This window comes from Xylanibacter ruminicola (assembly GCF_900107775.1).
GTDB lineage: Bacteria > Bacteroidota > Bacteroidia > Bacteroidales > Bacteroidaceae > Prevotella > Prevotella ruminicola_C.
Map to the genome: position 1 here is coordinate 300,143 of NZ_FNRF01000002.1, position 230,686 is coordinate 530,828.

The window sequence follows — 230,686 nt, forward strand, 5'->3', positions numbered from 1 at the left end:
AACTTGGTGTGGTCGTTGCCCACGAAACCGTGCATGCCCTGACCAATCATACGCAAGCCCTTCTGGATCATCTCCTCGAAGCTGCGACCGATACTCATAATCTCACCAACCGATTTCATCGACGAACCAATCTGACGGCTCACGCCAGCAAACTTAGTCAGGTCCCAACGAGGAATCTTACAGATCATATAGTCGAGGCTTGGTGCTACGTAAGCGCTTGATGTTGTGCCCATTTCGCCGATCTGGTCAAGTGTATATCCAAGCGCAATCTTGGCAGCAACAAAGGCGAGGGGATAGCCTGTGGCCTTTGAAGCCAAAGCCGAAGAACGGCTCAAGCGCGCGTTGATTTCGATGATACGGTAGTCGTTTGTCTCAGCATTGAATGCGAACTGAATATTGCACTCACCCACAATGCCCAGGTGCTTCACGCACTTAATAGTGATTTCCTGCAGCATTTTAACCTGCTCCTCGCGCAGCGAGCAAGTAGGCGCAACTACGATGGATTCGCCAGTATGGATACCCAGTGGGTCGAAATTCTCCATCGAGGCAACGGTAAAGCAACGGTCGTTAGCATCGCGGATGCACTCAAACTCGATTTCCTTCCAGCCCTTCAGACTCTCTTCAACCAGAATCTGCGGCGCGAAAGTAAAGGCCGACTCGGCCAACTCGATGAACTTCTTCTCATCGGGACAGATACCTGAACCCAGACCACCCAGCGCATAAGCCGAACGGATCATGATAGGGAATCCGATCTCGTGAGCTGCCTTCAGAGCATCTTCCATCGACTCTACAGCGTGGCTTACAGGCACCTTCAGATCAACCTCGCCCAGTTTCTTTACAAACAGGTCGCGGTCTTCGGTGTTCATAATGGCTTCTACACTTGTACCAAGCACCTCAACGCCATACTCTTTCAGAGTTCCGTTCAAGTAAAGCTCAGTACCGCAGTTAAGCGCAGTCTGTCCACCAAATGCCAAGAGGATGCCATCGGGGCGTTCCTTCTTGATAATCTCAGTTACGAAGTGTGTATTTACCGGCTGGAAATACACCTTGTCTGCGATACCCTCGCTTGTCTGGATGGTTGCGATGTTAGGGTTTACGAGTACACTCTTGATGCCTTCCTCGCGAAGTGCCTTGAGGGCCTGAGAGCCTGAATAGTCAAACTCTCCTGCTTGTCCAATTTTCAGGGCACCCGATCCGAGAACCAGCACCTTTTTCAGTTCTTTTTTCATATTCGTATTGGTTTTAATTTTGAAGATTGCATAAAATCGCTTGCAAAGATACGAAGTTTTATTTAAACTTCCAAAAACAGCGTCTTGTAAAGTGTTAAAAAAAGGGCCCGACTTATTAAAAAGTGAGCCCTTTAGATATAAACTAAATGTTTATGCGTTTTACTCGTAATAAGTAATAGTACGGGTGATTTCCATTTCCTGTCCCATCATGCTCATCTTACGACTGATCCAGTTGCCTTTATCATCGAACTTATAGTCGGTGAGAGGAATCTCAACATCCTGACCCATCATGTTCATCTTCTGAGTTTTTACCAGTCCGTTCTCATCGTAAACAAAAGCCTGAACGATTTCCTGCCCCATAGCGTTGATGGTTTGTTTTACCAGTTTGCCATCCTCCCAGGCAAACTTAACATCAGCCTCCTGGCCCTGCATGCTCATCTTGGCGCTCTGAATGTAGCCATTCTCGTCGTACTTCACATCGGTCAAGCCATCCTGCTGCATCTTACCGTCCTGGGTAAAGGTTGTGTTACGTGGCATACCCATCATGGTCATGCTGATTGATTTAACAGCGCCCTTAGCCTCGTTAGCTTCAACGTCGTGGAACTTGGTTTGTGCCTGCATAGTCATAGCCATAGCCAGAGCAGCAATCATCATTGTTAGTTTCTTCATTTCTGAAAAGTTTTAATTGGTTGTACAATAATAGTTGATAAATCAAATTATCGGCGACAAAGATAAGGCAATTTTTGCTAACCGCCAAACGAAAAAGCGTTTTTCTGCGATTTTTTATAAAACTAAAAGAGGCGAGCATTCACTGCTAGCCTCTTTCGTTAAAAAACTAAATTAATCAACCATAAACCTTAACCATTAAAATCGAGTGCAAAGGTACTGATTAAAAATGTAATCACCAAATGTTTCGGTGTATTCTTAACAATATTTATATTATCTGCATATTAATGCTTCAGTACCAGGCAAGCCCAATCATGGTCGGTAGTCTGCGATACCAACTTAAGTCCGATGGAATGGGCTTTTTCTATCAGAATTTCGCAATCGTCTGAGTAGAAGCCACTTAGGATAAGCAGCGAGCCCTCATGCATCTTGCTAACAAACATCGGCATGTCGGCCAAAAGGATATTTCTATTGATGTTCGCCAGCACTATGTCGAATTTTTCGTCGATATTTTCGAGGATTTTAGCGTCGCCCAAAATCGAGGTGAATCGATCGTCAACACGATTAATCACAGCGTTATGGCGAGCGTTATCTACGCTCCATTCGTCGATATCGTAACCTACAGCCTCGGTTGCACCCAGTTTCAGGGCGCAGATAGAGAGGATACCCGTACCTGTGCCGCAATCCAGCACACGACCTTTGGCCAACTTCAGCAGCTGGGTGCAAATCATACGCGTGGTTTCGTGGGTGCCAGTACCGAAGGCCAACTTGGCATCGATTTCGATCTGCACTTTACTATCAACGTCGGGCAGATGGCGTCCATCATGAATCACTAGCTGATCGGCAATCACAATAGGCTCGAAACCTTCCTGCTCCCATTGCTCGTTCCAGTCGCGATCCTCAGCCTCGCGTACATTATATATAATAGAGGTACCCTCGAATGGAAAATCCTCTATACACTCGTGCAGTGTATCCTCGTCGAAGAGCGACTGCTGCACATACCCCTTCAAGCCTGTCTCTGTTTCCTCGAAAGTTTCGAAACCAGCCTCGCCAGCAAGCGATGCAAACAGGTCGGCAGCATCGGCCGAATAGGGTGAAATGGTGAATTCTACCTCAAAATACTTCATATAATCGTTAATTTTTGAGGCAAAATTACAAAAATTAGGGAAAATCCTATCATAAGTTAGGGTTTTTCCCTATTTTTGCACCGAAATTCATTGTATTTTTGCAACGTGAATCATTAAACTTGAAGAAAATGAAGAAACTGTTACTAATTTCAATGCTGATCGGAGCCATGCCTCTCTCGATGATGGCTCAGGACGACGACCTCTACTTCGTACCAAAGAAGAAAAAGGCACAGGTAGAGCATGTGAAGGATATCGCCCCCGTGGTGGCTCCGCAGTCAAAAGCCAAGAGCAGCTACGAGGTGATTGACGGTGATACTACCAAGTTAGATGTAATCGACTTTACCGATGGAAAGGGTGTTTATCCTGCCGACACTCTTGAGGCTGAGGATTTCGCCCTGACCAAGAACATGGTTCGCTTTGATGACTACGACGTGAGCAGCAATGCTGCTTTCTGGGCTGGTTATCGTGCCGGATCAAGCACTTGGGGTTGGCACTCACCTTGGTACTACAGTCGTTACGGCTGGTACGATCCTTGGTACTATGGTTCGTGGTACAGCTCATGGTATAGCTGGTACGATCCTTACTACTATGGTTGGTATGATCCTTGGTATTATGGTTCATGGGGTTGGCCATATTATGGCTATTACGGCTACTACAGCTGGTATTCGCCTTATCGCTACTGGGGCTATCCCTATTACTATGGTGGCGGCGGTGGTAGAACACACTACTACGGTCATACAGGAAATGCCGGAACCATCGACATCAAGGGCAGCACAGGCCGTCGCTCTTCATACCGCAACTCTGTTGCCAACAGCAGCTCGCGTATGGGCAGTCTGAGAGAGCGCGCCAGTCAGATGGGTGGAAACCGCGTATATAGCAGTGGTAACACACAGCGCAGCGCCTCTGGCAACTTCAGTGGTCGCCGTGGTGGTAACAACTCTAATTATAATTACTCGTCATCAAGTCGCTCTAACTCTACTTACAGCAGTCCTACACGCTCTTCAAGCAGCGGTAGCTTTGGCAGTAGCAGTGGTAGCTTCGGAGGCTCTCGTAGCTCTGGTGGCGGTGGCGGTGGCAGCCGTATGGGAGGACGACGCTGACATTGAGCATTGAACATTAATAAATTAATTATATTGCCATTATGAAGAAGATTTTATTGGCAGCGATTGCTATGGGCATAGTTTTGCCAGCAGCTGCACAGGATACATACGAGAGCGCCCGCTTGCTGGGTAGCGATCTGAACGGAACCGCCCGCTATGTGGGTATGGGTGGAGCAATGGAGGCTTTGGGTGCCGATATCTCAACCATGGGTACTAACCCTGCTGGTATCGGACTCTTCCGCCACTCAACAGCCAGTTTGAGTTTCGGAGTGGTTTCGCAGGCCGACGCTAAGGAGTTCGACGGACTGAATAAAACCAATATGAGCTTTGATCAGGCAGGTTTTGTTTACTCGGCTCGCGTTAGTCCCACCTCTATTATTAATGTGGGCTTTAACTACCACAAGAGTAAGAACTTCGACCAGATTCTGTCGGCTGCCAACTCTTTGAGAGGATGTTCACAGAACGGACTGACCTACGAAAAGGCTGACCGAGGATTCTACGAGTTTGATGAGAACAAGCAGAACGAAATAATAGGCTGGGAGGGCGACTATCGTTCGTATCGCTTTAATCAGGCAGATTATATGAATGCTAATGTGTTCCTGCTCGATCCCGATGATAACAACTTCTATTGGAGCGAGGCTGGCGCCTACAGCTTTGATCGTGCACATCGCGGTTGGATTGCTGATTACGACTTCAACCTGAGCGGCAACTACGACGATCGTTTCTTCTGGGGACTGACTGTTGGCGTGCAGGATGTACACTATAAAGGCTACTCTGAGTATGCCGAAAGCATTCTCGATTCACAGGGAGCAAATGCTGGTTCGCTGGCTTATGGCGACGAGCGCAAGATTACCGGTACTGGTGTAAACCTGAAGTTTGGTGTTATCTTCCGTCCTGTAGAGGAATCACCATTCCGCATCGGTGCTTACATCCACACACCAACCTGGTACGAGCTTACCTCGAGCAATTCGAGCGCGATAGTTAATAATACTCTGCATGGTGCTTATGATAAGGGCCAGAGTCAGGAAAGTTACGACTTTGCTTACCACACACCTTGGAAGTTTGGTTTGAGCATGGGTACTACCGTTGGAACCGAGTTTGCATTTGGTGCAGGTTACGAGTACACCGACTACGCCGCCAGTCAGAACCGCATCATCGATGGTTACGACTATTACGACAATGCCGAGACATCAACGGATCGCACTATGAAGACCAATACTGAGCGTTCGCTCAAGGGTGTTTCAACCCTGAAGTTGGGTGCTGAGTACAAGCCCGTACCTGATGTAGCATTCCGCGTAGGTTACAACTACATCACCAGCGGTTACAAGATGGATGGTGTTCGCGACATGACTGTTGACAGCCCAGGTACTATGTATGCTTCTACAACTGATTATGTAAACTGGAAGGATACCCAGCGCTTTACCTGTGGTGTAGGTTTCAAGGTTGGCAAGATGAATATCGACCTGGCCTATCAGCTGAGCAATACTGACGGTGAGTTCCATCCATTCCAGGACTATCAGAGTCTCGCTTCTTCAACAATCGTTAGCACAGGTGTTACTAAGGTTAGCAACAAGCGCAGCCAAGGTTTGCTTACTATCGGATACACTTTCTAACAATGTAACAATTTAAAAATGTAACAATGTGGAAATTGTAAGATTTTAGATTGTAGGAATTAAAAAACTGAAAGTTTTTATGGATAAAAATACGGCTTATGCAAATTAAGCCGTATTTTTTTGGCTGTTTGCGCAAAAATGCCTACCTTTGCCCCTGATAGAAAATATCACATAATTGAAAATCGTAAAATTGTAAAATATAAATTAGTCAGATGAAAAAGCTTTTATTGGGAGACGAGGCAATTGCTCAGGGCGCTATCGATGCTGGTCTGAGTGGTGTATATGCCTATCCCGGCACTCCATCAACGGAGATTACTGAGTATATCCAGGAGTCGGCCATTGCCAAAGAGCGCAACATCCACCGTCGTTGGAGCACCAACGAGAAGACGGCAATGGAAGCTGCACTCGGTATGTCGTATATGGGCAAGAGGGCGCTGGTGTGTATGAAACACGTAGGTTTGAATGTTTGCGCCGATCCGTTTGTTAACTCGGCTATGACGGGTACCAACGGTGGTGTAGTGGTTCTGGTGGCCGACGACCCATCGATGCACTCATCGCAGGACGAGCAGGATTCACGTTTCTACGCTAAGTTTGCAATGATTCCAACCTTGGAGCCCAGCTCACAGCAGGAGGCTTACGACATGATGCAGGAGGCTTTCGATATGTCGGAGAATCTACATCTGCCCATCCTGATGCGTGTTACCACCCGTATGGCCCACAGTCGTGCCGTAGTTGAGGTGAAGGACGAGCCCCGCCCACAGAACGAGCTTAACTACAATGCCCAGGCCAGTAACTGGGTGTTGCTGCCCGCTTTTGCCCGCAAACGTAATGTAGTAGTAACCGGTCAGCAGCCTTTGCTGGAGCAGATGGCTGTCGACAGTAAATATAACCAATATATCGATGGCGCCGACCACAAGTTGGGTATCATCGCCAGCGGTATTGCTTACAACTACCTGATGGAGTGCTATCCTGGGGGATGCCCATTCCCAGTGCTCAAAATCTCGCAGTATCCTATCCCCAAGAAGCTCATCCGTCGTATGACCGACGATTGCGAGCAGGTGCTGATTGCCGAAGAGGGTCAGCCATTCATCGAGGATCAGGTTCGTGGCGTAATGCCTGGCAACGCTGTCATCAAGGGACGTTTGACAGGCGAGCTGCCTCGTACAGGTGAGTTGAATCCCGACTTCCTGAAGAAGGCACTTGGTCTTGAAAGTAGCGAGAGCTACGCACCTTGCGAGGATGTAACCCCACGTCCACCTGCATTGTGTCAGGGTTGCGGTCACCGCGATGTTTATACCGCTCTGAACGAGGTGCTGAAGGAGTATCCCAACGCCCGCGTATTCGGCGATATCGGTTGTTACACACTGGGATTCCTGCCTCCTTATAAGGCCATCCACAGCTGCGTAGATATGGGTGCATCTATCACAATGGCTAAGGGTGCCAGCGATGCTGGTCAGTGGCCTGCTGTAGCCATCATCGGCGACTCAACCTTTACCCACAGCGGTATGACTGGTTTGCTGGATGCTATCAACGAGAATGCCGACATCACTGTGATTATCAGCGATAACCTGACCACCGCTATGACTGGTGGACAGGATTCGGCTGGTACCAATAAGTTCGAGGCTATCTGTAAGGGCTTGGGCCTCTCGGAGGATCACCTCAAGGTGGTTAACCCAATCCCCAAGAACATGCCCGAGATTACAGCAGCCATTCGTGAGGAGATTAACTATCACGGTGTGAGTGTGATTATTCCTCGTCGTGAGTGCATGCAAACGCTGCAGCGCCATCTGAAGCAGAAAAAGGCCACTGAGAAAAAGTAAAAGGGTAAAAAAGTAAAAAGTAAAAAGTTCAAACCTCAAAGTTCAAAGTTCAATGAAAACTGATATAATTCTTTGTGGAGTAGGCGGTCAGGGTATCCTCTCGATTGCTACCATCATTGGCGAGGCTGCCATGAAGGAGAACCTCTATATCAAGCAGGCCGAGGTACACGGTATGAGTCAGCGTGGTGGCGACGTACAGTCGAATCTGCGCATCTCGAGCAACCCCATCAGCAGCGATCTGATTCCGCTGGGTGGTGCCGATGTGATTATATCGATGGAGCCCATGGAGGCTCTGCGTTATCTACCATTCTTGGCTAAGGATGGTTGGATTATCACTTCGAGTGCTCCTTTCGTAAATATTCCCAACTATCCTGATATCGAGAAGATTAAGCAGGACTTGGAGAGTGTAAAGAATGTGATTGTGCTGGATATCGAGCAGGCTGCCAAGGATAATGGTGTGCCCCGTTCGGCCAACGTGATTCTGCTGGGTGCCGCCCAGAAGGCGTTGGGTATCGAGTACGATAAGTTAGAGGATGCCATCCGTCGTGTCTTCGCCCGTAAAGGCGATGCCATCGTTGATGCCAACATCAAGGCCCTCGCCATCGGTAAAGCTGCTCAGAAATAATCATTAAACACAGAGGTACAGAGATACAGAGGATTTATTTAAACTCTGTACCTTTGTGCCTCTGTGTTGAAAATATAGTATAAACAATGGAAACTCCAATTAAAAGAGAAATAGTTGACTCGCTGGTGGCCGAGCTTGGCATTGAGGATTTTGCCAAGGCTACCATCCGCGAGGTGAAGCAGGTAGCTGCTAAGGCCGAGCAGGCGAGTGGGGTAGAGTTCATCAAGATGGAGATGGGTATCCCCGGATTGCCTGCTGCCCAGGTAGGCGTCGACGCCCAGATAAAAGCCCTCGAAGGTGGCATTGCCCATTCGTATCCCGACATTCAGGGAGCGCCCGTACTCAAGGAGGCTGCTTCGCAGTTTGTAAAAGCCTTTATCGGCGTAGATATCAAGCCCGAAGGCTGCGTGCCTGTAACCGGTTCGATGCAGGGCACTTTCGCATCGTTCCTCACCTGTTCGCAGTGCGACAAACAGAAGGATACCGTACTGTTTATCGATCCCGGATTCCCTGTACAGAAGATGCAGCTGCAGGTGATGGGCGTGAAGTACGAGACTTTCGACGTGTATAACTATCGTGGCGATAAGCTGCGCGGCAAGCTCGAGAGCTACATGAGCAATGGTAACATCTGCGCCATCGTATATTCAAACCCCAACAACCCCTCGTGGATTTGCTTGCGCGAGGAAGAGTTGCAGATCATCGGCGAACTGGCCACCAAATACGATGCCATCGTGATGGAAGATCTGGCTTACTTCGCAATGGACTTCCGTAAGGATCTCTCGAAACCTTTCGAGGCACCTTATCAGGCCACTGTGGCACGCTATACCGATAACTACATGCTGCTCATCTCGGGTTCAAAGGCATTCAGCTATGCTGGCGAGCGTATTGGTGTGGTTTGTATCAGCGATAAGCTGTTCCATCGCCACTTTGCCGATCTGGCTGCCCGATATCAGGGTTTGCCCTTCGGACCAGTGTTCTCAACCCGTATGCTGTATGCGCTGAGTTCGGGTACCAGTCATAGCGCCCAGTATGCTATGGCCGCTATGCTCAAGGCCGCTTACGAGGGTAAGTACGATTTCCGCAAGGAGATTAGCGTATATGGCGAGCGTGCCAAGAAACTGAAGGAGATTTTCTGTCGCCACAATTTCTATGTGGTGTACGATAAGGATCTCGACGAGCCCATTGCCGACGGATTCTACTTTACGATCGGCTATCCCGGCATGACTTCGGGTCAGTTGGCTAAGGAGCTGATGTACTATGGTGTGTCGGCTATCTGCTTGATAACCTGCGGTTCCGAACAGGAAGGTTTGCGTGTTTGTACCTCGTTTATCGAGGATCACCAATACGCGCAACTCGAGGAACGCATGAAGGTGTTTGAAATCAATAACCCCAGATAACAAAAAGGCCCCCGCAAAATTGCGAGGGCTTTTTTATTATTCGTTACTCATATCTACGGCGGTGAACTTGAAATCCGATTCGGCTACGTTGCGCACATCGTAGGGTTTCTTGCTCTTAACCAGATATTTGTTCTTCATCTTGGTGTACTTTTTCTCAACCTTCTTGCGGTTCACGTTGGCCACTACCACACAAGTACGGTTGGGCAGGTTGCGCTGATTGGCAAAAAACTCGCGCAGCTGATAGCTGTAGTTATGTCTGCCAGCCAGCATCTGCTTTTTCTTGGTAACCCAAACGCTGTCAACCTCCTGAATATTAGTAAAATATACGGTAGAATCGTTGAACGAAGCAACGAATCCAAACATATACGCACGTGGAACCTTCACATTCTGTGCCTGCACGTTAGCGGTGCCGGCAGCCATCAGTACGATGGCAAGTGTAAGCTGTTTAAATAATCTCATTATCCTAAATATGTCTTTAAAAATTTATTCGCTTTGCTGTTTCTTAGCTTGCGGATAGCCTTTTCTTTTATCTGACGTACGCGTTCGCGGGTTAATCCAAACTTGCTACCAATCTCCTCGAGCGTCAACTCGGGCTGGTTAATGCCGTACGATGCCTCTACCACGTTGCGCTCGCGCTCGTTCAGGGCACTCAGGGCGTTTTGTATCTCCGATTTCAGCGACTCCTCTACCAGCTGGTTATCTGCCAATGGCGCATCGCTGTTGGCCATCACGTCGAGCAAGCTGTTGTCTTCGCCCTCAACAAACGGTGCATCCACACTTATCTGGTGCCCGTTAATGGCCATCGCCTCGTCAATCTTTTCTTGTGGCAAATCCACTTTCTCGGCTATCTCATCTACCGATGGGCGGCGCTCGTTAAGCTGCTCAAATCGGTTTATCTCGCGATTGATCTTGTTTACCGATCCCACCTGGTTCAGGGGCAGTCGTACGATACGACTCTGCTCCGAGATGGCCTGCAGAATACTCTGACGTATCCACCATACGGCATACGAGATGAACTTGAAGCCGCGTGTCTCGTCGAAACGTTCGGCCGCTTTCAGCAATCCTAGGTTGCCTTCGTTAATCAGATCGGGCAGCGACAATCCCTGATTCTGATATTGCTTAGCCACAGATACCACGAAACGAAGGTTTGCCTTCGTTAATCGCTCCAACGCTTTAGTGTCTCCTTTTTTTATGCGTTGTGCCAATTCAACCTCTTCCTCAGCCGAGATCATGGTCTCCTTACTAATCTCTTGTAGATACTTTTCCAGAGCCGCACTCTCACGGTTGGTTATAGATTTAGTGATCTTTAGTTGTCTCATCGTGGTAATAATATGTTTAAGTTGGCCGCAAAAGTAAGACTTTTTCCTGAAACAACCAAAAAAAAGCCACGAATTTTAATCATTCGTGGCTCTTTTTTATCTATTTATGCTTATTCGTTCTGCAGATATACTACAAAACCACCTTTTTTGCCTGTTGGGAAGATACCACGGATAACCAGCATCTGATCCTTAGAATTGTTGGCCTCCTTCACGGCATTCTGCAGGTCGTCGAAGGTATGCATAGGCTCATCGTTCACACGCTGGATGATGAATCCCTTTGGTACGCCAGCATCCTTCATCTTTCCGCCGTTAACCTTGATAACCTCCAAACCGTAGTTAATCTCCAACTGCTTCTTCTGGGCATCGGTAATGGGTCGGAAGTCGGCACCCAGCACGTCGGTATCAGCATTCTTCACCACCTTGGTGTTGCCCTGCTCATTCTTCAGTGTCAGGGTAGCGTTGTGACTCTTCTTGTCGCGCAGATAGGTGATAGCCACCTTGTCGCCTGGGCGCTTCTTGGCCAGCACACCCTGCAGCTCGCCGAACGATGTTACCTTCTTGCCGTCGATAGATGTAATCACGTCGCCTTCCTTCAGTCCGGCAGCCTCGGCAGCACCGTCTTCTACCACCTTAGCCACATAGATACCTTCCATAGTACCCAGGTCGATCTCCTTGCCGTTATCCTTCTGGTTGTCAACGTAGCTCTTCACGTCGCTACCCTGAATACCAATCATGGCGCGCTGTACGTTACCATACTGCTTCAGGTCGTCAACCACCTTGTTCATGATAGCTGTTGGGATGGCAAATCCGTAACCGATGTTAGAACCAGTAGGCGAGGCCAGCATGGCGTTGATACCAACCAGTTCGCCACGGGTATTTACCAGCGCACCACCAGAGTTACCCTGGTTGATGGCGGCATCGGTCTGTATAAAGCTCTCTACGCCGTTGGCACCCAATGTACGGGCCTTGGCCGAGATGATACCTGCAGTGACAGTGTTGTTAAGTCCGAGTGGGTTACCTACAGCCAGAACCCATTCGCCTACCTTTACATCGTCGCTGTTAGCGATAGCGATAGCAGGCAGATTCTTACCGTCGATCTTAATCAGCGCCAGGTCGGTGGTCTTGTCGGCACCAATCACGCGAGCCGAATACTCCTTCGAACCCTCGTTCAAGCTAACGGTCAACTCGTCGGCACCATCTACCACGTGGTTGTTGGTTACGATATAACCATCGGCCGAGATAATCACACCCGAACCGGCAGCAGCGCGCTTAGGTGTCTGCACCTGACGCTGGCGACGGCCGTTATTACCCTGTCCCTGACCAAAGAAACCACCGAATGGGTTAGAGAAGAACTCCTCAAAAGGATCGCTATATTCTACTGTCTGTACCTTTGAGTTCTGTACAGACTTGATGTAAACTACCGATGGCAGCGCTTTCTCGGCTGCATAGGTAAGGTCTACTGGCTGACCAGCTGGTGCTGCTGGAGCCGATGTAACGATAGGAGCTGGAGCAGTAGCTGCGTTAGAGTTAGCGAATGCTACTACTGAAAGAGTCAAAGCAACAGCGCATACGGCGGGAGTTGCTGCATTTACGATCTTTTTCATATTCTCATTCATTTTTTTAATGTTTTAAATTCTACAATCCTGTTTCCTTTCACGTTTTGATGGTGCAAAAATAAGTGCATTATTTTAAATACTGACAATTTGACGCAAAGATTTGTCCCAATTTAACAATTAGGCATAAAAGCTTAACGAGCATTTGCGATTAACACTTAAAATCTTAAATTACTGACAAATTTAAGTATTTATTATGTTTTTAATTGCTTATTTTTAATTATGAGTATAATTTTAGGTATATTATTCGTGTTTTATGAATTTTATTGCTAACTTTGCACGCAGAAAACGCACTGCAACGGTTTGTCGCTGGCGCTTCTGAAAGGTCGCGCGAGAGGAAAGTCCGGGCAGCATAAGGCGCTCCACTTCTGAAAGTAGAAGCTATTGGTGACAGTAGGTGCCGGCAGAAGAGAACGACCGCCTCAGTTTTTTGAGGTAAGGGTGAGAAGGTGGTGTAAGAGACCACCAGCCAACGGGTGATCGTTGGGCTGTGTCGACTGGAGGCTGCAAGTTCATGTATACCATCGTCTGAGGGTTGCCTGCCCAACGACGCAAGTCACGATGGAGGGTAGAACGCTTGAGCCATGAGGCGACTCATGGACTAGATAAATGACAAACGCCATGCCTGCATGGTACAGAACCCGGCTTATAGGGGCAGTGCTTTTTTTTGATAATTATGACACTCAAAAAGATATACCGTACACTTGTTCTCACCATTCGTTTCTTTACCACGAAACGAGTGATGACGCAGGCGTCTGCTCTTACTTACAGCACTTTGCTAGCCATCGTGCCCATATTGGCGGTTATTTTTGCCATTGCCCGCGGCTTTGGTTATAATAAGTATATCGAGATATGGTTTCGCGATGCCTTATCGTCGCAGCCGCAGGTGGCCGATATCTTGACCGACTTTGTAAACAGTTACCTGATTCACACGCAGAGTGGTATCTTCCTGGGTGTGGGCTTGCTGTTTATGCTCTACACGGTACTGATGCTGGTAAACAATGTCGAGGAGACGTTTAACGAGATATGGCAGGTAAGCAATGCGCGCCCCATTATGCGTTCGCTTACTAATTATATGGCCATGTTCTTTGTATTCCCCATCATCATTGTGGTGTCGATGGGTCTTTCCATCTTCATGGCCACCATTGCCAAGCATACCGACGGACTGCTTATCTTAGGTCAGGCCATGCGCTATCTACTCGATTTTTCGCCTTATCTGCTGCTCTCGCTGCTGTTTGTAGGGCTCTACGTGTATATGCCCAATACCGACGTAAAGATCAAGAGTGCCATTGTGCCAGGCATCCTGTCGGGTGTGGCTATGCAGTTGTTGCAATTGTTCTACATCCACTCGCAGATCTGGGTAACGGGCTACAACGCCATCTACGGATCGTTCGCTGCGCTGCCATTGTTCATGCTGTGGCTGCAGATATCGTGGACCATCTGCCTGTTTGGTGCGCAGCTGACATTTACCAACCAGAATCTGGATCGTATTGGTATCAACCTCGACGAGATCAACATGCATCCGCTGGTTGATATGACCGACGACGAAACAGACGAAGCGGCCAGAGCATTATACTCCGACCGCCTCGACTCTTTATAAATTCAATTATTTCTTATTGCTTCATCAAGTAGGCTTTGAAATCAGCAAAGTTCTTACTCATGGCTACGCTTTGTTTCTCGCCACGCATAAAGGCTGCCAAGCGCTCTGGTATCTCTACATCGATACCTAGAATCTCATCCACCTTCTCCTTAAACTTAGCAGGGTGGGCTGTTTCGCAGAACACGCCAACCTCGCCAGGCTGCAGTCCGTCGGCCAGAGCCTGATAGCCGCAAGCACCGTGGGGATCCAGGATATAACCCGAAGCCTTGTAGCACTCGCGCATGGTTTCGCGAATCTGCTCGTCGCTATAGGTAGCACCGCTGATGAGTGCGCTAATCTTCTGGTGGCTCTTACCATACAGGTCGTAGATACGGGCAAAGTTCGAAGGATCGCCTACGTCCATCGCATTAGCCAAAGTCTGCTTCGATGGCTTGGGCTCGTATTTACCCGTCTGCAGATACTTGTAGAAGATGTCGTTGGCGTTGTTGGCTGCGATGAATCGCTTGATGGGCAGTCCCATCTCATGTCCGAACAGCGCTGCACAGATATTTCCGAAGTTTCCTGATGGCACACACATCACCAGATTATTTACATTATTACATTTTTCAATTTTTGCATTTTCCTTCATGCGGGCGTAGGCGTTAAAATAGTAGAACGCCTGAGGCAGGAAACGGGCCACATTGATTGAGTTGGCCGAAGTCAGCTTCATGTGCGCATTCAGTTCAGCATCCATAAAGGCATTTTTCACAAGAGCCTGACAGTCGTCGAACACGCCATCCACCTCGATGGCGGTGATGTTCTTACCCAGTGTAGTAAACTGGCACTCCTGGATAGGACTTACCTTGCCCTTGGGATACAGCACATATACGTGGATACCCTCAACACCCAGGAATCCGTTGGCCACAGCCGAACCCGTATCGCCACTGGTAGCCACCAGCACGTTCACCTCTCCTTTCTCCTTCGTCCTTACTCCTTCCTCGCGAATAAAGTACTGCAGCAAGCGCGCCATAAAGCGGGCACCCACATCCTTAAAGGCGAGGGTAGGACCATGGAAAAGCTCCAAGGTGTAAATGTTATCTTTTACGTTCACCACTGGGCAGTCGAATGCCAAGGTGTCGTACACGATATCATGCAGGGCATCAGGATCTACATCCTCGCCAAAGAAAGCACTGGCTACGGTGTAGGCAATCTCCTGAAAACTCATTTTCTCGATGTTGTCGAAAAACTCCTGGGGCAGCTTGTTGATACGCTCGGGCATATACAGTCCGCGATCCTCAGCCAGTCCCTTAACAACTGCTTTGTGCAGGTCGGCAATAGGAGCCTTGCCGTTGGTGCTATAGTACTTCATATTTTCTTAATGTAACAATTTAAAAATTTAATAATGTAAAAATTAATTTTTGCATTTTATCATTTTTACATTTTTTCATTGAATCTTCATGAATTCATGCATGAATTCTTGAAGTTTCAAAATTCCGTAACTACCTGATACGCAGCTCACTTCGTCGTATTGCTGAACCTCGTCTGCCACGATGCCTTTGTGCCAAATCAGGAATGGCACGGGCTGTCCCACGTGTATACGCATCTCAACAGGTGTCAGGTGGTCGGGCAGTACTGCCAGGCACACGGGCTCGTTCATCTTAAGGATGTGCTCGTAGATAGGTTTGATGAGTCGCTGGTCCAGATACTCGATGGTTTTCAGCTTCAGTTCCAGGTCGCCATCATGTCCGGCTTCGTCGCTGGCTTCAACGTGTACAAACACAAAGTCGTCGTGCTCCAGCGCCTCGATAGCTGCCTGCGCCTTTCCCTCGTAATTAGTATCGGCCAAACCGGTAGCACCTTCCACTTCCACAATCTTCAAACCAGCGTAGTGACCGATGCCGCGAATCAAATCCACAGCCGAAATCACCGTACCCGATTTGATGTCGGGATACTGCTGCATCAGCGTTTCCATCGACGGACGATAGCCACCGCTCCAAGGCCAGATGCTGTTAGCCTGTCGCTCGCCCTTGGCGGCCTTAGCCTGATTATAAGGGTGCTTAGGCAGCAGCTCCTGCGATTTCAGAATCAGCTCGTTCAGCAGTTCCGCCGTCTCTTCAGGAGTCAGAGCATCGTCCTTCCTCCTTCCTCCGTCGTCCTTCCTCGAATCTGGTTTCACCAGCAGTGGGCGCCACTCCTCATTGGGATGATCGTGGGGTGGGGCGCAGGTAATGTGCTTGTTACCGCCCTTGATTACCAACAGGTGGCGATACTGTATGCCCGTGATAAATTTCACACGCTCACAGCCCTGACGCTCGTTTATGGGCTTGGCCAGGGTTTCGTTCAGATAGTCAATCAGCAGACGTGCATCTTCTGTTTCCAGATTACCACCGTTATGCGTAATAATCTTTCCGTCCTGCAGATTAATGATGTTACAGCGCAGAGCCAGATCGTCGTCGGCCATCTCGTAGCCTATCGAGGCAGCCTCCAGCGGTCCGCGACCCTCGTACACCTTATTCAGGTCGTAGCCCAGAATCGCTGTGTTAGCCACCTCGCTACCAGGAGGAAATCCCTCAGGCACCGTAATCAGTCGCCCGCAGCGTCCCTCCTTAGCCAGCTGGTCCATCATCGGCTTCGCCGCATATTGTAGCAGCGTCTTTCCCCCTAATCTTTCAACGGGCAAATCCGCCATTCCATCTCCAAGTATAATAATGTGTTTCATATCTTAAATTCGTGTTATTCGCGTAATTCGTGCCTAAATTAAATATTCGCGATGCTCATGATGTTGGCGAACACACCTGCGGCGGTAACTGATGCGCCGGCACCATATCCTTGTATCAGCATCGGGTACTCCTTGTAGCGCTCGGTGGTTAGCAGTACGATGTTGTTGCTACCCTCCAGACGGTAGAACGGATGGTTGATGTCAACCTCGCGCAGCGCCACACTCGTAACGCCATTCTCCATCGTGGCCACAAAGCGCCAACGCTTGCCCTCGGCCTCCAGCTTCTGGCGTCGTGCCTCAAAGTCGGCATCCAGCGCGGGCAACTTCTTCCAGAAGTCATCCACCGTACCCTCGAAGTACTCGTTAGGCACAAACAGGCGCTTCTCTACGTCGGCCTGTTCCACCTTGTAGCCAGCCTCGCGGGTCAGGATCACCAGCTTGCGAACCACATCCGTACCACTCAGGTCGATACGTGGATCGGGCTCGCTGTAACCCTGCTCCTTGGCACGTTTTACCGTCTCCGAGAAAGGCACGTCGGCAGCTATCTCATTAAATATAAAGTTCAGCGTACCGCTCAGCACGGCCTCGATTTTCAGGATCTTATCGCCCGAGTTACGCAGGTCGTTGATGGTGCCGATGATAGGCAGACCGGCGCCCACGTTGGTCTCGTAACGGAACCACACGCCACGGTCGCGAGCCGTCTTCTTCAGCTTCATATAGTTGGCGTAATCGCTCGAAGCCGCCAGTTTGTTGGCAGCAATCACGCTGATGTTATGCTCCAGGAACGATTGGTACAGCGCAGCTATATCCTTGCTGGCGGTACAATCCACAAACACGCTGTTAAAAATGTTCATGCCAATCACCTCGTCGCGCAGGTTCTTGCCCTGCGCCTCGGGGGCTTTCAGCAGCTCGCGGTAGTTCTCCAGGTCGATGCCGTCGCGGTCGTAGATACCAGCTTTCGACGAGGCGATACCCACCACGTTCAACTTCAGTCCGTTGCGTTGCATCAGCGTTTCGTACTGATTGCGAATCTGCTCAATCAGCTTGCCACCCACGGTACCCACACCGCAGATGAACAGGTTAAGCACCTTGTACTCTGAGAGGAAGAACGAGTCGTGCAGCACGTTGAGCGACTTGCGCAGGAACTTGCCATCCACTACAAACGAGATGTTGGTCTCCGAAGCACCCTGTGCACAGGCAATCACGCTGATACCACTGCGGCCCAATGTGCCAAACAGCTTTCCAGCAATACCTGGTGTGTGCTTCATGTTCTCGCCTACGATAGCGATGGTGGCCAGTCCGCTTTCAGCGTGCATGGGGAACATGGCACCCGTCTCAATCTCCTTGGCAAACTCGTCGTTCAGCACCTCTACAGCATCGGCAGCATCCTCGTCGCGCACACCGATTGAGGTTGAGTTCTCTGACGATGCCTGCGATACCATGAACACACTGATACCCTTGTTGGCCAGCGTGGTAAAAATGCGTCGGTTCACACCAATCACACCCACCATCGAGAGTCCCGTTACTGTAATCAGCGTGGTACCCTTAATGCTGCTGATACCTTTAATAGGCTTCTGGTCGTTCTCAATATGATCCTTAATCAGCGTGCCCGGGTGTTCGGGGTTGAATGTATTCTTAACCTTAATGGGAATGTTCTTTACACAAACGGGGTAGATGGTTGGGGGATAGATAACCTTGGCACCAAAGTTACACAGCTCCATCGCCTCGATGTAGCTCAGCTCGTTAATGGTGTAGGCCGTCTTAATCACACGTGGGTCGGCGGTCATAAAGCCATCCACGTCGGTCCATATCTCCAGCACCTCGGCATCCAGTGCTGCAGCAATGATGGCGGCTGTGTAATCGCTACCGCCACGTCCCAGGTTCGTGGTCTCACTGGTGTCCTTATCACGGCTGATAAAGCCAGGCACCACAGCCACCTCGGGCATATCTTTAAACGCCTCGCGAACCAGCTGGTTGGTCAAATCAGCCACCAGGCGGTGCTTGCCGTTCTTTTTTTCTGTACGGATAAAGTCGCGACTGTTCATGCGCTTGCCACCCTTAATCAGCGTGGCCACGATGTTCGACGATAAACGCTCGCCGTAACTTACAATCGCATCTTCTGTCTTTTTCGAGAGATCGTGAATCAGATATACGCCATAATAAATGCTCTTCAACTGGTCGAACAGCTGATCCACTTTATTGAATAAATCTACGCGCTTTTTGTCATCGGTAATGATGGTGTCGATCATTTGGTGATGTCGTGTCACCATAGCGTCGAATTCCTCGCGCCACTTGTCGTCACCCTTCAGGGCCATCTGCGATGTGGCAATCAACTTATCGGTGATACCGCCCAGCGCACTAACTACTACTACGACAGGTTGCGTCCGAGCCTCTGTCTCAACGATTTTTTTCAAGCTAAGAATGCTTTTTACGGAACCTACGGACGTTCCGCCGAATTTCAATACTTTCATATTCCTATGCAATTTATCTTGCCTTTAGCGGTACCCTTAAACAAGCAGGGCTTCATCCACCGGCGCTGCAAAGGTAAGTGTTTTTAAGCAAATGACCAAATTTCTGAAAGAATTTTTAGCCATTTACTTTCATTTTATCATAATTCCCGTATAAATTCTTCCACTTTTTATACCCAAGCGCCTGGCCGAGAAAAACTGGTCGTAGTGCTCGTAGGTACAAACGGCGGCTGTTTCAATGTGTTTTTCGGCTGCGCCAGCCAGCTGCATATCCAGCGCGTTGGCCTGCCAAAGGTCGATGTGCCACTTGCCGTTACGCTTAAAGGCTATGCGGTTCATGTCAAAATCCGCCTGCGCAAAGGCGTCGTACACCTCGTCGCCCACCTCAAAGGCGTCAGGACCTATGCTGGGGCCTATCACTATCTTCAGGTCTTCAGGTTTTGTGCCGTAGCGCTGCTGCATGGCCTCGATGGTTTTGCGGCCGATACGAGCCACCGTGCCTCGCCATCCCGCATGGGCAGCTGCTATCGCGCGCGTGCGTGCATCATACATAAGTATAGGCACACAGTCGGCTGTTGATACGCCGATGCAGGTGCGGGGCAGGGTAGTAATCAGGGCGTCGATCCCCTCAAAGCGGTCGCCCAGGTTCTGGGCTGTTACCTCAGCCACTTTGGTGTCGTGTACCTGGCGTGGCAGCACCAGATGCTGGTCGTCAATCTCCAGCATCTGGCACATGTCGCGTCGGCAATCGGCTACGTGCTGCGCATCGTCGTCGGTATACCAGGTAATGTTAAACCCCTGGTAAGGTTCGTCCATATCCACAGAGCCTCGCTCAGTCGAGAAGGCAATGATGTCGTGTTCGTTCTGCAGATGTAGCATGCCGTTAGGGTTTTTATTCGCCAAAAATCTCCTTCAGTTTGTCCTGCAGGCCCTGTGCACGCAAGCCACGAGCCACAATCTTTCCCTGTGGATCGATCAGCAGGTTATCAGGAATGCTGTTCACCTCGTACAGTCCCGAAGCCACAGTCTTCCAGCCCTTCAGGTCCGACAGATGTGTCCAAGGCATCTTCAGGTCGGTGATAGCCTTTACCCAAGGCTCCTTTCTGTTGTCGAACGAGAGTCCTACGATGTCAAATCCCTTATCGTGATACTTCTCGTAAGCCTTCACCACGTTAGGCATCTCAGCGCGACAAGGTCCACACCACGAAGCCCAGAAATCCACCAGCACCCATTTTCCTTTGCCCACATACTCGCTCAGCTTGTGCATATTGCCGTCGGTATCAGGCTCCTCCAGGTCGGTAAACTGCTTACCGATATAGGCAGCCTTCTTAGCTCTGTCGGCCTGCTCAAACTCGTACTCCTTGATAGCGCTCTGCACAGCGGGATGGTTAGCCCAAACAGGCTTGGCAGCCATCATCTTCTGCAGCTTCTCCAGTCCGAATTCCTCCAGATACTGCTCCACAAAGGCCACAGGAATCATGGTGTTCACCTCGTCGGTATAAATCTTCTCCAATCCCTTCTTCACGCCCAACTTGCCGTAGGCCGCATTCATGTTGATATCGTAGCGCACCAGTCGCTCGTTCTGGGCCGATCCTGTTACGGTAGTGTCGTTCAGGTTCACAGTTACAGGTGTGCCATCGTTGATAATGGGCATCATCCAGCTAATGCTGCTGTTTCTGATTATCAGCAATGCGTTCTTCTCGGCTGTACCACTAATGCTGAATTTGCCGTTCTCAACCGTAGCGTTCTCCATTTTACGCGCCTGGGCGTCGATCACCATCACCTTAGCGCCGTTATCCTTACTCACACCACTGATGGTGTAGTTAATCTGTTGGGCTTTAGCCCCTGCAGCCATCATGATAGCCGCTGCAAATAATACCTTTTTCATAACTTATGTCTTGTTAATACTACTAATCTAATTTTTGCCTGCAAAGATACAAAAAATCGTAATAACATTACATCATTCCAACTTTTTTTACTATTTTTGCACGCAAATTAATTTTATAACCATAATAAATATGAATAAGATTTTTAAATCGGCGTTAGTCGCCATCCTTAGTATCTACAGCACCCATGTGTTTGCTGAGGGTACCACCATTAACTACCGCTTAGCCTCGGCCGACGAGACACGTAAACTGATGCAGGGCAACACCGAGTACTACGCCAAGATGAACCAGATGGATATCGACTGGCGAGTAAGAAAAGAGGGTAGTACACTCGCCGAACTGCAGACGATGGCCTGGCAGCAGACACGCGACTGGACCGATGCCGAACGTGAATTTATGGCTACCATCGTAGGTATGATTACCGACAGCCTGAACAGCATCGGTTGCCAACTGCCCGTACCCTCCGAGATTGTATTCGCCAAAACCACCCAGGCCGAAGAAGGCGGTTCGGCAGGATATACCATCAAGAACATCATATTCCTGAACGAGACGTATTTGGGCATGTGCCTGCCCAACGCCGAAAGAACAGCCGAAATAAATAAGATTGCGCTGATGCGTTTTACCGAGTTGGTGGCCCACGAGTTGTTCCACTGCGTAACACGCAACTCACCAGCATTCCGTCAGAAGATGTATGCCCTGATAGGCTTTACGGTGATGGATCACGACATCACGTTCCCCGATGCCATCACACAGCGCATGGGTATCAACCCCGATGTTGAGCACCTCGACAACTATGCCTATTTTACTATCAACGGCACCAAGCGCCGCTGCGAGCTCATACTGCTTTTCGATAAGTCATGGGCCGAAGCCAGCGCCGAAAAGGGCAACCAGATTGTATTCTTCCAGTTTGTAAAGCCAGGCCTTGTGCCACTCGACGATATGAGCAAGGTTTACGATGTCACCGAAGCCAGCGACTTCTGGACTGTTGTAGGCCACAACACCGAATATGTCATCTCTCCCGAGGAGTGCATGGCCGATAACTTCTCGTATGCAGTCGTCCGAGGCATCAACCCAGCCACTCCCTATAACTCACCCCAACTCATCCAGAATATCATCACCGCCCTGAAGCGGTGATGTTTTTTTTGATGTCAGGCATCAGCTCCTGGCAGCAATATTTTTATCCACAAAAACTTGGAACTTTAGAATTAATTCTTTATATTTGCGGCGTGATACTAATAACAACAAGTAAATATTAAAGTAATACCATTATGAAAGCAAACCTAAAACAATTGATGCTATTGGCATGTTTCATACTGAGCTTTGTGGCGTGTACTAACGACAGTAGTGATAACCCTGCAAAAGGTATCGACCGCAGGATTGTGGGCAGCTGGTTCTCGGATGTGTCGGGGATGACCTACGCCAAGTGGAACTATGGTAAGACATGGCAGAACACCGAGTTTAAAGCCGACGGTACGGGCAGCACCCGTATCTACTATACCTTGGAGGATGATGCCATCGGTTGCGAGAAGATTGACTTTACCTACACGGCATCGGCCAGCGGTGTGCTGACGATGACCCCGAACGACCGCGAGGTGATGAACGCCAAATGGCAGTTGGAGGGCGACGAGCTGAGTCTTGGTGATGGCGATGACATCAGTCTGACTTTCAAGAAAACCACCAGCGATATGGCTGCCAAGTTCGACACCTGGAGCAAGGACGATGAGATGATAGATGTGCCGCAACCAGCCAAATACACCGTGTTTGTATATGGCAATGCGGGTGGCACCATGGATTTTATTATAGAACAGGGCTTATGGGAGAGACTGCAGCAGTACCTGACCGACCACAACAACGTGCGCGTGGTGTGCATGTATAAATATGGTAAGGATCAGCCGGATCCAAAAAAGGCCTTTACGGGCAAATATGCGGCTCCTGGCGACATTGTGTGGTTTGAGCTGACTGGCGATACCGACCTGAACAAGATTAAGGAAAGTGGCATGCAGGCTATCGGCATGGGCGAGGAAGCTAAGCAGCTGAAGATATGCAACCCTAACACCATGCGTATGTTCTTGGAGTTCAGCAGTCTGCAGTGCCCAGCCGAGGATTACGTAATGGGCATCTGGGGGCACGGATCGGGCTTTGATGCCATGTACGATGTGCCTGGTAAGTACGAAGTACAGCAGGCTCGTGCTACCCGTGGTGTGATGGTAGACGAGTGGGTGGATAACGAGTGGATGGATATGTACGAGCTGAACGATGCCATGAAGGCTGCGGGCATTGAGAAGTTTAACACGCTGATGTTCCACAACTGCTTTATGGGTAATATCGAAACGCTTACACAGGCACGCAGCTTTGCCGACTACATTTTTGCTTCAGCCCATATACTGAATAGCGGCGGTGAGCTGATGACGGAGTTTATACGCGGACTGGCGGAGACTGGCGATGCCCAAAAGGCCGGTAAGCTGATGTTTGAACGCTGTACGCCTGAATGGCAGAACAGTTATGTAGACGTAGCCAAGAATGATTACGCCAACGGCGACTACAAGATGATTCGCACCGATAAGTTCGAGCCTATCATCGATGCTGCCAAGCAGCTGTGCGACCGCATTCTGGCACTCTATCCCACACAGAAGGAAGCTATCGACCGTGCCACCAAGAGCGTGTATCGCTTCGAGCCTATCGATGCGAAAAAAAACGAGTTTATCTACCCATTCTTCGACATCGCTAACTATGCCCAGCTGTTGGCTAAGGAAACCGACGATGCCGAGCTGAAAGCTATATCGGCAGCGATGGATAAGGCCTTCGACGAGGCTTTTGTATGCTATCGCGATGTGAACAACAGTAAGGAGCATCTGGATCACTACACACTGAGCATCTGCTTGATGAGTAAACTCTTCTACACCTTCGACTACATGACGAATGTTCCGGAGTTAAAAGCCTTGAACAACTACAATGAAGGCTACGAGAAGTGCGACTTCCACAAGCTGACTGGGTGGGGCAACTGGCTGAAAACCAACGAGCAGTACTTGGACAGCAATCCACAGAAAGGTGGAGGCGGTAAATTAGAATAATATTTCTGACAATGAAAAAACAACTGTTCACAATCATTCTAGCTCTGTGCGTGTGCTCGCTGCCGCTGATGGCTGTGGTGAGCGGAAGGTCGTTGACCAACACGCTGAAAGACCTTTGTACGGAGTTGCAGGCAACCTTTATGCAGCGCTCGGATGCGCAGAAGCGCTTTAACGAGGATTTTGATCGTCAGCATAAGCGGATGATCAACGTGATTACCGAGTCGAACGAGCTCTCGATCCTGCTCTACACCCAGGAACAGGAGATGACGTTCGATCTGGCCTACGCGCTGAAGAAGGTGACAGCCAACTACAAGGACTTCAGTAAAGACCGACGACCGTACGATCGGATTGTGAACGGTTTGAACTACGAGATTGACCGCAATGCCCGACTGATTGAGGCTCTGCGACGACTGCCGCCGATGATGAAGGAGATAGAGATGGAGATACTGCCCGACAGCTTGTTGTACCGTAACGACTCGCTCGATGTGCATCTTTCCGACTCGCTCTCATTGCTGGAAAAAGAGGTTATCAGGATTGCCTTCAAGGATTCGCTATCTGCCCCCTTTGTGCTGGATTCTATAGGCGAGGCATATCGCGACTCGTGTATCTTCTTCGTGTCAGAGATACTGAAGATGAACGCCAGTAACCGTGCTACCATAGTGGCCGACAGTACGCACTATCAGGAGGCATACCTGCGACTGAAGGAGACCTACGACTATGCCGAGCAGCGCTATCAGGCACTGGAACGCTATATCTTTGTGGACGGACAGACGCCGTTTTTGGACATTATGGCCAACCCTGGTTATTATTGGAATAAAACCAAAGTTGACTTGCGGGGACAGTACAGCCTGAAGGAACTGAGCGACGGGATGGATGAAAGCGATTTGGATGACGACGACGAGGATGATATCGCGTTCTTACAACACTTTTCGAGTAAGGCCGAGAATACCATGCTGGTCGTCGTATGTATCGTACAGCTGGTGGGACTGGTATTGTTCTGGGCGTTGGCCCTGCTCGTACTATGGCTGCTCTACCGTTATACAAGGCTGAAGCGCTATGTACCGAAGCGCAAGCTGTCTATCATCTCGATACTGCTAGGCACCTTTATTTACTTCGTGGTGTTCGGATTCTCGCTGTATGGCGACGAATATATCAATCTGGGTGTGGCGCATATCAACACCTTCCTGTGGCTGCTGATTGCCATCACGGGCTCGTTGTTGCTGCGCGTAAGGCCCGAGCAGTTCCGACAGGGCATCATGCTCTATTCGGCCACCTTCCTGGTGGTGCTGATGATTATCTCGTGCCGTATCACCTTTATGCCCGACAAGCTGATGGTGCTGCTGTTTCCACCCATCCTGCTGCTAATTGTTATCTGGCAGTTGTGCTGCTGTATCTGGTTGGGCAGTAAGGCCACATCAATCGACCGCACCTTGGGCTGGTGGGCATTGGCCGTTTATCTGGTGGCCTTTGGGTTCGCGTTTATGGGCTATACCTTTGTGGCATTGCTCATCCTGGTGTGGTGGTATTTCCTGTTGGCAGCCTGGCTCACCGTGGTGTGCATACGCGACCTGATGAGCCGCTACAAGGAACGCTGGATCGACAAGCGGGTTGACAGTCTGCGCAATCGTATCACCTACGTATCGGGCGACGACCGCGAACAGCTGTTGTTTGGTGCTACGTGGTTCTACGACCTGATCCGTCAGGTGGCCATCCCCTGCATTGTGCTGCTCTCGTTGCCGTTGTGTGTGCGCCTGTCGTTGGGCATCTTCGACTTCGACGATCTGTTTGTACGCTTCTACGAACGACCGTTTATCCATCTCACCGACATGAACGATGTGGAGACGTTGAGCATATCGGCCCAGAGTATCATCTATCTGCTGATACTCTTCTACGTCTTGCGTTACATCAGCAGGGCCGTACACGCCATCTGGCAGTATGCCCGTTACGTTACTTTTATGCGTAAGCATAACCGTGATTCCATCCGTCCGAACGAAATCAACCTGTCGTTGGGCAACAGTATCATCAGTGTGTTTATCTGGATGGTGTTTGCTTTGGTGGTTATCACGGAATGGCAGATTCCTACGGGGTCGTTAGGACTGATAGCGGGAGGTCTGTCGGCTGGTGTCGGTCTGGCGCTCAAGGATGTGATCAACAACTTTATTTACGGCATACAGCTGATGGGTGGACGACTGCGTGTAGGCGACTGGATAGAGTGCGATGGTATCCGTGGTAAGGTAACGGCTATCAATTACCAGTGTGTGCAGGCCGAGACTATCGAGGGCACGGAGATGTCGTTCCTCAACTCGTCGCTGTTTGGTAAGAACTTCATCAACCTGACGCGTAACAACTCGTATGAGTTGACGATTATCACCGTGGGTGTGGCTTACGGAACCTCGGTGCAGCATGTGCGTGAGGTGTTGGTTGAGGCGATGCAGAAGATGTGTACCAAGGATAAATACGGACGGGATATTGTGGATCCCAAGTACGGTGTTTATGTGGTTGTGGGAAATATGAGCGACAGTGCTGTTGACATCAATGTGAAGCAGTATGTGTTGGTGGCCGAGCAGATTGGTTATCGTGATCGTGCCAAGGAGGTGATCTACGAGGCCCTCAACGCCGCGGGCATCACCATTGCCTTCCCTCAGTGCGATGTACACTTGATTTCAAACGAAGAAAAATAAGTTTAACTAACCTTTTATGATTATGACTAAAAAGTACCTATTAACCCTTGCAGCCGTTCTTTGCTGCGTAATGACTATGACGGTGATGACCGCTTGTGTAAATGATGATAATTCTGCTGGTTCCGACCGTCCATCAGGGCAAACCGAGTATGCCATCCTGTTATATGGTTATGGAGGTCGCAATCTCGACACTGGTATCTTGGGCAACATGATGGATTTCTACAAAGCCAAGTCCGAAAGCTACGGTAAGGTAAAGATTGCCTGCCAGTACAAGTACTCGTCGGCCGAAGATATGCAGAAGTATTGGTTCGACATGCTTAACGAAAAACTGCCCGACGAGACCATAAAGGCTATTAAGGATATGGAACTGCAGACCGTACGTTTCGTAGTCGACAATACCGTAAAAGCCCCCGATGAAAATGTTCTGTTGAACAAGGAGTATATTTATGGCCCCAAGGACAACTACGTGGCCAATGTCGATTCGCTCACCAACTTCATCAACTGGGCCACCAAAGCCTGTCCTGCCAAGCACTACATCCTGATTGTGAGCGACCATGGTGGCGGCTATCAGCCACACGACGACCTACCATTTAATGCGCCGTCACAAACCAGAGGCGTGCTTTACGACCAAAGCCACACCCCTAACGAACACTTCACCGTGTCGTCATTAAAGTATGCCATCGGTCGTGCTAATGCTCACATGGACGTGATTTATCTCGATGCCTGCCTCATGAATACCATCGAGTATCAGTTCGAACTTAAGGAACTTGCCGACTACTATATCCTGTCATCATTCACAGTGCCTGGAGCAGGTGGCAGCTATTCGGTACTGATCGACGAGCTGGCAAAGAACACTGGCGACATAGAAACAGCCCTGAAGAGCTTCAACAAAGCCAGCGTCGATAAGTGGGACAAGGATGCTGCCAAACAAGCTGCACAGGGAAGTACAGAATCCAAGTGGGACTATCACGACATGACCGTTACCCGCACCAGCGCCCTCGATGCCTTTGGTGAAAAGTTCAAGGAGTTTACCGATAAACTCGTGGCCGCTTACGCCGACGAAAGCCATAAGGCAAAGATTGATACCATCACCAAATACGCCTTCAAGGTTAACAACGAGCGTCCGGGCTACGATCTGGTAGATTACGCCAAGAGCATAGTAGATGCACTGCCCGACGTTTACGATGATCATTTCGCTCTCGAGATAGGAACAGCTTTCAACAACTGTCTGGTAAGTCAGTATTGCAGCGATTTCCTGATGAACAAAGGTCTGTCGGTAGATTGCAGCATCATGTTAGGCGTAGAGGGTAGCTACTATTTTTACGACTATGATAGGGAAAAACCTGAGATTCTGAAAGGATACAAAATTTACCATGCCGACGGCAAATTGGCAAAATACACCACTGGTGTAACAGAGCCAGAGATAAGCACCTGGCCATCCACACTGGCGGATACCTACTGCCAGTTGGCATTCGACAAGGCAACCGGTTGGAGCCGCTGGATCAAGCTCAACAAACAGCTACCATGCAATAACAGTCCCGTAGAGATGCATTTTGCTATCGAATAATGCATTTACCTTATCAGGAATACAAAAACCCTCAGGCTTCGCATAGAAACCTGAGGTTTTTACATTTTTACATTTTTGCATTTTTACATTGTTGCAACGCAGCTCGTGGTGCCCAGCGCTGTCACAATCGCTGTAGCGATCGATGCAATCATCTGCACGATAAACTTTAATGTCTCTTTCTTACTCATAATCTTTTAATTCTTACATTTTTGAATTTATCCATTTTTACATTGGTTGGGTAGGGTGGGGCCTAAGCCCCAAGCCCTTAGTCTCCGTACGACTCATCCTCGTCGCCACCGCCTCCGGTATTGCCACCGCCATTGCTAGGCTGATTGCCGCCGCCGTTCTGTGGGTTGGTGGGCTGGTCGTTGTCCTCAACTGTACCTGGATCGGTACTGGTCACACGCTTAATCTCCTTGCCGTCGCGGTCGTAGCAGGTAATCTGGATAGCGGTGCTGGCCAGCTCATCCTTCAGATCCACCGCTGGGGTGAAGATAATGCGGCGACTGGTTACCAGTCCGGCTTTCACCTCATCTACCTTGGCCACGCTCTTGGCTCGGATGCCGAATCGCATGGTTCCCAGTCCAGGCAGCGCAACGCTGTGACCCTCAGTGGCCCATGCCTTAATCACCTCGCCAGCAGCATCCCAGCAGGCCTGCATAATGCCTTTACTTACTCCGCTGCGAAGGGCAGCCTCCTTAATCACCTTTTCCTGCGAGAGCGAGGTGTACAACTCCGGCATCATGATGTAGCGATAAGTGCCCTCATACTTGCCAATCTTCTGCAACTTTTCCTGTGCTTTAACTTTCAATGCCATAATTCTAATTTTGTTTTTGTGTTGTTGTAAATAAATTTTTAATTGTGTATGTTAAATCTCAAATGTCTCAACTTCGATGTTGATTTTGCGGCCACACGTAGAAAATTTCCTTAGTGCACGTGGGAGATTTTTTTTTCGCGTGAGCGAGCATCATCGCTATCTTTGTTTTGACGATGCAAAGATACGAAATTTTTAAGCGTTTTGCAAATTATTCTTCAAAAAAGACACATAAAAAAGCACGCTCGAAAAAAAAGTGCAATTTGGTACAGATGGCAGATGGCAGTTTTTATTTCGAGCATGCACCTTACTAGCGTTTTTAAATTTTAATAATAATATAATATATATATTATATTATTATTAAAATAATGTATATTATAAATCTTACTATTGCAGGTCTGCTAGCGACAAGGGTGCAAAAATAAAACTGCCATCTGCCATCTGTACCACTTTAACCTTATACTTCGAAGCGGATGTAGGTGCGGTCGTCGAAGGAGTTGTTGCCGGTTACGAAGGCCTTGGTGGCTTTGAACTGGCCAATGTTTAGGGGATCGGTTTCGCGCTGGTGAGCCAGCAGCGATTCTGATTCCTTAAGCGTTGGGGCCAGTTGGGGATAGCCGTCGCTGGCAAACACGATTTCCCATTTCTGGAAGTCGAGCGGTATCACTTTTACCTTTTGCTCGGGGATGGGGAAACCATCGATAACGGCGTAAGTAATGTTCTGATTTTTCATTACTTCGAGCATGGTGGGAATCATCACTTCGCGGGCAGGGTCGTGGGGCTGCAGCAAGTCGGCCTGGGGCACGCCTGCGGCCAACAGCTCCTTGACTTTGGCTACACGCATCTCGGCCAGGGGCTGCTCGTAGGGCTTGGGGTTATCGAAGAAATTACCACCTATCAGACACTGGCAATCGCCCACCATCCATACCTCGCGACGCAGGCGACTGTAGATGATGGCCGAGGCGCAGAGGCGCTCTTCGGGGTGCTGCTGCATACGCTCAACGGGGAAACGCAGCCAGTAATGGCGGCGCAACGCACGGGTGACACCCACGCAGAACTGATGACTGCTGGTGTTGGCGGGCATTTTGCGTATGTAGCGACTGATGAGCTGCATGGCATAGCGGCCATTGCTCATCAGGGGGCAATGGCGACGCTTGGTTTTGGATGTGCTGCCGTCGATAACGGCAATAAAATCAGAAGTTACGATGATTCCGTCCTCGCTTTTCTTGCTGGGGCTTTTCGCTATGATGCTTTGCTCGAGAATTTTCATTTTTAAAGTTTGGATTATAAGATTTTGGTTTGCCACCGCCAGATGGCTTGCTGCCGCCTGCGGGCTTCTGGCCGCCGTAAGCAGGGCGATAACCGCCTTGTGGGGGCATGCCTGAATAGAGCTTGGCTATGAGGTCGGGACGGCCGATGCGGCGCAACGACTGCTCGATGCCACGGCGCTCTTCGGGCTTGTACCAGAAGAAGAACTGGCGCTGGGCCAATTTTTCCTTAGGTGTTTTGGCGCTGAACACGGGCTGCAGGGTATAGGGATCGTAGCCTGTGTACCACGTTTCGGTGGCGTTGGTGAGTGGCGTGGGGGTAAAATCCTGTACCTGCTCGAGATGGAAATCCAGGTTCTTGGTAATCACCGCCAGCTCGGCCATATCTTCTTCCTGACAGCCTGGGTGGCTGGAGATGAAGTAGGGGATGATCTGTTGGCGAAGACCCTCCTCGCGATTAATCCTATCGAAGATGCGCTTGAACTCATAGAACTGCTGGAACGAGGGCTTGCGCATGAGGTAGAGTACACGGTCGCTGGTGTGCTCAGGGGCTACCTTGAGTCGGCCCGAAACGTGGCGGGTAATCAGCTCGCGGGTGTACTCCATAGCGGCCTTGTTGCTGGCCTCGTCCTTGCTGCGATGTAATAATAAATCATAACGAACGCCACTGCCGATATAGCTATGTTTGATGCCTGGAAGGGCATCTACTGAGCGGTAGATATCGAGCAGCTTAGAGTGGTCGGTATTGAGGTTAGGACATATCTGCGGATGGATACATGATGGGCGACGGCACTTTTCGCAGGCGTTCTTGTTGCGTCCGCTCATGCCGTACATGTTGGCCGAAGGGCCACCCAGGTCGCTGAGGTTGCCCTTAAAGTCGGGCATCTCGATCACTTGTTTCACCTCGCGCAGGATACTCTCTTTCGATCGGCAGGTAATGAATTTGCCCTGGTGGGCCGAAATAGTACAGAATGCACAACCGCCAAAACAGCCGCGATGGATGTTTACCGAGAACTTAATCATCTCGTAGGCGGGAATGCGCTTACCCTTGTACTTGGGATGTGGCTGGCGTGTGTAAGGCAAATCGAACGATGCGTCGAGCTCCTCGGTTGTCATGGGTGGATAGGGTGGATTGATAACCACATAACGTCCATCCACACCCTGCAGCAGGCGCTGGGCGTGCATCATGTTCGACTGCTCCTCGACGTTCTTGAAGTTCTCGGCCTGGGCCTTTTTGTTTTTCATGCATTCCTCGTGTGAGTGCAGCACGATGTCGCGATCGGTAATGCCACCGATGATATCCTCCTTTCGTGAGAGATAAACGGTTTGCGGCAGGTCGCGAATATCGCGTATGCTCTCGCCGGCAGCCAGTCGGCGTGCCAGTTCGATGGTTACTTTTTCGCCCATACCGTAGGTAATCATATCGGCAGGCGAGTAGCACAGCAGGCACTTCTTGAGGCTGTCGCTCCAGTAGTCGTAATGACTCACGCGGCGCAGCGAGGCCTCGATACCACCCAGCACTACGGGTACATCGGGATAAAGCTCCTTGAGGATTTTGGCATATACGATGGTGGGGTACTCGGGACGCATGTCGTGGCGGCCATCGGGGCTGTAGGCATCCTCTGAACGCAGGCGGCGAGCGGCGGTGTACTTGTTTACCATCGAGTCCATACAACCTGGGGCTATACCGAAGAACAGGCGTGGGCGACCTAGCTTCTTAAAGTCGCGATAGTCGCCATGCCAGTCGGGCTGTGGCACGATGGCCACACGGAACCCCGCGGCCTCGAGTGTGCGGCCAATCACGGCGGCACCAAACGATGGGTGATCAACATAAGCATCGGCCGAGAACAGGATTACATCAACGTAATCCCATCCCCGGAGTTCGAGCTCTTTTTTTGTTGTGGGTAAAAAATCAGTTAATCTGTACTCTTTCAAATCTTATTTTCCAATTTTTCGGCCATCAATTAAACGGTGTGCCCTGCAAAACGCGTGTGGTCATGCCCAGACCATCGTTGTCTTGATGCTTCCAGTTAATGTATAATAGCACAAGCTGCTGCAGGCCGAATGCCTTCATGTTGGGATGATAGATCACATCGAGACAGAGGTCGAGCAGGGTTTTGTCCTTGCCGGCATCGCCCTCGAGCAGTGCGCGAATGTTCAGTTTTAATTTGTCAAGTACCTGTTCGTCGACGTAGCCATTAGAGTCGATCAGATCGCGGAAGAGCTGATACTTCTCGATGGTCTGCAGGTGTTCGTCACTTACTTCGATACTACGGGTTCCAGATGAATTAGATTGAATTTTCATACTTTTAGATAATTTTTTATGGGTTATTTGATTGTAATAGGAATTGCAAAATGCCCCGCATAATGCTGTTGCGCTTGGGTTCGTCCTTGATGCACTCGAAGGGGAATCCCATGGCGAACGACCTGTAATCGGTGCCGTTATAGGCTACCGAAGCGCTGTAGTCGTCGGCATACTTCATGGCCGAGAATGCGGGATAAACAGGCTCGATGATTTCGGGGTGCTGATCGGCATAGTGCTGCTCGTTCAGCTGGCGATGGAAGGTGAACTGCAGGCCGAGACCGTTGATGGTATCGCGCTGCAGCGAGTCGGCATTCTGGCCCTGATAGGTTAGCTTGAGTATGTCGGCCAGATATGTGCGATCCACGGGGTCCTGCATGTCGCTGCCCAGGTAGGCGCCGCTAACCAGCAGCGAACCGCCGCGCTTGGCAAACAGGCGGATATGCTCGCGCAGCATGGGCGACATGAGCTGGTAAGGAACGAGCGAGTAGCCATCCTTACGTTGCAGACCGAGAATCACGTCCATCATCTCATAATTCTGAGGGTGTACCTCGTTATTGTCGAGTGCAGCCACCGAGCAGCTGGCCACGCGGTATTTGCGGGCGGTGGCGATGGCTGTAGCGTGGGTGCGGATATAATCAAAGTCGTTGCCGGCGATGAACTGGCCCTGCAGCGAGTCGTTGGTGTAGCCCAGACCATCGCGGCGTTCGCTACCCATCTTACTCTTGTCCCAACCGGTCTGGTAGCCCAGCCAACCGGCTGTGCGACCATAGGTGACGCCGGCATCGGTCTCGAGGTCGAAGCCTTGCGAGGCGGTGTTATCTACCACCTGTGGGGCGGCCAAACGGGTGAAGCCGTTGACGATGAGCACCGACTTCTGAGCCTCGGGCACATCGAATACCGAAACCACCTCGCTGGGGAAACTCTCGCCGCCATCGTTAACAGCTGTGACGCGGAACGAGTACAGCTTTTCGGGATCTACGGGGATGGTAACAGATGTTTCGGTGCCACCTTTGATATAGGTACCGTTATCGAATCCGCTGCGACCTGTGGCTGTGTAAACCACAAAGCCGGTGGGTTTGGCGGTGGGCTCATATTCGTCGTAAACGGGGTGCCAGCTGATTTTGGCCTCGCCACGACCGGTAAGTTCGGCCGAGAGGCGGTCGGGTGCCAAGGGCTGTACCACGTATTTCTTATGGTGCATGTCGCTGATGTAGCGCAGCAGGGTTTTATAGATGCTGCGTGCCAGGTCGAAACGGAAGTTTGGATCCTGACCCATGCGCATGTCGGCAAAGTTCTGATGCGACATGGTTTCGAGAATGGCGCTGGGCACCATGGGGCAACGGGTTTCGCTGTAGTTGCGATCGTAGAGTTCGCGTGTGGGCCAGTTACCGTATTTCTTTTTGATATCGGCAGGGATCGAGTAGAGCAGTTCGTCGGCCAAGTCGCGTGATACCAGGCGGGTAAGGCCCGAATTAAGAATGCTGTCGTTAAGATAGGTGGTGCACACGCTCAGGGTGCCTGTGTGACTCTTGCCATCGCGGGTGTAACCTGCATCGCTGTGAATGGCCAGCGAGAGTTCGATGGGCACATTCAAGCCGGTGGTATCGGGTACAAACACAGAGCCGCCAGCCAGGTGGTTGGTCATGTAGCTGCGCACATTGATGTCGTCGCCATAATCGTCCTCGCCATCCTTGGTGCTGTACACCTCGTAAGGCATGCCTGCCCACTGGGCATAGTAGCGTGCGGCTTCGAGGCAGCGGGGCAGTCCGCTCACACCGCGACCACGATCGATGTTTCCCATACCGCCACCAAAACGTACGGCATCGGCTGTTACCACACCATGGTGGTGACGACTCAGGTTGCTGAGCGTTACGCAGTTGCGTGTGCTCTGACCTTGGTCGAAATAGAACGTGCCCAGGTAAACCCACGTTTTCTCGCCCATCGTCTGGTTCACACGGAACTCGGTGGGGATGCCTTGGTGCCACACGGTGTAATGGGCATCGTCGATACTCTTATCGGTGGTGTGATAGCTCACGTAAACGGCGTAATTGCCGCTCTCGGTGATGGCAGGTTTCCAAACGATTTCGCTCTGGCGCTTGGCGTTATCGGTTGTGGCCGTTTGGCGACAGGTGCCTGCGGTGAATGGGTTTTCAAAGTCTTCATAACTACCTGAGTGCCAGGCAAAACCATTAGTATTGCTCTTGCTCCACTGATGGGTGCCGTTGTGTTCGGTGTAGCCTGTTTCGGGGGTGTCGTTGTCCACTATAAACTCGTTGCGCTGCCAGTCGCGTTCGCGTGGTGAGAACACGATGGCGCCTGCATTCTGCAGCATGGGAATGAGGTAGGGGACGACGATGGTTTGTGTAAAAAGGTCCTCGCGCGTGCCAAACAATGCAGGGCGCTGCCACTTCCACGTACTGTCCTTGACGTTGAAGTAGCGACCATGACTGGCCCAGAGCGAGATATGTCGGTTCTGCAAACCTTCGGTGATGGTGTAGGGGAGAGAGGCGTTCCGAACCCATGGACGACCGTGATAGTCGATGTCGCCCCAGGTACGGTTACGGTCTTTATGCTGGCGCAAGCGGTTGGGCACCAGCTGGCGCAGATCCCAGCCACCAGTGGTGATGGTGAGATTGTAATCCTGAACCGAATCGGGCAGCAACTGCTGCACATCCTGATAGATGGTTTCGGCCAGATCGTCGGTAAACAGCTGTTCGCCAAGATTATTGTTGGCGCTGATATCGACAGTGCGCAACGAGTCGTTAACCACCAGAGTCTTCAGATGGAAAGTAGAGCGGATGCGTTGCTCATCGCTCTTAAAGTTTACGAAGTATCGGTCTATCTTATCCTTTAGCGATTTATAGGGGTCGGGCGGTGTTTTAACCTTTGCTTTCCGAGCCGCATCGGCGGGCATGGCAGTAAGCAAGGCAAACACAGCCGCGAGTATGATACTTGTACGTTTCATTGTTTGGTAATATCTCCTATCTCTCCTATCGAGAAGTTCTCGGGCTTCTTGCCCTTGAAATCCTTAAAATATAATTTTATTTCCCGCATGTCGGCCTCGAGGTCGCCTGTGGGGATGATGGTTTTTGTACATTGAATCAGTTTGTGTTCATAATCCACCCCATATAATAAAATAGGTATGCCGGCCTTGAGTGCGATGAAGTAGAAGCCTTTCTTCCACTCTACCACGCGGCTGCGGGTGCCCTCGGGGGTGATACAAAGTTTGAACTGAGAAACTGACTTGGCTGTTTCGGCCATCGCGTCGGTCATGCTCATCTTTTTCTGTCGGAATACGGGGATGCCGCCCATACTACGGAAGATAGGGCCAAGCGGCCAGAAGAACCATTCCTTCTTCATCAGGAAGTTAATCTTCATACCCTCGGCTCTACTGTAAAGCTGCCCAAGCAAAAAGTCCCAGTTACTGGTGTGGGGCGCTAAACAGATAATGAACTTTTCGGGGTGGTTTTCGGAAATCTCCTTCTGCCACCCCATGCGTTTGTACAGAATCCATCTGCAAAGTGATTTTAGCATTGCAGTAAGGGATTACGCGTTAAGCTGATCAACAATTTCTTGTGCTTCGGCGGTAAACTTATCGCGCAGGTCCTTATAATATGCCTGTACATCCATTCCTGGCTCTGGGTGTGAAATACGACTGATGTAGTTAGCACGGAGCATGATTACAGAACGAATCAGGGCATCGTCGTTTTCCATGTTTCTATCGTTATCATACAATGAGAGCGCTACAGCCTCAGCAAAAATCTCATCACAGATTGCATTGATGCTTTTCTTAAGTGTTCTTTTATTCATCATAATCATTCTTTTATCCCCTCCTTTTGGGGTGTTTTGTTATATTCAGTAAGCAAAGTTAGAAAAAAAATCCGAGATAACAAGTGTTTCATCCCAAAAAAATATTAAAATGCCAAAAATACATCGATTTCTTTCGTATTTCTTACAAAAATTCACTAATTTTGCGGCTCAGAAAACAATTACTCATTAATTTATAAGGAATAATAATATGGAAAAAAGTGCATTGCAGATGGCGAGAGCCGCTTATCAGCCTAAGTTGCCTAAGGCGCTTCAGGGTGCAGTAAAAGTTAAGGAGGGTGCCGCTACACAGAGTGTAGGCGACCAGGAGGAGATCAAGAAGCTCTTCCCTAACACTTACGGTATGCCTATCGTAGAGTTTGAGCCCGCTACCGAGGCTAACAACACTAAGATGAACGTAGGTATCATCCTCTCAGGCGGTCAGGCTCCTGGCGGTCACAATGTGATTACTGGTCTCTTCGATCAGATTAAGAAGCTGAACCCTGAGAACCGTCTGTTCGGTTTCATCCTGGGTCCTGGCGGTCTTGTAGATCACAACTACATGGAGCTCACAGCTGATATCATCGACGAGTATCGTAACACTGGTGGTTTCGATATGATCGGTTCGGGTCGTACAAAGCTTGAGAAGGTTGACCAGTTCGAGAAGGGTCTCGAGATTATCCGCGAGCTGAACATCAAGGCTATCGTTATCATCGGTGGTGACGACTCTAACACCAACGCTTGTGTACTGGCTGAGTACTATGCTGCCAAGAACTACGGCGTACAGGTAATCGGTTGTCCTAAGACTATCGACGGTGACCTGAAGAATGATCAGATTGAGACCAGCTTCGGTTTCGATACTGCTTGTAAGACATACTCTGAGCTGATTGGTAACATTGAGCGCGACTGTAACTCAGCACGTAAGTACTGGCACTTCATTAAGGTAATGGGTCGCTCAGCATCTCACATCGCTCTGGAGTGTGCTCTGCAGACTCAGCCAAACATCTGCCTCGTATCTGAGGAGATCGAGCAGAAGGGTATGAGCCTCGACGATATCGTTACATACATCGCTAACGCTGTTTGCCAGCGTGCTGCTGATGGTAACAACTTCGGTACAGTTATCATCCCTGAGGGTGTTATCGAGTTCATTCCTGCTATCAAGAAGCTGATTGCTCAGCTGAACGACGTTCTGGCTATGCCGGAGGCTAAGGAGCTGGATCGTCACGAGTCGATCGACTTCGTTAAGGCTCACCTGACCGACGAGAACCTCGCTGTATTCAACAGCCTGCCTACAGGTGTTGCTCGTCAGCTGGCTCTCGACCGCGACCCACACGGAAACGTACAGGTATCACTGATCGAGACCGAGAAGCTGCTCTCTACTATGGTAGCTCAGAAGCTCGAGAAGATGAAGAAGGAAGGCAAGTACGCTGGTAAGTTCTCAGCTCAGCACCACTTCTTCGGTTACGAGGGACGTTGCGCTGCTCCTTCTAACTTCGATGCTGACTACTGCTACGCTCTTGGTACATCAGCTGCCCAGCTGATTGCTAACGGCAAGACCGGTTACATGGCTATCGTTAAGAACACAACAGCTCCTGCTGAGCAGTGGATTGCTGGTGGTGTGCCCATCACAATGATGATGAACATGGAGAAGCGTGCTGGTGAGATGAAACCAGTTATCCGTAAGGCTCTCGTTGAGCTCGACGGTGCTCCTTTCAAGACCTTCGCTGCACAGCGTGATCGTTGGGCTCGCGAAACCGCTTATGTATATCCTGGTCCAATCCAGTACTGGGGTCCAACAGAGGTTTGCGATCAGCCAACCCGTACACTTGCTCTTGAGCAGGGTAAATAATTAATTTATTAGGCGCGAATTACGCGAATTATCACGAATTATATTATTTATTCGCGTAAATTCGTGTAATTCGTGCCTTTTCTTTTTCGTTGATGCCAAAGCGCCGAGTTGTTCGTAGAAAAGGGGTAGGTACTACCCGCACTTACCATGGTCCACGTGGCCATCGTAAGCCCGGATTCTTTGTCCGTATTCTACAACATATGCCTGGGTGGGCGTATTGGGTAGGCGGTGGTGCAGTTGTGGCGGTATACGTTTACTTTTTCTATTATTTCTTTGTAGGTCCGTTCGGATTCCGCTGGCGTGCCCTTTATGGCGACGTGAGCTATCCCGAGGGCTACGAGATTCATGGTATCGATATCAGTCATCATCAGGGACGCATCAACTGGGATGAGCTGAAGGATAACGGCACTATTAATCATTGTCCTATCCGCTTTGTGATGATCAAGGCTACCGAAGGTGCGACACGTACTGACGAGAATTTCCGCGATAACTTTTATCAGGCTCGCGAAAATGGTTTTACGCGTGGCGCTTACCATTTCTACAGCGTTCACACACCTGCCGAACAGCAGGCTTACCATTTTATCAGCACGGTAAAACTGGAGAACGGCGATCTGCCACCAGTGCTGGACGTGGAGCATAAACCTAAGAATCAGACTGACGAACAGTTTAAAAACTCGGTGTTACAATGGCTTGATATTGTAGAGAAACACTATCAGGTGAAACCGATTATCTATACCTATTTTAAATTCAAGACGCGCTATCTTAACGATCCCGTGTTTGATGAGTATCCTTACTGGATAGCGCATTACTATGTGGATTCGCTGGAATACCAGGGACCTTGGAAATTCTGGCAGCATACAGATGTGGGCCGATTGCCTGGTATTAAGGGCACGGTTGACTTTAATATCTACAACGGCTCGTATTACGATCTGCGTCAAATGACTCTTGGTTCGCAAGAGACGATTGGCGAAAAAGCTTACCGGGAATAAGTTTTTGTATGTTATCCCCTGCGGCGGAATTCGGAGCAGGTGATAGCGGTGGCGATGGCTACATTCAGGCTATCGGCAGTTGGACCCTTGTGGAAATCAGGAATCAGCAACTTGTGGGTAACACGTTCGCGTATGGCATCGCTGATGCCATTACCCTCGTTGCCCATTACAATCAGTCCTTGTTGCGACAACTCTTGTGTGTAGATGTTCTCGCCGTCCAGGAAGGTGCCGTAAACGGGGAAATCCTTAGGTAGCGAATCAAGCAGTTGCATGGTGTCTATATATATAAGGTGTACGCGGGCAATAGAGCCCATGGTGGCCTGAACCACTTTGGGGTTCCAGGCGTCTACCGTCCCCTCGCTACAGAAAATAGTGTCGATACCAAACCAGTCGGCAATACGGATGATGGTGCCCAGGTTGCCGGGATCCTGGATGTTGTCGAGCAGGATAGAGAGTTGTTGGGTGCTTTGTGTTTGGTGTTGGGGGGTAGGTATGGGGAAGAGGGCGAGCACCTGTTGGGGGTGCTGCTGTAGAGAGAGTTTGGTAAGCTCGTCGTTGGTGACCTCGATGGCACCGGCAACAGGGTTGGCAGCTATCCATTCGGCTGTAGCAAACAGCTGCTTGGGGGGATAGCCGGCTTTCAGTAAATCGCCCACAACCTTATGACCTTCGGCAATAAAAAGGCCCTCTTGTTTGCGAAACTTCTTCAACTCAAGTTGGTGTACGTATTTAATCTGATTTTTGCTTATCATACTCTGTTCATCTGATTTTTGTGCAAAGTTACAGGTTTTTAGGCATGAATTACGCGAATTAGCCGAATTTTTTTAATATTTCGTGTTAATTCGTGCCATTCGTGCCGTTTTTTTTATTAATTTTGCGCCAAAATGGATCTGAAGGCAACTCATAATAGGTTTTTACCCCCCATATGTCTGGCTGCAGCACTCGTTCTGAGTAGCTGTTCGGTGAGTCGTGATATTCCGGAAGACAGCTATCTGCTGAACAAAGTTAAGGTGGTTACCGATGGTAAGTATCACGATATTAATCCGGGTAGTTTGAAGGGCTATGTGCGACAGAAACCTAACTCGCGCTGGTTCTCGGCCGTAAAGTTGCCTTTGGGTGTTTATGCGATGGCGGGTAAGGATAGCTCGTGGGTGAACCGTATGCTGCGACAGATGGGCGAGGCGCCTGTTATCTACGATACGCTTCAGGCACAGATGACTTGCAAGGATCTGCAGCAAGCCCTGCAGAACAAAGGCTATCTGGATGCTCAGGTTGAACTGTTTATCGATAAGAACAAGCATAAGCTGGATGCCGTGTATGTGCTACATCCAGGCAAGCCCTACTTTATACGCGAACTGGATTTTGTGATCGAAGATACCACGGTGACGCGTTTGCTGCGTGGTCGTTCGTCGTTGTTGCATCAGGGTATGCAGTTCAGCGTTGAGACGCTGTCGGCTGAGCGTAATGCCATCACCCAGTTTCTGCAGAATCGTGGTTACTTCCGTTTTCACAAGGAGTATATCACCTATGGTGCTCGTAAGGATGAGGTGCAGCAGGGGGTTAACCTGAAGCTGTTGTTGCAACAGCAGCACAAGGCCTATACCATCGATAGTATCAAGTACGAGAGTGGTGCCGACGACCATATGCATTTGCGTCCCAAAGTGCTGAGCGAGAATACGTTTCTGGAATCAGGAAAGCCTTATTCGGCTGAAAAGCTGCAGAATACCTATAATCACTTCGGACGATTGGGGGCTGTAAAATATACCAATATCGCTTTTGAGCAGCAGCCCGATACCACCTTGCTGGATGCTACGATTCAGGTGCAGACCAACAAGCCATCTACCATCAGTTTCCAGCCCGAGGGCACCAATACCGCAGGTGACTTTGGTGCTGCGGCCTCGCTCACTTATCAGAACCGCAACCTGTTCCGTGGGTCGGAAACATTCAGTTTGCAGTTGCGTGGTGCCTACGAGGCTATAAAGGGTTTGGAGGGTTACAGCAATCAGGACTTTACCGAGTATAGCGCCGAAACCAAGCTCTCGTTCCCAAGATTCATCATGCCGTTCCTGAGTCGTGGTTTCCGTCGTCGCACGATTGCTACCAGCGAGTTGTCGCTGCTTTACGATGTGCAGGACCGTCCTGAGTTTCATCGTCGAGTCTTGTCAGCTGGTTGGTCGTATCTTTGGAAACCCCAGAATCATCATGATAGCTATCGTTTCGATCTGGTGAATCTGAACTATGTGTTCATGCCTTGGATTAGTGAAACTTTTAAGACAGAATATCTTGATAATACCTCGAATCAGAACGTGATTCTGCGCTACAATTACGAAGACCTGTTTATTATGAAAATGGGTTTTGGCTACGTGTATAACAACGGTGTGGTAGCGCTGAAAACCAATGTTGAAACAGCTGGAAATCTGTTGGGAGCCTGCTCAAAGATTTTTGGTGGTGATAGGGATGATTTGGGACAATACAAACTTTTTAATATCGCCTATGCACAGTATGTAAAAGGCGATTTTGACTATACCCAGCAAATCTTCAAGGGTACTAACGATCAGTTGGTGTTCCACATCGGTCTGGGAGTAGCTTATCCGTATGGCAACTCTAAGGTGTTGCCATTCGAGAAACGTTACTTCTCGGGTGGTGCCAACAGCGTTCGTGGATGGTCGGTTCGTAGTCTCGGTCCCGGTCGATATAAGGACAAGGATGGACGTATAAACTTTATTACAATGACGGGTGACCTGAAGCTGGATTTGAACGTGGAATATCGCATGAAGTTGTTCTGGAAATTCAACGGCGCTATTTTTGCCGATGCCGGTAACATCTGGACGCTGCGCGATTATCCCGATCAGCCTGGCGGACAGTTTAAGTTTAATACCTTCCTGAGCGACTTGGCTGTGAGCTATGGTGCTGGTTTGCGACTGAACTTCGACTATTTTATTCTGCGCTTTGATTTGGGTATGAAAGCCATCAATCCTGCTTTCGAGATTGAGTCGGAAGCTCACTACCCACTTCTTCATCCAAAGTTGAGTCGCGACCTTGCCTTCCACTTTGCAGTAGGTATGCCATTCTAATTACTGTTAAAAAAGTAAAATAGTACGGCATCTCTAAATTTTAAATTCTCATTTCTCGATTATTTGTGCTACCTTTGCACGAAAATTATATTTGAGATGTTGAAGTTTATATCCTTTGGAAGCGGTAGCAGCGGTAATTGCTATTATCTGGGCACAGCGACCGACGGGCTGATTATAGATATTGGTATAGGAATACGCACACTGAAGAAGTATTGTAGAGAGTATGGTATTCAGCTTAATTCCGTGAAGCGTATCTTGATAACGCACGATCATGCCGACCACATTAAAAGTGTGGGTGCCCTGAGTCACGACTGCAACCTGCCTGTTTATGCCACGCATAAAGTGCATGAGGGCATAGACCAGAATTATTGTGTAACGAAGAAAGTATCGCAAGATCATAAACACGAGTTGGTAATTGGCGAGCAAGTGCAGCTTGGCGACTTTAAGGTGCGCCCTTTTGCTGTGCCTCACGATGCCAGCGAGAATGTGGGCTACGAGCTGGAGGTTGAAGGTATTGTGTTTGTGGTGCTTACCGATGTGGGTAGCATTACCGACGATATCAAGCAGGCCATTAATCGTGCCAACTACCTGGTGATCGAGGCCAACCACGATGTGGAGATGCTGAAGAACGGTCCTTATCCCGCTTATCTGCAGCAGCGCATTCTGAGTGGTAGCGGACACCTGTCGAACGTATCGTGTGGTGAGGCGCTGGTTGAGAATATGAGCGAGGGTCTGAAGCACGTTTGGCTGTGCCACCTGAGCGAGGAGAACAATCATCCTGAGTTGGCACGTAAGACGGTAGAAACCATCCTGCGCAGTCATGGTGTGATTCCTGGCAAGGATGTGGAGCTGGAAGTGCTGAAGCGCAAGACACCAACAGGAGTCTACGAGATTGAGAAGTGAGAATTTAGAATTGAGAGATATGGTGGAGGTAATTGTAAAAGACGAGGATTTGCAGCAGGCTGCACTCGAGGGAATGGATGAGTTCCTGGATGTGTTTGTAAAGGCTATCTACGATGCTATCGGTGGCGAACTGACTGCCGAGAGCATGGCCAAGTTGAATGCCGACCAGCTGACATTGCTGGCCTGGAACATTCTGCACGAAGAGGTGATGGATGGCGGATTTGTACAGCTGATTTACAACGGCTACGGTCCCTTCATCTTTAAGAACCCCTTGGCCAAAGCACTGCGCCAGTGGGATATGCGTGCCCCCTCAAAGTTGATTTACGATGCCCACACCCTGTGGCTGAAATATCGCGAAGAGATTGAAACCGAGAAGAGCGACGAGGATTTCATGGCTATGTTCGAGCAGTATCCTGAGTTCGAGAATCTGGATGATATCTTTATCGAGAACGAGGAAGAGTGGACCGAGGATATCGCCCATTATGTGGACGATCACCTGGACAACTTCGCCAAGATCATTTAATAGTAAGAGATGAACAAGACAGAAGAACAGTTACGCAAAAAGAGTCCTGTACAGATTCGCAACAAGAAGGCCTCGTTCGAGTACTTCTTTGTTGAAACCTATACTGCAGGCATCGTGCTTACCGGTACGGAGATTAAGAGCATCCGACTGGGTAAGGCGAGCTTGGTGGATACCTATTGCGTGGTGCTTAACGGCGAACTGTGGGTGAAGGGCATGAACGTAAGTCCTTACTTCTACGGTTCGTACAACAACCACGAAGCCAAACGCGACAGAAAGCTGTTGCTAACCAAGAAAGAAATACGCGCCCTTGAGAGTGCCACCAAACAAACGGGTTTTACCATCGTGCCCACCTTGGTGTTTATCGATGACAAAGGCCGGGCCAAGGTAGATGTGGCGCTGTGTAAGGGTAAGAAGGAATTCGACAAGCGCCAGACGCTGAAGGAAAAGGAGGATCGCCGTGAAATGGACCGTGCGATGAAAGTCTGGAAATGATTGAACATTAAAGATTAAACATTAAAAGTGAAGAAACTAAACGAGATCATAAAACAGCGTATTCTCATACTCGATGGCGGTATGGGAACCATGATAGGTGCCGTGATGGGCAAGGTGGGTAACAGCGACGAGCTGAACCTGACACACCCCGAGATAGTTTCGGATATTTATCGCAAATACCTCGAAGCCGGTGCCGATATCATCACCACCAACACGTTCAGCAGTCAGCGCATTTCGCAGGCTGAATATCATCTTGAAGACCGTGCGCATGAGATGGCCAGCGAGTCGGCACGCTTAGCCCGACAGTTGGCTGATGAGTATAGTACCGACGACAAACCCCGCTTTGTGGCAGGTTCGATCGGTCCTACCAACAAAACCCTTTCGATGTCGCCCGATGTAAGCAATCCAGCTTTCCGCGATGTGACTTACGACGAGATGCTGGAGGCTTATCAGGAACAGGCCGACGGACTGATTGAGGGTGGGGTAGATACGCTGCTGATAGAGACCATCTTCGACTCGCTGAATGCCAAATGTGCCATCGATGCCTGTATGCGCGCGATGGAAGCACGCGGGGTAGAATTGCCCATTATGGTGTCGGTAACGGTGAGCGATCTGGCTGGTCGTACGTTATCGGGTCAGACGCTTGAGGCGTTCCTGGCCAGCGTTAGCACTTATCCTATTTTCTCTATCGGACTGAACTGCTCGTTTGGTGCCACGCAGATGAAACCTTTTATCCGCGAGTTGGCCCAGAAAGCACCTTATTATATCAGCTGTCACCCCAATGCCGGATTGCCCAACGCCCTTGGTCTTTACGATGAGACCGCAGAGAGTATGGCTCCCAAGATGGGTGAACTGGTGGATGAGGGTATCGTGAATATCATTGGTGGCTGCTGCGGTACTACCGATGAGTTTATCCGTTTGTATGGTCCGCTGGTGGTTGGCAAGAAACCCCATGTGCCCGCAGAGAAATCTACCACGATGTGGCTGTCGGGATTGGAACTGCAGAATGTAACCGACGAGGTGCATTTTGTGAATGTGGGTGAGCGATGCAATGTGGCAGGCTCGCGAAAGTTCCTGCGACTGATTAAGGAAAAGAAATACAACGAGGCTATATCTATCGCCCGCAAACAGGTGGCCGATGGTGCCTTGGTAATTGATATCAATATGGACGATGGCTTGCTGGATGCCAAGCAGGAGATGACAACCTTCCTGAATATGATTGCAGCCGAGCCTGATATCGCTAAAGTGCCCGTGATGATCGACTCGTCGAATTGGGAGGTGATCAAAGCCGGACTGAAGTGCGTGCAGGGTAAGAGTATCGTCAACTCTATCTCGCTGAAAGAGGGCGAGCAGAAGTTTATCGAGCACGCGCAGGATGTGATGCGTTATGGTGCTGCTGTGGTGGTGATGTGTTTCGACGAAGAGGGACAGGCCACTACTTACGAGCGTCGTATCGAGATCGCCTCACGTGCTTATAAGATTCTCACTGAGCAGGTAGGCATGAACCCGCTCGATATCATCTTCGACCCCAATATCCTGGCCATTGCTACGGGTATGGAGGAGCATGATGCCTATGCTATCGACTTTATCCGCGCTACCGAATGGATTAAGCAGAATCTGCCAGGTGCACACGTCAGTGGTGGTGTGAGTAACCTGAGTTTCTCGTTCCGCGGTAACAACTATATCCGCGAGGCCATGCATGCCGTATTCCTGTATCACGCCATTCAAGTAGGAATGGATTTCGGCATCGTAAATCCTTCAACCAAAGTTACTTATGCTGATATTCCTCAGGATCAGCTTGAAGTAATCGAGGATGTGGTGCTGAACCGCAAGAAGGGTGCATCGGAGGTTCTGATTGAGTTGGCCGGTAAGATACTCGAGGAAGAATTAGCCAAGAAAGAAGCGGGTGGCGCCACGAGCGAAAACACCCCTTTTCAGGACCGCGCCCAGACGCCAGTTGAAGAGCGATTAGCCCAGGCGTTGATTAAGGGCGACGGCACATTCTTGGAGGAAGATTTGAAAGAGGCCCTGCCTAAGTTTACCCATGCGGTACAGATTATCGAGGGTCCGCTGATGGCAGGTATGAATACCGTAGGTACGCTGTTTGGTGAAGGAAAAATGTTCCTGCCGCAGGTGGTGAAAACAGCCCGCACCATGAAGCAGGCCGTTGATATCCTGCAGCCCTACATCGAAGCTGAGAAAACCGAGAGCACCACTTCGGCAGGTAAAGTGCTGTTGGCTACCGTTAAGGGCGACGTGCACGATATCGGTAAGAACATTGTGAATGTGGTGATGGCCTGCAACGGCTACGAGGTATTGGATATGGGTGTGATGGTGCCTGCCGAGCAGATTGTGAAAAAGGCTCAGGAGGAGCACGTGGATATGATTGGTTTGAGCGGCTTGATAACCCCCAGCTTAGAGGAGATGGTGAACGTGGCCGAAGAGCTGAAGAAAGCTGGTTTGGATATCCCCATCATGATTGGTGGCGCTACCACCAGCGAGCTGCATGTCGCTTTAAAAATTGCCCCCGTTTATGGCGGTCCGGTAGTATGGATGAAGGATGCCTCGCAGAATGCACTGGTTGCCCAGAAGCTGTTGACCGACAAGCAGGCGGTGGAGCATGAACTCGACCAGAAGTACGAAACCCTGCGCGAGGAATATCACCAGGAGCAGGCTCAGATTGTGTCACTCGAAGAAGCAAGAAAGAACAAATACAAATATGAAGAATAAATACCTATTGATGGCTCTCGCCCTGATGCTGGCGATGACAACTTGGGCTCAGAAGCGAGAAATGCGCGGAGCCTGGATACAGTGTGTGAACGGACAGTTCCAGAATCTTGGTACTAAGAAGATGCAGCAAACGCTTACCTATCAGCTGGACGAGTTGAAGAAGGATGGCGTAAACGTGATTATCTTCCAGGTGCGCCCCGAGTGCGATGCGCTCTACGAAAGTAAGATTGAGCCTTGGAGCCGATTCCTGACCGGCACACAGGGTAAGGCCCCCAATCCTTATTGGGATCCCCTGCAGTGGATGATCGACGAGTGCCACAAGCGCGGTATGGAGTTGCACGCATGGATTAACCCCTTCCGTGCAAAGACCAAGACCACCCATCAGTTGGCCAATAACCATATTGCCGTTCGCAAGCCCTATAGCTGTTTTGCTTACGACGATTTGTTTATCCTGAATCCTGGTATGCAGGAAAACCGTGATTATATCTGTATGGTTGCCAAGGATATCGTAGCCCGTTACGATGTGGATGGTATTCATATGGACGATTATTTCTATCCTTACCCCGTAAAGGGACTGAGCATTCCCGACGATGAGCTGTTCCACGATCACTCTAATGGTATCAAGGATCAGAACGACTGGCGCCGTTATAACGTAAACCTGTTTATCGAGCAGTTCTATCAGGCTATTCATGAGGTTAAGCCTTGGGTAAAGGTGGGCATCTCGCCATTCGGTATCTATCGTAACAAAAAGAGTTCGCCTGTGGGCAGTAATACCAACGGCACCCAGAACTACGACGATTTGTATGCCGACATTCTGTTGTGGGTAAACAATGGTTGGTTGGATTATTGCGTGCCCCAGTTGTACTGGGAGATTGGCAATAAGGCTGCCGATTATGCAACCCTGATTAAGTGGTGGAATCAGCATGCCGCCAACCGTCCGCTGGTGATTGGTGAGGATGTTGAGCGCACCGTGAAATATCCCGATTTGCAGAACCCCAACAAGCACCAGATGGATGCCAAGATGAATCTGCACCGTGCTAACCCAGCTGTGAAGGGTACCGTACTGTGGTATGCCAAGGCTGCTGTTGATAATGTGGGTAATTACGGCACCTTGCTGCGCACCAAGTACTGGCAGAATCCTGCCTTGCAGCCCGAGATGCCTTTCCTTAGCGATAAGGCTCCTAAGAAGGTAAAGAAGCTGGCACCCGTTTGGACCGAGGATGGTTACATCCTGTTCTGGACGCCCACCCACAGCAAGCACTGGGATCAGCACCCCAACAAGTTTGTGGTGTATCGTTTTGCCAAGGGCGAGAAGGTGAATGTAAATGATGCCTCGAAGATTGTGGCCATCACCGATAAGCCCTTCTACAAGCTGCCTTACGATGAGGGTAAGGAGAAGTTTACTTACGTGGTAACTGCTCTGAACCGTATTCAGAACGAGAGCAAACCTGCTTCGAAGAAGATAAAATTATAAGAACAATGAAAGGGTTGATAGGAGGAATTTTTGCTGTGATGCTGCTGGCTGCCTGTGGCGGCAGGAGCATGAGTGCTGAGGAGATGCAGCACAAGTTAGACAGTATTCAGAAGATAGAAGCTGCCGAGCGATTGGCGGCTCAGGGTATCAACTTGGCTGATGCCGATAACCCGCTGAAGCAGTTCTACGACAGCTTGAACCTCCTGCCATTACCCATTACCTATAGCGATGAGCTGGTGCGTTACCTGCCCGATTTCAAACCCGTGCCTCAGGATATTGCCAAGGCATTGGAGCTGGAGGGTAACAACAAGCAGAAAGCCATCTCGCTATCCGAGTCATTAGGTGCACGCCTGATGATTCTGGCTGCCGATGAGGAAGACGACAGATACTCTTTGTGGCTGTATTCTTTAGACAACGATTATCTGCCTGTAGATAAACTCTGTTTGTACGCGATTGATGAGGAGGCCGATCTCGACGATTTCGGTGCCGAAGACATCCTGCAGTACTTCACCATCACGAGTGATTACGAAATTCATTTGATGGACTACTCGAAGGAAGCCCACAAAACACGCACAGAGGAAGTGTTTACGCTAGATGCCCAGCGTAATTTCCAGTTACAAAAAAGTGAGGAGTTAGATTAGTCGGCCAGCAGCTGCTTCAGGAACGCATCCAGATCTTCGTCCAAACCCTTCATCAGTTCGGGATCGAAAATCACGGTCTCGTCGTCAACCAGATACAACTCGGCTACCGACTCCTTGTCTTCATTCTCCAGTACAAACGAGAATGGTTTCAGAATCGACATATTCTCGATGGTGTCCTTCATCTTATCCAGACACTTGCGGAACACGGCAGGTATCTCTTCGAAGAAATTGTCGGATGTATCGCCAATCCAGTCTTCGATGATGCAACGGTTAATCTCTTCGTCGTTATCGTCGAACGCCATCAGCTCGCCGGTATCCTGCGTTACGCGGAAATGGATATCGGTCATTACATTAGCCTCCTGTGTAGGAGGAAACTTGTCGGCTATCTTACGGATAGCACGCTCAATCTGCTGCTGAGCTAGTTCGGTTGCTTTCATCTTTCTTTTTGTATTAATTCTGCGACAAAAGTATAAAAAATCTTTTGTAATTGCAAACGATTACGATTATTTTTGCTAAAAAACCGCATTTTCGCTTGTTTTATTCAGCAGATTGTCGTACCTTTGCAAAATGTAATGTCTACTTAGCAAATTAATGAGTAATAAGATAACACATTCGGGAACCGTTAAAAGTATTATGGATGGATGCATCAAGGTGCAGATTGTCCAGACCTCGGCGTGTGCTGCCTGTAAGGTAGCTTCGCACTGTAACGCTGCCGAATCGAAAATTAAGATTGTGGATGTGTTTACCACCGATACCGCAAGCTATCAAGTTGGGCAGGAGGTTACCGTGTGGGCATCGAAGGATGTGGCCAATCGCGCCTTGCTGTTAGGCTTTGGTGCACCTTTCTTATTATTAATATGTGTACTGATGATAGCCCTGAAGCTTACTAGCGATGAGGGACTTGCTGCGTTAGTAGCTTTAGCATCGTTGGTACCTTATTATCTGGCGCTGTGGGCGATGAAGAACCGCATTCAGCAACAGATAGCCTTCAATATCGAGAAATAATTATAGTAACTAAAACAAATAGATTATGAATTTCATCTTGATTGCAGTAATTGTACTTGGAGCTATCGCCTTGATAGCTGCTATTGTGCTTTTTGCAGCCTCCAAGAAGTTCGCTGTCTATGAGGATCCCCGTATTGCGCAAGTGGGTGAGTTGTTGCCCGGAGCCAATTGCGGTGGATGCGGATTCCCTGGTTGTAGCGGTATGGCCGATGCCCTTGTGAAGGGTGCCGACGCCGGAAGCCTCGACGGACTGATGTGTCCTGTTGGCGGCGCTGAGACCATGGGAAAGGTAGCCGACTTGTTGGGGATGGCCATCGCTAATTCCGAGCCGATGGTAGCCGTAGTGCGTTGTAACGGTACTTGCGAGCACCGTGCCAAGATTGCCGAGTATTCGGGCTTGCGCACTTGTGCCGCTATGCACGCTTGTGGCGCTGGCGAAACAGCTTGTGGCTTTGGCTGTCTGGGTTGTGGCGATTGTGTGGCTGCCTGCCAGTTTGGCGCTATCAGTCTGAATCCTGAGACAGGAATCCCCGAGGTCGACGAAGAGAAGTGTACCTCGTGTGGTGCTTGTGTAAAGGCTTGCCCGCGTAACATCATCGAGCTGCGCAAAAAAGGCCCCAAGGGGCGCCGCGTGTTCGTATCGTGTGTGAACAAGGACAAGGGTCCTGTTGCCATGAAGGCTTGTGCCGTTAGCTGTATTGGTTGCGGCAAGTGCGAAAAGGAGTGTAACTTTGGTGCGATTACCGTTGAGAACAACCTGGCTTACATCGACCACACTAAGTGCCGTTTGTGCCGCAAGTGTGTCACCGTTTGTCCTAAGCATGCTATCGTGGATGTTAACTTCCCAACGCCTGCACCTGCACCAAAGCCCAAAGAACCTAAAAAAGAAGAGGAGGCAAAAGCATGAAGATAAAAACATTTAGTATGGGTGGTATCCACCCTGCAGAGAATAAGCTTACCCACGAGGTGGCCACCAAGGTAGCAGCGCTGCCTAAGCAGGCCATTTTTCCATTGGGTCAGCATATCGGTGCGCCTGCCAAACCCGTGGTCCAGAAGGGCGACAAGGTAAAGGTAGGAACCATGATTGCCGAAGCTGGCGGTTTTGTGTCGGCACCTATTTTCTCGTCGGTCAGCGGTACCGTGTTCAAGATTGATACGGCTATCGATGCTACCGGCTATCGCAAGCCCGTGATTATTATCAATGTCGAGGGCGACGAGTGGGAAGAGAGTATTGACCGCTCTGATAAGCTCGAACTGGTGGCTGCTCATCCTGAGCTTACTCCCGAGGAGATTGTTAAGCGTGTGCAGAACGCTGGTGTAGTAGGTATGGGTGGTGCTTGTTTCCCCACCTTTATCAAGTTGACGCCTCCACCAACAGCCAAGGCTGAGTGCGTGATTATCAATGCCGTAGAGTGCGAGCCTTATATCACTGCCGACTATCGCCTGATGATGGAGCACGCCGATGAGATTCTGGTTGGACTCGAGCTTCTGATGATTGGCGCTAAGGTAACCAAGGGCTATATCGGTATCGAAACCAACAAGCCTGCTGCTATCGAACTGCTCACCAAGAAATGTGATGAAAAGTTTAATATCGCAGGTTCCAAGTTTAATGTAGAAGTGGTGCCCTTGAAGCAGCGCTACCCACAGGGTGGTGAGAAGCAGTTGGTTGATGCCGTGATTAATCGTCAGGTACCAGCACCTCCTGCAATTCCCGTAAATGTGGGTGCTATCGTGCAGAATGTGGGTACAGCCTTTGCCGTTTACGAGGCTGTGATGAAGAACAAACCCCTGTTTGAGCGTTATACTACTGTTACCGGTAAGAAACTGCAGAACCCAGGAAACTTCCTGGTGCGTATGGGTACACCGATGAAGGATTTGATCGATGCTTGTGGCGGTATGCCCGAGGGCGATAACAAACTGCTGGCTGGCGGACCTATGATGGGTAAGGCCCTTACTTCGGTAGAGGTGCCCATCTGCAAGGGAACCAACTCGGTAACCATTATCTCTGATGATGAGGCTCGCCGTAAGGATGCCCAGCCTTGTATCCGTTGCGCCAAGTGTGTAGGTGTTTGTCCAATGGGCTTGGAGCCTTACCTGCTGGCAAAACTCTCGGAGGTTAAGAACTGGGAGCGTGCCGAGAGCGAGGATATCACCAGCTGTATCGAGTGTGGCTCGTGTCAGTACACCTGTCCGGCTTACCGTCCGCTGTTGGATAACATCCGCTTGGGTAAGAGCACGGTGATGGGTATCATCCGCGCCCGCGCTGCTGCCAAAAAATAAAATGTTTAATCTTTAATGTTTAACGTTTAATGTCTAAGTTAATAGTTTCATTATCGCCACACGCTCATAGCCGCGATTCGATCGAGCGCAACATGTACGGTGTTATCATCGCCCTGATGCCTGCGCTGCTCGCTTCGTTCTATTTCTTTGGCTTGGGTGCGGTTATCGTTACCGCCACCAGTGTGGCAGCCTGCTGCTTTTTCGAGTGGGCTATCTGCAAATATATTCTGAAGAGACAACAGAATACACTGCTCGACGGATCGGCCATTATCACCGGTCTGCTGCTGGCGTTCAACGTACCTTCGAACCTGCCCATCTGGATTATCCTGATAGGTGCGCTGTTTGCCATCGGCGTAGCTAAATTTACGTTCGGTGGTTTGGGTAACAATATCTTTAACCCTGCGCTGGTGGGTCGTGCTGCCTTGCTGGTAGCTTTTCCTGCCCAGATGACCACTTGGCCAAAAATCGGACAGTGGGATACCTATCTCGATGCCGAGACAGGTGCCACACCACTTTCGATTATCAATTCGGCCATCCGTATGGGCGATGCCTCGTTGCTCGAGCAGTTACCCTCATCATTCGACCTGTTCTTAGGTTCAAGTTCGGGTGGTGCTGGTGCCATGGGTGAGATTTGTGCATTGGCCCTGCTGTTGGGCCTGGCCTTTATGCTCTATAACCGCATCATCACTTGGCACATTCCTGTATCAATCCTTGGTACCGCATTTGTGTTCTCTGGTTTGCTGCATTTGGCTAATCCCGTTTATCCTGATCCATTTACCGTGCTGCTCACTGGTGGTATGATGCTGGGTGCCATCTTTATGGCTACCGACTATGTTACCAGCCCTATGACGCCAAAGGGTCAGCTGATTTATGGTGTAGCCATCGGATTCCTCACCGTTGTTATCCGTAACTGGGGTGCTTATCCCGAGGGCATGTCGTTCGCCATTCTCATCATGAATGCGTTCACACCGCTCATCAATAATTATGTTAAACCAAAACGTTTCGGGGAAGTTTCGAAATAATGTAAAAATTTAAAAATGAAAAGATTATGAAGAAACTCGAATCGTCATTATTAAATATGGTGCTGGTGCTCACCGGAGTAGCAGTTATCATGGGTGGTATCCTGGCTTTTGTGAACCACCTTACCGAGGGGCCTATTGCCGATCAGAAAGCCAAGGCGCTGGCCGATGGTATTAAGTCGGTGATGTGTGTTGATGACCTACAGGTAGCTAATACCGATACCGTAAAGCAGACCGATGCCAAGGGCAAGGAGCTGGTTTATGTGATTTACGAAACTAAGGATGCCCAGGGTAAAGATTTGGGTGCTGCTGTTGAATCTACCACTGGTGGATTTGGTGGCAACCTGAAGGTGCTGGTAGGTTTTAATACCGAGGGCCAGATTCTGGGTTACACGCTGTTGGAACATGCCGAAACACCAGGTCTTGGTGCTAAGGCCGATAAGTGGTTCCAGAAGGGCGAGAAGGGCGATATTATCGGCCTTACGCCTGCTCAGCCTCTCACCGTATCGAAGGATGGTGGTAAGGTAGATGCCATTACTGCATCAACTATTACCAGTCGTGCTTTCCTGTTGGCTGTCAACAATGCTTATAACGCTTACAAGGCTGCCCCCATCGATGCCGAGTCGGGCGCCACAAAGAAAAGTGAATAGTTTATGAATGCAATACAGATTATAAAAAACGGCATTGTTAAGGAGAACCCCACGTTCGTCCTCATGCTGGGTATGTGTCCTACGCTGGCCACTACCACCTCTGCTGCCAACGGTATGTCGATGGGCCTCGCCACAATGGCGGTACTCATCTGTACCAATGTGGTTATCTCGTGCTTAAAATCGGTTACTCCCGATAAGGTACGTATTCCTGTGTTCATTGTAGTGATTGCTGCGTTTGTTACGCTGCTGCAGATGGTTATCAAGGCTTATCTGCCCGATGTCGATGCCTCGTTAGGTTTGTTTATCCCGCTGATTGTGGTTAACTGTATCATCCTGGGTCGTGCTGAGGCTTTTGCCGCAAAGAACTCACCCGTAGCTTCGCTGTTCGATGGTATCGGTATCGGTCTTGGTTTCACACTCGGTCTTACTCTGCTGGGTATGTGTCGCGAGCTGTTAGGCTCGGGTTCAATCTTCGGATTCACCCTGATTCCCGAGACTTATAACATCCTGCTCTTTGTGTTGCCTCCAGGTGCGTTTATCACCCTCGGCTTCCTCATCGCCATCGTGAACAAAATTAGGAATTAATGTTCAATGGTCAATGTTCAATGGTCAATAAATAGATTATGGAATACGTTTTGATTTTCATTAGCGCCATATTTGTCAACAACATCGTGTTGTCGCAGTTCCTGGGCATTTGTCCGTTCCTTGGCGTTTCAAAAAAGATTGATACCTCGCTGGGTATGTCGGCAGCTGTAGCTTTTGTGCTTACGCTGGCCACCATTGTTACCTGGTTGGTTCAGAAATATGTGCTCGATGCCTTTGGCCTGCAGTATCTGCAGACGATTGCCTTTATCCTGGTGATTGCCTCTCTGGTACAGATGGTAGAGATTGTGCTCAAAAAGGTATCACCAGCCCTCTATCAGGCATTAGGTATTTTCCTGCCCCTGATTACCACCAACTGTGCTGTGCTGGGTGTAGCTATTCTGGTTATCCAGAAGGATTACAACCTGCTGCAGTCGGTAGTCTATGCCTTCTCAACAGCCATCGGCTTTGGCGTAGCTCTCACCGTGTTTGCCGGTATGCGCGAGCAGCTGGAGTTGGTAAAGATTCCTAAGGGCATGCAGGGTATGGCCATCGTCATGCTTTCAGCTGGTTTGCTCAGCTTGGCCTTTATGGGCTTCTCGGGTGTGGATGGCGGACTGAAGATTCTCTTTGGTCTCGACTAAATAGCCACCTATTGGTAAAAAGAGTCCGAACTATTTTGTAGTTCGGGCTTTTTTTTTTAACTTTGCCCCAAATTTACAGTATATATAACAATGAAGATTGGAGATAAAGTAAGATTCCTGAGCGAAGTGGGCGGCGGAAAGGTTGCTGGCTTCCAGGGCAAGAATATAGTGCTTGTTGAGGATGAGGACGGCTTCCAGATGCCGATGCTCATCAACGAGGTGGTAGTGGTAGGCGAGGAGAGCTACGAAACTACCCGTATGGTTGAACAGAAGGCCAAGGCTCGCATGACTGCCGACGAGGAGGAGCCCGAGATTGAGCCTGCCGACCGTCCCATTACCTTTAAGCCAAAACCCGAGGAGCGCAAGGGTGGCGACAAGCTGAGTGCTTTTCTGGCTTTTGTGCCCATGGATGTAAAGGAACTCTCGCAAACCCGTTTCGAGAGCTATTTGGTTAACGACTCGAACTATTATCTGCGCTATGTGCTGATGACTGCCGAGGGTACTGCCTGGAAGCTCAGAGGCGAGGGCGAGATTGAGCCTAACTGCAAGGAGTTTATCGAGGAGTTCGGTCGCGAGGACCTGAACGATCTTGAGCATCTGTGTGTACAACTGGTGGCTTATAAACGCGAAAAACATTTCCTGCTAAAGTCGCCCGTTAATGCCCAGGTGCGTGTAGATACCGTTAAGTTCTACAAGCTGCATGCCTTCCGCGAGAACGACTTCTTCGAGCAGCCCGCACTTATTTACACACTCATTGAGAACGACGTACAAAAAGTAAAACTATGAAATACGGATTTGTAAACGTGGCAGCTGCTGTGCCCACCGTAAAAGTGGCCGATGTAGAGTATAATGTGCAGCAGATTGAGAGCCTGATAGCTCAGGCCGAGGATCGTGGTGTTGAGGTGATGGTGTTCCCCGAGCTTTGCATCACGGGCTATTCGTGTCAGGATCTGTTTAAAGAGCAACTCCTGTTGGATCATGCCGAGGATGGTGTGGTAAAACTGCTTGATTTTACCCGTAAGCTTAACGTCATTGTGATTGTTGGTTTGCCAGTAGTAGTCAACGGTTTGCTGTATAACTGTGCAGCTGTACTGCAGGGCGGACAGCTGTTGGGAATTGTGCCAAAGGTTTACCTGCCCAACTACGGCGAGTTTTACGAGAAGCGCTGGTTTGCATCGGCTCAGGACCTGAATCCTACCGAGATTTATTTTGCTGGTAGTCCCGTTCACGTATCTGCCGAGCCACAGGTGTTTGTTACTGCCGATGGTGTGAAGTTTGGTGTCGAGATTTGCGAGGATGTATGGGCACCCACACCACCTAGCAACAATCTGGCTTTGGCTGGTGCCGATGTCATCTTCAATCTCTCGGCCAGTGATGAGCTGATTGGTAAGCATGCTTATCTTAAGTCGCTGCTTGCCCAGCAGAGTGCCCGCATGATAAGCGGCTACGTTTATGCAAGCTGCGGTTTTGGCGAGTCTACTCAGGATGTGGTTTATGGCGGTAATGCTATTATTTTCGAAAATGGACGATTGCTTGAAGAAGGCGACCGATTCTCGTTGCAGCCACAAATCAAGATGTGCCAGATTGATGTTCAGGCGCTGCATGTTGAGCGTCGCACCAATACCACTTTCATCAATGCGCAGCGCAACGCCCACGCCCGCGAGATTGCCTGCAAGGCTACCTGCCAACGTCCGTTCGAGCTCTTCCGCAATATCGATCCGTATCCTTTCATCCCCAAGAGCGAGGATATGCAGGCGTCGTGCGAGGAAATTCTCAATATCCAGGTGATGGGTTTGGTAAAGCGTCTGCACCATATCAATGGTAAGAAGGCTGTTATCGGTATCAGCGGTGGTTTGGATTCTACCTTGGCACTGCTCGTAACCGTAAAGGCTTTCGATAAGTTAGGTCTCGACCGTCAGGGCATCGTGGGTATCACCATGCCTGGTTTCGGTACTACCGACCGTACCTATAACAACGCCCTGAAGCTGATGGAAACCTTGGGTGTTACCATTCGCGAAATCAGCATTGCCGCAGCTGTAACCCAGCACTTCAGCGATATTAATCACGATGCTTCGGTTCACGATATTACCTACGAGAACTCGCAAGCACGCGAGCGCACCCAGATTCTGATGGATGTGGCCAACAAGGAGAACGCCATCGTGGTGGGTACAGGCGACCTGTCGGAGTTGGCACTCGGTTGGGCCACCTATAATGGCGACCACATGTCGATGTACGGTGTGAATGCCGGCGTGCCCAAGACTTTGATTCGTTACTTGGTAGGCTACGTAGCAGGAGAAATGGCTACCGATACATTAATGGATATCATCGATACCCCCATTTCGCCCGAGCTGATTCCTGCCGACGAAAACGGCAATATCAAGCAGAAGACCGAGGATCTGGTTGGTCCTTACGAGTTGCATGATTTCTTTATCTATTACTTCCTGCGTTACGGCTTCAGTCCTAAGAAGATTTTCCTGTTGGCCAAGCGTGCCTTCTGCACCGCTACCAGCGAGAAGCCAGCACTTTACGACGAGGAAACGGTAAAGAAATGGCTCACCACCTTCTGTCGCCGATTCTTTAATCAGCAGTTCAAGCGTTCGTGCTTGCCCGATGGTCCTAAGGTGGGTAGTGTCAGCCTGTCGCCCCGTGGCGATTGGCGCATGCCTAGTGATGCATCATCCGCCCTTTGGTTGAAAGAATGTAGCACATTATAAAAAAGAAATGAGTTAGCTAAACGCTAACTCATTTTCTTTAAGTGTGATATGGATGGTGGCTCCCGGTTCAAGGTCGCCGTTCACTATCAGGTCGCTAATGCCATCCTCCAGATAGTTCTGTATGGCGCGCTTCAGCGGACGGGCGCCAAACTGCACATCGTAACCTTTGGTGGCCACAAACTCCTTAGCCTCGTCGCTCAGGTCGATGTGATAGCCTATCTGCTCAATACGGTTGTACAGGCCCTTCAGTTCTACTTCGATAATACGCTTGATGGCATCCAGATCCAGCTGGTCGAAGGTTATAATCTCGTCCAGTCGGTTCAGGAACTCAGGCGAGAATTGCTTCGACAGTGCCTTCTGCACAATGTCGCGGGCATACTGCTTGTCCTTGTCGCTCTTCATCAGTCCCGTTTGTGCTGTAGCACCGAAACCTACACCGCGACCAAAGTCCTTCAGCTGGCGTGTTCCGGCATTCGAAGTCATGATAATTACCGTGTTGCGGAAATCCACCAGTCGTCCGTTACCATCTGTCATGCGTCCCTCGTCAAGCACCTGCAGCAACAGGTTGAATACGTTGCTGTGAGCTTTCTCAATCTCATCTAAAAGAACAATCGAGTAGGGGTGACGGCGCACGCGCTCTGTCAGCTGTCCGCCCTCGCCGTAACCTACGTATCCCGGAGGTGCACCAATCAATCTCGAGGTGTTAAAGCTCTCGGTATATTCGCTCATGTCGATACGAATCAGTGCATCGCTACTGCCAAACATAAACTCGGCCAGTTTCTTGGCCAGGTAGGTTTTTCCTACACCCGTAGGACCTAAGAACATAAACACACCGATAGGGTGGTTGGGCTCCTTCAGGCCCACGCGGTTGCGCTGGATGGCCTTTACCATCTTGTCGATAGCGGCATCCTGAGCTATCACGGCATTCTTCAGTTCTACAGCCATACCCTTCAGGCGTACGCCCTCCTGTTCGGCCATGCGTTGTACGGGCACACCCGTCATCATCGATACCACCTCGGCCACCTGATCGGCATCTACCACCAGTCGCTCTTCACCCTCGCCATTAGTCCAGCGGTCGTTCAGCTCCTTCAGTTCCTTGGTAAGGGTTGTTTCGCGGTCGCGATAACCGGCTGCCAACTCGTAGTTCTGGTTCTTCACTGCCTTCTGCTTCTTTTCGCGGGCCTCGGCCAGTTCCTTCTCCTTCTCGATAATCTCGGGTGGAATCTGGGCGTTGCCTAAGTGTACCTTCGAACCAGTCTCGTCCAGAGCGTCGATGGCCTTATCGGGCATAAAGCGGTCGGTAATATAGCGGTCTGTCAATTTGACACAGGCTTCGAGTGCCGCGTCAGTATATGTCACATGGTGGTGCTGCTCGTAGCGATCCTTGATGTTACGCAGAATCTGCAGTGTTTCCTCGTTGGTGGTTGCTTCTACCTGCACCTTCTGGAATCGGCGCTCCAAGGCACCATCCTTCTCAATGCTCTCGCGATACTCGTCCAGCGTGGTAGCACCAATGCACTGTATGGTGCCACGTGCCAAAGCAGGTTTCATAATGTTGGCAGCATCCATACTGCCAGGGGTTGAACCTGCACCGATAATGGTATGTATCTCGTCGATGAATACAATTACGTCGGGGTTAGCCTCCAGCTCCTTCATCAGGGCTTTCAGGCGCTCCTCAAACTGTCCGCGATACTTGGTGCCTGCCACAACGCCTGTCATATCCAGCGTAAAAATGCGCTTTCCAAACAGCATGGGACTGCAGTGGTGGGCCTCAATCATCTGGGCCAGTCCCTCTACAATGGCGCTCTTACCTACACCAGGCTCGCCAATCAGTATGGGGTTGTTCTTCTTGCGGCGCCCCAGGATCTCTACAATACGCTGTATCTCGCGCTCGCGCCCCACACAGGGGTCCAGCTTTCCATCAGCAGCGGCCTTTGTCAGATCGGTGCCAAAGCTGTCGAGCACAGGTGTCTTCGAGGCGGGCTTCTTCTGGGCGGTGGTGCTCTGGCTGTTGGCATTGCTGTTAGCGCTCTTGCCGCCAGTCATCTCAAACTCCTCTTCCTCCTCGTCGGGCAGTCCTATGCCGTTGCTCACGTTATTACTTACGTTTGTGTTCTTTGGCGCAAACAGTATGGCTGCAGCGTCGTCGTATGTCACATCGTTCATTTCTAAAACTTGTTTTGCCCCGTTGTTAGCCAAGTCGTGCAGAATGGCCAGCAGCAGGTGTTTTTCGTCTATCTTATTGGCTCTCTGTATGCGTGCTTCCAGTACAGCCAGTCGCAGTACGTTGCTGGCCTTCTCGTTCAGCACCAGGTCGGTAGTGTGTATGGGCTGACCAATCTCGTCCTCCCTTACGCGCATTTCCAGTTCAGTCTTAACCGCCTGCATATTCAGGTTCAGCCTGTTAAACAGGTCGATAACCGGACCCTCGTTACTGCGCAGAATGCCAAGCAGCAGGTGCTCTGGACCCACCGATCGGCTAGCCAGTCGAGCTGCCTCTTCACGCGAGAAAGCCAGTATTTCTGATAGTTTTGGCGAAAATTGTGTCGTCATCTATGTTTCGTTTCTAATTGTTATTAATATACCTATTATTATATATCTTTTGCAAAGATACAACAAATCTTGCAAACATCGTGCCATAAAAAGCTAATTTTTTACCATAAAATAGCTTAAAAGGTTTGGTGGGTCGCAAAAAAATAATTACCTTTGCACGGTTAAAAACGCGTCAGAGGGCTTAAAAATGCCCTTAAACGCAAAAAGTGGTAAATTGTAAATAGTTAAATTGTAAATTATAAAGATGGATCAAACATTCGACAACGACAGAATTATTAAGATCAACATCGAAGAAGAGATGAAATCGAGCTATATCGATTACTCTATGTCAGTAATCGTGGCCCGTGCCCTTCCCGATGTTCGCGATGGCTTTAAGCCCGTTCATCGCCGTATCCTTTATGGTATGATGAACATTAATAACGTTTCTACCCAGCCTTATAAGAAGTGTGCCCGCGTAGTAGGTGAGGTGCTTGGTAAGTACCACCCACACGGTGACTCTTCAGTATATGGTGCCCTGGTACGTATGGCACAGGATTGGAACATGCGTTACACCTTGGTCGACGGTCAGGGTAACTTCGGTTCGGTGGATGGCGACTCACCTGCTGCCATGCGTTACACCGAGTGCCGACTCTCAAAGATGGGTGAGCACATTATGGACGACCTGGATAAGGAAACCGTAGATATGGCGCCTAACTTCGACGACTCGCTCGAGGAGCCAACCGTTATGCCTACTAAGATTCCTAACCTGCTGGTTAATGGTGGTAACGGTATTGCCGTAGGTATGGCTACCAATATGCCTACCCACAACCTGGGCGAGGTAATCGATGGTTGCTGTGCATATATCGACAATCCAGAGATCGATACCGAGGGCCTGATGCAGTACATCCCAGGCCCCGACTTCCCAACAGGTGCTTACATCTATGGTCTGCAGGGTGTGAAGGATGCTTACGAGACTGGTCGTGGTCGTATCGTGATGCGTGCCAAGGCCGAGATTGAGAGCGGCGACACACACGATAAGATTGTGGTAACCGAGATTCCTTACGGTGTAAACAAGGCCGACCTGGTAGCTTACATCGCCGACCTGGCCAACCAGCATAAGATTGAGGGTGTGGCTAATGTTAACGATGAGTCGGGTCGTCAGGGTATGCGTATCGTTGTGGATTGCAAGCGCGATGCCAACGCCAACGTATTGCTCAATAAACTGTTTAAGATGACGGCTCTTCAGAGCTCATTCTCAGTTAATAACATCGCTCTGGTAAAGGGCCGTCCACGTCTGCTTACTCTTAAGGAGTGTGTGAAGTACTTCGTTGAGCACCGTCACGATGTAACCATCCGTCGTACCAAGTACGATCTGCGCAAGGCTCAGGAGCGTGCTCACATCCTGGAGGGTTTGATCATCGCCGTTAACAATATCGACGAGGTGGTTCGCATTATCCGCAATAGTAAGACTCCTACCGACGCTCAGCGTAACCTGGAGGCCCGCTTCGAACTCGACGAGCTGCAGAGTAAGGCTATCGTTGACATGCGTCTGGCTCAGCTCACTGGTCTGCGTGTTGATCAGCTCCATCAGGAGTTCGATGACTTGCAGAAGCTCATCGCCGAGTTGCAGGAGATTCTGGACAACCCCGAGCGTTGTAAGGAGGTAATGAAGGCCGATCTGCAGGAGGTGAAGGAGAAGTATGGCGACGAGCGTCGTACCGAGATTATTCCTTTCGACCACGAGTTCAATGCCGAGGACTTCTATCCCGACGATCCAGTGGTTATCACCATCTCGCACATGGGTTACATCAAGCGTACCCCTCTGTCAGAGTTCCACGAGCAGGGTCGTGGCGGTATGGGTTCAAAGGCAGCCCGTCATCGCGACAACGACTTCACCGAGTATATCTATCCTGCCACCATGCACAACACGCTGCTGTTCTTCACCCAGAAGGGTCGTTGCTACTGGCAGAAGTGTTACGAGATACCTGAGGGCGATAAGAACTCGAAGGGTCGCGCTATCCAGAACATGCTGAATATCGAGCCCGATGATGCCATCAACGCCGTTCTGCGTATCAAGAACTTCAACGATACCGAGTTCCTCAACTCGCACTACGTAGTATTCGCCACCAAGCAGGGTATTATTAAGAAGACCTGTCTTGAGGCTTACTCACGTCCACGTGCCAATGGTGTGATTGCTATCAACATCAACGAGGGCGATCAGGTAGTAGGCGTTCGCTTGACAAACGGTCACAACGAGCTGCTGCTGGCTAACCGCAATGGTCGTGCCGTACGTTTCGACGAGAACGATGTACGCGTCATGGGTCGTGTATCTACCGGTGTAATCGGTATGCGTCTCGACGGTGGCGACGACGAGGTAGTAGGTATGGTTTGCGTAAACGATCCTAACACCGAGACCATCATGGTAGTTTCTGAGAACGGTTATGGTAAGCGTTCTGAGGTAGAGGATTATCGTAAGACCTCACGTGGTGCCAAGGGTGTAAAGACCCTCTCAATCACCGAGAAGACCGGTCGTCTGGTAGCCATCAAGGTGGTAACCGACGAGAACGACCTGATGATTATTAATAAGAGTGGTGTACTGATCCGCCTGAAGGTGGCTGATGTTCGTGTCATGGGCCGTGCCACACAGGGTGTTCGTCTCATCAACCTCACCAAGAAGAACGATAGCATCGCATCGGTATGTAAGGTAATGCACTCGCAGGCCGAGGACGAGGATATCGAGGAGGCAGAGATCGATGCTGAGGCAGTTCAGGCTGCTGAGGCTCCCGAGAATAAGGATTAAACTATCCGCTCAAGTAAACGTCAAAAAATAAATTTTAGTAACAATAAGTTCAACCAATTTTAAAAGCTTATGAAAAAATTAATCATGATGGCATGTGTGCTGGTAGCTAGCTCTACCGCATTTGCCGGCGACAGTGACGCTTTGAAGGCTATCCTCAAGGCAAAGACTTATGCAGAAGCTGAGACACTCGTAAAGAGCAGCCTTGGTTCTCTGGCTAACGATGCCGAGAAGGCAAAGGCCTACAACAAGCTTGTTGACCTTGCCCTGAACGACTTTAATGCTCAGAGCGCTATCCAGACTGAGAATCAGGTAAACAAGCAGATGGGTAAGGAAGAGAAGCCCGTTGATATGAAACTGATGAACGAGATGGCCTATGCCGCTATCGTAGCAGGTATCGAGTGCGACAAGTTCGACCAGATGCCTAACGAGAAGGGTAAGGTAGCTCCTAAGTTCGCTGCTAAGAATGCTCAGCGCCTGTGGACTGCTCCACGTAACACTCTGGTTAACGCTGGTCAGGATGCTCTTACCGCTAAGGATAACGCCTCAGCTCGTAAGTACTGGCAGCTGTTCACCGAGAGCGACGCCGCTCCTATGTTCAAGGATTGCGACCGCGAGCAGCAGAAGCCTTTCTTCGGTCAGGTAGCCCGTTTCGCTTCAATCTTCGCTTATCAGGACAAGGATATGGCTAAGGCCCTCGAGTTGGCTGATGTAGCTATGAAGGATCCCGAGGAGTACGAGAACGCTCTCAACCTGAAGCTCGAGATTCTGGGCGATGGTTTGAAGACTAAGGACGACTCAGTTAAGTATGCTGCCAGCCTGAAGGATATCTATGCCGAGCACAAGGTTGATGGTGTGATGGAGAAGCTGTACAACACTCTGCTGGGTCTTGGTCAGACCGAGGATGCTAACAAGATCCTCGACGAGGCTCTTGCCGCTAATCCTAACAACTTTGTAGCCCTCGCCGATAAGGGTCTGGCTCTGCTCCAGGCTAACAAGGCCGAGGAGGCTGTTCCTTTCCTCCAGAAGGCATTCGAGGTTAAGCCCGACAACGCTATCATCGCTACCTACGCAGGTACAGGTTACAGCGTACAGGCTCAGAACGTAGAGGATCCTGCTAAGAAGAAGGAGCTTTACAAGAAAGCTATCGAGCTGTTCGACAAGGCTAAGGAGCTCGACCCCGACATGCTGCAGGCAAAGTGGGGTTACAACCGCTACAATGCATACTACAACTACTATGGTGCTGATGCTCCTGAGACCAAGAAGGCCGAGGAAGAGTCACGCTAATCTACGATCAAATATATAAACCCGATCAGCCGAGGAGCATCCCGCTCCCCGGCTGATTTTTTTATGCCCTAACCGCTTATTGTCGCCCGATTTGCAGGTGTCTATTTAATAGGTATTGTATGATGGCTGATGTTAGAAAATGAGTCTGATTCTGTTCAAAATGAAACAAAAAGGCATAAAAATGCGTCTTTTCGTTAATATTTTACACAAAAATGTGATATTTTTATAATTTTGTTTGTTATTTACAAATCTAAATATTATCTTTGCATCCGTTTTTGGGATTAAAAAACCAATTAATATTCATTATTTAAAAAAACTATTTTATTATTTATGAAAAAAAGACTAACAATGTTTTTGGCCTGTCTTTCCCTTAGCTTTGGAATAGCCTTGGCCCAAACAAATGTTACAGGTACCGTGATCTCTGCTGAAGACGATCAGCCCGTTATTGGTGCTACCGTTCTTGTTCAGGGACAGAAGTCGGGTACTGTAACTGATGTCAACGGACAGTTCACGCTGAACGTCCCCGCAGGTAAGAAGATTACCATTAGTTACATTGGTATGACTTCGCAAACATTAACTCCGAAAAACGGTATGACCGTAGTTCTGCAGAACGGTGCTGCCCTGAAGGAGGTTGTAGTAACAGGTATGCAGAAGGTCGACAAGCGATTGTTTACCGGTTCGAGCACCAAGGTAAGTGCCAGCGATGCAAAGATCGACGGTATGGCCGATATCTCGCGTTCGCTCGAGGGTCGTGCCGCTGGTGTAAGCGTGCAGAACGTAACCGGTACCTTTGGTACAGCACCTAAGATTCGCGTACGTGGTGCTACGTCAATCTATGGTAACTCAAAGCCACTTTGGGTGGTTGATGGTGTTATCATGGACGATGTGACCGACGTGAGTGCCGACGATCTGTCGTCGGGTGATGCCAACACACTGATCTCGAGTGCCATTGCAGGTTTGAACTCAGATGATATCGAGTCGTTCGATATTCTGAAGGACGGTTCTGCTACCTCTATCTATGGTGCGCGCGCGATGGCTGGTGTGATTGTTATCACAACCAAGAAGGGTAAGGCTGGTCAGGCCCGCATCAACTACACCGGTGAGTACACCATGCGCTTGAAGCCCAGCTACTCTACCTTCAACATCATGAACTCACAGGAGCAGATGTCAATCTATCAGGAGATGCAGCAGAAGGGTTACCTTAACTATGCCGAGCTGGCCAACGCCGCTTCAAGTGGTGTTTATGGTAGAATGTACCAGATGATTGGCGAGTACGATCCTGTAACCGGACAGTATGCATTGCCCAACACACTCGAGGCCCGTGCCGATTATCTGCGCCAGGCCGAGTATCGCAATACCGACTGGTTCGACGAGCTGTTCTCTAATTCAATCCAGCACAACCACTCTGTAAGTATCTCTACAGGTACCGATCGTGCACAGACTTATGCTTCTGTATCAGTCATGGCCGATCCAGGATGGACCAAGCAGTCGCAGGTTCAGCGTTATACCGCTAACCTCAACAATAGCTTCAACATCTCAAAGCAGCTCACCTTTAATATGATTGCCAACGCCAGCTATCGTAAGCAGCGTGCGCCTGGTACGCTGAATGCCGAGACCGACGTGGTATCGGGTGCTATCAACCGTTCGTTCGATATCAACCCATATTCGTACGCTTTGAACACAAGCCGTGCGCTCGATCCTAACGAGTTCTACACACGCAGCTATGCGCCTTTTAACATTCTGCATGAGCTGGATAACAACTACATCGACCTGGATGTGTTTGATATCCGCGTACAGGGCGAGCTGAAGTACAAGCCCATCCGTCAGGTAGAGCTGGGCGTACTGGGAGCATTCAAGTTCAACCAGTCTACCCAGAACCACAATATCCTCGACGATTCTAACCAGGCTCAGGCCTATCGTGCGATGGCTACTACTACCATCCGTAACAACAACCGCTATCTGTACACCGACCCCGACGATATGTTCGCCACACCAGTGAGCATCCTGCCCAACGGTGGTATCTACAACAAGACTACCAACAAGATGGGTGCATGGGATTTCCGTGCTACAGCCAGCTACAACGACGTATATAACAACGACCACATTGTTAACCTGTATGCAGGTTTGGAGGTGAATAGCATCGACCGTACCCGCGACTGGTTCCGTGGTTGGGGTATGCAGTATTCGCTCGGCGAGATTCCTAACTACGCCTACGAGGTGTTCAAGAAGGCTGCCGAGGATAACTCTAACTACTTCACACTGTCGAACACTCACGAGCGCCGTGCTGCCTTCTTCGGCACAGCCACTTACTCTTGGAAGGGTCGTTACACCGTTAACGGTACCATCCGTTACGAGGGTACCAACCGTCTGGGTAAAGCTTCTAGCGCCCGCTGGTTGCCTACATGGAACGTTTCTGGTGCATGGAATGCCCACGAGGAGTCTTGGTTCCAGAAGACCTTCAACCACGTTCTTACCACAGCTACCCTGAAGGCTTCGTACTCACTGACTGCTGAGAGTGGTCCATCATGGGTTACCAACTCGCTGCCAGTTATCTCAAGCTATAACCCCTGGCGTCCATCAGCTGGTCTGCGTGAGAGCGGACTGAAGGAAGAGGACCGCGCCAACGGCGACCTGACCTTCGAGAAGAAGCACGAGCTTAACCTCGGTGTTCAGTTAGGTTTCTTCAACAACCGTGTTAACTTCGAGCTCGACTGGTATCGTCGTAACAACTACGACCTGATTGGTATCGTCAACACTCAGATGGGTGGCACCAAGTATGGTAACGTTGCTTCGATGAAGTCGCGTGGTGTCGAGATGTCGCTCTCTGTAACTCCTATTAAGACCGAGAACTTCAGCTGGACTTCGAATTTCATCTACTCGCACACTCACAACGAGGTTACCGAGCTTGAGAACCACCAGCGTGTTATCGACCTTGTGAGCGGTACCGGTTTCGCCTTGGAGGGCTATCCCGTACGTTCGCTGTTCTCAATCCCATTCCGTGGTCTGAACAACGAGGGTATCCCAACCTTCCTTGATCAGAACGGCGAGATTACTTCTACCGGCATCTACTTCCAGACTCGCGACAAGGAGAAGCTTGGCTTCCTGGAGTATTCTGGTTCTGTTGATCCAACCGATGTAGGTTCGTTCGGTAACATCTTTAAGTATAAGGGCATCACCCTGAATGTGTTTGTTACTTACAGCTTTGGTAACGTGGTACGTCTCGACCCTGTGTTCAAGAACGAGTACAACGACCTGAACTCAATGCCTAAGGAGTTTGCTAACCGTTGGGTTGTTCCTGGCGACGAGAATGTAACCACCATCCCTGTTATTGCCTCTAAGCGTCAGAACCGTAACGACAGCGATCTGAGCTATGCTTACAATGCTTACAATTACTCAACCGAGCGTATTGCCAAGGGTGACTTCATCCGCATGAAGGAGATTTCGCTGGGTTACGAGTTCCCCAAGAAGCTTGTTGAGCCTATGAAGCTTAACAGCCTCTCGCTCAAGCTGCAGGCCACCAACCTGTTCCTGATCTATGCCGACAAGAAGCTCAACGGTCAGGATCCTGAGTTCTACAACACCGGTGGTGTGGCAGTTCCTATGCCTAAGCAGTTCACACTCACACTGCGCCTGGGCATGTAATAGCAATGTAATAACAGATAACACGAAAAAGAATATAAACAATGAAGAAATATATAGGATTATGCATCGTAGCCTTGAGCGTGGGACTGACGTCGTGCGGCGACTTCCTTGATAAGTTGCCCGACAACCGTACCGAGGCAAATACGACCGAAAAGATTCAGAAGTTGTTGGTGGCTGCTTATCCCACCCACGACCACATGGCATTTACCGAATATGCATCCGACAATGTGGATGAGATTATCAGCAATGCCTCGTATAAGGACCGTTTCACCGAGGAGTGCTACGGTTGGGTAGATATGACCGAGACCAACAACCAGAGCACTCGCAGCTACTGGATGGACCTTTACCAGTGCATCGAGACTGCCAACCTGGCACTCGAGGGTATCGAGAGCATGGGTGGTGCCACCTCGCAGACACTTCGCGAGATGCAGGCCGAGGCCCTGCTGTGCCGCGCTTACGCTCACTTTATGCTGGTTAACCTGTTTGCACCTCATTACGATGCTAACAACGCCAATGCCATGGGTATTTCGTATGTTACCGCCTCTGAGACTCAGCTTAACCCACAGTACCAGCGCGAAACCGTGCTCGAGAACTACAAGCACATTGCCGACGACCTGGAGAAGGCTCTGCCCAATGTAGGCGACAGCTACTATCAGGTGCCCAAGTACCACTTTAATAAGAATGCAGCTTATGCTTTTGCATCGCGTTTCTACCTGTATTACGAGAAGTACGACAAGGTGATTGAGTGTGCCGACAAGGTGCTGGGAACCAACCCTGTAACCATGCTGCGCGACTGGGACGTGCTGAACACCATGCCCGATGGTTCTGCCTCACAGCAGGATCCAACAGCCAACCACGTGATTGCACCTACACTCAACTGCAACCTTCTGTTGCTCACGTCGTTCTCTAATCAGCCCCTTTATTTCGGTGGTTGGAGCACTGGTAAGGGCTATACCCACAATGCTTATCTGGCTACCAACGAAACCATTGGTGCGCTGGCTAAATACTGGGGTGGCAGCTACAGCTCATTTGCTATGGCCCCCAAGCGCTATACCAGTCGTAACTACTGGTCGCAGTGGCGCCTGCCTTACCTGTTCGAGGTTACCAACCAGGCAGCTGGTACAGGTTACCGCCACACCGTTTACAACGCCTTTACTGGCGACGAGGTGTTGCTGAACCGTGCCGAGGCCTATATCATGCAGAAGAACTTCACCAAGGCTGGCGAGGATCTCACCATCTGGATGCGCAACGTGGCTAAGGCTGCCTACCGCGGTTTGGTGGTTAACGAGGAGCGCGTAAACAAGTTCATGAACGCCCTCAGCTATGCTTACGATGATAAGAACGGCACACCTAAGGCCAGTCTGACATCATCGCTCAAGAAGCACCTGAACCCCAAGTTCACCATCGATGCCGAGGGTTCTTCACAGGAGAACATGATCCAGCTGGTACTGGCATGCCGTCGTTACGACACCCTGCACGAGGGTAAGCGTTGGTTCGACATCAAGCGCTGGGGTATCGAGATTCCACGTCGTACGATTAATAGCGCTGGTAACCCCGAGGAGATTACCGACTGGCTCACTGTCGACGACCCACGTCGTGCCATCCAGATTCCTCAGGAGGTAGTAAGCGCTGGCTATGAGCCAAACCCACGCGACGAGGTTGCTCCAAGCCAAGAATTAATTGATAACTGTATAAGGGAGTATTAAACTATGAAGAAGTATATTTATTACATCATACCCATGATGCTGTTGTCGCTGACACTGACATCATGCAGTGAGGACGGCTTGAGTTCAACCAGCGTCATCACTACCGACAGCTACACCAAGAACGAGTTCGACAAGTGGCTGGAAGAGAACTATCGCAAGCCTTATAACATCGATTTCAAGTATCGTTACGAGGAGATCGAGAGCGATCTTAACTACTATACCGTGCCAGCGCAGCTCGAAGGATCTATCAAGATGGCCCACCTGGTAAAGTATCTGTGTATCGAGACCTATAACGAGGTGGCTGGCATCGAGTTCACACGTTCTTACTTCCCCAAGATGTTCTTCCTGAGCGGTGTGTGGGAGTATGAGAATAACGGTTCAATCGTGCTGGGTACCGCCGAGGGTGGTAAGAAGATTATTCTGCACGGTATTAACTTCCTCGACAATGTGCTTGCCGGCAGTTATGGTGGTTATACACCCACCGAGGGCTTGAACCACTACTTCCTCAAGACCATCCATCACGAGTTTACTCACATTTTGAATCAGACTCGCGACTATCCTACATCGTTCCGTCAGGTAACACCTTCGTCGTATGTTAGCGATAGCCAGTTCTCTGAGCCTTATCGTAGCGCTTACCTCAAGCGTGGTTTTGTTACGGCCTATGCTCAGACCAACTCTAACGAGGACTTTGCCGAGATGGTTTCGATGTACGTTACACACGATGCCGATTGGTGGGAAAACCTGCTGAAGAGTGCCGAGACAACATGGTCGGAAGATCCAGATCAGGCCGAGACCGGTCGTGTGCTCATCGAGCAGAAGCTCGACATCGTTCGCGAGTATATGTTCAGCACCTGGAATATCGATATTGACCAGCTGCGTAGCACCATTCTGCGCCGCCAGAGCAATGTCATGGCTGGCCACGTAGATCTGATGGATCTCACCGTAAATTCACAAAATTAATCAAGGAGGATCATTTTTATGAAAAATAAGATATTAGCATATTTGCTCTTGATGATGCCAGCACTGCTCGCAACATCATGTTTGAAGGATCAGGACAACCTGTTCGAAAAGTCGGCCTCGCTCCGCGTGTCAGAGTATCTCAGCAATACCAAGCGCGTGTTAACCAGCTCTGAACACGGATGGGCGCTCGATTTCTTCCCCGATCGTAAGCAGAGTTACGGTGGTTATTCATATACCCTGAAGTTCACCGACCAGACCGTTGAGGTGTGCAGCGAGATCTCTAACGATCTCACATATACCGAGACCTCTACCTACAGCCTCGACAACGAGGACGGACCTGTTATCGCGTTCGATACCTATAATAATATCTTCCACTTCTTCTCTACACCTAGCAGTGGTAGCGGAGCCGGTGGCTACGAGGCCTACGATGGCGATTTTATCTTTATCATCATGGATATCAGCGACGATGAGAACACCATCACCCTCAAGGGTGTCCGCTCGGGCAACATCCTCTACATGCACCGCATCAGCGAGAGCATCGTAGATTATCAGCTGCGCCTGAACAACTTTGTCAACAACCTGGTGTTCGACCTGGCTACTGCCGAGATCGACGGTCAGAAGTATGTGGTGAACATCCTTGCCGACGACCGTATGATCGTGATTGGCAAGCCTGGTAGTGGCGAGGAGGATATCGAGGTGCCTTTCTGCTTCGATAGCGATGGTATCTCGCTCTACAAGCCTGTAACCATCGGCGAGAAAGAGGTTCGTGTGTTCAAGTACGACGAGCCCAACGGTGCATTTGTTTCGCAGGAGGACAACAGCGTGGTATTCTATGGTCAGCTCAGCCCTTCGATAGTTATCAACAATATCGGCGACAAGATTACATCGGGTAACGCTGCTGCCGAGCTGAAGTACACATTTAATCTGGCCGACCGATTCACTTACACACCAACAGCCGACTGGATTAATGTAAAGGCCGAGGGTAACAGCTTAACCATCAGCCTGGCTGCCAACACCACTGGCACTCCCCGCTCGGGAGCCATCGAGGTGGCTGGTAATGGCGAGAAGGCTATGATTAGCGTTACTCAGATCGAGGTGGCCGACCTGCTGGGCAACTACACCGTAAATGGTTTGGATAGCGATAATCAGGCTGTGGCCGACCCCGCTACCATTACTACCAACGGCGCCTTCTACACACTTACCATCCACTATGGCAGCTATCCACAGACTGTCAAGATGTTGTGGAATGCCGACGAGGGACGTTTCGAAATCCCATCAGCACAGGCCACAGGTACCATCGGTCAGTACAGCATTTGGCTCACCTTCCTTAACGCTGCTTCGGGCACCTGGACGGCTGCAAATACCGGCTATACAGCTTACCTCGTACCCACAATAGCCAGCGATGGTAAGGTGAACCTGCTGCTTGGTGGTAGCTATGGTACCTATAACATCGACTGCCTAGGCTTCGGTACAACCCTCAGTGGTACCGATTACTTCTACGATTACTATGCAGATCCCGTATTTATTAAAAAGTAAGAATCATTAGCATTATGAAAAAGATAATTAGTTTAGTAGCTTTGCTGGCCGGCATTGTTTTCGTTACCTCGTGTAGCAGCGATGATGCCAGCTATGTACCCACACCAAAGCTCGAGATAAAGAGTGCCCAGGTGCTGTTCGATGCCGAGGGTGGCGATGGTAGCATCGTACTTAATACCACTGGTACCGTTACCGCTACCACCGATGCCAGCTGGCTTTCGCTTGCTGTACAAGGCAACACCGTTACAGTTACTGCCAATCCCAACATCACTCTTAATGGCCGTTCGGCAGTTATCAATCTTGCTTCGGGCGATACCCAGGCACAGGTAACCGCCACACAGAAGGGTAGTATATATGGACTTTATTCCGACCTGGATTTGAAGTTCGACGACGCTGCACGTTCGCTCAGCATTTCTATCGACCACCCTTCAACTGTGCAGCTCAAAAGTCTTGACAGCTGGATTGAGGCATCGTTCAACGAAGCCACCGATCAGATCGACATTCAGGTGGCTGAGAACAAGTCAGGCTGGCGCCGTTCGGGCAAGCTCGTTGTTGAAACTGCTGGTTTGCGCGACACCCTCAAAATCACTCAATTCGAATTCCTGAATGATATCCAGGGCACCTATCTCCTGGTTTACCAGAGCAATGGGCAGTGGGTTTACACCACGGTTGACCTCTCTCGCACCAACGATAGCAATGGCGGTCAGATCACCTTCCTCAGTGGTTCTTATGCCGCTAATGGCTTTACCATCCCGGTAGAGTTCAATGTAGCAAACGAGAGCTTCAGCATCTACAACCTTGCCGAGATGGGTGGTAAATACACCAAGGGTGGGGTAGAGTACGGTGCTATGACCATGGTGATGGGCCTCAGTGCCGACAATAAGATCTATCGTTTCAACAACGATAAGTTAGCTATTGAGTGTAAGCTTATTGAGGAAGATGGTGCTATCTTGTTTGATATGGTGCCCAACAGCGAGCTCGATCCCAAGTACAGCCTCTATGGTCTGCGTATTGGTTACACCACAGGTGGTTATTCCGGTTATGTAGGTGCTGTTGCCACCTTCCCCCAGTGCTATCTGTTGAAATACTAGTTACCCGCGTAACCGCATGATAAAAACCGATGCTCTGAATCCTCAGGGCATCGGTTCTTTTTTGTTTCCGCGTTTTTTCGTTTTCTTACAAGGCGCCTACGCCGCTCGGCTATGCCGCTTGGCTTGTCCAAGAACTCGTGGTTCTTCGGGGCTAAGCCCCGATGCACGATGTCGCGCCCAGTGCCGTTACAATCGCTGTCGCAATACTCGCAATCATCTGTACGATAAACTTCAATGTTTCCTTCTTAGTCATAATTCTTCAATTTTTACATTCTTCCATTTCATAATTTTTACATTGGTAGAGTAGGGCGGGGCTAAGCCCCAAACCCTTAGTCGCCATACGACTCATCCTCGTCGCCATTGTTGCCACCTCCGGTATTGCCTCCGGTGTTACCTCCGCCATTGCTTGGCTGATTGCTGCCCTGGCTGTTGCCACCACCGCCACTGTTACTTGGTTTATCCTCCTCGGTCAGCTGTCCTGCAAATGTCTCGGCATTCACAAACTCAGCCCTTTTGATAAACTCCCTGCTCGAGATGTTGGTCTCAGCCTCCTGGTCGGGCAGGAATCTAATGTGCAGGGCTTTCAGGTTCTTGGCTGGCGAGAAATCCTCCTTTCTCAGGGCTCCGCCGGGCTCGTTCTCCAAGGTTGTGAAGAAGATGCCCAGACCGTCGATTTTTACTCGTTTCGAGTTCAGCAGCATCTCCAGCAGACAGCTTCTGAATTTCTCCAGCACTCCGAATACCACGTCGGGGGTGTAGATGCTTCCGTGTTCTGCAATGTGGTTGGCCATCTTTCGGGTGTTCAGTGTTTCGGTGGTTTTTCCTCGGGCAAACCATTTGCCGTAAATCTTCGAGGTCTTGGTGTTGTTCTGCTTCAGCAGATAAAAAATCTTTGCCATAATGTTGTGTGTTTTAATTTTTAAAATGGTTAATAATAAAGGGTGGTTTGTGTCTCTCAAAAGTTGTGCGCGCTTTGTTTTTGATTAACGTTGCAAGGGAAGTGTATCTTTCTTAATGCACTGCAAAGGTACAAAAAATATTTCAAACCACCAAATATTTTAGCCACTTTTTTTATCAAAAAGCAAAAATATTTTGGTTATCCATTTCTTGCGCAAAGAATAGTAATTTTATGGCTCCGAATTTTACGGATTTCGCTCAAATTAGTACAATCTCGTTTCCTGTACTCACCACCACACCGCACGCCGCACGCCGCAACTTTTCCATATCTCACACTCGCAGCATCTTGTCTTTAGAATATTATATATTATTATATATATTATAATATATATAATAATATATAATATTTATAATACTAATAAATCTATCACCACCATCGCACCCATCCACACCGCACAACCAAAAAGTTGCGGCGTGCGGCGTGCGGTGTGCTGCTATCACAACTATATGCATTTTAGCGGAGTTTACAAGCCTAAGCCAATAAACAAATGTTAGGTTTATTCGTATAAAATATTGATGAGGAGAATATAAAAACATTTTCAATAAGTTCCAAATATTTTGGGATTTTTTTTAGTAGAAGTGATTTTATATAAGAAATCTTTTGTATATTTGCACCCAAAAGAACTATCAAAATGAAAATAGAGCAGATATACGAGGTTATAAGATGGGACAGAAGATTTTCCTAGATTTAATCTATCAGAGCATGCAGGACTCTGCACAGCAGGTGCGCCGCTCATTGGGGCGTCCATCATCGCGAGCTACGCGACAGCAAGCATTACGTCAAGTAGCCATGCTGAAGGCAGCGAAGGACAGTGCAAGCCGAGAGCAGAAGTAAGCTCGCTTAACTTATGCCGAGACGTAGCCTGTACTCGCTCGACAGAGCAAGGAGGCCCAGCAAACTGGCAAAAACGAGTAAAAAAACACGGATAAAACAAAAGTTGGGCAATCTCGTACCAAAAACTTCCAAAGCAAAAAAGGGAACTGCAAAATATAGCGATCCTTATAAACTACAGTTGATGAAAGATCATCTCGCAAAAAAATATGAAGGCTATATATACGGGTTGTCCGACTGGTAAATCTATAACAATGCAACATATGGGGCGGAGAATGTTATCGTTTTCTCCGTCCTTTTTTCTTGTATATTGATTTTTTTAGCCTTAATATTGTATTTTTCACAAAACATTTTGTACCTTTGCAAGCAAAGACTAAAAATAATGAACTGAAAATGACAACTATACAAGAACTGATAGCTGAATGTACGGCTTACGACTATAAAGTAGCACTCGAGGAAAGCAAACCTAAAAGCTGGCTTAAGAGTGTAAGCGCTTTTGCCAATGGCATGGGTGGTAGTCTGTTCTATGGGGTAAATAATGAGGGCATCGTAGTAGGACTAGCCGATGTGCAGCATGTGTGCGAAGCTATCAGTTGCAAGATTCGCGACTATATGGATCCTTTGCCAGATGTAGAAATGATTCCGCATAGGATAGACGGGATGGATGTACTACAGCTGAAGGTAAAGTCCGGTAATTACACACCATACTACTACGTGGGGGATGGTCAGCGCATTGCCTTTATACGTGTGGGTGACGAGAGCCTGCCAGCCACCTCCGAACAGATGCTACGTTTGGTTTTGAAAGGTACCAACAGGACTTACGACTCGCTGCTTACCGACTATAAAGTTGAGGACAACTCTTTTGCTTTCTTGGCAAATACTTTTAAAAAGCGAACCGGTCAGGAATGGGATAAAAAGTATCTCCTGTCTTTCGGACTTGTAACTGAAGAAGGTCAGCTTACCAATGCAGGTGCATTGTTTGCCGATTACAGTCCGATGTCGCAGTCGCGTCTGTATTGTACACGATGGGATGGCAAGGAGAAGGGCGATGCCATTAACGATGCTGAGTACACCGGCAACGTACTGCTATTGCTTAATGAGGCTATGAACTTTGTGAAATCTAACACCAAGCGTGGCTGGGAGAAACTGCCTGATGGTCGCAAAAACAAACCCGAGTATGCCGAGCGTGCCGTGTTAGAGGCAATGGTAAACCACTTTATCCATCGAGATTATACCGTGATGGGGTCCGAGGTACATCTGGATATTTACGACGATCGTATTGTTGTAACCTCGCCTGGCGGTATGTGCAACGGTATGCTAATTCAGAATCTGAATATTGCTGATGTGTCTTCCGAGCGCCGCAACCCCATTCTTGCCAATGTGATGGCCCAGCTCGACTACATGGAGAAACGTGGAAGCGGATTAACCCGAATCTGCAACGAAACAAAAGCGCTGGAGGGCTACAGGGACGAATTGAAACCTGTATTCAAATCTACTCCCACTCAGTTCCAAACCATCATTTATGCCAATGCTGAGGAGGAAGTTGGCGTAAATGATGTCACCAAAGATGTCGGAAAAGATGTCGTAAAAGAACTATCTGAGCGTCAGATAGTTATACTGAAAATGTTGTCTCTTAATTCCAGGATTTCAGCAAAGGCCATGTCGGAAAAGATGTCGGAAAAGAATCTTAATGTAGAAAGAACTATCGAAAGAGATTTGGCAAAGCTGAAAAAGTTGGGCATCCTAACTCGAAAAGGAGGTCGCAAGGATGGCGAATGGGTACTAACAGATTTAGGTAAATCGGTATTTGATAAGCTTACAAAATAAGACACCATGAAGGTGTCTTTTTTGTAGCAAATTGCATTTTTTATCCCCATTCTTGTATTTTAGCGGAGTTTTATTATTCATACAACAATCATAGGGACTCGGCAGTACCTTTTAACCCCATCTTTTCCCATTCATCAGCCATACGTCGTTCAGCGTTCCGCCTGATTTCAAGCGAACGCTTAATGCGTGCTAATGCCTCTTCGTACGATATCTTCTTAATTTCCATTATCAATCGAATTATTCCTTTCACTCTGCAAAGCTAGTGAACATTTTCAATAAGTTCCAAATATTTTGGGACTTTTTTAAAAGAAAATACGAATTAATGGTGGGTTTTTACATAAACTTTTGTATCTTTGTAGCCAAATTAAGGCATTGCGAGGTTGGCAACAAAGCGTATTTTACGTAAACAGCTGATTTTCAAAACTTCAACGGGAGTGCGAATTGCTTTGCCAAAATAACATCGTGGATCGAAAAAGATATTGTATCTGATTCGGAAGTGATTCTCTAGTTCGAAAGTCCCTACCAATGACAATCGACAATGCAAGATGAATCGCAAACGGAAAAGGTACGCCTGTATAGGCGTATCCGTTTGTACGTATTTCATCTTGCAAGGTAACTGTGGTAGGGACGCCTGAACTGAGGAATATGAACGACGGGTGCGCTTTCTTTATAGTCTGCGAATAACAATTTAATGAATGATTAGTCCCTACCACAATGACCGATCAAACGCTAAAAATAGAGGTTGGCAGTATTGTTGCCGGCCTTATACCCAATGAATCTGTGGAAATAACCAAGATTCAGAAACTGGGCTCGAAGTATTCACTTTCGTATACGGGAGTGAATAGCCGCCGTGCTGGATCAAAAATAATAACCATCGAGCAAATTGATTCTTTGGAATTACTTACTGCTGATGGTGAGTTTAATTTCAAAGGTAATCCCGAGCAATTTGTACTTTTTGCCGAGGCTGAGCGAATAAAGTCGGCTTATCAGTTTGATCCTCTTTTCGCTATAAACTGTAGTGTTGTCGACCCATTGCCACACCAGGTGGAAGCAGTATATAAATTCTTGCTTCCACAGCCTAAGATTAGATTCTTGCTGGCTGATGATACAGGTGCTGGAAAAACCATCATGACTGGACTGCTACTCAAGGAGTTGTTATTACGTCATTATGTTGAACGTGTCCTGATTATTACTCCTGGCGGACTTACCAAGCAATGGCAGGAGGATGAAATGGGCGTCAAGTTTAATATTCCATTTAAACTTGTCAATCGTAGTGTATTCTCATCAGAACCTACAGTCTTTCAAAATAGCAATAGGGTAGTTGCTAGTATAGATTTTGTTTGCCGCGAAGACATAATGAATGTTTTGTCGAAGACCAGCTGGGATATGGTTATTTTCGATGAGGCGCATAAATTGTCGGCATACGAATATGGTGAGAAGATCTATAAGTCAAAACGATATGAGGTTGCGCATATGCTGTCGCACCAGTGCGAACATTTGCTGTTGCTTACAGCTACACCTCATCGTGGTCGTAAAGATACTTTTAAACGTCTGCTCCAGCTGCTTGATGAAGACATTTTTGCCACAGCTGATCTTGTAACTGAACGTGTACGTGAGCTAAGCGAGACTGGTGCTAATAAGTTTTTTATCCGTAGATTAAAAGAGGATATGAAGGACTGGGATGGTAATCCGTTGTATAAGAAACGTCACACCAAGACTACCAGTTACAATCTTACCCCAGACGAGAAACGACTGTATGATGCAGTAACCCAGTATCTTACAAAGCGAAAGGAAGAGGCTGCACAGTCTAAGAATATCCATGTATCTTTGGCACTTCAGGTTATGCAGCGCAGACTGGTTAGTAGTATTTTTGCCATCCGCAATACGCTACATAAACGTTGGACTGCTCTGCAGGGATTAACAGATGAACTGGAGAAGAACCCATCGCTTTGGAAACAGCGTATCAAGCTTGAGGACTTCGACGATATTAATATTGACGAGCTCGATGATCTGGAGGATGATGAGCGCGATGCACTCGATAATATCCTATCAGACCCAAAGAAGCTAAAGCTTTTCACTACATCAAAGAGTCCTAGCGAGATTAAGGCCGAGACCCAAGAGGTTAAGGAACTATACTTGCTGGCTGACTCACTATATAATCAGCAACAGGAAGAGCAGAAGTATAAGGAACTTAAGCATTTGCTTACCTCGCAGGGGGTTATAGATGGTGAAAAGTTGGTTATCTTTACCGAGCATAAAGACACGTTGTTGTACCTGCAGGAGCGCTTACAAAATAATGGTTACACAGTAGCTACCATACATGGAGGCATGTCGGTAGACGAGCGCCGCCAGTCTCAATGTCAGTTTATGACGCCTGATACTCAGATACTTATCTGTACCGATGCTGCTGGCGAAGGTATCAATCTGCAATTCTGTAGATTGCTGATAAACTGGGATATACCCTGGAACCCCAATCGTTTGGAACAGCGTATGGGACGTATACATCGTTATGGACAGAAAAGCGATGTAATGGTTTTTAATATGGTTGCTGATAATACACGTGAGGGTCAAGTCTTGAAGAAATTGCTTACTAAGTTGGATATTATTCGCGAACAGCTTGGCGATGATCGTGTTTATGATGTAATACAAGATGTGCTAAAGGGTGTTGCGCTTGATAGTATTATTGACTCTGTTCTTAATGGTCGCGAGAGTGATCTTGATGCCTTTATCGATAAGTCAACATCTGAATTAAGCGGAATGTTCAAAAAAAGCATCGAAGAACAAGGCAAAGCTATGGCGCATACTGTTGTTGATTACAAGGAAGCACGTCTGCTAAAAGAGGACAGCGACGAGCGTCGCCTACAGCCCATTTATATCAGGCTGTTTTTTGAGAAAGCATTCAGGTACCTTGGTGGCCAATACCGCGAACTCTCAGATGGAATATATCAGATAGATGTAATACCTGAGTTGATTTCTAAGCGATTGCGCGACAAGTATAATATCTATGCTGAAAATCTCACCCAGCTGTATTTCTTCTTCGATAAGCAGTTGTTCTTGGAGTATCAGGCTTCAACTGCTCAATATGGAAGAGCTCATTACATTAATCCGGGTAATGCACTTTTTGATAGTCTGGTTGATGTAGTCTGCGACCAGTTCCGCGACGAGATGCTTAAGGGTACAGTGCTTGTATCTCCAGAAGATAAGCATCCTTATTTCGCTTTCTTTGTAAAGAATCAAATTAAGGACAACAAAATAATTCAGGATGGAGAACAGAATGTAGTAAACGAGTTGCTGTCGCTGGTATGTCAGCAGGATGGTGAATTCCGTCAGACTTCGCCAGCCAAGTTGCTCGATCTATGTCCGCCTGCTGCATTTGCTAAAGAGATTACTCCACCAGATGTTGTTAATGAAGATGATGTAGTTAGTTGGACTTTTGAAAATATTACCGAACCGATGCTTGTTCAAACACAGCAATTGGTAGAGGAGGATACAGCCCGTCGTAGGGAATACCTACAGTCGGCCTTCCAGCAGATTATCTTTGATATGCAGGGTGAAATCAATGAACTTCAAGCAAAAGTGTTTATTGGCGATGACGAAAAAGCCCAGCAGAAGTTGGAAGCAAAAGAGGCTCGCTTAAAAGAACTTAAGGAGCGTAAAGTTGAACGACTAAAAGAATTGGATGAGGGTATGGACCTTTCGCCAACAGCACCCGAAGTGTTAGGTTGTGCCTACGTTGTACCTCTTAATCAAATGGAATATCAACATAGTTTTGGTATGAGCCGCGATGATGAGGTAGAGGCTATCGGCATGCAGGTGGCTATGGAATACGAACAGGCCAACGGTCGCACTCCAGAGGATGTTTCAAAAGATAATGTAGGTTACGACATTAAGAGTATTGATACTTTGGGCCAGAAACGATACATAGAGGTAAAAGGCCGTGCTGGTACTGATGGCGTCATGCTGTCGGAAAACGAAATGAATCGTTTGGCTCAGCTTGGAAACAGAGCCTGGCTTTATATTGTAACTGATTGTAAGTCAGATCCTAAATTGAATATAATAAACAACCCTGCCAATAGGTTGAACTTTGAACAGAAAACCAAAGGTGTTCAGTTCTATCTCCCATTAGAGGAATGGCAGAATAATATAAACGAATTATGAAAGCTAAGAAACTTATAGAGGTGGCATTGCCCATCAAAGAAATTTCAGCAGAAAGTGTCCGTGATAAGACTATTCATCATGGACATATATCAACATTACATCCATGGTGGGCTCGTCGTCCATTACCTGTTTGTCGTGCAGTTGTGTTTGCTAGTTTGGTGCCAGATCCACTAGATGATAATTGTCCCGAGGCATTTAAGTATGCTGTAGAGATGCTGTTGAATGAAGGCCTTGCTAAATTGCATTATATGCCTTATAAGGATATCCCTTATACCAGCATAGTTGACGAGATGGAGGATAATCATCGTAATCGACTGATGATGTTTATAGGCAAGTTCTCTATGAAATGCCAGGCTGATATGATTGCTGGTAAGGCAACATCACCAAAAGAACAATTGGATGATTGGTCGCTTATTAAATGGGAGAATAAGAATAATCCCAAGATTCTCCGTTTGGCCAGAGAACTGATATTTGTAGCCTATCAGAGCGACAAACGCCCATCTGCTACATGGGAGGAATTGCATGCAGAATTCAACCGCCTTTATGATGCTATACCAGCTGCAGAAAAGCAGCTGTATGAATTAAAGGATCGCCATATTGAAACAGATGAGGTAAAGCAGCGCGAAGCACAACTGCAGGTAGTTATTGATGCATTCCAGAACGAAATGCCATCGGTATTCGACCCCTTTGCAGGTGGTGGCGCTATTCCCTTGGAGGCAGCACGTTTAGGCTGTCGTAGCTATGGTAACGATATTAATCCTGTGGCTCATATTATTGAACGAGGTTCAGCTGAGTTTCCTCAGAAGTATGGTAAGCCTATCGTATATAGTAAGGAGGAGTTTGAAAAGCTATATGGCGATGAGGGTATAAAAATGGCTCAGGAGGATGGTCGAGGTATAACCTTCGATGGAAAAAGTTATCATATACCTAATCGCCTGGCTTTTGATGTTGAGTATTATGCCAAGAAGATATTGGCTGAGACAGAAAAAGAAGTTGGTTATCTTTATCCGGCTGATGAAAAAGGAAACAAGCCTGTTGCATATTATTGGGTAAGAACTGCAAAATGCTCCAACCCATCTTGTGGAGCAGAAGTCCCTCTATTAAAGGGATTTGAATTAGCAAATACATCATCAGCTCGTGTGCACCTTGAACCAAAAATTTTTGGATCTCGTATAGAATTTGAGATTAAAGAAGGAAAATCACCATTAAGGAAAGGATGGAATAATAGAGGAACATTAACATGCCCTTGTTGCGGAAGTATTACTAGTATTGATATTATTAAACGTCAATCAAATACAAATGGTCTTAAGCCAAGATTGGTTTCTATTATATACGAGCAGGAGAGAGGTAAGAAGTATTGTGTTCCAACAGAAAGTCAAATACAACAAATTCAGCAAAAACTAGATCCAATTATTCGTCCTGCAGGGAAAATGCATAAGAATTCTGGTGGAGGCGACACGTTCTCATGGGGCTATAGTCAATGGGGTGATTTGTTTACAGACAGACAAATTTTTGTTATTAATAAAATAATAAGAATCTATCATAAAATAATTAATAATTTTGAGCCAAATTGCTATGGAAGTGCTCTTAAAGCATTGCTTGCGTTATGGATTGATAGAATAATACTTTTAAATACGTCATTTGGTAGATGGAGTCCTAAAGTAGCTGCTATAGTTCACCTGTTTGGTAGGCAAGCTATAGCGATGACTGCAGATTATCCTGAATCAAATCCTTTCTGCTCAAGTTCAGGTAGTGCTTTGAACCAATTAGACTGGGTGCTTCGATATATTGAATCTGAAAGCATTACTCCATTTGTAGCTAGTTTTTTTAATGCCTCAAGTGGTGAAAAAAACCAGTTCGGATCAAAAGAAATATCATCTGTTGTCACAGACCCTCCATATTATGATGCTATTGCATATGCAGATATATCAGATTTCTTTTATATATGGTTGAAACAAATGATAGGTGAAGTGTTTCCAATATGTTTTGCTACTCCACAGACTCCAAAATCAGAGGAATGTACAGCTTTAAAACACCATCATAATGATAGTGAGGAGGAAGCAAAATCTCATTTTGAGAATAAGCTTACTCAAATATTTGATGCGATAGAAGAACAAACTAAAGATATTGTAAGTATTATGTTTGCTCATCAAAGCACACAAGCTTGGACAACTCTTTGTAATTCAATTCTTGGTGCTAGAATGAATATCACAGGTTCTTGGCCTATGGATACTGAAAGGAATGTCAGAATGTTGGCTTTAGGCGGTGCTGCATTAGAATCGTCAGTTACTGTTGCATGTCGTCCATCAGAGCGCAAAGGGTATGCCGATTTTGATGATGTAAAACGTAATATTCGCAACTTGGTAAAAGCTGAAGTAGAAAAACTTTATGGGTTAGGATTCCGAGGTGCAGACTTGCTAACGGCTTGTTTTGGCCAAGCTGTAAGCGCATTCGGACAGTATAAACGAGTGGAAACTGCTGAAGGCGATCCCGTAAGTGTTGGACAGCTTTTGGAATTTGCACGCGAAAGTGCTGCTCAGGCATTACTTGAAGGTGTGCCTGGTGAGCCACAAACCAAGTTCTATTGTGGTTGGCTTCAGATGAATGGCATGTCAGAATGCGATTTTGATGACGTTAACAAGTATACCCGCGTTGGCGTAAACGTGGAAATTCGCAGTCTACAAAGCGATAAGTTGCTGATAACTGACGGAAACAAACAACACCTCGCTACAGCCGAAGAGCATGTGGGCGCTAACCGAAATTGGGGTACTCTGCCTACAGATTACTTGATTTCGCAAGTTCATAGAATGATGCTTGCTTATTTGGGTGGCGATGAGGCGCTTATGAATAAGATGGTAAGAGAGTTGTGCCCTCAGAGCGATGCACCACAATGGCGATTGTTAGATTTCTTGCAAGGTCATTTACCAGAAGGTAAGGACTTGACTGCTGCTAAGGGTATTCTTGCAAATGCAGAAATGTATAGACAGAGATGTAAAGAAGCATATGTGCCTAAGGAGGGTGAATTAGATTTTGGTGAATAAAATGTTAGAACTATGGATAATGGATTGCTGAATAATGGAGGTGTACTGCCTGCATGGTTTAATGTAGTAGTGCCCCAGGCTGATATTCGTAATGGGGTATTAGACGAGAGTGTATTTGCTGCTAATGTTGAGGCTGTAGCTACAGGCATTGCTCCTGTGGTGTATCAGGACATAAAGTACTTTTTTGAATGTACTTATCTTACAGATGGTATCAAAGACTTGGTGCGTCGCGTGGTGCAGGCTCTAAATGGTAAGGAGAGTCAGAACCGAGTGATATCACTCCAAACAGGATTCGGAGGCGGTAAAACGCACTCGCTTATAACGCTTTACCATGTTGTAAAGGATAGTGCAGCGTTTAAAGATTTAGGTGTGGCACAAACCATACTTGAACCAGGCGATATGCCTCAATTCAGTAATGCTAAGGTGGCCGTATTTACACAGAATACAGTAAATGTTGTGGATGGCCATCGTGTAGCAGATGATATCGTTACACATACTCTTTGGGGAGAATTAGCTTGGCAACTAGGTGGGCGTGAAGGTTACGAACTGATGCGCAGCGATGACGAGCAGATGATTGCTCCAAATGCCCAGAAATTTATGGCAGTATTGGAGAAAGCTAAACCTGCCCTAATACTGATTGACGAGTTGGCCGACTATTGTAATAAGGCTAGCGGTAAGATTGTTGGTAGCGGCACATTGTTTACACAAACAAATAGCTTTGTACAAACTCTCACCGAGGTGGTTTCTTCTGTCCCACAAACTATGCTTATCTGCACGCTTCCTGCTAGTGCACGCGAGGTTTCATCGAGCGAGATTGGCCAGGAAATCCTTTCGTCACTCGAAACGCGAGTTGTTCGTGTTGGTGCCAGCGTAAAACCTGTAGAAGATGAAGAAATATATGAGGTGGTTCGTCGTAGGCTATTTGACCGAATAACCAATGAGGATGCCATCGAGCAGGTAGCTCGAAAGTATAAAGATATGTACCACAATCGTCGTGACGCGTTACCTACTGAGGCTGATCGTGTGGCTTATGCTGAGCGTATTAAGAAAGCTTATCCTTTCCATCCAGAATTAATAAATATGTTCCATGTGCGCTGGGGAAGTGATTCAAGGTTCCAGCGTACAAGAGGTGTGCTGCGATTATTGGCAAGCATTGTTAAGGATTTGTGGATGCGAAAGAATTCATTAGTGGGTACGCAGGCTTTAATACAAACCTGCGATATACAGTTGGAAAACCTTCCAGCGCTGCAAAGTCAGATTACAAGTCTGATGGGGTCTCAATGGGATTCGGTAATGCATGCTGATGTAATTGGTTCGATAAGTAATGCCTATAAGGTAGACGAGAATAACGCAGGAGGAAATATAGGTAATTATCATTTGGCAACAGCTGTTACAACAACAGTGCTTATGGCTTCGGTAGGTTCGTCGTCCAAGAAAGGCCTATCACTAAAGGACCTGAAGTTGTGCTTACTAAAGCCGGATGCTTTTCAGCATAGCGACATAGATTCGGTGCTTTTCCAGCTGGAAAATGTGGTACATTATATGTATCGTAGCAACATTGGTGGTGAGCAGAGTTTCTGGTTCCAATCAAAGCCTAACATCAATATTCTCATTAACCAGGCTAAAGGTGATGTTAAAGAGGATGATATAAATGCCGAGATATTACAAATAGTGAAACAGTCTGTAGCGAATGTTGCGAAAGCGAAAGTCTTGGTTGATCCATCAGGAGATGTCCCTGAGCAGAAACAGCTTACGTTTGTTGTTATGCATCCTAAGTTTACAGTTGCTGCAGGAGGTGAAGTGAGCCGTTCTGCCCAATATGCAATTAAGCAGATGGCACAGATGAAGGGCTCGTCGCAGCGTGTTTATCGTAATACCATGCTGTATCTAGTATGTTCTGAGGCTGGCAAGGCCGCTTTAAGCATGAAGCTTAGAGAGTATCTGGCTTGCGACAAAATATTGAGTGAGTATAGTGGACAGCTGGATGCCGAACAGCGAAAGGATGTGCTGGATAGAAAGAAGCAGAGTGGGGATGCAGCTAGAGAACAGTTAATTCATGCATATAATACAGTTGTGAAATGTGTTCGTGATAACCTGCAAACACAAGAAATTGTTTCGTTTGCCTCTGAATTTGCCAGTCAGATTTCGGTGAATACATTAAATGAATTGCATGAAAACGGTTGGGTACTACGCCGTATCGGCTTGAATATTATCAACCGTCATGGCCTGATGCCAACTGTAGAGAAGCCAGTAAAGGTTAACGACTTGTATGAAGCATTCCTACGTTTTGATGACAAACCAATGATTTTGAACGCTGAGGCTATTACTGATACAGTAAACAGGTATTGCGAGGAAGGTATGTGGAATGTGGGAACTGGCGCAAGCGCTCCATATTCACGAATTTATCATGAGGAGCGTGTAACATTCCTGAATCCTACTGAGGAGGGGTATTGGTTGCTAGACCCGTCAGTAATGCCAAAACCTGCTGGAGGTCCCACTCCGGAACCAACACCTGGTCCAACTCCAGAGCCAACTTCTGGCGGAGATACGGAACCAACTCCGGAACCAACTCCTGCGTCGAAAGTATATAAGAAAGTTACGATTAGCGGAAGTATACCTGTAGAGAACTATCACCAATTGTTCCCCAGTTTTATTAATACTCTAAAGAATAACAATCTGAAGATAGAGGTAAAGTTTACGGCGTCAAACAATAGTGTTAGCCAGTTGGCAGACAATTCACCAATCGTAAAGAGCGTAAAAGAATCTGCATCACAGCTAGGATTAAACTTCGAAGTAGAAGAATGACTTCCGCATTAGATACCGCAAGAGGGGCAAGCATCATTTGTATTTGCTCCTTTTTTTCGTTATTTATCGAATTATTAGCATTATCTTGAATTAAAAGTTTGTTTTCTCTGAAATATTTACTATATTTGCCATTAGAAACAATCTAAGGAACAATATGACGCAAAAAAGAAACTTTTATTCAAGTGTACCTGGTAGCAGGCTGAGGAGTTTAGCTAAAAGTGTGAGAGATTATTCAAAACCCACACTTAATGAGATTGTAAAAAAAACAAGAACCTCATTAAACAACGCAAAGCCTAGTGAGTGGATAAAGATAATCTCGACGCCTATGGGGGGAATGAGGAAACGAAAGTAACGACAAGTTAATGTATAATCAACATGGCTATCAATAAAGAATAATTATGAGCGCTTTTCCTTATATATGGCTGCTGTTTAACACCAAAATAGGCAAGGTAATTCTTGCCTTGCTTGTAATTTATGTTATTATTTATGTATTCAAGTGGTGGACGCTTCTTATTGTTACGGTTATCCTGATTCTTTTTGCTTATGTTGTGTATGTGGCGCATGGAGATTCTAGAATGCTGAGAAAGATAAGGAAGGCTAGGTCACAAAGAAAAAGAGATTTATGATTACTCTTTATATGAATGTTGTAGATGTGTCAGAATAAATGTGGCCGCAATTTGCGACCACATTATTTGATTCTATAATGAAACGGCAGCTAGATCTGCGCTCATTTTTTGGATGGCTACCAAGATTTTTTCTTTGGTCTTTTCGCCTGCATAGGCAGCACCTATCTTGTATTGGCGCATTTTACTTTCGTTGATACCTGCAAACTTGGCAAATTTGCTGATGTTAATCCATTCGAAGTAATTGAAAAAGGACTGTAGATCGTATTTGTACTCAATCTTGATTTCCTGAAGATTCTTGGGAAGACTGCCGTGTTCTTTCACGTATTCTTCCTGAGCTTCCTTCACGATAGCTGCCATGTCGGCTTTGGCTTCGTCAACACTGTTTCCATACCCACCCAAACAGAAGTTTCCAATCTGGGCATCGCATGCAATGGAGTAATAACCATTGTCTGTTCTTTCCACAATTGCTTCAACCTTCATATTATTCATTGTTTTAAACCATCTAAAAGCCCTCCAACACTAGCAAAAGTAACGATTTTGTTGCTAACATACAAACAAAATAGTAACAATATTGTTATTGTTATACATATTTAACATAAAATGATCGCTTGATGTCAATAATTTGCTGATTAGTTTGTCTTTAGGTCGATTTTGTAAGGTCGGAGATTACAATTTGGGATTTGGCGAAAAATTTTATTGTCTAGTGGATTTTCTACGTTTTATTTACAAAATGTGGGCGTTTTTTGGTGGGGTGCTGCGACTCGCAGCAGGTATGTGTAGTAAAATAGTGAATCTATTGGAAAAACCAAGGATTTGAGCTGGAAATTTTTGGAATTTGTAGATAAAAAAGATTGGAATGCTTGTTTTTGTTTGGAAGAGAATCTATATATTTGCACCATAAATTAGAATAATAACTAAAATATTAACATCAAAAAGTAAACTAAAACATATGGAAATCAAGATCTTTTTTCTCAGGTATGTGCAAAGCTTACCCGACTTGTTTGGCAATGAGGTGGCTACCGATGGCACCCAAATGCTTAAGACTATAATGAAGAACGACTTTAAAAACCGTAAAACGCTTACGTTTGTAAACCCACGAAATGGAAAACATTACTCGCGCCATTATGGGATGATGGCGCAGGGTGGTATGGCCGTTATCAATGTGGGAGAGTTTGTTGATGGCAATTTTAATTATGCCATTGTGGGCATTAATCTGAGCTGCAGAAAGTATCCGCCTTATGTTGCGATATTCTGCCATAATAAGGCTATGCACAATGTGGATATGATTGCAGATATGGTGAAGCAATCAATGAACTGGGGACTGAGTGAGAATAATATCTCGGTAGTGTTTGAACCGTGTACTGAGCGGATTTATTGGGAGGAAGACTTTGTTCACTCGTATCTGAAGGGAATGGCCGATCGTCCCTTTAACCCGATGAACGACTTTGGATTTGAGATGCTGGAGGAAAAATTCGAAGCAGTTGGGAATGAGGTGATGAATAACAAACGTAAATCGGACAACTTGCTGGATTATGTGCATCCTAGTGTTAACAACAAGGAGAAGCTTGTGCACTGGCTGATTATCCAGGAGAAAGGAAAGATGACGCCAAAGGATATTATGCGCCCTGTTAGATTTTTGCAGGATAAAAAGATGTTGTATCGGCCCACAATGATTGCTTTTAATAAAGTTTGCCATAAGGAGGGACTTATCTCGGTGTCGTCGTTTAACGATTACACTAATTTGGCTAAAGACCTGTTTGTGAACGACGAGGCATATAAAGGCCTGGCAGAACAATTTAGCAACGCATTCTAACTTCACGAAAAGCAGTTACTAGCTGTTGGTTACTGGTGTTTCCCGGTTTTTAATTTTGCCGGATAACACCAGTAATTTTTTTGTGTTGATATCCTGATTATTTGTACTTTTGCGACCGATATTTTTAATGTCTGAGACAGGTATGGGCCCATTCTGTTTCGCAAACGTGAAGCAAGAATGAAACAAATTGTAATTGAAATTGAGGATGAGGCTTACGAGCCTTTTATGGGAATGTTGCGTCTTTGTCCTGCCGTAAAAGTGGTGGGGACCAGCATGGTGGTTGAGACGCGCGATGTGATAGACAGATGCGTGGCGTTGGCTATCAAGAAACTGCGAGAGGATAGGGTGTTTAAGCATCCTGGCGACTATACCTATATTATGAGAGGTGCAAACGAGGGGGTGATAAAGGGCATGGGCTTTTTCTATTATCCATCGGAGTTCCTGGCTTATTTAAGAGAGATTGGTATAGATAAGCTGCCTGGAAGAAATACGCTGTACGATGGTATTACCCGCACGTTTGGCAAATTCCCAGAGTGGACGTTTAGCGATCATCCTTCGGCTGATGAGGTGATGCGCCGTAAGAACGTGCTAAAACGTTTTTTGAGTGCTTATACCAAGATAAAATTGAACGTTTCGGACGCTTTTTCGGACTATTGAGGATTTTTCGGACGCTTTTTCGGACGCTACGTTTTTAAGCGCTGGCTGCACCAGAAAGTATGCATACCTTTGCACCGTCGGAAAGAAAAAACCGACGGTGTTCTTAAACTTACTGATACAAAGAACCTTCAGGAAGGCCTGAAGAAAAACGGAGAAAAGAAAACAGAGAAAGAAACCATTTAAAGGTCGCTTAAAAGGAGGCGACGTAAAACAAAAACAAATATGAAAATAACAGTAACTTGCGAAGAGGATTTGCTGAATGCGGCGGAGCAGATTTTAGCCAGTAAGATGGCCTTCGAGAACAGAATAACCGCTGGATGTTGCACCATCTCGGAGATAGCAAAGCAGCACCACATGAAACCCGACGACATGAACTCGTTCTTATGTGATGTTCACATCCTCCAGAAGAAGGGGCGGCGCTATCTGCTGGCCCCCAAATATCGCAACGAGGGCTATGCTGTGGAGTATCGAAAACCCCACATAACGTATCACGGACAGCTGAAGTACAAGGTGAGACTGCTGTGGACAGAGAAGGGTAGGGAGATGATTAATGAGTTGATTAAACATTAAAGATTGATGATGAAAAAGTTTGAAAAAAGAACGATGCGACATATTGCTGAGGGTGATCGCATTTACAGGGAGATGAAACAGGCGATGCTATCGGTAAGACCTACGATTGGTTGTGCGGTGGCGATGAACTATGCACTGAGCAAACTGATAGCCAATTACAAACTGGCCATGCAGAAACTGGATATCGACATAGATACGTTTATGCGTGAAATGGTGAGATTCTGGGAACAGCAGTTGGAGCGTGGTGATGACGACGACCAGTTGGACTTTGATGCTTTTGCCTATACCGTAGAACGCCTAACCGAGAGCCAGGGTTAATACCTGATTTGATGCTTTGATTTACACACACGAAACACACACATAATTTAGATACACGAATAGAATGAGAAAGAAATTTATTAACATCTTAAACGTTATTGAAGTGATGAACCGCTTGGAGAAAGGCCTTACTGTAGAGGGTGCACTGTTTATCGATAGCGATACGCATCAGCTCTCGTTTAAGCCCTACAAGAAGGCCAAGTATCAGCCAGGCTACTACAAGCGACCCAAACCTAAACTGATAAAAAAGCTGCCATGGGGCTGGCTTAAGCAGAGTACCCGTAACAACATTCTGCGCGTAAGCGTGCCGCTGGATTTGGGAACAGCGCATACCATGAACATTTTTAAGCAGAGCGCAAGCGAGGCTAACAATGCACTGATAGACATGGAGCTGAAAGAGTTCTGCTAGACATTGACCATTGACCATTGAACATTGAATATTGAAAATTAATTATGGGATTTTGTTACCAGAAGAACTTTAGTAATCCTACGTTGCCAGTTGACGAGGCCCAGTTTTGGGCACTCGTCAAGGCAAGCGAATGGAACGAGAAAATTGATAAGTATCGTGAAACTCACGATGCTGCGTTGAAGAGAAAACTGCCTGCCTTTATCTTCCAGGCTACGTTCGATGAAACCACATCTCCAAAAGGCAAAACAGGGGCCTGGCGCAAACAGAGTGCCACCCAGTTAACGGGATTGGTGGTGATGGACATCGACCATGTCGAAAAACCTCGTGAGGTATTCGACAATGTAATAATGAAAGAATGTAAAAATGATAAAAATGGCATTCTTTTGGTTTATATTACGCCCTCGGGTAAGGGCTTGAAGATTGTGTTTAAGGCACGGTTGGACTGGGGTAACCTGATTGACAATCAGCATGCCATGGCTAAGGTGCTTGGGGTGGAGGTTGACGAGAGTTGCAAGGACGCTAGCAGAATGAGTTTTATTTGTAAAGAATCTGACATTTTGTATTTGGATAAAGAACTTTTTACGTATGAGAATAAGGAATTTGCTGAGCGATATACTGCTCTATATCGAGACGGTTGTAGTCAGGCTACGAGAGAAGATGAATTAGGCTGCCGCGACAGGGGACAGGCGACCGACCGCGACAGGGGACAGGGACCAGTCACATCCTGTGACAGGTACCAGTCCCCAGTCACGGAAAAGGCATTCAAGGGGGTTGCGTATTCGGAGATTATTGATGAGTGGTGGCGGCAGAATGGAGGGGTGCCACAGGAGGGCGAGAGGAATGTGAAGCTGTATCAGTTGGCGGTGAGTTTGAGGGCGATATGCGATAACAACCGACAGTTGCTGATGGAGATTATGCCACGATTGGGACTGAGCGAAGAGGAGGTTCGCAGTATTGTGGAAAGTGCCTGCAAGGAAACACCCAAAGGCCTATCCAAAGCGATGCGGAGTGTGCTGGAGGGGCATAAGAATCCGTCTGAACAATCTGAACACGATATCGACCAATGGCTGTGGGATTGGGGCGAGCAGATTGAGGGTCTGTTTGACGACTTTCCGATACTTCGCGATGTGTGCAAAGGGCTTAAACGCAACCAGTATGCCTCGGCCTTGTTTGTGAGTGGCGGGTTTATGATGACGCTGATGACGCGATGCCGATATCGTTTTTATCATCGACCAGAGGAGCTGCGACGTCTGAACTGCGAGGTGATGGTGATTGGTGATCCTGCCAGCGGAAAGAGTTTTGCTACCCGCCTGTATAAGCTGCTGATAGCCCCAATTATTGCTGCCGATCGCATAGGTAAGGATGCCATCAACGCCTATCGCGAGCAGATGAAGACCAAGGGTGCCAACAAGGAGAAACCCAAGAAACCTAAGGTGGTGGTACGCGTACATCCAGCCCGCACCAGTAATGCCCAGTTTATTCAGGACATGGTGAACGCTGTGGAAGAGGTGGATGGCGAGCCCATGCAGTTGCACATGTTCACCTTTGATACCGAATTGGATAACACCCTGAGCATTCAAAAAGGTGGCTCGTGGATTGATAAGCAATCGTTGGAGTTGAAGGCTTTCCACAACGAGGAGGATGGACAGGCTTATTCGAACATGGACTCGGTGATCGAAAATTTTGTGGTGACTTGGAATTATATTTACACCGGAACGCCGTTGGCTTTGAGGGCAAAGATTAACGAGCGCAACTTTGGAAGCGGACTGGCCACACGATTAACCTGTATACCCCTGCCACCCACTAACTTTGAGATGATGACCCGTGAAAGCGTGGTTGACAGTGAGAGCGACAACCGCCTAAAGGAGTGGGGTGAGAAGCTGGACCGTATGAAGGGTGTGCTGAGTGTGGAGAAGATTGTGGATGAGCTGTACGACTGGACGGCACGTCGCATGGCTGATGCCAAGGAGAACAACTCGAAGGCTGAGGAGATGCTGCTGAAACGTTGTGCCTACCATGGGCTGAACTTTGCCGCGCCGTTTATTGTGATGCGCCACTGGGATAAGATGCATCAGGATGGTGCCTACTACTGCGGAGAGTTTGAGACCGACGAGGTAGATTGGAAGTTGGCTGAGTTAATCGTCAACATACAGTATGCCTGTCAGCGGCACTACTTTCTGGCTATGGCTGAGAAATATTTTGACGACCAGATGCGCGATAATGCGGCAAATGTTCGTCATAACAGCAAGATTATAGAGTGCTTTAACCGTTTACCCGATGAGTTCTCGGTAGAGGATATGATGCTGTGTTTCTCGATTGCCAAGGATAATATAGCCAGGGCACGTATCAGCCGTCTGGTGAAGGATCACTTTGTGGAGAAGGTGGGCGACTACGTAGAGAATGGTACCACTAAGGCGGTTTATCAGAAAACAGGTAAGGTGATGTGTTAGCACGCCGCACGCCGCAACTTTTGGAAAATGTAAAAATGTAATAATGAGAAAATGTAAAAATGGAAATAGTACAGTTGAATAATGATGCAAAGTTGTCCCCGAATTTTAAATTGGGGGAGTTCACCAGGAGCAAGTATCCTGAGGTGTATAACATCCCTAGTCACGAGGCGATTGCTAACCTCACCAACCTCTGCCAATGGCTGGAGGTTTTGAGGGAAAGATCCTCACAACCTATTATCATCAACTCGGGGTATCGATCACCACAGTTGAACAGGAAGGTTGGTGGGGCGGCGAACTCGAATCATTTAACGGGGTGTGCAGCGGATATCCGCACCAATGGCATGGAGCAGGCCATCTGCTATGCGGCGATACTGATTAATTATGCCATGGAGTCGCAGCAGGAGTTTGATGAACTGCTGATAGAGAAAAACCGCTATGGTGCCATCTGGCTGCACTTTGCAGTGCGCCCCAAGGATAATCGGCATAGGGTCGCGTTTTTACAAACGTAGATAAGTAACGTTATCAGCACCATTCTTTTAGGGTGCTGATGACGTTGAGGATGTGGTCGCGATGGGGAGTGACACGCTCGTTGAAGGCTTGCTGACACTGCTGGATGACAGCCTCGGGGAAGGAGTCGCTGAGGGCAAGCCAACTGTAGTTACGGATGCTTGCCACAGCGGCTATCTGCTGTTTGCGTAGGGCAATAACATCGGCTGGCAGATCCTCGAAATAATAGTCGATAGCAAGATCAAAAAAATGCTTGCCTAACTCGCGGGGCATGCCGATGATAGCCTCGTAATCACCAATTAACTGAACCATCGACGAATAGGCGTGTGCCAGGTCGAGTACGGGGTGCCCATAGCCCACTTCGCCCATGTCGATGAGCATGAGTTCGTCGCCCTGCACCATGGCATTCTTGGCCTGCAGGTCGAGATGCAGCAAGCGATTGCCAGCGGGCACGGCATCGAGAATCTGGAGTAATAGGTCGATATTTTCTTGTGAAAAATACCGACGGATATGCAGTACTTGTTTGCGTTCGTGCTCGAGGGCATTGGGCACACAGCTATCGGCTGGCACCTGGATGGCATGCAGTTGGTGGAACAGATTGGCATACTTACGGGCATACTCGGCGATACGCTCGGGTTGGTGCATGATGAGCGAACTGAGGGTATCGGCATGCAGTAGCTCGTAAACCAGACCGTACTGCGTGCCTACCTTGACGATATCGAACGAGATGGCGGTAGGCATACCCATCACAAAGGCCTCTTTCGACATGGTTATCTCGTTGCGCACCTCGTCGATGGTGGTACCATCTCGGAACACTTTTATAATGGTATCGTCGTTGTAGCGATAAACGGTGCCTACGCCGCCCACACCGAGGATCTCGCAACCCTCGATGCTCATCTGGCGCAGAGCGCGTTCTACGCACATTATCTTTACAAAACCGGTCATGCTAAGTACGTCGAAAACATCGGCATTAACCTCAACAAGTTTGAAATCCTTATATTGTTTGGCCAGCGAAAGCAGGATGCGCAAACCCGAACTCGACACGTATTCGAGCTCTGCAGCATTAATGGTAACACTCTGGATGGGGCCTTGGGCCGACAAAAACTGATTGATTTCGGCTTGTGTCTGCATGGCACATGAGGTGTCGAGTCGTCCGCAAAGGGTAATGATGGCGTGACCTTCGTTATTGGTAAATTGTAGCGTCATATTGCTTATGTTTTTAGTTATCACTTTGCAAAGATAGAAAAAAAAGTATAAACATCCAAGCATTTTCGAAAAAAGTGAGTACCTTTGCACCCAAATACATGATATAATGATTAACGAATACCAGATAAGAGTAACGCCGGAGGTGGCAGCACAGGAGGACAGACTGAAGAACTACCTGGGCGATGAGTATGGACTGAACCCGAGCGATATCAAGGGTGTACGCATACTGAAACGCAGCATTGATGCGCGCCAGCGACAGATATACGTGAACCTAAAGGTGCGCACGTATGTGAACGAACTGCCTACCGACGATGAATACCAGCACACAGAATACCCGAACGTTGAAGGACGGCCACAGGTAATAGTGGTGGGAGCAGGTCCTGGCGGACTGTTTGCTGCCCTGCGTCTGATAGAGTTGGGACTGCGCCCGATTGTATTGGAGCGCGGTAAGAACGTACACGACCGTAAGAAGGATTTGGCCAACATCAGCCGCACGCAGCAGGTTGACGGTGAGAGTAACTACTGCTTTGGCGAGGGTGGTGCTGGTGCCTATAGCGACGGTAAACTGTACACACGCAGCAAAAAGCGTGGTAATATCGAGAAAATTCTGAATGTGTTCTGTCAGCATGGTGCCTCGACGGCTATCCTGGCCGATGCACATCCGCATATTGGTACCGACCGATTGCCAAAGGTGATCGAGGCCATGCGTAACACCATCATTAACTGCGGTGGCGAAGTGCACTTTCAAACGCGTATGACGCGTTTGATCATTGAACATGGACCGTTCTTGCCTTGCAAGCCAGCAAAGCTGGAGCGGACCATTGACCATTTGGATAGAGTGGTAGGTGTGGAAGCTGTATCTGCGAACGGACAATTAGAATTCCGTGGACCGGTGATTCTGGCTACAGGTCATTCGGCACGCGATGTTTACCGCTATCTGGCTGAAGCTAAGATTGAGATTGAGGCCAAGGGTATTGCGGTGGGCGTGCGACTGGAGCACCCCAGCAAGTTGATTGACCAGATACAGTACCATAATAAACAAGGTAGGGGCCGATGGTTGCCTGCTGCCGAGTACTCGATGGTGACACAGGTTGATGGACGAGGGGTTTACTCGTTCTGCATGTGTCCCGGTGGATTCGTGATTCCTGCGGCTACGGATAAGGAGCAGATTGTGGTGAACGGCATGAGTCCGGCTAACCGCGGTACGGCGTGGAGCAACTCGGGTATGGTGGTTGAGGTGCGTCCGGAAGATCTGGAAAATGTAAAAATGGAAGAATTTAACAATGTAAAAATTGAAAATAAGGCATTACAGGTGATGGCGTTTCAGGAGCAGCTTGAAAAGATGTGCTGGCAGCAGGGCAATATGAAGCAGACGGCTCCGGCACAGCGTATGGCCGACTTTGTGAACGGCAAACTGAGTTACGATCTGCCCAAATCGTCGTATGCACCTGGATTGATATCCAGTCCGTTGCACTTCTGGCTGCCTAAGATGATTTCGCATCGACTGCAGCAGGGCTTTAAGGCCTTTGGAAAGAGCGCCCACGGATTCCTGACCAACGAGGCGGTGATGATTGCGGTTGAGACGCGTACGTCGAGTCCCGTGCGAATTGTTCGCGATAAGGAAACGCTGCAACATGTTCAGGTTCAGGGACTTTTCCCGTGCGGCGAAGGTGCCGGTTATGCAGGCGGCATTGTGAGTGCTGGTGTGGATGGCGAGCGATGCGCCGAAGCGGCAGCTCAATACATTGAACAATGTAAAAATTGAAAAATGTAAAAATGCAAAAATTAATAAGAAAAAGGTTTGGAAGTTCCAAATCTTTTTTTTATATTTGCACCATAAAATACGAATGAATCTATTAACTAAAAATTTGGAACGATATGAATAAGGATGAGAAATTTGTGATTACGATCAGTCGCCAGTTTGGTACCGGCGGACACGAGATCGGAGCTGAGATTGCTCGAAGGTTAGGTGTTAAGCTGCTCGACAAGCAGATTTTGAACGAGGTAGCTAAACGCACACAAGCAGTTGAGGACGCTATGGAAAAGATTGAAGCACGCAACCCTCTGTGGCGCGACGATTTCACCAACTTTTATCGCAACTATATGGCTAAGGCCGAGTACGACGGGGCTGAGCAGGATCAGACCAGTCATGAGCTGTTTGAAGCCCAGTGCCAGACTATCAAGATGATAGCCCAGAAGGAGAGTTGTGTGATTGTGGGTCGCTGCGGATTCTATATCTTTAAGGATCACCCCAATGCACTCAAGATATTTGTGCACAGCAGTGAGGATTGCCGTAAGCGCCGCATAGCTGAAAAATACGGACTCGACCTGCGCGATGCCGCTGCTATGGTGGTGGATAACGACTATAGCAGAGAGTTATATACTAAGACATATACAGGCTGCGAATGGTTCGATGCACGCAACTACGATATCAGCCTGGATGTGCGAAAATTCGGTATAAACGGCGCTGTAGATTTTTTAATGAAGTGTATTGAGTAGATTTTGCAGGAAAAATTTGTGTAAATACCAATTTTTTACTACCTTTGCACCTTGAAATTTCGAAGATAGTAATTACTAAAGAATTGGTATAATGAATATTTCCTACAAATGGTTGAAGGAATACGTTGATTTCGACCTGACTGCACAGCAGGTGGCCGATGCACTGACATCGACAGGTTTGGAAGTCGACGCATTGGAAGAAGTACAGAGTATTAAAGGCGGTCTGAAGGGCCTGTACGTGGGTAAGGTGCTTACCTGCGAGGCTCATCCTAACTCAGACCATCTGCATGTAACAACGGTTGACCTGGGTAAGGGCGAGCCATCGCAGATTGTGTGCGGTGCGCCTAACGTTGCCGCTGGTCAGAAGGTGATTGTGGCCGATCTGGGCTGCGTGCTTTACGATGGCGATAAGGAGTTTGTGATTAAGAAGAGCAAGCTGCGCGGCGTGGAGAGCAACGGTATGATTTGTGCCGAGGACGAGATTGGTGTTGGTACCAGTCACGATGGTATCATCGTACTGCCCGAGGATGCTGTAGTGGGCACACCTGCTGCAGAATACTACAACCTGGAGAGCGACTGGCTGATTGAGGTTGATATCACCGCCAACCGTGCCGACGGACTGAGCCACTGGGGTGTGGCACGCGACTTGTATGCCTGGCTGAAGAGCAATGGCTACGAGACCAAGATGCACCGTCCTGACTGCTCGAAGTTTACTGTTGACAATCACGACCTGCCCATCGAGGTGAAAATTGAGAACACCGAGGCCTGCAAGCGCTATGCCTGCGTAAGCATCAGCGACTGCGAGGTAAAGGAGAGTCCCGACTGGCTGAAGAACAAGCTGAACACCATCGGACTGCGCCCCATCAACAATATCGTAGATATCACCAACTACGTGATGATGGCTTACGGACAGCCTCTGCACACCTTTGATGCCGACATGGTAAAGGGTCATCAGATAGTAGTAAAGACCATGCCCGAGGGCACTCCATTCCAGACACTGGATGGCGAGGAGCACAAGCTGAGCGACCGCGACCTGGCTATCTGCAATGCCGAGGACCCCATGTGTATTGCCGGTGTATTCGGCGGTAAGGGTAGCGGTACTTACGAGACCACTAAGAACGTGGTACTTGAGAGTGCCTACTTCCACCCAACATGGATCAGAAAGAGCGCACGCCGCCACGGACTGAGCACCGATGCCAGCTTCCGTTTTGAGCGTGGTGTGGATCCCAATGGCACCATCTACGCCCTGCAGCAGGCCGCTATCCTGTGTAAGGAGCTGGCTGGCGGTAAGGTGAGCATGGACATTGTGGACGTATATCCCGAGAAGATGGAGAACGCCGTAGTGGATCTCTCATATCAGTATGTTCACGGCCTGGTTGGTAAGGAGATTCCTACCGATAAGATCAAGGCCATCTGCGAGAGTCTGGAGATGAAGGTACTGGAGGAGACTGCCGAGGGCCTGAAGCTGGAGATTCCTGCTTACCGTGTAGATGTTACCCGTCCTTGCGATGTAGTAGAGGATATCCTGCGCATCTACGGATATAATAATGTAGAGATTCCAACCCAGCTGAAGGGTTCGCTTGTGATTAAGGGCGATGAGGACCAGAAGCACAAGTTGGCTAATATCGTAAGCGAGCAGCTGGTAGGTGAGGGATTCAACGAAATCCTGAACAACTCGCTCACTAAGGGTGCTTACTACGAGGGACATAATGCCTACGCTGCCGAGAACTGCGTGAAGATTATGAACCCACTGAGTACCGACCTGAACGTGATGCGCCAGACTCTGCTGTTTGGTGGACTGGAGAGCGTACAGCACAACGTGAACCGCAAGCGCGCTAACCTGCGTTTCTTCGAGTTCGGTAACGTATATACATTTGATCCTGAGAAGGCAAACCTCGACGATCCTATGCAGGCTTACAAGGAGCAGTATCATGCTGCCCTGTGGCTCACAGGTAAGCGTGTTGAGGGCAGCTGGGCTCACGCTAACGAGGAGAGCAGCTTCTACGAGCTGAGCGCCTATGTTGAGAACATTCTGCGCCGTATCGGTGTGAAGCCAGGAATGATTGTTCGCAAGAAGAGCGAGAACGATATCTTCTCTGCCGGTCTCACCATCGAGAACCGTGGCGGTAAGAAACTCATCGAGATGGGTATCATTACCAAGAAGCTGCTGAAGCAGTTCGGACTGGATGCACCTGTATTCTACGCCGAGCTGAACTGGACTGCGCTGATGAAGGTGATTAAGAAGAACGAGGTGCTTTATACCGAGGTGCCCAAGTTCCCAGCCGTTAGTCGCGACCTGGCCCTGTTGGTCGACAACAGCGTAGAGTTTGCCCAGATTGAGCAGATTGCCCGCCAGACCGAGAAGAAGCTGCTGAAGAAGGTAGAGCTGTTTGACGTTTACGAGGGCGACAAGCTGCCTGCCGGCAAGAAGAGCTACGCCGTGAACTTTATCCTGCAGGACGAGGAGAAGACCATGGGCGACAAGCAGATTGAGGCCATCATGAACAAGCTCATCGCACAGCTGAAAAAGCAGCTGAATGCAGAACTGCGCTAATATTTACATTTTTACATTTTTGAATTTCTAAATTTAAATAAGTATATGGGAAGAGCATTTGAATATCGTAAAGCTACAAAGCTGAAGCGATGGGGCCACATGGCCAAGACATTTACAAAGATTGGTAAGCAGATTGCTATTGCCGTGAAGGCAGGCGGTCCAGAGCCAGAGAACAACCCCGCGCTGCGTGCTATCATTGCCAACGCTAAGCGCGAGAACATGCCAAAGGACAACATTGAGCGTGCTATCAAGAACGCTATGGGTAAGGACCAGAGCGATTACAAGGAAGTAACTTACGAGGGATACGGACCTCACGGAATCGCTATCTTTGTTGAGACACTGACCGACAACACCACACGTACTGTAGGTGACGTTCGTTCGGTATTCAACAAGTTCAACGGTAACCTGGGCACACAGGGTTCGCTCTCATTCCTGTTCGACCACAAGAGCGTATTTACCTTTAAGAAGAAGGACGGATTGGATATGGACGAGATGATTCTGGATCTGATCGACTACGGCGTAGAGGATGAGTACGACGAGGACGAGGAGGAGAACAGCATCACTATCTATGCCGATCCTTCAAGCTTCAGCGCTGTGCAGAAGCACCTTGAGGAGAACGGTTTCGAGGTTACTGGTGCTGAGTTCACCCGCATTCCTAACGACCTGAAGGACGTTACAGCCGAGCAGCGTGAGACTATCGACAAGATGGTTGAGAAGCTGGAGGACTTTGACGACGTTCAGACCGTTTACACTAACATGAAACCTGAGGAATCAGCTGAATAAAAAAAAGAATTCCCTCGCCAACCGGCGGGGGAATTTTATTTTAATAATCCTTTTCTGTGAAAACCACATCTAACAGAACTTGCTTTGGATCCTTGCTGGAGCGGTAGGTGTAAGCAAAGCGGTACTTGGCATCTTTATACACCTTAACGGCTGTAGCGTTCTTAAGGCCCTGCTTAAGCACGTTAACGGCATCAACATCCTTCAGAGTCTGCTCCTCGTCGGCCACGCCCGTAAGCTTATAATAATAATGTATGGTGTGTGTGGCGCGTTCGAAAACCAGACTGTCGATCACTGTGTTCTCATCGATGGCTGTGGGGCAATGCTTGCGCGTGTACTCCTTGGCATCGCGCTCGCAGCGGTCCTCCAGACTCTCCTGACAAGCGCTAAATAACAGGGTGATAACACCCAATATCCAATACTTTTTCATAACGAATGCTATTTTTTGCCTGCAAAGATACAAAAAAAAGCAAAATTATGTGATTTCTGAGAGTTTTTTTGTAATTTTGCAGTCTAAAGCATAGAATCTACAATGAATCATATAAGAAATTTCTGCATCATCGCCCACATCGATCACGGCAAATCTACTCTGGCTGACAGATTGCTGGAGTACACTAAGACTATACAGGTGACCGAGGGACAGATGCTCGATGATATGGACTTGGAGCGTGAACGTGGTATTACGATCAAGAGTCACGCTATCCAGATGGAATACACTTACAAGGGAGAGAAATACATACTGAACCTGATTGACACTCCGGGACACGTCGACTTTTCGTACGAGGTGAGCCGTTCTATCGCAGCCTGCGAGGGCGCACTGCTGGTGGTGGATGCCACACAGGGTGTACAGGCACAGACCATCTCAAATCTCTATATGGCCATCGACCATAACCTGGAGATTATCCCTGTAATCAATAAGATTGATATGCCCAGCGCCATGCCCGATGAGGTGGAAGATGAGATTATCGACCTGATTGGCTGCGATCGCGAGGATATTATCCGTGCTTCGGGTAAGACCGGCGAAGGCGTTGAAGAGATACTGAACGCTGTAGTTGAGAAGATTCCACACCCGGTGGGCGACGAGAAGGCTCCGCTGCAGGCGCTCATTTTCGACTCGGTATTCAACTCGTTCCGCGGTATCATTGCTTACTTCAAGATTGTAAACGGCTCGATTAAGAGCGGCGACCACGTGAAGTTCTTTAATACCGGCATGGAGTACGATGCCGACGAGATTGGTGTGCTGAAGATGGATATGATTCCCCGCAAAGAGCTGAAGACAGGCGACGTGGGCTACATCATCAGCGGTATCAAGAACTCGAAAGAGGTAAAGGTGGGTGATACCATCACGCATGTGGCTAACCCCTGCGACAAGGCCATCGAGGGCTTCCAGGAGGTTAAACCTATGGTGTTTGCGGGTGTTTATCCTATCGATCCTACCGATTACGAGAACCTGCGTGCGTCGCTCGAAAAGCTACAGCTTAACGATGCATCGCTCACATTCATGCCCGAGAGCTCGGTAGCCCTGGGATTCGGTTTCCGTTGCGGATTCCTCGGACTGTTGCATATGGAGATTATCCAGGAGCGACTGGACCGCGAGTTTGATATGGATGTGATTACCACCGTGCCCAACGTAAGCTATATGTGCTACACCAAGCAGGGTGAGGTGAAGGAGGTGCACAACCCAAGCGGACTGCCCGACCAGACCATGATCGACCGTATTGAGGAGCCATATATCCGTGCATCGATTATTACCGCTGCCGATTATATCGGTCCGATCATGACGCTGTGTCTGGATAAGCGCGGCGAGCTGCTTGATCAGCAGTACGTGAGCGGCAACCGCATAGAGCTGCACTTTATGCTGCCGCTGGGCGAAATCGTGATCGACTTCTATGACAAACTTAAGTCGGTATCAAAGGGATATGCTTCGTTCGATTACCACATCGACGGCTTCCGTCCCTCGAAACTGGCTAAGCTCGATATTCTGTTGAATGGTGAGCCTGTGGATGCCCTGAGCACCCTGACACACCAGGACAACGCTGTGACCTTTGGTCGCCGTATGTGCGAGAAGCTGAAGGAGCTGATTCCACGTCAGCAGTTCGACATCGCCATCCAGGCTGCCATCGGTGCTAAGATTATTGCCCGCGAAACGGTTAAGCAGGTGCGTAAGGATGTTACCGCCAAGTGTTATGGTGGCGACGTGAGCCGTAAGCGTAAACTGCTGGAGAAACAGAAGCGAGGCAAGAAGCGTATGAAGCAGATTGGTAACGTGGAGGTGCCACAGAAGGCCTTCCTCGCAGTATTGAAATTGGACTAAAAACAAACAATAATCTATGGCAAATGTTAGCTTGACAACCCGAGACGTGGCACGAGAACTGGCCCGTCGATACAGTACAATGACGCACGAAGAGCTCGACCTGCTGGAGAGTATTCTCGTACCGATGAAGTTTGCTAAGAACGAACTCATTCTGAAGGAGGGCGAGACCTGTACCAATATCTACTGGGTGGTACGTGGACTGGTGCGACAGTTTTATTTCAAGAACGATAAGGAACTGACCGAATATATGGCCACCGAGAACTCGATCGTGATGTGTATCGAGAGCCTGTTCCGCGAGCAGCCTTCGCAGTTACAGATCAAGGCCTTGGAGCCAACCATCCTGATTGCGCTGCCAAAGGCCGACCTGGAGGCTGTGGCTATGAAGAGTGTGAACATCCAGATTCTGTATCGTAAGATTCTGGAGGAGAGCCTCATCCTGAGTCAGCACCACGCCGATATGCTGCGCTTTGAGAGCGCACAGGACCGCTATCAGAAGTTGGTTAAGAATCAGCCTCAGCTGGTACTGCGTGCTCCGCTGGTTTACATTGCCAGCTACCTGCAGATGACACCAGAGACACTGTCGCGTGTGCGTACAGCGGCTCTGATGGAGAAATAAGTAAGTGAAATATTAATGCTTAGTTAAATACAATGAGTTATCAATACATTTTGGTAACTCATTTTCGTAATGTGTTACGTAGATGAGCGTGCGATCGGGATTCTCGAACATATAACGGTCCACAATCGTCTTAACCAGATTGCGGTTGCACAGATCAAGTCCGTGCAGCGGCTCGTCGAGAATCAACAAATCGGGACTCTTTACAAAGGCGCGTGCCAGCAGTACCAGGCGCTGCTCGCCGCTCGACATCTCAAGGAACTTGCGGTCGGCCAGGTGCTTAATGCCAAACAGGTTCATCCACTCGATACACAAATCCTTTTCCTGCTTTGTGGGGCGGGCATACAGGCCTACGGTATCTTTCAGGCCGCTGGCCACAATCTGTATGGCGGGGATGTTCTGCTTATAGCTGCGGTGCATCTCGGGCGACACGTAACCGATATGCTTCTTGATATCCCAGATGCTTTCGCCACTGCCGCGCTTGTGGCCAAACAGCGAGATGTCGTTGGCATAGGCCTGAGGATTATCGGCACAAACCAGCGAGAGTAGGGTAGATTTACCTGCACCGTTCTGACCCGACAGCGACCAATGCTCGCCCTTGAGCACCACCCAGTTCAAATCCTTCAGGATGGTACGCTCGCCGTAGCGGATGGTAACGTTGTTGAATTTGATAATCTCCTGTGGCATTGGGGGAATGGTAAGATTGGGCTTTTTCAGGAGAATGGCGTGCGGACAGTGATCGATAGGGAAGCTGGTCTTCACCTGAATGTCCTGCACAAAGCGCAGATCCGACATTTTTATCACACGGGTTACAAACTCGGGTATCTCGTCCATCTTCGAGAGTACCAAGATCATCTGCATGTCCTGTTCGGCAGCCAGCATGGTGAGCAGCTGTTTTACCTGATCGCGGGTCTCGGCATCAAGACCGATAAACGGATTCTCGATAATCAGCACCTGAGGTTTGGTAAACAGGTTGGATGCCAACTTGTATTTGCGCAGTTCGCCGCTACTCAGCAGGATAATATATTTGTCGAGTAGTTCGTTAAGATGGAACAGATCGTAGAGATGCTTCTGGAAAGCACGACGCTCAGGGGTGTCGGCACCTGCCAGCAGAAATGCCTCTTCGAGCTTGCTGCCAACAGTAGGCGTTTCCTCGTCGATCTCCATCTGGTTCCAACGCTGTTGCAGAAAGTATGTACGATCGTTGTCACCGCCGTAGGTGTCACGGAACGTGATGTGTTTCAAGTTGTTATACGGTTCGGTGAAAGAATAGCTTATCTGGTCGGGGTACACGGGATGCTTGCCGGTAATCATATCTACCAGCATGCTCTTACCGCCGCCGTTACGACCTACAATAGCCACGTGTTCGCCCTTGTCGAGATGGAAGTCTACTGGCTCAGCCAAACGCCATTCTGGCTTACGTGCGGTTGCATTCTTTAGTTCAATCGTCTTCATGCTTTCTCTTTTCTCTTAGATACTTTATCCTGGTTCTTGTTGATGAAATCCTTCCAGCCACGATATTTCACGTCGCTTTCGGGGCGCCCCATCTGCAGGAAATGGCAATAGGCAGCAGCAAGCGCATCAGTAGCGTCCATATACTTACCCATCTCGTCGTTGGGAATCTTCAGCAGGCGCTGTAACATACCAGCCACCTGTTCTTTCGAGGCACCACCATTACCGGTAAGTGCCATTTTGATTTTCATGGGGGCATACTCGTGAATGGGAACGCCGTGGTGCACAGCAGCAGCTATCGCAGTGCCCTGAGCACGTCCCAGCTTCAGCATCGACTGCACGTTCTTGCCAAAGAACGGTGCCTCGATAGCCATTTCGTCGGGTAGGAACCCGTCGATGATGCCGGTGACACGTTCGAAGATATGACCCAGCTTGAGATAGGCGTCAGGAAACTTACGCAAATCGATAACACCCATCGTCATCATCTGCGCCTTGCCATCCACCACCTTCAGCAGTCCGTAACCCATTAAATTGGTTCCGGGGTCAATCCCAAGTATGATCTTTTCCATTTCCGAGTGCAAAGTTAACTAAAATTGTTCGGAAATTGACTATTTTATCGAAAAAATGTGTACCTTTGCGGGCAAAAATAGTAAAAACTGTAAGAATATACCAATGAAAAAGAGATATATCACTATAACAATGATGCTGGCAGTGGTGCTGGCATCGTGTCGTTTTGGGAGGAGCGACGAGAAAATAGAGCTCACACCTGAGCAGATACGACTGGAAAAAATAAGCAGAATCGACACCACTTCGCTGCGTGCGGTGCTGAATCCCGACTCGATAGAGGGGCGTACAAAGCTGGATTCGCTCACCGCCGATGCCTGGATGCTGGTGGATGACTCTACGGGTATTGTGATTAGTGAGAAATGCGGTTTTAAGCGTCGCTATATGGCTTCGATCACCAAGATGATGACTGCTCTGATTGCGCTTGAGAAGGGTAATCTGAGCGACAGCATCGATATTACTGAGGATGTGTTTATTAACCGTGATTCGCGTGTACGGTTGGGACAGGGGTACGTGATGCTCGATCTGATTTACGAGATGATGATGATCAGCGATAACGATGCTGCCTACGCGCTGGCCAAGCATGTGGGTGGCGACACGCTACGATTCTACGACCTGATGAACCAGAAGGCGCAGTACTTGGGCATGGACAGCACGCACTTTGCCAACCCTAACGGTATGCCTAACGACAATAACTTCAGCAGTGCTGCCGACTTGGTAAAGCTGGCCCGCTACGCTATGCGCGACACCATGTTTGCCAGTATTGTGGGCACCGCCGAGAAAGCCGTTCCGCTGACCGACGGGCGCCATATGGACTGCCGTAACTCTAATGCCCTGCTGCACACTTACGAAGGCTGTATCGGCATTAAAACGGGTTATACCAGGCAGGCAGGTTACTGTCTGGCCTCATCGGCTACCCGCAACGGGCATACGTTATATCTGGTGCTGCTGAACAGCAGAAAACATGCGACACGATTCACCGAATCGGCCGCATTACTGGATTATGGATTCCGTGTGATGGATGCTTACACCCAGCGCATTAACGCCCAATAAACTCAAAGTGCTGGTAATCCTTTTTGTTTTTCCAGGCTCCGCCCCAGCTAAAGCCGTATTTTACAAACAACTTGTAACACAAATCGTTACGGGTAATCTTATACGGAAAATCAGCCGTGCGGTTGACATACTTCTTGGCAGTTGCAGGTTCTACAATCTGGCTGCCATCTTTTTTGCTGTAGCGTACGTAGGGGTTATACAGCGTATTGATATCTACGGCTAAGCCACGTGCATGTTTCGACAGATTCTTGGAGCCCGAAATGTTGCGGTAACAGAAACAGCTGCTGTTATTGGCACGCATCTGGCGCTCGTCGTCGGCATCGTACACATCGGGCAGGCGCATCTGCTGGATGGGGTAGTGGGCCTTATACAGTTCGCGGAATATGGCCAGCAGCTTATCGGCTATCAGCTTGTTACAGATCATCTCGCCCACATGGGTGCGGCCTTCCAAATCAACATGCGAAATCCTCAGGTAGCGTAAGTCGCTACGCTTGATGTAAGGATTATCGTGCCAGGTTTTGCCCTGCATGGTTTGCCACACGCTATCGGGAATAGCTGTTGAGGTAAAAATCTGGCTTTGCGCACTTAAAGTGCAGCAAAGCCAGAATACGAAAGTAGTGAGTAGTTGCTTCATTGTTATGTGTTACATAAATGCTACGGTGAGTCCCGCCATTACAATACTGACCATCGACATGAGCTTGATCAGGATGTTGAGCGACGGACCCGAGGTATCCTTGAAGGGATCGCCAACGGTATCGCCTACGATACAGGCCTTATGGGCAAACGAGCCCTTACCGCCAAAGGCACCCTCTTCGATATTCTTCTTAGCATTATCCCAAGCGCCACCGGCATTAGCCATGAATACGGCCAAGGTAAAGCCGCCAGCCAGTCCGCCTACCAGCAGTCCGAGCACACCGGCAACACCCAGCACGCAGCCTACGATGATAGGAATAAGGATGGCCAGAACGGATGGGATAACCATCTCGTGCTGAGCAGCACGGGTAGAGATTTCAACACAACGGCCGTAATCGGGCGTGCCTGTACCTTCGAGAATACCTGCTATCTCGCGGAACTGACGACGAACTTCCTGCACCATCTTCTCTGCTGCACGTCCCACAGCCTCCATCGTCATACCACAGAACAGGAAGGCGGCCATCGCACCTACAAAGGCGCCCACAATCACCTTGGGGTTCATCAGGTTAACCTGGAAGAAGTTCATGAAGTCGGGGATATTGGCATCGGCAGCTGATATCAGCTCGCCCTTTACGTTCTCCATCATCACGCCAGCGCGGGTCATCGCAATCTTTATTTCTTCGATATACGAGGCCAGCAGCGCCAAAGCGGTGAGTGCGGCAGAACCGATGGCAAAGCCCTTACCGGTAGCAGCTGTGGTGTTACCCAGGGCATCGAGAGCGTCGGTACGGTGACGAACCTCCTCGCCTAAGCTCGACATCTCTGCGTTTCCGCCTGCGTTATCGGCTATAGGTCCGTAAGCGTCGGTAGCCAAGGTGATGCCCAGTGTTGAGAGCATACCAACGGCAGCGATACCGATACCATAAAGACCGTGAGCCAGGGATTCCGACGACATAGAGAGATCGAATCCGTTGGCGCATAGATAGCTGAGCATGATGGCCACACCAATGGTGATAACAGGGATGCAGGTAGAAATCATACCTGTACCGATACCCTTGATGATAACCGTTGCGGCACCCGTCTGTCCGGCTTCCGAAATCTTCTGGGTGGGCTTGTAGCTGTGCGAGGTGTAATACTCGGTAGCCTGACCGATGATAACGCCTGCTGCCAAACCCGCGATAACCGAGAACGAAAGGCCCAGCCAGTTCTGGATATCCAGCAGATACAGGATGCAGAAGGTTGCGGCAGCAATCAGGATGGCACTCACGTTGGTGCCCACCGAGAGCGAACGCAACAGATCCTTCATGGTAGCGCCCTCCTTAGTACGAACCAGGAAGATGCCCAGCAGCGAGAGGAACACGCCTACGGCAGCAATCAGCATAGGAGCAATAACCGCCTTGAGCTGAATCTCCAAGCCAGCCACACCAAAGGCAGCTGCACCCAGTGCGGCAGTAGAGAGTACCGAGCCGCAATAGCTCTCGTACAGGTCGGCACCCATACCAGCTACGTCGCCCACGTTATCGCCTACGTTATCAGCAATGGTAGCGGGGTTGCGTGGATCGTCCTCTGGGATATCAGCCTCAACCTTTCCCACGATATCGGCACCCACGTCGGCAGCCTTGGTGTAGATACCACCGCCCACACGCGCAAATAGCGCCTGGGTAGAAGCACCCATACCAAAGGTTAGCATCGTTGTGGTGATAGAAATTAAGCCATCGGCATCGAAGTTGTTAAGCACTACGAACCAGATGGCTATATCAAGCAAACCAAGACCAACTACGGTGAGTCCCATAACAGCTCCCGAACGAAAGGCAATCTTTAAACCGGCATCCAAGCTCTCGCGGGCGGCATTTGCTGTGCGCGCCGAAGCATAAGTAGCTGTCTTCATGCCAAAGAAACCAGCCAGCCCCGAGAAGAAACCGCCTGTAAGGAAGGCAAACGGTACCCAAGGGTTCTGAACATTCAGTCCGTAGGCCATAAAGGCAAACAGCACGCAGAGCACCGCAAACACAATGCCTACTACCTTGTACTGCTGCTTTAGATAGGCCATAGCACCTTTGCGCACATAGAGCGCAATTTCTTTCATTCGCGGCGTACCCTCATCGGCTTTCATCATCTGAGTGAAGAAATAGTACGCCATGCCTAATGCCACGATCGATGCGATGGGCACCAGCCAGAATACTTGAGGAATCATCATAATTAGGTTATAGTTTTATTGGGTTGTTGTTAAGTGAATGTACACTTATTATTCCTCAGAGAAGTCGATGAGCTCAGAGCTCTCCTCGTCAGAGTCGTCGCCAAGGTCCATCATTGTTGAGTAGTTGTCCTCGGTGATATCCTCGTCGTTTGGTCCATCTACCTCCTCATCTTCCTCGTCATGTGAGCTGTAGTTGTCCTCAACGATTACGTCAGAGTCGTCGTCCTCATCAAAGTCGTCGTCCTCGCCGTTACGCAACTGCATGCGCAGCTTGATCTCCTCGGGCTTCAACTTAGCAAAGATAGCCTCAACCCAGCCACCTTTGGGCACCTCGAGTACCTCGTAGCCATCCTCTACCTTCTTGTCGTACATGCCGCCTTTCTTGTGCAAGCGGTCCTTAGGCAGGGTAGTGGTAGAGATATCGAAACCGCTCTGGATAATGTCCTGAATCGACTGTGAGAGCGAATCCCAACCGCCACCAAAGTTGCGGTCGATAACCTCGAGCAACTGGGTTGCTGAGATGTGACGGATATTCTCGTAAGTTAAATCGGTGACACGACTGATGGGGCGCTTCTTGATGGCCCAGATGAATTTCATGTTATCGTCGAACTTAATAGTGGCCACTTTATAACCACGACCTTCGTAGCTCTTGCGGATAGGGGCAGAATCGTCGCGAAGATCCTCGATAAAGAAGGCACTCTTAAAGATCTGGATGTAGTGCTTTACGTTTTCCTTTACTTCGGCATCCTTGCAAGCGGCCTCCCACATACGGAAGACATCATTCTCCTGGATGTCCCAAACACTACTCTTGGTTACACTCTTAATTGATAATGACGGATTACTTTCCGGTTGTTGTTGTTTTGTTCTTGCCATATTATTCTACTAATTTTTGTGCAAATGTAACCACTTTATTTTTTATTCGCAAGTTTTTGGCCATAATTTTTTGTAATTATCGCAATTTAGCGTAACTTTGTGCCCGAATATGGCACAACCATTAGCTGAAAGACTGCGTCCACGCACTTTAGATGAGTATATCGGACAAGAACATCTGGTGGGTGAGGGAGCTGTTCTGCGTAAGATGATCGACGCAGGACGCATACCTTCGTTTATCCTTTGGGGCCCTCCTGGAGTGGGTAAAACCACTCTGGCCCAGATTATCGCCCACAAGTTAGAAACACCCTTCTACACGCTCTCGGCTGTAACGAGTGGTGTGAAGGATGTGCGCGAGGTGATTGAGCGCGCTCAGAAGGGCAGGTTCTTCAACGAGGCATCACCTATATTATTTATTGACGAGATACATCGTTTCTCAAAGTCGCAGCAGGACTCGCTGCTGGGGGCTGTAGAGAAGGGTATCGTTACCCTAATAGGTGCCACGACCGAGAACCCGTCGTTCGAGGTGATACGTCCATTGCTGTCGCGCTGTCAGCTCTATGTGCTCAAGTCGTTACAGAAGGACGATCTGCAGAAACTTCTGGAGCGTGCCATCCATACCGACGCTATCCTGAAGGAGCGAAACATCGTGCTGAAGGAAACCAACGCGATGCTGAGATATAGTGGAGGTGATGCGCGTAAGTTGTTGAATATCTTAGAGTTGGTTGTTGAAGCTGAAGCAGGGGATGAAGTAGTGATTACCGACGAGAAGGTGGTGAACCGTCTGCAGCAGAATCCATTGGCTTATGATAAGGATGGCGAGATGCACTACGATATCATCTCGGCGTTTATCAAGAGTATCCGAGGCTCCGATCCTGATGCCGCCTTGTATTGGCTGGCACGTATGATTGAGGGAGGTGAGGACCCTCAGTTTATCGCCCGAAGACTGGTAATCAGCGCCTCTGAGGATATCGGCTTGGCCAATCCAAATGCCTTGCTGCTGGCCAATGCCGCGTTTGATGCGGTGATGAAGATAGGCTGGCCCGAGGGGCGCATACCTTTGGCCGAAGCAACGGTTTATCTGGCCACATCGCCTAAGAGTAACAGCGCCTACTTGGGTGTGGATGCTGCGCTCGACCTGGTGCGCCGTACAGGTAATCAGCCTGTGCCGCTGCCCATCCGTAATGCGCCCACGCAGCTGATGAAAGATTTAGGTTATCACGACGGCTATAAGTATCCGCACGACTTTGCTGGGCATTTTACACCGCAGCAGTATATGCCCGATGCGCTTCAAGACGAGCGTATCTGGCACGGACAGCATAATCCGTCGGAGGAGAAGATGTACCAGCGCATGGTGAATTATTGGGGAAAACGTTACGAGGACTAATGATGAATATGGATCAGGAATTAATATATAAGCTCATAGAGTTGTTGGGCACATTCGCCTTTGCCATTTCGGGTATCAGACATGCGGCAGCCAAGCATTTCGACTGGTTTGGCGGCTATGTGTGCGGTGTGGCTGTGGCTATCGGTGGCGGTACTATCCGCGATGTGATGTTAGGCACCACGCCATTCTGGATGACCAACGCTATCTATCTGATTTGTACCGCAGTAGCACTGCTTACCGTGGTGCTTTTCGGTAAATGGATGGAGCCCTTGAAGAACGCTTGGTTTGTGTTTGATACCTTGGGCTTGGCACTCTTTACGATTGCCGGTATCCAGAAGAGTTTAGCCTTCGGACAACCTTTCTGGGTGGCTATTATCATGGGCTGTATCACCGGTTCGGCTGGTGGTGTGATCCGTGATGTGTTGCTGAACAACGAGCCCGTGATATTCCATAAGGAGATTTATGCGATGGCCTGTGTGATAGGCGGCGTGGCCTATTGGGGACTTGCCGAACTGGGTGTTGCAGCCGAAATAAGCGCGGTGGTAAGCTTTATCGTTACCTGCCTGATTCGCTTCCTGGCTGTACGCTATCACCTTTCACTCCCCGTTTTGAAAGAAAAGTAAATAGTCAAATAGTAAATAGTCAAATTGTCAAATTAATAAGATGGCAGAACAAACAAATAGACGAAGAAAGAGTAGTAACCAGCCCGTAGATCCTACCTACGGACACCTTCAGCCACAGGCCTTGGAGATAGAGAAGGCTGTGCTGGGTGCGCTGATGATTGATAAGGATGCCTACGCGGTAGTGTGCGAGATTCTGCGTGCTGAGAGCTTCTACGAGCCTCGTAACCAGATGGTTTATGCCGCCATACGCGATTTGAGTATGGAGGAGAAACCGGTTGATATCCTGACGGTTACCGATCAGTTGGCTAAGTCGGGTAATCTGGAGCAGGTGGGCGGTCCGGGTTATGTGGCCGAGCTGAGCTCTAACGTGGTATCATCGGCCAATATCGAGTATCACGCTAATATCATCGCCCAGAAGTCGCTGGCCCGTCAACTCATCTCGTTCTCGAGCATGATTCAGACCAAGGCGTTCGACGAGACGATTGATGTTGAGGACCTGATGCAGGAGGCCGAAGGTTCGCTCTTCGAGTTGTCGCAGCACAACATGAAGAAGGACTACACGTCGATCGATCCGGTTATCTCGCTGGCTGTAAAGGGTATCCAGGATGCCGCTAAGAACACCGACGGTTTGACGGGTGTTTCAACAGGTTACTTTAAGCTCGACGACCTGACCAGTGGATGGCAGGCTTCCGACCTGGTGATTATCGCCGGACGTCCTGCGATGGGTAAGACATCATTCGCCCTCTCAATGGCCAAGAATATTGCTGCTGATATCCGTACACCAATGGCTTTCTTCTCGTTAGAAATGTCGAACGTTCAGCTGGTAAACCGATTGATATCGAATGCCTGTGAGATTCAGGGTTCGAAGATTCTGAACGGACAGCTGCAACGTGACGAGTGGGAGAGATTGGATAAGAACATCAATAAACTGCTGGGTGCACCGCTGTATATCGACGATACCCCAGGTCTTTCGGTATTCGAGTTGCGTACCAAGGCCCGTCGACTGGTTCGTGAGCATGGTGTGAAGCTGATTATGATTGACTACCTGCAGCTGATGAATGCCAACGGTATGCGATTCAGTAGCCGACAGGAAGAGGTATCAACCATCTCTCGTTCGCTCAAGGGTTTGGCCAAGGAGTTGAATATTCCTATCCTGGCGCTGAGTCAGCTGAACCGTGGTGTTGAGAGCCGTGAGGGATTGGAAGGAAAGCGCCCACAGCTGAGCGACCTGCGTGAGTCGGGAGCCATCGAGCAGGATGCCGACATGGTACTGTTCGTACACCGTCCTGAGTACTATCATATCTATCAGGATGATAACGGTCGCGACCTGCACGGTATGGCGCAGATTATTATTGCTAAGCACCGTAAGGGTGCTACGGGCGACGTGCTGCTTACCTTCCGTGGTGAGTACACCCGTTTCGAGAATCCTGAGGATAAAGCTATCGAGAACCGTGCCCCAATGGGAGGCGGCGAGATATTGGGATCAAAAATAAACGGAGACAACCCACCGTTGCCTCCGTCAGATCCAAACGAACCGTTACCTTTCTAACGGTTATTTGTATTTCTCAATCAAGTTATCTGCCTGCAGATTGCCCATTTCCTTGGCTTTCTGCAGGTTTTGTATTCCCTCTTTCTTGTTGCCCTTCAGGCACTGAGCCACACCTAAGAACAGGTAGCCGTCGCTGTCGTTAGCATCAACGCTCAGACTCTCCTTGGCGGTGGCGATGGCATTGTCGTAAAGACCTACGCGGATTTCGAGAGAGGCCTTCTCGGCGTAATAAAGCGTCTCCTTAGGATTCATCATGATGGCGCGGGTGATATCGTTGAGTGCCTGCTGATACAGGCGACCCTCGATTTCTGCCTGATGACGGATGTAGTAGAAGTTATCGTTGACGTTGGCCTTCATCAGCTCCTCGTAATCGTTCATATCTGCGATAGCCTCGCGGAACTTCTTGGCCTGCAAACGAGCCTGGGCGCGCGACCACAGATAAGGGGCAGCCTCCTTCAGATAGGGCTTGCTGTACATGTTCATGGCGCTATCCATCAGGGCCAGCATCGAGGTGGTATCCTTCAGCATCTCCTTACAACGGGCAGCGCTGAAATACAGCTCAGCACTCTTCATGTTGGTGCTCGAGAGCTCGTTGTAGATGTCGTAGGCCTCGGCGTATTTCTTCTGGGCAAACAGGATGTTAGCCTCAGTCTGACGATACATCAGCTGTGGGTTAAACGTGTTGGCGGTACGAACCTCTTCGAGCGCCTTTTCCAGTGTCCACTTATCGTAAGGCACATCAGTCTGGAAAATATTTTTGTTGTATATCAGGCGGGCATAGTTGTAATGCGCATCATCCTTCTGCTGAGCATTCTTGATGGCCATCTCCATATCGCGGTCGGCAGCGGCAAAATCGTTGGCATTTGCCTCAAGCTGTGCGCGGTACATATAACCGTCGGCAGCGTTGGGGAACTTATGGATAAAGTCCTCGATCAGGGCTGCATAAGCGGCTGAATCCTGACGTGTCTGGGCCATATAGAGTGCCAGAACGGCCTCCTTGATGTTATCGGGAAGTTCCTTCTTAATCTTGGTCTCCAACAGGCTCGACTCGTTCATGCCAAAGCCCGAAATCTTCAGCGAATCGGCAAAGCGGGCGCTCACGGCATAGTTGAGAGTGTCCTTATCAGTAGCAGGCTGCTGCATCAGACCGATCACTTCGCCCAGCTGGTTAATCAGCGGACAACTAACAGTGTTAGCGGGCATGGTGAGCGCTACAGTATAGTAATCGTACTCGCCCTGGAATGTCTCAGCCTTGCGGACTGTTCCTGCTGGCACGTTCTTTACCTCGTGATAGGGCAGCAACCACGCTTGGCTGCCTACTGTGGCCGAAGCGCTGCTGATGGTCAGAGGCTGGGTTTTACCGCTTACACGGAACTTAACTACATCGTACATATCGTTTACACCTACGATGCTTACTACGGGCATTTCCTTACCTGCAGCATCGATAACCACAGCTTTCGAAGCGCCCTTGAATGGGGTGTAGTTACTGACTGCGTCGCCATTGGTGCTGGTAAAGAAACCGTTACTGCTGCCGATGAGTGAACCGTCAGCAGCAAAGGTCTTAAGGGTGAATACCGACTTGGTGGCTTTCTTTACCCAGCTGGGCTGAGCACCTGCAAGTAATGGCATCACCGCCAGTAATATCAATAATACTTTCTTTTTCATTTTACTATTTTACTATTTACTATTTCACAATTTAATGTTCAATGTTCAATGATTAAGCAGTGCTTTTGCATTCTGTATCGCTGCCTCCGACACATCGCTACCACTCAACATCTGGGCGATCTCGCGTACGCGTTCGTCGGCATCAAGCTGGCGCATCTTACTGGTGGTACCGTTGGCGGTCTCGTTCTTCTCAACCTTATAATGTACCGAACCTAAGGCTGCAATCTGGGGCAGGTGCGTAATGCTGATAACCTGGCGCCCATGACCGCCCATCTCCTTCATAATCTGGGCCATCATCTCGGCAGTCTTACCGCTCACGCCGGTATCAATCTCGTCGAAGATGATTGTAGGCAGCTTCACGGCGCCACTGATCATCGCCTTGAGCGACAACATCACACGGGCAATCTCACCACCCGAAGCCACCTGGGATACAGGCTGGAGTGGGGTAGATGTGTTGGCGCTGAACAGGAACGAAACCCTATCGGTGCCGTTTACGCCCAACTCGATAGTTGAGAGCTGGATGCTGAAACGTACGTGTGGCATACCCAGCGGTACCAGGCGTTTCTGCATCTCGTCCTCAATCTTCTTGGCGGCTTTGGTGCGCAGTTTGGTAAGTACTTCGGCCTCCTTACGGGCCTGGGCTTCCAACTGGCTGAGACGTGTCTTTACTTCATCGAGCGACTCGTCGCCGTTCTCGATAGCCTGCAATTGCTGCTGCAAGTTGTCGCGCTTCTCAATCAGCGCCTCAATAGCGTCAACGTGGTATTTCTTCTCTAACTCGTATATGCGGTCCAAACGGTTGTTTACCTGATCCAGTTCGGCAGGATCGAAATCAACCGACTCAAGCAGGCTGCTGATTTCATGAGCCACATCCTTCAGGTCGATATAGCTGCTGTCGATACGCTGAATCAAATCGCCCACCTCGGGATAAACAGCCTCGATACTTCGTAAGGCCGAGAGCGACGAACGCAAATGTTCTATCACACCGTTCTGTTCGGCCGAAAGGGCATTGTCGGTGGTATAGAGAGCGCTCTTGATATCCTCGGAGTGCTCCATCGTATCGCTGCGCTGTTCCAGCTCTTCCTGCTCGCCTTCAACCAGGTGCGCAATCTCCAGTTCCTCGTATTGGAACTGCAGGAAATCGCGGTTCTCGCGGTTGCGCTCGATAGCAGCCTGCAGCTCTGCCAGTTCTTTCTCGGCAGCCTGATAAGCAGCGAATGTCTGCTGGTATTTGACCAACTGGGCGGCATCGTCGGCAATGATGTCTACCACCTCTAACTGGAAGTCCTGCTTGTTCAGCAACAGGTTCTGGTGCTGCGAGTGAACATCCATCAGCTGGTCGCCTAACTCCTTGAGCATCGAGAGGGCTACGGGCGTGTCGTTGATAAACGCGCGACTCTTACCGGCTGCTGTCAGTTCGCGACGGATGATACAGTCGTCGGCATCGTACTCGATATCGTTCTCATCAAAGAAAGCCTGCATGTTGTAACGCGACAAATCAAAATGCGCCTCAATCACACATTTCTCGGCTCCTTGTTTGATGGTCTTCGAGTCGGCACGCTGTCCTAACAACAAGGCTATGGCGCCCAGGATAATACTCTTTCCGGCTCCGGTCTCACCGGTAATCACCGAGAAACCTTCGTAGAGCGAGATATCCAGTTCGTCAATCAGCGTAAAGTTCTTGATATATAAATGCTTAAGCATAGTAAATCTATTTGGTAATTTGTTCCCAACTATTATTCTGCGAGGCGTTCAGGCCCATCAGCAAGTCGTAGATACGTTGTTTCTCTTTTTGTGTACCTTTACCTTTATAGATATTGGCCAACTCATCCTTCTTGTAGTCGGTCCATATCTGTGGCAACAAACTCAGCGGTTTGTTTTCGTGGGCTTGTTGCAGGTCGGTCTCGAGTGCTGCCGATATCTCAGTTCGGCCACGTTCGGCGTTATTGGCCATCTCGTCGAGTCCCTTACGATAATAATCGTATTGTAACTGACGGAAGGGCTTCATACCTTCGTCCATATAGTCGTTGATAACGGCAAAGCGGTTGCGGTTGTCCTCAAAGGATTTCCATCCCGTAAAGCCTAGGTTCTGGGCGTTGTTTACCAGCACCAGACAGCGTTGCAGTACATCGGTTCCACCCATGGGCGCAAAGCTGTCGAGGTCTAAGCCAATCATCAGCAGGGCGTAGTAGGCTAGGAGAGCGGTCAGTTGGTTGTCGATGTTCTCTTCGGCAAAGTTCAACTGGTCGAACTGCTGGAACACAAAGTTAAAGCTGGCATCCCTATTATTATATAATGTAGTGGTATAGGCTGCATTAAAAACAGGGCGGTTGGCTTGTACGAGGGCGGTACACTCAAAGCGGTTCTCATCGCGAAGATACTTGTTTACAGTCAGGTTCAGGTTGCACTGAATGCGCTCGTTTTTCTGAAACTGCAGGTCGGTCCATGCGCACTCGTTCATAAACTGCTCGATGGTTTGTTGCAGGTTCTCAAACACGCTGGCATCGGTGCCTTGTATCTGACTGTGGTTCACACTAACCTTAACTTGCAGCTCTTGGGCATGTACGCCAAGAACTGCAAGTAGTGCTAGTATGGTTAAACAAGTATTCCTGATCATCCGTTAAGTTTTGACTCGCGAAGACGAATTCTTGTAAGTACTTGCTTGGTGTTATACGTGAAGTCGCCCGACAGAATCCAGCTATAGTAGCCTGGGTCGATATGCAGTACGTCGGCTACAGGAATGCCCTTGTGCTTTCCGAAGTTGAATACCTCGGTGAGGCGTGGGTTACCCTGTTCGTCGAGTAGGGTATTACCGTTGCGGTCCTTCATCTCGCCCCAAACAATACGACCGGCAAAGTCAACATTGTTGTTTACACGTGAGAATTCGGCCAACTTGTTCATATCGTTCTCAAGCACCTTCTCTGGGTCTTCGTTTGCACCTGGTGCATACTTATCCAGCTCGCCCATCAGCACACGGTAGGTGGCTTCGGTATCCTGGTCGGCACGGTGTGCTTCGAAGTCTTCCTCCATCTTGCGTCCGCAGTAGAACTTGTAGGCAGCTGCCAGATTGCGGCGTTCCATCTTATGGAAGATGGTCTGTGCGTCGATCATCTTGCACTTGCTGAAATCAAAATCTACACCAGCACGCAGGAATTCCTCAGCGAGTAGGGGGATATCAAAGTGGTTTGAGTTAAAGCCCGCAAAGTCGCAACCTGTAAACTTCTCGGCCAGCATGGCACCCAACTGCTTGAATGTGGGTTTATCCTTTACGTCATCGTTCGAGATACCCGTAAGCTGGGTAATCATCGGCTCGATGGGCTTTTCGGGGTTTACTAACTCGTTGCCACGCTCTTCGTGTCCGTCGGGATATACTTTTATATACGAGATCTGGATAATACGGTCCTTAACCAAGTCAAGGCCCGTAGTTTCCAGATCAAATATTACCAGAGGTTTAGTTAAATTCAGTTTCACCTTTACTTCTCCCGTTTTTTAGTCGTTAATAAGCATAGGCATCATTAGCATCACAACTTCCTGATTCTCAGGCTGCTCTGAAGGCAGAACCAAACCGGCGCGACTTGAGTCGGCCAACTGGATAATAACATCAGGACACTCGATATTGCCAAGGATCTCGATAAAGGCGTTACCCTTGAAACCAATGCTCAATGGTGTACCGTTATACTCACAGGTCATGCGCTCTGTAGCGGTCTTTGAGAAGTCGTAGTCCTCAGCATCCAGCTGGAATGTAGAGCCTTCAACGTGGAAGCGTACCAGATTGCTTGAATCGTTAGCAAATGGCTGTACGCGGCGCAGGGCTGCCAGCAGCGACAGACGATCCAGACGAACCTCGTTAGGATTGTTCTGTGGAATTACTGAGTTATAGTTGGGGTAGCGACCCTCGATCAGGCGGCACAGCAGCACGCCATCACCGTAGTTAACCTCGGCGTTGCGCTCGTCGAAGCGGATGGTAACATCGCCACCATCTTTACCCAGCAGGTTCTTCAGCAGGTTAGCGGGCTTCTTAGGCAGGATAAATGCCGATGGTTCCTCGCTCTTGATGGTGAATATCTTATTACGAACCAGCTTGTGACCATCAGAAGCAACTACTGCCAGGTGATCGGGAGTAAGATCGAAGTAGATACCGTTCATCACAGGGCGGAGTTCGTCCTGAGCAGTAGCAAAGATGCTACGATTGATATTCTCGGCCAGAATGGCATTAGGTAGAACGATGCTCTTGGCAAACTCGCTAACTGGCTGTGCTACTGGGAATTCGTCGGCATTGTCGACAGGCAGTGAGAACAAACCGTTCTGGTAAGTGATCTTTACCAGATTCTGCTCCAGATCCACGTCGAATGTGATGGGCTGCTCTGAGAAGCCTTTAACAGCCTCAAGCAGGTCGTGGTTGCCGATAGCAAAGCGGAAGTCGCCATCGCTTTCGGTCAGCTCCAACTGTGTCTTCATCACATTCTCTGAATCTGATGCTGTCAGATGCAGGACATTGTTTTCGATCTCGAATAAAAAGTCACCCAGGATGGGTAGGGCATTTTTACTGTTAATCACTCTCGAGAGTGCAACGAGCTTAGAGCTCAGTGCTGTGCTTGATAATGTAAAACGCATAGTTTATAGTTATTTTATTATTCTACATATTATATTATTGGTTACAAAATTACAAAAAAAAGTTGTAATGAGCAAAAAAAAAAGCAGAAATGTGCGTTATTCAAACTATTTTTAGTAATTTCGCACTCTGAAAACGATATTTTCAACAAAATAAAACAAAAAAGATAATGGAATTAACAGGTAAAATCATTGCGGTAATGGAAGCCCGCGGAGGTGTTTCGGCCCGTACAGGCAACTCATGGAAGACTCAGGAGTACGTTTTGGAGGTTCCTGGTCAGTATCCTAAGCGTTGCGTATTTAACGTATTTGGTGAGGACAGAATCAATCAGTTCAATATCCAGAATGGTGACGAGCTTACCATTCAGTTTGATATTGATGCACGCGAATATAATGGTCGTTGGTATAACGATGTGCGTGCCTACAATGTTATCCGTGGTCAGCAGCCTGTAGCCGGTGCTCCTGCAGCAGCAGCTCCTTCAGCAGCTACATCACCATTCCCACCAGCACAGGAGCCCGCTAGCGAGGGTTCGTCTGACGATCTGCCATTCTAAGAATATTTTTCCAAGAAATAAGGCTGTAGTCCTCACGTTTTGTGGGGACTTTTTTATTTTTACGAGAATCGGCATTATGATAAATAAAAGAAAGAAAGGAGGCGATTTTCCCGACCGTTGGCCAGGTTGTTTCAAAATATTGAATGATATCGTTCTGTTAGATTATTTGATATAGAAATCCTTGGTAAGATTGTAATACCATTCGCTGCGCTGTCCTGGGAATGATTCTAATACTTGTTCTTCGAAATTCACTTGTTCTACGGGATGCTTTCTGAATTCTACGAGATGACGCTTTGGGAGTTTGTTGGGCGTAGTTTTAATCAGGCATATTCTGGTCAAGAATAATCCCTCGAAAGCTGCGGCAGATTCTACGTTATCCTGATTATCAGCAGGAATAACCAGCGACAGAATGCCGTCGGCTTTCAGTAATTTGCCAGCGGCGTGCATCAGACTCTCGTACGTTAAACTTACAGCGTGACGGGCCAGTGTGCGCTGGTCCTGTGGACATGTGAGCGAATCAACGAAATATGGTGGATTACACACGATGGCATCATACCCTGCTTTGTTGTCTATTTTTGTAGCATCTTCTCTATTTATCATAATCCGGTCGAAGAATGGAGAACCTACTACATTTTCCTGGGCTTGTTGGGCGGATTCTTCATCGATATCAATGCCCGTAACCTGCGCCTCGGGAAAGCGTTGGGCCATCATCAGGGCTACCAGTCCGGTGCCCGTTCCGATGTCAAGAATACGTGCTGCTGCAACAGGGGTATTTGCCCATGCACCCAGCAGTGTGCCATCAGTACCCACCTTCATGGCGCAACGGTCCTGATAAACAGTGAATTGTTTGAATTGAAAGCAGTTTTTTGCCATAATCGCGGCAAAGTTACTAATAATTTGTTAATTCTTGCCCCTTTCGTACGTATTTCTTAATTTTTATTAGTAACTTTGCCCCCCGATTTAATAAAATTGAAAAATGAGTAATCAGAATAACAATTCAGCATTTCAAATGATTGCTGATGTAGATGGAGATTTTAAAGATTTTCTGAATGTTCACACGCCCGACCGTGTGCCCATTCTGGCTTTGCGTAATATGGTCCTGTTCCCCGGTGTGGTAACGCCGATTCTTATTGGTCGTCAGGCCAGCAAAGCCTTGGTAGAAAAAGCTGAGAAGAAAGGCTTGATAATTGGCGTTGTAGCCCAGCGTGATCCTGATGTGGATTATCCCGATAAGCACGACCTGTTTGAGGTGGGTGTTTATGCCAAGGTGATGAAGCTCCTCACCCTACCCAATGGCAATATTACTGCCATTCTGCAGGGTCTGGGACGTTTGGAATTGAACGAGATTGTATCTACATCGCCTTATCTTGAGGGTAATGTAACAGCACTCGAGGAGGATCTGCCCGACCCTAAGGATCGTGAATTCAATACTGCAGTTACCGATCTGCGCGATATGGTTAGCAGATACGTATCGGTTTCGGATGAGATTCCCGACGAGGCAAGCTTTGGTATTAAGAATATCTCGAACATGGTGATGATGCTTAACTTTGTGTGTACCAACATGCCGTTCAACTACAAGGAGAAGCAGCAGCTGCTGGAGATCGGCCTTGTAAAGGAGCGCCTGTTCGCCACCATGAAGATGATGAACCGCGAGATTAACCTGCAGAATCTGAAGGCCGATATCCGTAACAAAACCCGTGAGGATATCGACGAGCAGCAGCGTAATTACTTCCTGCAGCAGCAGATTAAGAATATCCAGGCCGAGATGGGCCACGGCGAGTCGGCCGAAAAGCACGATTTGCTTGCCAAAGGCCGCTACAAGATGTGGAAGTACGAGATGGCGAAGTATTTCCGTAAGGAGTGCGACAAGCTGGATAATCTTAACCCACAGAGTCCTGAGTATAACGTGCAGCTTACTTACCTGCAGACACTGGTAAACCTGCCATGGGGCGAATATACCATTGACGACCTGAACCTGAAGCGTGCCAAGCGCATTCTGGATAAGGATCACTACGGTATGGAGAAGGTTAAGGAGCGTATCCTTGAGTATATGGCTGTACTGGCCCTGCGTGGCGATCTTAAGTCGCCTATCCTGTGCCTCTATGGCCCTCCAGGAGTTGGTAAGACATCGCTGGGTAAGTCGATTGCCGCTGCCATGAAGCGTAAGTATGTACGTGTTTCGCTTGGTGGTGTACACGACGAGGCCGAGATTCGCGGTCACCGTCGTACCTATATCGGCGCCATGCCCGGACGTATCATCAAGAGCATCCAGAAGGCAGGCTCTAGCAACCCCGTGTTTATTCTCGACGAGATTGATAAGGTAACACAGAATACCCATAATGGCGACCCTGCATCGGCCCTGCTCGAGGTGCTCGATCCTGAGCAGAACAATGCCTTCCACGATAACTATCTGGATGTGGATTACGATCTCTCTAAGGTGCTGTTCATTGCAACAGCCAACAACCTGAGTACAATTCCTCGTCCCCTACTCGACCGTATGGAGGTTATCGATGTAAGTGGTTATATTACAGAGGAAAAGATTGAAATCGCAAAGCGTCACTTGATTCCACGCGAACTGGATAATACCGGTTTGAATATTAATTCGAGCATGAAGCCTTCGTTCAATAAGGCTGCCATCGAGATGATTATTGAGCGTTACACCCGTGAGAGCGGTGTGCGCCAGCTTGAGAAGCAGATTAACAAGGCTCTGCGTAAGATTGCCTTCAAGCGCCAGATTGAGGACGGTGCCGAATACAAGAAGATTACTCCTAACGAGCTGGAGGGATTGCTTGGCAAGCCACCTTTCTATCGCGATATCTATCAGGGCAACGATTATGCCGGTGTGGTAACTGGTCTGGCCTGGACAGCGGTGGGCGGCGAGATTCTGTTTATCGAGACTTCGCTCTCAAAGGGTAAGGGCTCTAAGCTCACACTTACCGGTAACCTGGGCGATGTGATGAAGGAGTCGGCCATCCTGGCTGTTGAGTACGTTAAGGCCCATGCCGAGACGCTCAATATCGACTACCGTGTATTCGACAACTGGAACATCCATATCCATGTGCCCGAGGGTGCTACACCAAAGGACGGTCCTTCGGCCGGTATCACCATCGCCACCTCTATCGCCTCTGCCCTCACCCAGCGTAAGGTGCGTAAGAACACCGCAATGACCGGTGAGATTACCTTGCGCGGAAAGGTGCTGCCCGTAGGTGGTATCAAGGAGAAGATTCTGGCCGCTAAGCGTGCCGGTATTACCGATATTTTAATGTGTCAGGAGAACGAGAAGGATATCCTGGAGATTCCTGAAATGTACCTGAAGGGTATCAACTTCCACTATGTGGAGAATGTGCAGGATGTATGGGATTTTGCCCTGACCGATGAGGTTGTAAAGAATCCGCTTGATTTCACCATTCCCGAAGAAGATAAAAAGAAATAAAAAAGTAGATGAAGTTTGAAGTACAACATACCGATGCAGCCAGCGACGCCCGTGCGGGATTGATTACCACCGACCACGGACAGATTCAGACGCCTATCTTCATGCCTGTGGGCACAGTAGGTAGCGTAAAGGGTGTACACTTTAGCGAACTGCGCGAGCAGGTTAAGGCACAGATTATCCTTGGTAACACCTATCATCTGTATCTGCGTCCCGGACTGGACATTCTGCGCCAGGCTGGAGGCTTGCATAAGTTTAATACTTGGGATCGTCCTATCCTTACCGATTCGGGCGGATTCCAGGTGTTTTCATTGACAGGCATTCGTAAGCTTCGTGAGGAAGGTTGCGAGTTCCGTAGTCATATCGATGGTTCGAAGCATATTTTTACCCCTGAGAACGTGATGGACACCGAGCGTGTGATTGGTGCCGATATCATGATGGCGTTCGACGAGTGCCCACCGGGCCAGAGCGACTATAAGTATGCCGAGAACAGCTTGCGACTCACCCAGCGATGGCTGGAGCGCTGCGTCAAGCGTTTTAACGAAACCGAGCCCCTGTATGGCTACAACCAGACGTTGTTCCCCATTGTGCAGGGCTGTACCTATAAGGATCTGCGCCAGGATGCTGCCAAGCACGTGTGCGATGTGCTGGCCAAGCTGAACGACGGCGGTGGTGCCTCGATTGGTGGACTGGCCGTGGGTGAGCCTACCGAGGTGATGTACGAGATGATCGAGGTGGTAAACGAGATTCTGCCTAAGGACCGTCCACGTTACCTGATGGGTGTTGGTACGCCTCAGAACATCCTGGAGGGTATCGAGCGCGGTGTGGATATGTTCGACTGCGTGATGCCTACCCGTAACGGTCGTAACGCTATGCTCTTTACTTACGAGGGCACGATGAACATGCGTAACAAGAAATGGGAGAACGACTTCTCGCCCATCGATCCCGATGGCTGCGAGATCGACCGTATACATAGTAAAGCCTACCTGCATCACCTGTTCAAGGCTCAGGAGCTGCTGGCCATGCAGATAGCCTCTATTCATAACCTGGCGTTCTATCTGCGCTTGGTGGGCGATGCCCGTCAGCATATCATTGCAGGCGACTTTGTACAGTGGAAACGTTCGGTTATCGATCAATTAGGAAGAAGACGATGAAAGAAGCATTCCGTAAGATAAAACATTGGCTGCGATGGTTGCGCTGGCTTAAATGCCTCAGATGCCTGAAGGTGCTGAATCCGTTCAGCTACCTTAAAAGGCTCGACCGCTACATCATAGCCAAGTTTATTGGTACTTACATCTTCTCGATCATCCTCATCATCTCTATCTCGATAGTGTTTGATGTGAACGAGAACCTGGCTAAGTTCTCTACCTATAACGCACCGCTCAAGGCGATTGTATTTGATTACTACGCCAACTTTGTGCCCTACTTCGCTAACCTCTTCTCTCCGTTGTTTGTGTTTATTGCTGTCATCTTCTTTACCAGTAAGCTGGCGGGCAATAGCGAGATTATAGCCATGCTGGCAGCCGGTGTAAGTTTTAAGCGCCTGCTACGCCCTTATATGATTTCGGCGGCATTGATTGCTGCCGTTAACTTTTATCTGGGCGGCTATGTGATTCCTAAGGGCAACCAGGTTAAGATGGATTTCGAGGCCAAGTACAAGAACAAGGAGCGTAACCTTTCGGCCAGCAACGTGCAGCTGATGGTGCAGCCGGGTGTGATTGCCTATCTGCAGCAGTACGACGACGTGACCAAGACGGGTTACGGTTTCTCGCTCGATAAGTTTGAGAACAAGAAGCTGGTGAGCCACATGACGGCCTCGGTTATCCGCTACGATTCAATCAGCGACAGTCGTTACCATTGGAAGGCTCAGAGCTATAAGATACGTACGCTGAAGGGCCTGCGCGAGGAGATCGAATCGGGTGCCGTGATCGATACCCTGATACAGATGGAGCCTATGGACCTGGTGTTCTCGAAAGGTCAGCAGGAAACCCTTACCTCTACCGAGCTGAGTGATTATATCTCGAAACAGGTTGAGCGCGGATCGGTTAACGTGGTGCAGTACGAGGTTGAGTACCACAAGCGCATAGCCACCTCGTTTGCATCGTTCATCCTCACCATGATTGGTGTGTCGCTGTCGAGTCGCAAGCGTAAGGGCGGCATGGGTATGTACCTGGGTATAGGTCTGGCCCTGTCGTTCGGCTACATCCTGCTGCAGACTATCAGTGCCACTTTTGCCATCAACGCCGACACACCTGCGCTGTTGGCTGCGTGGATACCTAACTTATTATATGTAATCATAGCATACTTCTGCTACAGACAAGCACCTAATTAATGAAATTTGAAGAAACATATTTGAATGATAATATTCTCGATGCGCTGTACGACATGCACTTCGAAGATATGACGCCCATCCAGGAGCAGTGTATACCTGAGATTCTGGATGGATACGATGTACTGGGTGTGGCCCAGACTGGTACCGGAAAAACTGCAGCCTACTTGCTGCCAATCCTTTCAGAACTCGACGATGGCGACTATCCCAAGGATGCCATCAACGCCATCATCATGTCGCCAACCCGCGAGCTGGCACAGCAGATCGACCAAGCCATGCAGGGCTTTGGTTATTATCTGGATGATGTGAGCAGCGTGGCTGTCTATGGTGGTAACGATGGTAACCGCTACGATCAGGAGCTGCGCTCTATGCGTATGGGTGCCGATGTGCTGATTGCCACACCTGGCCGACTGCTCAGTCACCTCAAGGTGGGTAATCTCGACCTCTCTCGTTGCTCGTTCTTTGTGCTCGATGAGGCCGACCGCATGCTGGATATGGGCTTTATCGAGGATATCATGAAGATTGTAAAGGAGCTGCCCGACAGCTGTCAGCGCATCATGTTCTCGGCCACCATGCCTAAGAAGATACGTGAGCTGGCCGTACAGCTGCTGCACAACCCCGTTGAGATACAGATTGCCGTATCAAAGCCCGCCGAGAAGATTCACCAGATGGCCTATGTGTGCTACGAGCCACAGAAGCTGAAGATTATACAGGATATCTTTAAGAAGGGCGACCTGCAGCGCGTGATTATCTTCTCGGGTAAGAAGGAGCGTGTAAAAGAGGTTACCCGCAAGCTGAAGTCGATGCACATTAACTGCGACCAGATGCACTCCGACCTCTCGCAGGCCGAGCGCGACGAGGCCATGTACCGCTTTAAGGCCGGTCAGACCGATGTGCTGGTGGCTACAGATATCGTGGCCCGTGGTATTGATATCGACGATATCCGTCTGGTTATCAACTACGATGTGCCAGCCGATAGCGAGGATTACGTACACCGTATCGGTCGTACCGCCCGTGCCGATCGCGATGGCGAGGCCATCACCTTTGTGAGCGACGATGACATGTACCGCTTCCAGAGTATCGAGCACTTCTTGGGTAAGGAAGTAGAGAAGCTGCCCCTGCCCGAAGGCTTGGGCGAGGCTCCCGAATATAAGAAACGCGAAAAGAAACCCACCAGTCGCCGCAACGGTCGCTGGCACTCCAAGGGCCACGGCGGTCACGGAGGTGGTGGCAAAGGAAAAAAAAATAAAAAAGTATGATAACATTTCCTATAGCAAAGATCAATCTCGGATTGAACGTTGTCGAGAAGCGTGCTGATGGTTATCACAACCTGCAGACGGTGTTCTTCCCCGTGCCCCTGCTCGATGCACTCGATGTACAGGAGATGGGCGCCGAGTTCCCCTCTCAGTTCGATTGCGACCTGAAGGTGTCGAACATGCATATCGACGGCGATGAGCAGCGCAACCTGGTGGTGCGTGCTTACAACCTGCTAAAACAGGATTTCCCTGACATGCCTCGCGTGCATGCGCACCTGTATAAAGGTATCCCCACGCAGGCTGGTATGGGCGGCGGATCGAGCGATTGCGGCTTCATGATTACGCTGCTTAACAAGATGTTTAACCTGGGGCTGAGCGATGAGCAGATGATTCAGTATGCCGCCCGTCTGGGTGCCGACTGTGCCTTCTTTATCCTCAACAAGCCTTGCTATGCCGAGGGTATCGGCGAAAAGCTGCACCCCATAGATCTCTCATTATCAGGCTGGTATCTCTCGTTGGTTCGACCAGACATTCCGGTATCTACTCGCGAGGCCTTTGCCCTGATTAAGCCCCACTACCCCGAGTTTAACTGTAAGGAGGTGGTACAGTTGCCCGTTGAAGAATGGCGTGGCAAACTAACTAACGATTTCGAGGACAGCGTGTTTGCTGTGCATCCCGAGTTAGGTGCCGTTAAGGATCGCCTGTATCAGCTGGGTGCCACCTATGCTGCCATGTCGGGTTCGGGCTCTACCCTGTTTGCCCTGTCAAAGCAGCCGCTTAATCTCGATGAGTTCGCTCAAGAGGGAACATTTATTACAACTATATCAATATAATTTAAAACATTATGAAACAAACAATCCTTGTTACTGGTGGAACCGGTTTTATCGGCAGTCACACCACTGTAGAACTGCAGGAAGCAGGCTACGAAGTTGTTATCATCGACAACCTGTCGAACTCAAACGCAAATGTAGTGGATGGTATCGAGAAGATTACCGGTATTCGTCCTGCTTTTGAGAAGGTTGACTGCTGCGACATGGAGGCCCTCGAGGGCGTGTTTAAGAAGTACCCCAACATCGAGGGTATCATCCACTTTGCAGCCTCGAAGGCTGTGGGTGAGAGCGTTGAGAAGCCACTGATGTACTATCGCAACAACCTCACATCGCTCATCAACCTGCTGGAGCTCATGCCCAAGTACGATGTCAAGGGTATCATCTTCTCTTCAAGCTGTACCGTTTACGGCCAGCCTGCACAGGAGAACCTGCCTGTTACCGAGAACGCTCCTATCCAGAAGGCTATGAGCCCTTACGGCAACACCAAGCAGGTAAACGAAGAGATTATCCAGGATTATATCCACTCTGGTGCACCTATCAAGAGCATTATCCTGCGTTACTTCAACCCCATCGGTGCCCACCCATCAGCACTCATCGGCGAGCTGCCTAACGGTGTGCCCATGAACCTCATTCCTTTCGTTACACAGACTGCCATGGGTATCCGCGAGCAGCTGAAGATCTTCGGTAACGACTACAACACACCTGATAAGACCTGTATCCGCGACTATATCTATGTAGTTGATCTGGCTAAGGCTCACGTAAAGGCTATGGAGCGCGTGCTTGATAAGCCTGAGTGCGAGGCTGTAGAGGTATTCAACATCGGTACCGGTAAGGGTCTGTCAACCCTCGAGGTTGTAGAGGGCTTCGAGAAGGCCACTGGCGTAAAGGTTAACTGGACCTACGCTCCACGTCGCGAGGGCGATATCGAGCAGGTTTGGGGTAATGTCGACAAGGCCAACAAGGTACTTGGCTGGAAGGCCGAGACGCCTACCGAGGAAATCCTGCGCACCGCATGGCGCTGGCAGCAGCAGCTCCGCGAGCGCGGCATACAGTAACGTCAAGATCCAAAGGAAGAACATCAGTGTTCTTCCTTTTTTAATCCTTTTCCCAATTATCTTTCAATAACCATTACCTTCTTTTTTCACAACCACCCAACCCTCCTTATCCTAAGGAGGGCCTCAAACCACTCCTAAATCCTCGCCAATCTTTGGCAAGGACTTAGTTGACTACGAGGGAAAACCCTCTCCGTCAAAGTTTTGGTATGGCTCTCGAGCCTTTGTCCTCAGCTACGCTTCGGATTCGCCATATATTGCTTAATGGGGGCGAGCCCCCATACCCCGCACTTCGTGCTTCATGCTTTCTCGTGATAAATCACTCGAAAACATTCCGCACGAGGAGGTCTTTAGAGGAATGCAAATTCTTTGAATCAACATTGAGTCTCGGATTGCGGTACGCAATCTGAGCAACGAAATACGAAATGCTGTTTGAGCGGAGCGAGTTCATTGAGTGATTTGAAGAATTTGTGTTCCGGCCTCCGAGCTCAGGACGTTTTCGCACCTTTCTTTGTTTCGTTTCTTTCAGTGATGAAAGAAATGAAAAGCCGAACTTGGGGAGGGTGGATGTTTCTTTTAGTTCTTTTCTTTGCGCCAAAGAAAAGGACAGACTCGTGGCTGGGAGGGTTGTGAAGAAAGTTGAGTGGTTGTGAAGAAAGGTAGATGGTATTGGAGGAATTGAAAATGAAAAAGACAAGGTTATTAAAAAAAACACCATAAATTTTCATTATATTTAAAATAATATGTATATTTGCAACAAAATATATAAGTATTACCGATGAAACGATTTTTCTATACCTTACTGCTAAGCGTTATTGGCACTTGCAGCATACAAGCACAAAAACAGTTGGTGTTCACACCTACGTGGACAGCGCAGGCGCAGTTTGCCGGGTTCTACGTGGCTGATGCCCTTGGATTCTTCAAGGACGAAGGACTGGATGTGATTATCAAGCATCCGTCGGCTTCGAACACCAGTCTTAACCGTCTGAAGAGCGGCGAGAGTCATTATGTGGCCCTGCATCTGGTGTCGGCACTCGATATGATTGATAAAGGCGACGAGCTGATTAACGTGATGCAGTGCTTTCAGCAGAGCGGCGAGATGATAGTATCACACAAGCCCCTGCGAGGTCTGAAGAGTCTCGATCGCAAGCGTGTGGGCTGCTTTAAGTCGGGCATCTCCAAGCTGCCCATCGCCCTGGCACGCCGCGAGAAGGTAAACATCGAGTGGATACCGTTTATCTCTCACACCAACCTGTATGTCTCGGGGGCCATCGATGCCACGCTGGCCATGAACTACAACGAGTATTACCAGCTGATTATGGCCGGACAGCGCCTGAAGAGGAATCAGATTATATACATGCGCGACATCGGTTGCAACGTGCCCGAGGACGGCGTCTATGTTACCAGGGAATACTTCACCAAGCACAAGGCCGAAATAGATAAGTTTGTGAAGGCCTCGAAACGCGGTTGGGAGTATGCCATCAGTCATCCCAAGGAAACGCTGGATATCGTGATGCTGTACATGCGACAGGCAGGCATTTCGGGCAATGAGGACGCACAGAAGTGGATGCTGAAAGAGTGCCTGCGCCTGCTGGTAAGTCCCAGAACCGGCAAACGCACCTATAAGCTTGAGCCCGAAGGTCTGAACCAGGCCAACAGCATTCTGCTGCAAGGCGGCGAGATAACTAAACCTATCACTTACAAACAAATCACCGAACCATGAAGTACAACAGTTATATCAAACCTTTCCGGACCCTCTACGCCCGCATCACCATGTGGATCATGTTAACGGTGCTGGTGGTGTTCATCATCATCACCTATCTGGTTACCTACTTTGGTGCCAAGGGTGTGCTGTTAGGCTCAACCGAGAATGCCAAGAGCCGCATGGAGATCACCAACCAGCGCATCAACACCGTGATGCATGCTGTAGAAGTGGCCGTTTACAACACCATCCCCGAGGTGGAGCTATCGCTGAACAAACCCGACGATATGTATCGCATCGTGCGCCGATTGCTCGAAATCAATCCTTATATCGTGGGCTCAACAGTGGCGTTCGAACCCTACTACTACAAGGAGAAGGGCGAGCAGTTCTCGCCTTATGCCTACAGGAGCGTCGACAACAATATCCAAACCAAACAGCTGGGTACATCAGATTACGAGTACCACTATATGGACTGGTATCAGATACCCAAACTGCTGAAGAAGAACTACTGGAGCGAGCCTTACTACGATCGCGGTGGCGGCGAGCAGATGATGACCACCTTCTCGCATCCGCTCTACGACAAGAAGGGCAACCTGTATGCCATCATCACGGCCGATATATCGCTTGAGTGGGTTTCCGACCTGCTCCGTAAGAGTGATATCGATTTTAACAATAAAGCCCTGGAGCTGAATATCAATAGCGATGCTGAACTGCAGGCCGAACTGGAGAACGACAGCGATTTCTTCTATCACTATGCCTACTCGTATATCATCGGCAAGGGTGGCACCTATATCGCCCACCCCATGCGCGAACGCATTCTGAACGATACGTACTTCAACCACTCGATGAAATACAACGACAGTATCGACAACCTGATTGGCTACGAGATGATCGACGGTAAGAGCGGCATGCGCATCATCAATCGCGACGGCACCGACTTCATCGTCAGCTATAGTCCGATAGAACGTACAGGCTGGTCGATGGCTACGGTCATCCCCAACAACCTGATTACCAACCGTTCCATCAAGTATGCCACCATCATCGTGGGCGTCATGCTGTTTGGTTTACTGGTGCTGTTCATCATCTGTCGCAGCATCCTCAAGCGTGCTACCCGTCCGCTGGCCTTGTTTGCACACTCGGCCGACAATATCGCCAAGGGTAACCTGAACGCCTCGCTGCCGGTGATACGTACGCATGACGAGATGAAGCAGCTGCACGACTCGTTTGCCATGATGCAGACGTCGCTGAAACAGCAGATCGAGGAGTTGAAGACGGTGAACGCACAGAAGGGACGTATCGAAGGCGAGCTGAAGGTGGCGAGCGACATCCAGATGTCGATGCTGCCTAAGATCTATCCGCCTTATCCCGACCGTCAGGATATCGACATCTTCGGCAGTCTGACCCCCGCCAAGGCCGTGGGCGGCGACCTGTTCGATTTCTATATCCGCGACGAGAAGCTGTTCTTTGTCATCGGCGACGTGTCGGGCAAGGGCGTGCCGGCATCACTGGTAATGGCGGTATCGCGCACGCTGTTCCGCATCGTGTCGTCGCACCTCGAAGAGCCTAGTGGAATTATGCATCAGATGAACGAGGCGCTGTCCGACCAGAACGACTCGAACATGTTCGTCACCCTGTTCATCGGTTCGCTTGATTTGAGAAACGGTCATTTGCAATACTGTAACGGTGGTCATGATGCCCCGTTGCTGGTGAACCTGAAGGAGAACACGCAGCAGCTGTTGGATTGTAAGTCGAACCTGCCTGTTGGTGTAATGCCTGGTTTCGACTTCGAGTCGCAGGAAACGGATATCGATACCGACACGCTGATATTCCTTTATACCGACGGACTGACCGAGGCCGAGAACATCCAGCATCAGTTGTTTACCGAGGCCCGCATCTTCGAAGTGACCCAGCAGCTGTTGACTGACAAACCCGAAGTTCTTTCGGCTCAATCGGTTGTTGAGCGCATGGCGCGGGCTGTGCATCAGTTTGTGGGCGATGCCGAGCAAAGTGATGATCTCACCATGCTAGCAATAAAAAGGAAGAACATCTAACTTCACAACCACCCAACCCTCCTTATCCTAAGGAGGGCCTCAAACCACTCCTAAATCCTCGCCAATCTTTGGCAAGGACTTAGTTGACTACGAGGGAAAACCCTCTCCGTCAAAGTTCTGGTATGGCTCTCGAGCCTTTGTCCTCAGCTACGCTTCGGATTCGCCATATATTGCTTAATGGGGGCTCGCCCCCATACCCCGCACTTCGTGCTTCATGCTTTCTCGTGATAAATCACTCGAAAACATTCTTCGATAAGCGAAGCGAGCAAAGCTAGTAACCGCACTTCGTGCTTCATGCTTTCTCGTGATAAATCACTCGAAAACATTCCGCACGAGGAGGTCTTTAGAGGAATGCAAATTCTTTGAATCGATATTGAGTTTCGGATTGCGGAACGCAATCTGAACAACGAAATACGAAAAGCTGTTTGAGCGTAGCGAGTTCTTTGAGTGATTTGAAGAATTTGTGTACCGGCCTCCGAGCTCAGGACGTTTTCGCACTCTTTCTTTTGTTTCGGTTTTCTTTCTGGTGACAGAAAGAAAATGAAAAAGCCCTCCTTATTTCTAAGGAGGGTAAGGGTAGATTTGAAAAAGAATTATTGACTATTTCTTCTAGCTTTCTTGAACTTCGCCATGTACCCGTAGGTGTACGACAGAATGATATACGCTATCAATCCTGTCAGGATTCCGTCACAGATACTGCCCGTAATCGACATGAGCAGGATGGTGAGGAATGCTGGCATCGACTCGAGGTAGAACGTTACCTTGATGTGTCGTACCACGGCAAACATAAAGAATCCCGCTACTACCATGGCTGGTGCTGTGGCCGATGTGGGAATGGCCAGGAAGATGGGCGAGAATACTAGGCTGATGGCAAAGCACAGGGCCGTTACCAGAGCCGATACACCAGTGCGACCGCCCTCGGCAAAACCCGTTGAGCTCTCAACAAACGTGGTTACCGGACTGCAACCCAGGCAGGCGCCTGATACGGTGGCCAGGGCATCGCTCAGCATAATGCTACGCATGTGGGGAATGCGTCCGTTCTTACGGATGATACCCGCACTGGCCATCACACCTACCACGGTGCCCAGGGTGTCGAACACGTCGAAAAACAGCATCGTTGTTACACATACCCAGAAGTCGGGCCACATCAGATACTCGAAATCGAACTGACACAACAGTGGTGTGGGCGATGCGGGCATCGAAATCAGCTCTTCGGGTATCATGGTAACGCCAGCGGGCAGTCCTACCACGGTTACAATCAGGATGCTCAACAGCAGTCCGCCTTTGATGTGCATCACGGTAAACAGTCCCGTCAACAGCAGTCCCAGCAGGAACAGCAGCGATGTGGGTGTGGTCAGCGTCTCCATATGGTTAAAGATGGTACCCTCGGCCAGGATGCCGCTGTTCTTGAAACCAATCATCGCTACAAAGAAGCCTATACCGGTGGCAAAGGCATATTTCAGCGTGGTGGGCACCATCTCGAAGATAATCTGTCGCAGGTTGCTGACGCATATCAGCACAAACAGCAGTCCCTCTACCAGTACCGCCGTCAGGGCAAACTGCCACGAGTAGCCCATGGTAAGACATATTGTTTCAACAAAAAAGGTGTTCAGTGTTAGGCCTGGTGCCAGTCCGAAGGGGCGCTTGGCGATAAAGGCCATGAACAGCGTGCCCACGATGGCCGAGAGGGCTGTGGCGGTAAACAGCGACTGTATGGGGAATCCCTGTTCGCTCAGGGGGGCAAAAATCACCGGCATCAGTGCTAGTATGTAAACCATGGTGATAAACGTGGTGATGCCCGATATGATTTCGGTCTTCAAACTATCTCTCTGCTGAGAGAATCCTAAGAGGGTGAAGAATTTTTCTTTCATGCTTTGGGTATGTAGGGGATAATCAGGTCGAACTTAGCGCCCTGGGTATATGTGGTATCGAGTGTGAGCGTGCCGCCCATGTGCTGGGCCACCATGCGGCCAATCGAAAGGCCCAGTCCGGCGCCCTGACTAAAGCTGTCGAGCTTGGTGAAACGCTCAAATATCAGCTCGCTCTTGTCGGCTGGAATACCGCAGCCGGTATCGGTTACGGCAAAATGCATCTTGTCGGCCTCGTGGTCCAGACTCAGTGTGATGCTGCCCTGCTTGGTAAACTTGGCGGCATTGTCTAACAGTTTGGCCAGGATGATGCCTACCAGTCGTGGGTGGCACATCACGCGCTCCTCTTCGGGTATGTTGCACTGGCTGTCTAACGTAACGCCTTTTTGTACCACCGGAGCAATGGCGTCGATTGCGCCTGCCATCGTTATCAGCGGCATGCACTCCTCGGCTGGTGGCAGCTCGTTGTCGCCCTCCATGTGCGATATCAGAATCAGGTCGTCAAGGATGTTCGTCAGCAGTCGGGTGTTCTCCTGTATGCGGGCGCTGTAGTCCTGTCGGTCCTGATCGGGCAGATCCATGCCGGGCATGGTGAGTATCTGCGTAAAACCGCTGATGGCGTTCAGTGGCGTGCGTATCTCGTGTGTCATGCTCTGCAGGAATGCCGTTTTGGCTTTCGATGCAGCCTCGGCACGGTCGCGCTCGATAGAGAGCTGCTTGTTTTGTGCCACCACCACATTACGTTCGCGCTCCAGCTGTCGGTTTTTTATCTCCAGGGTGTGTCGCCAGCGGTTGTTGGCCGACAGGAACAGCAGGAAACCGATAATGCCCAGAATCATCACCACGCCACCCGATGTGAATCGTGATCGCTGCTGCAGCTGTTGGTTCTGTCGGCGCATCGCCTCCATCTCTTCGTGGGTAATCTGCTCCTTTATAGGCGCTTGTTTTATGTTGTTGGCAGGTGCCTTTTGGGGCACACTATAAGTCTGAGGTTGAACATTCGGTGCTCGATGCTCAAACTCACAACCCGATAAAGCGATGATAATCAACAGCATAGCTAAAGTAGCCTTTGTAGCCGTTAGTAATTTCTTAAGTAATTGTACCATTGGTCTGACTCTTTTCGTGTGCAAAGGTACAAAAAAAAGATGGCACGAACAAATATCCGTGCCACTTTTTTAGAGGTTATTTTGACTGAGATTCCAGCCTTGTAGCATGGGCATGGGATCGATGGCTGTGGTGCCGTTTTCGTGGATGGCCATGGCTGCGGCGACGGCTATCCAGCGCAGGGGTTGCTCTGATGGATTTCCCAGGCACTCCAGGGCTCCGATACCCGATAGCTGTGCCACATGATCGATGTACGCGCGTGTGTTGTTTTCGGTCGTAGGTGCCCATTTATGGATGATGTCGCGTATGTTGTACAACCGGTATTTATGATAGTACGTGCGCGTAAGCAGTCTGAAGGCTGCTCGCCACCCCCACTCCATACTCTCAAACTGGCAGAAGTCGCCGTCGTGTTGCTGCGCTTTCATACCCTTCCACTTATCCGCGCTAAGTCGGATGTTAAGTGGGTTGCAATTACGTAGTCCTCGTGGTGTGCTCATGATGGTAGTCGTTTGCTGATGATGTTTACGTAGTGGTTAAGTCCGAAGATAGATGCGGCAAACAGGAAAGCCTGTGCCACGTAGAATAGCAGTCCGGTGGCCACATCGTTGATGCTCACCACCTGATACGTCACCAGTCCGATGCTGCTCACAATGAGCAGCACGGCACTGGCATACTGAGAGGTTTTAAAACTTGTGTTTTCCATGGTACGTAGATTTTAAATTGTTTACATCAGCTGTGGACCGGCAGCACCCAGCAGCGCAGCAATCACATACCCTACAACTTTAAGAAGTGTTCTAACTGTTTTGTTCATAATTCTGTGTGTTTAATGAGTATCTTTTTACGTTGCAAAGATACGAAAAATATTCGGAATTACCAAATAATATGCCATATTTTTTTTTGCTAAAACTTTATTTAAAGTATCACTATAGGTTACAAATAACAAAATACTGTTATGCATATGTTTACAATATTTGTTTATATGTAATATCAGCCAACTTTTTTACGTCAAACACTTGTACATATTGAAAATATTCAGTAACTTTGTTGCTGTTTGGGATCTAAGCCTGAGCACGGGCCCTAGAAATCGCTGAAAAAATGTCTATGGCGATTGTAGTGCAAGACACAAAAATAAAACAGACAACAAATTATGAACAAAAATTTATTAGAAAAAATCTACGACCATTCCAATAATGGTCTCGACATCATTTTCGACGTATGCCCTGAGGCTGTCGATGCAGTAGCCAACAAGCGTAAGTTCCGTTTGCGTAGCAACGAGCACACCCCTTCGGCTTGTGTTTATCCGCCTACAGGAAACGTCGCCTACTGGCACGTAAAGGACTTTGGCATGGGCGAAGGCGAAGGTTACTTCTCGCCTATCGACCTGTACATGTGGGATCGCGGCTACACGCAAGCCCAGTTTGCAATAGCTGTTCAGGAGTTGGCCGAGCAGTATGGTGTACAGGACGAACTGAAGCAGGGTGCTAACAAGCCCGAGGTGATTAAGCGCCCCGCCCTGCCCTGCGAAATTGGCAAGCCCGTTAGAGTTACCTATGGCGATGGTTTTACTGCTGCCGACCTGAGTGTTTGGGGACCTTGTGTAAAGGCCGAGCACCTCATGGAATTGGATTGGAATACAGTGGCGACCATTACCCGTACCAGCGATGGCACTACCACCATTAAGAAACCTACCGATACTTATCCTATATATGCGCAGGTATGCATGTATCAGGATGACGATGGCAATATGCAGTCGTTTATCAAGGTTTACGAACCCAAGAACTTCAACAAGTCGTTCCGTTTCAGTATCATCGGGCATAAGCCCCAGCACTATCTCTTCGGACTGGCAGCCCTGCGCCGCAAGTACGAGGAACGTGGCGAAGTTAAGCTCGACGTGGTGGTGATAGTTTCGGGTGGCAGCGATGCCGCAAACTGCTTAAGCATGGGCTATCAGCCCGTATGGCTGAGCAGCGAGACCGAGACACTGCAGGAGTCCGATCTGAAGTTGCTAATGAAATACGCCAAGCGCGTGGTTAACATCCCCGACATCGATGACACCGGCATAAAGGCTGGTCGCCGACTGGCACTTAGCCTGCCCACAATTCATACCGCTTGGATGACTGCCAGCGACATGCACCTACTGCACGACAACCGTGGTCGCTATCGCAAGGACCTGAAGGATTATATCCAGCTTAATCCCCATCGTGCTGCTATGCGACGCCTGATTAGTCGTGCCCAATGTGCACAGTATTGGATAGAGCGCCACGATAAAGATGGCAACATCTCCTATTCCATCTCAGCTGCCCGGCTTAACTATTATCTGGCACTTAACGGCTACTACACGTTGAAGGACGACGCGCACAAGGACCCCGTTTACATTCATATAGATGGTATTAAGGTTACGCGCGTGATGGCCAAAACGATTACCAACTTCCTGTTCACTCAGGCGCAGCGCGAGGGATTAGACGAGGCATTACAGAATCGACTGCTGCGCAGCCACGATTTGCCAACAAACAGCGTGAGCCATCTAATAGAGTGCGACAACCTCGACTTTAATAATTCCACACCCACATCACAGCGATTTTATTTCCGTAATGGTTGGGTTGAGGTAACGGGCAGTGACATCACACGTCATCCCTACTCTAATCTGTGCGACAGTTATGTGTGGGCCGATAACATCGTGGAGCATGATTATCGTAACATGCCGGCGATGTTCACGGTTGATAAGAATAGTGAGGGGCAGCTTGTGGTAGCTATTACCGAAAATCAACCTAGCAAACTGTTTCAGTTTGTGATAAATGCCTCCAGGCTATACTGGCGCAAGGTTGATGAGGGCCATCAATCACTTACCCTCCAGGAGCGCAACGACGAGAATCAATGCCTGCTGGCCAAGCTGGTTAATATCGGTTATCTGCTGCATGGCTATAAGTCGGAGTCGGCTGCATGGGCCACATTCTGTATGGACTCTACGATGGGCGAAACCGAGGACGAGTGCAATGGGCGTAGTGGCAAGTCGTTCTATCTCAAGGCACTAGGCCAACTGCTTAACACTTTTAGCATCGAGGCGCGTGTAAAGTCGGTGGTCGAGAACCGATTCTTGTTTGATGGTGTGAGCGAGAAAACCGATCTTATCATTGTAGATGAGTGCCACAAGGCCCTGAACTTTGATTATTTCTTTGGCAGGATCACCGGCACCTTCCGTGGCGAGGCCAAAGGCGATCACCCGTTCGAGATTCCATTCTCCAAGAGTCCTAAGTTTGCCTTTGGTACCAACTATACCATCCGCAAGAACGATCCCAGCACCATGGGACGTGTTTGGCCGCAGATATTCTCCGATTACTATCACGAGAAAACCAAGCAAAACGACTATCTGCAAACACGTAAGATTAGCGACGACTTTGGTTGCAACCTGATGGGCTCAGAATATCCCGAGAACGACTGGCAGGCCGATATCGCTTTCCTCATGCAGTGCGTAAAGCTTTACCTGTCGTTGCCCGCAGCTGAGCGCAAGATAATGCCACCAATGCAGCAGGTTGAGCACCGTGCTGAGCGTGCCGCTGTGGGTAAGGATTTCGAGGAGTGGGCCGAGGTGTATTTTGCGCCTGATGGTGGCAATCTCGATCGCGAAATTAAGCAAGACGAGATGTATGCCAACTTTAGTCGCGAGATAACATATCGTGTATCCAAGAACGTGTTTACCAAGCGCCTCAAAGCCTACTGCGATTATGCCTCGCACATCCATTGCCTTAATCCCGCATCGATTACTGGTAAACCTAAGGATGGCGAACGCATTCTGCGCCGCGCCGATGGAGTGCTTTCGTACTTTTACTATGTGCAGTCGACTGAGGAATATGAGGCTAAACTAGCCGAGAGAGCGCAGAGAGGATCCGAGTCCGAAGAGCAGGTCATCATATTCTAACGGTACTGTTTTTGTGCTTTTTTGTTTCAGGCCTGCCCCGTTTGGGGCGGGCTTTTTTATGGGGTGTTGCAAATATTGCAGTTGCAATAGCAAATATACTATCTTCATACTCATTTTTAGAATACTATATATACCCTGTTTTTTAGATTTTAATTGCAACACCGCAACAGAGAGTCATTCTAGAAATCTATCTATTTGTTAATCAGACGCATATGCACTCGTCTTTGTATTGCAAATAGGTGTTGCAATTGTGTTGCAGATAAAAAAACGCCGCATATTTGCAACACCCAATCCCCCCCCCTTCAGCGCCTCCGCGCATCCCCTTTTACCCTAACACTAACCCCGCTCTACCATGATAGTAAAGCGGGGTTAGTGTGATTGAGCGGGAGTTTTAGATATTCTCAGCAGCACGACGGATACGATTAAAATGTCTGTCGAGCTTGCTCATCAGAAAGCAGACATGCATCTTTATGTGGCACTCCACAGAAAAGTGCGTATTAGGCTACACCCTTCTATAGAAACGAATTGTGGTATTGCTAACATTTTGAATGAAAGTTTACCTAATGTGGCAAGTATAAGATTATTTCCATGATTAACAAGCCTTGCAAATGAGACTTTTTTATATAAAACTTGCTATTATCAAAAAAAGTATGTATATTTGCACTCATGAATTCTAATGACCAGAATATCACATACACCTTTTATAGATTGGGGCCAAGTTTTATTACGTGGTTCTATCCAATAGACCAAACCCCTATCGAAAAGGAAATACTTGATCCTATGGGTCAGATAGGCACTGAGGATTTTGAAGATTTCCCTGGTGCAATAGAGCATTTGAATCCCTTTGATCCTAAATGGTTCCTCAAAGAGGAGAATGAATTAGTCTGCCAGCTCCTAATTGAAAACTTGGTTTACCTATCAGATGTTTTTGGTATGAATGGAGCCTATTCGATGCAAGCAGCACTTGCTAAAGATCCAGATGAAAGCATCTTCCGTTACAGACTTGGAGCAATTGGGGGTAGCCCAGAGTGTATGGTAGGCTATGGTCAGATGATGTGCAGAAAAGGATATGTTACTGATGGATGGGAGTGGATAGAGAAAGGTGCAGAAAAGGGCTGCGAGATGGGAATGCTGCTTGCTGCTATCTCCTATCAGTATGGCACGATGTCAGCCATTGACTACGAGAAAGCTGCATATTTCTATCGTCGTGCCATTAAGGAGTTTCATAGTTTTTACGCCTTCATGAATTACGGCGTGATGTTCATTGAAGCCAACTGTTGTCATTCGGCTCTCTATACATTAGGGCATGCGATGAAGCAGAAAGAACGTTATGAAAGACTTCTGAAAGATAAAGACGCCACTAATCTGCTCACTAATTACAAATCATGTGAAGCATTACTTCAATTCCCTTATGAGGAACGCCCTAAGCATATTGCCATAGAGTATCATGCGCCAGAGCTTGATAGCCAATACTGTTACAAAGGCGAAGCGCCCAAGACGATAGGAGCTAATGGGGAGAAACCACAGCCTTGGTGTCCTGAAGACAAGAGGCTTGTTCCTACTGACGTTGAGGAACGTGATAGCTATCAGGCAAAGATAAAGGGAAGGGAAGTTATGATGGAGATCGATGAGAAGTATCGCATATACCTGAAGTATGATGACGGAACACCAATTTCAGAAGTCAAAATGCCAGCCTTGCCCAAGGCCCTATATTTCGTATTCCTCAATCATCCTGAGGGTTTTCCCTTAAAGCATCTTATCGATTATCGTGAGGAATTACTCTTGTGGTATCGTCGCCTCTCAAATCGCACCTCTCTTGATAAAAGTATCGACGATTTAATTGATCCTACTAATAATTCTGCAAATGAGAAGATATCTCGTATACGCGAAGCTTTTGATAAAGCTTTTGCAAATATCAATTTGTCTCCGAAATCTTTCATCCCAACTGGTTCCAAGGGAGAAACATTTATAGTATCAATTGGTGGGAATAATGTAATTTGGTTATAATCTGATGACATATGAGAGAAGAAAACAGAAAAGTGAACAAAAAAAAATTATCGGAGTATATTGCAGAATCAGCGAATATCTCTCAGAAAAAGGCGAAAACTGTTTTAAACAAAATTTTGTCTTTAATTAAAGAAGAACTTGTTGATAGCAAGAAATCTTCTCTGCCCCAAATAGGTTCTTTTATTGTCAAAGAAAAGAAAGGAAGAAGATATAAGAACATTAGAACTGGAGACATCAAGTATTCGCTACCAAGACCGGCTATTGTGTTTCGGCCCAGTTCCTCACTTTTGAACATTCTCAATATAAAGGAAACTGTAACCCCCAAAACCACTGCGAATAAACCTACAGAAAAGAAGACACCATATTATATAGAAGATGGAACAGGCTGCAAGGTTTATTATTCGAAGCCAAATCCGGAACAAACAGATAATTTAAATATTAATTTCTCGCCAATACATTCATTAGTTAATGAGAAGGACTTCCCCATTGTATTAATGCCTCAGAAAAACTCATACTTGAAACTACCACGTGAAGGAAGATCAGATGCGAGGGGATATAAAGAAAAGGATTTTCTCAATGAACTTCAAAAAGCCGATTTGCCTATATCCATTAGTGTTGATAAACATTTGTCCATATTAGGAAGAACTTTACCGTACGAACCTGATTTTGTATTATACGATAAAGGCTTAAACTTATATATTGACGTCGAAATCGATGAGCCTTACGATGGATATTCAAGGACACCAACTCATATTTCAAATGGTACAGATAGAATTAGAGACCAGTTCTTTATTGATAGCGGTTGGGTAGTCATACGGTTTTCAGAGCATCAAATCCACACAAATCCAACGGGTTGTGTATCGACAATCAGGTATATCGTTGACTCATTGCGAGATAATGTGCACAATGCCAAGATGTCCAATAGTGTTGTTCATGAAGAAAAATGGGATTCTGTTCAGGCCATCATTTGGGAAAGGAATCTATATCGTGAAAATTATTTAGGAATACAATCATTTGAGAAGATTATTCGTAATCTTAAGGTCATCTGTTTGGATAAATCAGATAAGATTGAGACCAATTTGTCAAGACCCTCAATACACGAAAATTTAACGAAGCCAAAGAGTAATAATAAAAATCAGATTCAATTTGACGATAGAAATCACACCTATTATCCCAAGAAGGATCCTAGTGGCAACTCGGACTATATTTCAGTTACAACACTCATAGAAGAATTCTTTCCTCATTTTGATGTTGATGCATATATCGTAAAGAAAATGCAAGATACTGGGAAAACAAGAGAGGAAATTGAAAAAGAACTACGAGAGCCATCAGAAAGAGGAACAACAATGCATGCAGAGATTGAGAAATGCCTCAAAGGAAAGAGTTATGATGGCAGTTCTCTAGAATTGCAGATGTTCAAGAGGTTTTATGATGATCGTATAATCCCTCAGAAACTTACTTTTGCTGATGCTGAAAAAGTAATTGAATTGCCTGAACATAATATTGCAGGAACCGTTGATGCTCTTTTTAAAAAGTCCAATGGAGATTATGTGATGATTGATTGGAAGAGAAGTAAGCATTTGATTATTGATGGCTATCCTAGAAAATATGGGTTCGGAAGAGGCTTATCTGTTCTGTCTCACTTAGATAATTCCAGTTATTACAAATATGAGATGCAACAGAGTTTTTATAAGTATATCCTTGAAAAAAGATATAACATGACAATATCATCCATGATATTAGTTGTTTTATATCCAACATACGATAACTATTTCACTATTAAACTTTCTAATTATAGAGAGAAAGAAGTCAAAGAGATAATAGAAATACATGACAGAATGCTAAAATAAGAAAATATGGAACTAATTCAGAATTTATCAAATGCTATTGACCTTCAGCAAAAAAGACAAGATGAAGATTATTCGGAAATGGTAGCAAAGCCATTAGCTGAACGAGTTGCCAAGGGTCACACCTTGACAAATCTCTCAATTAGCAAGATCGACTTTTATGATGGGATGCCAAATAGTTTCTGCCCACCGGTTTTTGGTAATCAAAAATTTATAGATAGAATTTATATTCATTGCAAAAATAATTGCTCTAGGTATAGAGAAGGAACCGCCCTTATGTTCAGCAATGGAAATCTTAATTTTAAGATGGAACTGGAAACAGATAAGATTGATGATTTCATTTTGCATTCTGGCGACTTTGATGTTAAAAACAATATTTTAGATAGCACCAACTATCCCAAATCTGGGTGGGAGCTGAATGCTGTAAACCAAAATATAACCCAGAGATTGCTTAAAGCATCATGGCAACGTTTATATGACAATCCAGAATTGGCAAAGAAAATGGAAATGATGCTTAATGGGAATCTTTATAACGGTTACGATTCTCTTTCATTCTCCAGAGGAGATTTAAATGATTCACAAAATACAGCAGTAAGAAAGGCCTTAGGTTGCTCTCATTTCAGTATTATTCAAGGCCCTCCGGGAACAGGAAAGACATACACAATAGCGAAGTTGTGTGCAAAATTAGTAGAGCAAGGACTAAAAGTGTTTATTACAGGGCCAACACACACAGCCATAAATAATTGCTTGATTGCTGTTGCAAAGGATCTAAAAGATAAATCAAAAATCGTCAAGATTGGCGAGAAATATCAAGCTGCCGAAATTCTTGATAATCCATGGATCACAAGGAAGACAAGATTATCATATTATAGTTATGTGGGGAATAATAATTTCAGCCAAATGGGCTTTGTCATTGGTGCCACTCCTTTTGCTTTGTGTTTTCCTGCTGCAAAAAAGTTAGAGGCTTGGAACTTTGATTATATTATTATTGATGAGGCTGCTCAAGTAAGTATGCCTTTAGCGCTGGCTGCTATGACATCCGGAAAGAAGGTTATATTTGTAGGCGACCATATGCAACTTGATCCTATCATACCTAAAAATACGGATAATTGGTTATTTGGATCCAGCGTTTTTAAGAGAATGGTAGATTTGTATCCTGATCAAGTCGTCCTATTAAACCAGTCATATAGACTAAATAAAAACTTGATAGATATACCAAATCAGTTGTTTTATGCTGGTAAGATTAGTTCATGTTGCCCTATCAAAGATGATTTTAAAGACTTTTTATGCAGAAGTCATCCGGAAATAATAAATCATTCCTCAAATGAGTTGCTAATCATTCATCATGACTTTGGTGCATTGGGACGTTCTCCCTTTGAAGCAGAGATGATTGCCGATATGGTTCTGGATTTGCTTTATAATGGTGTCAATCTTGATCATATTGGTATTATTAGTCCATATCGAGCACAAATACGTGAAATAAAAAGGGCTCTTGTTGAAAAGAATGTTTTGAATGAAGATAATCTGGATTCTATTTTTGTTGATACTGTTGAAAGAATGCAGGGACAGGAAAAGGATTATATCTTCTTCAGCCTAGCCAACTGCAATCCTGAAGAAGTTGAAGATCGTCTGGATTTCTTCTATAGCCCTAACAGATTGAATGTGGCTATTACTCGTGCTCACATAAAATGCATAACTCTGACGAATGAAAAAATCTTCAAGATTTGTAGAGAACGAATAGGACTACCTGGCATTCCTGAAGATTTGAAAAAAGGAATGAAAGCATTTCTTGACTTTGAGGAACTATCTACAAAGATAGAAATTGAGGATGAAAATGTAACAACTGGATGGTAAAATAATTTAGAGTTATATGAGTGTAGTCTCTTATTATTACGAAGATTTAGGCCTTTCCTGCCTATGGTGTAAGATGAATTTGCGTGCAGAAACGAGTTCTGACACGGGTGTACCCTGCGATTTCAAATGGGCACAAAGATATGCAAATTTTGAAGATGAAAGGAATAGAGAGTGGACTACGTCGGAAATGACGCTAAGTGCTTTCGTTGCTCTTCACGGCCAGTGTAAACCTATGCAGTTTACCACCTTGCAGGGTGTTGTTAGGCATAGTATTGATGCAGAGGATGGCGCATCTGCTTTGTTTAGTATAGAACTGGAAGGTATATTAATAGAGTCGAAAGTAAATGGGGATAGATTTCAAGTTGATCAAAGCAGGCTAAAAATTCGCGGCTATAAGAACAAGCATACCATGACCGAATCTTTTCTGGCTTACTATAATAGTAAAGCTGACCAAAACGCCATAGCACATGATGGCGCTATAGGCTTACCTTCGTTAGCTGAATGGAAAGAACTTTTTGATAAGTGTATTTGGGAATGGGGAACGTTGATTGGCTTGAATGGTTACAAAATTACTGGTCCAAATGGTCATCATATATTTCTTCCTGCACTAGGCCATGTAATCGATGAAAAGAGATGCGAATTTAATCTGATTGGGGAATATTGGGTAAATGATTTCACAACCATTAAATTCACTAAGGATGAAAAATATATCGATGTTGGAGATACATTATCAAGATATTCTAGATTTGTATACCGCGATTTTGTCGAAACTAAGAGACCTTATGCAAAACCAATTGAGAGATTGAAAACAAAAGTGGGCGATCAGGCTCTGGAGGAGATAACATTTGTATCAACAAGGCATCAACGCTATGAATGTGAAATACCCGTGATGGGAATCCAAAACTGCATCAGAATCATCAGTGTGTTGAAGAATACAGATGGCTGTGAAGGTTATATGATAAACCCTGGTGACGGATATATCGTAAGAATTTTCAATAATGATACTGGACGGCCAAACATGTCTGATAAGCCAATGAGGTTAATTAGAAAAACAACTGAAATTGTAGAACTGCGTGGCTTCCCTATAAAAGCTATGTCACCTTTCGGATGGCAAGAAGTAGATAATAGTTGCTATGGTATAACTATACACTATCAAAATCAGCAAATCGTAGAATGCAATTTCTATATGTACGATCGAGGTGTACGAATAGAATATATGTAAGCTTCCTAAAATCTATATGATTTGCAAGCCTTGCAAATAAAAAACGCTTGGTGGCTTCTATTATTTGTAGTATCTTTGCCGCAACAAAACATTAAATAGTAGAACAATATGGCAGCGTATTTTGATTTTGTATGCAAAAAATGCGGATGGGCAATAACAGCCCCTGCAGAGGGAGGTGATGTTAATATGGATAGTTTCGTAGTCTATTTCAAATGTCTTGATTGCAAGAAAGTCTTCGGTCGATGTTATGATATGGGAGTTGTTTACGTGGAACCAGGAACCTGCACAAAATGCGGAAGTACCCATACGATTGAATGGAAGCCTTCTGATGGTTGCCCAGAATGTGGTGGTGAACTTGAAAATCAAGGTGTTTTGTGTTGGGAAGATTAATCAGATAGAATATGGAATTAACTGGAAGAATAATTGTCGTACAAGAGGCAAAAAGTGGTACATCATCAAAGACGGGTAACCCATGGATGATGCAAGAGTATGTTATAGAAGTGCCAGGGCAATATCCAAGGCATTGTGCATTTACAGTGTTTGGTGAGGATAGGATTAAGCAGTTGAATATCCAAATGGGTGAAGACCTGACTGTTCAATTCGATATCGATGCCAGAGAGTATAACGCTAAATGGTATAATGACTTTAGGGCATATAATGTGATACGAGGGCAGCAGATTCCACAGCCAGTACAGCCTGCGAAAGCTGATTTACCATTCTATCCAAATAATGAATCTTTCCCATTTCAAGAGAATGGTGATGACGGAGGTGATTTGCCTTTTTAAAGCCCATGGAAATAGAAAATACTCATATAAGTAAAGTGATGGGCGGATATCGTGAGACTACTGGCAAAGACATCATTGCAACGGGCATTGCCGAATTAGACAAGCAGATTGAAGGCTTTGGGATGGGTGAACTTGTAACATTGCTGGGATATCCTGGTGATGACAAAATGAATGCAGCCATTCGTATTATGAGTTATCAGGCTGTTGATAATGGCAACTCGTCTGCTTACTTTTGCACAAGGGAAACTCCAGAGATTATCGCTCGCAGACTATTATGTTATCGTTGTAGTACGCTACCTAATCGGATGCTTGAATATGAAATGTTAGGTGAACCGCATGAATGGAAACAATGGATGGATGAAAACAAGCAAAAAGTGCAAACATCGCCAGTATATTTGTACCCAAACGAGCGTTTGTCTATTGATGATATTTGCGAGCAATGCTGTTTGTATGCCAAGAGTGGTGTAAAAGTATTTTATATATATATCGACAATGAAGCCATTAAGGATAATGCAGTATGCAAACTAAAAGCGTTAGTCAGCAGGTTATATATTGCTATTGTACTTATGATAGATGTGATAGGAACGCGTTATGGTATTGACGATCAACAACCTTGCCTCCAAGACTTGTCTTGGTGTCAATTAGACGAATATAGCGATATGGTTATCGGATTCTTGAACTGCGACTCTTTTGGCTATGTCAGTGAAGAGGGTATAGATATAAAAGGAAAGATGAGAATCAAGGTGGTAAAGGACAGGCACAACAAGCAACACGCCCATTTCTATCTCAATTACTTGGGGTTTATTATGAAACAGTTTGCAGAGCCACCGACTATATCTGATTCTTCTAGACAAATAATAGAAGATTTTTACACTCCTTTTGAATGAGAATTGTAAAGAACGCCCTTTGTAATAGCATAATTCATGAAGGTGCAAGATATAATAGAATTAAAAGTTCTGTATTCGACAAATTATTATGGTAATAGGACGTAGCCTAATACGCACTTTTCTGGCTGGTGCCACAAAAGATGCCGCAGTTAGTTCAAGAGCGTTGAGCAAACTCGAAAGAAAAAGATGTGAATAGATTTGATTCTTTCGAGAAGAATGATTACCTTTGCACCCGATGATGAGCCATAGTACGGCTGGTGGCTCACCGTCGGGTGTTCTTTGATGCAAATCATAGCAAAATGTGGAATTGAGTACGGTCTCCAATTCGTAACCCAGTTTTTCCTCAATCCCCTAGACTGCCTTTATACAAAGAAAAGCAAGAATTTTTTCCAAAGTTAGTACAATAATTTGTATTACCAAAAATTTACTACATTTATTTGTAGTAACGACAATTTTTTAATATATAGACCTAAAAATAACACAATCCCCGCTTTACCATGATAGTAAAGCGGGGTTAGTATTAGTGGGGATGTTATTTTATTCTTAAAATAAGCGTTTCGGGGTTCATCCTTACGTCCCAGATATCAACTACATGTACTGTGTCTGCTGCTTCGTCGTAGTAATGAATAAGTTTAAAACGGCGATTCATAAGATGTCTACGACGATACAATACCGATTCGTTGGCCAACAGTTCTTCGGGGGGATATGATTCGGGGAATAACTTTACACGCTCTTCAAAAGCGGCTATTTCTGTTTTCCAACGTAAGGCTGTTGATTTTCCGAATTCTAAGTATGCATAGTTAATGTGCTTATCAAGCAGAATCAGCACATTTTCGTGCCAGATTATCTTAGCCATGGGTGTTTTTTCGAAAGGCGGTTCCACATCTGTTCCGACGTTGCCCATTTACTGGGATCGTTGCGATCCTCCCATGCCTGATTAATTCTGGCTTTAGCTTCGTCAATGTTCTTAGCTCCGAATACGGGTATGCTATCCCAATTCAGATCATCAATCTCGTCGTGTACATAATGCACACCGTCATGATGCTGAGTAGCTAATTCTGCAGCGGGTTCGCTGGCAGTTTGGCATTTAGTTTCTATGTCTTTTATGTCTTCACTCATTTTTTTATGCTGTTGAGTTATCTTTCGTGTGCAAATATACGATTAAGTATGCAAACTACAAAATAAATCTCGATTTTTTTTAGTTTCTGCCGAAACTAGCACCCCCGCTTTAGGGGGATGGGTAAAGCGGGGGTGATGGTATTGGGTGGGCCATCTTGATGGGGGGATGGCTGGGGATTAGGGGGCTTAGTTCAGCTTCCAGGTATTGGTGCCTGCGCCGGTGAGAGTGAGGCCAGTCTGGCCTGTGCCATCCCAACTCTTACTTGTAACGGTTGCCCCGCCAATGATTATATCGCCAGTGCTATTTGTGTCCATGGTCCCTTTGCCTATCGGCCAAGCAAAATTGCTGTTTGTTGTAGCCTTTACTTGGGTAATGTCTGATGTGATGGTGATACTGCCGAAGGCACTCTGGAATCCGCTACCGATGCCCGCGCCTTCACCAGCGGAGCTAGCATCAACAGTGCCGCCGCTGATGATAATGTTACCGCATAAGGAGTTTTTTTTACCACTACCGATACCAGCGCCATCACCATCGGAGCTAGCTTTAACAATGCCGCCGCTGATGATGATGTTACCGCATAAGGAGTTTGATTCACCACAACCGATACCTACGCCATCACTACTGGCGCTAGCATCAACAGTGCCGCCATTGATGGTGATAGCACCGCATGAGGAGTTAGCGGAAGCGCTGCCGATGCCAGCACCCAAGCCGGTGGTGGCTTTAATTGTTCCGCCGTTGATAGTGATATCGCCACATGGGGAGTCAACGTTAGCGCATCCGATACCTGCTGCCCAGTGGCCGCCGGTTGCTGTGAGCGAGCCTGTGCCATCGATGGTGAGTGTTTTACCAGTGGGACCAGCCTGGATACCTGGATAATCACTGAAAAAGGTTTTTATAGTGTTGGTGCCTGTGATGGTGATGGTGGCATTGCCCAGGCAGGTAAGGCCTGCCCATTGGTTTACACCAATGCCATTGATGGTGGCATCCTTTAGCTCTACGTTGGCATTGGCTGCAATGCAAATTTTATAACTGCCTGCAAGGGTGCCTGTGAGGATATAATTATCTTTAGCGGTGAAATCGGATGTAAGCGTTGATAGATCTATGGTTCGATATACCTTTAGCGTGTATTCTACTGTCTTTTTTTCGTATGCGTAATCGTCGGTATCGGCGGTGGTGGCGGTGATGATTGCTGTACCGCCATCGATGATGTTTACATTGCCATTGGCATCAACAGTTGCCACATTTGTATTACTTGATGTATATATAACCGTTCCATCGCCTACGATGGTGAGTGGGATGGTAAAGGCACCATCGCCATAATTCTTTATAACGTTGTTGGCAGTAGCAAAGCTGATGCTGCCATCATTCTTGCTAACTGTTACCTCTACCGTGGTGGTGTTTTCGCTGAAGATTTCGGTGCGGTAGTAGTCGTCCTCGCCTTGGGCCTTGATGGTGATCTTAGTAGTGCCGGCGCCGACGGCGGTGATGAGGCCGTTGGCATCAACGGTGGCCACGGCAGGGTTCTCGGATGAGTAGAGCAGTACCACATGATCTTGTGAATAGGCACGCAGAGGCTTGCTCTCGCCAACTTTCATAGTTACCTGGGCTTTTAACACCTGTATGGTTGGGGTTACAGGTCTGTCTAACCAGGCAAAAAACTCTTCGCAACTGGTCATCATCAGGGGCAACGTGAGCATCATACCCCACCCCAAAATCTGTCGGATAATACGTTTCATGTTGAAATTTAGTAATATCGTTATTAGTTAATTAATTATGCGTGCAAATTTACGAAATAGTTGATAATCAGCCAAATAAAATCGGGAAAAAGTTTGGCAGTTTGGCAATTTTTTTGTATCTTTGCAATGGTAATAATACCACAAAACACATTTAAAAACACACAATTATGGCAACAAACGAAATTAAGTTGGGCATCAACTTGCGCCAGAACAAGAATGCCCGCAACACGGGGTACGGTAAGTACTATCCCGAAATCGACACGCAGACCACACTCTCGCTGCGAGGCTTTGCCAAGCACATGAGCGATCATGGTTCTATCTATTCGCTCGACATCATCGAGGGCGTGTTGAAGAAAATCACCCAGTGCCTGCCCGAACTGATCAGTCAGGGCGTGCCAGTACGCATGGAGCCCCTGGGCACATTCCTGCCCACCTGCGATGTTGAAAAGCCTATCCTGAGCATCGCGGCCATGGAAAATGCCGATCCCAACGAGGTGGTAAAGGGCGTGCACATCCGCTTTCTGCCCTACGGCGTTGAGAACGACAACATTACCTCGCGCCGTTTTAAGCAGGAGTACTGTTCGCTCGAGTTCCGCAACATTGTGGATACGGTTAAGGTTACCGTGGATGGCAAGGAGAAGAAGGTTACTACCCTGAAGCCTATCGCCACAGCGATAGCCGAGTTTAAGTCGGGGCAGGAAGCCAGCGCGCCATCAACAGGCGGTAGTAGTCAGCCGTCAACTGGCGGTGGTAACACCGGTGGTGGCAACGGCGGCGGCGACGACGATGAGTCGTACGGCGATTAAAGAAAAAGGCCGGGAGCTTAATTGCTCTCGGCCCTAACATAATTATGTAAAAAATGTATTTTAGAAGAACAAGTAGCGGTTATCTACCACACCAGCCTTCTGATACAATTCCTGCATGAAGATGCGAGCAGCCTGAGTGGCCTGCATCTGGAGCTGAGCCTCGGTCTGAGCAGCGTCGAACTTAGCGCCGGCGCGGTTGCTCTTCTTAACTACCTTGAACAGGTAAGCACCACCGTTACCCTTAACCACCTTCTTGCTGAACTCGCCAGCCTTAGCAGCTGCAACGGCACCAGCCAGAGCGGGCTCTGAAGCACCTGTGGCCTGTACGAATACAGGAGCCGAGAATGTGATCTGGTTTACAGAGTCGATGCGAGCACCCTTAGCCTTAGCTGCAGCCAGGTCGTTAACACCGGCCAGCTTAGCCTTGATCTGTTCGAACTTCTTATCGCGGATAACCTCGGCCTTAAGAACCTCCTTCAGGCTGCTCATATCGCGGTAGCCTACAGGGTTGATCTTGGTGAGGGCTACAACCAGCAGGTGGTCGTTGTTACCGCACTCGTACAGTGGGCTAACCTCGCCTGGCTTAGCGTCGAAGATCCACTTCATAGTCTCACGGGTAGAACGCAGGTTAGCTACGTTGTGCTCGTAGTTGAACAGATCCTGACGTGGAGTAACCTTGAAACCGAACTTGCCGGCGTTCTTCTCCATATCCTCGATAGTCTTGTTCTCGCTTACAAACTGGCTGAACTTGTTGTAAGCCTCAGAGTATGTCTGCTTAGAGAAATCGATAGTGTGCTTGATAACAGCTGCATCGTACTTATCAACCATAGCCTTGCGAGCGGTAACCTGCAGGATGATGTTGCCCTGAGTAAACTCGAGGTTCTTAACATCGTTTACAGCCAGGTTGTTGATAGCTGCGAGGTAGTTCTTCGACTCCTCGTCGATTGAGTTGCTGTTCTCGTACATAGCTGATGTGAGCCACTGCTTGGCACCAGTCTGACCGTACTTCTGAGCCATCTGCTCGAAGTCGGCACCAGCCTTCAGGGCTGTGTAGATGCTGTCGGCAGTCTTCTTAGCGGCCTCTACAGTAGCACCGCCCACCTGAATCTGGCGATACTCGATAGAGTCAGGAGCCTGAGTCTTGGCAATCAGCTTAACAACGTTCAGAGTGTTATCGAAAGCGGTCTCGAATACAGCTGAAGTCTGACCTACAGCCATTGAGTCGAGCTTAGCAGCGATGTCAGAAGGATAAGCGCGCTTGGTAGCAGCCATGCCAGTGTAGGCGAACTGCGACTGAGCCTTGCGAGCCACCTCGGCAGCGTTAGCACCGCTCTGCAGCTTGGTAGCTGCGTCGGTCATAGTCTTCATCAGCTCCTTGCGGTCGGCTGCCGAAGCTACTACCTGGAAGTCAACATACTTAATATCGCGGCTCTCAACGTCCTGCTTAAACATCTCCTTCTCCTCGTCGTACTTAGCCTTCAGATCCTTGTCGTCAACCTTTACATCGTTGTCGTTGATCGAAGAGTAAGCGATCGAAGCCAGCTGGATGTCGCTCTCGGTGTTCTGACCCTCGAAAGCCATCTTAGCCGAGATGGGGTTAGAGAGCAAGCAGTTGCTGAGCAGAGCCTGGTACTTCTGAGCCAGGGTGTTGGTGCGCAGCTGCTTCTCGATGAACTGCCAGTACTTGTAGATGGTCTGGTAGCTCTCAGCCATCTGAGGATTTGAGCCTGCCTTCTTGTAATCGTCCAGGAACTTGGTGAGCATGGTCACGTCGAAACGACCAGTCTGCTGGTTTACGAATGGGCTCTGCATCAACATGGGGTTTGTACCCTCCTTCATGATGTTCTGCAGCTCCTCGTCGGTAACTGTCAAACCGAGCTTCTCTGCCTCGTTGGCAATGATCTGCTCGTTAACGTACTGACTCCAAACCTGATCCTTAATCTGGTTCAGCTCCTCCTCAGAGAAGTTCTCGCGGTTCTGAGTAATCTTCAGAACGTCCTGATACTCATCAACCAGGGCCTGGAAGTCCTGAACATTGATTTTGTTTCCTAACACTTCGCCAATCTGCTGTCGCTGCTGGTTCTTGGTTGCTTCGCAAGAACGGAAAGCTTCCTCAGCAATGAAGGCGAAAAGGCCTAAGCCGATAATGCAAACGAGGGCTACGCCTCTTTTACGGATTTTTCCTAATGCTGCCATAATGTATTTAAATTTTTAATTATTATTCATAAAACGGGTGCAAAATTAATAAATTTGTTCGAAACGACCTAATTTTTTCGTATAAATTTTGGCTATTCGCTTATGTTTAATCGCACCAATTCGATTTTTGTTGCCGTATTCTTGATGATTTTAAACTCGTAGCGGCCCATTTTTACTACCTCGTTCAGTTTGGGGAACGACTGATACTCGTGCAGAATCAGGCCTCCAAGGGTCATGTATTCATCGCTTTCGGGCAGGTCGAGATCAAACATCTCGTTAATCTTAGCTATCTCCAGTCGGGCTGATAGCATGTATTCGTGGTCGCCCAGTTGCTTGGCCACGTGGTTAGTATTGTCGTGCTCGTCTTCAATCTCACCCGTAATCTCCTCCATGATATCCTCGAGCGATACCAGTCCGCTGGTGCCGCCAAACTCATCCACCACCACGGCCAGCGAGCGTTTCTGCTGCATCAGCTGGGTCATCAGCTTCGATGCCAGCATGGTTTCGGGCACAAACGAAATCTCGCGTACCAGCTGGCATTTATCTATCTGTTGCTGATAGTTGGATTTATCCAGTCGGAACATGTCGGATGAATGGATATAACCGATGATATGGTCGATATCCTCGTGATACACCAGTATCTTTGAGTGGCCGCTCTCGATAAACACCTGTCGCAGCTGTTCGATGGTGTCGGTATCCTCTACCGCATCTATCTCGGTACGGGGCACCATACAGTCGCGGATCTTGGTCTCCGAGAAGTCGAGCGCATTCTGGAAAATCTTTACTTCTTCCTCGATTTCATCGTCATTATCGGCGTTATCGATACTGGTCTGAACCAGGTAGTCGAGGTCTACTTTCGTAAACTCCTTTTCCTCGCCGGCGCTCTTCATGCGGATGCCTATCAGGCGCAACAGGCCCTTCGACAGCAGCGTGGCAAAACGCGATATGGGGTAAAGCACCACATAGCATATCCACGCAGGCACGGCAAACACCGTGAGCAATGTGTTAGGATTGTTCTTAAAGATAGATTTGGGCAGAAACTCGCCTGTAAACAGCACTACCAGTGTCGACAGCAGCGTATCGGCCGTTACCCTCATCCCGTCGCTCAGTGGCGCAAACAGCGTGGCGTCGAACAGCTGGGCAAACAGGATACCGTAGATTACCAGTGCGATGTTGTTGCCCACCAGCATGGTAGACACAAAGTTATTGGGGTGCTGGTAGAACACGTGGATGATGCGCTGCGAAAAACGGTTCTTTTCGCGATCCATCTCGGCACGCAGGCGGTTCGACGACACAAAAGCTATCTCCATGCCCGAAAAGAAGGCCGAGAACAGCATCGAAACCAATAGCCAGATAATCGTTGTAGTCATATCATCCGTTCTTTCTATGTTTCTGCAGCTGTGGGCGCAGTGGCAGTACCTGTGTGGTATCGGGCTTGGCGCCTGGTTTCTGAGTGGTGGTATCGGTTTGCTCGCCAGTCATATCCTCGCGCTGGAACGATCCCTTCGAGTTGCTGACGGTATAGTGCGTCATGTGCTCGTCCGACAGGAAATAAGTGCCCTCCATGCTGCGTTCGGGGGTGGTAACCCTCGAGAACACGTTAGAGTACAGTTCGTGGCGCATACCGTCCCAAAACAGCTCCTCGCTCTCAAACAGCAATCCGTTAATGTTACGAATGCGTACGCGTCCGCGCAGGTGCCACAGTTTCTTCTGGTCGTAATACTTGGCTGAGTCGGCCTGGATATAGGCCTCTACGTGGAATTTCTCGTCGAACTGCTCGAAGAAAACGCCTTTTTCGAACAGCCAGTACGAGGGATTCTTAACCGTGTTCACATCCCAGCGCTCGGTTACAATCTTGTATTTGATCACGCCGCTGTCGCTAATCAGCGTGTTAACGCCATACGACGTCATTACCGACACCGAATCGCGGTCGTGTATAGCGGCTGCCGTATGCTCGTGCACCTCGGTACAGCCGCCTAGAATCATTGCTGCAAACGCGGCTACGGCTATTATTCTACCTTCCACTTTGCAAACCATCTCTCGTTGAATGTCAGACCGATGTTCAAACGTAACATCGTTTCCTTGATCATGTTATCAGCCGAACGGTTCACAATCTGTCCGCTGATATTCAGCATCGAGCGACCGTTGTAGCCGTTCATGATGGGGATACCGAAACCAATGCTGGCCGAGAGCTCTTTGGGGCCCTCTTTACCGTTAATATAATAATAAGGTGTGGCCATACCTACGCCCGCACGATAGCGCACGCGCTGCAGGAACTTACGGCCCATGGGGCGTGGTGTCCACTCGGCACCTACGTTAACGCGGTAGTTATCTTTAAGCAATCCCGACTTCAAGGTGTAAGTATTAGCCTGAGAGTCGAACGAAGGATAATCTATGCTACCCCACTTCTGCATGGTAAAGTCGGCACCCATACGGAACTGCTGTCCGTGGTTGTAAGCCAAACCAAAACCAAAGCTGGTAGGAATGCTCAGTGCATCGGCAAGCTTATACAAAGTGGTATCGGCCTTGCTGATAGTAGAGTTGCTGTTGATGACCGAGCACTTGGCATCGGCCTTCAGTGAGTGGCCTGGTGTCCAGGTGGCAGCCAGGGTCACGTTGTCCTGCTTGCTCAGGGGGATTTCGAGCTGCATACCAAGGTCGAGCTTATAGCTGCTGATATCTGATGTGTACAGCATCTGCAGGGCGCTTACGTTGCTGGCGTTGCTACTGCTGGTGATGGTGCGGTTGTAGTCGCCCCAGAAGTACGACAGGTTGGCACCGATGCTCAGGGGCTTGAACAGGCGGATACCGGTACCGATAAACAGCTGGTGGATACCGCCATCGCCCTTGTTGGTGGTAGTCATCTTGGTGATGTTGGCATCGTTCAGATATTCGCTCTGTGAGTAGTTATAGCCGATGTTAGAGTAAGGCAGTACGCCGAAGGTTACACCCACGCCTTTAAAGGCACGGAACTGACCTACCACGTAGTCGAAACCGCCACTCTTACCATTCATTTTCGTACCGTTTTCCTTGTAGTTGGTAATCTGACCCGACAATCCGGCATCGAACAGCATGGTAAGTGAGTCGACAGCCGAATACGATGCGGGGTTCATAGGGTTAACCTCGTTACCGCGACGCATGGCCAGGCCCACGCCGTTCATACCTTTATTAAAACCTACACTCTGATCAGTCAGATCACCTAAGCCGAACTGGCTGTAGGGAGAATTAGTGTTGCTCTGGGCAAAAGCCGATGTCGTCATGGTTGCTAAGACGAAACTGGCGAGAATTTTATTCATATTTAATCTTTTAATTCAGTTGAAAATCTTTTCAGCGTGCAAAATTATCAAAAAAAAACGAAGAAATGGCTTTTTCTTCGAAAATATAAGTTATTTTTGCATCGTGAAACATTTAAAAATGAAAATTAAGAGCCTGCTAACCGCAGCTATCCTGCTGAGTGTCAGCTATATAACGCCAATTTATGCGCAATCGGCAGCAAATGCCGAAAATGGCGCTTTTGTGTCTGTTGAGTCGAATATCGACCCGATGGACTCGGTTGAAGTGAGTTTGCTGACCTGTTCGCCCCACGAAGAGATCTACAGTTTGTACGGTCATTCGGCCATCAGATGGCATCAGGGCGATACCGATCTGGTGTTCAACTGGGGTATGTTCAGTTTCAGTAAGCCCTACTTTGCCCTGCGCTTTGTGTTCGGATTGACAGATTACGAGCTGGCCGCCTACCCCTTTGAGCGTTTCTGGCCCTACTACCAGCAATGGGGCAGCAGCATTACCGAACAGGTACTGAACCTGACCAACGACGAGAAGCGCACCCTGCAGCGCCTGTTGGGCGAAAACCTGCAGGAAGAGAACCGCGTGTATCGCTATAATTTCTTCTATAACAACTGTTCAACCAAACCTAGAGACGTTATCGAGAAAAGTGTTGAGGGACAGGTGGTTTACGAAGAGCGAACCGACTATCAGCCGACCTTCCGCGAGATGGTGCGCGAGTGCAACCGCAACCACCGGTGGTCGAAGTTCGGCAACGATATGCTGCTGGGTGTAAAAGCCGACCTGGCTACCACCCGACAGGAGCAGGAGTTCCTGCCCATGAACCTGATGACCGACTTTGCGCATGCGCAGGTATATAAGGATGGTCAGTATCGTCCGCTTATCAAGGAGCAGCGCCTGCTGGTAGCACCGGGCGTACAGGTCATCGAACAGGACTTTTTCCTCACACCCACCGAAATAGCCGTACTGCTGCTCATCATATCCGTATGTATTGCCCTCTACGAGTGGAAAAGCAATCGCGTCGTGAAATGGTGGGATGTAGCGCTGATGACCGTTCAGGGACTTGTTGGTATCGTGCTTACGGTGATGATATTCTCGCAGCACCCCACTACATCGTTAAATCTGAACCTGCTGCTGTTCAATCCCCTGCCGCTGCTGTTTCTGCCAGCCGTTATCAAGGGCAAGCGCAGTCTGTGGACCAAGCTGCTACTGGTGATGCTGATACTGTACGGACTGGGTGGCATACTGCAGAGCTATTCGGAGGGTATGTGGATTGTGGCACTATGTTTGCTGATACGTTGTAAGAAATGAAGAATAGATATCTATACGTCACGCTGCTTACGATGCTGGCACTCAGCTCGCAAGCGCAGCAACAGAAGGGAGTAAGCCCCCGGCTGGTGGTAAATATTACCATCGACCAGCTGCTGACTGACTATCCCGCTCTGTTCGACGATGGATTAATCTATGAGCAAGGTTTCTATCCCTACAGTCAAGTTGACCTGTCGTCTGCCATTTCGTCAGTCGTTACAGGCACATCGCCATTCTATCACACCATTACGGCCGATAAATGGCTCGACCGTCAGTCGCTGCAAACCGTAGCGGCCACCCCCGATGAAATCGCTGTTTCTACCCTGGCCGACGAACTGAAACTGGCAACCAAGGGCGCTGGCAAGGTATGCGCCGTAGCCGAAAAAAAGGAGACAGCAGCACTTCTTTCGGGTCATAACGTAGATCGTCTGGCATGGAACGATGATAAGCGTAGAGGTTGGGATGCTACCAGCTTGACGGTTAGGGCTTTACAGTTGGTTGTTGAAGAAAGACTTGGACAGGATTCTATCCCCGATCTGCTGTTCCTGCAGTACGAGAAAGAAGATTACCAATCGGCCTTGCAAAAGCTGGTGATTGAGATACAGCGCATGGTTGGCAAGCAGCACGCCCTGTTTGTGCTCACCTCTACCGGCTATCGCGATCTGAATACCGATGAATACGCCAAATATCACATCCCCACGGGTGTATATTATACCAACCGCACTGCCAACCTGCTGAACATGTACCTGGGCGCCCTGTGGGGCCAAGGTAAGTACGTAGAGGGCAGCTACCGAAACCAGCTGTACCTGAATCACCAGCTGTTGGAACAGAAGCGTATCGCCCTGTCCGACGCCACGCAGAAGGCCAAGGAGTTCCTGTTGCAGATGGCAGGCGTAAAGCGTGTAAACACCCATCTGTACGAGGCCCACATGGGCGATCTGCAGGTAGAGCTGGCACCTGGCTGGCAGATGCAGAACGACGACACTCACGAGCAACTTAAAACCAAGCAGCCACTGGCCTGCTTCCCCATTATATTCTATGGTGCCGATATACCCGCACAGAAGGTGCAGGCACCCGTTAGCATAGAGCGTATTGCCCCTACAATTTCGAAGGCAATCCGCATTCGTGCCCCCAATGCATGTATGGCTACACCTCTTTTTTAATAAAAAGGCTTGGTGGTTAAAAAATTTTTTTGTAATTTTGCCGCCGTTTTATAACGACATACATCAACAATAAGTAAAAAATAAAAATTAAATATGAATTTCAACAAGTTATTGAAGTCGCTGTTTGGTGACAAATCCAGCCGCGACATGAAGCTTATCCAGCCACTCGTTGAGCAGGTAAAGGCTGTTTACCCCGAGGTACAGAAGCTGGATAACGATGCACTGCGCCAGCGCACTAAGACACTGCAGCTGCAAGTACAGAACTCTGCCCAGGAGCAGAAAGCCCGTATCGAAGAACTGAAGGCTACAATCGAAAACACCCCTATCGATGAGCGTGCCGATATCTTCGCTCAGATCGATAAGATCGAGAAAGAGGTTCTGGAGATCTACGAGGGAGCACTCAACGAGGTAATGCCCGAGGTATTTGCCATCGTTAAGGAAACAGCACGCCGCTTTGCCGAGAACGAGGAGGTGGTTGTTACAGCTACCGATTTCGACCGCGAGCTGGCTGGCGATCCTAAGAAGGACTTTATTACCATCGATGGCGACAAGGCTATCTACCACAACCACTGGACTGCCGGTGGTAACGACCTGAAGTGGGAAATGGTACACTACGACGTACAGTTGTTTGGTGGTGTTGTACTGCATCAGGGAAAAATTGCCGAGATGGCTACTGGTGAAGGTAAGACCCTGGTGGCTACCCTGCCTGTATTCCTGAACGCACTCACCGGTAACGGTGTACACGTAGTAACCGTGAACGACTATCTGGCTAAGCGTGACTCTGAGTGGATGGGTCCTCTCTATATGTTCCATGGCTTGAGCGTGGATTGTATCGACAAGCATCAGCCTAACTCTGAGGCCCGTCGTAAGGCTTATCAGGCTGATATCACCTTCGGTACCAACAACGAGTTCGGTTTCGACTATCTGCGTGATAACATGGCCACTTCGCCTGCCGACCTGGTACAGCGCGCACATAACTACGCCATCGTCGACGAGGTCGACTCGGTATTGATCGACGATGCCCGTACACCTCTGATCATCTCTGGTCCTATCCCCAAGGGCGACGATCAGATGTTCGAGGAGTATCAGCCATTGGTTGAGAAGCTGGTAGGCGTTCAGCGTCAGTTGGCCACTCAGTATCTGGCCGACGCCAAGACCCTGATTGCCGAGGGTAACAAGCTGATGGAGGCTGGCAACAAAAAAGAGGGCCAGGAGAAGCTGGATGCCGGTTTCCTGTCGCTCTACCGTTCGCACAAGGCCATGCCTAAGAACAAGCCACTGATTAAGTTCCTCTCGGAGGAAGGTATCAAGGCTGGTATGCAGAATACCGAGAACATCTACATGGAGAACAACAACCGCCGCATGCCAGAGTGTGTAGAGCCTCTGTACTTCGTGGTTGAAGAGAAGATGAACTCATGCGACCTGACCGATAAGGGTACTGCCTGGCTGGCTAAGCAGGTAAACGATAACGAGCTGTTTGTGCTGCCCGATATCACTACCGAGCTGTCGGCTCTCGAGGCTGAGACCGGACTCACCGATCAGGAGCGTCTGGATAAGAAGGATGAGCTGATGAGCCACTACGCTGTACAGAGTGAGCGTGTGCACACCCTGCAGCAGCTGCTGAAGGCTTACTGCATGTTTAATAAGGACGACGAGTATGTGGTTATCGACGGCGAGGTGAAGATCGTTGACGAGCAGACTGGTCGTATCATGGAGGGTCGTCGCTGGAGCGACGGACTGCACCAGGCTGTTGAGGCCAAGGAGCACGTAAAGGTAGAGGCTGCCACACAGACATTCGCTACCATCACCCTGCAGAACTACTTCCGTATGTATCACAAACTCTCAGGTATGACCGGTACCGCTTCTACCGAGGCTGGTGAGTTCTGGGATATCTACAAGCTGGATGTGGTTGAGATTCCTACCAACCGTCCAGTAATCCGTAACGACCAGGACGACCGCGTTTACAAGACCGCTCGCGAGAAGTACAAGGCTGTGATCGAGGAGGTAGTAAAAATGAGAAATCAGGGCCGTCCAACACTGATTGGTACCACATCGGTAGAAATATCAGAGTTGCTGAGCCGTATGCTTGATATGTATGTAAATCCTGAGACCGGTAAGCGCGAGGGTATCCCCCACCAGGTGCTGAATGCTAAGCTGCACCAGAAGGAGGCCGACATCGTAGCATTGGCCGGACAGAGCACTAACGGTAAGGGTGCCGTTACCATTGCCACCAACATGGCTGGTCGTGGTACCGATATTAAGCTTTCGCCTGAGGTAAAGGCAGCCGGTGGTCTGGCTATCATCGGTACCGAGCGTCACGAGAGCCGTCGTGTTGACCGTCAGCTGCGTGGTCGTGCCGGACGTCAGGGCGACCCAGGTTCATCAGTATTCTATGTTTCACTCGAGGATAAGCTGATGCGTCTGTTCGCCTCTGAGCGTATCGCTTCGGTGATGGACCGTCTGGGATTCAAGGAAGGCGAGATGATCGAGAGTCCTATGATCTCTAAGAGCATCGAGCGTGCCCAGAAGAAGGTCGAGGAGAACAACTTCGGTATCCGTAAGCGTCTGATCGAGTACGATGATGTGATGAACAAGCAGCGTACCGTGATCTACGAGAAGCGTCGCCACGCCCTGATGGGTGAGCGTATCGGTATGGATATCGCCAACATCATCTGGGACCGTGTAGTAAACATCATCGAGAACTCTACCGATTTCCAGAGCTGTAAGGAGGAATTCCTGCACATCCTCTCGATGGAGGTGCCCTTCAGCAGCGATGAGTATATGAACCAGCCACGCGAGGTACTTACCGAGAATGCCTTCCAGGCTGCCATCGGTAACTTCAACCGCAAAACCGAGCGTATCCAGACTGTAGCCCAGCCTATCATCAAGCAGGTGTACGAGGCTCAGGGACAGATTTATGAGCGCATCTCAGTGCCTTTGACTGATGGCCGTAAGATGTACTACATCCCATGCAACCTTAAGGACGCATACGAGAGCGACTGCAAGAGTATCGTGAAGGAGTTTGAGAAGAGCATCCTGCTGCATATCATCGACGATAGCTGGAAGGAGAATCTGCGCCAGCTTGACGAGCTGAAGCACTCTGTACAGAATGCCAGCTACGAGCAGAAAGACCCACTGCTGATCTTCAAGCTTGAGAGTGCCAAGGTTTGGGACGAGATGATTAACGATATGTACAACCGTATCTGCTCGATCCTTACACGCAGCGGTATCCCCGAGATGCAGCAGCAGGTTCAGGAGGCTGCTCCTGAGCAGCCCACACAGCGCCAGCAGTACGTGGAGAGCAAGCAGAATATCAGCGAGGAGCAGTTGGTTGACCGTAACCAGCAGGCCGCTGCACAGCACGACACACGTGCCCAGCAGAGCCACGAGCCCATCGTAAAGGATAAGCTGCCCGGACGCAACGATCCATGTCCCTGTGGTTCAGGTAAGAAATTCAAGAATTGTCACGGTAAAGGAATAGTATAATACGATTATGATTACAATCAACCATTTGAAGAAGGCGTTTGGCAACACCGTTGCCTGCGACATTGAACAGTTCAAAATCAACGACGGCGAGATTCTCGGCCTCGTAGGTAACAATGGTGCAGGTAAGACCACGCTCTTCCGCATGCTGTTAGACCTGCTGAAACCCGATGAGGGTGATGTAGCACTCGATGGCATTAACCCCGCCCAGAGCGAGGAATGGAAGGCCGCTACAGGCTCGTACATCGACGAGGGTTTCCTTATCGATTTCCTCACACCCGAGGAGTACTTCGCATTTATCGGTAAGATTACTGATAAAACGCAGGAAGAGGTTGACGAGCGACTGAAGGACTTCGAGAAGTTCGCTGCCGGTGAGATTTTCGGACAGAAGAAACTGATTCGTAACCTCTCGGCTGGTAACAAACAGAAGGTAGGTATCATCTCTGCCCTGTTTAACAACCCCAAGCTGGTGATTCTCGATGAGCCATTCAACTTCCTCGATCCTTCGAGCCAGAACACGCTCAAGCATGTGCTTACCGAGTACAACAAGCGTACTGGCGCTACAATTCTGGTTTCGAGTCATAACCTGGCACACACCATCGACATCTCTACACGCATTGCGCTGCTGGAGAAAGGGCACATCGTTCGCGATCTGGCCAATGCCGACGGAAGTGCACGTACCGAACTCGAAAATTACTTTGAGACAGAATAACCTATCATCATTTTTAGGTATTTTATAAAAACTTGCGACCTTTGCAATCGGGTTGCAAGTTTTTTTTCGTACCTTTGCACTCAAAATAAATAAGTTATGAAACTGTCGGAACTGAAAACAGGCGAAAAAGGTATAATAGTAAAGGTGCTGGGCCACGGCGGATTCCGTAAGCGCATCATCGAAATGGGTTTTATTCGTGGTCAGGAGGTTGAGGTATTGCTCAACGCCCCGCTACAGGATCCCGTGAAGTACAAGCTGATGGGCTACGAGGTGAGTCTGCGTCATCAGGAGGCTGATAATATCGAGGTGGTATCGGCCGATACACCATTCGAGGCTACTACCTTTAATCTGAATACCGATCAGCAGCATCGCCATGAGGATGATTATATCCGTCATGAGGCCATGAAGGAGCGTCGTACCATCAACGTAGCGCTGGTGGGCAATCCTAACTGCGGTAAGACATCGCTGTTCAACTATGCATCGGGTGCTCACGGCCATGTGGGTAACTACAGCGGTGTAACGGTGGATGCCACCGAGGCACATGCATCGATGTTCGGTTACGAGTTTAACCTGACCGACCTGCCTGGCACTTACTCGCTCTCGTGCTATTCGCCCGAGGAACTGTATGTTCGTCAGCATCTGACAGAAAAAATGCCCGATGTGGTGATTAACGTCATCGACTCGTCGAACCTGGAGCGTAACCTGTATCTTACCACCCAGCTGGTGGATATGAATATACGCATGGTGTGCGCGCTGAACATGTACGATGAGTTTGAGCGCCGTGGCGACCAGATTAACCTCGAAACGCTGAGCACGCTGTTTGGTATGCCAATGATTCCTACATCGTTTAAGAGTGGCCAGGGCGTAAAAGATCTGTTTCGTGCCGTAATCCAGGTGTACGAGGGTACCAGTAAGTTCTCGCGCCACCTGCACATCAACTACGGTCATGAGATCGAGGACGGCATCTCGCATATCCAGAAGTACCTGAAGGCCGACGAGCATATCACCCAGCACTACTCTACCCGATACCTGTCACTGAAGCTCCTGGAGCACGACAGTCAGGTGCTGGAGTACCTGGGCAACCACATGGCTGGTGAGCAGCGTATACAGGACTTCCGTAACCTGACCACTGAGCGCGATAAGGCATCGGCCCGTGTAAAGGAAGAAACAGGTAGCGATAGCGAAACAGCGATTATGGACGCTAAGTACGGATTTATCAACGGTGCCCTGAAAGAGGCCGGCTATAAGACCGGTCATAAGAAAGACACCTATAAGACGACACATACCATCGACAATATCCTGTCGCATAAGTACTTCGGATTCCCCATCTTCTTCCTCTTGCTCTATGTGATGTTCCAGACCACCTTTACACTGGGACAGTACCCTATGGACTGGATTGAAGCTGGTGTGGCCTGGTTAGGCGAAAAAATTAGCGAAGGCATGACCGACGGACCGCTGAAGGCCATGCTAGTAGATGGTGTCATCGGTGGTGTGGGCAGTGTGATTGTGTTCCTGCCACAGATTCTGATACTCTACTTCTTCATCTCGCTGATGGAGGATTCGGGCTATATGGCGCGTGCTGCCTTTATCATGGATAAACTGATGCACAAGATGGGACTGCACGGCAAATCGTTTATCCCCCTTATTATGGGCTTTGGCTGTAACGTGCCTGCCGTGATGGCTACACGTACCATCGAGAGCCGCCGCTCGCGTATCATCACCATGATGATTCTGCCGTTTATGAGCTGTTCGGCACGACTGCCCATCTATATCATGATAGCCGGCACATTTTTCTCGCTGCAGTACCGCTCGTGGGTATTGCTGTCGCTCTATGCCATCGGTATCGTGGTGTCGGTAGTAGTCAGCAAAATCTTCTCATCGCTTGTTATTAAGGGCGAGGACACGCCATTTGTCATGGAGCTGCCACCTTATCGCTGGCCAACACCAAAGGCCATCTGGCGCCATACCTGGGAGAAAGGTAAGGAGTACCTGAAGAAGATGGGAGGCATTATCCTGGTGGCCAGTATCATTGTATGGGCATTGGGCTATTTCCCACACAACGAGGAGCTGACTCGCGAACAACAGCAGGAGCAGAGCTACATTGGACGTATGGGTAAAACCGTAGAGCCCATCTTTGCCCCACAGGGCTTTAACTGGAAACTGGATGTATCGCTGTTGGCTGGTGTTGGTGCCAAGGAGATTGTGGCCTCGACCATCGGTGTATTGTATAGTGGCGACGACAGCTTTGGCGATGACGACAGCTTTAGCGACGACACCGAGAAGTACACCCGTCTGCGCCAGATGATGCTGAATGAAGGTATCACCCCACTGGCTGCCTATGCCTATCTGATATTTATTCTGCTGTACTTCCCCTGTATAGCTACCATTGCCGCCATCAAGCACGAAACAGGCTCGTGGCGCTGGGCTGGCTTTGCCGCCGTTTACACCTCTGTGGTGGCCTGGATAGCCAGTATGCTGGTGTTCCAGATAGGCAGTTTGTTGATATAAGCTAATAAATTTGGTACTTTCGATATTTCTTTGTATCTTTGTCGCCGTTAAAACAATTTTACTAACGATGAAGAAAAGATTACATTGGTTATTGGCAGCACTCTTGCTGGGCACGCCAAGCATCGGCTATGCCCAGAAGGGAAATCTGCAGAAAGGTGATTATGGATTCCTGTATTGCCACATGAACGATCATGGACGCGCATGGACAGCCTATGCCTTGAGTCGAGATGGTTTTCATTATAAGGACCTGCTGAAAGGCGACTCTATCTTTAGCGATGCTGAACATGCCCGTATCGAAGGCGCCACACGCGATGCTTACATCTGTCGTAAGCACGATGGCAAAGGCTACCTGATGGTGTGCACCGATATGAACGTAGGTGCCCGCGACCGCTTGGGTAAGGTAGAGACTTGGGATAACTACGGTATCGACCTGTTGCGTAGCGACGACCTGATTCACTGGAAGTCGGTAACGTTCGACTATCGTAAGGGTACACAGATTTTCTCTGATCCTGACGCTCCCAGCGTATACAAGAACTGGAGTACCATCAACCGTGTATGGGCACCACAGATTGTATGGGACGAGGATTATGTATGGCCTAACGGCAAGAAGGGCGGCTATATGGTTTACTACTCGATGCGCAACCGTGGCGAGGACCACTACGACCGCATGTACTACTCGTATGCCGACGAGACCTTTACCACACTCACCCAGCCTAAGCTGTTGTTTGACTGGGGCTACGCTACCATCGATGCCGATATCAACTGGGTTGAGGCCGACCAGAACTGGCACATGATGATTAAGAAAGAAGGTGGTAAGGCCGGTTTGTTTACCGCTACGGCACCTAAGCTTACTGGACCATGGAGCGAGCCTGTAGAGGACGATTACGTGAACTTTGAGGGTAATAAGAGCTGTGAGGGTGTAAGTGCTTTCCAGTTGCCTGGACAGAAAACCTGGGTGATTGCCTATATCGAGTATTCGTCGCACCCACGCAACTATCGTCTGTGTCTGGCCGATGAGCATATGCGTAACTTCCACTCACCCCGTAATATCGAGGGCGTGAAAGCACCACAGCACGGATCGTTTATGCGCCTTACCAAGAAGGAGTACAAACGACTGGAGAAACTGCTGAAGTAATCGTTGTTATCCAAATACAAAACGCAACGAGGCGTACAGCTGGATAGCAAAGATATAGATAATAATCAGGGAAGAGCCCTGACGTAAGCCATAGGAGAGGATGTCGAGCACATCTTCTCCTTTTTGTTTGTTGCCCGAGATGATACCATACACCACCGAGAACAGCGTTACGCCAAAGCAGATGATAGGCACCAGACCACGACTAAATGCCGATGGGAACAGATGGCCGCTGAACGACAGAAGTATGGCATGAGGCATCAGGGTAAGCATGGAGATAACCATGGCGTAGAGCACCATAAATACGATGGCAACACGCAGTGCCAGGCGGTTACGGAACGAAGCCTCGCCCTTGGCGGCGAAATGCCGCAGCACCCCACTCTGCTTTAAGCTACCGCCAGCAATGAGTGCTAACAGTAGCCAAGCCAGCAGTGGATTGGCAATGATGTTGGAGAACCCGCCAAAGAACCAGCGTATGCCCTCGGATGAGAGCATAGAGCGTACACCCTCGATACGGGCTGCTGAGAGCAACCACGACACGATGATCAGCACACTCTCGGCCACCAACAACCCCATGCATACACGACTACTCTTCATCGGCTTCGAGATTATCGATATCCAGAATACGCAGCTCTAAAGCACGTACCACCAGACGGGTGGCGTTAATACCGCTGGCACCCTCGGGGAACAGCTTCTGAATCAACTCGTTCTGACGCTTTTCCAGGCTCTTCACACCAAAAGGCATGCCACGCAGGTTTGTTATCTGCTCCTTTGTAAAACCTAAGGCCAGATGGCGCAGGAATCGCTCGTCGTACTCATCTATCTCGTAGTTTACCAGGGCCTCCTGCTTAACCAGTTCGCCACTAACAGCACGCTTAAAGCGCTCTACAATCTTTTCGAGGATAGGCTCGTTGAACACCAGCTGCTTGCCATCCATTACGGCCGATACATCGCGACGTGTGAGCAGCTCGCCTGTCTTCAGGATGATACCATCGGCACCGGCATCAAGCACATCTACCCACAGCTTCTCGTTCAGTATCTCACCTGTAAATATCAGCACCTTTACATCGGGATGCACCTCCTTGGTGTGACGGCAGATCTCTACACCTACGGTAGTAGAACCACCCAGTCCCAAATCAAGCAGCACCAGGTCGGGCTTCTGCTGCTTGATCAGGCGCCAATAGGCCTGCTCGTTCTCGGCTGTTCCAATCACTTCGGCCTCGGGAATATCACTCTTCACGATGCCAAGGGTGCCCTTAAGCTCCAGGGGCACATCTTCTACTATTATTACTTTGAAGTTTTCCATACGCTTGGTAATGTTATAATCATATTTGTTGTATTGTCTTGTATAGTGGCATAGATACCGCAGCCACGGCGGTTGGTTGCCTCGCCTAAATCGCGTACTATCTGGCGGCACAGCAGGTAAGGCAGATGATCCTTCGAGGGCGTGAACAGATCGGCAGCCTGACTCTCGGTAAGCTTGAGTTGAGGCATGGGCACACGCACCTCGATATAACCGCCATCGCGTGGCGTATATTCGGGCTGCAGCTTGGCATCGGCCTGTTTGCGCAGGATATCAAAGAGATAGCGCACCAAGGTTTCGTCGCCCAGAATACTATGATGCAACGGCTTGAGATGCAAGCGGGTGCGCTCGGTTTGGCGTAAGGCCTGCTGCGACAGAACACCGTAAAGCTCACGGTAATAGGTGGTTACCTCGCCTAACGATTCCATGTCGCCCGTATCAAGCAACTGCTGGATGCGCGAGGGATAGTACATGGTTTCGTGCTTAAGAGCCGACAAGCAGTTGTCGAGTACGGCATTCGATACATGCAGGTTGCTATCGTCAAGCTCGGCACGGCGCAACTCATCGTCGAGCAGTTCCAGATCGGTAATACGTTGCTGCTCGCGTACAAACCTATCATATAAGCGGTGACGGTAATACAACAGGTAATAGGCGGGCACAATGGATATCATCAGCAGTATCAGCAGGATGATAGCTATCGTTTTGTTGGTTTGCGACTGCTGCATGTTACGACAGTAATCGCCCAACGTATTATCGGCCGACATCTCCTTAAACAGCTGCGTGTAGATGCGGTTGTTGTAGCTATAAAGCTGCCACTCATGTAGTGCCAGAGCTGCCACTGCACTCTCGTTACGGATGTCGAGAATAATATGATAGTTGGTGTTGAGGCTATCGTGGAACCACTTGATTTCGGGTGGCATAAGCGACGGGTTTCCCATCTGGCGCATCAGGTATCGACCGTGTGGCACTTGCTGACGGTAATGCTGGTTCAGGTAGTATCTACAGGTATCGGCAAAGCGCAGTGTACGCTCGTAGTTGCCGTTGATATTACTGAAATAGGCCGAGTCGGAATAGATACTGGCCATACCCAGGGCGTCAATCTCGGGCTGCTGCGCCAGCATCTGCATAGGTAGCATAGACAGTAGCACAATAATCAAACGGGCAACGCCACGTGGCAGTCTGAAGAACAAGCGTGAGCCCTTGCCTAGGCTGCTGGTAGCACCAATCTGACACACAGAGAATATCTGACTGATCTTGCGATACTTCTCGATGATACCCTTACAGTTAAGCAATCCAAAGCCATGACCTTCAACAATCTTATGATCAAATAGGTGATCGAGCTGCTCCTGAGTCATCCCCATACCGGTATCCTCAACAGCTATCTCAACATAATCATTGGTCTGTGTGGCTGATACATTCACCCTACCCTCTCGGTCGGTAAACTTGCGGGCGTTATCGGCCAGGGTGTTCAGCATAAACAGCGTCAGCACGCGGTCGGCCTTTACAACGGCCTCTGTGGGCTCTACGTTCAGTTCTACGCCCTTCATCTGGAACGAGGTACGTCCCTTAAGCAGCACATCAAACAAAGGCTGTAACGGGAAACTCTCGATGTGCAGACTGAGTTCGCCCTGGCGTAGCTGTATCCAGTACGTCAGCACATCGTTGTAAGAGTTAATCTGATTGATGAGCTCACGGATATAAGTTAATCGTTCCTGGCGGTTAGAACTATCAGTTTCCAGCCTAGAAACCTCGTGGATGATGCGATCGATGAATGGTGTGGTATTGCATACCAACGACACCTTGGCACGCTGCTCCAGGTTGCGGCGCTCGTTGTTCTCAACCTGCAACAGCTGGGCGGCCAGTTGCTCGTTCTTTTGCTCAAACAGGTTATCGGGCTCATCAGGCTGCGATTTCTTCTTGTTCAGGTAGTTAAACAGCCACAACGAGAATAACAGCAGGATGATGGCCGCTACAACGAGTATGAGCATCAGGTTAAGCTGTGTAAGCTGTCGTTCGTACTGGTAGGCACGGGCCTCAAGCTGACGGTCCTGACGGGTAGTTTCCTGCAGGTCGAGGTACAAATTGCGGTTCTCGTCGCTCTGCTGCTTATCATCAATGGCAGCGTAAGCCACACTGAGCTGTTCGCGGATAGATGCCACCAGATCGGGTGCCTGATTAATGATGGAATCCGACAAGGCCTGCTCCAGATTAAAGAGTGCCGAACGGTAGTCGCCTATCTGTCGGAAACATGAAGCCAGCGTACGGTAAGCACCTGCTATCTGATACACATCGCCATAGCGCTCAAAGATATTCAAGGCGTTCTCGGCCAGGAAGCCTGGCAGTACCTCCTCTTCTATCCCTAAGGGATTGATAAACTTGAAAGCTGGCAGGTTATCGTCGATCAGTTGACGGCGATAAACGGGGTCCATCAGATGCTCCGACAGTGCCTCAAGGGCGTTGGCAGCGAAATAAGGATAATCGCCTTTACGCGCTGTGAGGAAGCAGCGCATCAGCTTGTCGAACTCATTTTGGTTAATCTCCTGTTGGGTTCCCTGCGTGATAATTCCGCCAGCACCGATGTTATACAGGTAGTTGAGGTATTGTGCTGTATCGCGCTGTACTTCTTCGGGATTGATGGCATTAAGCGCATCAATCGACTGTTGCTCGAGTCCTACATAATAATAGTAGGTGGAGTTAACGATGGCATATTCGGTTTCGGCATACAGTAGCAGACGTTCGTCGCGCTCGGTAAGTTGGTTGCGCTCTTCGTTAATACGCTGCATGGTACGGTCGGCCATCTCACGGTACTCGTGGAAAGCACGGTTGTTGGAACGGCGCTGACAAAGGCGCATCTGCTGAACGTAAGCTATCAGGTGCTGCAGCTGGTTATCGGTTGTTTCGATAACATCATTCAATTGCTGTTCGGCATCATTGTAACGCATACGTACAATGTTGACGAAAGCCATATTGTTGAGAGCCTCTGCACGTCCAGCAGGATAGTTGGCTGCCAGTTCGTACGAACGGCGTGCAATGGCTTCGGTAGAGTCGAGATTACGATAGTGATAGGCATAGGATTGAGAATTCAGCTTGTCGACCGCTTGCCTATCAGGGCGTGCACAAGCTGAGATCAAGATGGTTGATAATATGAATAGCCAGAATTTCATGTTAGTTAAAAAACGAATCCCCCTCGCTCACCATTTTAGGAGCGAGAGGGATGATATTGTATTAAGCACGAGCCTTGGCGATGTAACCGAGTGCTTCTTTGCACTTATCGGTAACATACTGCCAGTCGCCGGCCTTAACCTTATCGCTTGGGAAGAGCTTTGAACCCATACCAACGCAGTAAACACCAGCCTTGAACCACTTAGTGAGGTTCTCCTCCTCAGGAGCAACACCACCAGTAACCATGATCTTTGACCAAGGCATTGGAGCCTTCAGACCTTTTACCATGTTAGGACCTACTACATCGCCAGGGAATACCTTTGTGAGGTCGCAACCCAGCTCCTGAGCCTTACCAATCTCGCTAACGGTCATACAGCCTGGGCAGTATGGAACCAAACGACGATTACATACAGGCGCAATCTCGGGGTTGAACAGAGGACCTACAACGAAGCAGGCACCCAGCTGCAGGTACATAGCTGCTGTAGGGGCATCAACAACAGAACCGATACCCAGAGCCAGCTCAGGGCACTCCTTATCGGCCCACTTTACCAGCTCGCCAAATACCTCCTGAGCAAAGTCGCCACGGTTGGTGAATTCGAAAGCACGAACACCACCCTCGTAGCAAGCCTTTACTACATTCTTACAAACTTCGACGTCCTTATTATAGAAAACAGGAACCATAGGTGCGGCGGCAATCTTTGCCATCACCTGCAATTTATCAAACTTTGCCATAATTGTCAATCTTCAATTTTCAATGATCAATTAACGCTGTACACGTCCATTGGCATTACCTCCAGCCAGACTCTCAACCTCATCAACAGATACCAGGTTAAAGTCGCCATTGATAGTGTGCTTCAGAGCCGAAGCAGCAACAGCAAACTCGAGAGCCTCGCCCTGGGTAGCCTTGGTGAGCAGACCATGAATCAAACCACCAGAGAAAGAGTCGCCACCACCAACACGGTCGATGATAGGATTAATCTCATAGCGCTTGCTCTGGTAGAACTCCTTACCATTATAGATAAGAGCCTTCCAACCATTGAAGGTTGCGCTGTAGCTCTCGCGGAGTGTAGAAACAACGTACTTGAAACCAAACTCCTGCATCATCTGCTTGAAGATGCCCTCGTAACCGGCTGCATCGGTCTGACCACCCTCTACATCAGCATCGGGCTTGAATCCGAGACAAAGCTCTGCATCCTCTTCGTTACCAATACAAACATCAACATATTTCATCAATGGGCGCATGATTGAAATAGCCTTCTCGCTGGTCCACAGCTTCTTACGGAAGTTCAGGTCAACTGATACAGTTACACCATGGCGCTTTGCAGCCTCACAAGCCAACTTGGTGAGCTCGGCAGCCTTGTCGCTGATAGCTGGGGTGATACCACTCCAGTGGAACCAGGCAGCACCCTCCATGATAGCGTCGAAATCGAAATCAGAAGGATCAGCCTCGGCGATTGATGAATGAGCACGGTCGTAAATAACCTTTGATGGACGCATTGAAGCACCTGTCTCAGCATAGTACAAACCTACACGGTCGCCACCACGAGCAACGAACTGGGTGTTTACACCATAACGACGAAGTGCGTTAACTGCAATCTGTCCGATTTCGTGCTTGGGCAACTTAGATACGAAGTAAGCCTCGTGACCGTAGTTAGCCACTGAGATTGCTACGTTAGCCTCACCACCACCAGGGATGATGCGGAATGACTCACTCTGAATGAAACGGTCGTTGCCCTGAGGCGAGAGGCGAAGCATAATCTCGCCCAAAGTTACAATTTTTGCCATTGCTTTGTTTGATTTTTTTGATATATTTTCAACTTATTTTGTTCGTTTGTGAGGCAAAGATAGGAAGTTTTTTTGAGCCACGCAAATTTTTAGCAGGTTTTGTGCTAAAAAACTTACGGAAACGATTTCGAAGCAAATAAATGACTAAGAAATTTGGAAAATCAGAAAATATTTGTACCTTTGCACAAAAATCTGAGATTATGGCAAAGGAGAATATTACGATTAAGGATATTGCTGCACGCGCAGGAGTGTCGACGGGTACCGTTGACCGTGTGCTTCACAATCGTCCTAATGTGTCTAAAGCTGCATTGGAAAAGGTAAACAAAGCCCTGGAGGAAATGGACTACCGTCCCAATATGTACGCCTCGGCTTTGGCATATAATAAGGAATATACGTTTTATTGTGTATTGCCTAAACACGAACAGGAAGCTTACTGGGATGAAATCGAAGAAGGTGCTATGGCATGTACAGAATTCCGTCGTGATTTTGGTATCAAACTTAAGTTCATCTACTATGAGCGTTTCAACCCACCAGCATTTACCAAAATGGTTCGCGAGTTGTTCACCGCCAAGATTGATGGTGTGATCATCGTGCCCGCTACGCTGGAGCAGACAGCCCGTTTTACTGAGAAACTAATCGAGAGAAATATCCCTTATGTGCTGCTCGACTCGTATATGCCTGATTTGAAACCATTGTCGTTCTTCGGTCAGGATTCGTTTGCCAGTGGCTATTTCGCAGCTAAGATGCTGATGCTGATTGCCAATAAGGAAAAGGAAATTGCTCTGATGAAGCAGACACGCGATGGTATCGTAGGTTCAAAGCAGCAGGCTAACCGTGAGACTGGGTTCCGCCATTATTATGGTAGATCATTTCCCTCAGATTAAGATTACCGAGGTAGACCTTCCTTTGGACGAGGATCACAAGGATTACGATGGTATTCTGGAGAAGTTCTTCTCTACCCACCCTCACGTACATCATTGTATTACCTTTAATTCAAAAGCTCACATTGTTGGTGAGTTCCTGCAGAAGAGTAATCGTCGTAATGTACAGATTATGGGATACGATATGGTGGCTAAGAACGAGGAGTGTGTACGTAAAGGCAGCATTTCGTTCCTGATTGCCCAGCATGCTTACCAGCAGGGATATGCTAGTGTTGATGCACTGTTTAACGCCATCGTGATGAAGCGTGCCGTGAATCCCGTGAATTACATGCCTATCGAGATTCTGACCAAGGAAAACGTAGATTTCTATCGTAGAACAGCAATATAAACTAAAACAAAACAGTAAATAAAAGAATGGAACAAGCTACATTTTTGAAGATTAACCCTGCCGATTCGGTAGTGGTTTGTTTGCAGCCCAAAAAGAAAGGAGAGATTATTGAAGTAGATGGTAAGCAGATTACCGTGAATCAGGATACACCAGCAGGCCATAAGGTACTGATTAAGAATGTGACAGCTGGTGCCGACATTATCAAATATGGCTATCCTATCGGTCATGCTATGCAGGATTTGAAGGCAGGCGATTGGGTGAACGAGAATAATCTGAAGACCAATCTGGCTGGTACTCTCGAGTATACATATAATCCTGTAAACGAGAAACTTAATATCAAGAACGACAACCGTAGCTTTAAAGGCTATGTACGTAAGAACGGCGACGTGGGTATCCGTAATGAGATTTGGATTGTGCCCACTGTTGGTTGCGTAAATGGTATTGCCGAACGCCTGGTTAAGGAGTTGAAGAAAGAAACCAACGAGCAGGGTGTGGATGCTATCTATGCCTGGCATCATAACTATGGTTGTTCGCAATTGTCGGAGGATCATGAGAATACCCGTAAGGTGCTGCGTGATATCTGTCTGCACCCCAATGCCGGTGCCGTATTGGTGCTGAGCTTAGGTTGTGAGAACAATCAGCCCGAGGACTTCATGAAGATGCTGGGCGATTATGATAAAGATCGCATCAAGCTGCTGGTAACTCAGCGTGTTGACGATGAGATGGAGGCTGGTATGGAGATGCTGCGTGAGCTGTATCAGTTGGCAAGCAAGGATGTTCGTACCGAAGTACCTGTTAGCAAACTGCGTGTTGGATTGAAGTGTGGTGGTTCAGATGGATTCTCTGGTATCACTGCTAATCCATTGGTTGGCGAATTCTCTGACTGGTTGGTTGCTCAGGGCGGAACATCAGTATTGACCGAGGTGCCCGAGATGTTTGGCGCTGAAACCATCCTGATGAACCGTTGCACTACCGAAGAGCTGTTTAACCAGACAGTATCTATGATTAATAACTTCAAGAACTATTTCCTGTCGCATGGTGAGCCTGTTGGCGAGAACCCAAGTCCTGGCAACAAGGCTGGTGGTATCTCTACCCTCGAGGATAAGGCACTGGGATGCACACAGAAGTGTGGTAAGGCCCCTGTAAGCGGTGTGATGGAATATGGCGACAGACTGCAGAACCCAGGTTTGAATCTGCTTTCGGCACCTGGTAATGATTTGGTTGCAGCTACTGCCCTCGCCTCTTGTGGTTGTCACTTGGTATTGTTTACTACTGGTCGTGGTACGCCATTCGGCACCTTTGTACCAACCATGAAGATTGCCACCAATCCTGATCTGGCATCGCGCAAGAAGAACTGGATCGACTTCTCGGCTGGTCAGCTGATCGAGGGTCGTACCATGCAAGAATTGGTACCTGAGTTTATCGATAAGGTATTGGCTGTTGCCAGTGGCGAGAAAGCCAAGAACGAAGAGAACGATTATCGTGAAATATCAATCTTTAAAAACGGTGTAACACTGTGAAGAAAGGAATCATCGCATTATCACCTATCGTGGTGTTTATCTTATTCTACTTAGTCACCAGCATTATTGCTGGTGACTTTTACAAAATTCCCATTACTGTAGCCTTTATGATTTCGAGTATCTATGCTATTGCCGTATTTACAGGCAGACCGCTGATGCACAGAATCAACAACTATAGTCGTGGAGCCGCCACAGAACAGATGATGCTGATGATTTGGATATTTGTGTTAGCAGGTGCTTTTGCGCATTCAGCCAAGCAGATGGGTAGTATCGATGCTACCGTTAATCTGGCATTAAGTCTGCTACCACCCCAGATGATATTTGCGGGCATGTTTCTGGCTGCCTGCTTTATCTCGCTTTCTATCGGAACAAGCGTGGGTACGATTGCTGCCCTGACGCCAATTGCCGTAGGTCTGGCCCAGGAAACGGGGGTCGACCAGGCTATGATGACCGCTATTATTGTGGGCGGTTCGTTCTTTGGCGATAATCTGTCGTTTATCTCCGATACCACCATTATGGCCACCCAAACGCAAGGATGCCGGCTGAGCGATAAGTTCAGGGTAAATGCATTTATTGTGATGCCTGCTGCTTTGGTGATACTGGTTGCTTATTATTTCCTTGGTCAGGATACCATGGCTCCACAGCAGATTCCGGCTGTTGAATGGGTAAAGGTAATACCTTACTTAACAGTGCTTGTAACGGCTGTATGCGGCATGAATGTGATGGCTGTATTAACTATAGGTATTGTGCTATGTGGTATCATTGGTATATTTACAGGGTCTTTCGACCTCTATGGATGGTTTGGCGCCATGGGCGATGGTATCATGTCGGTGGGCGAACTGATTATTGTGACGATGATGGCAGGCGGTATGCTTGAGCTGATAAAACAGCAAGGCGGTATCGACTTTATCATTAATCAGCTTACACGTCGTGTTAGCAGTAAGCGCGGTGCTGAACTGAGTATTGCCACACTGGTATCGCTGGTAGATGTTTGTACTGCTAATAATACAGTTGCCATCTTGACTGTAGGCGATATAGCCAAACAAATTGGTGATCGCTATGGTGTAGATAATAAGAAGTGTGCCTCGATATTAGACACATTCTCATGTACGGTTCAGGGGTTGATACCATATGGTGCCCAGTTGCTGATAGCTGCTGGTTTGGCATCGGTTAATCCTGTTGCCATCCTACCCTATCTTTACTACCCATTTGCACTGGGTGTTGTAGCCATTCTATCTATCTTACTGCGTTATCCCAAAAGATACTCATGAATATTATTCAGCGAAATTTTTTCAGACTTCTTCGATGTGGTGCTTTCCAGACAACTGAGGTTCTTGAGCCTATGTCGGTGCATAAATGGAGTAAACTGTATCAGCTTGCTACGGTGCACAGTGTTCAGTCGTATGTATATCAAGGTCTTAAGAGCTGTCAGGATCAGTTCAATCTTCATTTAACCGAAGCTCAGTGGAAACAATGGCTCACGGCAAAAGAGAACGATGAGGATAACGACGAAGATGAACTGTTGCGTCCGGATAAGCTTACCAACCCTTTGCTGAACCGCCAGTTGCAGAATATTCTCGACGATGAGCAGTCGGACATCAATACGCGCAGAATGTTGATCCGTATTATCAGTATAGCACGAAGAATCCTGAACGAGGGTCTGCCTTTGAAACTGCTGATTGAATTAGGTTTGACGCTTCGTGCAAACAATAGTAAAGCGGATTACGAGGTGTTGGGTAGTTGGCTGAAGAAATTGCATTTTGAACAGATGGCACAGCTCGAGGCTACGTTGCTAATGGATTTGTTTGGCTTGGAAGCCAAGGATATACCATTTTCTGAAAGTGATGCCGACCGCAAAACAATTGTTGTAGCAAAGGAACTGGCCGAATATACTAATATCCGTCAGGACTTTTATTTCTCACAAGGCTCGGATAGTATTTTTGTACACACCAGCAATGGCGGTGCCTTGATTAATCATATCAAGCGCTCTGCCCGTTATATGCGTTTCATTCCTTCGGAGGCTTTTACCAATTTCTTTGCATCATTTGCCCACTCGCTTACGCATATCGAAGAATGACACATTCTTCCCTACATGTCGTATGTGATTGAACCTGATTTCGCGCAATCCATGATTGCCCATGAATCGGCTTTTATCCACGCTTCCACGGATACCTACAATGCGTCCATGACTAGTGTATTGCCACATGGTGATGTCGCGTCCGTCGGCCAATACTGGCTCTTCTTCGGTGTACATCGCAATCATCAACTTGTAATCATTAATCTTGCCTACAAGATGCTTATTGTAGAAGTTGCGGAACGTATATATCAGTGGTTGCTGATGATAGGCCTCTTCTATTAAATCCAGAAAAGCATACAGCGAATCGCAGAATTCCTCAGATGAAAGTCCGCCTGTGGTCTCAACATCAATCATTGGTATCAGGTCCTGTTCGCCTGGTCGGCATTGTGTCATAAAGTTCTCAAGCTGAGTCATTACAGGCGTTTTAGGACGGAAGAAGTGATAGGAGCCTACTTTCAGTCCGTGACGGTGAGCTAAGTCGATATTGCGTTCGTATTGGGCATCAATGCGATCGCCACCCTCGGTAGCTTTCAGATACACATAAGCCATCTTGGTGTTCTCTCCTACAGTCTCCCAGAATACTTCGCCCTGGTAATGCGACAAGTCGATACCGTGCACATGACTGCAAGTATCCTCACATTGTAAGAATGGGTCGTAATTAGGATCGGTAAGTAAACGCGGATCAGGACGGTATTGGGCTACCGCACGTTTCTTGGTTTTCTTGCCTTTTTTATGTTTGCTCACCACTCTATGTGTTCTGTGCTTAGAGTGGTGCTTGTTGTATCTTGAACGTTGAGCAAATCCATCGTTGGCGCCGAGCATTAACATGCATAATGTCAGCAATATATATAGTTTCTTCATTATATTCATTGTTTTGCGATGCAAAGATACTAAAAAAACAAATAAAAATGTAGGATATTTCATAATTCTTTGTAACTTTGCCACAAATTTTGATTATATGCATAAGATTATTATAGGACTTTTAGGGATAGCGTTACTATGTTCGTGCAATAAGAAAGACGATCCGGAACCTACACCAGAACCAACGGTTTACGACCGAACTGTACTTGTATATATGTCAGGCGAGAACGACCTGACAACTAGCGGCTTTATGGCTGATGATTTGCTGGAGATGGACGAAGGTTCGTATCAGCTGAACGATAACCAGCATTTGATTGTTTTTATCGATTCTGTAGGAAAAACCAATCTTCCACACATTATTGAGATTGCTAATGGAAAACGAAAGGTGCTGTATCAGTACGACAGCGAATTCCCTGCTAGCGATCCCAGTAAATTCCGCGAGGTTATACAATGGACGATAGATAACTATCCATCAAAAGACTATGGATTAGTACTATGGGGACATGCTACAGGCTGGGCCGTTGATGCCGACTCTGTAGCCGATGCAAACAAAACCAGAGCCTATGGCTACGATTACGGGTATGATTTATATAAAGATAGTAAAGCCATGAATATCACCCAAATGGCTAAAGCCCTTGAGGATCTGCCTAAGTTTAAGTATATCTTTGCCGACTGCTGTTGCTTCATGTGTGCCGAGAGTGCTTATGAACTCCGTAATGCCGCTGATTATCTGATTGGTTCGCCTGCCGAGATTCCTGCTGAGGGAGCGCCATATAATACGATCATGAAGGCGTTATTCTCAAGTTCATCTACATTCTATCAGGATATATGCGATATATATTACGATTACTATCTTGATGCTTATAATACCAGTGATTATGCTTATCTTAACTTAAATGGATATAGTGTACCTATGTCGGCAGTAAAACTATCAGAGATGGAATCATTGGCTCAGGCTACTAACACTATCTTATCTACTATTTCTTCGAAAATCACCAGTCCTGCCGTATTAGACCTTTCTGGACTGCCATTTTATTTTGTAAGTACTGCTTATATTTACTCTGATATCAAGGTGATGTATGATATGTCGTCGGTATTATATAAATATGCTTCTGCGAGTGATTATAACCAGTGGTTAACAGCATTCAATAAGGCAGTGTCCTATTATGTTGTATCAACTAAATGGCAAACAGTTTATAATACGTTGCTTAATAGCTTTGGTAGCTTTCCTGTCAACGATGCCATGTGGGGGTGTTTGAGCATGTATTTCCCTCAGCAAGAATACGACTATTGCACCTACAAATATAATTCGCGTATAAAGAACTTCCAATGGTACTATAGCGTGAACTGGAATAATTACGGTTGGTAATTATTCCGCCACGTGGATAACGACTTTTATCTTCGAAATACGATGACCATCTAACTCCGTAACCTCGAAGGTAAAGTTTTTGTAGTCCAAACGTTCGTGCAGTTCGGGGAAATCGCCCTTAATCTCAAGCAGCAGTCCTGCCAGCGAATCAGCATCACCTTCAACATCTTCGAATGTCTCGTCATCGATGTCCAGGATCTTGTAGAAATCGCTCAGCAAGGTCTTACCCTCGAATATATAGGTGTTGGCATTTATACGTGTGTACGACTTCTCTTCCTCATCGTACTCGTCATTAATCTCGCCTACAATCTCCTCCAGGATATCCTCGAGTGTTATAATACCGCTAGTACCGCCAAATTCATCCACTACAATTGCAATGTGTACCTTATTCTCTTGGAAATCGCGCAGCAAATCGTCGATTTTCTTTGTCTCTGGTACAAAATATGGTGGACGTATCAATGACTGCCAACGGAAAGTGGCAGGCTTTGACAGGTGTGGCAGTAAATCCTTGATATAAAGGATACCGCGGATATTATCGATGGTATCCTGATAAACAGGAATACGCGAATAATTATTCTCGATAATACATTTCAATACTTCGGGGAAAGGCAGACTAAAGTCGAGGTCAACCACATCCTGACGACTGGTCATAACCTCTTTGGCTGTCTCATCGCCAAAGCGCACAATACCCTCAAGCATGTTCTTCTCGTCCTTCAACTCTTCTTTGTCGGTAAGTTCCAGAGCTTGCTCCAAATCATCTACGCTTAGTGCACGATTCTCTTTCTGTACCACCTTCTCGGCAATGATACCCGAGCGGATAAGTACCGATGATAACGGATAGAACAACTTGCGCAGTACCATGATGCTACCAGCAACCCTACGGCAGAATGATAAAGCACGCTGACCTGCATATACCTTTGGCATTATTTCACCAAACAGTAACAGCAGGAATGTGAGCAATACAGTGATGACTACAAACTGCAGCCAATAGGCACCGCCGAAATCTATTACATGTGCAAAGAAATAGTTGCAAAGCATGATAATGGTTACGTTTACCAGATTATTTGTAATCAGTATCGTAGCCAGTGTACGCTCCGAATCCTCGCGTAATTGAAGAATATTCTTATCCGAATCATTCTTCTCGTCGTTCAGCTCATTCAAATCGTTAGGCGAAAGAGAGAAGAATGCAATTTCAGAGCCAGAGGCAAAACCGGAAAATAAAAGAAGTAAACCTGCTATTATAATAGCTATCACAGCACCCATGGTTGGTGCTGTGACAGTTACTTCACTCAGGATTTGTTGAAGATAGTCCATTGTCTGATTTTGGTGAAAGCATTTCCATATTATCCGCCCATATCTCTGTGGCATAACGACGCTGACCTTGTTTGTCATCGTACGTAGTGTAGCGGATGCGGCCCTCTATATAAAGTTTATCTCCCTTATGTACATATTTCTCTACAATCTCAGCCAGTCGGCGCCAAAGAATCACATTATGCCAATCAGTATGATCGGGCACCTGTGTGCCATTCTGCAGCGTATAGCCACGTTCGGTTGTTGCTAATCTGATACGAGCAACTGCTACACCTTGGTCAACATATCTTACTTCGGGGTCTTGGCCAACATTGCCAATAAGCATTACCTTATTCATAATAGGAGCGTTTATATAGATTGATTACTTAGCTTTGCCGAGATAACGGAACTTAAAGTTCTTACCTTTAGGTGATGGGAACTGACTGCGTGAGTCAACACGGTCGCGCAGATAGTCGATCATGCGCTCATAGCACTCCATGCCCGAGAAAGCCTTTACGCGGGCAGCAAACTGGGTGTCGCGATACTGGAACTTGCCAGTACCAGGTACTAAAAGAACGCGCTTAAAGTCTAAATATCCTTCGTACCATCCTTCGTTAATCTCATTCAGTCGCATCAAGGTAGGTGTTACCTTCGAAGGTTGCTCGTTCGGCTCTGCCGAATGAACAGCTTTCTTATCTTTGAAGTCCTGCATTGTTGCAGCTTCGGTCTTTATGATGATAAAATAAACACGAGGATGAACTTTATATCTTTTGGGATAGAAAACGTCGCTTGATGCATACTCACGAATATCTGCTTCAAGAAGCGGATTCATCTCAATCTCGTCTATCGAACTTAAAAATTCTATAGCCTCGTCTACGGTTGGTACGAGAGTTTCTCGATCAAAATATCTTAAGTATAAATTCATGTTTGTTTTTGAAAAAGATGTTGTTTTCCTATAAAGAAGAGCGGAAAACGGGACTCGGACCCGCGACCCCAACCTTGGCAAGGTTGTGCTCTACCAACTGAGCTATTTCCGCAAGAATGTCAATTTAAAAATGGTGAAGAGGAGGAGACTCGAACTCCCACGTCGCAATTGACACTACCCCCTCAAAGTAGCGCGTCTACCAATTCCGCCACCTCTCCAACATACGCTGAATAAAAAAGAGTGCCCAGAACAGGACTCGAACCTGCACGCCTTGCGGCACACGCACCTGAAACGTGCGCGTCTACCAATTCCGCCACCTGGGCATTTTTGTCATTAAGGCCATTCCTTAACGTCTCTTTTTTGTTCAACAAGTGAGCGGAAAACGGGACTCGGACCCGCGACCCCAACCTTGGCAAGGTTGTGCTCTACCAACTGAGCTATTTCCGCGTTGTTCTCTTTATCAGAGGCATCTCTCTTGATTGCGGGTGCAAAGGTAATGCTTTTTTTTGAACTGACAAACTTTTCAGCGATTTTTTTTCGAAAAAAGTGCCATTTTATCGATTTGTTTACAAAAACAGCACTAATCCATGCGATTTCGGTAGTCTTCGTACCCAAAACGGCGTAAAATCTCTAATTTGCCATTTGCATGCAACATACCTATAGCTGGATGTGAAATTCCGTTAAAAGTGCAAGTTTTTACGGTTGTGTAGTGAATCATATCCTCAAAAATAATTTCTTCACCTACTTTTAATTCGTGATCAAAAAGCCATGAACCCATAAAATCACCACTCAAACAACTGTTGCCTCCCAAACGGTAAGTCATCGGTTCGGTAGCTTTTTTCATCTCTACTATCTCGGCACCTCGTACTTCAGGCATGTATGGCATCTCCAAACAGTCGGGCATGTGGCAGGTAAAGCTCACATCAAGAATGGCAGTTTTAATACCTTTATCTTCTACTATATCTACTACGTGCGACACCAGAGGTCCGGTTTGCCATGCAAAAGCACTACCTGGTTCCAGTATAATCTTCAACCATGGATAGCGTTTCTTAAAGTCCTGTATTATTTTAATGAGCAGTTCTACATCGTAATCCTTACGTGTCATCAGATGACCGCCACCAAAATTAATCCATTTGAGTTGTGGAAACCACTTGGCAAATTTTTCCTCAATATGTACCAGTGTGCGCTGGAATACATCTGGCCCACTTTCGCAAAGCGTATGACAATGGAATCCTTCGATATCTTCCGGAAGTTGTTCTGGAAGTTTATCGGCAGTAATGCCAAAACGGCTACCAGGCGCGCATGGATTATATAATAAGGTACTAACTTCAGAATATTCAGGGTTAACACGCAGACCCAAAGATACAGATTTGGCTTGCTTGTGGAATCGCTCATATTGCGAAAGCGAGTTGAATGTGATATGCGATGAACATTTCACAATCTCGGGAAACTCTTCTTCGGTATAGGCGGGTGAGTAAGTATGGGCAGGTGCCTTAAACTCCTCGAATGCCAGACGGGCCTCCGACAGCGAACTTGCTGTGGTGCTGTTAATGTACTCACGGAAAATGGGGAACGTCTTCCAAAGGGCAAAAGCCTTGAAAGCAAGTATAACCTCAATATCGGCTTTCGCCGCAACTCCAGCAATCAAACTGAGGTTACGGCGAAGCTTTGTTTCTTCTATAATATAAATAGGTGTATTCATTATTTCTTTAGTGGAACAGTAAAACTAAAAGTACTACCTTGACCTTCGATTGATTCAACATAACAATCACCGCCATTCTTACGGGCGAAGTCCTGACAGAGTTGGAGTCCAAGTCCCGACCCCTCTTCACCGCCGGTTCCGTAGGTAGTGTCGCCTTTGCGGAAAATAGATCCGAGTCGATCGGCTGCGATACCTACACCATGATCGGTTACGCTAATCTTGGCGAAATCGCCTTCGGCAACCATGCTGATCTCGATAGTTGAATTCTCGGGCGAGAACTTGATGGCATTCGACAGGAAGTTGCGCATCACTGTTTTGAGCATATCGTTATCAGCAGTTACAATCAGATTACTTGCTGATGGCTGAAGGTCTAATTTGATATGCTTGGTTTGTGCAATCATCTCGAATATCTCAACTACACCAGGAATGATATCGTTCAAATCCAGATCCTGAACTACCACGCTCAAACGACCTGTCTGACTCTTAGTCCATTTCAGCAGATTGTCCAGCAGGTCGTGAACATCTTCTGATTCGCGATTGGCCTTATCAAGCAGTTCGTAGAGTTCGGCGCCTACGGTTTCAGGCGAAGTTGATGCAACTACCAGATTCAGTACCATACGGATGCTGGCCATTGGCGAACGAAGATCGTGGGCAATTACCGAGTACATCTTATCGCGGTTCGACAATGTGGCACGCAAGTCGCGGTTCTGCTGCTCGATGATACGCTTAGCGGCTACCAGCGAAATCTGCTGCATCACACGCATTACCAGTTCTTCCTTATTAAAGGGCTTGGTCAGGAAGTCATTGGCACCAACCTGGAATCCATGTACCAGATCCTGAGGTGTGTTCAACGCTGTGAGGAAAATAATGGGGATATCTTTTGTCTCTTCGTCTTTCTTCAGGATTACTGCTGTGTCAAAACCGCTGATATCGGGCATCATTACATCAAGCAGAATCAGGTCGGGATGTTCCTTCTTGGCCTGCTCGATGCATGTGGCGCCGTTATTGGCGGTACATACCTGAAATTTCTCGTTTGTCAGTAATATCTTCAAAAGTAAGACATTACTAACAACGTCGTCAACAATAAGTACTTTGTACTCACTGCGGTTTATTTTGGATTCAAGTGTATCTGCTACGTCCATGCCTAATAGGGTCAGTAATTGTTGATATTAACTTTGCAAAAATAGTGCAATAATTTGAAATAACCAAATTATTACACCATTTTTTTGCGTTTTAGGACGAATATAGGCTTTTTAGGCCCCTATTCTACCTATATTCTGACCAAGATTTGATACCAATTTCGTTCAGTTTAATGCTACAGAATGCATGGATAAATGCACTTGCCAGTCGACTGTTGGTAATCAGAGGCACGTTCAGATCGATGGCTGCACGACGAATCTTGTAGCCGTTGGTAAGCTCATGGGTAGTAAGATTCTTAGGAATGTTTACTACCATGTCGATCTTGTGCTCATGCAGCAGGTCGAGAGCCTGTGGCTGGGCGTTGTCCGATGGCCAGTGTACTAGGGTGTTAGCGATGCCGTTGTCGGTAAGGTACTTAGAGGTACCGCCTGTAGCATACAACTCGTAGCCGTTTTCAACCAGCTGGCGAGCTGCATCAAGCATCTCTGCCTTCTGCTTAGCCGAACCTGTTGAGAGCAGAACTGTCTTCTTTGGAATGCGATGACCAACGCTGAGCATAGCTTTGAGCAGTGCAGTGTTGGTGTTATCGCCAATACAACCAACCTCACCGGTAGATGCCATGTCTACACCCAGTACGGGGTCGGCCTTCTGCAGGCGGTTAAAGCTGAACTGCGAAGCCTTGATACCTACATAGTCGAGGTCGAACAGGTTCTTCTTGGGCTTCTCTACAGGCAGACCGAGCATAACCTTGGTGGCCAGATCGATGAGGTTCAGCTTGAGCACCTTGCTAACGAATGGGAAACTACGCGATGCACGCAGGTTACACTCGATAACCAGGATGTCGTTCTCGCGGGCCATATACTGGATGTTGAACGGACCATTGATGTGCAGTGCCTTGGCAATCTGACGTGAGATACGCTTGATACGGCGAACAGTCTCAACATACAGTTTCTGCGGTGGGAACTGGATGGTAGCGTCGCCAGAGTGTACACCGGCAAACTCAATATGTTCACTGATGGCATAGGCCATAATCTCACCATCTTTAGCCACGGCATCCATCTCGATTTCCTTGGCATTCTCGATAAATTTCGAAACCACTACAGGGTGATCTTCAGATACGTTGGCTGCCAGCTGCAGGAACTTCTCAAGCTCCTCCTTGTTTGAGCAAACGTTCATGGCAGCACCTGAGAGCACGTATGATGGACGAACCAGTACAGGGAATCCTACACGGTCAACGAAGTTGTCGATATCCTCCATTGATGTGAGGGCGCTCCACTCTGGCTGGTTCACGCCAATCTCGTTCAGCATCTGTGAGAACTTGGCACGGTCCTCGGCGCCATCGATGTCCACAGCCTGAGTACCGAGAATGTTCACGTGCTGCTCATCCAGATATACTGCCAGGTTGTTAGGAATCTGACCACCGGTAGATACAATCACGCCATGAGGCTGTTCCATGTCGATGATATCCAATACACGCTCGAATGTGAGTTCGTCGAAGTACAGGCGATCACACATGTCGTAGTCGGTAGATACTGTCTCGGGGTTGTAGTTAATCATTACGCTGCGCCAGCCTTCCTTGCGGATAGTGTTCAGCGCCTGAACACCGCACCAGTCGAACTCTACCGACGAACCGATGCGATAAGCACCCGAACCAAGTACGATGATACTCTTCTTGTCGTTCTCAAACTGTATGTCGCTGGCTACACCGCTGTAGGTTACATACAGATAGTTAGTTTGCGCGGGGTATTCGGCAGCCAAAGTGTCGATCTGCTTTACTACGGGCAGGATACCGAACTGCTTACGACGATTGCGAACCAGCAACGAAGCCTCGTGCATATTGCGGCTCTCGCCCTCCAGACCAATAGCGCGGGCAATCTGAAAATCGGTAAATCCGTATACCTTAGCCTGGCGCAACAGGTCCTTCTCGATGGTGTTGATATTCTGTTTTTTCAGCTGCTCGTCGATGTCGATAATGTGCTTCAGTTTCTGCAGGAACCACTTGTCAATCTTGGTCAGCTCGTGAATACGATCGATGTCGTACTGCTTGTCGTGCATGGCCTTCGAGATGACGAAGATACGCTTATCGGTTGGCTCGCGCAGGGCAGCATCGATATCGTTAATCTTCAGTTCCTTGTTCTCTACAAATCCGTGCATGCCCTGACCAATCATGCGCAAACCCTTCTGGATAGCCTCCTCAAAGTTGCGACCGATGGCCATTACCTCGCCTACCGACTTCATCGATGAACCGAGCTCCTTGTCTACACCATGGAACTTAGAGAGGTCCCAACGTGGAATCTTACAAACCACGTAGTCGAGAGCAGGCTCGAAGAAGGCACTTGTTGTCTTGGTAACCGAGTTCTTCAATTCGAATAAGCCGTAGCCCATGCCCAACTTAGCTGCTACAAAAGCCAGGGGATAACCGGTGGCCTTTGATGCCAGTGCCGAAGAACGGCTCAAGCGGGCATTTACCTCGATGACGCGATAGTCTTCCGACTGTGGGTCGAAAGCATACTGAACGTTACACTCACCTACGATACCGATGTGACGGATAATCTTGATGGCCAGTGCACGCAGCTTATGATATTCTGAGTTGGTCAGTGTCTGCGAAGGAGCGATAACGATCGACTCACCTGTGTGGATTCCCAGGGGGTCGAAGTTCTCCATGTTACATACGGTGATACAGTTATCGTATTTATCGCGTACAACCTCGTACTCAATTTCCTTCCATCCCTTCAGCGATTTCTCAACCAGTACCTGTGGCGAGAAGGCGAAGGCTTTCTCGGCCAGCTTGTTGAGCTCCTCTTCGTTGTCACAGAAACCAGAACCCAGACCGCCGAGCGCGTAAGCTGCACGCAGGATAACTGGATAGCCCAGTGCCTTAGCGGCCTTGCGGGCGCTTTCGATATCTGAGCAAGCCTCGCTCTTGATAGTCTTTACGCCTATCTCGTCGAGCTTCTTTACAAACAGCTCGCGGTCCTCGGTATCCATGATAGCCTGTACAGGTGTACCCAGTACCTTTACACCATACTTCTCCAGTACGCCGCTCTGGTAAAGCTCTACACCGCAGTTCAGAGCCGTCTGTCCACCGAAAGCCAGCAGGATGCCATCGGGGCGCTCCTTCTCGATTACTCGCTCTACGAAATAAGGCTGGACAGGCAGGAAGTAAATCTCGTCGGCAACACCCTCTGATGTCTGCACGGTGGCGATGTTAGGGTTAATCAACACTGTTTTTACACCCTCTTCGCGCAGTGCTTTCAGAGCCTGCGAACCGCTATAGTCAAACTCTCCGGCCTCGCCAATCTTCAATGCGCCGCTACCCAGCAACAGCACTTTTTTTATACTATTATCTTTCATAATGTCTCAATAAAACGGTCAAACATAAATTCTGTGTCAACGGGGCCTGAGCAAGCCTCGGGGTGGAACTGGCTCGAGAACCAGGGCAATGAGAGATGACGGATACCCTCGTTCGAACCATCGTTCATGTTTACAAACAGCTCGCGCCAGTCGTTACCCAGCGTGGCAGCATCTACAGCGTAGCCATGGTTCTGCGATGTAACGTAGCAGCGGTTGGTGCCAACCTCGCGAACAGGCTGGTTGTGCGAACGGTGTCCATACTTCAGCTTGTAGATGGTTGCGCCGCCAGCCTTAGCCAGCAATTGGTTACCCATACAGATACCGCAGATAGGCTTTCGCGATGCCGACATCTGCTTCTTCAGAATCTCTACAGCGTCCACGCACATGTCGGGATCGCCAGGGCCGTTGGCCAGGAACAATCCGTCGAACTCCATGTTGGTGTAGTCGTAGTTCCAGGGAACGCGGATTACCTCAACGCCGCGGTTAACCAGGCAGCGGATAATATTGTTCTTTACACCGCAGTCAACCAGCACAACCTTGCGGCCAGCGCCTTCGTTGTAGCGGATAATGTCTTTACAGCTTACTTTGTCTACCCAGTTGATGCCCTCGTACTCGGCTGTAGGGATGTTGTCGGGTTCGTCGTCAAAAATAATCTGTCCCATCATCACACCGTGCTCACGCAGTACTTTGGTCAGTTCGCGTGTGTCGATGCCTGTAATGCCAGGCACACCCTCGCGCTTCAGCCAGTCGGCCAAGCTCTCGGTGGCATTCCAGTGTGAGTACTGCTCGCTGTAGTCGCTCACAATGATGGCCGATGCGTAAATCTTGTCGCTCTCCATAAAGGTTGCCAGTCCATTATTTTCAATACTGAATGGTGGCACTCCGTAGTTACCTACCAGCGGATAGGTAAGTGTCATCAACTGTCCGGCATAGCTGGGGTCGGTAAGGCTCTCGGGGTAACCCATCATAGCCGTATTAAATACCACCTCACCAGCTACGGGTTTCTCGCTACCGAAACTCTTGCCGTGAAATTTAGTTCCGTCCGAAAGGACCAGTGTTACATCTCTCATATTCTTTCTTATATTTGCTATATATATTCTTTATAAAAAAGGCGAAACGTTTAAAAACGAATCGCCTCAAATATCATTCAACTGTCACCGATTTTGCTAAGTTTCTTGGCTGGTCAACGTTCTTACCTTTGCAAACGGCAACGTGATAAGCCAACAACTGCAGAGGAATCGTTGCAACCAACGGTTCCAAACACTCAAGCACGTCGGGAAGCTCAATCACCTCGTCGGCAATTTTCGAAATAGTGTCGTCGCCCTTCGATACGAGCGCAATCACCCTACCCTGACGGGCTTTTATCTCCTGAATGTTCGATAATACCTTCTCGTACATCGCGTTATGGGTGGCGATAACAACTACAGGCATATCAGAGTCAATCAGGGCGATAGGACCGTGCTTCATCTCGGCTGCGGGATAACCCTCAGCGTGGATGTACGAAATTTCTTTCAGTTTCAAGGCGCCTTCGAGTGCTACTGGGTATGAGAATCCGCGACCCAGATACAGGAAGTTGTGTGCATAGGTAAACGTGCGGGCCAGGTCGGCTACCTTATCGTTTGTCTGCAGCACCTCGCGAATCTTCATGGGTATCTCGCTCAGACCTTTTACTATCTTCAGATATTCTTCACGCTTTACGGTTCCCTTTGCCTCTGAGAGTGCCAGGGCAATCATTGTGAGCACGGTTACCTGTCCGGTAAATGCCTTGGTTGATGCCACACCAATCTCAGGACCTACGTGGATGTAAGTACCTGTGTCGGTAGCACGTGGAATAGAAGAACCGATGGCGTTACATACACCATATATAAATGCGCCTTTTTCTTTTGCTAACTGTACGGCTGCCAGTGTGTCGGCGGTCTCACCGCTCTGGCTGATGGCGATTACTACGTCGCCTTTGCCAACTACTGGGTTGCGATAGCGGAACTCAGATGCGTACTCCACTTCTACTGGAATACGGCACAAGCTCTCGATAATCTGCTTGCCAATCAAACCGGCGTGCCATGAGGTACCGCAAGCTACGATTACCACGCGCTTGGCGTCGAGCAACTGTCGACGGTAATCGATCAGTGCCGACAGGGTTACATGGTCGGCCTCAACGTTTACACGTCCGCGCATACAGTTGGTCAGGCACTCAGGCTGCTCAAAAATCTCCTTCAGCATGAAGTGTGGGTAACCACCCTTCTCAATCTGGCCCAGGTCGATATCAACGGTCTTAACGGCCAGCTCCTGATCTTCACCCTGGATATTTACCACGTGCAGATCCTGACCGCGACGGATAACGGCAATGTTACCATCCTCCAAATAAACCACCTTGTCGGTGTATTCTACGATAGGACTGGCATCTGAACCGAGGAAGAACTCATCTTCGCCGATACCTACAACCAACGGACTCTGTTTGCGGGCGCAGATAATCTGGTCGGCATCACGCTTGTCGAGAACGGCGATGGCATAAGCACCAATCACCTGATACAAGGCAACCTGTACTGCCGTGAGCAAGTCGAGATTCTTATGTTCCTTAATATATTCTATGAGCTGAACCAGCACCTCGGTGTCGGTATCCGATACAAAGTGTACGCCCTTCTGCTGCAGTTTCTCCTTCAGCTCGGCATAGTTTTCGATAATACCGTTGTGAATGATGGCTAAGTTCTTGCTTTCTGAATAATGAGGGTGTGCGTTACGCGACGATGGCTCGCCATGGGTGGCCCAACGCGTGTGCGCTATACCTATAGTGCCGCTTACGTTCTTGTCGTTGCAGTATTCACAAAGGTTGTCGACTTTTCCTTTCGACTTGTAAACATTCAAGTCGCCATTGTCGTTAATCAAAGCTACGCCAGCGCTATCGTAACCACGATATTCCAGACGGCGCAAGCCTTTAATTAGTATGGGATAAGCTTCCTTATTCCCGATGTATCCTACGATTCCACACATATACTGTTTTGTCGTTTTGTCGTCTTTGATTCAAATTCGGCTGCAAAATTACAACAAAAATCTGAATCTACAAACGTTTTGCCCAAAAATCTTTTTAAAAACTTACACAAGCTAATATAAAACAAAAATCCACCAAGATTCACATCTTGATGGACCTCTGCGGTGCGTACGAGATTCGAACTCGTGACCTCCTGCGTGACAGGCAGGCATTCTAACCTACTGAACTAACGCACCATTACTATGGAACGAATGAAAAAAAACTTTTAAGCGGTGCGTACGAGATTCGAACTCGTGACCTCCTGCGTGACAGGCAGGCATTCTAACCTACTGAACTAACGCACCAAAGAACGCTTTTTCTTATTTGCGGGTGCAAAGGTAGTGATATTTTTGGAACTACCAAAACTTTTTGGCGATTTTTTTGCGATTTAATCGCATTTTTTCTGAAATACGTACTGAATTAGCACAGAATCGCGATATTTTGCTCCATCGAACAGCCAATCGCCTATTTTTGCACACACTTTATAACCTGCTTTTTCGAACAGGCAAAGCGATGCTTTATTCTCACAATCCACGTAGGCGTAAAGCTGATGAAGATGCAAAATGCGCTGGGCGTAATCGGCCAAAGCATGTAGCATGGCAGTACCATATCCCTGACGGCGATAGCTGTTAAGTACTATCAGTCCCACCTCGGCGCGACAGTTTGCCGGATCGAAATTTACCAGATCGGCCACGCCTACTACCTCGCCTGCCTGGTTTTCAACCATCATACGCACCTGGCGGTCGGTATAGATGTCGTTTTTGCAGTTAGCCACATAATCGTGTAGCAGGTAGCGTGAGTATGGCACATTGGTGTTGCCCACGTTCCAAAGCTCTACATCGTTTTCTATACGATACAGCAGATCGAGATCCTCGGGCTCGATGGCGCGCAGTGTTATCTGTTTCATCCTAAATGCAGTTTTTTACGTACGATATCAACTAATGCCAGCGAGGCGCGGAAGTAGATGGCCACTTTAACCGGCAGCGAAAAAAAGAAACTGAGGTGACTGTAATGCTTGCGGAAGAATATCAGCATGGCCTGATAGAATACATGTACATAGCGGAAATCCGACTTGCTAGTCGATTGTCCTTTGTAATGTACGATGTCGTAAGGCAGATACCAGTTCTGCCATCCGCCCTGAAGCAGGCGATACGACAGGTCGATATCCTCGCCATACATAAAAAAGTCCTCGTCCAGCATGCCTACCTCGTAGATGGCCTTGTGGCGCAGCAGCATAAAGGCGCCGCTCACCACTTCGATCTGTGCAGGTGCATCCCACGACAGGTAACTCATATAGTAGCGCTTGGTAAAGCCTAACATTTTGCGGGCAGCTACAAAGGGTGTAGGTATGGCGCGTCGACTCTCGGGTGCCAGGGTGCCATCGGCATTGTGCATTCTAACGCCTGCCCCACCCGCCTTGGGATGCTGGTCCATAAAGTCGATAACGCCTTTCAGCGTGTCTTCGGCCACTACGGTGTCGGGGTTCAGCAGCAGAATGTACTCGCCCTGAGCCTGACGGATGGCTATGTTGTTGGCCTTCGAGAAACCTAAGTTATCTCTATTATTAATAAGGTGTACCCACGCGTAGTCGCGACTTACGACCTCTACACTATCGTCGTCGCTATGGTTATCTACCACAAACACCTCGCTCTCGATACCCTCGAGAGCACGCTGTACACTATCAAGACAAGCCGTAAGGTACGGGCGTACATTGTAGTTTACGATAATAACCGATAGCTTCATATATTTCTTTTGGTGGTGATATTATTTATCGTCTTCAACCTCGGCCTCGCAGCGGCTCAGGGTTGGGAACACAAATGGCAGGCACAGCAAACCGATGATGGCCATATAACCAAAAGTGGTGTTCATATATAAATAATATAAATAGGTATTAGCAACCATGGGCGCCAGTATCATTACCAGGCGCAGGGTGCCCCACTTGCTTAAGGCATGATGCTTTTTGCTTACCAGTTCGGCATGTATATTATTAAACTTAAACAGGCGTAAGCCCAGAAACACGCAGCCCAGTGTGAGCAGCTCCATAAAGGCTGTCCAGAAAAACTCCGATTGTGTTTCGCCTGCATATAAACCTGCAGTCATGGTATCGGTTTCAAACAGTACCACAATGCCCAGTGCAAACACTACGGCAAAAACCAGAATGGTCATCAAATGATTTCTTGTTTCTTTCATATATTCCTATTTTTCTTCAAACAATGTTCGGTTAGTAATCGATCGGCCCAGTGTAACCTCGTCGGCATACTCCAGTTCGTTGCCCACGGCTATGCCTCGGGCTATCACGCTTACCTTTATGCCTATGGGGGCCAGCTTGCGGTAGATGTAGAAATTGGTGGTGTCGCCCTCCATGGTTGGACTCAGGGCTAATATCACCTCCTGTACCGTGCCTTCGGTCACGCGTTGTATCAGCGAGTCGATCTCGATGTCGGCAGGCCCCATGCCGTCCATGGGCGATATCACACCGCCTAATACGTGGTACAAGCCGTTGAACTGCTGGGTGTTCTCGATGGCCATCACATCCTGTATGTTCTCAACCACGCATACCGTTGTTTGGTCGCGGCGATGGTCGGCGCAGATGGGACAGATGTCGGTATCGCTGATATTGTGGCACACTTTACAGTACTTTACGCCACTCTTCAGCTCGTTTACTGCCGCAGTAAACTGTGACACGTCGCTATCGTCCTGACGCAGCATCCAGAGCACCAGGCGCAGGGCGGTTTTCCTGCCGATGCCAGGCAGTTTCGAGAACTCCTGTACGGCTTTCTCGAGTAGTTGCGATGGGTATTGTTGTTGTATCATATCTCCGACAGTTCCAGCCAGCGCATGCTCTTCTCGTCGAGTTCGTCGTTAAGCACGGGCAGACGCTTGCTCATTGTTGTTATTTCTTCAACCGATGTGGTACCACCACAAAGGGCTTCTTCTATCTGTTTCTTCTCAGTCTCGAGTGCCTCGATGTCCTTTTCCAGCTGTTCCAGTTCGCGTTTCTCCTTGTAGGTAAGCTTTCGCTTACCGCTGCTGGCGACATCGCCAGCTGTGGAGCTAGAAGAACTTGCAGGGCTAGAACTTCTAGCTTCCCTGGAATCTTTTCCAGCGCCCGATCGGGCGCTTTTGGGCTCGTTGGGCTGCAGTTTCTCCCATTCGCGATACTGGGTGTAGTTGCCTGGGAAATCCTTGATGTCGCCCATGCCTTTAAATACCAGCAGATGGTCAACCACCTTATCCATAAAGTAGCGGTCGTGACTTACTACAATCACGCAACCGGGGAAGTCCTGAAGGTATTCTTCCAGAATCTGTAGTGTTACGATGTCCAGGTCGTTCGTGGGCTCGTCGAGCACCAGGAAGTTGGGGTTCTTCATCAGCACCGTACACAGGTACAGCTTGCGACGTTCGCCACCGCTCAACTTATACACGTAGTTGTGCTGCTGTTCGGGTGTGAACATAAAGTGCTGCAGAAACTGTGAGGCAGTTAAGTGCTTACCGCCACCCATGTCAATATATTCGGCAATATCCTTTACTACATCTATAACCTTCTGTGTATCATCAAAATGCAGACCTTCCTGCGAGAAATAGCCGAAGCGTACGGTGTCGCCGATATCAAACTTTCCGCTATCGGGTGCCACCTGACCTAACAGCATTTTTATGAAGGTAGATTTGCCTGTACCGTTATTGCCCACGATACCCATCTTCTCGAAGCGCGAGAAGTTATAATAAAAGTCCTTGAGTATCGTCAGCGGTTCGGCATCGGGGCGCTCAAAGGCCTTCGATACATACTGGCACTCAAAGATTTTGGAACCGATATATACGTTGCGTGATTTCAAGCGAACCTGTCGCTCCTCTATGCGCTGTTTGGCTATCTTCTCAAGTTCGTAGAAAGCTTCTTCGCGGTAGCGGGCTTTATGGCCGCGGGCCTGAGGCATGCGGCGCATCCACTCCAACTCGGTGCGATACAGGTTGTTGGCGCGTGCTATCTCGGCACGACGGTTGTCGATACGCTCCTGACGTTTCTCTAAGTAGTAGCTATAGTTGCCGCGATAGGTATATACGGTCTGATCGTCGAGTTCCAGGATTACCGAGCACACGCGGTCCAGGAAGAATCGGTCGTGTGTCACCATCAGCAGTGTTTTGTTGCCACGGTTCAGGTAGCCCTCCAGCCACTCAATCATCTCCAAGTCCAGATGGTTGGTAGGCTCATCAAGTATCAGCAGGTCGGGATCGGTAATCAGCACGTTAGCCAGTGCCACGCGCTTTTGCTGACCTCCGCTCAGCTGGCGCATAGGCTGCTCCAGGTCGCGAATCTTCAACTGTGTCAGCACCTGCTTGGCTTTCAGCACCTTCTCAGGGTCGCCCTGATGATTGAAGCACGCATCCAGCACACTCTCATTAGGGTCGAATGCCGGACTCTGCTCCAGCATGCCCACACGCAGGTCGCGACGGAAGATAATCTCGCCCTCGTCGTAACCCTCTTTACCGCTCAGGATAGATAGCAGCGTACTCTTACCGGTACCATTCTTGGCTATCAGTCCAACCTTTTGTCCTTCGGCTATCGAAAAGCTTAAATCGCGAAACAGCACCAACGATCCAAACGACTTCGTCAGGTGCTGCACGTCTAAGTATGGATTTTCTTTAGCCATTATTCCTTCAATCCTTTATTAATTTGTTCAATGTAGTCCAGCACCTCGTCGCGGCCCTGTTTCTTTTCCGATGAGGTCACAAAAATTGGGGGCAGCTCCTCCCATGTTTCGCTCAGCACCTTCTTGTAGGCATTCAGGTTCTGAAGCACCTTGCTGGCGCTCAGCTTGTCGGCCTTGGTAAAAATAATGGCAAATGGCACGCTGCTGGTTCCCATCCACTCCATAAACTCCAGATCTATCTTCTGGGCCTCCAGGCGTATGTCAATCAGCAGAAATACATTTACCAGCTGCTCGCGCTGCAGTATGTAGCCGTTAATCATCTGCTCCAGCTTCTGCACCTCTTTCTTCGAGCGCTTGGCAAAACCATAGCCGGGCAAATCTACCAGATACCACTCGTTATTAATTATAAAGTGGTTAATGAGCAGCGTTTTACCGGGAGTAGCACTGGTTTTTGCCAGATTCTTCTTGCCGGTAAGCATGTTTATCAGGCTCGACTTACCCACGTTTGAACGACCAATAAAGGCGTATTCGGGTTTGGTATCCTTCGGACACATCGACTCCATCGGAGCGCTTAATGTAAATTCGGCTTTCTTAATTTCCATAAGTTATATCAATTTTGGGTGCAAAGATACGAAAAGTCGAGAGCAATACAAAATTTTTTCGAAATTATTTGGTGGTTCACAAAAATATGCTTACCTTTGCAACGATTTTTCTAATCAGTGCTTCCGTTCGTGAAGCATTTCCACAAAATCTTTTCAGAATCATAAATGTAATTTAAGTACATATTGTATGTATACAAAAGAAGAATTAGAATCTATGGACATACCCCAGCTTGTGGGTATTGCCGACGAGCTTGGTATTAAGGTGTCGCCCGACGACCAGCTTACTGACGTGGTGTATGCCATACTCGACAAGGCTGCCGAACAGAGCGCCTCTGCCGCCGACGACTCACCAAAGCGCAAGCGCACACGCATTGCCAAGAAAGATACTAGCAAGGTTTATACTGTAAATGGCGAGGACGGCGAGAATCTCGACTCTAAGAGTAATCGCACCCGCAAAAAGGTTGAGCAGCCACAGCTGTTTGCCGATATGCCTGCTACCCCCGCTGCCGAGGAGGCTCCAGCCGAAGAAGCACCTAAACCTAAGAAGCGCGGCCGTAAGAGCAAGGCCGAGAAAGAGGCCATCGAGGCTGCTGCACGTGCTGCCATCGAGGCTGCCGCTGCTAAAGCCGCTGCCGAGGCCGAGGATTTTGTAGTGCCCGAAGCTGCCCAGTTTGCCGTTGGTGCCGATGATGCCGACGACGAGGTAGCACCTAATGCCATCGAGCAGCTACGCGAAAAAATGGCTGCCACTAAGGTTGCTGCCCCCGAGCCCGAGTATGAGCCCGCGGCCGAGACAGAGCAGGCACCCGAAGAGCAGGAGGCTGCCCCCGACCCCATGACCGATGAGGTTGACGAGAACGGTGTATGGATGGGCGACCCAGGCGATGGTACCGACTTTATTACCATTCTTGATATCCCCATCGAGGACCAGAGCGCTATACCTACACTCGATATGTTCGACCGTCCGGTAGTGCCCGTTGCTACTCCCGAGCAGCCCGTTCTTAATCGCAATGCCGTGCCCAGCTCACAGCCACGCTACGACTTTGCCGACTTGATTGATGCTAACGGCGTATTGGAGATTCTTACCGATGGTTACGGATTCCTGCGTTCGAGCGATTATAACTATCTGTCGTCGCCCGACGATGTATATGTATCGCCCCAGCAGATTAAGCGCTATGGTTTGAAGACTGGCGACGTGGTAGAGTGCACCGTTCGTCCACCACACGAAGGCGAGAAGTTCTTTGCCATGACCGATGTTCGCAGTATTAACGGTCGCCACCCAGATGAGGTTCGCAACCGTGTAGCCTTCGAGCACCTTACACCACTGTTCCCCGAGGAGAAGTTCACCCTTTGCGGCGATCGCGCCACTACCAACCCATCGGTTCGTATTGTCGATCTCTTCTCGCCAATCGGTAAAGGTCAGCGTGCCCTGATTGTGGCTCAGCCTAAGACCGGTAAAACCGTGCTCATGAAGGATATCGCCAATGCCATTGCCGCCAACCACCCCGAGGCTTATATCATGATGCTGCTCATCGACGAGCGCCCTGAGGAGGTTACCGACATGGCCCGCACCGTAAATGCCGAGGTGATAGCCTCAACCTTCGACGAGCCTGCCGAGCGCCACGTAAAGATTGCCGGTATCGTGCTCGAAAAGGCCAAGCGTATGGTAGAGTGTGGTCACGATGTAGTTATCTTCCTCGACTCAATCACCCGTCTGGCTCGTGCCTATAACACCGTAGCACCAACCTCAGGTAAAATCCTTACCGGTGGTGTGGATAGCAACGCCCTGCAGAAGCCAAAGCGTTTCTTCGGAGCCGCTCGTAACATCGAGGGTGGCGGTTCGCTCACCATCATTGCTACCGCTCTGGTTGATACCGGTTCTAAGATGGACGAGGTTATCTTCGAGGAGTTCAAGGGTACAGGTAACTCTGAAATCCAGCTTAACCGCTCGCTGGCCAACAAGCGCATCTTCCCAGCTATCGATATCGTGCTGTCTTCAACACGCCGCGACGATCTGCTGCTTGATGATACCACACTTAACCGCATGTGGATTATGCGTAAGTTCATTGCCGATATGAATCCTATCGAGGCCATGAGCACCGTTCGCGATCGCTTGGTAACCACCCGCACTAACGAGGAGTTCCTCCTGTCGATGAACGGATAAATGATGAAGAAGATTCTTTTCGTTTGTCACGGTAACATCTGCCGCAGTCCGATGGCAGAGTACGTGATGAAATACTTAGTAGAACAGGCGCAGCTGACCGATCAGTACATGATCGCGTCAGCTGCAACTTCTACCGAGGAGATTGGCAATCCCGTATATCCACCCGCACGCCGCAAGCTGGCCGAGCACGGCATCAGCTGCAACGGACACGCAGCCCGCCAGATGACCCGCGCCGACTATCAGCGTTACGACCTGCTGATAGGCATGGACTCAGCCAATCTTCGTAATATGACCCGTATAGCCGGTGGCGACCCCGAGGGAAAAATCCGCCCCCTACTCTACGATAAGGATGTTGCCGATCCATGGTACACCGGCAACTTCGAAGCCACCTGGCAAGACGTCCTCCGCGGCTGCCAAGCTTTACTCGAAGAATAATAAATCACCAAACTAATTCGGAATTATAGTAGTACACTATCGATAGTCGGTAGCGTGCTTTGTTTTCTATAGCCTTACAGGTATGACAAGATTTTGCATCAAAATATTGTAGTTGCTTTGTAAACAAAAGATTACGTGTTGTTTCTCTTACCCAGAATGTGGCCTCGGTGTTGATATGCATTGATATTGATTCGAACTGCTTTTTCAGTTCCGGGTTATTGCGTATAATACTTAAAACCTCTTCTACCTCGTTGGCTTTAGGAAAAGGGAAACTATAGTAGTGGGTGTCGTAGAACAGTTCTTCTGTGTCGTCTTTTACAAAAGGCTTACCACCCACAATATTTAAGTATCTTGCGGGTATTTTCCCCAAAACCTTTACTAATATGCCTCGTTGGTCGTTTGATGCTTCGCGAATACATATGTAGCGCGAAGAAACCAACTCCTTATATGCAGTCGTGCGATTTTTCTTCAGCATTTTGTCGATGCGCTGAAGAGTTACGATTTCGCCGGTTTCCCAGTTGGTTGTTGTAGGTCTCATACGTATATTATGTAATTGTTAATAAACTCAACTTTATGCTGTCGCTCATTCTGGGAAGAAATAAGCGCAGCTCTACAATTATGAATTATGCTCTATTCTTTTCGAGGTTAAAGTCCGGTAGAAAATTTGAGCAATAATTTGTATTCTTATATAAGTTCGCCGCAAAAGTACAAAAAAATAGCGAGACTCCAAAAGAATCCCGTTATTTTTTTGCTATAAGTAATCTATTAGGCAAGCTTGTTCCATTTTTGAGGGGCATAATCTTTGATAATATCAATAATCGTTTTTGCATTCGCCAGGATCCTATCAATGCATTCTTGTCTACTTATCATTCTAGGATAGAATTATTCGCTGCGATATAATTCATCTAACGTCTGCCCTTTATCGTTTACCCAGTTTATCCATCCATTGCAACTACGACCACTACAATAACTAGCTGCTGTGCTAGGGCTTGAAACAACATAGTCGCGCTGCAATTCCCAGAATCCATCTTTAGTAGGTTTTGACATGGCTGCTATGATGGCATTGCGCTTTTCGCCATCTCTGTACGAAGGTACTGTACTTTGTGGAAGCAAACTACCTTTCAGTATTCGTATTGAGTGGTCGTTTTCATTAAATATGCCGTGAGCGTTGCACTCGCGTACGGTAATATGAAACAGATTGTTACCAAGTATAGTGTTGCTTTTTTCCTGTTTCTCAAAGATAGGACACCCGATAAACGATGCCAATAGTCGTACATCATCAAAGAACTCCTCCATAATGTCAATCTGATAGTTTGATAACGATATCTCCTTACCTGATTGCTCATTCATTACTCCATATTGGGCACAGTCAGTTGCAAGGTCGATGGCTCTACGCTCAAGGTACTGAACATCGGCTTTGTTAATGCTCTCATCCTTGGCTACAAACATCAGGCATTTGTTCCAAAACAGCTTGTGGCTTTTGTGATTGTTAATGCGTTTCACTCCGTTTGTGGTTTCGCCAATATATGCTTGAGCAGCCCCATTCTCATCCTCGCCTAATAGAATATACAGAGCTGGACGTGAGCTTTCCTCTAATTGGCAAACCATGTCGAATTCAGACTTAGGAAATACAATCATCTCACAAATCTTATTGCTGATGAACACCGTGCGAATTCCGTTAGGATCGCCTGTGCGCAGATGCGTAGTTATAACTTTACCTCGTACCATGTTTTGTATTATTATCTATTTCCTTTTGCTCTGTTATGAGTTTTGCAGAGCATTTGACAGTTACTAATATCAGTAGCCCCACCTTACTCCATGCTGTCACATGGTCGGCATCCATGTCTTTCAAGTCCCAGATCTTGGTATGATTTGCATCGTGACCAATAGCACAAAGCGGACAGTTGCTCTCCCCTTTTTCTTTAGCAGCTTTCGTTTGCTGAGCATATACAGCTTTTTTCGTTGGTTCGTCGAATACTCGCACGTTCAGCAGTTTGGTGTTTTGGCAACCATCAAGCACATACTCATAGATTCCTTTCCTGTCTTTCACATAAAAACTCTCGTAGAGTTCCTTTACCTTTGCAGCAATCATAGTTGGATTGTAGGCGGTTTTATGGAAACGTTCATAAAGTTCGCCCCATTTCAAACCACACATTTCCTTTTCTGGAGTGAAATCGAAAACGGATGTAATCCAGTCGATGACCGACGTAAAATAGGCTTTGAGCTCTATTATATTTGTGTCGTAACGATGAGCCGACATATAATCTTCTACGTTGCCACGGCTCACCCATTCGAGTGCAGCTGCGAGATAGTCCTGGCGCTTGGCCGTGCCTGGAATAAAACAGCTCCATTTGTTAATGCTCGTATTATTAGAATTGCTAAATTCTTCCTTTGCCAAGGTTACAAACGGGCCCGAATAGACAGCGTTGAGTGTTTCTTGCGTGTTTAGCGGAATGCCTACAATGTTGATGGTTCGGAACCAGTCTTTGATTTCCTTCTCCGTACCCTCGCACACATAGATTAGAAGTTTGGTATTCAAGAACTTCGTTTGTTCCTCTGGATTCAACGAAGTAAAGTACCAAGGCCGTCCGTCGGCATCTATCCAAGCAAACTTCTCTGTGATAAAACGGCCTAATGATGTAATGCGTTGCTGACCGTCAAGTACTTCGTAACGATCATCGCCTACTTTTGAGAAATATATCAACCCCAAGGGATATCCATTGCGTACTGACTGGATGACATCAACTTCTTTTTTGCCACCATTTTCTGCATAGAGGTAATGGCGCTGAAACTCAGGCTGAATAGTCAGTCTGCCCGAAAGGCCATAAAGGCCCTTTCCTTCATATTCGTTGTACTGGAATCCTTTGCAAATGTCACCAATGGTCCAATCTGTAATAAGTGTAGGTTTCATATCTGTTATTGTTTTTTACGGATTAATATTCTTGAATAGGGACATGAAGGTTTGTTTGTTAGAGGGTCGGTAAAGGCCAAATCAGAACGTCCCCGATAATTTTTGGTAATACCAATTTCTTTAGCAAGGTCGCCTGCTCCAAGTCCGATAATCTCAAATTGTTCAGGACAGTACTTTTCCAAAATGGAATCAGGGACTCCCATATCACCTTGATAATCGGAGGGAATACATTCTATTGAAGGAATGTCAATAGCATCATAGTTATCGTAGTGTACATATCCACGTTCCCTCAGTGTTTTATTTTTTCCGTAGCGAAGATTATCTTTCATCGTCATTAGTCTCAATGGTTCATGACGTCGGCCATGGTCAAGATTAGTAAACCATCTTACTCCATTCACCCTCCAAAGAAATTGTCCGTTTTGAAAAAAAGCGTTTTTCTGATTCGACATTTTGCTAGGGTCATATAAGGAGGCGTCAGCTATAAAGAATGCAGCTCCACCATTAAAATACGAACTTCCCAGCCACATCTTATTATCTCTAATCAGGGGAAAAATATCTTTATAATGTGTTGCATTGATATTCCCAATTATGAGATATTGTTTTCCTGCATCGACAATCCATGTCACAAACTCTCTAAACAGCGAGAATGGCGGATTTGTGACAATGATGTCCGCCTCATCTCTCAACTTGCAGACCTCTTTACTGCGGAAGTCACCATCTCCCTCAAGATAGTTCCACTCCAGGTCGTCAATATCTATTCGTCCATTCTGATTGGTATCATGCGTCAACTCGAATATTTTTCCCTTGATTCGAGTCTTGTCAATATCAAACATCGGGCTCTCTGTCTCAAAAAGCGATGGTTGATAGTTCTTATACTTCTTACTCTCCACAGCATAGCTGGTACTGATGAGTCGTTTCAACCCCAGCCGCTCAAAGTTCTGTGCAAAGAATCTTGTAAAGTTACTCCATTCTGGATCATCGCAGGGCAGTAAGACAGTTTTGTTCCGAAATGTATCAGGATTGTATTCCAGATAGGCATTAATCTCCTTCTGAATATCCGCATACTGCGTGTAAAATTCATCATTTTTAGCAGCCTTGGCCGCTCCTAAATTACTATTGTTAGCCATTATCGATTGATAGTTTCTTAGTCATTACTGGCATCTGACTATCAATCACTTTTGCGCATAAAGAAAGCGTGATGCTCCTTATGCGTTAAGCTGGGGTATGCCTAGGAATTGGGCCCCATCCTGCCATATAAGAATGCACCACGCCTATTGCGTTGATGCATTGCTACAATTATGGCAGAATGTGAGCATAGATTCCTATACCCACAATCTCTATTACTTCAGAGCGTTTCTTATCCCAATTTGTTTCCTAGGCATATTGGCTTAACGCGAAATAATAGCAAATGCTTCTTTATTGGCCCGGTATTTCTCCTCCGAACCGATGGCAAAGGTAGTTATAATTTCTGTAACAACAAAACTTTCAGCAAGTTTTTCACAAAAAAAGGCACAGGATTCCCCCTGTGTCTTCAAATTTAGCCACATTTAAACGAAAATTACCATAAATATCGATACTCCAATGAAAAAAGTGAAATAAAATTTGTTTTGTTGCGTTTTTTTGTGTAATTTTGTAGCCAAAATTATTTGGAAAGCATACAATATGCCAACCAACATAAATCAATAACAAATATGACTATAAATGATTATAGAAATTGCTTCGAACAGGGGCAAATAGATGAGGATTGGATTTGGAAAATAAAAAACAGAATAGGTCCTTGGGTAGCTCAGAAAAAAAACACTGGGCTTTGGGATTGTGTGAATATATACAGCCAATACATATGTGTATTAAAAAAGAGGCTTACACGAAAAGAGTTCGCTGGACTCATTGTATGTATTCATCCAAAGGAGTTTAGTAAGCATAAAACGCAAACCCAACTTAAGAATAGTATGGACCATTGTCTGTTGAATCTGAAGTTAGATAAAATAAGTACCTATTCAGAAGATAGTGACAACGGAAAGATTGTAAAAGAATTAGAACAGTTATTCGATGAACCGATACCAGATAGCGAACCTGAGGCTTGCCCCGACACGGTAGAATCTCGTATGCAGGAGTTTGTCGAAAAAAGAGTGGCCACAGATCAGTACGCCAAAATATGCTATGGCAAGTCGTACAGTGGGTACCAATCTTCATTATCTATAGAAACATACGCATCAGAACAGTTTAAAGAAAAGGAAAAACCTTCTCGCATTATGATTATTGAATGCATTGAAGGAAAGATAACAGAACTGGATATCACATCAAAGGCGGGGCAATTTCTAACAGACAAGAAAATAAAAGTAGTCATCGCCTCTACTTCTGGATTCAATGAGCGCATCAAGAGTGTCGCTGAAGTACGGGATGTGCAGCTGATTCGCGTGAATCCTAAACATGAAGTTTCTGATAATGACATTCTCACGCCAAGAATGGAATGTGGCAGCTCTGTTCGCAAATACGAACAAGACATGCTAAGCGGCAGAGTCCCCATGACAGTACCTTTAGTTATACAAGATGGAAGTTACACGACCACCTCATTAACGGATTTTCTACAAAGAAACGGTATTCCTGTCAATAACCCTGGTTATGTATACGCACCAGTATTAACTCATGAATTGATTGAGGATGTAGTTTCACAGATTATTGCAAACGATGTTATAAAATATAAAGCGATGCTGGAACGCTGCGACGTAAACAGCAAGATTCCTTTTTGCATCTTTGATCCTTATAAATATGCAGAACAAGACAAACTGATAGTGACGCATACAGATTTGTCAAAACAGCGCCAACTTGGCCAAATTAATATGCACACGAAACAAATAAAACTTAGCAACAAACACAAGAAAGGCGAACCACGCGATCGTTTCTCAATGGCGCATGAATACGGTCATCACAAACTCCATTCTGACCCAAGATTCCGTGAATTTTTGGAGCGTGATGCCAAACTTGCAGGTGAGGCATGCAGCGACATTTGGGAAAAACACTGGCTCGAAGTACAAGCCGACTATTTTGCATCATGTATGCTTATACCTCGCGAGATAGTTACTTTGCTATACAACCTATATTGGCATAAATGGTTCAATCGACAAGAGGTAGAGCCCATGCAAGTTAGTAGTAAACCCTATTGGGATAAGGATTTTCAAAATGTAGTGGCTCCTGTAGCACGCCATATGGGTGTCTCGCTTGAGGCTTTGAAAATCAGGCTCGTAAATCTCGGTTTGTTGATTGACACTACAATTTCAAAGAATGATATAAAAAAAGCGATTTAGTCACAACTTGATTACAATTTGCCATTACAATTCTGCCAACTTAATCTCCTGACGATTAAGTTGGCATTTTCTATTTTGTCTGTATCAGAAAAACATCGTAATTTCGCACTCAGATATCGACACCTGGGGCATGAACCGAGCACGGGCCACGGGGACGGATAAGGTGAAAGCGTAACCACTATACCGAAGTCCGTTTGTGCGAGTGGGTAAACCTCATACATAAAAATATAAGAATAGTATGATGGATAAAAATAACACCCCACAATCCGCTAGCAGCTGGAATGCTGCCGATGCGCGGATGAGCTTCTTTACGAAGCCGATTACGAACAAGTGGCCGACTGCCGAGCCGGTATCACTATTCCAAGTTTATCAGTATGTACACACGCGCAGATACTTACCCGAGACGCGTGAGCTTAGAGCCATCACCGACGACGACAAGGCACGACAGTACAAGGGCCAGCACCTTGACTACGTGACACCATCTGGCATATTCAGCTATTGCAGCGATACGTCGCTCGTTCAGCATTCTAGCGTACTGTGTATAGACCTCGACTACCTTTGCGAACGCGTGGAGAAACTGTTCGAGTTGCTTATCAACGACCCGATGTTCGAGACGCTGCTGCTCTTTCGCTCGCCACGTGGATTCGGACTAAAATGGTTTATCCACATTGACCTGACTCGTTGCGACCATCGCACTTGGTTCCAGGCTGTACGTAACTACCTGATGCATACTTATCACTTAAGCGACAAGCAGGTTGACAAGATGTGCGGCAATCCGTCAAGAGCTTGCTTTCTGTGCTATGATCCTGATGCATATCTTGCACCATATCTATACGAGAATTTTTAATTAGTAACACAAACAATACAAACAAAATATTATGGACAAAAAAATTTTTGATCCCATGGCTTGGGCCTCGGCAAGCGAAGCACCTACAGCCGAACATGTGAACTACCAGCAGAATTCAGAACTTGAAAAGGCCAAGGCAACTACCGACGAATTGCTGAGAATAGGAGCCAACATAGCTGAGAGCTACGACGACTATCTGCATTTGGGATTTGCCTTAGCCGACGGTCTGGGTGCTGACGGCCGAGAGTTGTACCATCAACTCTGCGCCCAAAGCACCAAGTACCGCGCGAAGGATTGCGAGGCGAAATGGCAGGAGTGCCTCTCAAAGCACGACGGTCGAACTACTATCGCAAGTTTTTACAAAATGGCACAGCAAGCAGGCGCCGACCTCAGCGCTATCAGCCGTCAGTTTCCCTCAAATCCCTCAAGCCCTCACGTAGATGTAGAGCACTCTGCTTATAGTAGTAATACATATTCTTCTAATAATTATCCTTTTTCCCCAACTACCCTCAACCATGAGGGAAGTGAGGAAAGTGAGGGAAACAATACAGAGTTGAGTTCAACTAACAACACACAGTACACTGAAACTTTTTCTGACAAACTTAACCACAGCAAGCTACCTACCCTGCTCCGTGTGCCTGTTGAGACACAAACAGAAGTTGAAGGAAGAGATAAAGTGATACTTGCAGCACTTACACTTTACTCTGGTGCTATGCCAAGCGTTTTCGGTATCTATGATGGTAAGCGCGTGTACCCACCGTTCTATACACTCATCGACGCACCATCGGGAGCCGACAAGGGTGTGATATCCGATTGTCGCCAGCTGCTGATGCCTATAGAATGGGAAATACGCCAGCAGTACAACAACGAGCTGGAGAAATACAAGCAGGAACTGACAAAATGGACAGCACTCGACAAGAAGCAACGCGCCAGTCAGCAGGAACCAGAAAAACCCGTCTATCGCTCTTTGTTCATCCCAGCCAATTCATCGGCCACCGCAGCCTATCAGGCTCTGGCTGATAACAACGAATGGGGTATCATCTTCGAAACCGAGGCCGACACCCTGACACAAGCCTTGAAGCAAGACTATGGCGACTATAGTGATGGACTGCGCAAAGCGTTCCATCACGAGACCATCAGCTATAGCAGAAGAAAAGACGATGAGCACGTAAACCTGAATTGTCCACGACTGGCATCGCTCCTCACCTGTACTCCAGGTCAGATACCGCAGCTGTTATCGCCCCAACAGGTAGAGAACGGTCTGGCCAACCGTTTCCTATTTTACAATCTTCGTAGCAAGCATGAGTGGCGAAATGTATTTGCACAGTGTGATGAGCCCATATCTGATCAACTCTTAAAGGTAGGACAACGATATCTTGAACTTTATCACGACTTGGAGAAACAAAGTCATCAACCGCTGCAATTCGTACTCAGTGTAGAACAGCAACAGCGTTTTAACGAATACTTCTCTGGCCTGCTGCTTGAGCAGATCGGTCTGTACGGCGAACAACTTGATGCATTCGTGAAACGTCTTGGACTTTCCACGTTCCGACTGGCCATGGTGCTTACCGTGCTTCGCTGTAATGACCACCAGCCAAAACTCGAGCCACTGTCGCAAACACTCGTCTGTGCCGAGGACGATTTCTGTACGGCTATGACAATTGCCAACTGCCTGATTAACCACACTACCCATGTGTATGCTAATCTACTACCTCACGACGATGTTAAGAGTTTAGCTACAGGCATCACGCTTTCGGCAGCAGAAAAATCGCTTTTCGATGCTATCGGTAAAGATTTTACCACTCAGGATTGCAAACAGGCAGCTGCCGCCCTTGGCATTACATGGAAATCGGCCGAAAGATATATAGGAAAGTTCGTTAGCACCTATCATATTGTTGACCGTATCAAGAACGGGCACTATCACAAGAAAAACGCATAACTACCTCTCAATCGTAATGAGCCGTAACCTCAACCGCCACGGGATTACGGCTCGTTTTTCTTTACATTACGACCGCCTTTAAAAGCATAGGTTAATTAACAATATTTAGCTAAAGAAAAGCGTTAAAAAACTTGCGTAATCCAATTATTTTTCGTACCTTTGTAAACAGAAAAGGTAGGAAAATCCTAACCTTGTTAATGTTTCACTTAATAATCTAATACCATGAGTAAGATTCTTTACGAAGTTTATCAGAATGACATCAAAGACTCAGAGTCGGCGATGTACGGAAAGTGGTACGCCCGACTGAAGAGTACCGAAACCATGACCCTGACAAAGATGGCTAAGCACATCTCTGAACACGGATCGGTATTTACCGAGGATGTGGTAGAAGGCGTCATCAAGAAGTTCAAGACCTGTCTGCTTGAATTGCTCCTCGACTCGAAGAAGGTAAAGGTGGCCGGACTTGGCACTTTCTATCTGACTTGTGAGTGCACCAAAGGCGGCGCCGACAAAGCCGAGGACTTTAATGTGAACCAGCACCTGTCGGCACTCCACATCCGATTCCTGCCCGACCAGACTGCTGAGGACAACCTCTCGAGCCGCGAGTTCATCAAGAAGGCTGAGTTTGTGAACGTCAAGAACCTGCTGTCGGGCAGCACCGATGATTCTGGCGAGAATCAGGAGAACGGTAGCAACACATCAGGTGGCGGCAGCACCAATACTGGTGGCAACACCGATGGCGACGATGAGTCGTACGGTGATTAAACGAAGAGAGAGGTCAGCAACATTACCGCTGGCCTCTCTTTTTATTCTTTCATTCTTTCAATCTTTCATTCTTTCTTCAGAAAGTCTAAAGGATTTATTTCCTCAAGTTTCTTTTTGATAAGCTGGCGGGCTTGGTCCTCGTCGAGGGTGTAAACGTGGTTAAACACGCCTACGGATACCATGATAAACTCGCCTTCGTAATCTACAAAGCCAAGACTGTAGAAGCGGTGGTCGCGAACCAGGAAACTGGTGTTCAGGAACTGATCAACGGCTGTGGTGGCGGCTACCGAGGCTATCGAGCCTAACGGACCATCGATGTTGTTTTCGCGCAATTCGGCACTAACAGCACCCTTAACAACCGATTTTATGGTATCAACATGCTGCTGGCGATCGGGCGTGGTGACCATCAAGCCTAAGGCAATGGCACCAATGATTACTAAAAAGATAACTAACTTTTTCATGCCTAGTTTACTTTATTTATTGTTATACGTAGAACCTTGCTGGTATCGTTGCTTACACGAAAACGGTTATCGGTGCGGCGACCAATTAGCCACACAATGGCGCCTGTGGCATCGGTTACTACCTCCTGGTGGCGCTTATCCAAGATACTGACCTTCTGGTCGGTAAGATAGTCGCTCACCAGTTTGCTGCCTTTCATACCAAAAGGTACGAATCTGTCGCCCTGCTCTACAAGGCGCACCGTGAGCGGGAACTGCACCTTATCGGCATCGAGCGTAGCCACATAGGGCTCACGCGATACGGTGGTATCGGTGGTTATCTCGAACTTAAAGGCCGTTTGGGCTTCGTCGCGATAGGTACCTGTCTCGGGTATTTTAAGCGGTTTAATCGGCTCTTCAATAGGCTCAACCTCAAAGAATTCGCGATCAACCACTAACCTATGTGTTGCCGAAAGAAATTCACGCCCAGTCTCGTTCATGCAATCAAGTATCTGTTCGGTTTGCGTAGAGTTAAAGCCCAATGGCGACAGCCACTCGTGAAGTATCGACGGCATCGACGGTGTTATGTCTGAATCTTTGTAGAACTTATTATCAGTTATAAAGTTATCAATATAATCTTTTATTTGCTTATTATATACCTCCTCGGCCTCGCGCAGGTAATTGGCGGTTTTATAGATGTTGGCCATAGCGCCAGGGGCGATTTCTTCGAGAAGCGGCAACACCATAAGACGAATTTTGTTACGCAGCACGTCGGCCTCGAGATTGCTTGAATCGGTAACGAAGGCTTGTCCGATGGAATCGAGATATTGTAGGATATCCTGTCGATTAATACACAATAACGGACGGCGCACGATATCGTTCTTAGGACGTATGCCTGTAAGCCCATGTATGCCGGCACCACGTGCCAGGTTCATCATCAGCGTCTCAACAGCATCGTCGCGATGATGGGCGATGCACACGTCGTTAGCTCCGATATCCTGACAAAGCTGACGGAAATAGCCGTAGCGCAAATCGCGTGCAGCCATCTCAATACTTACTTTATGTAGTGCTGCGTATTCTTTTGTGTCGAAATGAATTACGTGAAGCGGAATATCGTGCTGCTTGCAAAGGTTACGTACAAACTGCTCGTCGCGATCGCTCTCTTCGCCACGTAAACGGAAATTACAATGTGCAGCCTCGATTCTATAGCCCAAATCCTTTAAAATCAAGAGCAAGGCTACCGAGTCGGCTCCACCGCTCAGGCCCACCAAGTGCAGATCGAAGCGATAAAGAAGCTTCTCGCGCTCAATAAACTTTCTAACCTTATTCAACATACAACACCAGGCCTTTCAGATATTCGCCCTCGGGGTGATAGATGTTAATAGGATGGTCGGCTGGCTGGTGCAGCTGGTGCAGAATGCGCACCTTGCGACCAGCCTGAGCTGCTGCTGTGAACACAGCATTGCGGAAGTTATCTTTAGTAACTACCTGCGAGCAACTGAATGTAAAGAGTATGCCGCCTGGCTGAATCTTCTGGAAAGCCTTGTTGTTCAGGCGGGTGTAGCCCTTCAATGCATTATGCAGGGCACCACGGTGCTTGGCAAATGCAGGAGGGTCGAGAATAATCAGATCGTAATTGTTACCTGCCTGCTCAAGATACTTAAAGGCATCTTCGCAGAAGGCCTCGTGGCGGTTGTCGCCCTCAAAGTTCAGGGCTACATTGCGGTTGGTAAGCTCGATGGCCTTAGCGCTGCTATCTACCGAGTGTACCAGCTTGGCGCCGCCGCGCATGGCGTAAACCGAGAATCCACCGGTGTAGCAGAACATGTTAAGCACGCTCTTGCCGGCCGAATAACGCTCGAGCAGCGAACGGTTATCGCGCTGATCCACGAAGAATCCGGTTTTCTGTCCGCGCAGCCAATCTACATAGAACTTCAAGCCATTCTCGAGTGCCACATTATCCTCGCTGCCGCCATATACAAAGCCGTTCTCCATGTCGTCCATAAACGGCAGTGTGGTTTCGCTCTTGTAATATACATTATCAATACGACTACCCATTACCTTTACCAGCTGCTCGGCTATCTGCTTGCGCTGCAGGTGCATGCCAATACTGTGAGCCTGCATCACGGCGGTGCGGTCGTAAACGTCGATAATCAGTCCGGGCAGGTTATCACCCTCACCGTGTACCAGACGGTAGGTGTTGTTCTTGGGATTGTCGGCAATGCCGATGGATTGGCGCACTTTAAGTGCCGAGGCCAGTCGTGATGCCCAGAAATCAGCATCGATATCAACATCGCGGAACGAGAGGATACGTACGGCGATAGAGCCCATCTGGAAGTGACCCACAGCGATGAAATCGCCATGATTGGTTAATACGCGTACCAGGTCGCCATCCTTCAAATTGTCGTCGGCCTGTGCAATGGCACCCGAGAATACCCATGGATGGAAACGCAGTAAACTCTCTTCCTTACCTCGCTTAAGATATAGTTTCTTCATTATTCTTAGTTGTTATTTCTGGAACGATAACCAGTTGATAATCATTATTTTCAATCATTCTTTTAAACTCGTTGTAAAGCTGTACGCAGGCCCACGCATCGGTGGCTGCATAGCGCTTCTGATGGTCGTCGAGCACGTCGCGCTCCCAGTTGGTTAGCTGCTCGCGTTTGCTGATGCGCTCGCCAAATACGTTGGCGTAGAGCTTAGCCAGACTCTGATCCTCGATGCCCATCTTGCGGGCCATATCCTGCAAATCTACAAACTCGCCCATCTCAAACTCGCCTAACTGGTGCAAGCCCAATGCATCGTTTCGCCATGCCAGGCCCACCTTGGTTACGGTGTTGTCGGCCAACAAGCGCTTAACGGCAGGGCAAAGACCAATGTGATTCAAACGGAACAGGAAGCAGCAGTTCTCGGTGGATACCTGCAGCAACGAGCACTTGTGGTGTACGCCCTTTTTAAAGCTGGGGCGTGTTTCGGTATCGAACCCAAGCACGGGTTGAGCCAGCAGGTAATCAACTGCCCGCTCGGCTTCGGCTTGCGACACCACTACCACGATCTTTCCGTCGAAACAGGCACGTGGAAATTGCGAAATTGCCTTCTTATCTACCTTGTTTTGTATTAACTTTTTCATTTCTGCGTGCAAAATTATAAAAAAAATCCCGATTTATGATGAAATATGAGCGATTTTAGCTACTTTTGCACGAAAATATCATAAACTATATGAAGAAAGGAAAGAAAAAGAACTCAAACAACGAAAATAAAGAGCGCTTGAGCTTTATTCTCGGTGCCATTATATTTGGTATTTCTATCTACCTGTGTTTCGCATTCGTGTCGTACTTTACAACGGGTGCGGCCGACCAAACCCTGATAGAGGAGCCGCGTGCCGGTGAGGTGATGAACGAACACCATGAGTTTGCCAACACCTGTGGCTCGTTGGGTGCTTATGCGTCGTGGTTCTTTATTAAGCATTGCTTTGGCTTGCCGGCATTCCTGATACCGGTACTGCTGTTCGTGGTGGCCATACACCTGATGAAGGCCTATCGTGTAAACCTGCTTAAGTGGGCACTCGCGTCGATGCTGCTTATGATTTGGGCATCGGTTGCACTGGCCACATTCCTGGAGCCGTTGTTTGCCAACGCCAGCTTCAATCCTGGTGGCGATCACGGTTTGTATATCAGCAGCTTTATTGGCAACTTGGTGGGTGCACCTGGTCTCACAGCCTTGCTTATTCTAGTGGCTGTGGCATTCCTCACCTACTTTAGTGCCGCTACAATTATCTTTATCCGCAAGCTGCTTAACCCCGCCATCTATTATAATAAGGTAAAGTTTACCGTTAACAAGGGTGGTGACCAGACGGATACTAATGAATATGAGGACGAGGAAGCCGAGACACTGGTGTTCGACGACCCTGCCAAGCAGGAGGTGATATTCGACAACGATGGCGGTGCAGTAGTTATCGACGAGGGCTACCAGAACGAGAATATCAACATTAAGGAAGGTCCGATGCCTAAGCCTGTCAAGCCCGAGCCTAAGCAGCCCGAAGCTACTGGCAGCGAGATTGAAATGGTGGTTGAAGAGGCCAAGGGCGACACCGAGACTGCTAACGCTAAGACCGTGGCTGATGCTGTGGAGAGCAACGAGCCTTACGATCCCAAGCGCGATCTGGAGCACTATAAGTACCCTACCCTCGACCTGCTGAAGAAATACGATAACGATGGTAAGCCCTATATCGATATGGCTGAGCAGAATGCCAACAAGAACCGTATCGTGGATGTGCTGCGCACCTTTGGTGTTGAAATCAGCAGCATTAAGGCTACCGTTGGTCCTACCATCACACTTTACGAGATTACACTGGCACAAGGCGTACGTATCCAGAAGGTGAAGAACCTTGAGGATGATATCGCCCTGAGTCTGGCTGCACTCGGTATCCGTATCATCGCCCCAATGCCTGGTAAGGGTACGGTGGGTATCGAGGTGCCAAATGCCAAGCCGTCAACCGTATCGATGGAGTCGATCCTGAACTCAAAGAAGTTCCAGGAGTCGAAGATGGAGCTGCCTTGTGCTATCGGTAAAACGATTACCAACGAGGTGTTTATGTTCGATTTGGCCAAGGCACCACACTTGCTGGTGGCTGGTGCTACCGGTCAGGGTAAGTCGGTTGGTTTGAACGCCATCATTACCTCTTTATTATATAAGAAGCACCCAGCCGAGCTGAAGATTGTGCTGGTTGACCCCAAGAAGGTAGAGTTCAGTTTCTACGAACCTATCTGCAACCACTTCCTGGCTCAGGTGCCCGACGAAGAGGCCGATCCGATTATTACCGACGTAACCAAGGTGGTGCGTACCTTGAACTCGCTGTGTAAGGAGATGGATACACGTTACGACCTGCTGAAGGTGGCCCGTGCACATAATATCAAGGAGTACAACCAGAAGTTTACAGCCCGCCAGCTGAATCCTAATAACGGTCACCGTTTCCTGCCATACATTGTGGTGGTAATCGATGAGTTCGGTGATCTGATTATGACTGCCGGTAAGGAGGTTGAGCTGCCTATCGCACGTATCGCCCAGTTGGCACGTGCCGTGGGTATCCACATGATTATCGCTACCCAGCGCCCAACAACCAATATCATTACCGGTACCATCAAGGCCAACTTCCCAAGTCGTATCGCCTTTAAGGTTTCGGCTGGTATCGACTCAAAGACCATTCTCGACCGTACAGGTGCTCAGCAGCTGATTGGTCGTGGTGATATGCTGGCGCTGGTAGGCGGCTCAGAGCCCGAGCGTGTACAGTGTGCCTTTGTGGATACGCCCGAGGTTGAGCGTATCAACGAGTACATCAGCGAGCAGCAGAGCTACGGTGCACCATTCGAGTTGCCCGAGCCTGATATGCCCGATGCCGATATGGGTGATGGTGGCGATAGAGATGTGGATATGGCTCATCTCGATCCGCTGTTCGATGATGCAGCCCGATTGATTGTTATGAACCAGAGCGGTTCTACATCACTCATACAGCGTAAGTTCGCTATCGGTTACAACCGTGCAGGCCGACTGATGGACCAGCTCGAGAAAGCTGGTGTGGTTGGTGCTGCAATGGGTTCGAAACCTCGCGAGGTACTGATTCAGGATGAGAATAGTTTGAATAATCTTTTAAATAGTTTACGATAAAAATGAAACGATTAAGCATGATGCTGGTTGCTGCGCTGCTGGCCGTAGGAGGCTATGCGCAGACAGCAAAGAGCGTATTGGATAAGGCTGCTGCCACTATCACTGCCCCCCAGGGCGTAAAAGCTAATTTTAAGATGAGCGCCACCAGTGGCAGTACCAGTGGTTCCATCGCCATCAAAGGTAAGAAATTCTATGCCACCACACCTCAGGCCACCGTATGGTTCGATGGTAAAACACAGTGGACCTACATGAAGAATAACGACGAGGTGAACGTGAGCAATCCTACCGAGGCGCAGTTGCAGGCCATTAATCCCTACAACTTTATCAATCTGTACAAGCGTGGTTATAACTACACCATCAACACAGCTGGTAAGGATTATGTGGTGCATCTGCTGGCCAACAGCGGTGAGCGCAAAATCAAGGAACTGTTTGTTACCGTTGATAAGAAGAACTATCAGCCCAAGCAGGTAAAAATGCTGCAGGGTAAGAAGTGGACCACCTTCGATATCAGCAACATTAAGAAGGAGAAGCTGGGCGACGGTCAGTTCCGTTTCAACTCAAAAGACTTCCCCAAAGCCGAAATCATCGATCTTAGATAAAAAACAAAACTTAAACAATGAACAAATTTCAACTGTACCGACTGCTTCGTAAGAACACTAACCTGAGTTATAAACGTAGTCCTGCCTTCGAGCAGAACAAGTGGGCCAAGCTACTTATTTATTTAGGTGCTGGCATGTTTGCCCTTTACCTTATTATGTATGGTTGCATAGTGGGTATGGCTGCCAAAGGTGAGGCTGGCATGATGCTGGCGTTTGCGCCTTTTTATATGGCCATCGATTTCCTGCTGCGTTTCATCGTGCAAACCACACCTGGCATGATGGTTAAACCCTACATTCTGCAGCCCATTTCGCGCTATACCGCTATCGAGTGTTTCTTGATTGGCGAGCACGTGAGTGGCTACAATCTGTTGTGGCTTTGCATGTTTGTGCCCTACTCTATCATCCAGCTGTTTGCTGGCGAGAGCTTCGTTCTGGTACTGCTCGAATTGGTAACCTGCGAACTGCTCATGGTTCTGAACAGTCAGATTTATCTGTTCTTCCGTACACTGATTAACCGCAGCGTGCTGTGGCTTATTCCTGGTTTGGTGTTCTACGCTCTGCCATTTACACCGCTGATGCTGTCGCCAAAGGCCGACACCTTCGATAAAATGGTAGATATGATTATTGCTCAAGGTTTGTCGTGGTATGCCCTGCCTATCGTTCTGCTGGTTATCTGCGGTTTGTTCTTTGTAAACCGCCACATGCAGTTTATCTTTGTGTACGAGGAAATCTCGAAGAAAACCGAGCGTGCACTCAAGCATGTGTCAGAGTTCGCATTCTTTAATCGCTTCGGATTGGTTGGTGAATATCTCAAAATCGAGCTTAAGTCGAACATCCGCAATAAAACCATGCGTACACGCTGTATCTATAGTCTGTGTGCCGTGATTGCTTTCTCGCTGCTGGTGGCTTATACCACTATTTACGACAGCGAGCTGATGCAGAACTTCTGGTGCCTGTACTGCTTTGCCCTTTATGGCGTAACTGCCCTAATTAAGATTATGGGTCAGGAAGGCAACTATATCGAGCTGCTGATGATGCACCGCGAAAACATCATCGCCCTGCTGCGTGCCAAGTTCATTTTTTATAGCGCTGTGCTCATTATTCCATTTGTTATCATGCTGCCTGCCGTGTTCACTGGCAAGTACACCATACTGATGCTGTTTGCTTACATGTTGCTTACGGCCGGATTCCTGCATTTCGTCATCTTCCAGCTGGCGGTTTACAACAAGCAGACCTTGCCCTTGCAACTCAAGGTAACAGCTAAGGGTAACTTCGAAAATGGTATGCAGTTGGTCATCGAGTTGTTTGCACTTTTTGGTCCTGTGCTCATTACTGGTCTCGGATACCTGTTGGTGGGTCTTACCTATACCTATATAGTTATGTGTGTAATAGGTGTTGCATTCATTATTACCCACCCCATTTGGATTCGCAATATTTACACCAGAATGATGAAAAGAAGGTATGAAAACCTCGAAGGATTCATGAATACACGCGATTTCTAGGCTTTTTTTGAGTTTTTTGAAAGAAAATCGCGAAAAAGTTTGGTGGTTTAAAAAAATAGTCGTACCTTTGCACCCGCAATTCAGCAAGAGAGCTGATACAAAGCGAAAAATGATGCACCCGTAGCTCAGTTGGTAGAGCACCTGACTCTTAATCAGGGTGTCCAGAGTTCGAGCCTCTGCGGGTGTACTTTTTGCAAGAAAATAGGCCCTAAAAAGCCACCAAAATGATGCACCCGTAGCTCAGTTGGTAGAGCACCTGACTCTTAATCAGGGTGTCCAGAGTTCGAGCCTCTGCGGGTGTACAAGTGAAGAAAAAAGAAGCAGACTTTTGAAGTCTGCTCTTTTTGTTTAGGAACCAGGCACTTATGCCCCAACTCCTACTTATGATAAGCCAGTTCGATAATTTTAAGTTATTGTTGAACCCCGCAGTCCATTTGGACAGACTTGGAATTAACTGGAACGGCTTGGACATACCTGGACATTTTTTTGTTACCAGTTTTGTTACCGGCCACGAGCGGATTTGTTACCGCTTGTTACCGCTTGTTACCACTGACCTAAAGTTTTGTTACCAGTCTTCCGGTGGCTGCACAAAAAAACAAAATTATGAAACAACATGTAAGAGTGGTCTTTGACCGCAAGAAGGCCTCGGCCAAGACAGGAACTGGTAAGATTGAACTGTGTGTTTACCTGAAAGAAGGTGAACGCAAGTGGATCACTGTTGGTACAGCATCACCTGAGAATTGGATGTCTGTATCAAACTCTCGCAGCATCACCTCAAAGGTGGAGCACTACGAACAGGTTATTAAAGCCATGGAACTATTGAAGGAGGATATGACAATATCCAACTTCAACCGCTATGTAGAGTTTGAGCAACTGGGACATAATCAAGATAAAGTGCTCTTCAATGGCAATGATTTGCGACAGAGCTTCGTGGAGTTTTGTCGTAAACATATGGAGCAAGAGAATCTGGCTCAGAACTCTATTAAGGATATCAAGGTCGTTTTAAAAAGTGTTGAAGAGTCTGGATTACTCAATACATTAGCAGATCTAACACCTGCCAATGTCCGAGCTTATGATGCTTGGCTTAGAAAGCCAAACACCAGAACTGATTATACTATTAATGGCTATCATAAGAAGGTACGCAAGTACACAAAGATTCTTTGGCAGCAGGAGATTATTTCAATTGACCCTTATGACCATGTAAAGTTTCCAAAGGGCACAAATAAGGAGCGTCATCCACTTACTGAGAATGAAATCATCAAGATTCGTGATGCAGAGTTCTATGGCCGTAAAGACCGCGCAAGAGATTTGTTCGTCTTCATGGCATATACTGGACTTGCTTATTGCGACATGTGCTTGTTTAACTTCAAAACGATGACAGAATTGCATGATGATTATTATTATATCGACGGTGCACGTCTGAAGACCGGTTCGAACTTCTTCACTCCTATCCTACCACCTGCTTTGGCCGTGCTTGAAAAATACGACTTCAAGTTGCCAATTATCAGCAATCAGAAGTTGAATGATTATTTGCATCTCATCCAAGATACATTGGATATTAGAAACGAAGTAACCTGTCATATCGGTCGCCACTCGTTTGCTACGCTTATGCTTACTTATGGCATCCCCATTGAGAAAGTAAAGAGAATGCTCGGACACAAGAACATTGCAACGACTCAGATCTATGCTAAGATTCTGAAGAAGAATGTAGAGGATAGTGTCAACGAGATTCTCCCTACACTCAGATAATTCGATAGAATGTACCTTTGAGTAACTGCGACTTTCCTGTTGATTCATGGAAAGTCGCTGTTATTTTCTCACAGATATAGCGGCTGCCTTCAATGTAGAAGACGGCACGCGGATTGGGAATATCGTCAGAAAGGAAAGAAAAGCTGTACTTCTTCCTGTTGTCGATAGTGTAGGTATATTGATATGGGATATTCTGCGAGTCGAGACCTTTCTTGGGCTCCAGGCGCAGTGAGTACGGGGGCTTTACTGCAGTAAAGTCATCGTCTATCTCTACCCTATCTACTATCGGACGCGGCAACTTTCCTGTGTTGCGGATATTACCGTCCCAGAAGGCCACATATAGCTTGTCGAAATAAGCCTCTGCCTTTTCCTGATCCCCTTTTTCTATGGTCTTTCCGGCCATACTCTGCGCTAAAGCGCCGTCGCCATATTCTGTTTCTGTATCGCCTTGCCTATCATCGTCTCGACTTCCAGTAAAACCTCGTGTTCGCTGCCCTCCCATCCGGCTGCCATCGCCAGTATCGACGGAACCACCTCCAGTGGTATCCTCGTTCCATGTCGTAGCGTTTCCCAGGTCGCCACATTCCAGAAATAAGCACGGGCCTAAAGACTCGTCTGTTTCATCAATCCAGGCAGGCACCATTTGCAATTCCACTTCTTCTGCATTCTTACTAACGAATAACTTACCAAACTGGTTAACTGGCATCAGACGGTTGTAGTATTTATACCAATGATAATCCTGGTCACCGATATGTGTTGTTTCGTATAACACTGACTTGTAGCAGTACATAATAAAATAGGTATCTACGTCCTTGGCATAGAAGATCTTGTTACCATCGGAACCAGCCGGATAGCCTCGTGAATAACGCTTATGTGAACCTCCATCTGTGATGTAAATACCGCTTTCCTTAAGTGTTTTGGCATAGTTGAGTAATGCTGTAAGCGTGCTATATTTTAAGGCGCTGTCTTTGTTCTTAGCGATGTACCACTGGCAGCTGCGATACGACCAAAGACGGTTGTCATTGTCAGCATAGGAAATGTTTTTCGAAGCGATGTAGTCCGATTTGTCCTCCTGAGCCACGTCCACAGAGTACTTGCTGACGATACGGTCAATTTTCATCGATTTGATGTTATGAGCTATCTTGTGCGAGAAGTCAAACCTGATTGTGCGGTTCTTATGGTTGATGGTGAACTCACCACCCATCAGCAGTTCCAATTGCTCGAAGAATTCAGTGAGCGACCAGTGTGGCATGGCATCAGCAAAGTTAGCTAACGACCATGCTGCAGGGAGCGTGTTGCAGATAATAAGGTACTTCCAATAACTGTTGTTGATGGCGTTGAAACTACCAGAATACTTTATGGCGCTGCATATCTTCTTCAGAATGTATAGCAGATACGGCTGGAATGAGAGATTAGTGAGCTTGCTATCCCATTGAAAACTGCCGTTCGATGCTTTTGTCACGGCGTTTTGAAGATTGCCTGATGTGTTGTTCACCCATGGCAGAGCAACATAATCAACCAATGGATAGCTCGCTTCCCATGCAGTGGAGATGTCGTAATTCTCGGCACTCCGGTCAGATGGGGTGCCGAGATCGAGCTGGTTCAAGTAGATATTGTCAAAAGTATCGTTGAAGTTCTGTTCGCTTCGGCCCTCCAGGAACTGTGTCTTAACTTCCACCTCTGATATCTGTGTGATGGTGATGCAGCCAGCTTTGTAAAACTGTTTATCACGGATTTCACAGTCAAATACAACTTTGTTCTTCAAAACGTCCTGACGATAGAGGTGCCCGAAGATATCAATGTTCTGCGGGCATCCTTTCAGCGGGAAAGTGATGGTAAGTGTGTAGCTGTCAGAGCCTGTAAACAAGGGGTTCTCTGCGATATATTCAAACGATGTGTTCTTTTTGAGATAGGCAATCTTGCCGTTGATAATGATTTCCATATTGAAATGCTTATGTTTTATTTCCTGCGACTTTTGGGAGATTTGTTACGGATGAGCTGGTCGTATTCGTCCTGGGCCTTTTTGATGCCTGTGTCGCCAGTGACGGTGTTGACTGTCACAAAAGGTTCGCTGAGACGATCCTTCAGCTGGCGCATGATATCGGCATACTCCTTCATCAGCTTATCAGACTGTTCTGACTGCTGTTGGGCTGGCTGCAGGATAACTGTCGGCGATGATGGTGCGGACTGTGCGTACACGCTCGGAGCCACGATACTTCGTGAAACGTCATCCGAGCGTAATGAACCGATGGTGTTCGTTCGCTGGGCATAGTCCAAAGCCTCAATCATCGGGCGGGCAACGGGCGACTGCAGTAACTCCTGACTGGCCACCCACTCCCCTTTATGTACGATGCCGGCCACCTCATATTTACCTCCTTCACCGGTAAAACCACCTTTGGCATACCCCTGAGCGGCGGATGCTTCCTGCTGCTTCTTGATAGCAGCTACTTGAAGCATACCAGCAGCTACTGCCGAAGCTGCTGCTATTGGTGCCAGGATATAACCAATCAGTGGCACTGCTGCGGCAGAACTATAGGCGTTGATCGCCGAAGTAGCTGTCTGTGCGATGGCCTGCATCACCTGCATCTTGAACATTTTCTTGTTCGCGTCGGACTTGACCTTGGCCACCTCCTGTTCCTTCTGCTTCTCCAGTTTCTTCACGATGTAGTTGTTACCCTCGGCATTGGATATCTCCGTCTGGTATCGTTTTTCGATGGCAGAAATCTGAATGTCTGCTTCTGCTTGAATGAGCGAAGACATCTGTTGGAAGATGCTGCTCATGCCTGAGCTGATGACATCCAGGGAGCCTGTGACCGCCTTCCCCATATCTGATTGCAGCCACTCCTGAGTGGCGCTGGTCCATTCTTCGAGGAATGACCTGTTATCGTCGAGTTCGTCGATGCCGTATTTCTTTCGCAGGGCCTTTTTCGCTTTCTGGTAGTCCTCCTCGATGCGGAGCTTCTCCTTGGCGTTGTTGTCGGCTGCTTTTATCTCCAGGTCATAGACTACTTTGAGTGCTTCCAGGTCGGTCATATATTTACTTGTCCGCTCTGAGCGATTGTCCCCGAAGAATTCCTCCTTGATTTTCTTCAGTTGGTCCTGATGCTTCTTCTGGGCGGCTTCCGTCTCCTGTTGGCGTCGCTTCTGGTCGGCAATGAGTTTGTCCTGATATCGGGTCTGCGCCTGCGTGTATTCAGTCGTGCCCTCTTCATAGATCGACGTCATGCGTTTCAGGTGATTCAATTCCAAGAGCTCCATTGACTGCTGGTAAATCTCCTGGTCTATCTTCCCATCGATATAGCGTTGCTTCTGGATGGACATTGCTTCGTTGTAAAGCTGTGTCTCCTGTTCCACAGTGATTTTTGTATGCTGCTCCGATTGCTTCTTTTCAGCCTCTGCATATGCTGCCTGAGCCTCCAGCTTTTCTATTTCCGTGAGGTCGCTGTGCTGTAGAATCTTCGTCTGGTATTCGATTTCGATTTCCAGAATGCGCTTCTGGTACTGTTCGTAGTTCTGCTGACCGGTGGCATAACTGATTCGATTGAGGGCTTCTTCCTTGGCTTTCCAGTCCTTTTCCTCCTTGAAGCGCTCCTGTTTTTTGCTGTTGTCAGTGGGAGGTGGTGTTGGGGTCTTCTTTGGGTCTTCGGCCTTTGCTAACTTCTCTGCTTCGTCTGCCAGGCGCTGATTGTCCGCTGTGAGGGATTCGATGATGTTGTTGTACTGCGTCACCGTCTTGTCCAGACGGGACTGTTGCAGCTTCCATGCCCTGTAGGCAGCTGGACTTACATTGGCGCTGCGGATGGCCTCCGATTCCGACTGGCCCTGCTTTTCGTTGAAATAGGCGTCCTGAATGTTATGAGGCGCCTCGTTGAAATGCACGTCACGCTGCTTCTCAGCGTCGGGCAGTTTGTCTAAAGCGGCTTTGATTTTCGCTGAATTCTTCAGCTGTTCAGTGTAGTTTTTCAGGATTTTGATGTTATGCCCATATAGCTGGCCTTCCTCGCTGATACTCGCGTGGTAGTCAGGTATGATCTGTTGCAGCTCCTCGATGGCCTTTTGGCGCTTGTTGACCGATAGAGACTCGTTTTCTATCGTACGTTTTAGCTGCTCAATTCGGTTGATTTCCTCGCGTGTGTTGCGGTCGGCTTCCTCATTGATATCTTTCAGGCGCTTCTGAGCTGCAGCGGCGGTGCTGCTTGATTTGGCAAATTTCACGTACAACCCAATCAGGAGAGTCATAGCCGTGATGGCCACACCCAGGGGGGTCATCTTCAGCACCTTGTTAAAGAAAGTTTGTGCTGCTGCAGCGGCTGTGATTTCCCCTCTTAGTACCTTGTGTTTGAGGATAGAGGCTGCCAATGCCGTGTTTTCGATGGCTATCGCTGCAGCCTTCAGCTTGGCGACGGCAATGTAACGGAGTGACCACAGATGTTGCAGCTTGACGGCGGTATAGTAGCCGACAACTGCTGCTGTCAAGGTGATGAGTGTACCTTTGTATTTCAGGATGAAGTCCACCAGCGTTGAGAGGACTTTTAGCATGAGTGTTGTGCTGCTCAGAACGTGACGCATGACGGGCTGTAGCTTTTCACCCAGCTCGATGGCCATTTCCTTGACACGCTTGCGCGCCTTGTCCAGTCCGGCCTGTACCGTATTGTTCTGTACGTTGTATTCCTTGTTGACCGATGTTGCTTCCTTGAAAGCCTTCGCTGCTTCCGACTGTTCCCAACGAATCATATCCAAATTACCTGCCAACGCAGATATGACCTGAGCAACTCGGGCACCGTTTTCTCCCATATCCTTGAAAATGGGTGCCAGAACGTCGATGTTACCCAGTTTGTCGAGCGTGTCTAGGAGCATCAGCAGGCCCTCGTTTGTTCCCTTGGCCAGCGTCTGCTTGAACTTCTCCGCATTCATGCCCGTAGCCTTAATAATCTTATCCTGCTGCTTGAACATGTCCATGATCAGCTTCGAGACAGCTGTGGCCGACATCTCAACGGCCTGTCCCTGAGAGTCGAGGACAGCGGCCAGACCCATAATCTGTGGGATGGTCATTTCTGCCTGGGCACCTACGCCTGCCATACGCTTGGCGAAGTTGGCCAGGTATGGAGCTGATGCGGTGCAGTTCTGTGAGAGCTCGTTGATGACAGAACCAACAGACAGCAACGCTTTTTCTGTGCCTAAACGCTCTTCGTCGCCGAAGATGTTGGTCAGTTTGGAGAGTGTGAGCGTGGCCCCGTCGCCGAGCTCGTCGAGTGCGACATTGATCTGGTCAGCCGCTTTCACGAATCCCATGATATCCTCTTTCGACTGCTTGCCCAGTTTACCCGCTTCCTCTGCAAGGATGTTCAGCTGTTCACGGCTGGAGCGTGTGTCCATCTTCTTGAATTCCTCGTTCAGGTCCTCGACTTGTTCCTTGGCCATGCCCGTGAACTTGCGGACATTAGCCATCTCTGCGTCGATGTCCGCATAGGCTTTCACAGCGGAACGGCCGGCCATAATGATACCTGTTGCAGCAGCTATCATGCCCATGAGTGTGGTCTGCCAGTCGTTCATCTTACGGTTGAAGCGGTCCCAGAATCCCTCGCCAACGGTCAGCTCGGTGTTGACCTTGGCGAGTTCCGCTTTCACCCGTTTGATGGCTTCCGCCTGCCGGTGCCACTGCTCTGTACCTCGTTCGATACCGTTGAGCTGCTTCTTGAGAGTGGCTAGTGTCTTGTTAAGTTCCTTGGGTGTAGCTTTGTCGAGGTTCTTCAGGACCTTCTCCACGCCGGCAGTTGCACTCTCTATCTGAGCTATCTGGCGGTTGGTCTGCTTCAGTTCTTTCTGAAGCCGTTTGAGTTCTACTTTGTTACCCGCTTTGGCTGCGTTCTCGATAGCATGTTCCAGGTCTTTTGATTTCTTTGTGAGGTTGTCCAGCATATCCTGCGCCTGTTTGCCGTTGACAGTCAGGGTGACAGTTGCGTTTGTGTTGATTGATGACATGATTTACAAGTTTAAATATGGATTTACAAGTGCAAATTTAGTTTCGTGCGTGTGTATGTGAAAAGACGTGTCTGATGCCCATGCCTGAGACTTGACTGGGTGAAGGTATGGGGCGCACATCAGGCACTTTTCATTGATTATCCCACATTTATTTGTTAAAACCGAAAATAGTTAAGTTAATAACCCTTTCGGTTACTGATAATCAATGACTTACGGGATTGTTAAGGGCGGTGCCCTTAACCCGTCGGGATAGACACCCCCCACGCGCCCTGCCCTCGCCTCCCGCTCCCAACGCTCAGAAGAAGCGGAATATGTAAACAGATGTTTAGAAGATGGGGTTTAAAGTCGGATATTGTTAAGAAAGCCCCCGAGGTTGCACATAGGCTCAAAAGCCTTTGAAATTCGGCTAAAACGGCGAATGTGCGGTACTGAGCCACAGGTGCGACACGAAATCCCTTTGACCTGGCAAAGGGTTGCGTGGCGTACTTGTGGAATGGGCGAATCAGACACGCTTCGGCTTGACCTCAATCTTTGATTGAAATCATAGCCGATGTGTGTCCGCCCTGGCGCACGGATGTGCGGTACTTGGCAGGGGTGAACAGACATAAAGAAAAGCAGAGGCAGAGTGTTGGCTCACCAGAGCCTTAACGTGCCCCTGACTTTTCTGTTGGCTGTTCTCTCCTGCTTGACTCCAGAGCCGAATGTGACAGTGGCTTGTCCGCTGCCTCTTTCGGCTGGAACTACTGTTTTAGCAGGGCTTTGCCGTACTTGTACCACCAGTAAACAGAATCGTAGAGTGCGTAAACACGCTCTTTGAAGAAGTCTGGATACTTTGGTGTTAGCTCTTCTGCATTGTAACCTGCAATGACACAGATGAAAGAGAGGTCGGCCTCGATGTAATCACACCATTTGTTCTGACCAAGACACCAACCGAGGATGTTATCAAACTCGGCTTCGCTTTTTGGCAACTGCACGTGCACGACAAGGTGCGGCTTGTCCTGCTGGTACAGGAGCCAATAGGAACCATGTCCTTCGATGTGTTTCAACTCTGCCTTGAAGGACTCGAAGGCAACATGCTTAGGCTTTAGCCCAGGCTTCTGTAGGCGTGGGAACAATACTAAATCACTTTTTTCAATCTTTCTGATTTCCATCATCGTAAATTTTTAGTGGGTTAAACAATCTCACTCACATCATTTTACCACCGATGCCTACGACAGTTGGCCGGTTGGTGGGCAAATTGTGCCACTCTTGATGCAATTTTCTGCTGCAAAGATACGGAATTAATTTGAAATGGACGAATGTTTATAGGAATTTTTAATTGATGGTGAGCCGAAGGCTTTATAGGCAAGGGACTTGATGGACTTTGTACATCGCTTGTGTGGATGGGCGGAGCTTTGCCACTCGTGGAAGGCTGACAAAATGTGCGTGGGTGCTGCGCGGCGAGCAGCATAGCCGCTCCTTCAGGACAAAGGAGTGTGTATTGGCTGGTACAGGAACTTGCTTGCTGGACTTGACGATACTTACTTCTTTGAGGCCATGCCGCTCACCGCATCAGCAGCGCTTATGCTCTTTGCAGGCAACCTGGAGCGAGTGGCATGCCCGAACATACATACAAGCCAAGCATCGGATGATGATTGAAGGACCGCAGGGGATTGTGGGCGGGACGAGCGTACGAAAGTGCGAAAAAAAAGGCAGGGGCGAATTTTATTCACTCCTGCTTATTGATCATAGCCGATTTCGAAGGGATTTCTATTTGAGGAAATCCTTTCGCATCGGTGTGAAGGTGTCGATAAGAATGCCTGCTTCCAAACAGACACAGCCATGTGGCAGGTTGGGAGCTACATAATAACCATCGCCAGCTTTGAGAGTCTTCTTTTCGTCGCCGATAGAAACTTCGAAACATCCACTGGCCACGTATGTACTTTGGGTATGTGGATGTTGATGGATGGGGCCGACGGCTCCATGCTCGAATTTCACTTTCACCATCATTAGGTTGTCGTCATATGCCATTATCTGACGGACAACACCATCACCGGCATCTTCCCATTGGATGTCGGAGGCAATTTGGAAGGTTTCACTTTTCATATTCATCTTTAGAATTTTACTGTGAATTCATCCTGGATATCGCTGTTCTCTACTTCGTAAGTCAGCACATGACTACGGGATTTTTTAATTTCAATTTCGGGTGATTCTACTGATACCCTTGCATATTCTAGATTCATATATTTCAATGTATATAATAAATATCATTCTTGTCGGAGGCAAAGGTACAAAAAATATTGGGAATGGCCTCACGGCTGTCCCAATATTTTTCTAAAACTTCATAAACAGATTAATGAAAACGCTTTTTCATGACATAAGAGATTATTATTAATGCAAGTATGGAAGAAAGAACCACAAGATTCGTAGGAGCGGAGCTTGGATGAGAGCTTTGCTTGGTGGCCGATTTGAGCTTTTGGGACTGGGTGGCCATGACCACGCTGTCCTTCAAATCGGTGGCGGTGACGGACTTCTCCTTGGTGCTTGCACCGAGGTGTAGTCCGTAGATGTGGAGGGACTTTGGAAATGGCGAAGCGAGGACGGGACGCGAAGCGTCTCGTGGGCGCTGATGGCTATTGGGGACTTGTGGTGTGAGTGAGTCAAAGGGAGTTTCCAACCAGCCTTCTATCCCTGATGGAAACGCTGTTGGAAACTCCCGAGACTCATTAAAGAATATCATTGAGATGCTGTCTGCAGACAGATGGAACTGTCTGGAGAGAGAATCGAGGGTGCGGTAAAAAGTGAGACGGGATGCCGTCACGGCTGCCGTCTCACTTTCACTTACCGCCTTTTCGGACGTGCGCACTGTCTTACAAGCGGCAAGTGACAGACAAAATGAAA

At 48.2% G+C, this 230,686-nt stretch carries 174 protein-coding genes, 8 tRNA genes, 1 other RNA gene, 4 pseudogenes and 1 riboswitch (2 of these 188 cut by a window edge); of the genes and pseudogenes, 98 read left to right on the top strand and 89 right to left on the bottom strand.

Features of this window, described 5'->3' with window-relative positions:
• The 3 genes from carB (BLU97_RS05330) to prmA form a co-directional block, all read right to left on the bottom strand.
• On the bottom strand, positions 1-1,229 hold the start of the coding sequence (gene carB, locus BLU97_RS05330) for a carbamoyl-phosphate synthase (glutamine-hydrolyzing) large subunit (RefSeq protein ID WP_074760584.1). 2,032 nt of this gene lie to the left of the window's left edge; only the first 1,229 of its 3,261 coding nucleotides appear in the window; it begins with the start codon at positions 1,227-1,229; its stop codon lies beyond the left edge, outside the window.
• A 159-nt stretch (positions 1,230-1,388) separates the two neighbouring features.
• Complete coding sequence (locus tag BLU97_RS05335; protein WP_074760585.1) at positions 1,389-1,898, bottom strand: hypothetical protein; 510 nt, start codon at positions 1,896-1,898, stop codon at positions 1,389-1,391.
• A gap of 281 nt (positions 1,899-2,179) precedes the next feature.
• Complete coding sequence (prmA, locus tag BLU97_RS05340; protein ID WP_074760586.1) at positions 2,180-3,022, bottom strand: 50S ribosomal protein L11 methyltransferase; 843 nt, start codon at positions 3,020-3,022, stop codon at positions 2,180-2,182.
• A 128-nt stretch (positions 3,023-3,150) separates the two neighbouring features.
• On the opposite strand from prmA, the gene BLU97_RS05345 reads away from it, so the two are divergent.
• The 5 genes from BLU97_RS05345 to BLU97_RS05365 all read left to right on the top strand — a co-directional run bounded on the left by BLU97_RS05345 (position 3,151) and on the right by BLU97_RS05365 (position 9,577).
• Positions 3,151-4,122 (top strand): hypothetical protein, encoded by a 972-nt coding sequence (locus BLU97_RS05345; protein WP_074760587.1) that lies wholly within the window; start codon positions 3,151-3,153, stop codon positions 4,120-4,122.
• Between the two features lie 41 nt (positions 4,123-4,163).
• The gene (locus tag BLU97_RS05350; RefSeq protein WP_074760588.1) at positions 4,164-5,735 is read left to right on the top strand and encodes an OmpP1/FadL family transporter; all 1,572 of its coding nucleotides are present in this window, start codon (positions 4,164-4,166) and stop codon (positions 5,733-5,735) included.
• Between the two features lie 212 nt (positions 5,736-5,947).
• Entirely contained in the window at positions 5,948-7,555 is a 1,608-nt protein-coding gene (locus BLU97_RS05355) for a thiamine pyrophosphate-dependent enzyme (protein WP_074760589.1), read from the top strand.
• 52 nt (positions 7,556-7,607) lie between these two features.
• Entirely contained in the window at positions 7,608-8,180 is a 573-nt protein-coding gene (locus BLU97_RS05360) for an indolepyruvate oxidoreductase subunit beta (RefSeq protein ID WP_074760590.1), read from the top strand.
• An 86-nt stretch (positions 8,181-8,266) separates the two neighbouring features.
• Positions 8,267-9,577, top strand: a complete 1,311-nt coding sequence (locus tag BLU97_RS05365) for a pyridoxal phosphate-dependent aminotransferase (protein WP_074760591.1) — start codon at positions 8,267-8,269, stop codon at positions 9,575-9,577.
• Between the two features lie 36 nt (positions 9,578-9,613).
• On the opposite strand, the gene BLU97_RS05370 is transcribed toward BLU97_RS05365, so the two are convergent.
• The 3 genes from BLU97_RS05370 to BLU97_RS05380 all read right to left on the bottom strand — a co-directional run bounded on the left by BLU97_RS05370 (position 9,614) and on the right by BLU97_RS05380 (position 12,500).
• Complete coding sequence (locus BLU97_RS05370; RefSeq protein ID WP_074760592.1) at positions 9,614-10,036, bottom strand: hypothetical protein; 423 nt, start codon at positions 10,034-10,036, stop codon at positions 9,614-9,616.
• Positions 10,036-10,896, bottom strand: coding sequence for an RNA polymerase sigma factor RpoD/SigA (locus tag BLU97_RS05375; RefSeq protein ID WP_074760593.1), 861 nt, complete (start codon positions 10,894-10,896; stop codon positions 10,036-10,038). The genes BLU97_RS05370 and BLU97_RS05375 overlap by 1 nt, the downstream gene beginning before the upstream one ends.
• 110 nt (positions 10,897-11,006) lie before the next feature.
• The gene (locus tag BLU97_RS05380) at positions 11,007-12,500 is read right to left on the bottom strand and encodes a Do family serine endopeptidase (RefSeq protein ID WP_074760941.1); all 1,494 of its coding nucleotides are present in this window, start codon (positions 12,498-12,500) and stop codon (positions 11,007-11,009) included.
• A 299-nt stretch (positions 12,501-12,799) separates the two neighbouring features.
• On the opposite strand from BLU97_RS05380, the gene rnpB reads away from it, so the two are divergent.
• Both rnpB and BLU97_RS05390 read left to right on the top strand, forming a co-directional pair.
• Positions 12,800-13,174: RNase P RNA component class A (rnpB, locus tag BLU97_RS05385), an RNA gene on the top strand.
• Between the two features lie 11 nt (positions 13,175-13,185).
• The gene (locus BLU97_RS05390) at positions 13,186-14,109 is read left to right on the top strand and encodes a YihY/virulence factor BrkB family protein (RefSeq protein ID WP_074760594.1); all 924 of its coding nucleotides are present in this window, start codon (positions 13,186-13,188) and stop codon (positions 14,107-14,109) included.
• A gap of 13 nt (positions 14,110-14,122) precedes the next feature.
• Here the strand turns inward: BLU97_RS05390 and thrC are convergent, their stop codons facing one another.
• The 5 genes from thrC to BLU97_RS05415 all read right to left on the bottom strand — a co-directional run bounded on the left by thrC (position 14,123) and on the right by BLU97_RS05415 (position 21,163).
• Positions 14,123-15,457: a threonine synthase gene (thrC, locus tag BLU97_RS05395; protein ID WP_074760595.1), complete on the bottom strand. Its 1,335-nt coding sequence runs from the start codon at positions 15,455-15,457 to the stop codon at positions 14,123-14,125.
• Between the two features lie 75 nt (positions 15,458-15,532).
• Positions 15,533-16,807 carry a cofactor-independent phosphoglycerate mutase gene (locus BLU97_RS05400; RefSeq protein ID WP_074760596.1) on the bottom strand — a complete coding sequence of 425 codons (1,275 nt, stop codon included), beginning with the start codon at positions 16,805-16,807 and terminating at the stop codon, positions 15,533-15,535.
• 38 nt (positions 16,808-16,845) lie between these two features.
• A complete protein-coding gene (gene thrA / locus BLU97_RS05405) occupies positions 16,846-19,278 on the bottom strand; it encodes a bifunctional aspartate kinase/homoserine dehydrogenase I (protein WP_074760597.1) in 2,433 nt (810 codons plus the stop codon).
• Positions 19,279-19,407: 129 nt separating this feature from the next.
• Positions 19,408-20,178 carry a peptidoglycan editing factor PgeF gene (gene pgeF / locus BLU97_RS05410; protein WP_254771668.1) on the bottom strand — a complete coding sequence of 257 codons (771 nt, stop codon included), beginning with the start codon at positions 20,176-20,178 and terminating at the stop codon, positions 19,408-19,410.
• Complete coding sequence (locus tag BLU97_RS05415; RefSeq protein WP_074760599.1) at positions 20,168-21,163, bottom strand: TlpA disulfide reductase family protein; 996 nt, start codon at positions 21,161-21,163, stop codon at positions 20,168-20,170. Before BLU97_RS05415 ends, pgeF begins: the two co-directional genes overlap by 11 nt.
• Before the next feature lie 130 nt (positions 21,164-21,293).
• On the opposite strand from BLU97_RS05415, the gene BLU97_RS05420 reads away from it, so the two are divergent.
• The 4 genes from BLU97_RS05420 to BLU97_RS05435 all read left to right on the top strand — a co-directional run bounded on the left by BLU97_RS05420 (position 21,294) and on the right by BLU97_RS05435 (position 28,480).
• The gene (locus BLU97_RS05420) at positions 21,294-22,295 is read left to right on the top strand and encodes a hypothetical protein (protein ID WP_074760600.1); all 1,002 of its coding nucleotides are present in this window, start codon (positions 21,294-21,296) and stop codon (positions 22,293-22,295) included.
• Positions 22,296-22,429: 134 nt separating this feature from the next.
• Positions 22,430-24,232 (top strand): clostripain-related cysteine peptidase, encoded by a 1,803-nt coding sequence (locus BLU97_RS05425; protein ID WP_081352883.1) that lies wholly within the window; start codon positions 22,430-22,432, stop codon positions 24,230-24,232.
• Positions 24,233-24,243: 11 nt separating this feature from the next.
• Entirely contained in the window at positions 24,244-26,913 is a 2,670-nt protein-coding gene (locus BLU97_RS05430; protein ID WP_074760602.1) for a mechanosensitive ion channel family protein, read from the top strand.
• A 22-nt stretch (positions 26,914-26,935) separates the two neighbouring features.
• On the top strand, positions 26,936-28,480 hold the full coding sequence (locus BLU97_RS05435; RefSeq protein ID WP_175456309.1) for a clostripain-related cysteine peptidase: 1,545 nt from the start codon (positions 26,936-26,938) through the stop codon (positions 28,478-28,480).
• A gap of 83 nt (positions 28,481-28,563) precedes the next feature.
• On the opposite strand, the gene BLU97_RS15955 is transcribed toward BLU97_RS05435, so the two are convergent.
• The 8 genes from BLU97_RS15955 to BLU97_RS05470 all read right to left on the bottom strand — a co-directional run bounded on the left by BLU97_RS15955 (position 28,564) and on the right by BLU97_RS05470 (position 36,680).
• Positions 28,564-28,668 carry a smalltalk protein gene (locus BLU97_RS15955; protein WP_157054591.1) on the bottom strand — a complete coding sequence of 35 codons (105 nt, stop codon included), beginning with the start codon at positions 28,666-28,668 and terminating at the stop codon, positions 28,564-28,566.
• 77 nt (positions 28,669-28,745) lie between these two features.
• A complete protein-coding gene (locus tag BLU97_RS05440) occupies positions 28,746-29,297 on the bottom strand; it encodes a DNA-binding protein (RefSeq protein WP_074760604.1) in 552 nt (183 codons plus the stop codon).
• A 454-nt stretch (positions 29,298-29,751) separates the two neighbouring features.
• Entirely contained in the window at positions 29,752-30,564 is an 813-nt protein-coding gene (locus tag BLU97_RS05445) for a hypothetical protein (protein ID WP_074760605.1), read from the bottom strand.
• Complete coding sequence (locus BLU97_RS05450) at positions 30,488-32,497, bottom strand: YgiQ family radical SAM protein (protein WP_074760606.1); 2,010 nt, start codon at positions 32,495-32,497, stop codon at positions 30,488-30,490. Before BLU97_RS05450 ends, BLU97_RS05445 begins: the two co-directional genes overlap by 77 nt.
• 25 nt (positions 32,498-32,522) lie before the next feature.
• Positions 32,523-32,867, bottom strand: coding sequence for a hypothetical protein (locus tag BLU97_RS05455; RefSeq protein ID WP_013064219.1), 345 nt, complete (start codon positions 32,865-32,867; stop codon positions 32,523-32,525).
• Positions 32,868-32,883: 16 nt separating this feature from the next.
• Positions 32,884-35,832, bottom strand: a complete 2,949-nt coding sequence (locus tag BLU97_RS05460) for a xanthan lyase (RefSeq protein WP_074760607.1) — start codon at positions 35,830-35,832, stop codon at positions 32,884-32,886.
• Positions 35,829-36,401: a 1-acyl-sn-glycerol-3-phosphate acyltransferase gene (locus BLU97_RS05465; protein ID WP_074760608.1), complete on the bottom strand. Its 573-nt coding sequence runs from the start codon at positions 36,399-36,401 to the stop codon at positions 35,829-35,831. Before BLU97_RS05465 ends, BLU97_RS05460 begins: the two co-directional genes overlap by 4 nt.
• Before the next feature lie 12 nt (positions 36,402-36,413).
• Positions 36,414-36,680 carry a hypothetical protein gene (locus BLU97_RS05470; RefSeq protein ID WP_074760942.1) on the bottom strand — a complete coding sequence of 89 codons (267 nt, stop codon included), beginning with the start codon at positions 36,678-36,680 and terminating at the stop codon, positions 36,414-36,416.
• Positions 36,681-36,885: 205 nt separating this feature from the next.
• On the opposite strand from BLU97_RS05470, the gene BLU97_RS05475 reads away from it, so the two are divergent.
• Both BLU97_RS05475 and BLU97_RS05480 read left to right on the top strand, forming a co-directional pair.
• Positions 36,886-38,523 carry a diphosphate--fructose-6-phosphate 1-phosphotransferase gene (locus tag BLU97_RS05475; protein WP_033149315.1) on the top strand — a complete coding sequence of 546 codons (1,638 nt, stop codon included), beginning with the start codon at positions 36,886-36,888 and terminating at the stop codon, positions 38,521-38,523.
• Positions 38,524-38,615: 92 nt separating this feature from the next.
• On the top strand, positions 38,616-39,512 hold the full coding sequence (locus BLU97_RS05480; protein ID WP_139208844.1) for a glycoside hydrolase family 25 protein: 897 nt from the start codon (positions 38,616-38,618) through the stop codon (positions 39,510-39,512).
• Positions 39,513-39,523: 11 nt separating this feature from the next.
• Here BLU97_RS05480 and BLU97_RS05485 read toward each other — a convergent pair whose 3' ends face one another.
• A complete protein-coding gene (locus BLU97_RS05485; RefSeq protein WP_074760609.1) occupies positions 39,524-40,264 on the bottom strand; it encodes a TrmH family RNA methyltransferase in 741 nt (246 codons plus the stop codon).
• Positions 40,265-40,396: 132 nt separating this feature from the next.
• Here BLU97_RS05485 and BLU97_RS05490 point away from each other — a divergent pair, with 132 nt between their 5' ends.
• The 7 genes from BLU97_RS05490 (at position 40,397) to BLU97_RS05520 (ending at position 49,349) form a co-directional block, all read left to right on the top strand.
• Positions 40,397-42,586 (top strand): BamA/TamA family outer membrane protein, encoded by a 2,190-nt coding sequence (locus BLU97_RS05490; protein WP_074760610.1) that lies wholly within the window; start codon positions 40,397-40,399, stop codon positions 42,584-42,586.
• A 96-nt stretch (positions 42,587-42,682) separates the two neighbouring features.
• Positions 42,683-43,489, top strand: coding sequence for an MBL fold metallo-hydrolase (locus BLU97_RS05495; protein WP_074760611.1), 807 nt, complete (start codon positions 42,683-42,685; stop codon positions 43,487-43,489).
• 19 nt (positions 43,490-43,508) lie between these two features.
• Positions 43,509-44,012, top strand: a complete 504-nt coding sequence (locus BLU97_RS05500) for a DMP19 family protein (protein WP_013065468.1) — start codon at positions 43,509-43,511, stop codon at positions 44,010-44,012.
• Between the two features lie 9 nt (positions 44,013-44,021).
• Positions 44,022-44,504: an SsrA-binding protein SmpB gene (gene smpB, locus BLU97_RS05505; protein WP_013063647.1), complete on the top strand. Its 483-nt coding sequence runs from the start codon at positions 44,022-44,024 to the stop codon at positions 44,502-44,504.
• A gap of 81 nt (positions 44,505-44,585) precedes the next feature.
• On the top strand, positions 44,586-47,234 hold the full coding sequence (metH, locus tag BLU97_RS05510; protein ID WP_410543910.1) for a methionine synthase: 2,649 nt from the start codon (positions 44,586-44,588) through the stop codon (positions 47,232-47,234).
• Complete coding sequence (locus tag BLU97_RS05515; RefSeq protein ID WP_033149320.1) at positions 47,224-48,708, top strand: glycoside hydrolase family 10 protein; 1,485 nt, start codon at positions 47,224-47,226, stop codon at positions 48,706-48,708. The genes metH and BLU97_RS05515 overlap by 11 nt, the downstream gene beginning before the upstream one ends.
• A gap of 5 nt (positions 48,709-48,713) precedes the next feature.
• The gene (locus BLU97_RS05520; RefSeq protein WP_139208846.1) at positions 48,714-49,349 is read left to right on the top strand and encodes a hypothetical protein; all 636 of its coding nucleotides are present in this window, start codon (positions 48,714-48,716) and stop codon (positions 49,347-49,349) included.
• Here the strand turns inward: BLU97_RS05520 and BLU97_RS05525 are convergent.
• Positions 49,346-49,786, bottom strand: coding sequence for a hypothetical protein (locus BLU97_RS05525; protein WP_013064705.1), 441 nt, complete (start codon positions 49,784-49,786; stop codon positions 49,346-49,348). The genes BLU97_RS05520 and BLU97_RS05525 overlap by 4 nt on opposite strands.
• Positions 49,787-49,940: 154 nt before the next feature.
• Between BLU97_RS05525 and BLU97_RS05530 the strand changes: the two genes are divergently transcribed.
• From BLU97_RS05530 to BLU97_RS05570, 9 genes and pseudogenes are all read left to right on the top strand, one after another.
• A complete protein-coding gene (locus BLU97_RS05530) occupies positions 49,941-50,354 on the top strand; it encodes a SoxR reducing system RseC family protein (protein WP_074760613.1) in 414 nt (137 codons plus the stop codon).
• Between the two features lie 25 nt (positions 50,355-50,379).
• Positions 50,380-51,261: a Fe-S cluster domain-containing protein gene (locus tag BLU97_RS05535; RefSeq protein WP_074760614.1), complete on the top strand. Its 882-nt coding sequence runs from the start codon at positions 50,380-50,382 to the stop codon at positions 51,259-51,261.
• A complete protein-coding gene (gene rsxC, locus BLU97_RS05540) occupies positions 51,258-52,634 on the top strand; it encodes an electron transport complex subunit RsxC (protein WP_074760615.1) in 1,377 nt (458 codons plus the stop codon). Before BLU97_RS05535 ends, rsxC begins: the two co-directional genes overlap by 4 nt.
• 29 nt (positions 52,635-52,663) lie before the next feature.
• Positions 52,664-53,656 carry an RnfABCDGE type electron transport complex subunit D gene (locus BLU97_RS05545; protein ID WP_074760616.1) on the top strand — a complete coding sequence of 331 codons (993 nt, stop codon included), beginning with the start codon at positions 52,664-52,666 and terminating at the stop codon, positions 53,654-53,656.
• Between the two features lie 26 nt (positions 53,657-53,682).
• Positions 53,683-54,303 carry an RnfABCDGE type electron transport complex subunit G gene (locus tag BLU97_RS05550; protein ID WP_074760617.1) on the top strand — a complete coding sequence of 207 codons (621 nt, stop codon included), beginning with the start codon at positions 53,683-53,685 and terminating at the stop codon, positions 54,301-54,303.
• Positions 54,304-54,306: 3 nt separating this feature from the next.
• Positions 54,307-54,888, top strand: a complete 582-nt coding sequence (gene rsxE, locus BLU97_RS05555) for an electron transport complex subunit RsxE (protein WP_033149327.1) — start codon at positions 54,307-54,309, stop codon at positions 54,886-54,888.
• Between the two features lie 38 nt (positions 54,889-54,926).
• Entirely contained in the window at positions 54,927-55,529 is a 603-nt protein-coding gene (rsxA, locus tag BLU97_RS05560; RefSeq protein WP_028908485.1) for an electron transport complex subunit RsxA, read from the top strand.
• Positions 55,530-55,619: 90 nt separating this feature from the next.
• Positions 55,620-56,294: pseudogene (locus tag BLU97_RS05565) on the top strand (DUF2027 domain-containing protein); the annotation flags it as partial.
• A 17-nt stretch (positions 56,295-56,311) separates the two neighbouring features.
• Positions 56,312-58,243, top strand: a complete 1,932-nt coding sequence (locus tag BLU97_RS05570) for an NAD(+) synthase (protein ID WP_074760619.1) — start codon at positions 56,312-56,314, stop codon at positions 58,241-58,243.
• A gap of 12 nt (positions 58,244-58,255) precedes the next feature.
• On the opposite strand, the gene BLU97_RS05575 is transcribed toward BLU97_RS05570, so the two are convergent.
• A complete protein-coding gene (locus BLU97_RS05575; protein WP_074760620.1) occupies positions 58,256-60,796 on the bottom strand; it encodes an ATP-dependent Clp protease ATP-binding subunit in 2,541 nt (846 codons plus the stop codon).
• A gap of 244 nt (positions 60,797-61,040) precedes the next feature.
• On the opposite strand from BLU97_RS05575, the gene gyrA reads away from it, so the two are divergent.
• The 7 genes from gyrA to BLU97_RS05610 all read left to right on the top strand — a co-directional run bounded on the left by gyrA (position 61,041) and on the right by BLU97_RS05610 (position 73,794).
• On the top strand, positions 61,041-63,575 hold the full coding sequence (gene gyrA, locus BLU97_RS05580; protein ID WP_074760621.1) for a DNA gyrase subunit A: 2,535 nt from the start codon (positions 61,041-61,043) through the stop codon (positions 63,573-63,575).
• Between the two features lie 69 nt (positions 63,576-63,644).
• Entirely contained in the window at positions 63,645-64,859 is a 1,215-nt protein-coding gene (locus BLU97_RS05585) for a tetratricopeptide repeat protein (protein WP_074760622.1), read from the top strand.
• A gap of 330 nt (positions 64,860-65,189) precedes the next feature.
• Entirely contained in the window at positions 65,190-68,501 is a 3,312-nt protein-coding gene (locus BLU97_RS05590; RefSeq protein WP_074760623.1) for a SusC/RagA family TonB-linked outer membrane protein, read from the top strand.
• A 41-nt stretch (positions 68,502-68,542) separates the two neighbouring features.
• Positions 68,543-70,207, top strand: a complete 1,665-nt coding sequence (locus BLU97_RS05595; protein ID WP_074760624.1) for a RagB/SusD family nutrient uptake outer membrane protein — start codon at positions 68,543-68,545, stop codon at positions 70,205-70,207.
• A 3-nt stretch (positions 70,208-70,210) separates the two neighbouring features.
• The gene (locus BLU97_RS05600; RefSeq protein ID WP_074760625.1) at positions 70,211-71,167 is read left to right on the top strand and encodes a putative zinc-binding metallopeptidase; all 957 of its coding nucleotides are present in this window, start codon (positions 70,211-70,213) and stop codon (positions 71,165-71,167) included.
• An 18-nt stretch (positions 71,168-71,185) separates the two neighbouring features.
• Positions 71,186-72,703, top strand: a complete 1,518-nt coding sequence (locus BLU97_RS05605) for a DUF4302 domain-containing protein (protein ID WP_081352885.1) — start codon at positions 71,186-71,188, stop codon at positions 72,701-72,703.
• A gap of 14 nt (positions 72,704-72,717) precedes the next feature.
• Positions 72,718-73,794 carry a BACON domain-containing protein gene (locus BLU97_RS05610; RefSeq protein WP_074760627.1) on the top strand — a complete coding sequence of 359 codons (1,077 nt, stop codon included), beginning with the start codon at positions 72,718-72,720 and terminating at the stop codon, positions 73,792-73,794.
• 151 nt (positions 73,795-73,945) lie between these two features.
• On the opposite strand, the gene BLU97_RS15960 is transcribed toward BLU97_RS05610, so the two are convergent.
• Positions 73,946-74,047 (bottom strand): smalltalk protein, encoded by a 102-nt coding sequence (locus BLU97_RS15960; RefSeq protein WP_013065470.1) that lies wholly within the window; start codon positions 74,045-74,047, stop codon positions 73,946-73,948.
• A gap of 76 nt (positions 74,048-74,123) precedes the next feature.
• Positions 74,124-74,693 carry a hypothetical protein gene (locus BLU97_RS05615; protein ID WP_074760628.1) on the bottom strand — a complete coding sequence of 190 codons (570 nt, stop codon included), beginning with the start codon at positions 74,691-74,693 and terminating at the stop codon, positions 74,124-74,126.
• Between the two features lie 1,283 nt (positions 74,694-75,976).
• Here BLU97_RS05615 and BLU97_RS05630 point away from each other — a divergent pair.
• The 4 genes from BLU97_RS05630 to BLU97_RS05645 all read left to right on the top strand — a co-directional run bounded on the left by BLU97_RS05630 (position 75,977) and on the right by BLU97_RS05645 (position 87,414).
• Positions 75,977-77,410 carry an ATP-binding protein gene (locus tag BLU97_RS05630; RefSeq protein WP_074760631.1) on the top strand — a complete coding sequence of 478 codons (1,434 nt, stop codon included), beginning with the start codon at positions 75,977-75,979 and terminating at the stop codon, positions 77,408-77,410.
• Between the two features lie 714 nt (positions 77,411-78,124).
• Positions 78,125-81,568, top strand: a complete 3,444-nt coding sequence (locus BLU97_RS05635) for a helicase-related protein (RefSeq protein ID WP_074760632.1) — start codon at positions 78,125-78,127, stop codon at positions 81,566-81,568.
• Positions 81,565-84,609 (top strand): DUF1156 domain-containing protein, encoded by a 3,045-nt coding sequence (locus BLU97_RS05640; protein ID WP_139208848.1) that lies wholly within the window; start codon positions 81,565-81,567, stop codon positions 84,607-84,609. The genes BLU97_RS05635 and BLU97_RS05640 overlap by 4 nt, the downstream gene beginning before the upstream one ends.
• A 12-nt stretch (positions 84,610-84,621) precedes the next feature.
• Positions 84,622-87,414: an ATP-binding protein gene (locus BLU97_RS05645; protein ID WP_074760634.1), complete on the top strand. Its 2,793-nt coding sequence runs from the start codon at positions 84,622-84,624 to the stop codon at positions 87,412-87,414.
• A 698-nt stretch (positions 87,415-88,112) separates the two neighbouring features.
• On the opposite strand, the gene BLU97_RS05655 is transcribed toward BLU97_RS05645, so the two are convergent.
• On the bottom strand, positions 88,113-88,502 hold the full coding sequence (locus BLU97_RS05655) for a pilus assembly protein HicB (protein WP_254771669.1): 390 nt from the start codon (positions 88,500-88,502) through the stop codon (positions 88,113-88,115).
• A gap of 487 nt (positions 88,503-88,989) precedes the next feature.
• Here BLU97_RS05655 and BLU97_RS05660 point away from each other — a divergent pair, with 487 nt between their 5' ends.
• The 7 genes from BLU97_RS05660 (at position 88,990) to BLU97_RS05690 (ending at position 94,766) form a co-directional block, all read left to right on the top strand.
• Positions 88,990-89,853: a hypothetical protein gene (locus BLU97_RS05660; RefSeq protein WP_074760636.1), complete on the top strand. Its 864-nt coding sequence runs from the start codon at positions 88,990-88,992 to the stop codon at positions 89,851-89,853.
• Positions 89,854-90,030: 177 nt separating this feature from the next.
• Positions 90,031-90,510, top strand: a complete 480-nt coding sequence (locus tag BLU97_RS05665; RefSeq protein ID WP_074760637.1) for a hypothetical protein — start codon at positions 90,031-90,033, stop codon at positions 90,508-90,510.
• A gap of 222 nt (positions 90,511-90,732) precedes the next feature.
• Positions 90,733-91,080, top strand: coding sequence for a phage antirepressor KilAC domain-containing protein (locus BLU97_RS05670; protein ID WP_081352886.1), 348 nt, complete (start codon positions 90,733-90,735; stop codon positions 91,078-91,080).
• Positions 91,081-91,086: 6 nt separating this feature from the next.
• On the top strand, positions 91,087-91,398 hold the full coding sequence (locus BLU97_RS05675) for a hypothetical protein (RefSeq protein ID WP_139208850.1): 312 nt from the start codon (positions 91,087-91,089) through the stop codon (positions 91,396-91,398).
• Between the two features lie 64 nt (positions 91,399-91,462).
• Positions 91,463-91,807 carry a hypothetical protein gene (locus BLU97_RS05680; protein ID WP_139208852.1) on the top strand — a complete coding sequence of 115 codons (345 nt, stop codon included), beginning with the start codon at positions 91,463-91,465 and terminating at the stop codon, positions 91,805-91,807.
• 44 nt (positions 91,808-91,851) lie between these two features.
• Positions 91,852-94,257, top strand: coding sequence for a BT4734/BF3469 family protein (locus BLU97_RS05685; RefSeq protein WP_074760641.1), 2,406 nt, complete (start codon positions 91,852-91,854; stop codon positions 94,255-94,257).
• Positions 94,258-94,316: 59 nt separating this feature from the next.
• On the top strand, positions 94,317-94,766 hold the full coding sequence (locus BLU97_RS05690; protein WP_074760642.1) for a YcbK family protein: 450 nt from the start codon (positions 94,317-94,319) through the stop codon (positions 94,764-94,766).
• A 13-nt stretch (positions 94,767-94,779) separates the two neighbouring features.
• On the opposite strand, the gene BLU97_RS05695 is transcribed toward BLU97_RS05690, so the two are convergent.
• A complete protein-coding gene (locus tag BLU97_RS05695; protein ID WP_074760643.1) occupies positions 94,780-95,970 on the bottom strand; it encodes an STAS domain-containing protein in 1,191 nt (396 codons plus the stop codon).
• A 106-nt stretch (positions 95,971-96,076) separates the two neighbouring features.
• On the opposite strand from BLU97_RS05695, the gene BLU97_RS05700 reads away from it, so the two are divergent.
• The 4 genes from BLU97_RS05700 to BLU97_RS05715 all read left to right on the top strand — a co-directional run bounded on the left by BLU97_RS05700 (position 96,077) and on the right by BLU97_RS05715 (position 101,806).
• Positions 96,077-97,735, top strand: coding sequence for an NAD(P)/FAD-dependent oxidoreductase (locus BLU97_RS05700; protein ID WP_074760644.1), 1,659 nt, complete (start codon positions 96,077-96,079; stop codon positions 97,733-97,735).
• 113 nt (positions 97,736-97,848) lie between these two features.
• Positions 97,849-98,469 carry an AAA family ATPase gene (locus BLU97_RS05705; RefSeq protein WP_074760645.1) on the top strand — a complete coding sequence of 207 codons (621 nt, stop codon included), beginning with the start codon at positions 97,849-97,851 and terminating at the stop codon, positions 98,467-98,469.
• A gap of 91 nt (positions 98,470-98,560) precedes the next feature.
• Positions 98,561-101,023: a phenylalanine--tRNA ligase subunit beta gene (pheT, locus tag BLU97_RS05710; RefSeq protein ID WP_074760646.1), complete on the top strand. Its 2,463-nt coding sequence runs from the start codon at positions 98,561-98,563 to the stop codon at positions 101,021-101,023.
• A gap of 45 nt (positions 101,024-101,068) precedes the next feature.
• The gene (locus BLU97_RS05715) at positions 101,069-101,806 is read left to right on the top strand and encodes a YebC/PmpR family DNA-binding transcriptional regulator (protein WP_074760647.1); all 738 of its coding nucleotides are present in this window, start codon (positions 101,069-101,071) and stop codon (positions 101,804-101,806) included.
• Positions 101,807-101,846: 40 nt separating this feature from the next.
• Here BLU97_RS05715 and BLU97_RS05720 read toward each other — a convergent pair whose 3' ends face one another.
• Positions 101,847-102,233, bottom strand: coding sequence for a hypothetical protein (locus tag BLU97_RS05720; protein WP_074760648.1), 387 nt, complete (start codon positions 102,231-102,233; stop codon positions 101,847-101,849).
• A 102-nt stretch (positions 102,234-102,335) separates the two neighbouring features.
• Between BLU97_RS05720 and lepA the strand changes: the two genes are divergently transcribed.
• Together lepA and BLU97_RS05730 are read left to right on the top strand one after the other, a co-directional pair.
• On the top strand, positions 102,336-104,117 hold the full coding sequence (gene lepA / locus BLU97_RS05725; RefSeq protein WP_074760649.1) for a translation elongation factor 4: 1,782 nt from the start codon (positions 102,336-102,338) through the stop codon (positions 104,115-104,117).
• 16 nt (positions 104,118-104,133) lie between these two features.
• Entirely contained in the window at positions 104,134-104,733 is a 600-nt protein-coding gene (locus BLU97_RS05730) for a Crp/Fnr family transcriptional regulator (protein WP_074760650.1), read from the top strand.
• A gap of 12 nt (positions 104,734-104,745) precedes the next feature.
• Here BLU97_RS05730 and BLU97_RS05735 read toward each other — a convergent pair whose 3' ends face one another.
• Together BLU97_RS05735 and ruvC are read right to left on the bottom strand one after the other, a co-directional pair.
• Positions 104,746-106,185 (bottom strand): ATP-binding cassette domain-containing protein, encoded by a 1,440-nt coding sequence (locus BLU97_RS05735; RefSeq protein WP_074760651.1) that lies wholly within the window; start codon positions 106,183-106,185, stop codon positions 104,746-104,748.
• A complete protein-coding gene (gene ruvC, locus BLU97_RS05740) occupies positions 106,182-106,751 on the bottom strand; it encodes a crossover junction endodeoxyribonuclease RuvC (RefSeq protein ID WP_013064900.1) in 570 nt (189 codons plus the stop codon). Before ruvC ends, BLU97_RS05735 begins: the two co-directional genes overlap by 4 nt.
• Positions 106,752-106,854: 103 nt before the next feature.
• Between ruvC and BLU97_RS05745 the strand changes: the two genes are divergently transcribed.
• Positions 106,855-107,799 carry a D-alanyl-D-alanine carboxypeptidase family protein gene (locus tag BLU97_RS05745; RefSeq protein WP_074760652.1) on the top strand — a complete coding sequence of 315 codons (945 nt, stop codon included), beginning with the start codon at positions 106,855-106,857 and terminating at the stop codon, positions 107,797-107,799.
• Here the strand turns inward: BLU97_RS05745 and BLU97_RS05750 are convergent.
• From BLU97_RS05750 to BLU97_RS05760, 3 genes are read right to left on the bottom strand one after another with little or no spacing between them, the layout of a single operon-like run.
• Positions 107,786-108,433 carry a M15 family metallopeptidase gene (locus tag BLU97_RS05750; protein ID WP_074760653.1) on the bottom strand — a complete coding sequence of 216 codons (648 nt, stop codon included), beginning with the start codon at positions 108,431-108,433 and terminating at the stop codon, positions 107,786-107,788. The two genes, BLU97_RS05745 and BLU97_RS05750, sit on opposite strands and share 14 nt — an antisense overlap.
• 9 nt (positions 108,434-108,442) lie before the next feature.
• A complete protein-coding gene (locus BLU97_RS05755; RefSeq protein WP_139208855.1) occupies positions 108,443-110,632 on the bottom strand; it encodes a sodium-translocating pyrophosphatase in 2,190 nt (729 codons plus the stop codon).
• Positions 110,633-110,677: 45 nt separating this feature from the next.
• Positions 110,678-111,502 (bottom strand): hypothetical protein, encoded by an 825-nt coding sequence (locus BLU97_RS05760; RefSeq protein WP_049769076.1) that lies wholly within the window; start codon positions 111,500-111,502, stop codon positions 110,678-110,680.
• A 109-nt stretch (positions 111,503-111,611) separates the two neighbouring features.
• Between BLU97_RS05760 and BLU97_RS05765 the strand changes: the two genes are divergently transcribed.
• Genes BLU97_RS05765 through dnaB form a run of 3 tightly spaced genes read left to right on the top strand, consistent with a single transcriptional unit; the run spans position 111,612 to position 115,058 of the window.
• On the top strand, positions 111,612-112,886 hold the full coding sequence (locus BLU97_RS05765; protein WP_074760655.1) for a replication-associated recombination protein A: 1,275 nt from the start codon (positions 111,612-111,614) through the stop codon (positions 112,884-112,886).
• Positions 112,886-113,509 (top strand): trimeric intracellular cation channel family protein, encoded by a 624-nt coding sequence (locus tag BLU97_RS05770; protein ID WP_074760656.1) that lies wholly within the window; start codon positions 112,886-112,888, stop codon positions 113,507-113,509. The genes BLU97_RS05765 and BLU97_RS05770 overlap by 1 nt, the downstream gene beginning before the upstream one ends.
• 40 nt (positions 113,510-113,549) lie before the next feature.
• Complete coding sequence (gene dnaB / locus BLU97_RS05775) at positions 113,550-115,058, top strand: replicative DNA helicase (protein ID WP_074760657.1); 1,509 nt, start codon at positions 113,550-113,552, stop codon at positions 115,056-115,058.
• Between the two features lie 3 nt (positions 115,059-115,061).
• Here the strand turns inward: dnaB and BLU97_RS05780 are convergent, their stop codons facing one another.
• From BLU97_RS05780 to dnaN, 5 genes are read right to left on the bottom strand one after another with little or no spacing between them, the layout of a single operon-like run.
• A complete protein-coding gene (locus tag BLU97_RS05780) occupies positions 115,062-116,723 on the bottom strand; it encodes a tetratricopeptide repeat protein (RefSeq protein ID WP_074760658.1) in 1,662 nt (553 codons plus the stop codon).
• A 45-nt stretch (positions 116,724-116,768) separates the two neighbouring features.
• The gene (recN, locus tag BLU97_RS05785) at positions 116,769-118,427 is read right to left on the bottom strand and encodes a DNA repair protein RecN (protein WP_074760659.1); all 1,659 of its coding nucleotides are present in this window, start codon (positions 118,425-118,427) and stop codon (positions 116,769-116,771) included.
• A 7-nt stretch (positions 118,428-118,434) separates the two neighbouring features.
• On the bottom strand, positions 118,435-119,340 hold the full coding sequence (locus BLU97_RS05790; RefSeq protein ID WP_074760660.1) for a DUF4835 family protein: 906 nt from the start codon (positions 119,338-119,340) through the stop codon (positions 118,435-118,437).
• Entirely contained in the window at positions 119,337-120,194 is an 858-nt protein-coding gene (locus BLU97_RS05795) for a 3'-5' exonuclease (protein ID WP_074760661.1), read from the bottom strand. Before BLU97_RS05795 ends, BLU97_RS05790 begins: the two co-directional genes overlap by 4 nt.
• An 18-nt stretch (positions 120,195-120,212) precedes the next feature.
• Positions 120,213-121,337, bottom strand: coding sequence for a DNA polymerase III subunit beta (gene dnaN / locus BLU97_RS05800; protein ID WP_074760662.1), 1,125 nt, complete (start codon positions 121,335-121,337; stop codon positions 120,213-120,215).
• 167 nt (positions 121,338-121,504) lie between these two features.
• Between dnaN and BLU97_RS05805 the strand changes: the two genes are divergently transcribed.
• Entirely contained in the window at positions 121,505-121,888 is a 384-nt protein-coding gene (locus BLU97_RS05805; protein WP_074760663.1) for a DUF3127 domain-containing protein, read from the top strand.
• A gap of 162 nt (positions 121,889-122,050) precedes the next feature.
• Here the strand turns inward: BLU97_RS05805 and BLU97_RS05810 are convergent, their stop codons facing one another.
• Positions 122,051-122,761: a tRNA1(Val) (adenine(37)-N6)-methyltransferase gene (locus tag BLU97_RS05810; protein ID WP_074760664.1), complete on the bottom strand. Its 711-nt coding sequence runs from the start codon at positions 122,759-122,761 to the stop codon at positions 122,051-122,053.
• Between the two features lie 103 nt (positions 122,762-122,864).
• Between BLU97_RS05810 and lon the strand changes: the two genes are divergently transcribed.
• The 8 genes from lon (at position 122,865) to BLU97_RS05855 (ending at position 134,538) form a co-directional block, all read left to right on the top strand.
• A complete protein-coding gene (gene lon, locus BLU97_RS05815) occupies positions 122,865-125,321 on the top strand; it encodes an endopeptidase La (RefSeq protein WP_074760665.1) in 2,457 nt (818 codons plus the stop codon).
• 8 nt (positions 125,322-125,329) lie between these two features.
• Positions 125,330-126,472, top strand: coding sequence for a tRNA guanosine(34) transglycosylase Tgt (gene tgt, locus BLU97_RS05820; protein ID WP_013065073.1), 1,143 nt, complete (start codon positions 125,330-125,332; stop codon positions 126,470-126,472).
• Positions 126,469-127,650, top strand: a complete 1,182-nt coding sequence (locus tag BLU97_RS05825; RefSeq protein WP_139208860.1) for an LptF/LptG family permease — start codon at positions 126,469-126,471, stop codon at positions 127,648-127,650. Before tgt ends, BLU97_RS05825 begins: the two co-directional genes overlap by 4 nt.
• Positions 127,650-128,906 carry a DEAD/DEAH box helicase gene (locus BLU97_RS05830; RefSeq protein WP_074760666.1) on the top strand — a complete coding sequence of 419 codons (1,257 nt, stop codon included), beginning with the start codon at positions 127,650-127,652 and terminating at the stop codon, positions 128,904-128,906. The genes BLU97_RS05825 and BLU97_RS05830 overlap by 1 nt, the downstream gene beginning before the upstream one ends.
• Positions 128,903-129,736 carry a 4-(cytidine 5'-diphospho)-2-C-methyl-D-erythritol kinase gene (gene ispE, locus BLU97_RS05835; RefSeq protein ID WP_074760667.1) on the top strand — a complete coding sequence of 278 codons (834 nt, stop codon included), beginning with the start codon at positions 128,903-128,905 and terminating at the stop codon, positions 129,734-129,736. Before BLU97_RS05830 ends, ispE begins: the two co-directional genes overlap by 4 nt.
• A gap of 11 nt (positions 129,737-129,747) precedes the next feature.
• Complete coding sequence (gene galE, locus BLU97_RS05840) at positions 129,748-130,788, top strand: UDP-glucose 4-epimerase GalE (RefSeq protein WP_074760668.1); 1,041 nt, start codon at positions 129,748-129,750, stop codon at positions 130,786-130,788.
• A gap of 775 nt (positions 130,789-131,563) precedes the next feature.
• Entirely contained in the window at positions 131,564-132,508 is a 945-nt protein-coding gene (locus tag BLU97_RS05850; RefSeq protein WP_074760670.1) for an ABC transporter substrate-binding protein, read from the top strand.
• Positions 132,505-134,538, top strand: a complete 2,034-nt coding sequence (locus BLU97_RS05855) for a SpoIIE family protein phosphatase (protein ID WP_074760671.1) — start codon at positions 132,505-132,507, stop codon at positions 134,536-134,538. Before BLU97_RS05850 ends, BLU97_RS05855 begins: the two co-directional genes overlap by 4 nt.
• A 593-nt stretch (positions 134,539-135,131) precedes the next feature.
• Here BLU97_RS05855 and BLU97_RS05860 read toward each other — a convergent pair.
• The 4 genes from BLU97_RS05860 to BLU97_RS05875 form a co-directional block, all read right to left on the bottom strand.
• Complete coding sequence (locus BLU97_RS05860; RefSeq protein ID WP_074760672.1) at positions 135,132-136,409, bottom strand: NCS2 family permease; 1,278 nt, start codon at positions 136,407-136,409, stop codon at positions 135,132-135,134.
• Positions 136,406-137,512 (bottom strand): sensor histidine kinase, encoded by a 1,107-nt coding sequence (locus tag BLU97_RS05865; RefSeq protein ID WP_074760673.1) that lies wholly within the window; start codon positions 137,510-137,512, stop codon positions 136,406-136,408. Before BLU97_RS05865 ends, BLU97_RS05860 begins: the two co-directional genes overlap by 4 nt.
• A 69-nt stretch (positions 137,513-137,581) precedes the next feature.
• Complete coding sequence (locus BLU97_RS05870) at positions 137,582-137,935, bottom strand: hypothetical protein (protein ID WP_254771670.1); 354 nt, start codon at positions 137,933-137,935, stop codon at positions 137,582-137,584.
• Positions 137,936-138,003: 68 nt separating this feature from the next.
• Positions 138,004-138,213 (bottom strand): hypothetical protein, encoded by a 210-nt coding sequence (locus BLU97_RS05875; RefSeq protein ID WP_033150849.1) that lies wholly within the window; start codon positions 138,211-138,213, stop codon positions 138,004-138,006.
• 444 nt (positions 138,214-138,657) lie between these two features.
• On the opposite strand from BLU97_RS05875, the gene BLU97_RS05880 reads away from it, so the two are divergent.
• From BLU97_RS05880 to BLU97_RS05915, 8 genes are all read left to right on the top strand, one after another.
• The gene (locus BLU97_RS05880; protein ID WP_074760675.1) at positions 138,658-141,426 is read left to right on the top strand and encodes a primase-helicase family protein; all 2,769 of its coding nucleotides are present in this window, start codon (positions 138,658-138,660) and stop codon (positions 141,424-141,426) included.
• Between the two features lie 780 nt (positions 141,427-142,206).
• Positions 142,207-143,433 carry a sel1 repeat family protein gene (locus BLU97_RS05885; RefSeq protein WP_175456311.1) on the top strand — a complete coding sequence of 409 codons (1,227 nt, stop codon included), beginning with the start codon at positions 142,207-142,209 and terminating at the stop codon, positions 143,431-143,433.
• 11 nt (positions 143,434-143,444) lie between these two features.
• Positions 143,445-145,283, top strand: coding sequence for an HU family DNA-binding protein (locus BLU97_RS05890; RefSeq protein WP_074760677.1), 1,839 nt, complete (start codon positions 143,445-143,447; stop codon positions 145,281-145,283).
• Positions 145,284-145,289: 6 nt separating this feature from the next.
• Positions 145,290-147,134, top strand: coding sequence for an AAA domain-containing protein (locus BLU97_RS05895; RefSeq protein WP_074760678.1), 1,845 nt, complete (start codon positions 145,290-145,292; stop codon positions 147,132-147,134).
• Between the two features lie 16 nt (positions 147,135-147,150).
• Positions 147,151-148,356: a hypothetical protein gene (locus BLU97_RS15640; protein ID WP_139208862.1), complete on the top strand. Its 1,206-nt coding sequence runs from the start codon at positions 147,151-147,153 to the stop codon at positions 148,354-148,356.
• A 108-nt stretch (positions 148,357-148,464) separates the two neighbouring features.
• Positions 148,465-148,746, top strand: coding sequence for a hypothetical protein (locus BLU97_RS05905; protein ID WP_074760679.1), 282 nt, complete (start codon positions 148,465-148,467; stop codon positions 148,744-148,746).
• A gap of 11 nt (positions 148,747-148,757) precedes the next feature.
• A complete protein-coding gene (locus BLU97_RS05910) occupies positions 148,758-149,141 on the top strand; it encodes a DUF3127 domain-containing protein (RefSeq protein WP_074760680.1) in 384 nt (127 codons plus the stop codon).
• Between the two features lie 5 nt (positions 149,142-149,146).
• Entirely contained in the window at positions 149,147-150,028 is an 882-nt protein-coding gene (locus BLU97_RS05915; protein WP_074760681.1) for a DnaB-like helicase C-terminal domain-containing protein, read from the top strand.
• A gap of 532 nt (positions 150,029-150,560) precedes the next feature.
• Here BLU97_RS05915 and BLU97_RS05920 read toward each other — a convergent pair.
• The 3 genes from BLU97_RS05920 to BLU97_RS05930 all read right to left on the bottom strand — a co-directional run bounded on the left by BLU97_RS05920 (position 150,561) and on the right by BLU97_RS05930 (position 152,884).
• The gene (locus BLU97_RS05920) at positions 150,561-150,884 is read right to left on the bottom strand and encodes a type II toxin-antitoxin system RelE/ParE family toxin (RefSeq protein ID WP_074760682.1); all 324 of its coding nucleotides are present in this window, start codon (positions 150,882-150,884) and stop codon (positions 150,561-150,563) included.
• On the bottom strand, positions 150,872-151,147 hold the full coding sequence (locus BLU97_RS05925; protein ID WP_074760683.1) for a hypothetical protein: 276 nt from the start codon (positions 151,145-151,147) through the stop codon (positions 150,872-150,874). Before BLU97_RS05925 ends, BLU97_RS05920 begins: the two co-directional genes overlap by 13 nt.
• A gap of 186 nt (positions 151,148-151,333) precedes the next feature.
• Complete coding sequence (locus tag BLU97_RS05930; protein ID WP_074760684.1) at positions 151,334-152,884, bottom strand: Ig-like domain-containing protein; 1,551 nt, start codon at positions 152,882-152,884, stop codon at positions 151,334-151,336.
• 167 nt (positions 152,885-153,051) lie between these two features.
• Between BLU97_RS05930 and BLU97_RS05935 the strand changes: the two genes are divergently transcribed.
• A complete protein-coding gene (locus BLU97_RS05935) occupies positions 153,052-153,690 on the top strand; it encodes a hypothetical protein (protein WP_074760685.1) in 639 nt (212 codons plus the stop codon).
• A 60-nt stretch (positions 153,691-153,750) separates the two neighbouring features.
• Here the strand turns inward: BLU97_RS05935 and BLU97_RS05940 are convergent, their stop codons facing one another.
• The 4 genes from BLU97_RS05940 to BLU97_RS05955 all read right to left on the bottom strand — a co-directional run bounded on the left by BLU97_RS05940 (position 153,751) and on the right by BLU97_RS05955 (position 159,182).
• A complete protein-coding gene (locus BLU97_RS05940; RefSeq protein WP_074760686.1) occupies positions 153,751-155,886 on the bottom strand; it encodes a peptidylprolyl isomerase in 2,136 nt (711 codons plus the stop codon).
• A 92-nt stretch (positions 155,887-155,978) separates the two neighbouring features.
• Positions 155,979-157,256, bottom strand: coding sequence for a hemolysin family protein (locus BLU97_RS05945; RefSeq protein ID WP_074760687.1), 1,278 nt, complete (start codon positions 157,254-157,256; stop codon positions 155,979-155,981).
• 1 nt (position 157,257) lies between these two features.
• Entirely contained in the window at positions 157,258-157,923 is a 666-nt protein-coding gene (gene lptC / locus BLU97_RS05950) for an LPS export ABC transporter periplasmic protein LptC (protein ID WP_074760688.1), read from the bottom strand.
• Complete coding sequence (locus BLU97_RS05955; RefSeq protein WP_074760689.1) at positions 157,896-159,182, bottom strand: hypothetical protein; 1,287 nt, start codon at positions 159,180-159,182, stop codon at positions 157,896-157,898. Before BLU97_RS05955 ends, lptC begins: the two co-directional genes overlap by 28 nt.
• Positions 159,183-159,300: 118 nt before the next feature.
• Here BLU97_RS05955 and BLU97_RS05960 point away from each other — a divergent pair, with 118 nt between their 5' ends.
• The 6 genes from BLU97_RS05960 to BLU97_RS05985 all read left to right on the top strand — a co-directional run bounded on the left by BLU97_RS05960 (position 159,301) and on the right by BLU97_RS05985 (position 169,480).
• Positions 159,301-160,482 carry a DUF4105 domain-containing protein gene (locus BLU97_RS05960; RefSeq protein ID WP_175456312.1) on the top strand — a complete coding sequence of 394 codons (1,182 nt, stop codon included), beginning with the start codon at positions 159,301-159,303 and terminating at the stop codon, positions 160,480-160,482.
• On the top strand, positions 160,479-161,642 hold the full coding sequence (locus BLU97_RS05965; protein WP_074760690.1) for a hypothetical protein: 1,164 nt from the start codon (positions 160,479-160,481) through the stop codon (positions 161,640-161,642). The genes BLU97_RS05960 and BLU97_RS05965 overlap by 4 nt, the downstream gene beginning before the upstream one ends.
• Positions 161,643-161,735: 93 nt before the next feature.
• A complete protein-coding gene (gene secA / locus BLU97_RS05970; RefSeq protein WP_074760691.1) occupies positions 161,736-165,128 on the top strand; it encodes a preprotein translocase subunit SecA in 3,393 nt (1,130 codons plus the stop codon).
• Between the two features lie 7 nt (positions 165,129-165,135).
• On the top strand, positions 165,136-165,837 hold the full coding sequence (locus BLU97_RS05975; RefSeq protein WP_074760692.1) for an ABC transporter ATP-binding protein: 702 nt from the start codon (positions 165,136-165,138) through the stop codon (positions 165,835-165,837).
• Between the two features lie 96 nt (positions 165,838-165,933).
• Complete coding sequence (gene feoB, locus BLU97_RS05980; protein ID WP_074760693.1) at positions 165,934-168,345, top strand: ferrous iron transport protein B; 2,412 nt, start codon at positions 165,934-165,936, stop codon at positions 168,343-168,345.
• Positions 168,346-168,412: 67 nt separating this feature from the next.
• The gene (locus tag BLU97_RS05985) at positions 168,413-169,480 is read left to right on the top strand and encodes a glycoside hydrolase family 43 protein (protein WP_175456313.1); all 1,068 of its coding nucleotides are present in this window, start codon (positions 168,413-168,415) and stop codon (positions 169,478-169,480) included.
• Between the two features lie 6 nt (positions 169,481-169,486).
• Here BLU97_RS05985 and BLU97_RS05990 read toward each other — a convergent pair whose 3' ends face one another.
• The 5 genes from BLU97_RS05990 to BLU97_RS06010 all read right to left on the bottom strand — a co-directional run bounded on the left by BLU97_RS05990 (position 169,487) and on the right by BLU97_RS06010 (position 175,727).
• Positions 169,487-170,074 (bottom strand): AbgT family transporter, encoded by a 588-nt coding sequence (locus BLU97_RS05990; protein ID WP_074760694.1) that lies wholly within the window; start codon positions 170,072-170,074, stop codon positions 169,487-169,489.
• Positions 170,064-170,783, bottom strand: coding sequence for a DUF5932 domain-containing protein (locus tag BLU97_RS05995; protein WP_013064325.1), 720 nt, complete (start codon positions 170,781-170,783; stop codon positions 170,064-170,066). The genes BLU97_RS05990 and BLU97_RS05995 overlap by 11 nt, the downstream gene beginning before the upstream one ends.
• Positions 170,765-173,944, bottom strand: coding sequence for a DUF5112 domain-containing protein (locus BLU97_RS06000; RefSeq protein ID WP_074760695.1), 3,180 nt, complete (start codon positions 173,942-173,944; stop codon positions 170,765-170,767). Before BLU97_RS06000 ends, BLU97_RS05995 begins: the two co-directional genes overlap by 19 nt.
• Positions 173,945-174,005: 61 nt before the next feature.
• Entirely contained in the window at positions 174,006-174,674 is a 669-nt protein-coding gene (locus BLU97_RS06005) for a bifunctional 4-hydroxy-2-oxoglutarate aldolase/2-dehydro-3-deoxy-phosphogluconate aldolase (RefSeq protein WP_033150862.1), read from the bottom strand.
• Positions 174,675-174,704: 30 nt separating this feature from the next.
• On the bottom strand, positions 174,705-175,727 hold the full coding sequence (locus BLU97_RS06010; RefSeq protein ID WP_013065722.1) for a sugar kinase: 1,023 nt from the start codon (positions 175,725-175,727) through the stop codon (positions 174,705-174,707).
• A gap of 200 nt (positions 175,728-175,927) precedes the next feature.
• Between BLU97_RS06010 and BLU97_RS06015 the strand changes: the two are divergent.
• The 4 genes and pseudogenes from BLU97_RS06015 (at position 175,928) to BLU97_RS06030 (ending at position 180,593) form a co-directional block, all read left to right on the top strand.
• A pseudogene (locus BLU97_RS06015) lies at positions 175,928-176,996 on the top strand (LacI family DNA-binding transcriptional regulator).
• 26 nt (positions 176,997-177,022) lie between these two features.
• Positions 177,023-178,516 carry a UxaA family hydrolase gene (locus BLU97_RS06020; protein ID WP_074760696.1) on the top strand — a complete coding sequence of 498 codons (1,494 nt, stop codon included), beginning with the start codon at positions 177,023-177,025 and terminating at the stop codon, positions 178,514-178,516.
• Positions 178,513-179,787 carry a Na+/H+ antiporter NhaC family protein gene (locus BLU97_RS06025; RefSeq protein WP_074760697.1) on the top strand — a complete coding sequence of 425 codons (1,275 nt, stop codon included), beginning with the start codon at positions 178,513-178,515 and terminating at the stop codon, positions 179,785-179,787. Before BLU97_RS06020 ends, BLU97_RS06025 begins: the two co-directional genes overlap by 4 nt.
• On the top strand, positions 179,784-180,593 hold the full coding sequence (locus tag BLU97_RS06030; protein ID WP_139208867.1) for a hypothetical protein: 810 nt from the start codon (positions 179,784-179,786) through the stop codon (positions 180,591-180,593). Before BLU97_RS06025 ends, BLU97_RS06030 begins: the two co-directional genes overlap by 4 nt.
• On the opposite strand, the gene BLU97_RS06035 is transcribed toward BLU97_RS06030, so the two are convergent.
• Positions 180,558-181,454: a glycoside hydrolase family 25 protein gene (locus BLU97_RS06035; RefSeq protein WP_254771671.1), complete on the bottom strand. Its 897-nt coding sequence runs from the start codon at positions 181,452-181,454 to the stop codon at positions 180,558-180,560. The genes BLU97_RS06030 and BLU97_RS06035 overlap by 36 nt on opposite strands.
• A 97-nt stretch (positions 181,455-181,551) precedes the next feature.
• Between BLU97_RS06035 and BLU97_RS06040 the strand changes: the two genes are divergently transcribed.
• On the top strand, positions 181,552-182,823 hold the full coding sequence (locus tag BLU97_RS06040; protein WP_175456314.1) for a clostripain-related cysteine peptidase: 1,272 nt from the start codon (positions 181,552-181,554) through the stop codon (positions 182,821-182,823).
• On the opposite strand, the gene gldE is transcribed toward BLU97_RS06040, so the two are convergent.
• From gldE to yihA, 20 genes and pseudogenes are all read right to left on the bottom strand, one after another.
• Positions 182,824-184,137 (bottom strand): gliding motility-associated protein GldE, encoded by a 1,314-nt coding sequence (gene gldE / locus BLU97_RS06045; RefSeq protein WP_074760700.1) that lies wholly within the window; start codon positions 184,135-184,137, stop codon positions 182,824-182,826. It lies immediately after the preceding gene.
• On the bottom strand, positions 184,109-184,471 hold the full coding sequence (locus BLU97_RS06050) for a single-stranded DNA-binding protein (protein WP_013063962.1): 363 nt from the start codon (positions 184,469-184,471) through the stop codon (positions 184,109-184,111). The genes gldE and BLU97_RS06050 overlap by 29 nt, the downstream gene beginning before the upstream one ends.
• 24 nt (positions 184,472-184,495) lie before the next feature.
• A complete protein-coding gene (locus tag BLU97_RS06055; protein WP_074760701.1) occupies positions 184,496-185,038 on the bottom strand; it encodes a hypothetical protein in 543 nt (180 codons plus the stop codon).
• A gap of 39 nt (positions 185,039-185,077) precedes the next feature.
• Positions 185,078-185,150, bottom strand: a tRNA-Gly gene (locus tag BLU97_RS06060).
• A gap of 19 nt (positions 185,151-185,169) precedes the next feature.
• Positions 185,170-185,256: transfer RNA gene (locus BLU97_RS06065), tRNA-Leu, on the bottom strand.
• Between the two features lie 23 nt (positions 185,257-185,279).
• Positions 185,280-185,361 (bottom strand) — tRNA-Leu (locus tag BLU97_RS06070).
• Positions 185,362-185,412: 51 nt separating this feature from the next.
• Positions 185,413-185,485, bottom strand: a tRNA-Gly gene (locus BLU97_RS06075).
• 133 nt (positions 185,486-185,618) lie between these two features.
• Positions 185,619-186,740: a carboxynorspermidine decarboxylase gene (gene nspC / locus BLU97_RS06080; RefSeq protein WP_074760702.1), complete on the bottom strand. Its 1,122-nt coding sequence runs from the start codon at positions 186,738-186,740 to the stop codon at positions 185,619-185,621.
• Complete coding sequence (locus BLU97_RS06085; protein ID WP_074760703.1) at positions 186,740-187,882, bottom strand: hybrid sensor histidine kinase/response regulator; 1,143 nt, start codon at positions 187,880-187,882, stop codon at positions 186,740-186,742. Before BLU97_RS06085 ends, nspC begins: the two co-directional genes overlap by 1 nt.
• A 124-nt stretch (positions 187,883-188,006) precedes the next feature.
• On the bottom strand, positions 188,007-191,234 hold the full coding sequence (carB, locus tag BLU97_RS06090) for a carbamoyl-phosphate synthase (glutamine-hydrolyzing) large subunit (RefSeq protein ID WP_074760704.1): 3,228 nt from the start codon (positions 191,232-191,234) through the stop codon (positions 188,007-188,009).
• Complete coding sequence (carA, locus tag BLU97_RS06095; RefSeq protein ID WP_033150869.1) at positions 191,231-192,304, bottom strand: glutamine-hydrolyzing carbamoyl-phosphate synthase small subunit; 1,074 nt, start codon at positions 192,302-192,304, stop codon at positions 191,231-191,233. Before carA ends, carB (BLU97_RS06090) begins: the two co-directional genes overlap by 4 nt.
• A gap of 73 nt (positions 192,305-192,377) precedes the next feature.
• Positions 192,378-194,222 carry a glutamine--fructose-6-phosphate transaminase (isomerizing) gene (gene glmS, locus BLU97_RS06100; RefSeq protein ID WP_074760705.1) on the bottom strand — a complete coding sequence of 615 codons (1,845 nt, stop codon included), beginning with the start codon at positions 194,220-194,222 and terminating at the stop codon, positions 192,378-192,380.
• Positions 194,223-194,382: 160 nt separating this feature from the next.
• Positions 194,383-194,456, bottom strand: a tRNA-Asp gene (locus BLU97_RS06105).
• A gap of 34 nt (positions 194,457-194,490) precedes the next feature.
• A tRNA-Asp gene (locus BLU97_RS06110) sits at positions 194,491-194,564 on the bottom strand.
• 83 nt (positions 194,565-194,647) lie between these two features.
• On the bottom strand, positions 194,648-195,166 hold the full coding sequence (locus BLU97_RS06115) for a GNAT family N-acetyltransferase (protein WP_074760706.1): 519 nt from the start codon (positions 195,164-195,166) through the stop codon (positions 194,648-194,650).
• Positions 195,167-195,177: 11 nt separating this feature from the next.
• Positions 195,178-196,002, bottom strand: a pseudogene (locus BLU97_RS06120) (glycosyltransferase family 2 protein); the annotation flags it as partial.
• 21 nt (positions 196,003-196,023) lie between these two features.
• On the bottom strand, positions 196,024-196,449 hold the full coding sequence (locus BLU97_RS06125) for a hypothetical protein (protein ID WP_074760708.1): 426 nt from the start codon (positions 196,447-196,449) through the stop codon (positions 196,024-196,026).
• 6 nt (positions 196,450-196,455) lie between these two features.
• Entirely contained in the window at positions 196,456-197,073 is a 618-nt protein-coding gene (gene recR, locus BLU97_RS06130) for a recombination mediator RecR (RefSeq protein WP_074760709.1), read from the bottom strand.
• Complete coding sequence (gene abc-f / locus BLU97_RS06135; RefSeq protein ID WP_074760710.1) at positions 197,070-198,905, bottom strand: ribosomal protection-like ABC-F family protein; 1,836 nt, start codon at positions 198,903-198,905, stop codon at positions 197,070-197,072. The genes recR and abc-f overlap by 4 nt, the downstream gene beginning before the upstream one ends.
• Positions 198,905-199,507: a ribosome biogenesis GTP-binding protein YihA/YsxC gene (yihA, locus tag BLU97_RS06140; protein WP_013062991.1), complete on the bottom strand. Its 603-nt coding sequence runs from the start codon at positions 199,505-199,507 to the stop codon at positions 198,905-198,907. The genes abc-f and yihA overlap by 1 nt, the downstream gene beginning before the upstream one ends.
• Positions 199,508-199,694: 187 nt before the next feature.
• Between yihA and rho the strand changes: the two genes are divergently transcribed.
• Positions 199,695-201,671, top strand: a complete 1,977-nt coding sequence (rho, locus tag BLU97_RS06145) for a transcription termination factor Rho (protein WP_074760711.1) — start codon at positions 199,695-199,697, stop codon at positions 201,669-201,671.
• Positions 201,672-201,674: 3 nt separating this feature from the next.
• Entirely contained in the window at positions 201,675-202,106 is a 432-nt protein-coding gene (locus BLU97_RS06150) for a low molecular weight protein-tyrosine-phosphatase (protein ID WP_074760948.1), read from the top strand.
• Positions 202,107-202,110: 4 nt separating this feature from the next.
• Here the strand turns inward: BLU97_RS06150 and BLU97_RS06155 are convergent, their stop codons facing one another.
• From BLU97_RS06155 to BLU97_RS15965, 5 genes and pseudogenes are all read right to left on the bottom strand, one after another.
• Positions 202,111-202,644 carry a hypothetical protein gene (locus BLU97_RS06155; protein WP_074760712.1) on the bottom strand — a complete coding sequence of 178 codons (534 nt, stop codon included), beginning with the start codon at positions 202,642-202,644 and terminating at the stop codon, positions 202,111-202,113.
• Positions 202,645-202,988: 344 nt separating this feature from the next.
• Positions 202,989-203,834, bottom strand: coding sequence for a GIY-YIG nuclease family protein (locus tag BLU97_RS06160; protein WP_074760713.1), 846 nt, complete (start codon positions 203,832-203,834; stop codon positions 202,989-202,991).
• 748 nt (positions 203,835-204,582) lie between these two features.
• Positions 204,583-205,017: pseudogene (locus BLU97_RS16425) on the bottom strand (DUF262 domain-containing protein); the annotation flags it as partial.
• A gap of 5 nt (positions 205,018-205,022) precedes the next feature.
• Positions 205,023-206,144, bottom strand: coding sequence for an adenine-specific methyltransferase EcoRI family protein (locus tag BLU97_RS06170; protein WP_074760714.1), 1,122 nt, complete (start codon positions 206,142-206,144; stop codon positions 205,023-205,025).
• A 261-nt stretch (positions 206,145-206,405) separates the two neighbouring features.
• Positions 206,406-206,552 (bottom strand): hypothetical protein, encoded by a 147-nt coding sequence (locus BLU97_RS15965; RefSeq protein WP_175456315.1) that lies wholly within the window; start codon positions 206,550-206,552, stop codon positions 206,406-206,408.
• A gap of 156 nt (positions 206,553-206,708) precedes the next feature.
• Between BLU97_RS15965 and BLU97_RS06175 the strand changes: the two genes are divergently transcribed.
• From BLU97_RS06175 to BLU97_RS06190, 4 genes are all read left to right on the top strand, one after another.
• Positions 206,709-208,322: an ImmA/IrrE family metallo-endopeptidase gene (locus BLU97_RS06175; protein WP_074760715.1), complete on the top strand. Its 1,614-nt coding sequence runs from the start codon at positions 206,709-206,711 to the stop codon at positions 208,320-208,322.
• A gap of 238 nt (positions 208,323-208,560) precedes the next feature.
• The gene (locus tag BLU97_RS06180; protein ID WP_081352893.1) at positions 208,561-209,169 is read left to right on the top strand and encodes a BT4734/BF3469 family protein; all 609 of its coding nucleotides are present in this window, start codon (positions 208,561-208,563) and stop codon (positions 209,167-209,169) included.
• A gap of 31 nt (positions 209,170-209,200) precedes the next feature.
• Entirely contained in the window at positions 209,201-211,108 is a 1,908-nt protein-coding gene (locus BLU97_RS06185) for a DUF3987 domain-containing protein (RefSeq protein WP_074760717.1), read from the top strand.
• 222 nt (positions 211,109-211,330) lie between these two features.
• Positions 211,331-211,873, top strand: a complete 543-nt coding sequence (locus tag BLU97_RS06190) for a hypothetical protein (protein ID WP_074760718.1) — start codon at positions 211,331-211,333, stop codon at positions 211,871-211,873.
• Between the two features lie 65 nt (positions 211,874-211,938).
• Here BLU97_RS06190 and BLU97_RS06195 read toward each other — a convergent pair whose 3' ends face one another.
• The 4 genes from BLU97_RS06195 to BLU97_RS06210 are packed head-to-tail and all read right to left on the bottom strand — an operon-like array spanning position 211,939 to position 215,440.
• Positions 211,939-212,334 carry a hypothetical protein gene (locus BLU97_RS06195; protein ID WP_074760719.1) on the bottom strand — a complete coding sequence of 132 codons (396 nt, stop codon included), beginning with the start codon at positions 212,332-212,334 and terminating at the stop codon, positions 211,939-211,941.
• A gap of 2 nt (positions 212,335-212,336) precedes the next feature.
• Positions 212,337-213,644: a tRNA lysidine(34) synthetase TilS gene (gene tilS / locus BLU97_RS06200; RefSeq protein ID WP_074760720.1), complete on the bottom strand. Its 1,308-nt coding sequence runs from the start codon at positions 213,642-213,644 to the stop codon at positions 212,337-212,339.
• On the bottom strand, positions 213,634-214,809 hold the full coding sequence (locus tag BLU97_RS06205; protein ID WP_074760721.1) for a class I SAM-dependent rRNA methyltransferase: 1,176 nt from the start codon (positions 214,807-214,809) through the stop codon (positions 213,634-213,636). Before BLU97_RS06205 ends, tilS begins: the two co-directional genes overlap by 11 nt.
• On the bottom strand, positions 214,787-215,440 hold the full coding sequence (locus tag BLU97_RS06210) for a 3'-5' exonuclease (protein ID WP_074760722.1): 654 nt from the start codon (positions 215,438-215,440) through the stop codon (positions 214,787-214,789). Before BLU97_RS06210 ends, BLU97_RS06205 begins: the two co-directional genes overlap by 23 nt.
• Positions 215,441-215,529: 89 nt before the next feature.
• Here BLU97_RS06210 and BLU97_RS06215 point away from each other — a divergent pair, with 89 nt between their 5' ends.
• From BLU97_RS06215 to BLU97_RS06240, 6 genes are all read left to right on the top strand, one after another.
• Positions 215,530-217,974 carry an FtsK/SpoIIIE family DNA translocase gene (locus BLU97_RS06215; RefSeq protein WP_074760723.1) on the top strand — a complete coding sequence of 815 codons (2,445 nt, stop codon included), beginning with the start codon at positions 215,530-215,532 and terminating at the stop codon, positions 217,972-217,974.
• 2 nt (positions 217,975-217,976) lie between these two features.
• On the top strand, positions 217,977-218,573 hold the full coding sequence (locus tag BLU97_RS06220) for a LolA-like putative outer membrane lipoprotein chaperone (protein WP_074760724.1): 597 nt from the start codon (positions 217,977-217,979) through the stop codon (positions 218,571-218,573).
• Between the two features lie 17 nt (positions 218,574-218,590).
• Positions 218,591-220,075, top strand: coding sequence for a DUF5687 family protein (locus BLU97_RS06225; RefSeq protein WP_074760725.1), 1,485 nt, complete (start codon positions 218,591-218,593; stop codon positions 220,073-220,075).
• 114 nt (positions 220,076-220,189) lie between these two features.
• Positions 220,190-220,262 (top strand) — tRNA-Lys (locus BLU97_RS06230).
• Positions 220,263-220,304: 42 nt separating this feature from the next.
• Positions 220,305-220,377, top strand: a tRNA-Lys gene (locus tag BLU97_RS06235).
• A gap of 301 nt (positions 220,378-220,678) precedes the next feature.
• Positions 220,679-221,824, top strand: coding sequence for a tyrosine-type recombinase/integrase (locus tag BLU97_RS06240; RefSeq protein WP_139208869.1), 1,146 nt, complete (start codon positions 220,679-220,681; stop codon positions 221,822-221,824).
• On the opposite strand, the gene BLU97_RS06245 is transcribed toward BLU97_RS06240, so the two are convergent.
• The 5 genes from BLU97_RS06245 to BLU97_RS06265 all read right to left on the bottom strand — a co-directional run.
• On the bottom strand, positions 221,817-223,766 hold the full coding sequence (locus tag BLU97_RS06245) for a hypothetical protein (protein WP_074760726.1): 1,950 nt from the start codon (positions 223,764-223,766) through the stop codon (positions 221,817-221,819). The genes BLU97_RS06240 and BLU97_RS06245 overlap by 8 nt on opposite strands.
• Positions 223,767-223,783: 17 nt before the next feature.
• Positions 223,784-227,806 carry a phage tail tape measure protein gene (locus tag BLU97_RS06250; protein ID WP_074760727.1) on the bottom strand — a complete coding sequence of 1,341 codons (4,023 nt, stop codon included), beginning with the start codon at positions 227,804-227,806 and terminating at the stop codon, positions 223,784-223,786.
• 740 nt (positions 227,807-228,546) lie between these two features.
• Positions 228,547-228,960, bottom strand: a complete 414-nt coding sequence (locus BLU97_RS06255; protein WP_074760728.1) for a hypothetical protein — start codon at positions 228,958-228,960, stop codon at positions 228,547-228,549.
• Positions 228,956-229,066, bottom strand: a riboswitch (SAM-I-IV-variant riboswitch). It overlaps the preceding gene by 5 nt.
• Positions 229,067-229,555: 489 nt before the next feature.
• Positions 229,556-229,897, bottom strand: coding sequence for a cupin domain-containing protein (locus BLU97_RS06260; protein WP_074760729.1), 342 nt, complete (start codon positions 229,895-229,897; stop codon positions 229,556-229,558).
• Positions 229,898-230,138: 241 nt separating this feature from the next.
• Positions 230,139-230,686, bottom strand: partial view of a hypothetical protein gene (locus tag BLU97_RS06265; protein WP_139208872.1) — the 3' portion only. Its footprint extends 40 nt past the window's final position; the window shows 548 of its 588 coding nt (coding positions 41-588); its start codon lies off the right edge, out of view — the gene reads right to left on this strand; the stop codon is at positions 230,139-230,141.

What these genes read in the sequence shown, in the direction of transcription:
- BLU97_RS05365 (WP_074760591.1), top strand. Translation starts at nt 8,267, where the DNA reads ATGGAAACTCCAATTAAAAGAGAAATAGTTGACTCGCTGGTGGCCGAG.
- BLU97_RS05875 (WP_033150849.1), bottom strand. Translation starts at nt 138,213, where the DNA reads ATGGAAAACACAAGTTTTAAAACCTCTCAGTATGCCAGTGCCGTGCTG.
- BLU97_RS06085 (WP_074760703.1), bottom strand. Translation starts at nt 187,882, where the DNA reads ATGGACGTAGCAGATACACTTGAATCCAAAATAAACCGCAGTGAGTAC.
- BLU97_RS05535 (WP_074760614.1), top strand. Translation starts at nt 50,380, where the DNA reads ATGAATTTCATCTTGATTGCAGTAATTGTACTTGGAGCTATCGCCTTG.
- BLU97_RS05915 (WP_074760681.1), top strand. Translation starts at nt 149,147, where the DNA reads ATGGAAATAGAAAATACTCATATAAGTAAAGTGATGGGCGGATATCGT.
- BLU97_RS05355 (WP_074760589.1), top strand. Translation starts at nt 5,948, where the DNA reads ATGAAAAAGCTTTTATTGGGAGACGAGGCAATTGCTCAGGGCGCTATC.
- BLU97_RS06180 (WP_081352893.1), top strand. Translation starts at nt 208,561, where the DNA reads ATGATGGATAAAAATAACACCCCACAATCCGCTAGCAGCTGGAATGCT.
- BLU97_RS05360 (WP_074760590.1), top strand. Translation starts at nt 7,608, where the DNA reads ATGAAAACTGATATAATTCTTTGTGGAGTAGGCGGTCAGGGTATCCTC.
- BLU97_RS06185 (WP_074760717.1), top strand. Translation starts at nt 209,201, where the DNA reads ATGGACAAAAAAATTTTTGATCCCATGGCTTGGGCCTCGGCAAGCGAA.
- BLU97_RS05990 (WP_074760694.1), bottom strand. Translation starts at nt 170,074, where the DNA reads ATGAAGAGTAGTCGTGTATGCATGGGGTTGTTGGTGGCCGAGAGTGTG.
- BLU97_RS05495 (WP_074760611.1), top strand. Translation starts at nt 42,683, where the DNA reads ATGTTGAAGTTTATATCCTTTGGAAGCGGTAGCAGCGGTAATTGCTAT.
- BLU97_RS05805 (WP_074760663.1), top strand. Translation starts at nt 121,505, where the DNA reads ATGGAATTAACAGGTAAAATCATTGCGGTAATGGAAGCCCGCGGAGGT.
- BLU97_RS06020 (WP_074760696.1), top strand. Translation starts at nt 177,023, where the DNA reads ATGGAACAAGCTACATTTTTGAAGATTAACCCTGCCGATTCGGTAGTG.
- BLU97_RS05425 (WP_081352883.1), top strand. Translation starts at nt 22,430, where the DNA reads ATGAAAGCAAACCTAAAACAATTGATGCTATTGGCATGTTTCATACTG.
- feoB (WP_074760693.1), top strand. Translation starts at nt 165,934, where the DNA reads ATGAAACTGTCGGAACTGAAAACAGGCGAAAAAGGTATAATAGTAAAG.
- BLU97_RS06210 (WP_074760722.1), bottom strand. Translation starts at nt 215,440, where the DNA reads ATGAAAAAGTTAATACAAAACAAGGTAGATAAGAAGGCAATTTCGCAA.
- pheT (WP_074760646.1), top strand. Translation starts at nt 98,561, where the DNA reads ATGAATATTTCCTACAAATGGTTGAAGGAATACGTTGATTTCGACCTG.
- gyrA (WP_074760621.1), top strand. Translation starts at nt 61,041, where the DNA reads ATGGATCAAACATTCGACAACGACAGAATTATTAAGATCAACATCGAA.
- thrC (WP_074760595.1), bottom strand. Translation starts at nt 15,457, where the DNA reads ATGAAGTACTATAGCACCAACGGCAAGGCTCCTATTGCCGACCTGCAC.
- BLU97_RS05880 (WP_074760675.1), top strand. Translation starts at nt 138,658, where the DNA reads ATGAACAAAAATTTATTAGAAAAAATCTACGACCATTCCAATAATGGT.
- BLU97_RS05830 (WP_074760666.1), top strand. Translation starts at nt 127,650, where the DNA reads ATGAAATTTGAAGAAACATATTTGAATGATAATATTCTCGATGCGCTG.
- BLU97_RS05470 (WP_074760942.1), bottom strand. Translation starts at nt 36,680, where the DNA reads ATGATGAATAAAAGAACACTTAAGAAAAGCATCAATGCAATCTGTGAT.
- rsxA (WP_028908485.1), top strand. Translation starts at nt 54,927, where the DNA reads ATGGAATACGTTTTGATTTTCATTAGCGCCATATTTGTCAACAACATC.
- BLU97_RS05665 (WP_074760637.1), top strand. Translation starts at nt 90,031, where the DNA reads ATGAAACAAATTGTAATTGAAATTGAGGATGAGGCTTACGAGCCTTTT.
- metH (WP_410543910.1), top strand. Translation starts at nt 44,586, where the DNA reads ATGGGAACCATGATAGGTGCCGTGATGGGCAAGGTGGGTAACAGCGAC.
- BLU97_RS06010 (WP_013065722.1), bottom strand. Translation starts at nt 175,727, where the DNA reads ATGGCAAAAATTGTAACTTTGGGCGAGATTATGCTTCGCCTCTCGCCT.
- BLU97_RS05680 (WP_139208852.1), top strand. Translation starts at nt 91,463, where the DNA reads ATGAGAAAGAAATTTATTAACATCTTAAACGTTATTGAAGTGATGAAC.
- BLU97_RS06220 (WP_074760724.1), top strand. Translation starts at nt 217,977, where the DNA reads ATGAAACGATTAAGCATGATGCTGGTTGCTGCGCTGCTGGCCGTAGGA.
- BLU97_RS05570 (WP_074760619.1), top strand. Translation starts at nt 56,312, where the DNA reads ATGAAATACGGATTTGTAAACGTGGCAGCTGCTGTGCCCACCGTAAAA.
- BLU97_RS05735 (WP_074760651.1), bottom strand. Translation starts at nt 106,185, where the DNA reads ATGAAGACGATTGAACTAAAGAATGCAACCGCACGTAAGCCAGAATGG.
- BLU97_RS05435 (WP_175456309.1), top strand. Translation starts at nt 26,936, where the DNA reads ATGACTAAAAAGTACCTATTAACCCTTGCAGCCGTTCTTTGCTGCGTA.
- ispE (WP_074760667.1), top strand. Translation starts at nt 128,903, where the DNA reads ATGATAACATTTCCTATAGCAAAGATCAATCTCGGATTGAACGTTGTC.
- BLU97_RS05465 (WP_074760608.1), bottom strand. Translation starts at nt 36,401, where the DNA reads ATGCTAAAATCACTTTGCAGATGGATTCTGTACAAACGCATGGGGTGG.
- BLU97_RS05640 (WP_139208848.1), top strand. Translation starts at nt 81,565, where the DNA reads ATGAAAGCTAAGAAACTTATAGAGGTGGCATTGCCCATCAAAGAAATT.
- BLU97_RS05585 (WP_074760622.1), top strand. Translation starts at nt 63,645, where the DNA reads ATGAAAAAATTAATCATGATGGCATGTGTGCTGGTAGCTAGCTCTACC.
- BLU97_RS05700 (WP_074760644.1), top strand. Translation starts at nt 96,077, where the DNA reads ATGATTAACGAATACCAGATAAGAGTAACGCCGGAGGTGGCAGCACAG.
- BLU97_RS05730 (WP_074760650.1), top strand. Translation starts at nt 104,134, where the DNA reads ATGGCAAATGTTAGCTTGACAACCCGAGACGTGGCACGAGAACTGGCC.
- BLU97_RS06030 (WP_139208867.1), top strand. Translation starts at nt 179,784, where the DNA reads ATGAATATTATTCAGCGAAATTTTTTCAGACTTCTTCGATGTGGTGCT.
- BLU97_RS05955 (WP_074760689.1), bottom strand. Translation starts at nt 159,182, where the DNA reads ATGAATAAAATTCTCGCCAGTTTCGTCTTAGCAACCATGACGACATCG.
- BLU97_RS05550 (WP_074760617.1), top strand. Translation starts at nt 53,683, where the DNA reads ATGAAGAAACTCGAATCGTCATTATTAAATATGGTGCTGGTGCTCACC.
- BLU97_RS06035 (WP_254771671.1), bottom strand. Translation starts at nt 181,454, where the DNA reads ATGAAGAAACTATATATATTGCTGACATTATGCATGTTAATGCTCGGC.
- BLU97_RS05445 (WP_074760605.1), bottom strand. Translation starts at nt 30,564, where the DNA reads ATGAAAATTCTCGAGCAAAGCATCATAGCGAAAAGCCCCAGCAAGAAA.
- BLU97_RS05885 (WP_175456311.1), top strand. Translation starts at nt 142,207, where the DNA reads ATGGGTCAGATAGGCACTGAGGATTTTGAAGATTTCCCTGGTGCAATA.
- BLU97_RS05690 (WP_074760642.1), top strand. Translation starts at nt 94,317, where the DNA reads ATGGAAATAGTACAGTTGAATAATGATGCAAAGTTGTCCCCGAATTTT.
- BLU97_RS05530 (WP_074760613.1), top strand. Translation starts at nt 49,941, where the DNA reads ATGAGTAATAAGATAACACATTCGGGAACCGTTAAAAGTATTATGGAT.
- BLU97_RS06115 (WP_074760706.1), bottom strand. Translation starts at nt 195,166, where the DNA reads ATGAAACAGATAACACTGCGCGCCATCGAGCCCGAGGATCTCGATCTG.
- BLU97_RS06160 (WP_074760713.1), bottom strand. Translation starts at nt 203,834, where the DNA reads ATGGTACGAGGTAAAGTTATAACTACGCATCTGCGCACAGGCGATCCT.
- BLU97_RS05520 (WP_139208846.1), top strand. Translation starts at nt 48,714, where the DNA reads ATGAAAGGGTTGATAGGAGGAATTTTTGCTGTGATGCTGCTGGCTGCC.
- BLU97_RS05645 (WP_074760634.1), top strand. Translation starts at nt 84,622, where the DNA reads ATGGATAATGGATTGCTGAATAATGGAGGTGTACTGCCTGCATGGTTT.
- BLU97_RS05370 (WP_074760592.1), bottom strand. Translation starts at nt 10,036, where the DNA reads ATGAGATTATTTAAACAGCTTACACTTGCCATCGTACTGATGGCTGCC.
- BLU97_RS05670 (WP_081352886.1), top strand. Translation starts at nt 90,733, where the DNA reads ATGAAAATAACAGTAACTTGCGAAGAGGATTTGCTGAATGCGGCGGAG.
- rsxC (WP_074760615.1), top strand. Translation starts at nt 51,258, where the DNA reads ATGAAGATAAAAACATTTAGTATGGGTGGTATCCACCCTGCAGAGAAT.
- BLU97_RS05660 (WP_074760636.1), top strand. Translation starts at nt 88,990, where the DNA reads ATGGAAATCAAGATCTTTTTTCTCAGGTATGTGCAAAGCTTACCCGAC.
- BLU97_RS05695 (WP_074760643.1), bottom strand. Translation starts at nt 95,970, where the DNA reads ATGACGCTACAATTTACCAATAACGAAGGTCACGCCATCATTACCCTT.
- BLU97_RS05995 (WP_013064325.1), bottom strand. Translation starts at nt 170,783, where the DNA reads ATGGAAAACTTCAAAGTAATAATAGTAGAAGATGTGCCCCTGGAGCTT.
- BLU97_RS06050 (WP_013063962.1), bottom strand. Translation starts at nt 184,471, where the DNA reads ATGAATAAGGTAATGCTTATTGGCAATGTTGGCCAAGACCCCGAAGTA.
- BLU97_RS06255 (WP_074760728.1), bottom strand. Translation starts at nt 228,960, where the DNA reads ATGATGGAAATCAGAAAGATTGAAAAAAGTGATTTAGTATTGTTCCCA.
- BLU97_RS05895 (WP_074760678.1), top strand. Translation starts at nt 145,290, where the DNA reads ATGGAACTAATTCAGAATTTATCAAATGCTATTGACCTTCAGCAAAAA.
- BLU97_RS05430 (WP_074760602.1), top strand. Translation starts at nt 24,244, where the DNA reads ATGAAAAAACAACTGTTCACAATCATTCTAGCTCTGTGCGTGTGCTCG.
- BLU97_RS05440 (WP_074760604.1), bottom strand. Translation starts at nt 29,297, where the DNA reads ATGGCATTGAAAGTTAAAGCACAGGAAAAGTTGCAGAAGATTGGCAAG.
- BLU97_RS05380 (WP_074760941.1), bottom strand. Translation starts at nt 12,500, where the DNA reads ATGAAAAAGATCGTAAATGCAGCAACTCCCGCCGTATGCGCTGTTGCT.
- BLU97_RS05920 (WP_074760682.1), bottom strand. Translation starts at nt 150,884, where the DNA reads ATGGCTAAGATAATCTGGCACGAAAATGTGCTGATTCTGCTTGATAAG.
- BLU97_RS06245 (WP_074760726.1), bottom strand. Translation starts at nt 223,766, where the DNA reads ATGGAAATCATTATCAACGGCAAGATTGCCTATCTCAAAAAGAACACA.
- recR (WP_074760709.1), bottom strand. Translation starts at nt 197,073, where the DNA reads ATGATACAACAACAATACCCATCGCAACTACTCGAGAAAGCCGTACAG.
- BLU97_RS05335 (WP_074760585.1), bottom strand. Translation starts at nt 1,898, where the DNA reads ATGAAGAAACTAACAATGATGATTGCTGCTCTGGCTATGGCTATGACT.
- BLU97_RS15960 (WP_013065470.1), bottom strand. Translation starts at nt 74,047, where the DNA reads ATGACTAAGAAGGAAACATTGAAGTTTATCGTACAGATGATTGCGAGT.
- BLU97_RS05745 (WP_074760652.1), top strand. Translation starts at nt 106,855, where the DNA reads ATGAAAAAGAGATATATCACTATAACAATGATGCTGGCAGTGGTGCTG.
- BLU97_RS05925 (WP_074760683.1), bottom strand. Translation starts at nt 151,147, where the DNA reads ATGAGTGAAGACATAAAAGACATAGAAACTAAATGCCAAACTGCCAGC.
- BLU97_RS06215 (WP_074760723.1), top strand. Translation starts at nt 215,530, where the DNA reads ATGAAGAAAGGAAAGAAAAAGAACTCAAACAACGAAAATAAAGAGCGC.
- BLU97_RS05865 (WP_074760673.1), bottom strand. Translation starts at nt 137,512, where the DNA reads ATGGTACAATTACTTAAGAAATTACTAACGGCTACAAAGGCTACTTTA.
- BLU97_RS05765 (WP_074760655.1), top strand. Translation starts at nt 111,612, where the DNA reads ATGGCACAACCATTAGCTGAAAGACTGCGTCCACGCACTTTAGATGAG.
- BLU97_RS05420 (WP_074760600.1), top strand. Translation starts at nt 21,294, where the DNA reads ATGAATAAGATTTTTAAATCGGCGTTAGTCGCCATCCTTAGTATCTAC.
- BLU97_RS05945 (WP_074760687.1), bottom strand. Translation starts at nt 157,256, where the DNA reads ATGACTACAACGATTATCTGGCTATTGGTTTCGATGCTGTTCTCGGCC.
- BLU97_RS05485 (WP_074760609.1), bottom strand. Translation starts at nt 40,264, where the DNA reads ATGATAAGCAAAAATCAGATTAAATACGTACACCAACTTGAGTTGAAG.
- BLU97_RS05685 (WP_074760641.1), top strand. Translation starts at nt 91,852, where the DNA reads ATGGGATTTTGTTACCAGAAGAACTTTAGTAATCCTACGTTGCCAGTT.
- BLU97_RS06005 (WP_033150862.1), bottom strand. Translation starts at nt 174,674, where the DNA reads ATGGCAAAGTTTGATAAATTGCAGGTGATGGCAAAGATTGCCGCCGCA.
- dnaN (WP_074760662.1), bottom strand. Translation starts at nt 121,337, where the DNA reads ATGCGTTTTACATTATCAAGCACAGCACTGAGCTCTAAGCTCGTTGCA.
- BLU97_RS05590 (WP_074760623.1), top strand. Translation starts at nt 65,190, where the DNA reads ATGAAAAAAAGACTAACAATGTTTTTGGCCTGTCTTTCCCTTAGCTTT.
- secA (WP_074760691.1), top strand. Translation starts at nt 161,736, where the DNA reads ATGAATTTCAACAAGTTATTGAAGTCGCTGTTTGGTGACAAATCCAGC.
- BLU97_RS06175 (WP_074760715.1), top strand. Translation starts at nt 206,709, where the DNA reads ATGACTATAAATGATTATAGAAATTGCTTCGAACAGGGGCAAATAGAT.
- lon (WP_074760665.1), top strand. Translation starts at nt 122,865, where the DNA reads ATGAGTAATCAGAATAACAATTCAGCATTTCAAATGATTGCTGATGTA.
- yihA (WP_013062991.1), bottom strand. Translation starts at nt 199,507, where the DNA reads ATGGAAATTAAGAAAGCCGAATTTACATTAAGCGCTCCGATGGAGTCG.
- BLU97_RS05850 (WP_074760670.1), top strand. Translation starts at nt 131,564, where the DNA reads ATGAAACGATTTTTCTATACCTTACTGCTAAGCGTTATTGGCACTTGC.
- BLU97_RS05500 (WP_013065468.1), top strand. Translation starts at nt 43,509, where the DNA reads ATGGTGGAGGTAATTGTAAAAGACGAGGATTTGCAGCAGGCTGCACTC.
- BLU97_RS05615 (WP_074760628.1), bottom strand. Translation starts at nt 74,693, where the DNA reads ATGGCAAAGATTTTTTATCTGCTGAAGCAGAACAACACCAAGACCTCG.
- BLU97_RS05345 (WP_074760587.1), top strand. Translation starts at nt 3,151, where the DNA reads ATGAAGAAACTGTTACTAATTTCAATGCTGATCGGAGCCATGCCTCTC.
- BLU97_RS05610 (WP_074760627.1), top strand. Translation starts at nt 72,718, where the DNA reads ATGAAAAAGATAATTAGTTTAGTAGCTTTGCTGGCCGGCATTGTTTTC.
- BLU97_RS05965 (WP_074760690.1), top strand. Translation starts at nt 160,479, where the DNA reads ATGAAGAATAGATATCTATACGTCACGCTGCTTACGATGCTGGCACTC.
- BLU97_RS06190 (WP_074760718.1), top strand. Translation starts at nt 211,331, where the DNA reads ATGAGTAAGATTCTTTACGAAGTTTATCAGAATGACATCAAAGACTCA.
- lptC (WP_074760688.1), bottom strand. Translation starts at nt 157,923, where the DNA reads ATGGTTTGCAAAGTGGAAGGTAGAATAATAGCCGTAGCCGCGTTTGCA.
- BLU97_RS06260 (WP_074760729.1), bottom strand. Translation starts at nt 229,897, where the DNA reads ATGAATATGAAAAGTGAAACCTTCCAAATTGCCTCCGACATCCAATGG.
- prmA (WP_074760586.1), bottom strand. Translation starts at nt 3,022, where the DNA reads ATGAAGTATTTTGAGGTAGAATTCACCATTTCACCCTATTCGGCCGAT.
- BLU97_RS05975 (WP_074760692.1), top strand. Translation starts at nt 165,136, where the DNA reads ATGATTACAATCAACCATTTGAAGAAGGCGTTTGGCAACACCGTTGCC.
- BLU97_RS05455 (WP_013064219.1), bottom strand. Translation starts at nt 32,867, where the DNA reads ATGAAAATTCAATCTAATTCATCTGGAACCCGTAGTATCGAAGTAAGT.
- BLU97_RS05400 (WP_074760596.1), bottom strand. Translation starts at nt 16,807, where the DNA reads ATGAAACACATTATTATACTTGGAGATGGAATGGCGGATTTGCCCGTT.
- BLU97_RS06225 (WP_074760725.1), top strand. Translation starts at nt 218,591, where the DNA reads ATGAACAAATTTCAACTGTACCGACTGCTTCGTAAGAACACTAACCTG.
- BLU97_RS06170 (WP_074760714.1), bottom strand. Translation starts at nt 206,144, where the DNA reads ATGGCTAACAATAGTAATTTAGGAGCGGCCAAGGCTGCTAAAAATGAT.
- BLU97_RS05390 (WP_074760594.1), top strand. Translation starts at nt 13,186, where the DNA reads ATGACACTCAAAAAGATATACCGTACACTTGTTCTCACCATTCGTTTC.
- BLU97_RS05760 (WP_049769076.1), bottom strand. Translation starts at nt 111,502, where the DNA reads ATGGCAAGAACAAAACAACAACAACCGGAAAGTAATCCGTCATTATCA.
- BLU97_RS05905 (WP_074760679.1), top strand. Translation starts at nt 148,465, where the DNA reads ATGGCAGCGTATTTTGATTTTGTATGCAAAAAATGCGGATGGGCAATA.
- abc-f (WP_074760710.1), bottom strand. Translation starts at nt 198,905, where the DNA reads ATGGCTAAAGAAAATCCATACTTAGACGTGCAGCACCTGACGAAGTCG.
- BLU97_RS15640 (WP_139208862.1), top strand. Translation starts at nt 147,151, where the DNA reads ATGAGTGTAGTCTCTTATTATTACGAAGATTTAGGCCTTTCCTGCCTA.
- BLU97_RS05890 (WP_074760677.1), top strand. Translation starts at nt 143,445, where the DNA reads ATGAGAGAAGAAAACAGAAAAGTGAACAAAAAAAAATTATCGGAGTAT.
- BLU97_RS05705 (WP_074760645.1), top strand. Translation starts at nt 97,849, where the DNA reads ATGAATAAGGATGAGAAATTTGTGATTACGATCAGTCGCCAGTTTGGT.
- BLU97_RS05985 (WP_175456313.1), top strand. Translation starts at nt 168,413, where the DNA reads ATGAAGAAAAGATTACATTGGTTATTGGCAGCACTCTTGCTGGGCACG.
- carB (WP_074760704.1), bottom strand. Translation starts at nt 191,234, where the DNA reads ATGAAAGATAATAGTATAAAAAAAGTGCTGTTGCTGGGTAGCGGCGCA.
- rho (WP_074760711.1), top strand. Translation starts at nt 199,695, where the DNA reads ATGTATACAAAAGAAGAATTAGAATCTATGGACATACCCCAGCTTGTG.
- nspC (WP_074760702.1), bottom strand. Translation starts at nt 186,740, where the DNA reads ATGAATACACCTATTTATATTATAGAAGAAACAAAGCTTCGCCGTAAC.
- BLU97_RS05860 (WP_074760672.1), bottom strand. Translation starts at nt 136,409, where the DNA reads ATGAAAGAAAAATTCTTCACCCTCTTAGGATTCTCTCAGCAGAGAGAT.
- BLU97_RS06195 (WP_074760719.1), bottom strand. Translation starts at nt 212,334, where the DNA reads ATGAAAAAGTTAGTTATCTTTTTAGTAATCATTGGTGCCATTGCCTTA.
- BLU97_RS05515 (WP_033149320.1), top strand. Translation starts at nt 47,224, where the DNA reads ATGAAGAATAAATACCTATTGATGGCTCTCGCCCTGATGCTGGCGATG.
- BLU97_RS06040 (WP_175456314.1), top strand. Translation starts at nt 181,552, where the DNA reads ATGCATAAGATTATTATAGGACTTTTAGGGATAGCGTTACTATGTTCG.
- lepA (WP_074760649.1), top strand. Translation starts at nt 102,336, where the DNA reads ATGAATCATATAAGAAATTTCTGCATCATCGCCCACATCGATCACGGC.
- BLU97_RS05525 (WP_013064705.1), bottom strand. Translation starts at nt 49,786, where the DNA reads ATGAAAGCAACCGAACTAGCTCAGCAGCAGATTGAGCGTGCTATCCGT.
- BLU97_RS05825 (WP_139208860.1), top strand. Translation starts at nt 126,469, where the DNA reads ATGAAAGAAGCATTCCGTAAGATAAAACATTGGCTGCGATGGTTGCGC.
- galE (WP_074760668.1), top strand. Translation starts at nt 129,748, where the DNA reads ATGAAACAAACAATCCTTGTTACTGGTGGAACCGGTTTTATCGGCAGT.
- BLU97_RS05770 (WP_074760656.1), top strand. Translation starts at nt 112,886, where the DNA reads ATGATGAATATGGATCAGGAATTAATATATAAGCTCATAGAGTTGTTG.
- rsxE (WP_033149327.1), top strand. Translation starts at nt 54,307, where the DNA reads ATGAATGCAATACAGATTATAAAAAACGGCATTGTTAAGGAGAACCCC.
- BLU97_RS05605 (WP_081352885.1), top strand. Translation starts at nt 71,186, where the DNA reads ATGAAAAATAAGATATTAGCATATTTGCTCTTGATGATGCCAGCACTG.
- BLU97_RS15955 (WP_157054591.1), bottom strand. Translation starts at nt 28,668, where the DNA reads ATGAGTAAGAAAGAGACATTAAAGTTTATCGTGCAGATGATTGCATCG.
- BLU97_RS05480 (WP_139208844.1), top strand. Translation starts at nt 38,616, where the DNA reads ATGCCAAAGCGCCGAGTTGTTCGTAGAAAAGGGGTAGGTACTACCCGC.
- BLU97_RS05415 (WP_074760599.1), bottom strand. Translation starts at nt 21,163, where the DNA reads ATGAAAAAGGTATTATTTGCAGCGGCTATCATGATGGCTGCAGGGGCT.
- carA (WP_033150869.1), bottom strand. Translation starts at nt 192,304, where the DNA reads ATGAGAGATGTAACACTGGTCCTTTCGGACGGAACTAAATTTCACGGC.
- BLU97_RS05930 (WP_074760684.1), bottom strand. Translation starts at nt 152,884, where the DNA reads ATGAAACGTATTATCCGACAGATTTTGGGGTGGGGTATGATGCTCACG.
- BLU97_RS05870 (WP_254771670.1), bottom strand. Translation starts at nt 137,935, where the DNA reads ATGAAAGCGCAGCAACACGACGGCGACTTCTGCCAGTTTGAGAGTATG.
- BLU97_RS05490 (WP_074760610.1), top strand. Translation starts at nt 40,397, where the DNA reads ATGGATCTGAAGGCAACTCATAATAGGTTTTTACCCCCCATATGTCTG.
- BLU97_RS05350 (WP_074760588.1), top strand. Translation starts at nt 4,164, where the DNA reads ATGAAGAAGATTTTATTGGCAGCGATTGCTATGGGCATAGTTTTGCCA.
- BLU97_RS06055 (WP_074760701.1), bottom strand. Translation starts at nt 185,038, where the DNA reads ATGAATTTATACTTAAGATATTTTGATCGAGAAACTCTCGTACCAACC.
- BLU97_RS06155 (WP_074760712.1), bottom strand. Translation starts at nt 202,644, where the DNA reads ATGAGACCTACAACAACCAACTGGGAAACCGGCGAAATCGTAACTCTT.
- BLU97_RS05780 (WP_074760658.1), bottom strand. Translation starts at nt 116,723, where the DNA reads ATGAAAAAGAAAGTATTATTGATATTACTGGCGGTGATGCCATTACTT.
- BLU97_RS06125 (WP_074760708.1), bottom strand. Translation starts at nt 196,449, where the DNA reads ATGAAAGAAACAAGAAATCATTTGATGACCATTCTGGTTTTTGCCGTA.
- BLU97_RS05940 (WP_074760686.1), bottom strand. Translation starts at nt 155,886, where the DNA reads ATGGCAGCATTAGGAAAAATCCGTAAAAGAGGCGTAGCCCTCGTTTGC.
- recN (WP_074760659.1), bottom strand. Translation starts at nt 118,427, where the DNA reads ATGCTTAAGCATTTATATATCAAGAACTTTACGCTGATTGACGAACTG.
- BLU97_RS05715 (WP_074760647.1), top strand. Translation starts at nt 101,069, where the DNA reads ATGGGAAGAGCATTTGAATATCGTAAAGCTACAAAGCTGAAGCGATGG.
- BLU97_RS06240 (WP_139208869.1), top strand. Translation starts at nt 220,679, where the DNA reads ATGAAACAACATGTAAGAGTGGTCTTTGACCGCAAGAAGGCCTCGGCC.
- tgt (WP_013065073.1), top strand. Translation starts at nt 125,330, where the DNA reads ATGAAGTTTGAAGTACAACATACCGATGCAGCCAGCGACGCCCGTGCG.
- BLU97_RS06250 (WP_074760727.1), bottom strand. Translation starts at nt 227,806, where the DNA reads ATGTCATCAATCAACACAAACGCAACTGTCACCCTGACTGTCAACGGC.
- BLU97_RS05600 (WP_074760625.1), top strand. Translation starts at nt 70,211, where the DNA reads ATGAAGAAGTATATTTATTACATCATACCCATGATGCTGTTGTCGCTG.
- BLU97_RS06150 (WP_074760948.1), top strand. Translation starts at nt 201,675, where the DNA reads ATGAAGAAGATTCTTTTCGTTTGTCACGGTAACATCTGCCGCAGTCCG.
- BLU97_RS05790 (WP_074760660.1), bottom strand. Translation starts at nt 119,340, where the DNA reads ATGATCAGGAATACTTGTTTAACCATACTAGCACTACTTGCAGTTCTT.
- smpB (WP_013063647.1), top strand. Translation starts at nt 44,022, where the DNA reads ATGAACAAGACAGAAGAACAGTTACGCAAAAAGAGTCCTGTACAGATT.
- dnaB (WP_074760657.1), top strand. Translation starts at nt 113,550, where the DNA reads ATGGCAGAACAAACAAATAGACGAAGAAAGAGTAGTAACCAGCCCGTA.
- BLU97_RS05910 (WP_074760680.1), top strand. Translation starts at nt 148,758, where the DNA reads ATGGAATTAACTGGAAGAATAATTGTCGTACAAGAGGCAAAAAGTGGT.
- gldE (WP_074760700.1), bottom strand. Translation starts at nt 184,137, where the DNA reads ATGGACTATCTTCAACAAATCCTGAGTGAAGTAACTGTCACAGCACCA.
- BLU97_RS05595 (WP_074760624.1), top strand. Translation starts at nt 68,543, where the DNA reads ATGAAGAAATATATAGGATTATGCATCGTAGCCTTGAGCGTGGGACTG.
- tilS (WP_074760720.1), bottom strand. Translation starts at nt 213,644, where the DNA reads ATGTTGAATAAGGTTAGAAAGTTTATTGAGCGCGAGAAGCTTCTTTAT.
- glmS (WP_074760705.1), bottom strand. Translation starts at nt 194,222, where the DNA reads ATGTGTGGAATCGTAGGATACATCGGGAATAAGGAAGCTTATCCCATA.
- BLU97_RS05810 (WP_074760664.1), bottom strand. Translation starts at nt 122,761, where the DNA reads ATGGCAAAAAACTGCTTTCAATTCAAACAATTCACTGTTTATCAGGAC.
- BLU97_RS05675 (WP_139208850.1), top strand. Translation starts at nt 91,087, where the DNA reads ATGATGAAAAAGTTTGAAAAAAGAACGATGCGACATATTGCTGAGGGT.
- BLU97_RS05375 (WP_074760593.1), bottom strand. Translation starts at nt 10,896, where the DNA reads ATGAGACAACTAAAGATCACTAAATCTATAACCAACCGTGAGAGTGCG.
- BLU97_RS05635 (WP_074760632.1), top strand. Translation starts at nt 78,125, where the DNA reads ATGACCGATCAAACGCTAAAAATAGAGGTTGGCAGTATTGTTGCCGGC.
- BLU97_RS05630 (WP_074760631.1), top strand. Translation starts at nt 75,977, where the DNA reads ATGACAACTATACAAGAACTGATAGCTGAATGTACGGCTTACGACTAT.
- BLU97_RS05545 (WP_074760616.1), top strand. Translation starts at nt 52,664, where the DNA reads ATGTCTAAGTTAATAGTTTCATTATCGCCACACGCTCATAGCCGCGAT.
- BLU97_RS05575 (WP_074760620.1), bottom strand. Translation starts at nt 60,796, where the DNA reads ATGACGACACAATTTTCGCCAAAACTATCAGAAATACTGGCTTTCTCG.
- thrA (WP_074760597.1), bottom strand. Translation starts at nt 19,278, where the DNA reads ATGAAAGTATTGAAATTCGGCGGAACGTCCGTAGGTTCCGTAAAAAGC.
- BLU97_RS05855 (WP_074760671.1), top strand. Translation starts at nt 132,505, where the DNA reads ATGAAGTACAACAGTTATATCAAACCTTTCCGGACCCTCTACGCCCGC.
- BLU97_RS06000 (WP_074760695.1), bottom strand. Translation starts at nt 173,944, where the DNA reads ATGAAATTCTGGCTATTCATATTATCAACCATCTTGATCTCAGCTTGT.
- BLU97_RS05720 (WP_074760648.1), bottom strand. Translation starts at nt 102,233, where the DNA reads ATGAAAAAGTATTGGATATTGGGTGTTATCACCCTGTTATTTAGCGCT.
- BLU97_RS05460 (WP_074760607.1), bottom strand. Translation starts at nt 35,832, where the DNA reads ATGAAACGTACAAGTATCATACTCGCGGCTGTGTTTGCCTTGCTTACT.
- BLU97_RS05750 (WP_074760653.1), bottom strand. Translation starts at nt 108,433, where the DNA reads ATGAAGCAACTACTCACTACTTTCGTATTCTGGCTTTGCTGCACTTTA.
- BLU97_RS05475 (WP_033149315.1), top strand. Translation starts at nt 36,886, where the DNA reads ATGGAAAAAAGTGCATTGCAGATGGCGAGAGCCGCTTATCAGCCTAAG.
- BLU97_RS05935 (WP_074760685.1), top strand. Translation starts at nt 153,052, where the DNA reads ATGGCAACAAACGAAATTAAGTTGGGCATCAACTTGCGCCAGAACAAG.
- BLU97_RS05960 (WP_175456312.1), top strand. Translation starts at nt 159,301, where the DNA reads ATGAAAATTAAGAGCCTGCTAACCGCAGCTATCCTGCTGAGTGTCAGC.
- ruvC (WP_013064900.1), bottom strand. Translation starts at nt 106,751, where the DNA reads ATGGAAAAGATCATACTTGGGATTGACCCCGGAACCAATTTAATGGGT.